Source organism: Solitalea longa, assembly GCF_002920915.1.
GTDB lineage: Bacteria > Bacteroidota > Bacteroidia > Sphingobacteriales > Sphingobacteriaceae > Solitalea > Solitalea longa.
In genome coordinates this window covers 57,672-288,357 of the sequence record NZ_PQVF01000001.1, presented here as the reverse complement: position 1 = coordinate 288,357, position 230,686 = coordinate 57,672, and the positions used below count along the sequence as shown (strand labels likewise).

216 protein-coding genes, 3 tRNA genes and 1 pseudogene (1 of these 220 running past the window's edge) are annotated in these 230,686 nt (G+C 39.0%); 89 read left to right on the top strand and 131 right to left on the bottom strand.

What is annotated here, in order from left to right; translation table 11 throughout:
• Positions 1-240 precede the first annotated feature (240 nt).
• The 7 genes from C3K47_RS01350 (at position 241) to C3K47_RS01320 (ending at position 8,169) form a co-directional block, all read left to right on the top strand.
• Positions 241-1,674 (top strand): sigma-54-dependent transcriptional regulator, encoded by a 1,434-nt coding sequence (locus tag C3K47_RS01350; protein ID WP_103787273.1) that lies wholly within the window; start codon positions 241-243, stop codon positions 1,672-1,674.
• A gap of 9 nt (positions 1,675-1,683) precedes the next feature.
• Positions 1,684-4,467 carry a PAS domain S-box protein gene (locus C3K47_RS01345; RefSeq protein ID WP_103787272.1) on the top strand — a complete coding sequence of 928 codons (2,784 nt, stop codon included), beginning with the start codon at positions 1,684-1,686 and terminating at the stop codon, positions 4,465-4,467.
• Positions 4,468-4,610: 143 nt separating this feature from the next.
• Complete coding sequence (locus C3K47_RS01340) at positions 4,611-5,864, top strand: OmpA family protein (protein WP_103787271.1); 1,254 nt, start codon at positions 4,611-4,613, stop codon at positions 5,862-5,864.
• 139 nt (positions 5,865-6,003) lie between these two features.
• Positions 6,004-7,029 carry an AI-2E family transporter gene (locus tag C3K47_RS01335; RefSeq protein WP_103787270.1) on the top strand — a complete coding sequence of 342 codons (1,026 nt, stop codon included), beginning with the start codon at positions 6,004-6,006 and terminating at the stop codon, positions 7,027-7,029.
• Positions 7,030-7,099: 70 nt separating this feature from the next.
• Entirely contained in the window at positions 7,100-7,330 is a 231-nt protein-coding gene (locus tag C3K47_RS01330) for a YtxH domain-containing protein (protein ID WP_103787269.1), read from the top strand.
• Positions 7,331-7,382: 52 nt separating this feature from the next.
• Complete coding sequence (locus C3K47_RS01325; protein ID WP_103787268.1) at positions 7,383-7,763, top strand: phage holin family protein; 381 nt, start codon at positions 7,383-7,385, stop codon at positions 7,761-7,763.
• Entirely contained in the window at positions 7,735-8,169 is a 435-nt protein-coding gene (locus C3K47_RS01320; protein ID WP_133159309.1) for a hypothetical protein, read from the top strand. The genes C3K47_RS01325 and C3K47_RS01320 overlap by 29 nt, the downstream gene beginning before the upstream one ends.
• A gap of 41 nt (positions 8,170-8,210) precedes the next feature.
• Here the strand turns inward: C3K47_RS01320 and fcl are convergent, their stop codons facing one another.
• Positions 8,211-9,137: a GDP-L-fucose synthase gene (gene fcl, locus C3K47_RS01315; protein WP_103787266.1), complete on the bottom strand. Its 927-nt coding sequence runs from the start codon at positions 9,135-9,137 to the stop codon at positions 8,211-8,213.
• Positions 9,130-11,142 carry a site-specific recombinase gene (locus tag C3K47_RS01310; protein WP_165784600.1) on the bottom strand — a complete coding sequence of 671 codons (2,013 nt, stop codon included), beginning with the start codon at positions 11,140-11,142 and terminating at the stop codon, positions 9,130-9,132. The genes fcl and C3K47_RS01310 overlap by 8 nt, the downstream gene beginning before the upstream one ends.
• Positions 11,143-11,259: 117 nt before the next feature.
• Here C3K47_RS01310 and trmB point away from each other — a divergent pair, with 117 nt between their 5' ends.
• The 4 genes from trmB (at position 11,260) to C3K47_RS01290 (ending at position 13,625) form a co-directional block, all read left to right on the top strand.
• Positions 11,260-11,901, top strand: a complete 642-nt coding sequence (gene trmB, locus C3K47_RS01305) for a tRNA (guanosine(46)-N7)-methyltransferase TrmB (RefSeq protein ID WP_103787506.1) — start codon at positions 11,260-11,262, stop codon at positions 11,899-11,901.
• A 155-nt stretch (positions 11,902-12,056) separates the two neighbouring features.
• Positions 12,057-12,392 (top strand): MGMT family protein, encoded by a 336-nt coding sequence (locus C3K47_RS01300; protein WP_103787264.1) that lies wholly within the window; start codon positions 12,057-12,059, stop codon positions 12,390-12,392.
• A 61-nt stretch (positions 12,393-12,453) separates the two neighbouring features.
• Entirely contained in the window at positions 12,454-12,798 is a 345-nt protein-coding gene (locus C3K47_RS01295) for a carboxymuconolactone decarboxylase family protein (protein WP_103787263.1), read from the top strand.
• 74 nt (positions 12,799-12,872) lie between these two features.
• Entirely contained in the window at positions 12,873-13,625 is a 753-nt protein-coding gene (locus C3K47_RS01290) for a metal-dependent hydrolase (protein ID WP_103787262.1), read from the top strand.
• Positions 13,626-13,664: 39 nt separating this feature from the next.
• Here C3K47_RS01290 and C3K47_RS01285 read toward each other — a convergent pair whose 3' ends face one another.
• Positions 13,665-14,180, bottom strand: a complete 516-nt coding sequence (locus C3K47_RS01285) for a GNAT family N-acetyltransferase (RefSeq protein WP_103787261.1) — start codon at positions 14,178-14,180, stop codon at positions 13,665-13,667.
• A gap of 351 nt (positions 14,181-14,531) precedes the next feature.
• Here C3K47_RS01285 and C3K47_RS01280 point away from each other — a divergent pair, with 351 nt between their 5' ends.
• Positions 14,532-16,874, top strand: a complete 2,343-nt coding sequence (locus tag C3K47_RS01280) for a TonB-dependent receptor (RefSeq protein ID WP_243392474.1) — start codon at positions 14,532-14,534, stop codon at positions 16,872-16,874.
• A 2-nt stretch (positions 16,875-16,876) separates the two neighbouring features.
• The gene (locus C3K47_RS01275; protein ID WP_103787259.1) at positions 16,877-17,722 is read left to right on the top strand and encodes a DUF4249 domain-containing protein; all 846 of its coding nucleotides are present in this window, start codon (positions 16,877-16,879) and stop codon (positions 17,720-17,722) included.
• A 61-nt stretch (positions 17,723-17,783) separates the two neighbouring features.
• Here C3K47_RS01275 and C3K47_RS01270 read toward each other — a convergent pair whose 3' ends face one another.
• Entirely contained in the window at positions 17,784-18,392 is a 609-nt protein-coding gene (locus C3K47_RS01270) for an SGNH/GDSL hydrolase family protein (protein WP_103787258.1), read from the bottom strand.
• 7 nt (positions 18,393-18,399) lie between these two features.
• Complete coding sequence (gene lipB, locus C3K47_RS01265; RefSeq protein WP_103787257.1) at positions 18,400-19,101, bottom strand: lipoyl(octanoyl) transferase LipB; 702 nt, start codon at positions 19,099-19,101, stop codon at positions 18,400-18,402.
• A gap of 70 nt (positions 19,102-19,171) precedes the next feature.
• Here lipB and C3K47_RS01260 point away from each other — a divergent pair, with 70 nt between their 5' ends.
• Complete coding sequence (locus tag C3K47_RS01260) at positions 19,172-19,561, top strand: YraN family protein (RefSeq protein WP_243392473.1); 390 nt, start codon at positions 19,172-19,174, stop codon at positions 19,559-19,561.
• Between the two features lie 8 nt (positions 19,562-19,569).
• Here the strand turns inward: C3K47_RS01260 and C3K47_RS01255 are convergent, their stop codons facing one another.
• The 3 genes from C3K47_RS01255 to rsfS form a co-directional block, all read right to left on the bottom strand.
• On the bottom strand, positions 19,570-20,259 hold the full coding sequence (locus C3K47_RS01255) for a LutC/YkgG family protein (RefSeq protein ID WP_103787256.1): 690 nt from the start codon (positions 20,257-20,259) through the stop codon (positions 19,570-19,572).
• Positions 20,260-20,369: 110 nt separating this feature from the next.
• Complete coding sequence (gene ftsH, locus C3K47_RS01250; protein WP_103787255.1) at positions 20,370-22,454, bottom strand: ATP-dependent zinc metalloprotease FtsH; 2,085 nt, start codon at positions 22,452-22,454, stop codon at positions 20,370-20,372.
• A 53-nt stretch (positions 22,455-22,507) separates the two neighbouring features.
• On the bottom strand, positions 22,508-22,882 hold the full coding sequence (gene rsfS / locus C3K47_RS01245) for a ribosome silencing factor (RefSeq protein ID WP_103787254.1): 375 nt from the start codon (positions 22,880-22,882) through the stop codon (positions 22,508-22,510).
• Positions 22,883-22,931: 49 nt separating this feature from the next.
• On the opposite strand from rsfS, the gene C3K47_RS01240 reads away from it, so the two are divergent.
• The 3 genes from C3K47_RS01240 to pfkA all read left to right on the top strand — a co-directional run bounded on the left by C3K47_RS01240 (position 22,932) and on the right by pfkA (position 27,049).
• Positions 22,932-23,696, top strand: coding sequence for a biotin--[acetyl-CoA-carboxylase] ligase (locus tag C3K47_RS01240; protein ID WP_103787253.1), 765 nt, complete (start codon positions 22,932-22,934; stop codon positions 23,694-23,696).
• Positions 23,697-23,787: 91 nt separating this feature from the next.
• Positions 23,788-25,887: a protein-disulfide reductase DsbD family protein gene (locus tag C3K47_RS01235; RefSeq protein ID WP_103787252.1), complete on the top strand. Its 2,100-nt coding sequence runs from the start codon at positions 23,788-23,790 to the stop codon at positions 25,885-25,887.
• 193 nt (positions 25,888-26,080) lie between these two features.
• On the top strand, positions 26,081-27,049 hold the full coding sequence (gene pfkA, locus C3K47_RS01230) for a 6-phosphofructokinase (RefSeq protein ID WP_103787504.1): 969 nt from the start codon (positions 26,081-26,083) through the stop codon (positions 27,047-27,049).
• An 82-nt stretch (positions 27,050-27,131) separates the two neighbouring features.
• Here pfkA and hutH read toward each other — a convergent pair whose 3' ends face one another.
• The 14 genes from hutH to C3K47_RS01160 all read right to left on the bottom strand — a co-directional run bounded on the left by hutH (position 27,132) and on the right by C3K47_RS01160 (position 44,770).
• Complete coding sequence (hutH, locus tag C3K47_RS01225; RefSeq protein WP_103787251.1) at positions 27,132-28,622, bottom strand: histidine ammonia-lyase; 1,491 nt, start codon at positions 28,620-28,622, stop codon at positions 27,132-27,134.
• A 53-nt stretch (positions 28,623-28,675) separates the two neighbouring features.
• Complete coding sequence (locus tag C3K47_RS01220; protein WP_103787250.1) at positions 28,676-29,914, bottom strand: FtsX-like permease family protein; 1,239 nt, start codon at positions 29,912-29,914, stop codon at positions 28,676-28,678.
• A gap of 99 nt (positions 29,915-30,013) precedes the next feature.
• The gene (locus C3K47_RS01215; RefSeq protein ID WP_103787249.1) at positions 30,014-30,649 is read right to left on the bottom strand and encodes an MBL fold metallo-hydrolase; all 636 of its coding nucleotides are present in this window, start codon (positions 30,647-30,649) and stop codon (positions 30,014-30,016) included.
• Between the two features lie 37 nt (positions 30,650-30,686).
• Complete coding sequence (gene gldD, locus C3K47_RS01210) at positions 30,687-31,289, bottom strand: gliding motility lipoprotein GldD (protein ID WP_103787248.1); 603 nt, start codon at positions 31,287-31,289, stop codon at positions 30,687-30,689.
• Between the two features lie 155 nt (positions 31,290-31,444).
• Positions 31,445-32,188, bottom strand: coding sequence for a shikimate dehydrogenase family protein (locus C3K47_RS01205; RefSeq protein ID WP_103787247.1), 744 nt, complete (start codon positions 32,186-32,188; stop codon positions 31,445-31,447).
• Positions 32,189-32,282: 94 nt separating this feature from the next.
• The gene (locus tag C3K47_RS01200; protein WP_103787246.1) at positions 32,283-33,062 is read right to left on the bottom strand and encodes a phosphosulfolactate synthase; all 780 of its coding nucleotides are present in this window, start codon (positions 33,060-33,062) and stop codon (positions 32,283-32,285) included.
• Positions 33,063-33,306: 244 nt separating this feature from the next.
• Positions 33,307-34,713, bottom strand: coding sequence for a tetratricopeptide repeat protein (locus tag C3K47_RS01195; RefSeq protein WP_103787245.1), 1,407 nt, complete (start codon positions 34,711-34,713; stop codon positions 33,307-33,309).
• Between the two features lie 489 nt (positions 34,714-35,202).
• Complete coding sequence (gene fumC / locus C3K47_RS01190) at positions 35,203-36,603, bottom strand: class II fumarate hydratase (protein ID WP_103787244.1); 1,401 nt, start codon at positions 36,601-36,603, stop codon at positions 35,203-35,205.
• Between the two features lie 181 nt (positions 36,604-36,784).
• Entirely contained in the window at positions 36,785-38,179 is a 1,395-nt protein-coding gene (locus C3K47_RS01185) for a S41 family peptidase (RefSeq protein ID WP_165784599.1), read from the bottom strand.
• A gap of 115 nt (positions 38,180-38,294) precedes the next feature.
• The gene (thrC, locus tag C3K47_RS01180) at positions 38,295-39,611 is read right to left on the bottom strand and encodes a threonine synthase (RefSeq protein ID WP_103787242.1); all 1,317 of its coding nucleotides are present in this window, start codon (positions 39,609-39,611) and stop codon (positions 38,295-38,297) included.
• 52 nt (positions 39,612-39,663) lie between these two features.
• Positions 39,664-40,593, bottom strand: a complete 930-nt coding sequence (locus C3K47_RS01175) for a homoserine kinase (RefSeq protein ID WP_103787241.1) — start codon at positions 40,591-40,593, stop codon at positions 39,664-39,666.
• A 9-nt stretch (positions 40,594-40,602) separates the two neighbouring features.
• A complete protein-coding gene (gene thrA, locus C3K47_RS01170; protein WP_103787240.1) occupies positions 40,603-43,041 on the bottom strand; it encodes a bifunctional aspartate kinase/homoserine dehydrogenase I in 2,439 nt (812 codons plus the stop codon).
• 284 nt (positions 43,042-43,325) lie between these two features.
• Complete coding sequence (locus C3K47_RS01165) at positions 43,326-43,985, bottom strand: VOC family protein (protein WP_103787239.1); 660 nt, start codon at positions 43,983-43,985, stop codon at positions 43,326-43,328.
• Positions 43,982-44,770 carry a PhzF family phenazine biosynthesis protein gene (locus tag C3K47_RS01160; RefSeq protein WP_103787238.1) on the bottom strand — a complete coding sequence of 263 codons (789 nt, stop codon included), beginning with the start codon at positions 44,768-44,770 and terminating at the stop codon, positions 43,982-43,984. The genes C3K47_RS01165 and C3K47_RS01160 overlap by 4 nt, the downstream gene beginning before the upstream one ends.
• 142 nt (positions 44,771-44,912) lie before the next feature.
• Here C3K47_RS01160 and C3K47_RS01155 point away from each other — a divergent pair, with 142 nt between their 5' ends.
• Positions 44,913-45,614, top strand: coding sequence for a hypothetical protein (locus C3K47_RS01155; RefSeq protein ID WP_133159308.1), 702 nt, complete (start codon positions 44,913-44,915; stop codon positions 45,612-45,614).
• Between the two features lie 7 nt (positions 45,615-45,621).
• Here the strand turns inward: C3K47_RS01155 and def are convergent, their stop codons facing one another.
• Together def and ruvX are read right to left on the bottom strand one after the other, a co-directional pair.
• Positions 45,622-46,221 carry a peptide deformylase gene (def, locus tag C3K47_RS01150; protein WP_103787236.1) on the bottom strand — a complete coding sequence of 200 codons (600 nt, stop codon included), beginning with the start codon at positions 46,219-46,221 and terminating at the stop codon, positions 45,622-45,624.
• A gap of 128 nt (positions 46,222-46,349) precedes the next feature.
• The gene (gene ruvX / locus C3K47_RS01145; protein ID WP_103787235.1) at positions 46,350-46,772 is read right to left on the bottom strand and encodes a Holliday junction resolvase RuvX; all 423 of its coding nucleotides are present in this window, start codon (positions 46,770-46,772) and stop codon (positions 46,350-46,352) included.
• 89 nt (positions 46,773-46,861) lie between these two features.
• Here ruvX and C3K47_RS01140 point away from each other — a divergent pair, with 89 nt between their 5' ends.
• Genes C3K47_RS01140 through C3K47_RS01130 form a run of 3 tightly spaced genes read left to right on the top strand, consistent with a single transcriptional unit; the run spans position 46,862 to position 49,968 of the window.
• Positions 46,862-47,986 carry a DNA polymerase III subunit gene (locus C3K47_RS01140; protein ID WP_103787234.1) on the top strand — a complete coding sequence of 375 codons (1,125 nt, stop codon included), beginning with the start codon at positions 46,862-46,864 and terminating at the stop codon, positions 47,984-47,986.
• A gap of 44 nt (positions 47,987-48,030) precedes the next feature.
• Positions 48,031-49,497, top strand: coding sequence for a PSP1 domain-containing protein (locus C3K47_RS01135; protein ID WP_103787233.1), 1,467 nt, complete (start codon positions 48,031-48,033; stop codon positions 49,495-49,497).
• Positions 49,498-49,968 (top strand): gliding motility lipoprotein GldH, encoded by a 471-nt coding sequence (locus tag C3K47_RS01130; RefSeq protein ID WP_103787232.1) that lies wholly within the window; start codon positions 49,498-49,500, stop codon positions 49,966-49,968.
• Between the two features lie 2 nt (positions 49,969-49,970).
• Here C3K47_RS01130 and C3K47_RS01125 read toward each other — a convergent pair whose 3' ends face one another.
• Positions 49,971-51,623 carry an isovaleryl-CoA dehydrogenase gene (locus tag C3K47_RS01125; RefSeq protein ID WP_103787503.1) on the bottom strand — a complete coding sequence of 551 codons (1,653 nt, stop codon included), beginning with the start codon at positions 51,621-51,623 and terminating at the stop codon, positions 49,971-49,973.
• 182 nt (positions 51,624-51,805) lie between these two features.
• On the opposite strand from C3K47_RS01125, the gene C3K47_RS01120 reads away from it, so the two are divergent.
• A complete protein-coding gene (locus tag C3K47_RS01120) occupies positions 51,806-52,258 on the top strand; it encodes an energy transducer TonB (protein WP_103787231.1) in 453 nt (150 codons plus the stop codon).
• A gap of 114 nt (positions 52,259-52,372) precedes the next feature.
• Here the strand turns inward: C3K47_RS01120 and C3K47_RS01115 are convergent, their stop codons facing one another.
• Together C3K47_RS01115 and amaB are read right to left on the bottom strand one after the other, a co-directional pair.
• A complete protein-coding gene (locus C3K47_RS01115) occupies positions 52,373-52,846 on the bottom strand; it encodes a hypothetical protein (protein WP_103787230.1) in 474 nt (157 codons plus the stop codon).
• Between the two features lie 85 nt (positions 52,847-52,931).
• Positions 52,932-54,476: an L-piperidine-6-carboxylate dehydrogenase gene (gene amaB / locus C3K47_RS01110; protein WP_103787229.1), complete on the bottom strand. Its 1,545-nt coding sequence runs from the start codon at positions 54,474-54,476 to the stop codon at positions 52,932-52,934.
• A 206-nt stretch (positions 54,477-54,682) separates the two neighbouring features.
• On the opposite strand from amaB, the gene C3K47_RS01105 reads away from it, so the two are divergent.
• Positions 54,683-55,153 carry a low molecular weight protein-tyrosine-phosphatase gene (locus C3K47_RS01105; protein WP_103787228.1) on the top strand — a complete coding sequence of 157 codons (471 nt, stop codon included), beginning with the start codon at positions 54,683-54,685 and terminating at the stop codon, positions 55,151-55,153.
• Between the two features lie 85 nt (positions 55,154-55,238).
• Positions 55,239-56,600 (top strand): histidine--tRNA ligase, encoded by a 1,362-nt coding sequence (gene hisS, locus C3K47_RS01100; RefSeq protein WP_103787227.1) that lies wholly within the window; start codon positions 55,239-55,241, stop codon positions 56,598-56,600.
• Between the two features lie 55 nt (positions 56,601-56,655).
• On the opposite strand, the gene C3K47_RS01095 is transcribed toward hisS, so the two are convergent.
• The 12 genes from C3K47_RS01095 to C3K47_RS01040 form a co-directional block, all read right to left on the bottom strand.
• On the bottom strand, positions 56,656-58,134 hold the full coding sequence (locus C3K47_RS01095; RefSeq protein WP_103787226.1) for a lipopolysaccharide biosynthesis protein: 1,479 nt from the start codon (positions 58,132-58,134) through the stop codon (positions 56,656-56,658).
• A 28-nt stretch (positions 58,135-58,162) separates the two neighbouring features.
• Positions 58,163-58,627, bottom strand: a complete 465-nt coding sequence (locus tag C3K47_RS01090; RefSeq protein ID WP_103787225.1) for a GNAT family N-acetyltransferase — start codon at positions 58,625-58,627, stop codon at positions 58,163-58,165.
• Between the two features lie 80 nt (positions 58,628-58,707).
• The gene (pseI, locus tag C3K47_RS01085) at positions 58,708-59,763 is read right to left on the bottom strand and encodes a pseudaminic acid synthase (RefSeq protein WP_103787224.1); all 1,056 of its coding nucleotides are present in this window, start codon (positions 59,761-59,763) and stop codon (positions 58,708-58,710) included.
• Positions 59,764-59,813: 50 nt separating this feature from the next.
• Positions 59,814-60,395 (bottom strand): GNAT family N-acetyltransferase, encoded by a 582-nt coding sequence (locus C3K47_RS01080; RefSeq protein ID WP_103787223.1) that lies wholly within the window; start codon positions 60,393-60,395, stop codon positions 59,814-59,816.
• A 57-nt stretch (positions 60,396-60,452) separates the two neighbouring features.
• Positions 60,453-60,998 carry a UDP-4-amino-4,6-dideoxy-N-acetyl-beta-L-altrosamine N-acetyltransferase gene (gene pseH / locus C3K47_RS01075; RefSeq protein ID WP_103787222.1) on the bottom strand — a complete coding sequence of 182 codons (546 nt, stop codon included), beginning with the start codon at positions 60,996-60,998 and terminating at the stop codon, positions 60,453-60,455.
• The gene (gene pseG, locus C3K47_RS01070) at positions 60,998-61,972 is read right to left on the bottom strand and encodes a UDP-2,4-diacetamido-2,4,6-trideoxy-beta-L-altropyranose hydrolase (protein ID WP_103787221.1); all 975 of its coding nucleotides are present in this window, start codon (positions 61,970-61,972) and stop codon (positions 60,998-61,000) included. The genes pseH and pseG overlap by 1 nt, the downstream gene beginning before the upstream one ends.
• The gene (pseF, locus tag C3K47_RS01065; protein ID WP_103787220.1) at positions 61,972-62,658 is read right to left on the bottom strand and encodes a pseudaminic acid cytidylyltransferase; all 687 of its coding nucleotides are present in this window, start codon (positions 62,656-62,658) and stop codon (positions 61,972-61,974) included. The genes pseG and pseF overlap by 1 nt, the downstream gene beginning before the upstream one ends.
• Before the next feature lies 1 nt (position 62,659).
• Positions 62,660-63,856 carry a UDP-4-amino-4,6-dideoxy-N-acetyl-beta-L-altrosamine transaminase gene (gene pseC / locus C3K47_RS01060; RefSeq protein ID WP_103787219.1) on the bottom strand — a complete coding sequence of 399 codons (1,197 nt, stop codon included), beginning with the start codon at positions 63,854-63,856 and terminating at the stop codon, positions 62,660-62,662.
• 70 nt (positions 63,857-63,926) lie between these two features.
• Positions 63,927-64,943, bottom strand: a complete 1,017-nt coding sequence (pseB, locus tag C3K47_RS01055) for a UDP-N-acetylglucosamine 4,6-dehydratase (inverting) (RefSeq protein WP_103787218.1) — start codon at positions 64,941-64,943, stop codon at positions 63,927-63,929.
• Between the two features lie 17 nt (positions 64,944-64,960).
• Positions 64,961-65,845, bottom strand: coding sequence for a hypothetical protein (locus tag C3K47_RS01050; RefSeq protein WP_103787217.1), 885 nt, complete (start codon positions 65,843-65,845; stop codon positions 64,961-64,963).
• Positions 65,846-65,872: 27 nt separating this feature from the next.
• A complete protein-coding gene (locus C3K47_RS01045; RefSeq protein ID WP_133159307.1) occupies positions 65,873-66,610 on the bottom strand; it encodes a DUF5672 family protein in 738 nt (245 codons plus the stop codon).
• 43 nt (positions 66,611-66,653) lie between these two features.
• Positions 66,654-67,445, bottom strand: a complete 792-nt coding sequence (locus C3K47_RS01040) for an FkbM family methyltransferase (protein ID WP_103787215.1) — start codon at positions 67,443-67,445, stop codon at positions 66,654-66,656.
• 149 nt (positions 67,446-67,594) lie between these two features.
• On the opposite strand from C3K47_RS01040, the gene C3K47_RS01035 reads away from it, so the two are divergent.
• Positions 67,595-68,374 carry a glycosyltransferase family 2 protein gene (locus C3K47_RS01035; protein WP_103787214.1) on the top strand — a complete coding sequence of 260 codons (780 nt, stop codon included), beginning with the start codon at positions 67,595-67,597 and terminating at the stop codon, positions 68,372-68,374.
• 11 nt (positions 68,375-68,385) lie between these two features.
• On the opposite strand, the gene ppk2 is transcribed toward C3K47_RS01035, so the two are convergent.
• The 4 genes from ppk2 to C3K47_RS01015 form a co-directional block, all read right to left on the bottom strand.
• Positions 68,386-69,228 carry a polyphosphate kinase 2 gene (ppk2, locus tag C3K47_RS01030; protein WP_103787213.1) on the bottom strand — a complete coding sequence of 281 codons (843 nt, stop codon included), beginning with the start codon at positions 69,226-69,228 and terminating at the stop codon, positions 68,386-68,388.
• Positions 69,229-69,377: 149 nt separating this feature from the next.
• Positions 69,378-71,867 carry a YfhO family protein gene (locus C3K47_RS01025; protein WP_103787212.1) on the bottom strand — a complete coding sequence of 830 codons (2,490 nt, stop codon included), beginning with the start codon at positions 71,865-71,867 and terminating at the stop codon, positions 69,378-69,380.
• Positions 71,868-72,039: 172 nt separating this feature from the next.
• A complete protein-coding gene (locus C3K47_RS01020) occupies positions 72,040-72,588 on the bottom strand; it encodes an exodeoxyribonuclease X C-terminal domain-containing protein (RefSeq protein WP_103787211.1) in 549 nt (182 codons plus the stop codon).
• A gap of 23 nt (positions 72,589-72,611) precedes the next feature.
• Positions 72,612-72,899 (bottom strand): DUF4834 family protein, encoded by a 288-nt coding sequence (locus C3K47_RS01015; RefSeq protein ID WP_103787210.1) that lies wholly within the window; start codon positions 72,897-72,899, stop codon positions 72,612-72,614.
• A 288-nt stretch (positions 72,900-73,187) separates the two neighbouring features.
• Here C3K47_RS01015 and C3K47_RS01010 point away from each other — a divergent pair, with 288 nt between their 5' ends.
• The 3 genes from C3K47_RS01010 to C3K47_RS01000 all read left to right on the top strand — a co-directional run bounded on the left by C3K47_RS01010 (position 73,188) and on the right by C3K47_RS01000 (position 75,999).
• Positions 73,188-73,898: a murein L,D-transpeptidase catalytic domain family protein gene (locus tag C3K47_RS01010; protein WP_103787209.1), complete on the top strand. Its 711-nt coding sequence runs from the start codon at positions 73,188-73,190 to the stop codon at positions 73,896-73,898.
• Positions 73,899-74,002: 104 nt separating this feature from the next.
• Positions 74,003-75,619: a L,D-transpeptidase family protein gene (locus tag C3K47_RS01005; RefSeq protein WP_103787208.1), complete on the top strand. Its 1,617-nt coding sequence runs from the start codon at positions 74,003-74,005 to the stop codon at positions 75,617-75,619.
• A 53-nt stretch (positions 75,620-75,672) separates the two neighbouring features.
• On the top strand, positions 75,673-75,999 hold the full coding sequence (locus C3K47_RS01000) for a hypothetical protein (RefSeq protein ID WP_103787207.1): 327 nt from the start codon (positions 75,673-75,675) through the stop codon (positions 75,997-75,999).
• A gap of 89 nt (positions 76,000-76,088) precedes the next feature.
• On the opposite strand, the gene C3K47_RS00995 is transcribed toward C3K47_RS01000, so the two are convergent.
• From C3K47_RS00995 to typA, 3 genes are all read right to left on the bottom strand, one after another.
• Positions 76,089-76,616, bottom strand: coding sequence for a hypothetical protein (locus C3K47_RS00995; RefSeq protein ID WP_103787206.1), 528 nt, complete (start codon positions 76,614-76,616; stop codon positions 76,089-76,091).
• A 1-nt stretch (position 76,617) separates the two neighbouring features.
• Positions 76,618-78,414, bottom strand: a complete 1,797-nt coding sequence (locus C3K47_RS00990; RefSeq protein WP_103787205.1) for a MutS-related protein — start codon at positions 78,412-78,414, stop codon at positions 76,618-76,620.
• A 174-nt stretch (positions 78,415-78,588) separates the two neighbouring features.
• Entirely contained in the window at positions 78,589-80,394 is a 1,806-nt protein-coding gene (typA, locus tag C3K47_RS00985) for a translational GTPase TypA (RefSeq protein ID WP_103787204.1), read from the bottom strand.
• Positions 80,395-80,583: 189 nt separating this feature from the next.
• Here typA and C3K47_RS00980 point away from each other — a divergent pair, with 189 nt between their 5' ends.
• A complete protein-coding gene (locus tag C3K47_RS00980; RefSeq protein WP_103787203.1) occupies positions 80,584-81,138 on the top strand; it encodes a dihydrofolate reductase family protein in 555 nt (184 codons plus the stop codon).
• A gap of 152 nt (positions 81,139-81,290) precedes the next feature.
• Here the strand turns inward: C3K47_RS00980 and C3K47_RS00975 are convergent.
• The 5 genes from C3K47_RS00975 to C3K47_RS00955 all read right to left on the bottom strand — a co-directional run bounded on the left by C3K47_RS00975 (position 81,291) and on the right by C3K47_RS00955 (position 82,769).
• A tRNA-Asp gene (locus C3K47_RS00975) sits at positions 81,291-81,364 on the bottom strand.
• A 65-nt stretch (positions 81,365-81,429) separates the two neighbouring features.
• Positions 81,430-81,503: transfer RNA gene (locus C3K47_RS00970), tRNA-Asp, on the bottom strand.
• Positions 81,504-81,567: 64 nt separating this feature from the next.
• Positions 81,568-81,641 (bottom strand) — tRNA-Asp (locus C3K47_RS00965).
• A gap of 166 nt (positions 81,642-81,807) precedes the next feature.
• Positions 81,808-82,137 (bottom strand): DMT family transporter, encoded by a 330-nt coding sequence (locus C3K47_RS00960; protein WP_103787202.1) that lies wholly within the window; start codon positions 82,135-82,137, stop codon positions 81,808-81,810.
• Positions 82,138-82,205: 68 nt separating this feature from the next.
• On the bottom strand, positions 82,206-82,769 hold the full coding sequence (locus C3K47_RS00955; RefSeq protein ID WP_103787201.1) for a Crp/Fnr family transcriptional regulator: 564 nt from the start codon (positions 82,767-82,769) through the stop codon (positions 82,206-82,208).
• Between the two features lie 147 nt (positions 82,770-82,916).
• Here C3K47_RS00955 and purD point away from each other — a divergent pair, with 147 nt between their 5' ends.
• Both purD and C3K47_RS00945 read left to right on the top strand, forming a co-directional pair.
• Complete coding sequence (purD, locus tag C3K47_RS00950; protein ID WP_103787200.1) at positions 82,917-84,191, top strand: phosphoribosylamine--glycine ligase; 1,275 nt, start codon at positions 82,917-82,919, stop codon at positions 84,189-84,191.
• Positions 84,192-84,293: 102 nt separating this feature from the next.
• Positions 84,294-84,848 (top strand): DUF308 domain-containing protein, encoded by a 555-nt coding sequence (locus C3K47_RS00945; RefSeq protein ID WP_103787199.1) that lies wholly within the window; start codon positions 84,294-84,296, stop codon positions 84,846-84,848.
• 8 nt (positions 84,849-84,856) lie between these two features.
• On the opposite strand, the gene C3K47_RS00940 is transcribed toward C3K47_RS00945, so the two are convergent.
• Complete coding sequence (locus tag C3K47_RS00940) at positions 84,857-86,032, bottom strand: formimidoylglutamase (protein ID WP_103787198.1); 1,176 nt, start codon at positions 86,030-86,032, stop codon at positions 84,857-84,859.
• 140 nt (positions 86,033-86,172) lie between these two features.
• Here C3K47_RS00940 and C3K47_RS00935 point away from each other — a divergent pair, with 140 nt between their 5' ends.
• The 3 genes from C3K47_RS00935 (at position 86,173) to C3K47_RS00925 (ending at position 89,197) form a co-directional block, all read left to right on the top strand.
• Positions 86,173-87,138 (top strand): NAD-dependent epimerase/dehydratase family protein, encoded by a 966-nt coding sequence (locus C3K47_RS00935; protein WP_103787197.1) that lies wholly within the window; start codon positions 86,173-86,175, stop codon positions 87,136-87,138.
• A gap of 101 nt (positions 87,139-87,239) precedes the next feature.
• Entirely contained in the window at positions 87,240-88,532 is a 1,293-nt protein-coding gene (locus C3K47_RS00930) for an HAD-IB family phosphatase (RefSeq protein ID WP_103787196.1), read from the top strand.
• An 89-nt stretch (positions 88,533-88,621) separates the two neighbouring features.
• Positions 88,622-89,197, top strand: coding sequence for a 5-formyltetrahydrofolate cyclo-ligase (locus C3K47_RS00925; RefSeq protein ID WP_165784598.1), 576 nt, complete (start codon positions 88,622-88,624; stop codon positions 89,195-89,197).
• Here C3K47_RS00925 and C3K47_RS00920 read toward each other — a convergent pair whose 3' ends face one another.
• The 7 genes from C3K47_RS00920 to C3K47_RS00890 all read right to left on the bottom strand — a co-directional run bounded on the left by C3K47_RS00920 (position 89,198) and on the right by C3K47_RS00890 (position 94,428).
• Positions 89,198-90,244, bottom strand: coding sequence for a formimidoylglutamase (locus tag C3K47_RS00920; protein ID WP_103787194.1), 1,047 nt, complete (start codon positions 90,242-90,244; stop codon positions 89,198-89,200). It abuts the gene before it with no gap.
• Between the two features lie 66 nt (positions 90,245-90,310).
• Positions 90,311-90,646 (bottom strand): hypothetical protein, encoded by a 336-nt coding sequence (locus C3K47_RS00915; protein WP_103787193.1) that lies wholly within the window; start codon positions 90,644-90,646, stop codon positions 90,311-90,313.
• Positions 90,647-90,679: 33 nt separating this feature from the next.
• Positions 90,680-91,933: an imidazolonepropionase gene (hutI, locus tag C3K47_RS00910; RefSeq protein ID WP_103787192.1), complete on the bottom strand. Its 1,254-nt coding sequence runs from the start codon at positions 91,931-91,933 to the stop codon at positions 90,680-90,682.
• A gap of 38 nt (positions 91,934-91,971) precedes the next feature.
• Positions 91,972-92,739, bottom strand: a complete 768-nt coding sequence (locus C3K47_RS00905) for an exodeoxyribonuclease III (protein WP_103787191.1) — start codon at positions 92,737-92,739, stop codon at positions 91,972-91,974.
• Positions 92,739-93,461 (bottom strand): peptidylprolyl isomerase, encoded by a 723-nt coding sequence (locus C3K47_RS00900; RefSeq protein WP_103787190.1) that lies wholly within the window; start codon positions 93,459-93,461, stop codon positions 92,739-92,741. The genes C3K47_RS00905 and C3K47_RS00900 overlap by 1 nt, the downstream gene beginning before the upstream one ends.
• A gap of 14 nt (positions 93,462-93,475) precedes the next feature.
• Positions 93,476-93,829 (bottom strand): hypothetical protein, encoded by a 354-nt coding sequence (locus tag C3K47_RS00895; RefSeq protein WP_103787189.1) that lies wholly within the window; start codon positions 93,827-93,829, stop codon positions 93,476-93,478.
• Between the two features lie 185 nt (positions 93,830-94,014).
• Positions 94,015-94,428, bottom strand: coding sequence for a DsrE family protein (locus tag C3K47_RS00890; protein WP_103787188.1), 414 nt, complete (start codon positions 94,426-94,428; stop codon positions 94,015-94,017).
• Between the two features lie 134 nt (positions 94,429-94,562).
• Between C3K47_RS00890 and C3K47_RS00885 the strand changes: the two genes are divergently transcribed.
• Complete coding sequence (locus tag C3K47_RS00885; protein ID WP_103787187.1) at positions 94,563-94,844, top strand: DUF4242 domain-containing protein; 282 nt, start codon at positions 94,563-94,565, stop codon at positions 94,842-94,844.
• 92 nt (positions 94,845-94,936) lie between these two features.
• Here the strand turns inward: C3K47_RS00885 and C3K47_RS00880 are convergent, their stop codons facing one another.
• The gene (locus C3K47_RS00880) at positions 94,937-95,482 is read right to left on the bottom strand and encodes a C40 family peptidase (protein WP_165784597.1); all 546 of its coding nucleotides are present in this window, start codon (positions 95,480-95,482) and stop codon (positions 94,937-94,939) included.
• Between the two features lie 299 nt (positions 95,483-95,781).
• On the opposite strand from C3K47_RS00880, the gene pdhA reads away from it, so the two are divergent.
• Complete coding sequence (gene pdhA / locus C3K47_RS00875) at positions 95,782-96,777, top strand: pyruvate dehydrogenase (acetyl-transferring) E1 component subunit alpha (RefSeq protein ID WP_103787186.1); 996 nt, start codon at positions 95,782-95,784, stop codon at positions 96,775-96,777.
• 149 nt (positions 96,778-96,926) lie between these two features.
• Positions 96,927-98,555 (top strand): pyruvate dehydrogenase complex dihydrolipoamide acetyltransferase, encoded by a 1,629-nt coding sequence (locus tag C3K47_RS00870; RefSeq protein WP_103787185.1) that lies wholly within the window; start codon positions 96,927-96,929, stop codon positions 98,553-98,555.
• 55 nt (positions 98,556-98,610) lie between these two features.
• Here C3K47_RS00870 and C3K47_RS00865 read toward each other — a convergent pair whose 3' ends face one another.
• On the bottom strand, positions 98,611-99,906 hold the full coding sequence (locus C3K47_RS00865; RefSeq protein WP_103787184.1) for a UDP-N-acetylmuramoyl-tripeptide--D-alanyl-D-alanine ligase: 1,296 nt from the start codon (positions 99,904-99,906) through the stop codon (positions 98,611-98,613).
• Positions 99,907-100,022: 116 nt separating this feature from the next.
• Positions 100,023-101,474, bottom strand: a complete 1,452-nt coding sequence (locus C3K47_RS00860) for an SUMF1/EgtB/PvdO family nonheme iron enzyme (protein WP_103787183.1) — start codon at positions 101,472-101,474, stop codon at positions 100,023-100,025.
• Between the two features lie 345 nt (positions 101,475-101,819).
• On the opposite strand from C3K47_RS00860, the gene porV reads away from it, so the two are divergent.
• Positions 101,820-102,962, top strand: a complete 1,143-nt coding sequence (porV, locus tag C3K47_RS00855) for a type IX secretion system outer membrane channel protein PorV (protein WP_243392472.1) — start codon at positions 101,820-101,822, stop codon at positions 102,960-102,962.
• A gap of 355 nt (positions 102,963-103,317) precedes the next feature.
• Positions 103,318-103,563 carry a helix-turn-helix domain-containing protein gene (locus C3K47_RS00850; RefSeq protein WP_103787181.1) on the top strand — a complete coding sequence of 82 codons (246 nt, stop codon included), beginning with the start codon at positions 103,318-103,320 and terminating at the stop codon, positions 103,561-103,563.
• A gap of 56 nt (positions 103,564-103,619) precedes the next feature.
• Here C3K47_RS00850 and C3K47_RS00845 read toward each other — a convergent pair whose 3' ends face one another.
• The 3 genes from C3K47_RS00845 to gltX form a co-directional block, all read right to left on the bottom strand.
• A complete protein-coding gene (locus C3K47_RS00845) occupies positions 103,620-104,210 on the bottom strand; it encodes a YceI family protein (protein WP_103787180.1) in 591 nt (196 codons plus the stop codon).
• A 370-nt stretch (positions 104,211-104,580) separates the two neighbouring features.
• Positions 104,581-105,396 (bottom strand): N-acetylmuramoyl-L-alanine amidase, encoded by an 816-nt coding sequence (locus C3K47_RS00840; protein ID WP_103787179.1) that lies wholly within the window; start codon positions 105,394-105,396, stop codon positions 104,581-104,583.
• A gap of 95 nt (positions 105,397-105,491) precedes the next feature.
• Positions 105,492-107,009: a glutamate--tRNA ligase gene (gene gltX / locus C3K47_RS00835; protein ID WP_103787178.1), complete on the bottom strand. Its 1,518-nt coding sequence runs from the start codon at positions 107,007-107,009 to the stop codon at positions 105,492-105,494.
• A 191-nt stretch (positions 107,010-107,200) separates the two neighbouring features.
• Here gltX and C3K47_RS00830 point away from each other — a divergent pair, with 191 nt between their 5' ends.
• The 4 genes from C3K47_RS00830 (at position 107,201) to C3K47_RS00815 (ending at position 110,958) form a co-directional block, all read left to right on the top strand.
• Complete coding sequence (locus C3K47_RS00830; RefSeq protein WP_103787177.1) at positions 107,201-108,382, top strand: sensor histidine kinase; 1,182 nt, start codon at positions 107,201-107,203, stop codon at positions 108,380-108,382.
• A 66-nt stretch (positions 108,383-108,448) separates the two neighbouring features.
• Positions 108,449-108,883, top strand: a complete 435-nt coding sequence (gene tsaE, locus C3K47_RS00825; RefSeq protein WP_103787176.1) for a tRNA (adenosine(37)-N6)-threonylcarbamoyltransferase complex ATPase subunit type 1 TsaE — start codon at positions 108,449-108,451, stop codon at positions 108,881-108,883.
• 132 nt (positions 108,884-109,015) lie between these two features.
• A complete protein-coding gene (locus C3K47_RS00820) occupies positions 109,016-110,239 on the top strand; it encodes an alanine dehydrogenase (RefSeq protein ID WP_243392471.1) in 1,224 nt (407 codons plus the stop codon).
• Positions 110,240-110,244: 5 nt separating this feature from the next.
• A complete protein-coding gene (locus C3K47_RS00815) occupies positions 110,245-110,958 on the top strand; it encodes a M15 family metallopeptidase (RefSeq protein WP_243392470.1) in 714 nt (237 codons plus the stop codon).
• Here C3K47_RS00815 and C3K47_RS00810 read toward each other — a convergent pair.
• On the bottom strand, positions 110,932-111,996 hold the full coding sequence (locus C3K47_RS00810) for an aminotransferase class I/II-fold pyridoxal phosphate-dependent enzyme (protein WP_103787175.1): 1,065 nt from the start codon (positions 111,994-111,996) through the stop codon (positions 110,932-110,934). The genes C3K47_RS00815 and C3K47_RS00810 overlap by 27 nt on opposite strands.
• Before the next feature lie 102 nt (positions 111,997-112,098).
• On the opposite strand from C3K47_RS00810, the gene C3K47_RS00805 reads away from it, so the two are divergent.
• Positions 112,099-113,640 (top strand): YifB family Mg chelatase-like AAA ATPase, encoded by a 1,542-nt coding sequence (locus C3K47_RS00805; protein ID WP_103787174.1) that lies wholly within the window; start codon positions 112,099-112,101, stop codon positions 113,638-113,640.
• A 671-nt stretch (positions 113,641-114,311) separates the two neighbouring features.
• The gene (locus C3K47_RS00800) at positions 114,312-115,169 is read left to right on the top strand and encodes a DUF2911 domain-containing protein (RefSeq protein WP_103787173.1); all 858 of its coding nucleotides are present in this window, start codon (positions 114,312-114,314) and stop codon (positions 115,167-115,169) included.
• 69 nt (positions 115,170-115,238) lie between these two features.
• Here C3K47_RS00800 and porX read toward each other — a convergent pair whose 3' ends face one another.
• Positions 115,239-116,789 (bottom strand): T9SS response regulator signal transducer PorX, encoded by a 1,551-nt coding sequence (porX, locus tag C3K47_RS00795; protein ID WP_103787172.1) that lies wholly within the window; start codon positions 116,787-116,789, stop codon positions 115,239-115,241.
• Between the two features lie 113 nt (positions 116,790-116,902).
• Between porX and C3K47_RS00790 the strand changes: the two genes are divergently transcribed.
• From C3K47_RS00790 to efp, 6 genes are all read left to right on the top strand, one after another.
• Entirely contained in the window at positions 116,903-118,123 is a 1,221-nt protein-coding gene (locus C3K47_RS00790; RefSeq protein WP_103787171.1) for an HD domain-containing protein, read from the top strand.
• 183 nt (positions 118,124-118,306) lie between these two features.
• Positions 118,307-119,347 carry a UDP-3-O-(3-hydroxymyristoyl)glucosamine N-acyltransferase gene (gene lpxD / locus C3K47_RS00785; RefSeq protein ID WP_103787499.1) on the top strand — a complete coding sequence of 347 codons (1,041 nt, stop codon included), beginning with the start codon at positions 118,307-118,309 and terminating at the stop codon, positions 119,345-119,347.
• A gap of 177 nt (positions 119,348-119,524) precedes the next feature.
• Positions 119,525-120,925, top strand: a complete 1,401-nt coding sequence (locus C3K47_RS00780; protein WP_103787170.1) for a bifunctional UDP-3-O-[3-hydroxymyristoyl] N-acetylglucosamine deacetylase/3-hydroxyacyl-ACP dehydratase — start codon at positions 119,525-119,527, stop codon at positions 120,923-120,925.
• The gene (gene lpxA, locus C3K47_RS00775; RefSeq protein WP_103787169.1) at positions 120,922-121,704 is read left to right on the top strand and encodes an acyl-ACP--UDP-N-acetylglucosamine O-acyltransferase; all 783 of its coding nucleotides are present in this window, start codon (positions 120,922-120,924) and stop codon (positions 121,702-121,704) included. Before C3K47_RS00780 ends, lpxA begins: the two co-directional genes overlap by 4 nt.
• A complete protein-coding gene (locus C3K47_RS00770) occupies positions 121,704-122,324 on the top strand; it encodes an ABC transporter ATP-binding protein (RefSeq protein ID WP_103787168.1) in 621 nt (206 codons plus the stop codon). The genes lpxA and C3K47_RS00770 overlap by 1 nt, the downstream gene beginning before the upstream one ends.
• A 100-nt stretch (positions 122,325-122,424) precedes the next feature.
• Entirely contained in the window at positions 122,425-122,988 is a 564-nt protein-coding gene (efp, locus tag C3K47_RS00765) for an elongation factor P (RefSeq protein WP_103787167.1), read from the top strand.
• Positions 122,989-123,060: 72 nt separating this feature from the next.
• On the opposite strand, the gene C3K47_RS00760 is transcribed toward efp, so the two are convergent.
• Together C3K47_RS00760 and C3K47_RS00755 are read right to left on the bottom strand one after the other, a co-directional pair.
• Positions 123,061-123,750 (bottom strand): response regulator transcription factor, encoded by a 690-nt coding sequence (locus C3K47_RS00760; RefSeq protein ID WP_103787166.1) that lies wholly within the window; start codon positions 123,748-123,750, stop codon positions 123,061-123,063.
• 13 nt (positions 123,751-123,763) lie between these two features.
• Entirely contained in the window at positions 123,764-125,545 is a 1,782-nt protein-coding gene (locus tag C3K47_RS00755) for a sensor histidine kinase (RefSeq protein ID WP_103787165.1), read from the bottom strand.
• Between the two features lie 132 nt (positions 125,546-125,677).
• Between C3K47_RS00755 and C3K47_RS00750 the strand changes: the two genes are divergently transcribed.
• Positions 125,678-126,436, top strand: coding sequence for a hypothetical protein (locus C3K47_RS00750; protein ID WP_103787164.1), 759 nt, complete (start codon positions 125,678-125,680; stop codon positions 126,434-126,436).
• A 267-nt stretch (positions 126,437-126,703) separates the two neighbouring features.
• On the opposite strand, the gene C3K47_RS00745 is transcribed toward C3K47_RS00750, so the two are convergent.
• Positions 126,704-127,081 carry a DUF3127 domain-containing protein gene (locus C3K47_RS00745; protein WP_103787163.1) on the bottom strand — a complete coding sequence of 126 codons (378 nt, stop codon included), beginning with the start codon at positions 127,079-127,081 and terminating at the stop codon, positions 126,704-126,706.
• A 51-nt stretch (positions 127,082-127,132) separates the two neighbouring features.
• Here C3K47_RS00745 and C3K47_RS00740 point away from each other — a divergent pair, with 51 nt between their 5' ends.
• From C3K47_RS00740 to C3K47_RS00720, 5 genes are all read left to right on the top strand, one after another.
• Complete coding sequence (locus C3K47_RS00740) at positions 127,133-128,323, top strand: THUMP domain-containing class I SAM-dependent RNA methyltransferase (RefSeq protein WP_103787162.1); 1,191 nt, start codon at positions 127,133-127,135, stop codon at positions 128,321-128,323.
• A gap of 86 nt (positions 128,324-128,409) precedes the next feature.
• The gene (gene tsaA, locus C3K47_RS00735; RefSeq protein ID WP_103787161.1) at positions 128,410-129,108 is read left to right on the top strand and encodes a tRNA (N6-threonylcarbamoyladenosine(37)-N6)-methyltransferase TrmO; all 699 of its coding nucleotides are present in this window, start codon (positions 128,410-128,412) and stop codon (positions 129,106-129,108) included.
• Between the two features lie 33 nt (positions 129,109-129,141).
• Complete coding sequence (locus C3K47_RS00730; RefSeq protein WP_103787160.1) at positions 129,142-129,498, top strand: MmcQ/YjbR family DNA-binding protein; 357 nt, start codon at positions 129,142-129,144, stop codon at positions 129,496-129,498.
• Positions 129,499-129,538: 40 nt separating this feature from the next.
• Entirely contained in the window at positions 129,539-129,772 is a 234-nt protein-coding gene (locus C3K47_RS00725) for a 4a-hydroxytetrahydrobiopterin dehydratase (protein ID WP_103787159.1), read from the top strand.
• Positions 129,773-129,861: 89 nt separating this feature from the next.
• Positions 129,862-131,601, top strand: coding sequence for a M14 family metallopeptidase (locus tag C3K47_RS00720; protein ID WP_103787158.1), 1,740 nt, complete (start codon positions 129,862-129,864; stop codon positions 131,599-131,601).
• A gap of 1 nt (position 131,602) precedes the next feature.
• Here the strand turns inward: C3K47_RS00720 and C3K47_RS19830 are convergent.
• Positions 131,603-131,788, bottom strand: a pseudogene (locus tag C3K47_RS19830) (catalase); the annotation flags it as partial.
• A 215-nt stretch (positions 131,789-132,003) separates the two neighbouring features.
• Between C3K47_RS19830 and C3K47_RS00710 the strand changes: the two are divergent.
• The 4 genes from C3K47_RS00710 to C3K47_RS00700 all read left to right on the top strand — a co-directional run bounded on the left by C3K47_RS00710 (position 132,004) and on the right by C3K47_RS00700 (position 134,780).
• Positions 132,004-132,939, top strand: a complete 936-nt coding sequence (locus tag C3K47_RS00710) for a hydrogen peroxide-inducible genes activator (RefSeq protein ID WP_103787157.1) — start codon at positions 132,004-132,006, stop codon at positions 132,937-132,939.
• Positions 132,940-133,041: 102 nt separating this feature from the next.
• Positions 133,042-133,677 (top strand): rhomboid family intramembrane serine protease, encoded by a 636-nt coding sequence (locus C3K47_RS00705; RefSeq protein ID WP_103787156.1) that lies wholly within the window; start codon positions 133,042-133,044, stop codon positions 133,675-133,677.
• Positions 133,678-133,876: 199 nt separating this feature from the next.
• Positions 133,877-134,032, top strand: coding sequence for a hypothetical protein (locus C3K47_RS19425; protein ID WP_165784596.1), 156 nt, complete (start codon positions 133,877-133,879; stop codon positions 134,030-134,032).
• Positions 134,033-134,198: 166 nt separating this feature from the next.
• Complete coding sequence (locus C3K47_RS00700) at positions 134,199-134,780, top strand: hypothetical protein (protein ID WP_103787155.1); 582 nt, start codon at positions 134,199-134,201, stop codon at positions 134,778-134,780.
• 54 nt (positions 134,781-134,834) lie between these two features.
• Here the strand turns inward: C3K47_RS00700 and C3K47_RS00695 are convergent, their stop codons facing one another.
• The 5 genes from C3K47_RS00695 to C3K47_RS00675 all read right to left on the bottom strand — a co-directional run bounded on the left by C3K47_RS00695 (position 134,835) and on the right by C3K47_RS00675 (position 138,140).
• Positions 134,835-135,248: an arsenate reductase ArsC gene (locus C3K47_RS00695; RefSeq protein ID WP_103787154.1), complete on the bottom strand. Its 414-nt coding sequence runs from the start codon at positions 135,246-135,248 to the stop codon at positions 134,835-134,837.
• A 21-nt stretch (positions 135,249-135,269) separates the two neighbouring features.
• On the bottom strand, positions 135,270-136,313 hold the full coding sequence (gene arsB / locus C3K47_RS00690) for an ACR3 family arsenite efflux transporter (RefSeq protein ID WP_103787153.1): 1,044 nt from the start codon (positions 136,311-136,313) through the stop codon (positions 135,270-135,272).
• A gap of 1 nt (position 136,314) precedes the next feature.
• Positions 136,315-136,806, bottom strand: a complete 492-nt coding sequence (locus C3K47_RS00685) for a GNAT family N-acetyltransferase (protein WP_103787152.1) — start codon at positions 136,804-136,806, stop codon at positions 136,315-136,317.
• Between the two features lie 109 nt (positions 136,807-136,915).
• Entirely contained in the window at positions 136,916-137,752 is an 837-nt protein-coding gene (locus tag C3K47_RS00680) for an arsenite methyltransferase (protein WP_103787151.1), read from the bottom strand.
• A gap of 55 nt (positions 137,753-137,807) precedes the next feature.
• On the bottom strand, positions 137,808-138,140 hold the full coding sequence (locus C3K47_RS00675; protein WP_103787150.1) for an ArsR/SmtB family transcription factor: 333 nt from the start codon (positions 138,138-138,140) through the stop codon (positions 137,808-137,810).
• 129 nt (positions 138,141-138,269) lie between these two features.
• On the opposite strand from C3K47_RS00675, the gene C3K47_RS00670 reads away from it, so the two are divergent.
• Complete coding sequence (locus tag C3K47_RS00670; protein WP_103787149.1) at positions 138,270-139,601, top strand: neutral/alkaline non-lysosomal ceramidase N-terminal domain-containing protein; 1,332 nt, start codon at positions 138,270-138,272, stop codon at positions 139,599-139,601.
• Here C3K47_RS00670 and C3K47_RS00665 read toward each other — a convergent pair.
• On the bottom strand, positions 139,593-140,075 hold the full coding sequence (locus C3K47_RS00665) for a DinB family protein (RefSeq protein WP_103787148.1): 483 nt from the start codon (positions 140,073-140,075) through the stop codon (positions 139,593-139,595). The two genes, C3K47_RS00670 and C3K47_RS00665, sit on opposite strands and share 9 nt — an antisense overlap.
• Before the next feature lie 30 nt (positions 140,076-140,105).
• Positions 140,106-141,059 carry an alpha/beta hydrolase family protein gene (locus C3K47_RS00660; RefSeq protein WP_165784595.1) on the bottom strand — a complete coding sequence of 318 codons (954 nt, stop codon included), beginning with the start codon at positions 141,057-141,059 and terminating at the stop codon, positions 140,106-140,108.
• 287 nt (positions 141,060-141,346) lie between these two features.
• Between C3K47_RS00660 and C3K47_RS00655 the strand changes: the two genes are divergently transcribed.
• Positions 141,347-141,994: an NAD(P)-dependent oxidoreductase gene (locus tag C3K47_RS00655; protein WP_103787146.1), complete on the top strand. Its 648-nt coding sequence runs from the start codon at positions 141,347-141,349 to the stop codon at positions 141,992-141,994.
• Positions 141,995-142,169: 175 nt separating this feature from the next.
• Here C3K47_RS00655 and katG read toward each other — a convergent pair whose 3' ends face one another.
• The gene (gene katG, locus C3K47_RS00650) at positions 142,170-144,449 is read right to left on the bottom strand and encodes a catalase/peroxidase HPI (protein ID WP_103787145.1); all 2,280 of its coding nucleotides are present in this window, start codon (positions 144,447-144,449) and stop codon (positions 142,170-142,172) included.
• Positions 144,450-144,740: 291 nt separating this feature from the next.
• Here katG and C3K47_RS00645 point away from each other — a divergent pair, with 291 nt between their 5' ends.
• Positions 144,741-144,992, top strand: coding sequence for a DUF4342 domain-containing protein (locus tag C3K47_RS00645; protein ID WP_103787144.1), 252 nt, complete (start codon positions 144,741-144,743; stop codon positions 144,990-144,992).
• 61 nt (positions 144,993-145,053) lie between these two features.
• Here the strand turns inward: C3K47_RS00645 and C3K47_RS00640 are convergent, their stop codons facing one another.
• The 6 genes from C3K47_RS00640 to C3K47_RS00615 form a co-directional block, all read right to left on the bottom strand.
• Positions 145,054-145,818, bottom strand: coding sequence for an SDR family NAD(P)-dependent oxidoreductase (locus tag C3K47_RS00640; protein ID WP_103787143.1), 765 nt, complete (start codon positions 145,816-145,818; stop codon positions 145,054-145,056).
• A gap of 127 nt (positions 145,819-145,945) precedes the next feature.
• Positions 145,946-146,248, bottom strand: a complete 303-nt coding sequence (locus C3K47_RS00635; RefSeq protein ID WP_207765215.1) for a type II toxin-antitoxin system RelE/ParE family toxin — start codon at positions 146,246-146,248, stop codon at positions 145,946-145,948.
• A complete protein-coding gene (locus C3K47_RS00630; RefSeq protein ID WP_103787142.1) occupies positions 146,245-146,493 on the bottom strand; it encodes a type II toxin-antitoxin system ParD family antitoxin in 249 nt (82 codons plus the stop codon). The genes C3K47_RS00635 and C3K47_RS00630 overlap by 4 nt, the downstream gene beginning before the upstream one ends.
• A 174-nt stretch (positions 146,494-146,667) precedes the next feature.
• Positions 146,668-147,642, bottom strand: coding sequence for a hypothetical protein (locus C3K47_RS00625; RefSeq protein WP_103787141.1), 975 nt, complete (start codon positions 147,640-147,642; stop codon positions 146,668-146,670).
• Between the two features lie 220 nt (positions 147,643-147,862).
• Positions 147,863-148,993: a hypothetical protein gene (locus C3K47_RS00620; protein ID WP_103787140.1), complete on the bottom strand. Its 1,131-nt coding sequence runs from the start codon at positions 148,991-148,993 to the stop codon at positions 147,863-147,865.
• A gap of 77 nt (positions 148,994-149,070) precedes the next feature.
• The gene (locus C3K47_RS00615; protein ID WP_103787139.1) at positions 149,071-150,204 is read right to left on the bottom strand and encodes a hypothetical protein; all 1,134 of its coding nucleotides are present in this window, start codon (positions 150,202-150,204) and stop codon (positions 149,071-149,073) included.
• 87 nt (positions 150,205-150,291) lie between these two features.
• Between C3K47_RS00615 and C3K47_RS00610 the strand changes: the two genes are divergently transcribed.
• Positions 150,292-151,311 carry a dipeptide epimerase gene (locus C3K47_RS00610; RefSeq protein ID WP_103787138.1) on the top strand — a complete coding sequence of 340 codons (1,020 nt, stop codon included), beginning with the start codon at positions 150,292-150,294 and terminating at the stop codon, positions 151,309-151,311.
• Positions 151,312-151,375: 64 nt separating this feature from the next.
• Here C3K47_RS00610 and C3K47_RS00605 read toward each other — a convergent pair whose 3' ends face one another.
• Positions 151,376-152,335 carry a GDP-mannose 4,6-dehydratase gene (locus C3K47_RS00605; protein WP_103787137.1) on the bottom strand — a complete coding sequence of 320 codons (960 nt, stop codon included), beginning with the start codon at positions 152,333-152,335 and terminating at the stop codon, positions 151,376-151,378.
• A gap of 117 nt (positions 152,336-152,452) precedes the next feature.
• Between C3K47_RS00605 and C3K47_RS00600 the strand changes: the two genes are divergently transcribed.
• Positions 152,453-154,039, top strand: a complete 1,587-nt coding sequence (locus tag C3K47_RS00600; RefSeq protein WP_103787136.1) for an ArnT family glycosyltransferase — start codon at positions 152,453-152,455, stop codon at positions 154,037-154,039.
• A 150-nt stretch (positions 154,040-154,189) separates the two neighbouring features.
• On the opposite strand, the gene C3K47_RS00595 is transcribed toward C3K47_RS00600, so the two are convergent.
• The 3 genes from C3K47_RS00595 to C3K47_RS00585 all read right to left on the bottom strand — a co-directional run bounded on the left by C3K47_RS00595 (position 154,190) and on the right by C3K47_RS00585 (position 155,345).
• Positions 154,190-154,645 (bottom strand): META domain-containing protein, encoded by a 456-nt coding sequence (locus C3K47_RS00595; protein WP_103787135.1) that lies wholly within the window; start codon positions 154,643-154,645, stop codon positions 154,190-154,192.
• 188 nt (positions 154,646-154,833) lie between these two features.
• Positions 154,834-155,022, bottom strand: a complete 189-nt coding sequence (locus C3K47_RS00590; RefSeq protein WP_103787134.1) for a DUF6358 family protein — start codon at positions 155,020-155,022, stop codon at positions 154,834-154,836.
• Positions 155,023-155,027: 5 nt separating this feature from the next.
• A complete protein-coding gene (locus C3K47_RS00585) occupies positions 155,028-155,345 on the bottom strand; it encodes a rhodanese-like domain-containing protein (protein ID WP_103787133.1) in 318 nt (105 codons plus the stop codon).
• A gap of 188 nt (positions 155,346-155,533) precedes the next feature.
• Between C3K47_RS00585 and C3K47_RS00580 the strand changes: the two genes are divergently transcribed.
• Positions 155,534-157,381 carry a M61 family metallopeptidase gene (locus tag C3K47_RS00580; RefSeq protein ID WP_103787132.1) on the top strand — a complete coding sequence of 616 codons (1,848 nt, stop codon included), beginning with the start codon at positions 155,534-155,536 and terminating at the stop codon, positions 157,379-157,381.
• A gap of 59 nt (positions 157,382-157,440) precedes the next feature.
• On the opposite strand, the gene C3K47_RS00575 is transcribed toward C3K47_RS00580, so the two are convergent.
• The 3 genes from C3K47_RS00575 to C3K47_RS00565 all read right to left on the bottom strand — a co-directional run bounded on the left by C3K47_RS00575 (position 157,441) and on the right by C3K47_RS00565 (position 159,737).
• On the bottom strand, positions 157,441-158,598 hold the full coding sequence (locus C3K47_RS00575) for a formylglycine-generating enzyme family protein (protein ID WP_103787131.1): 1,158 nt from the start codon (positions 158,596-158,598) through the stop codon (positions 157,441-157,443).
• A gap of 78 nt (positions 158,599-158,676) precedes the next feature.
• Positions 158,677-158,859, bottom strand: a complete 183-nt coding sequence (locus C3K47_RS00570) for a hypothetical protein (protein ID WP_103787130.1) — start codon at positions 158,857-158,859, stop codon at positions 158,677-158,679.
• Between the two features lie 11 nt (positions 158,860-158,870).
• On the bottom strand, positions 158,871-159,737 hold the full coding sequence (locus C3K47_RS00565; protein WP_103787129.1) for a VOC family protein: 867 nt from the start codon (positions 159,735-159,737) through the stop codon (positions 158,871-158,873).
• 233 nt (positions 159,738-159,970) lie between these two features.
• Between C3K47_RS00565 and aspT the strand changes: the two genes are divergently transcribed.
• Complete coding sequence (aspT, locus tag C3K47_RS00560; RefSeq protein WP_103787128.1) at positions 159,971-161,656, top strand: aspartate-alanine antiporter; 1,686 nt, start codon at positions 159,971-159,973, stop codon at positions 161,654-161,656.
• Positions 161,657-161,738: 82 nt separating this feature from the next.
• Here the strand turns inward: aspT and C3K47_RS00555 are convergent, their stop codons facing one another.
• A complete protein-coding gene (locus C3K47_RS00555) occupies positions 161,739-162,806 on the bottom strand; it encodes a hypothetical protein (protein WP_103787127.1) in 1,068 nt (355 codons plus the stop codon).
• Between the two features lie 474 nt (positions 162,807-163,280).
• Here C3K47_RS00555 and C3K47_RS00550 point away from each other — a divergent pair, with 474 nt between their 5' ends.
• From C3K47_RS00550 to dnaG, 3 genes are all read left to right on the top strand, one after another.
• Positions 163,281-164,228 carry a hypothetical protein gene (locus C3K47_RS00550; RefSeq protein WP_103787126.1) on the top strand — a complete coding sequence of 316 codons (948 nt, stop codon included), beginning with the start codon at positions 163,281-163,283 and terminating at the stop codon, positions 164,226-164,228.
• Positions 164,229-164,302: 74 nt separating this feature from the next.
• The gene (locus C3K47_RS00545) at positions 164,303-165,271 is read left to right on the top strand and encodes a TolB family protein (protein WP_103787125.1); all 969 of its coding nucleotides are present in this window, start codon (positions 164,303-164,305) and stop codon (positions 165,269-165,271) included.
• A gap of 57 nt (positions 165,272-165,328) precedes the next feature.
• Complete coding sequence (gene dnaG, locus C3K47_RS00540) at positions 165,329-167,266, top strand: DNA primase (RefSeq protein ID WP_103787124.1); 1,938 nt, start codon at positions 165,329-165,331, stop codon at positions 167,264-167,266.
• A gap of 69 nt (positions 167,267-167,335) precedes the next feature.
• Here dnaG and polA read toward each other — a convergent pair whose 3' ends face one another.
• From polA to C3K47_RS00520, 4 genes are all read right to left on the bottom strand, one after another.
• Positions 167,336-170,134: a DNA polymerase I gene (polA, locus tag C3K47_RS00535; protein WP_243392484.1), complete on the bottom strand. Its 2,799-nt coding sequence runs from the start codon at positions 170,132-170,134 to the stop codon at positions 167,336-167,338.
• A gap of 171 nt (positions 170,135-170,305) precedes the next feature.
• Complete coding sequence (locus C3K47_RS00530) at positions 170,306-170,902, bottom strand: DNA-3-methyladenine glycosylase I (RefSeq protein WP_103787122.1); 597 nt, start codon at positions 170,900-170,902, stop codon at positions 170,306-170,308.
• A 100-nt stretch (positions 170,903-171,002) separates the two neighbouring features.
• On the bottom strand, positions 171,003-171,266 hold the full coding sequence (locus C3K47_RS00525) for a four helix bundle protein (RefSeq protein ID WP_243392469.1): 264 nt from the start codon (positions 171,264-171,266) through the stop codon (positions 171,003-171,005).
• A 73-nt stretch (positions 171,267-171,339) separates the two neighbouring features.
• Positions 171,340-172,053, bottom strand: a complete 714-nt coding sequence (locus C3K47_RS00520) for an RDD family protein (protein ID WP_103787121.1) — start codon at positions 172,051-172,053, stop codon at positions 171,340-171,342.
• A 109-nt stretch (positions 172,054-172,162) separates the two neighbouring features.
• On the opposite strand from C3K47_RS00520, the gene C3K47_RS00515 reads away from it, so the two are divergent.
• From C3K47_RS00515 to C3K47_RS00470, 10 genes are all read left to right on the top strand, one after another.
• Positions 172,163-173,125, top strand: coding sequence for a stage II sporulation protein M (locus C3K47_RS00515; protein WP_103787120.1), 963 nt, complete (start codon positions 172,163-172,165; stop codon positions 173,123-173,125).
• Positions 173,109-174,020 (top strand): hypothetical protein, encoded by a 912-nt coding sequence (locus C3K47_RS00510; RefSeq protein ID WP_103787119.1) that lies wholly within the window; start codon positions 173,109-173,111, stop codon positions 174,018-174,020. The genes C3K47_RS00515 and C3K47_RS00510 overlap by 17 nt, the downstream gene beginning before the upstream one ends.
• Complete coding sequence (locus C3K47_RS00505) at positions 174,004-174,726, top strand: DUF4129 domain-containing protein (RefSeq protein ID WP_103787118.1); 723 nt, start codon at positions 174,004-174,006, stop codon at positions 174,724-174,726. The genes C3K47_RS00510 and C3K47_RS00505 overlap by 17 nt, the downstream gene beginning before the upstream one ends.
• On the top strand, positions 174,723-175,919 hold the full coding sequence (locus C3K47_RS00500) for a DUF4350 domain-containing protein (protein WP_103787117.1): 1,197 nt from the start codon (positions 174,723-174,725) through the stop codon (positions 175,917-175,919). The genes C3K47_RS00505 and C3K47_RS00500 overlap by 4 nt, the downstream gene beginning before the upstream one ends.
• 59 nt (positions 175,920-175,978) lie before the next feature.
• On the top strand, positions 175,979-176,977 hold the full coding sequence (locus tag C3K47_RS00495; protein WP_103787116.1) for an AAA family ATPase: 999 nt from the start codon (positions 175,979-175,981) through the stop codon (positions 176,975-176,977).
• The gene (locus tag C3K47_RS00490) at positions 176,977-178,308 is read left to right on the top strand and encodes a DUF58 domain-containing protein (RefSeq protein ID WP_103787115.1); all 1,332 of its coding nucleotides are present in this window, start codon (positions 176,977-176,979) and stop codon (positions 178,306-178,308) included. Before C3K47_RS00495 ends, C3K47_RS00490 begins: the two co-directional genes overlap by 1 nt.
• 46 nt (positions 178,309-178,354) lie before the next feature.
• A complete protein-coding gene (locus tag C3K47_RS00485; protein WP_103787114.1) occupies positions 178,355-178,807 on the top strand; it encodes an RDD family protein in 453 nt (150 codons plus the stop codon).
• 199 nt (positions 178,808-179,006) lie between these two features.
• Entirely contained in the window at positions 179,007-180,050 is a 1,044-nt protein-coding gene (locus C3K47_RS00480; RefSeq protein WP_103787113.1) for an NAD(P)-dependent alcohol dehydrogenase, read from the top strand.
• Between the two features lie 76 nt (positions 180,051-180,126).
• A complete protein-coding gene (locus C3K47_RS00475) occupies positions 180,127-180,813 on the top strand; it encodes a type 1 glutamine amidotransferase domain-containing protein (RefSeq protein ID WP_103787112.1) in 687 nt (228 codons plus the stop codon).
• An 80-nt stretch (positions 180,814-180,893) separates the two neighbouring features.
• Entirely contained in the window at positions 180,894-181,559 is a 666-nt protein-coding gene (locus C3K47_RS00470) for a hypothetical protein (protein WP_103787111.1), read from the top strand.
• A gap of 97 nt (positions 181,560-181,656) precedes the next feature.
• Here C3K47_RS00470 and C3K47_RS00465 read toward each other — a convergent pair whose 3' ends face one another.
• From C3K47_RS00465 to secA, 3 genes are all read right to left on the bottom strand, one after another.
• Entirely contained in the window at positions 181,657-182,841 is a 1,185-nt protein-coding gene (locus C3K47_RS00465) for a M20 metallopeptidase family protein (RefSeq protein ID WP_103787110.1), read from the bottom strand.
• A 54-nt stretch (positions 182,842-182,895) separates the two neighbouring features.
• Positions 182,896-183,534 carry an SPOR domain-containing protein gene (locus tag C3K47_RS00460; protein WP_103787109.1) on the bottom strand — a complete coding sequence of 213 codons (639 nt, stop codon included), beginning with the start codon at positions 183,532-183,534 and terminating at the stop codon, positions 182,896-182,898.
• 136 nt (positions 183,535-183,670) lie between these two features.
• Entirely contained in the window at positions 183,671-186,973 is a 3,303-nt protein-coding gene (secA, locus tag C3K47_RS00455) for a preprotein translocase subunit SecA (RefSeq protein ID WP_103787108.1), read from the bottom strand.
• 291 nt (positions 186,974-187,264) lie between these two features.
• Between secA and C3K47_RS00450 the strand changes: the two genes are divergently transcribed.
• A complete protein-coding gene (locus C3K47_RS00450) occupies positions 187,265-188,032 on the top strand; it encodes an endonuclease/exonuclease/phosphatase family protein (RefSeq protein WP_103787107.1) in 768 nt (255 codons plus the stop codon).
• Between the two features lie 174 nt (positions 188,033-188,206).
• Here the strand turns inward: C3K47_RS00450 and nudK are convergent, their stop codons facing one another.
• The 13 genes from nudK to miaB form a co-directional block, all read right to left on the bottom strand.
• Positions 188,207-188,785, bottom strand: coding sequence for a GDP-mannose pyrophosphatase NudK (nudK, locus tag C3K47_RS00445; RefSeq protein ID WP_103787106.1), 579 nt, complete (start codon positions 188,783-188,785; stop codon positions 188,207-188,209).
• A gap of 33 nt (positions 188,786-188,818) precedes the next feature.
• The gene (locus C3K47_RS00440) at positions 188,819-189,292 is read right to left on the bottom strand and encodes a DUF3291 domain-containing protein (protein WP_103787105.1); all 474 of its coding nucleotides are present in this window, start codon (positions 189,290-189,292) and stop codon (positions 188,819-188,821) included.
• 311 nt (positions 189,293-189,603) lie between these two features.
• Positions 189,604-190,161, bottom strand: coding sequence for a GrpB family protein (locus C3K47_RS00435; RefSeq protein ID WP_103787104.1), 558 nt, complete (start codon positions 190,159-190,161; stop codon positions 189,604-189,606).
• A 550-nt stretch (positions 190,162-190,711) separates the two neighbouring features.
• The gene (locus C3K47_RS00430; RefSeq protein ID WP_243392468.1) at positions 190,712-193,360 is read right to left on the bottom strand and encodes a beta-mannosidase; all 2,649 of its coding nucleotides are present in this window, start codon (positions 193,358-193,360) and stop codon (positions 190,712-190,714) included.
• 14 nt (positions 193,361-193,374) lie between these two features.
• Positions 193,375-194,151, bottom strand: a complete 777-nt coding sequence (locus C3K47_RS00425; RefSeq protein WP_103787102.1) for a copper homeostasis protein CutC — start codon at positions 194,149-194,151, stop codon at positions 193,375-193,377.
• A 9-nt stretch (positions 194,152-194,160) separates the two neighbouring features.
• Complete coding sequence (locus C3K47_RS00420; RefSeq protein WP_103787101.1) at positions 194,161-197,193, bottom strand: GH92 family glycosyl hydrolase; 3,033 nt, start codon at positions 197,191-197,193, stop codon at positions 194,161-194,163.
• 130 nt (positions 197,194-197,323) lie between these two features.
• Positions 197,324-201,061 carry a sensor histidine kinase gene (locus C3K47_RS00415; RefSeq protein WP_103787100.1) on the bottom strand — a complete coding sequence of 1,246 codons (3,738 nt, stop codon included), beginning with the start codon at positions 201,059-201,061 and terminating at the stop codon, positions 197,324-197,326.
• A gap of 194 nt (positions 201,062-201,255) precedes the next feature.
• Positions 201,256-201,615, bottom strand: a complete 360-nt coding sequence (secG, locus tag C3K47_RS00410) for a preprotein translocase subunit SecG (RefSeq protein WP_103787099.1) — start codon at positions 201,613-201,615, stop codon at positions 201,256-201,258.
• A 49-nt stretch (positions 201,616-201,664) separates the two neighbouring features.
• Positions 201,665-202,915, bottom strand: a complete 1,251-nt coding sequence (locus C3K47_RS00405; protein ID WP_103787098.1) for a hypothetical protein — start codon at positions 202,913-202,915, stop codon at positions 201,665-201,667.
• Positions 202,916-202,918: 3 nt separating this feature from the next.
• On the bottom strand, positions 202,919-203,431 hold the full coding sequence (locus C3K47_RS00400; protein ID WP_103787097.1) for an LptE family protein: 513 nt from the start codon (positions 203,429-203,431) through the stop codon (positions 202,919-202,921).
• Positions 203,432-203,453: 22 nt separating this feature from the next.
• A complete protein-coding gene (locus C3K47_RS00395) occupies positions 203,454-204,698 on the bottom strand; it encodes a sigma-54 interaction domain-containing protein (RefSeq protein ID WP_103787096.1) in 1,245 nt (414 codons plus the stop codon).
• A gap of 61 nt (positions 204,699-204,759) precedes the next feature.
• Positions 204,760-205,125 (bottom strand): four helix bundle protein, encoded by a 366-nt coding sequence (locus C3K47_RS00390; protein ID WP_103787095.1) that lies wholly within the window; start codon positions 205,123-205,125, stop codon positions 204,760-204,762.
• 82 nt (positions 205,126-205,207) lie between these two features.
• On the bottom strand, positions 205,208-206,626 hold the full coding sequence (miaB, locus tag C3K47_RS00385) for a tRNA (N6-isopentenyl adenosine(37)-C2)-methylthiotransferase MiaB (protein ID WP_103787094.1): 1,419 nt from the start codon (positions 206,624-206,626) through the stop codon (positions 205,208-205,210).
• Positions 206,627-206,812: 186 nt separating this feature from the next.
• On the opposite strand from miaB, the gene C3K47_RS00380 reads away from it, so the two are divergent.
• Positions 206,813-208,591 (top strand): DUF748 domain-containing protein, encoded by a 1,779-nt coding sequence (locus C3K47_RS00380; RefSeq protein ID WP_103787093.1) that lies wholly within the window; start codon positions 206,813-206,815, stop codon positions 208,589-208,591.
• Positions 208,592-208,666: 75 nt separating this feature from the next.
• Here C3K47_RS00380 and C3K47_RS00375 read toward each other — a convergent pair whose 3' ends face one another.
• Positions 208,667-209,731 (bottom strand): branched-chain amino acid aminotransferase, encoded by a 1,065-nt coding sequence (locus C3K47_RS00375; protein WP_103787092.1) that lies wholly within the window; start codon positions 209,729-209,731, stop codon positions 208,667-208,669.
• Positions 209,732-209,844: 113 nt separating this feature from the next.
• Positions 209,845-210,801, bottom strand: a complete 957-nt coding sequence (locus C3K47_RS00370; RefSeq protein ID WP_103787091.1) for a tryptophan 2,3-dioxygenase family protein — start codon at positions 210,799-210,801, stop codon at positions 209,845-209,847.
• Positions 210,802-210,915: 114 nt separating this feature from the next.
• On the opposite strand from C3K47_RS00370, the gene C3K47_RS00365 reads away from it, so the two are divergent.
• Complete coding sequence (locus C3K47_RS00365; RefSeq protein WP_207765213.1) at positions 210,916-212,205, top strand: voltage-gated chloride channel family protein; 1,290 nt, start codon at positions 210,916-210,918, stop codon at positions 212,203-212,205.
• A gap of 185 nt (positions 212,206-212,390) precedes the next feature.
• Here C3K47_RS00365 and C3K47_RS00360 read toward each other — a convergent pair whose 3' ends face one another.
• Positions 212,391-213,002, bottom strand: a complete 612-nt coding sequence (locus C3K47_RS00360; protein WP_103787090.1) for a hypothetical protein — start codon at positions 213,000-213,002, stop codon at positions 212,391-212,393.
• A 104-nt stretch (positions 213,003-213,106) separates the two neighbouring features.
• On the opposite strand from C3K47_RS00360, the gene ispF reads away from it, so the two are divergent.
• Positions 213,107-213,583 carry a 2-C-methyl-D-erythritol 2,4-cyclodiphosphate synthase gene (gene ispF / locus C3K47_RS00355; RefSeq protein ID WP_103787089.1) on the top strand — a complete coding sequence of 159 codons (477 nt, stop codon included), beginning with the start codon at positions 213,107-213,109 and terminating at the stop codon, positions 213,581-213,583.
• 36 nt (positions 213,584-213,619) lie between these two features.
• Here the strand turns inward: ispF and C3K47_RS00350 are convergent, their stop codons facing one another.
• The 8 genes from C3K47_RS00350 to C3K47_RS00315 all read right to left on the bottom strand — a co-directional run bounded on the left by C3K47_RS00350 (position 213,620) and on the right by C3K47_RS00315 (position 220,532).
• The gene (locus C3K47_RS00350; RefSeq protein WP_103787088.1) at positions 213,620-214,405 is read right to left on the bottom strand and encodes a TrmH family RNA methyltransferase; all 786 of its coding nucleotides are present in this window, start codon (positions 214,403-214,405) and stop codon (positions 213,620-213,622) included.
• 90 nt (positions 214,406-214,495) lie between these two features.
• Positions 214,496-214,669, bottom strand: coding sequence for a FeoB-associated Cys-rich membrane protein (locus C3K47_RS00345; protein WP_103787087.1), 174 nt, complete (start codon positions 214,667-214,669; stop codon positions 214,496-214,498).
• A 166-nt stretch (positions 214,670-214,835) separates the two neighbouring features.
• Entirely contained in the window at positions 214,836-215,411 is a 576-nt protein-coding gene (locus C3K47_RS00340) for an FUSC family protein (RefSeq protein WP_103787086.1), read from the bottom strand.
• Positions 215,412-215,413: 2 nt separating this feature from the next.
• Complete coding sequence (locus C3K47_RS00335) at positions 215,414-216,415, bottom strand: hypothetical protein (protein ID WP_207765212.1); 1,002 nt, start codon at positions 216,413-216,415, stop codon at positions 215,414-215,416.
• A gap of 541 nt (positions 216,416-216,956) precedes the next feature.
• Entirely contained in the window at positions 216,957-218,018 is a 1,062-nt protein-coding gene (locus C3K47_RS00330) for an alpha/beta hydrolase family protein (RefSeq protein ID WP_165784594.1), read from the bottom strand.
• Between the two features lie 81 nt (positions 218,019-218,099).
• Entirely contained in the window at positions 218,100-218,555 is a 456-nt protein-coding gene (locus C3K47_RS00325; RefSeq protein ID WP_207765211.1) for a cupin domain-containing protein, read from the bottom strand.
• 383 nt (positions 218,556-218,938) lie between these two features.
• On the bottom strand, positions 218,939-219,439 hold the full coding sequence (locus C3K47_RS00320) for a hypothetical protein (protein ID WP_103787083.1): 501 nt from the start codon (positions 219,437-219,439) through the stop codon (positions 218,939-218,941).
• Between the two features lie 121 nt (positions 219,440-219,560).
• Entirely contained in the window at positions 219,561-220,532 is a 972-nt protein-coding gene (locus C3K47_RS00315; RefSeq protein WP_103787082.1) for a GlxA family transcriptional regulator, read from the bottom strand.
• Between the two features lie 125 nt (positions 220,533-220,657).
• On the opposite strand from C3K47_RS00315, the gene C3K47_RS00310 reads away from it, so the two are divergent.
• From C3K47_RS00310 to C3K47_RS00295, 4 genes are read left to right on the top strand one after another with little or no spacing between them, the layout of a single operon-like run.
• Positions 220,658-221,089 carry a VOC family protein gene (locus tag C3K47_RS00310; protein ID WP_103787495.1) on the top strand — a complete coding sequence of 144 codons (432 nt, stop codon included), beginning with the start codon at positions 220,658-220,660 and terminating at the stop codon, positions 221,087-221,089.
• Between the two features lie 10 nt (positions 221,090-221,099).
• On the top strand, positions 221,100-221,495 hold the full coding sequence (locus C3K47_RS00305) for a DoxX family protein (protein ID WP_103787081.1): 396 nt from the start codon (positions 221,100-221,102) through the stop codon (positions 221,493-221,495).
• A 4-nt stretch (positions 221,496-221,499) separates the two neighbouring features.
• Positions 221,500-222,042, top strand: coding sequence for an SRPBCC family protein (locus tag C3K47_RS00300; protein ID WP_103787080.1), 543 nt, complete (start codon positions 221,500-221,502; stop codon positions 222,040-222,042).
• A 4-nt stretch (positions 222,043-222,046) separates the two neighbouring features.
• Entirely contained in the window at positions 222,047-222,640 is a 594-nt protein-coding gene (locus tag C3K47_RS00295) for a DUF4287 domain-containing protein (protein WP_103787079.1), read from the top strand.
• 54 nt (positions 222,641-222,694) lie between these two features.
• Here the strand turns inward: C3K47_RS00295 and C3K47_RS00290 are convergent, their stop codons facing one another.
• The 7 genes in view from C3K47_RS00290 to C3K47_RS00260 are tightly spaced (at most 21 nt apart) and all read right to left on the bottom strand, a layout consistent with a single transcriptional unit that may run on beyond the window.
• Entirely contained in the window at positions 222,695-224,131 is a 1,437-nt protein-coding gene (locus tag C3K47_RS00290; RefSeq protein ID WP_103787078.1) for a phytoene desaturase family protein, read from the bottom strand.
• 20 nt (positions 224,132-224,151) lie between these two features.
• Positions 224,152-225,615, bottom strand: coding sequence for an SLC13 family permease (locus C3K47_RS00285; protein ID WP_103787077.1), 1,464 nt, complete (start codon positions 225,613-225,615; stop codon positions 224,152-224,154).
• A gap of 2 nt (positions 225,616-225,617) precedes the next feature.
• Positions 225,618-226,388: a hypothetical protein gene (locus C3K47_RS00280; protein WP_207765210.1), complete on the bottom strand. Its 771-nt coding sequence runs from the start codon at positions 226,386-226,388 to the stop codon at positions 225,618-225,620.
• Positions 226,389-226,409: 21 nt separating this feature from the next.
• Positions 226,410-228,041, bottom strand: coding sequence for a rhodanese-like domain-containing protein (locus C3K47_RS00275; protein WP_207765209.1), 1,632 nt, complete (start codon positions 228,039-228,041; stop codon positions 226,410-226,412).
• Complete coding sequence (locus tag C3K47_RS00270) at positions 228,041-228,643, bottom strand: cysteine dioxygenase family protein (protein WP_103787075.1); 603 nt, start codon at positions 228,641-228,643, stop codon at positions 228,041-228,043. Before C3K47_RS00270 ends, C3K47_RS00275 begins: the two co-directional genes overlap by 1 nt.
• Before the next feature lie 6 nt (positions 228,644-228,649).
• Positions 228,650-229,912 carry an MFS transporter gene (locus C3K47_RS00265; protein WP_103787074.1) on the bottom strand — a complete coding sequence of 421 codons (1,263 nt, stop codon included), beginning with the start codon at positions 229,910-229,912 and terminating at the stop codon, positions 228,650-228,652.
• 20 nt (positions 229,913-229,932) lie between these two features.
• Positions 229,933-230,686, bottom strand: the 3' portion of a protein-coding gene (locus C3K47_RS00260) for a TlpA disulfide reductase family protein (RefSeq protein WP_103787073.1). It continues 275 nt past the right edge of the window; 754 of the gene's 1,029 nt are visible here — the last part of the coding sequence; the start codon falls outside the window, past its right edge; its stop codon occupies positions 229,933-229,935.

Genomic DNA, 230,686 nt, shown 5'->3' with positions numbered 1-230,686 from the left:
TGAAACCAAGTTTAATACATACAATTAAACTCAACCAGCAAAAGGATTTATCATAACTGTGCAGCACAATTCTTTTGTCGTACTATATGATTATAAGCATATATAAACCTGATAAACAAAAATATTGGGCATCGATTTTTACGAATTAAAGAAAAAGTGTGGAAAAAAATACACACCTTTAATTTAGATCCTTGCTGGGAAGTTGAGTACTCATTTTTTTAGATTTTAATATCGAATAGCATGAAAAATATCCTGATCATTGACGACGAAGTAAACATTGGACTACTATTAACACGTTTTTTAACCAAACATGGATTTAATGTAGAAACCGCCACAAGTGGAGCAAAGGCTATGGAGTTGCTTAATGTTAATCGGTACGATTTAATATTATGCGATTACCGACTGGAAGATACAGATGGTCGTGATATGCTTGATAAAATACTTGCCATACACCCTCAAACCATTGTAATTATAATAACAGGTTATTCTGATGTTAAAATTGCTGTGGAAATGGTTAAAAACGGCGCTTACGATTACATTTCGAAACCGCTTTATCCCGATGAAATATTAAACACCATAAATAAGGCACTGGAAACAGCTCAAGTACGCAAAAACGAGCAGACCGAGTCAATTCAAGAAGAATCAAAAACCTCAAAACCCACTAAAACACAACAGGGCGTTTTGATAACTAAAAACTATGTGCTTGGAGATTGTGAATCTGCTAAGGAACTCTACCGGCAGATAAGCCTGGTGGCACCTACTAATTACAGCGTTATTTTATTTGGTGAAAGTGGGACAGGAAAAGAATCAGTAGCGAATATGATCCATCAGAACAGCCCCCGTAAAGATAGACCGTTTATACCGCTCGATTGTGGTTCATTATCAAAAGAATTGGCAGGTAGTGAGCTGTTTGGACATGAAAAAGGTTCATTTACAGGAGCTTTGGCTCAAAAAATTGGTCATTTTGAAATGGCAAACGGAGGAACCTTGTTTCTTGACGAGGTAGCTAATTTATCATACGATATTCAGGTTTCGCTATTGCGTGTTATTCAGGAACGAAAAGTAAAGCGTATTGGAGGAAATAAAGAGATTGAATTAGATGTTCGTATTCTGGTGGCATCCAATGAAAACCTTTGGGAGGCTGTTCAAAAAGGCCGATTCCGTGAAGACCTTTTCCACCGTTTTAATGAGTTCAGTATACATATTCCTCCGTTAAGAAACCGTCATGGCGATTTGATGCAATTTGCTGAACATTTTTTAAAGCAAACGAGTATTGAATTGAATAAACATATTCCCGGTTTTTCACCTGAAGTTATTCGCTATTTTACACGATACAGCTGGCCGGGTAACATTCGTGAGCTAAAAAACGTAGTTCGTCGAGCAGCACTTTTAACAGAAGATGGTAGTGAGATTGAATCACGTTCGCTCCCACTTGAATTATTAGAACTAAACTTTTCTCCCATCGCTTCCTCAACAGAGCCGCAATTTGTAGAACCGGTGAGAACGGTGGCATTCAGTCGAAATGATTTAAAATCAGCCGCTCAGGAAGCCGAGTTGGATACCATCATGAAAGTATTGAGAGAAGTAAATTTTAACAAAACCAAAGCTGCTGCCATTTTAAATATCGACAGAAAGACTCTTTATAATAAAATGAAAGCAATGAAGCTTAATTAAGATTGCAGTGTGAAGAATAGCTTAAGCCGCATTTTTGGTAATTATGAATTACCATCCCAGTTTATTTGGTCAACACTTATTATTTGTGTTCTGCCAAGCTTTTTAAACTTACTGGGCTTTGATTTTGGAGTTCATGACCAGGTAATTGATATTACCAAGTTAAATACGTTAAACTATGAGAGCCAGCAAAATATTATTTACTATGCGCTGGCCGGACGTTTCGTCCATATTATCCTAGTAAGTATAGCCATTACCATTGCCTTCCTAACAATCATTCTAGCCTTTGTTGATTACAGCATAAAACGGGACATAACCACTCCAATAGTTGGAGTAGCACTTTTTTGTGCCGGATTGTTTGATGTATTTCACATACTTTCAGCAACACAGTTGTTATCCATAACCACTGAATTAGTTGATATCTCAGCCTTTACCTGGCTCCTTAGCAGTGGATACCACGCATTTATTCTCATTATTGGAACCGGCATGTTTTTGATCATGCGCCCTGTGGGAACCATTACCAATGAACGGTCCAATGTCCGCTTTGTAAGCTTTATAAGTATCATCTTCGTTTTACTTACCTTCTTAACGATCAATGTGCTGTTAAATCTGAAAAAGCTACCCACCTCAGCAATAACCGGTAAGTTTTATACGCATCCAGCAGATGGAATCCCTTTATTACTTTATTTCCTTGCACTGGTGTTTGTATTCCCTAAGTTTTATCACCGCTATCCTTCAAAATTTTCATTAACGCTTATTTTAAGCCTTTTCCCTGCAATTTTTACACAGTTGCACATGGCGTTCAGTATGCAAATTTTTGATAATCATTTCATGATCGCTCATTTCATGAAAATGGTTACCTATGTCATTCCTTTCTGTGGGTTAGGCCTTAATTATTTAGAAACCTTAAGGAATGAAAAAACGGTGATTGCCAATTTGCATCAGGTGGCTGAGGAGCGGAAAAAAGCCGAAGACCTTATTGGTGGGGTACTCAACAGCTCGACCTATGCCATCATTACATTTGAAACCATTAGAAATGAAAAGGGAGACATTGTTGATTTCCGTTCTATTTTAACCAACCCTGTTGCCGAATATCTCTTACGCAAGCTTTTTAATTACTCATTTCAAGGCAGTTTGGTTAACCGAAAATTAACAGAAATATTTTTAACTGTAAAAGAATCGGGATTGTTTAGTGAATACGTAAAAGTTGTTGAATATGACACCTTATTCGAAACTCAGCACTACTCAAGAAGCTTAAATAAATGGTTTTACATTAATGCGGTAAAGTACCGGGATGGTTGCGTTATTGTTTTTGATGATATCTCTGAAATTAAAAAGAACGAAATTGATCTTAAGGAAAGCAAAAACTTTATAGAGAAAATTGCTACCAATACACCAACGGGCATTCTGGTAATTGATATTGAAGTGTTAAAACCGATTTATTGCAACAAAGAACTGCTGCAAATTTTGGATATCACCGAAGAAGAGCTATTCCAAATCAACAAAGTACAACTTAATTCAATTATAAACGGTGAAGTTCAATTAAACACCGAGGATTATTCGGGCAGAATGTATGCTGTTGCTGAAGGCCAGGTTGTAGAAAATGAATATCGCTTTAAACGTCCATCAGGCGAGTGGCGTTGGCTTTCATCACGCCGGGTAGCTTTTAAAACAGATTACCATGGAAATACCACCCAGGTACTCAGCGTAATTCAGGATATAACTGAACGTAAACATAACCAGGCTAAAATCCTTAAGAGTGAATATAAGTATCGCAGCCTGTTCGAGCAATCCAAAGATGTCATCTTTATAATTAACCGCGATGGCAATATTATCGATATCAACCAATCGGCTGTAAGCTTATTAGGCGTAAACCTTTCAGAGTTAAAGAGCTCGAATCTTCGCTCGTTTTTCTACTTAAAAAAAGATTGGGAAGAATTTCAGCAAGAATTAATTCAACGTGGAAACCTTAGTGACAAAGAGGAAACATTAATAAGCAGAAAAGGGCAACGTATTTACGCTTTGATTACCGCTTCGGCCCAATACGATAGCGAAGGTCGATCCATTTTCTTCCAGGGAATAATCCACGACATAAGTGCTCTTAAACAATCAGAACAAGAGAGAATCGTTTCGCAGAAACTGGATGCAACGGAGCGGGTGGCACGAACCATTGCTCATGAGGTCAGGAATCCATTAACAAATGTAAACCTCGCACTGGAACAGCTTAAACTCGAAATAAATGATACTGAAAACAATTATGATTTCTACTTCGATATCATTCAGCGCAATTGCAAGCGCATTAATGTGCTGATCACGCAGTTGTTGAACAGCACACGTGCCGAATACCTCGAACTACAAAAGAAATCAGTTAATACACTAATTGATGAAACGCTTGAATTGGCAATTGACCGCATCACGCTCAATGAAATTAAGGTAGAAAAGGATTATATGCTGCCTGACTGTGAGATATCGGTTGACAATGACAAGATTAAAATAGCCATTCTTAACATCATAATAAATGCTATTGAAGCCATGCTTCCTCAAAAAGGGGTTTTAAAAATTAAGACTACCTGTGAGCAGGATAAGGCAATTGTAGAAATTGCTGATAATGGAACCGGTATAAAACCCGAAAATCTGGGCAAACTGTTCGAACCATTTTATACCGAAAAGCAAAACGGAAGTGGTTTGGGGTTAACCAGTACTCAAAATATCATATTAACTCATGCCGGAAGTATTGATGTTGAAAGCAAGCTCGGCTATGGCACTCGTTTTATCCTCAAATTCAAGCTGGCGTGACAAAAAAGTTACAATTTCAATAATCTTCTGTAAAACAGCTCAATAGTAAATAGTTATTGAAAACAACACCTGAATGACTGTTCATCATCATGAAAATGGCAATTAAATTGCCTTAGCTTTGCCCCAACAATAAAAAGTTTAATATGAACAAATTTACTTTTAAGAAGATAGCAGCTATGACGCTGGTTACAGCATTTAGCGGTCTATCGGCATTTGCCCAAGATGGAGGCGCGAAAGTGTTTGGCGGGACCAAACAATTCAGAACTTGGCAAATCGGAGTAAACGCGGGTGTAGCAGCACCTGTAGTTTTCTTAGGAGGCCATAATGACTACAACAAATGGGACGCTAACTTTGGTTACGGCCTGTACGTTCAAAAACAATTAACCCACGCCTTTGGTTTAAAATTAGACTATCAGGGTGGTAAAGTTGCAGGTAGCTACAATGGTTCTACTAACAATCAAGGTTACCCTGGTTTCAACTCGTTTTCAACCACTATTAACTATGCTGTTTCATTACAAGGTCAGGTAGACCTGACTAGCTTGTTATGGAAACGTGACAGCAAAGTGGCATTGTATCTACAAGGCGGTTACGGTTTAACCGGTTACAAACCAGATGCAGATACACGCACTGAGCAGTTCTTCCCAGTTGGCGGTGGATTGAAATTCAGACTAGCTGAAGGTATTGGCTTAGACTTAGGTTACACCATGAACTTCCTGGATGCTGACAATTTGGACAGAACTTGGTTTGGTCCAAGCAGTGACAAGTGGTCATACGGTTACGCTGGTTTAAACTTTGCCCTAGGAGCTAAAGAAAAGAAAAACCTGGACTGGGTAAATCCATATGCTTTGATGTATGATGAGTTGAAAGACGATCAGTTGCGCAAAGAAGTGGAAGCATTAAAATCACGTGTAGCGGCTAACGAAGGTGAAGTATCGAACCTTAAAAAAGATTCAGACGGTGACGGCGTATCAAATATATTTGATAAAGAGCCTAACACTCCTGCTGGTAACGTAGTAGACGGAGCCGGTCGTACGATCGTATTCCCAACTCCTGCACCGGTAGCAGCAGTGGAGCAAAGCAACACCATTCAGTTCGACTTCAACTCCGACAAATTACGTCCAGAGTCATCAGGTGCAATTGAAAGCATGGCTAACGAGTTAAAAGCATCAGGTGGTAAAATGTTGTTAGAAGGTCACGCTTCAGAAGAAGGTACCGAAGCTTACAACATGGACTTGTCGAAACGTCGTGCTGCTTCAGTGAAAAAAGCATTAGTGAAAGCCGGAGCAAAATCAGGTAACATCACTACTAAAGGTTACGGCGAAACTCGTCCGGTAGCATCTAACGATACTGAAGAAGGTCGTCAGAAAAACCGTCGCGTTGAATTCAAAGTACAATAGTCGTAAGAAACGATAAACCATAAAAAAGGGAGTCCCGTAGATAAACGGGGCTCCCTTTTTTATGGTTTAAGACCTCCAAAAAGCCGCATTTAATTGAATTATCATTATCTTTCAATATTATACTAATCAAATCACCAGCATGTCTTCATTTACTTTAAAAGAACGCAACAGCATAATTTTGATTATCATTTTGGCACTGGGAGGTTTCTTATTCTATGCTACTCTGGACATTATGGGTGCAGTCTTGGGATCTGTAGTGTTCTATACCATATTCAGGCCCTTGAATTTATACCTCATCGAGAAAAAGAGGTGGAAACCAGGTTTATCTTCTATTTCAATTATTATTCTATCCTTCTTTATAATTGTAGTTCCCTTTTTCTTTACCATTTCAATGGTGGTTGGCAAAATTCAGGACTTTAGCCAAAATACAGCCTACATAAAGGAGATGTTGGCCAATATTGATCGTTTTGCAGCGCAGCGATTAAAACAGCCTCACCTTGTACAGGATATATTCGTCAAAGCCCAGGGAATTGCCGTCCAGGTATTTTCGAGTATTATTGGAAGAGTGGGCCAGGTATTACTGGAAGTATCGATCATGTATTTCCTGCTCTACTTTATGCTGGCCGATTACAAATCATTTGAGAATTCTCTCATTAAATACTCACCTTTATCAAAAGTAAATAGCGTTAGATTTGGAGAGGAAATTAAAAACATGACCTTTTCAAACGTGCTAGGACAAGGTTTGATTGCCTGCGTTCAAGGTACTTTATTGACCATTGGCTTCTGGATCTTTAAAATCCCTGATCCAATATTCTGGGGGATCATTTGCATTTTTCTTTCCTTTTTACCTGTTGTTGGAGCCCCGTTAATATTTGTTCCCGCAGCTATTATAAGCATTTCTAACGGCAACTCCTTTTCAGGGGTGGGCATATTGCTTTGGGGATTTCTGCTAATTACCAACATCGACAATGTTTTGCGCTATTTCATATCAAAAAAATTCGCTAACACACATCCCATTATTGTAATTGTAGGGGTCATAATTGGCATCCCAACTTTTGGAATTTTAGGTTTAGTTTACGGTCCTTTGCTAATTTCAGGTTTTATCATTCTTGTAAATATTTATGAGACCAATCGAGAAATATTAAAAGAAGAAGAAGTAAATTAAGGGATGCCTAACCGAAAGTTTTGGCATAGAAATTCGTACTATTTAATTAAATATCCAAAATTGAAAAGCTATGAACGATAACACAAAAGCATTACTGGCATTTTTTGCCGGCCTAGCAGTTGGTGCCACTTTGGGCATTTTGTTAGCTCCCGAAAAAGGATCCGATTTGCGAGAAAAGATTGGCGACTCTTTAAAAAAAGGCGGAGATGACCTTTTGAGTAAAATCAATAGTGGAATTGATTCAGCAAGAAGTCGCTTCTCTAAAACTGTACAACAAGCATCTGATGAGCTTGGTGTTTAAAGCAACTAAGGGAAGCACAATTACTGTACTTCCCTTCAACAAACTTTAACCGATGAATGAACAAAAGGAACTACTTGACACAAATACACTAGTAGATAATATTAAAGATTATATCGCCTTAAAGTTGCGTATAGTCACACTTTCTGTTGCTGAAAACACAGCTAATCTTTTAGCCAGTCTTATAACCAGAGCCGCAGTTCTCTTATTCGTTATCATGTTTTGTTTTTTTGCAAGTACTGCCTTGGCGCTATACCTTGGTCAACTATTGCAAAATCAGGCTTTAGGATTTTTAATAGTAGCCGGCATTTATCTATTTATTAGTTTGATCATTATTCTAATAAAAGACAAATACCTGGAGAAACCATTGGTCAACACAGTTATCCGTAACTTTTTCAAAGGCAGTAATGATGATAAAACTGACAACCAAAATTGAGAACATTGAGCAGCTAAGAGCCGAAAGAGCCCGATTAAAAGTGCTTGCTGATGCAAAAGAATTGGAACTTAACAATCAGTTTAAGCAGATAAATGAACGTTTAAAGCCTGTGCAGAAGGCATTGAACTTTTTCATGAAAGGCGGAGGAAGTGAGAACCTGATGAGCTCGGCATTTATGAGTGGCATTAAGTCTGTTGTTCCTTATCTGCTAAGCAGTTTTATTACAGGAAAAAAACGAGGATTTTTTGGAGCGGCAACAGCCGTTGGTGGGGATTTACTGTTAAAGAACCTCAAAGACTTAGATTTTGATAAAGTCCTCTCCTCAATAGGAGGCTTGTTTAAATGGAAAAAGAAAGATTCGAAGGGAGATGAACCCATTGATTGGGAACATGAAATTTATACTTAACAAGAAAGCTCATCAAAATTGATGAGCTTTCTATATTTATGTTATTGCTTACTTAAAAAATCGTTATAAGCTAATTTAATTCCTTCGGGCAACTCAATTTGATGTTTCCATCCCAGTGAGTGAAGCTTTGAAACATCCATTAATTTTCGTGGCGTACCGTCTGGCTTTGAGGTATTAAAGGTAAGTTCACCATTAAATCCAACTATTTCCTTCACCAGTAACGCTAACTCTTTAATAGATAAGTCTTCACCTGTCCCTACATTCACAAAACCAACTTGGTTATAATTTTGCATTAAATAAAAACAGGCTTCAGCAAGATCATCTGCATATAAAAATTCGCGTTTAGGAGACCCTGTCCCCCAAATTTCCACCTGTGAGAGATTATTCTTCTTCGCTTCATGAAACTTACGGATAAGAGCTGGAAGCACATGCGATTTCTCTAAATCATAATTATCATTAGGCCCGTATAAGTTAGTTGGCATAACTGATACAAAATTGCAACCATACTGGGCACGGTAAGCCTCACACATTTTTATGCCTGCAATTTTGGCAATGGCATAAGGCTCATTGGTAGGTTCCAGCAAGCCGGTTAACAAGTATTCCTCTTTTAATGGCTGAGGAGCCATTTTAGGATAAATACATGAAGAACCTAAAAACATTAGTTTCTTAACCCCATGAACATACGATTGGTGAATCACATTGTTTTGAATACATAGGTTCTCATAAATAAAATCGGCACGGTAGGTATTGTTGGCAACAATGCCACCCACTTTTGCAGCAGCAAGAAAAACATAATCCGGCTTTTCTGCTTTAAAAAAGTCAGCCACAGCCTGTTGATTTCTCAAATCTAACTCCGACGAGGTTTTGGTTATAATATTTACAAAACCCTCTTTTTGCAACTTGCGGTAAATTGCCGAGCCCACCATTCCGCGATGGCCGGCAACGTATATTCTTGAATCTTTATTCATTTATTAAAGTAGAATCGACGGGCAAAGATAAATTCTTTTTTCTGGGTGGATAAAAGAAATCCATGGGTTTTGCAAAGAAATGTGCCAGCACACGGGTAAACAATTCCCCTGTTTGGCTAAAATTAACCTTTCGGGATCTTAAGGCGACTAATAATGAAAGGCTAAAGCTCACTAAAAAATTCATCAAACCAATTAAAAAGATTCCTAAGAGGGAAGTCCAGATAGTTATACCTGATAGAAAATCGCCCAATGTATAATAAGCCATCGCAAAGCTACCTCCGGCCAACGTTACGTGTCGTATGTCAAAAGGCAGCCCGGTGATCTGTCCAAAAATTGCAGCAAAGCCCAGAAAAAAACCAAGGTATAGATTACCCATAAGGCCGCCATAATTTTTTTCAATATAACTACTCATCTTATTGATCCTTCGTTGTGAGAAATGCCGTTGCAAAAAACGATTATTCTTAATACGAAGGCCTACATTTCCATAGTGTACATTATTATCATAATAACCATTGATTATACCCGAAATAAAGAGGAAAACCCCGGTTATTACCGCATACAATACCGAAAGTGAATGTACCGGATCAATACTTTTAATTGTTTTGAGCGCCTTTGCTTCATCAACAATGTAGCTTCCTGTAAAATAATGATAGGCCCATGCGATAAGATAAGGAAGCGGTATAACGATAATTAAATTACCCAGAAATGAAGCGAACTGGCTTCGCGAAAGTTTTACGATCAAGTCAGCCGTTTTATCCAAATTGATCGTTTGGTGTTTCTTATCGTCGAGCGCACTTGCTAAGGCTGAGGCCGTCATAGAAGGCTGCTTGGTGGCCAGCGTTGAATGTGTTACAAAAATGGCTATAAAGCTCAAGGAGTAATTCAGGCTGAATAGAAGCCCCTCAACCAAAGGAGCGGTTTTCAAACTTCCAATAACAAACTTTATCCAGGTAGTAAATGAAATTATCAGCCCGCCTCCCATTGATTGCAACAGGAACCGATAATATTGACGAGGGGTATCGGTGATGTAATGTTCACCGGTTTGACTGGTAAGCTCAACCACCTGGTAAGCCAGCATTTGAGTATTTTCTTTAATATGCTGCCTGATACCATGCTTTTGGTTTTCGAAACGAACCATACGGATAAAAATTTCAACCGCCAGCATTAACCTTTGCTCCTTTGTTTCGCTTAAAATTGAACCCAAAACCCGTCCCAAACGCTCAATGTTCTGCTCTATCCTCAATAATAAATAAGCCAAACTTATACTTACCCCCGATCGCCTTTGCCCTTTGCGAACGTGTTCAATCGACTCCCGACATTGGCTGAGCATTACCAAAATATGCCTGTAAAGCTGCTGAATATGTACCTTATCAGGCTTTGATTCATTGGCTAGTTCCACGAGCTTGTTAACCTCATAAGAAAGCACCTGGAAAGGAGAATTAAAATTTTCGATATGGGGTAACCTCACAATCATTTCAGGTTCTAGACCTAATGAGGTAATACGGCTTGCTAATATTTGGGCAGAAGCAAACAAGGAAGGATTGAATTCATTGGGTAGAAAAGCGTTTTCTTCCACCGAAAAATCCATCAGTTCAAATAAATCACACCAAATATCCATATGAATGGCCTCCACCCATTGATAGTCATCCGGTTCATAAAAAACATTGGCTATAACACTCAGCAACTCATCTTCCTCAATGTAATCGGGCAATATTTTTTCATTAAAACGTCTCAGTAACTCAGATATAAAACTTCTGCGAGGTGAAATACCCAGTTCAGTGAATAAGCGGATATGATTTTTTGAACTTATGATATGCTGAATAAACTTCCGGAAAGCATATAAGAGTTGAGGATCTTCATTTAATAAGTCGATCAATTGTTTGAGGTTTTCCTGGGCTGAATTGATTACAGTTTTCGACTCAGGCCTTAAACTATTGACAAGCATAGCGAGCTCTTCCACCGAATTTTGCGGCGATTTTCTGATTTGCTCCAGTATTAATTTCATTTTGCTCATGAAGAAATAACAACTCTTAAAGCAGGTTATTGTTTAAAGATATTAAATCGATATGGGCTCCCTGTATGAACATCCATGTTTTTAGCAGACTTTATTATCTTTGCGGCCGTGGGAAAGAATAAAATACGTCAGTTTGCTGAGTTAGATACGTTTCATAACGTGTTTCAAAAAGACGGTTCTTTAAAAGGAAAATGGAGAACCGAGTTTTTTAAAAATGATCATCCAATTGTATTGGAGCTCGCCTGTGGCAAGGGTGAATATACCGTAAATCTTGCCAAACAATTTCCGGAGAAAAACTTTATTGGTGTTGATTTGAAAGGCAATCGTTTGTGGACGGGCGCAAAAATGGCCATTGAAGATCGAATTGAAAATGTGGCGTTTTTACGTATTCAAATTGAGCACCTGCAATCGTATTTCGAAACTATGGAAGTGGATGAAGTGTGGATCACCTTTCCAGATCCTCAACCGCAGGTAAGCCGGGAGAAGAAACGTTTAACCTCTATGCGTTTCCTGGAAGTTTATCGGCCTATATTAAAAGAAAATGCCATTATCCATTTAAAAACAGATAATGATCAGCTGTATGAATATACTTTAGAGGTAATTGCCGAAAACAAGCTAACCTTGCTGGCAAACACCAATGATGTTTATTACTCTGAGCTTTTAGATGAGGTGCTTTCAATTAAAACATATTACGAGCGAAAATACCTTTCACAAGGTAAAAATATTAACTACGTGCGTTTTAGCCTGTAAGTTCTAAAAACTGTTTTTGTTCTTTTGCTTTCCAAACCCTGTATCAGGCAATAACTGATTTCAGGGTTTTTCATTTCATGGCTCATGGTAATTTGAAGCATGGTTTTAATAGAGTAAATTTCTGAAGAATTTAAAGCCTTAAGCAGTTACCCAAAATGAAAGATCCTAACTTTTTTGAAAAGGTTTTCGACGTGGTTAGATTGATACCCCCCGGAAGAATAACATCCTACGGAGCTATTGCCAATTTTCTGGGAACCAAGGGCTCATCGCGTATGGTAGGCTGGGCAATGCACGCCGCTTCTTCGGCCATACCGCCAATTCCGGCTCATCGGGTGGTGAACAGTGCAGGCTTATTAACAGGCAAAGTTCATTTTGGAACGCCAACGCTAATGGAAGAGCTCCTTAAAAGCGAAGGCATTTTGGTAAAGGATGACAAAGTGCAAAATTTTAAAAAACATTTTTGGGATCCGAGTGTAGAAATTGGAGGATAGTTCACTGCAATTAACCTTTGTTCAATTTTAAAAATTATTATCAGATTAAATCAATAAAACAATGGGTAAACTAATTGAAGAATTTAACAGCTACCGTACCCGGATGAACGACCGTGTAATGGAAACTGCCAACACCAATATTAAGCGCTTCTATGCTTTAGACACTACTTCGTATGCCGAGGGAGCGCTAAACGTGAAAACCAAAGAGCTGTTGGGGCTGGTAGCATCGATGGTACTTCGTTGCGACGATTGTATAAAATACCATTTAGGTAAATGCAAAGAAGCTGGTGTAAATAGTGAAGAAATGAATGAAACCTTTATGATTGCGATGCTGGTGGGAGGGTCAATTGTAATTCCGCATTACCGCCGGGCTGTTGAATATTGGGATGAATTAATTGCAGAATAAGCATTTCCATTTCATCAATTAATCAATCAATATTTGGTATATTATATCTCCATAAACCTAAAAAAATTACAACAATGAACTTCACCTATTATGGTCACTCTTGTTTTTCCATTGAAACAAACGGAAAAACATTACTGTTCGATCCTTTTATTTCGGGGAATGAATTGGCAAAACACATTGACATTGATCGGATTAGAGCTGATTATATTCTTATTTCTCATGCCCATTCCGACCATACTGCCGACGTTGAACAAATAGCAAAAAATACAGGCGCCAAAATTATTTCAACCTTTGAAATTGTAATGCATTATCAGCAAAAAGGATTTGAAGGCCATCCAATGAATTTTGGCGGAAAATGGGACTTTGACTTTGGTCGTGTAAAAATGGTGCAAGCCATGCATACTAGTAGTTTTGCTGATGGAAGTTATGGAGGCGCAGCAGGTGGGTTTATTATAACGTTGGAGGGCAAGAGTATTTACTATTCGGGCGATACCGCTTTGTTTAGTGATATGGAACTTTTTGGCCGCATGCACAACATTAACTGGGCAATACTTCCAATTGGCGATAACTTTACGATGGATGTTGAGCAGGCCTTAATGGCTTCCCTAATGCTTAATTGCGATCAGATAATTGGTGTACATTACGATACTTTTGGCTATATCATGATTGATCATTCGGGTGCTAAAGAGAAATTTGCTGTCAAAGGCAAAGAACTGCACTTGCTAGCAGTTGGCGAACAGTTGAATTTATCATTGAACGGAGCCTCTGTTTCAGAGATGAGCAGGCAAAATTTTATGGATGACAATCCGAAAGGAGAAGTGATTTAACTATACTCGACTTCCTTTTCTTACAGGAAGAAAAGGAAGCTAATTTTTTAAAACAGAAAAGACATAAGCGTCCATTATTTCGTTGTTCTTTACAATGCTAAAACGCAAAATTGCTTCCTGAATAAACCCGGCATGCTGTAAGACTTTCATTGATGCGTAATTTCGTTCAAAAACTTCGGCATAAATTCTAATAACATCAAAATTATCGAAGACGTACTCAACAAAAGCACTTATAACCTCGCTCATTATCTTTTTATTCCAATAGGATTCTCCGAGCCAATAGCCAATTTCAGCATTAATGCGTGAAACATCATCTTTCAGCATAATACCAATGCCCCCAACCGCGTAACCATCTACCACAATTGCCATATTAGTAGCCGGCTCCCTCCTTTCATTTATCGTTATCCAATCAACAGCGTCTATTAGTGTATAGGGATGTGGAAAATAATCTCTTAAATTATCCCAAACTGCTTTATTATTTGCATGCTGCACCAGCGATAAAGCATCATCTTTTTGCCAGGGACGTAACACACATCCTTTAAGCTTAATCTCCATTATCTATTGGTTGTTAAAATTGAAACTAAGTAGCTTTAATATACAAAGTTCCTGGGTAAACTAGGCAGCGAGGCACAAATTGCGCTCCATCCCCATTCAAATTGTTAAACAAAAAAGAGCAAACCTATTACTAGTGTAAGCGAACACTTTAGCAAAAAGTCCATTTCCAATGCAATTAAAGCCTTTCCGTATCAAACATTATACAATTATTTAATATTAAGCGTTAGCATACTTTATTATCATGTCATACTTTTGCCGAACATTACCCTATCAAACTAAACAGATCTAAATTTTATTCTACTTTATTCCAACATGCTAAATACAGTCTTAAAAAAATCTAAGCTCATAGCTATGCTGCTTTTATGCAGTATTACAGCTTTTGCCCAGCAAAAAAACAAAACAACCATAAGTGGTTACGTAAAACAAAGTGAGAACGGTGAAAACATTATTGGCGCATCGGTTTCAATAAAAGAAAACGGCAGCGGATCCTCGACCAATAGTTATGGATTTTATTCCTTAAGTGTAACGCCGGGCAGTTATACCCTGGTGTTTCAATACCTTGGTTTTAAAACACTTGAGAAAAAAGTCACCATTACAAAATCAGCAACGTTAAATATTAATCTTGAGGCCGAGGGCAAGCAAATTGACGAAGTAGTGGTTAGTTCGGCAGGGGTAAAAAAAAATGTCACAAGCATGGATATGGGCGTTAATAAACTCGAAATGCGTTCACTCCAAAAAATGCCTGCACTCATGGGCGAAGTTGATATTGTTCGAAGCATTCAGCTTTTGCCCGGCATTAGCACCGTTGGAGAAGGCTCTTCGGGCTTTAATGTGCGTGGCGGTGGCGTTGACCAAAATCTTATCCTTCTTGATGAATCACCGGTTTACAATAGCTCCCATCTGTTTGGTTTCTTTTCGGTATTCGATCCTGATGCAGTAAAAGATGTAAAACTGATAAAAGGGGGAATTCCTGCCATGTACGGAGGCAGATTGTCTTCGATTTTGGATGTTAGAATGAAGGATGGAAATGCGAATAATTTCAGCACTTCCGGAGGAATAGGAACTGTTTCAGCACGTTTTTTGGCTGAAGCGCCTATTGTGAAAGGAAAGGGTTCATTTGTAATTGCTGCCCGAAGATCATATGCTGATATGTTCCTGAAGCTTTCTCCTGATGAAAGCCTGAACAAAAACTCCGCTTATTTTTATGATCTAAGTGGAAAAGCAAACTACACCATTAATGAGAATAACCGATTATACTTATCGGGCTACTTTGGAAAAGACAACTTTGGATTTGCCGAGCGTTTTGCAATGAACTGGGGCAACGGAACCGGCACCTTACGCTGGAACCATACCTTTAACCCAAGCTTATTTGTAAATTTCACTGCTGTTTACAGTAATTATGATTATGCATTAGGAATTCCGAGCGGTGTAAATTCCTTCGACTGGACCTCAAGAATTATCAATCAAACCTTAAAAGGCGATTTTTCTTATTACGCTAATCAAAGCAACAAACTGAGCTTTGGCGCCAATGCGACTTTTTACCGGTTTAAGCCTGGCTCAGCAACAACCGCAGACGAAAACACTTCATTTAACGATGTTGCTTTGCAAACGCAACTTGGTCGGGAGTATGCAGTTTATTTAGATAATGAACAGAAAATAACCGAAAAACTTTCGGCGCAATATGGCTTAAGACTATCCGGCTTTAGCTATGTAAGCGGTCAAAATAACTTTACAGTAAATGAATACGAAGGGCTTACCGGTCAGCGAAAAGAACCCGTTAATCCACAATCTTATAATAAAGGCGAGGTTATTAAAACCCATTTTAACCTCGAACCAAGACTTTCGCTTCGCTACGTGTTAACGGATGAATCGTCGGTAAAAGCCAGTTATAACCGAACCGCACAGTACTTACATTTAATTTCAAATACAACAGCTGCCACACCGCTGGATGTTTGGCAGCCAACCACCAATAATATTAAGCCCGAAGTGGCTGATCAGGTGGCATTAGGCTATTTCCGAAATTTCAAAAACAATAGTATCGAGTTTTCGCTGGAAGGGTTTTATAAGAAGATGCAAAACCAAATCGATTACATTGATGGCGCGGAACTTTTTCTTAACAGCAACCTGGAAAGTGAATTACTTTATGGCAAGGCCCGAGCTTACGGACTTGAGTTTTATTTAAAGAAAAACACCGGTAAACTAAACGGCTGGATTAGTTACACCTGGTCGAAATCGGAACGCCAAATTGATGGCATTAATAACAACGAATATTACCCAAGCAAATACGATAAAACCCATAACCTTTCGGTGGTGGGAATTTATGATATGAGTAAGCGATGGAGTTTTTCAGCCATATTTACCTACTCAACAGGGGTGAGTACCACATTTCCAAATGGAAGGTATGAGATTGATGGAATAGTGGTTCCACATAATACCACCAATTCACGTAACAACTATCGTATTCCGGCATATAATCGTTTAGATATATCGGCAACATTATATCCAAGTCACAAACCGGGAAGCAAATTTGGCAGTAACTGGGTATTTTCTATCTACAACCTTTATGCGCGACGCAATCCATACACCATTTATTTCCAACCGAGTGAAGACAATCCACAGATAACTGAATCAAGACGATTATCAATTATTGGTTCATTTATCCCATCAGTTACTTATAATTTTAATTTCAGATAGTCATGAATAAGATCTATATACTTATAGTCCTTGCGTTTTCAGTATTTACGTTGAGTTCTTGTGAAGATGTTGTTGATGTAAAACTGGATTCCGGTCCCGCATTATTAGCCGTTGACGGATGGCTAACCAATAAAGCTGTGCCCGACACAATTAAAATTTCACAAACGTCACCTTATTTTTCTAACACCGCGCCTTTATTTGTAACCGGTGCTAAAGTTAAATTAACCACCGGTTCGGGACAAACCGAACAGCTTAGTGAAATTGCCAATGGACGATTTTTGGTTCAAAACATTAGAAGCACCAAGGGCGAAACTTATACCCTAAGTATTGAATACGAAGGTGAGGTTTATGAGGCAAAGACAGAGGCCACACGCCAAAGCTTTTTGCTAGATTCTTTAGGATTTGAGTTTCGGGAAAAGTCAATTGAGCAGGAGGAGGATGGATATATTGTGCAGTTTTATGGCAATGAATTGAAAGGTTTGGGCGATGCCTGCAGGATAAAAATTAAACGAAACAATCACTATTTAGGAACAATTGAAGATCTCAATTATATGGATGATGAATTTGTTGATAGCGCTGAATTTAAACAAGTGCGATTGTTCACAAAAGACCCATTTCAATTAAATGACGAGGTGACCGTTGAAACCTGGTCGATAACCATGGATGCCTATCATTTTTATGATGAGTTACGTGCCCAGGTTAACAACGGGGGAATATTTGCCAACCCACCTGCCAATGTAAGAACAAACATAAAAAATGTAAATTCTTCCTCGCCTAAAAAAGCAGTCGGTTATTTTGGAGCCTCGATGGTAAGTACCATCAGTGCAGTAGTAACAGAAAACAAATAAAACCTATATAAAAAATGCGTTTAGACTTCTCTAAACGCATTTTTTTCTTTATGTAATCGTTTTATTTCAAGCTTTTTTGAACATATGGCAATAGAAGTTTTGCCCATTCGCCATACATTTTACCCGAATAATGAAGCTGGTCATGGGCTACATAACTTAAATCATCAAGAGCTTTGTAAGAGCTTGGAGTAATGTCAATATAGTTTACTCCAAAACGTTCACTTTCTTCTTTGTTAACCACGTTAAACTTTTGAATAGCGCTGGTGATTACTTCCAAATTAGCCTTACCAAAGGGTGTTGCTCCCCAATCTGGTATGGATAATACGAAAACTCGTTTCTTTTTACCCTTTGCAAAACGGTTGGCAATTCTCAATAAACGTCTAAAATCACTCCTATAAGCCTCAATACTACGATTCCGGTATTGGTTATTTACACCAATTAAAAGCGTAACCAAATCAAAGGGTTCGGTAAGCTGTTCTTTTTTAATACCGGCCATTAATTCATCCGTTGTCCAGCCAGTAGTTGCAATAATTTTAGGTGAGTTTATAGAAAACCCGCTTTCATTTAAGGCTTCTTTCAGTTGAACAGGATATCTTTCCTTTTCTTCAACAGCTTCGCCAATAGTATAAGAATCGCCTAAGGCGAGATAAGTTAATTCTTGTTGCGACATGATGGTATTAAATCAACTCCATTTCAAAAAGCTCACAAATCTTGGACTTCAGTATTTCTTTAACATCGTTAATGTCTACATCTCTGCCTAATTCTTTATTTAGAGAAGTAACAGCTTTATCCGCTATACCGCAAGGCACAATGTTTCCGAAATAGTTTAAATCAGCGTTTACATTAAAAGCAAAGCCATGCATGGTTACCCAACGACTGCAACGAACACCCATGGCACAAATTTTACGAGCGGTCCAGGGATTATCGCCATCAAGCCAAACTCCAGTCTGACCTTCGGAGCGACCAGCCACTATACCATATTCTTTTAAAGTAAGGATAATAGCCTCCTCCAAAAAACGCAGGTATTTATGTATGTCGGTAAAGAAGTGATCTAAATCTAAAATCGGATAGCCAACAATCTGTCCCGGTCCGTGATAAGTTATATCTCCCCCCCGGTTAATTTTATAATAGTTAGCATGCTTTTCTTCTAAACCCTTTTCGTCCAGTAACAAATGTTCCGGTTTCCCACTTTTCCCTAAAGTATAAACATGCGGGTGTTCACAAAAAATCAGATAATCACTCGTTTGTCTTTGGTCACCGTTTAAATTATCCCTGTTTTCTGTTTTAATGCGAACGGTTTCAGAAAAGATCTCTTCCTGCCTATCCCAGGCCTCTTTATAGTCAATGAGTCCCCAATCTATAAATTGAACTTGTTTCATTCGAACTTAGTGTTTCGTTTACTAAACGATATTTTTAATGGTGCAAAAATAGTTTAAAACTCCTAACTTAATGCAACAACCTACATTCCTACCTATGGCTCAACACACTGATCTTGGCAAAAGAGGTGAGCAAATCGCCCTCGAACACCTTAAAGTCAATGGATATGAAATTATTGCCAATAACTGGCGGTACCAGCATGCCGAGATTGATTTAATTGTTCAAAAAAAGAATGATTTAGTGTTTATTGAAGTAAAAACCCGAACGGGCAACTTCTTTGGCAATCCCGAAGAATTTGTAACAAGCCAAAAAGAGAAATTGTTTGCGCTCGCAGCCGAAGAGTTTATTTATCGGCAAGGCCATACCGGCGAATGTCGGTTCGACATTGTTTCCGTTACTTTTAGCAAAGATGGACTGAGTTACCAAGTGCATCATATTGAAGATGCTTTTTTTCCGAGGTAAGCTTTCTCTTATAGGTCGAGTTCTACCTGGTTGCTAAAAGTTTTAAATTCCGGATCTAAATCATCGATAAGGAAAACATATAGGTCTTTAGGGCCATGAGCTCCAAGCACTAATGTCTTTTCAATGTCCGCAGTGCGGCTTGGACCTGTTATTACCGTAATATTCGAAGGTAATCGCTCTTCATATTTTTCCTTCAACAAAGAGAAGCCATCTTTCAAATCCATTACTAACTGCGAGGTATAAGCCAAAACAATGTGGGTATGCGGATAAACACTTAACCGGCGACCACTTTGTTGCGCACTCGAAACCAATACGCTGCCATTACGGGCAATTAATGCTTCACAGGTGGTTATACCTACTTCTGCATTTACAAAATTCTCATCATCAGCAATAAAAGGATAATCATATTTGCGCAGCAATTGCTGTAGTTTGCTATCCCAGCAAATGATCTTCAGCCAGTCTTTTTCTTCTGCAAGGGCAATAATGTTTTCGATAAAATGAATCTCATCTTCGCAAAACAAAAACTTACCGGCTACTTTATTCAGCTCCTCCGCAAAAATCAATTCCAATAATTCATGGTTGGGCGGATACAAGGGAGAATCTTCATAATTAGGATAAGGATTATCCCGTTTCTCAAGTAATGCCTTACGAATGTTTTTCAGCATCAGTTCACGTGGAGTAATAGCCGCCTTTTTCATAATGTAAAAATAGAAAAATTATCTTGACGCATTTCTTAGATTATACTTCCAGAAAAAACGTCCGAAAAATTCCGGACGTTTAATTCAATTTATACTTTTTTCAGAAAACATTAAACGTTTTCTTCCTTTTCCTGAACAGTGGTTACCTCAATGGGTAAACTCTGATTGCCTTCAGCTAATGGATGTTCAGCACCGTTCTGAGATCCCCCGTTAACAAATTCATCATAAGTGGTACGGCTATCAAATGGACGCTTCCCTAAGATTTCTTCCAAATCAGACTGGAACAGAATTTCCTTTTCCAATAATTTTTGCGCCAATGCCTCTAAACCATTGCGATTTTCTATTAATAGTTCTTTGGTACGTATATAAATGTCGTTAATCAATGAACGTACTTCATGATCTATTAACTCTGAGGTTTTCTCTGAATATGGTTTAGTGAATCCACTATATTCACCCTGCTGATCATTAAAAGAAACATTACCCACCTTATCATTCATACCATAAATCGTCACCATTGCATAAGACAATTTGGTAATACGTTCAAGGTCATTCTGGGCACCGGTCGAAATTTTTCCGAAAATAATATCTTCTGCCACACGACCACCCATTGTCATACACATGCCGTCAACTAACTGCTCGGTGGTATATAAATACTGCTCTTTTGGCAGATACTGTGCATAACCTAAAGCTGCAACGCCACGAGGAACGATGGAAACCTTTACTAATGGATCAGCGTGTTCAAGGAACCAACCTGCAATAGCGTGACCAGCTTCGTGATAAGCAACAATCCTTTTTTCTTCAGGAGAAATGATTTTGTTCTTTTTCTCTAAACCACCAATTACACGATCAATTGCATCCTGGAAATCTTTCATATCGATTTCTTTCTTATTCCTTCTGGCTGCTATTAGGGCTGCTTCGTTACAAACGTTCATAATTTCAGCACCGGCAAAACCAGGCGTTTGAGCCGAAAGTTTTTTAGGATCAACATCAGGAGCTAATTTCAATGGTTTTAAGTGGACTTTGAAAATCTCCTCGCGACCATTTAAATCAGGTTTGTCAATTGAAATCTGCCTGTCGAAACGGCCTGGACGCAACAATGCCGAGTCAAGTACATCTGGACGGTTAGTGGCCGCCATAATAATTACCCCTGAATCGGTAGCAAAACCATCCATTTCAACTAAAAGTGCATTCAATGTATTTTCACGCTCATCATTGCCTCCCATGATTTGGTTTTTACCACGAGCACGGCCAATGGCATCAATCTCATCAATAAAAATAATACATGGAGCTTTATCTCGGGCCTGGCGGAACAAGTCACGAACACGTGATGCTCCCACCCCTACAAACATTTCAACAAAGTCGGAGCCTGAAAGGGAAAAGAAAGGCACTTGTGCTTCACCGGCAACGGCTTTCGCTAACAAGGTTTTACCTGTTCCCGGAGGGCCTACTAATAAAACACCCTTAGGAATTTTACCGCCAAGGCTGGTATATTTCTTCGGATATTTCAGGAAATCAACAACTTCCATTACCTCAAGTTTCGCTTCTTCTAAGCCCGCAACATCATTAAAGGTGATATTTACCTGAGATTCTTTATCAAATAAGGTTGCTTTTGATTTGCCGATGTTAAAAATCTGTCCACCAGGGCCTCCGCCACCACCGGTCATCCGGCGCATGATGAAGATCCAGAAAACAGCCACCAAAGCTATTGGCAAGATCCATTGAATAAGGAAGGTTAAGAAAACGTTTTCCTGCTTCTGTTTATCTTCAATCTTAATAAGTTCATTTTGTGGCCAACCTTTTTCAGCGGCAGTTATTTTATCGCGAATCGCCTTATAATCGAAGCTGGTAAACATGTAATGTGGCCCAGAGTTAGAGCCCCAGGTTCCTTTACCATTTACTTCCTTATATTTTTCTGATTCTAAACGATCTTTTTTGATATACACATAAAACTCGTACGCCTCGCCATTTTTATAAACGTTCACGTATTCAACGTCGTGCGCCTTTAACATTTTGGTTTCAAAATCCTCATAGGTAGTTTTTACCGGAGAAGAGCCTGAATAAAACAGGTTAAATCCAATTATTAAGGCCAAAATAGTTCCGTAAATCCACAGGCCACTGAACTTAGGTGGCTTTGGAAGGATTTTTTTAGGCATTTTATCTCGCGAGTTTTTAGGTTCGGAATTGTTTTCTCTCATTAAAGTTCTGATTATTAGATTAATAACCCGCAGGTTAAATGTTTTGTTTTGATTTAAGCGCTTTGATAGTTTTTGATTTCCGCGTCGCCCCACAATTCCTCTACACCATAATATAAGCGCTTGTCTTTCTTAAAAATGTGCACCACAACATTTACGAAGTCGAGCAGCACCCACTCGCAGTGATCTAAGCCTTCTTTTCTCCAGGGTTCTTCTTTAAGGGCCTTATATACTTCAGCTTCAACCGAATTGGCGATGGCTCTTACCTGAGTGCTGGATTCGGCATCGCAAATAATGAAGTAATCGGTTACTGAACTATGAATATTACGGAGGTCGAGCCTTACAATATCATTTCCTTTTTTCTCCTGAATACCATGAATGATAATATCTGAAATCAATTGGGATTCGTCAGTTCTTCTGTTTTTTACCATTCAAAAACCTAACTTTGAAAATTTATAAACTTCGTTTAATACTCAATAAATGCAATTTACTACTAATTCTGCATTATTTATAGGTCAAAATCTTGTTGCACTTAGTGAAGTTGATTCGACCAATAATTATTTAAAAGATTTACTCACAAATTCCACGCCACAGCCCGAGGGCACTGTTATTATGGCAGAAAACCAATTTAGCGGTCGTGGACAAATAAACAATAAATGGATATCGGAACCAGGTAAAAATTTAACCGTTAGCATTTTACTCTGCCCCAATTTTTTACCTGCAATTAAGCAATTTGATTTGAATAAAGTGGTAAGCCTGGGTGTGGCAGATTTTGTAAATCATTTTCTGGGTAACAAAGTTAAAATAAAATGGCCAAACGATATTTATTGGGATGACAACAAACTTGGCGGAATTCTAATTGAAAACTTTTTATTAGGGGCTCAATTAAAACAATCAGTCATTGGCATAGGTTTAAACATAAACCAGCAAAACTTTAACGGCGCTCCAAATGCAACTTCTTTCCTCCAGATTCAACAAACTGAATTCGATTTAAAAAACTGTTTGAATGCACTTTGCGTATTTCTTGAAGCGAGGTACTTGCAACTAAAGTCGGGAAAATCAGAAAAGATAAACAACGATTATCTCAATATATTATATCGATTAAACACGGTTGATTTGTACCGGGCAAACGGTGAGTTTTTTTATGGTGAAATTATTGGAGTTAATCCTAATGGGCAACTGCAAATAAAAAGTAATGAAGGAGTTAAGGAATTTTCTTTTAAGGAGGTCGAATTCATAAAGTAATAATAATCTTACAATTAGACAAATTTATTTTTCTATTTTTGGGGTCGAATTATTTTTCGGTTTAACCTAAAACTTATCAATCAAGATTTAAATGAAGAGAGGAATGTTTTTGTTGTTAATGCTATTGGGAAGCTTAACAACATTTGCTCAGATTGAGAACCCTGTATCATGGCAGTTCTCGAGCAAAACCCTGAAGGGCGACGAAGCGGTGTTGATTTTATCTGCCAAAATTGATGGCAACTGGCACATGTATTCACAGTTTATTGAAGAAGGTGGTCCAAATCCAACCAGTTTTAAATTTAAACCATCAAAAGATTATGAGTTAATTGGTAAAGTTGATGAAAAATCAACTCCACATAAAGTTCAGGATCCTACCTTTGAAATGCAGGTTATCTATTTTGAAGGGAAAGCTGTATTTGAACAAAAAGTACGATTGAAAGTTCCATCTGCTAAAATTAGCGGAACACTTGAGTACATGGTTTGTAACGACAAACAGTGTTTACCTCCTGAAGAAGTAGAGTTTAACATTACTGCAACAGGAACACCACAAGCAGCTGTAGCTGTTCCAGCCACTGCACCTGATGCAAATCAAAATAAACCTAAAGCACCTACAGATACTACAACAGCAGTTACTCCGCAAACTACAAGTGCGGCAGTTACAGTTGATACAGTGAAAACTGATACAAGCAATGCTACTGTAGCGGCTTCAATTGCAGATACTAACACGCCACAAGCTGAAGTAAAATCAGGTTCAACCTGGGGTATTTTCATTGAAGGTTTTCTTTTCGGATTTGTGGCCTTGTTAATGCCATGTATCTTCCCGATGATTCCATTAACAGTTAGTTTCTTTACCAAACGCAGTCCTTCTCGTTCTGCAGGTATCCGTAAAGCCATTAGTTTTGGATTAGCAATTATCGGCATATACGTAATTTTTGGCTTAGGCATTACCATTACTTTAGGTGAAGACGCCTTAAACAACTTAGCAAGTAACGCAATTGCCAACCTTATCTTTTTTGTGGTACTTGTAGTTTTCGCTGCATCGTTCTTTGGTGCATTTGAAATTACATTACCAAGTTCATGGGCTACCAAAGCCGATGAGAAAGCAGATAAAGGTGGATTCATCGGTATATTTTTCATGGCTTTAGCCTTGGCATTAGCTTCTTTCTCTTGTACCGGACCTCTAATTGGTAACTTGTTGGTAGAAGCCGCCAGAAAAGGTGAATACTTAGGCCCTGCTATGGGAATGTTAGGTTTCTCTACTGCATTAGCTATTCCTTTTACACTTTTCGCCATTTTCCCAAGTTGGCTGCAAAACCTGCCTAAATCAGGTGGTTGGTTAAACTCGGTAAAAGTTGTGTTAGGTTTTATTGAATTGGCTTTTGCTTTAAAATTCTTGTCGAATGTTGATTTAGCATACCATTGGGGTATTCTTGACCGTGAAGTATTCCTTGTATTATGGATTGTAATTTTCACTATGCTTGGATTCTATTTACTAGGTAAACTGAAATTTTCACACGACAGTGATTTAAAACATATTTCAACTCCTCGTTTATTTTTAGCAATATTTTCGTTTGCATTTGCTGTATACATGTTGCCTGGACTAGAAGGTGCGCCTCTTAAAGCGATCAGCGCCTTTGCTCCTCCAATGGGAACTCAGGATTTTGTTTTAGCCCCAAATTCAGGCAATAGCGAAGCTCCAGCCCATTCTGCTAAAAAATATGCCGGCCTTTTCCATGCGCCACATGGCATCGATGCTTTCTTTGATTATGAAGAAGGTATGGAACAAGCAAAAAAGACAGGAAAACCTGTGTTCATTGACTTTACAGGCCACTCTTGCGTTAACTGCCGTAAAATGGAAGCTAATGTTTGGTCAAATCCTGACGTTTTAAAACGCTTAAAAGACGACTATGTATTGATCTCTCTTTACGTGGACGATAAAACTGAATTACCAGCAAACGAACAATTCGTTTCTAAGGCTACAGGTAAAAAGATCACCACAGTAGGTAAGAAATGGAGTGATCTTCAGGCAAGTTCTTTCAATACCAACTCACAGCCATACTATGTATTGATGGATCACGATGGTAAAGTGCTAGTAAATCCTCAGGCTTATAATCCTAATATTGAGAACTATATTCGTTTCCTTGATAGCGGTAAAGAAGCTTTTCAAAATCAAAAACTAAGCATGAAATAAAAAATATCAAATTATAACAGGCAAAAGCCTTCCGATGAAGAATTGGAAGGCTTTTGTTTTTATTGATTTGGCCATCGTATTAGCATCTGTACTTCGTTTAGGCAATTTTAAAATTTATATAAATTTGTGCCTCTGTTTAACAACAGTTGATATTTTTGTCAGTAAATTGGCAAACATTATAAAAAATCAGGCGATGATTAAAAAAATAGGTGTTTTTACATCAGGAGGTGATGCTCCTGGCATGAATGCATGTGTACGGGCAGTTGTCAGAACTGCCATCTATCATAATATAGAAGTTGTTGGAATTATGCGTGGTTATGAAGGAATGATTAACGGTGAATTTGTTCCTTTAGAAACCCAATCGGTCGCAAATATTATTCAACGTGGAGGAACGATTTTAAAGACCGCCAGAAGCAAGGATTTCATGACGGCTGAGGGTCGTAAAAAAGCGTATGAACAGCTTAAGGCCGCAGGAATTGAAGCGTTGGTAGCTATTGGAGGAAATGGAACTTTTACCGGTGCCTCCATTTTTGAAAAAGAATTCGGCATACCCTCGATTGGAACTCCCGGAACGATTGACAATGACTTGTTAGGAACTGACTTTACCCTCGGTTATGATACAGCAATAAATACTGTAATAAAGGCCGTTGATGCAATACGTGATACTGCTGAATCACATGACCGCTTATTCTTTGTAGAGGTAATGGGCCGTGACTCCGGACAAATTGCCTTGGCGACAGGAATTGGAGCAGGTGCTGAAGCCATCTTATTGCCTGAGGTGAAATTTGACCTGGAAAGACTTTATGACCGTTTAGAAAAAGGTCGTAGAAAATCAGCAAAGATCATTATTGTTGCGGAAGGTGACGAAGCAGGAGGGGCTTTTGCTGTTGCTGAAAGAGTGAAAGAAAAATTCCCTCATTTCGATACTAAAGTTTCGGTTTTAGGGCATATACAGCGCGGTGGCTCACCTTCGTGTTTCGACCGAATGCTGGCCAGTGAGCTAGGCTTTCATGCCGTTGAAGCCTTGTTAAATGGCAAAAAAGGAGTAATGGTGGGCAAGGTTGATAAGAGAATCACCTATACTCCATTTGATGAAGCCATAAAAGACACTTCGAAAATGGATAAAGACCTTTTACGTATGGTTGGTATTCTGGCTTCATAATAAGTATTAAATACAAAATCTTTATAAAACAGAAAGAGGAGCTCACATGAACTCCTCTTTCTGTTTTATAAAGGTTATCAAATTAATGTATGATCGAATCGAGAATAAAATGCTTCGATTTTTCAATATCAATCGACAATTGACGGTCTTCAGTAATAAATGCAACCTCTTCACGAAAATCAGTGAACAGTTTTTCTATAAAAAGAGAAGACTTCAGCGGACGACGTAGTTCAAGGGCCTGGGTAGCATTCAACCATTCGATCCCTAAAATAGAAACCAGGTTTTGAACTACCTTATAAGCCTTAACAGCCGCATTAGCTCCCATACTTACATGATCTTCCTGTCCGTTAGATGAAACGATAGAATCAACCGAGGCCGGTGTACACAATTGTTTGTTTTGACTGGCAATTGAAGCTGCTGTATATTGAGGAATCATTAATCCGGAATTTAAACCAGGCTTAGCTATTAAAAATGCCGGCAACTTTCGCAAACCTGAAATCAATTGAAACGTTCTTCGTTCAGAAATACTTCCCAATTCAGATAAAGCCATGCACAGAAAATCGAGCGCAAGCGCCAAAGGTTGTCCATGGAAATTACCACCTGACAGGATCAGATCTTCTTCCGGAAACACATTAGGATTATCGGTAACTGCATTAATTTCAGTTATAAAAACCCATTCAACATAATTCAAGGCATCTTTTGAAGCGCCGTGAACCTGGGGTACGCAACGGAACGAATATGGATCCTGCGTTTGTTTGCCTGGCTGATTTATTAATTCACTTCCAGCTAAAACGTCAGATATAAACTTGGCTGTTTCCAACTGTCCCTTATGCGGACGAATTTGATGAATCAGTTCATTAAACGGATCCAAACGACAATCAAAAGCATCGATTGAAGTTGCGGCAACAACATCAGCCACATGCGAAAGCTTTTTAGCCAACAACAAGCAATGCACACCGTATGCACTCATAAACTGGGTTCCGTTGATTAATGCCAAGCCCTCTTTCGCTTTCATATGTAACGGCTCCCAGCCAAACTGTTGCAACATGGCTGAAGCTGCTTTACGCTTGCCCTGAACATACACTTCACCAATTCCTAGTAAAGGCAATGAAAGATGAGCCAAAGGAGCCAAGTCGCCTGAGGCACCAAGAGAGCCCTGTGTAAAGACCACAGGCAAAACATCATGATTATAAAAATCAATGAGTCGCTGAACGGTTGATAACTGAACGCCTGAATGACCATAACTTAGCGATTGAATCTTAAGCAACAGCATTAGCCGTACAATTTCGTGAGGAACCTCATCGCCTGTACCACAAGCGTGTGATTTAAGCAAGTTGCTTTGCAAAGCTTCCAATTGGTCATTGTCGATTGAAACGTTTTGCAGTGAACCGAAGCCGGTATTTATACCATAAATTGGCGCCGTACTTACTTTAATCTTTTCGTGAAGGTAATTATGACAATCGATGATTTTTTTGGTTGCCTCCTCAGATAAGGCAAGCTGATACCCCTCGGTAATAATTGATTGAATTAGCTCTAGGGTTATGGCTCCCGAGCCAATGAAATATGACTTCATTATCTTCTGGTTTATTGAATGGCCCCAAAATTAATGAATGTTATTCAATAAGTTTATTGCTCTGTAAGTTCTTGACTCACATTTGTAAAGTTTCTTACACTTAAGCGCGATGCCACCCATGAGGCAATAAAAGAAATGATAAATACCGTGGCAAATACAAGCAGAAAATCGGGCCAATGCATTTCAACCGGATACTTGTCCATTACAAACGTGCCTGACTGCCCCAGTTTAATTACGCCATACTTTTGCTGTAAATAACAGAATCCAGCTCCTAGAACAAGCCCGGCCACTGTACCTGCCATTGAGATCAATAACCCTTCAAACAAGAAAATATAGCGAACAATGCGTTCATTGGCTCCCATGCTAAACAATATGGCTATGTCTTTCTTTTTATCAATTACCAGCATGGTTAATGAACCGATGATATTACAGATGGCAATGACCAAAACAAATGTGAGAATAAGGTAAACTGCCCATTTTTCTGAATTCAGAATCTTATAAAGGAGTTCATTTTGCTCAAACCTATCTCTTACTTTATAATCATCTCCAAGTAGGGTCTTTATTTTGTTCTTGTAGCCATTCAGGTTTACTGTATTCTTTAAATAGATCTCTACAGATGAAACATTTTGGCTTTCATCCAGTTGCATACGTGCGTATGAAAGCGGAACAAGTACATATTTTAAATCGAAATCTTGCTGAATCTGAAATACGCCCGAAACATAAATCTCATTCCTGTTCAAGTCATTTGTAGGATCAATGGAGGTTCCCATATTTTTTCGGGGAGAAAAAATGGTTAGCGGGTCATCCGATTCGATATTCATCGACAGATAGTATTCAACGCCGCTACCTATTATTGCTCTTGGGTCCTTTTCAGTTCCAAGCGTTGCCTGCCCCCTAAGTATCATCGAGTCCAATGCATGCGTTTTCAAAAAATCAGCACTAACACCCTTCACCGTTGCGATGTATTGATTCTTGCCAAAACGTAAAAGCGCTTTTTCCTCCAGCGCTTCTACATAATACAGGTTTTCAGGAGCTGATTTTAACTGCTTAAAAGCACTGGTAGTTGGATCAAAGGTTTTACCATGTAACACCTCAATTTTAATATCGGGGGTAAAACGGTTATATAGAGAAAGCACAAGCGCCTCAAAGCCATTAAATACCGATAGGATAACGATCAACGCCGCCGATCCAATTAACACCCCGAACATGGATATGCCCGAAATTATATTGATAGCATTGGTTGATTTCTTAGAAAAAAGGTATCGTTTAGCAAAGTAAAGCGCCAGATTCATTCGAGTTCTAAGTGATTAGTTTTGAGTAATAAGTAAAGAATATTTTATTCTCATCCTTAGCGAATCTGCGTAATCTTTTTTAATCGGAGTAATCATCTTCTATAAAAAAGGATTATGCAATCTTTCAAATCCGATGCTTGTAGCCGGACCATGACCTGGGAAAACCTTTACTTCGTCGCCCAAAGGGAATAATCGCTGCTCAATGCTTTGTTTCAATACTCCGAAATTACCGCCTGGTAAATCAGTTCGACCTACACTTTGATAAAACAAAACATCGCCACCAATAACAAAATGATCCTCTTTACTGTAAAAAGAAAGACTACCTGGTGAATGGCCTGGAGTGAAAATGCTTTCAAGAGTTGAATTACCAAAACTGACAACTTCGCCATCTTCCAAATAATGCTCCGCCGCTGGTGAGAGCTCATAATGCATCCCCATTGATGGTGCGTACCCCGGAATGGCATCCAGAATAAATTGCTCCTCTTTATGAAAATGCGGCTTTAATCCATAGTTATCAAAAACAAACTTATTGCCTAACACATGGTCGATATGACAATGGGTATTGATAAGCTTAACCGGTTTAAAATTGTTCGCATTAATAAATTCTACTAATGCATTCTGTTCGCCGGCATTATAACAACCTGGATCAATAATCAGGCACTCTTTTGTTTCGTCAAAAAGTATATAGGTGTTTTCCTGGTAAGGATTGAATGTTAAATAATGAACCTGAATCATATTGATTTTAAAATTTATTCTTTGGAAAAGAGCTGTTTTATTTCCACTTAAAGGTTTTTATCATCACATCAACGTCTTGTTTAATAAAATCAAGCACCGGTTGAATAGAGTCCAGCCTGGGCTCAGTTCTAAAGTACAATGCCGCCCTTAAAAAATGATGTGTACTATCAGTAAGGTAAAACTGCATTGATGAAGCAGCATTTCCGTCAATGGTATAATAGGTGCCGTATACTTTACGTTCTGCATTTCTTATTACACTCTCGTCAATAGCTGTGGCCTTTATAGTATGCTTAAAAACCAAACTCCGGCTATCTTCAACTAATGCATTAAACTTTTGTTTATCATTATTTATGGAATGATAGCTTAAATGAAGTTTGCCATTGAACTGCGGGTATTCAACATTTAGCCAACAGGGTTGTGCACCAGCAGCATTATCGGTTGTAATTTTTGCATAAACAGGAATATCAAAAGAGTATTTACAGCCTTCATCGAAATGCTTGTATGCTTTTTTGGGGAACTCTATTCGATGATACCCTCGTGGCTTAGGGGTAGAAGTATTCTCCTTACATGCTGAAAACAATGCAAATGGCAGTATAAGAAATAAGCCAACTCTGGCAGAAATTATATTTTTAAAACCCAAAACGTTAAGGTGTTTATAAGTTGTTATTGATTAAATAAACGGCTGCAAGGTACAATTAAAGTACGAAGGACGAATTACGATTTTAAAATGCGGAGTCTAATCGACTGTACGAAATTCCTAACTCGTCATTCAAAAATCTAACTTTCAAAATCTATTTATTCATTCCAAATACTCCAAGCCTTTTCAGCTTGCAAGTGGAGCATTTCTAATCCATTTTTAATACTAGCACCCGTATCAAGGCCCTTTTGAAGGAACAAGGTAACCTCCGGATTGTAAACCAGATCAAATAATAAATGGTCGGCTGTTAAATACTCGTAAGGCAATTCAGGACAAGCATCAACATTCGGATAGGTGCCCACAGGAGAGCAATTAACGATTACAGTGTATTGTGCCATGATCTCCTTTGTCAAGGCGCTATAGGCCAGTTTTTGATCTGAGCCTATTCTTGACACGAAACGACAATCAATACCTAGTTCTTTTAACGCAAATTCAACCGCTTTTGAAGCGCCGCCAGTTCCCAGGATCAGCGCTTTTTTATGATTGCTTTTTAGTAAGGGCCGTAAGGACTCTCTAAAACCATAAACATCAGAATTGTAGCCGGTCAAAACCGCTTGATCCACGTTTCGCTCAATTTTGATCACATTTACTGCTCCAACTCCTTTAGCCGAATCGTCTAATCGGTTTAAAAACTGCATTACTTCAATTTTATGCGGAATGGTCACATTAATGCCGATCAATTCCTGATCATTATTAACAATTTCCAGCAACTTATCAGCAGTTTCAATTGGATATAAATCATATTGGTGATCTGAAAGACCAAGTGTTTTAAACTTTTCGGTAAAATATTTTTTTGAGAAGGAGTGAGAAAGCGGAAACCCTATGAGTCCAAATTTTTTCATTGAGGGATAAATTAGTCTTAGATGCTTAAACTATTGAAGCGATCATTTTATCAATGATCGCTTCAGCAATAATATTTTAAGTTGAGTAATGATTTTACATTACCGGAATGTCGAAATCTTTAAGGAAATGATTAAAGGTGTCACCACGTAAACCCAAACGAACTGTTTCCAAAGGAATAACTTCAGCAGGGGCAATATTTCCGAGGTTAACATTGGCGCCAAGTAGTTTTACGAACCATACTTGCTGCGATTTTTGAGGAGCTTCCCAAATAATATTCTCCTGTGGGATCTTGGTTAGAATCTCTTCTACCAGACCCGAACGAACTTCACCATTTCCACGGAAAAGACCGACATTGCCGCTTTCACGGGCTTCAGCAATAACTTTCCAAGAACCGGCGTCTATTTCGGCCTGCATCAATTCAATCCATTTATAAGGAGGAATGATTACCGTGTCATCTTTAGAACCAACTTCGGAAATTACGGTCACTTGTTTCTTCAGTTTGCGAATAAATTCACATTTTACATCGTGAGGAATGGTAATAGAACCGTCGGAAACTTCGGCGTATTCCATTCCATAACGATCGAGCAGTCGCTGATAATCTTCAAATTGTCCGCGAATAATAAAAGCTTCGAACAAGGTGCCACCGAAATAAACCGGAATTCCGGCTTCGCGATATACATTTAATTTATCCTGAAGATTAGGAGTCACAAAGGAAGTGGCCCATCCAAGTTTTACCAGATCAGTGTGATTACCTGAAACCGAAAGGAAGTTTTCAATTTCATTTACACTCAATCCTTTATCCATTACCATGGTAATGCCTTTTTCACGAGGCTTAGCTGCTCTTTCCGGAACGTATTTCAAGGTATAATTCATTTCAAATTAACTATTTCCATATGGGCTCTCTCCCATTTTTTAGGCACCACAAAATAAAGCCTAAGTGTTTAAAATAACAAATGTTTTAATGCAACAGTAAGATATTTTGCAAACGCAAAAAAGTGAGTAAAATTATTGGCGTTATTAATGCCTATGCAGAATTAAGCCTTCATTTTAAAACAAATCCCCGAAAAGCAGAAACACTCCGGGGACCATTTTTTTTATTGTATTGTACTCAACCGAATTACGAAATATAGCGATTGAGGATATCAATAATCACTTTGTTGTTTTGTAATTGAGGAAGATATTCGAATAACAATTCAGATTTTTCTGGATCAGAGATCAGGGCTTGTTCCAAATAGTTGATCGCCTCCTGATATTGTCCGTTTGCAAACAAGTAGGCAACCATTCGGTAATACAATTCCGCTGCCTGGGCATTAATCTTTATTCCTTCAGATAGAATACCGATGGCTTCCTCATTTTTGCCTTCCTCAAACATCAATGAAGAATAATCAAGCCAAATCTCAATATCATCTGGAGCTAGTTCCATTACCTTTTCATAAGCCTGTTCTGCTTCTTCAACATTGCCAAGCTTTGAGTAAGAATCCCCTAAAGCAAACCAGTACTCCGGATTAGCATTATCAAGCTCCAAAGCTTTTTTATAGAAATGAAGGGATTCAAACCATCTTTCTTCAAAATCGAGTGTAACACCAATACCAAACCAACCTTCGGCCAGGCGGGCATCAAGTTTCACCGCTTTTTTATAAAACGAACGAGCCTCGTCCATCATTTCCAGCTTTTCGTAACATTCGCCCATACAACAATAGGTTTCTGCATCGGGTTGTTCGTATTCAAATGTTTGGCGATAAACATTTATGGCATCCATGTACCGTTCCAAACCAACCAATGCGTTGCCTTTGTTAAAATAAGCTGCAGCGAAATTCTCTTTTATCAGAATGGCATAATCATACGCATCAATGGCTTTTTCATACATTTCCAGCTTGATATAAGCATTTCCCAGGTTATACCAGGCGGCATATGAATAAGGCTCCTCATCAATGTACTGCTCATAAAAATGGATACTTTCTTCCTGTTTATCCAAAACATCGTAGCAAAAAGCCAGTTCATATAAAGCGTCCTGATGCTCCATATTAGCTTCGAGGCATCGTTTTAAATAAACGATCGCATTTTCGTAGGCCCCAAGATTTTGATAGACATATGCTATTTGCAAGCATATTTCATCCGTTTCTTCCGCAAACAATAAAGCTTTCTGATAGTTCTCAAGGGCTTCCTCGTGACGGTCCTGATTTTCCAACAAATTGCCTCTTAAAACATAAATGTCAGGATTGGAAGTCTCCAAGGTCTCGGCCTTTTCGAGCATTTTAAACGCTTTGGCTGTTTGATTGGTCATAATAAACAGCTGAGCCTGCTTTACAAAAAAACCGGAAGCGTAAGGGTGTTGGCTAAGTGCGTATTCTACTACTTGAAGAGCCTTCACCGGGTCATTCTTTTCGATGTAATAATCAATGATTTTTTCAAATGCATCTGCATCAAAAAAGTATTGATCTTTATTTCGAATCATCTCCTCATATCGTTCAACCGAAGAGAGCGCCTCTTCAGGGCTGTCGAATTCAAAATCGTCGTCAAACATTTAATATTCCTCAATAGGTTAAAAAGAACGAAGGCGTTAAAAAGCACTTAAATGATATATCCCAAATATCGTGCTGAATTTAACTATTGAAAAGATAGAATTAATCTTCCAACCGCAGCGGCCCTTTTTTTCCACATATTAACTTAAAACACTTTAAAACATTGAGTTCAAAAGCACTAATATTAACAAAGATAGATAAATTTAGTTTGATAATAGTTGATAACGAATATCAGACAATGAATAGATACTGCAAAAATTAACCTGCGCCAATTATCCTGCGCCAATTATCCTGCGTAATCAATCATGTATAAATCCTTATTTATATATTTCATTCAGCCCATTGGCCAAGTGCGAACCACCGTAAACAGGGGGAACGATCTGAAAAACTCATTGGTTTAACATGTAAACTTTCGACTTAAAGCAAAAGAAAAAATGCCTTTACCGATATGGCAAAGGCATTAATAAATTATTGGAATAAGTTGTGAGCTTTTATTTGATCTCACCAACCATATCTAATGGGTTAACCCATTCGTCGAACTGCTCAGCAGTAACATAACCTAACTCAACAGCAGTTTCTTTTAAGGTTTTACCTTGTTTGTGTGCTGTTTGAGCAATTTCAGCTGCTTTATAGTAACCTATTTTTGTATTTAAAGAGGTTACCAGCATTAATGAGTTGTTCAGGTGGTTATTGATATTCTTTTCGATTGGCTCGATACCGCTTGCACATTTATCATTGAAAGAAACACAAACATCGCCAATTAAACGAGCTGAATGAAGGAAGTTATAGATCATCATCGGCTTGAAAACGTTCAATTCAAAGTGACCGTTTGAACCACCAATATTAATTGCTACATCGTTTCCTAACACCTGAGCGGCAACCATGGTCATTGCCTCGCATTGGGTAGGATTTACCTTACCTGGCATAATTGATGAACCCGGCTCGTTATCAGGAATGTGAATTTCACCGATACCAGAGCGAGGACCAGATGATAACATACGGATATCGTTACCAATTTTCATCAAACTAACCGCCACTGTTTTTAAGGCTCCGTGCGCTTCAACAATAGCATCGTGAGCTGCAAGGGCTTCAAACTTATTCTCAGCAGTTACAAAAGGCAGTCCTGTTAAGTTAGCAATGTGTTTAGCCACATTCTCTGAATAACCTTTTGGGGTGTTAATTCCTGTTCCAACGGCAGTTCCACCCAAAGCTAACTCCGAAAGATGCGCCAAGGTATTATTGATGGCTTTTAAGCCATGGTTTAATTGAGAAACATAACCTGAAAACTCCTGACCTAAGGTTAATGGGGTTGCATCCATAAAATGCGTACGGCCGATCTTCACCACATGCTTAAATGCTTCGGCTTTAGCAGCAAGAGTATCTCTTAATTTAGTAATACCAGGAATAGTAGTTTCAATCAGCATTTTGTATGCAGCAATGTGCATAGCTGTTGGGAAGGTATCATTTGATGACTGTGATTTGTTAACATCATCATTAGGATTCAATACTTTATCTTTATCCGTAAGTTGGCCACCATTTAAAACATGAGCACGGTAAGCTACTACTTCGTTCACGTTCATGTTCGATTGGGTCCCTGAACCGGTTTGCCAAACTACCAACGGAAACTGCTCGTCAAGTTTACCTTCAAGGATCTCATCACAAACTTTTCCAATTAAATCTGATTTTTCTTTAGGTAAAACACCAGCATCAAGATTGGTTAATGCAGCCGCCTTTTTTAAATAGGCAAATGCTTTAACAATTTCCTTAGGCATTTTGTTGATGTCTTGAGCAATCTGAAAATTTTCAATTGAACGTTGAGTTTGAGCTCCCCAGAATTTCTCTGCAGGAACCTGAACTTCACCCATGGTGTCCTTTTCTATGCGGTATTCCATATGTTATGTTTTGAGTAAAAAAACCGTTTATTATCGGCGGGCAAATTTATAGTTTTTCTTATCCAATGAGGTGAATTTTATCATTTTAAATCGATAAAAAAACACGTATAAAAAGCCAACAAGCGAACCCTTCTGTCGAAAAGTCCGCTTGTTGCTACCTAAGGTTTATTGTTAAATTAACTCAGTGTTTTTTCTCTTTAAAAATCGAACCTTTAAACGAGCGATCAAATTTTGCATTAGCTGATTCTATTACCGGACTTGGACGAGCAACCGACTCAGTGGCTACAGTTGAAGTTGAAATGGTACCGTTCTGAATCCAGGTTAAAGCTGCTTTTAAGGAACCTTCTTCCGGATCTCCAAAATCTTTTGTAAGATCATCATTTGCTAAACCATCCGGATTAAATCCCTGAAAATAGTCACTTGTACCAACCGAATTTGTTGATTTAACAGCTACAATCAATGTGGTATATGCATCACTTAAACCGCGGTTTATCGTTATAGGATAAAAACCTACAGGCTTGCCATAAGTAGTTGATCCAAAAAGTTTTTGGTTCTCTCCTAAATATGGTTTGAGTACATTAATCAAAAGTTCACTGGCAGAAGCGGTTCCGGAAGTACCTATAAATGCCACTTTGCTTAAGCCTGGAAGCTTTTGGGCAGAATTATCAAAAGGAACACTTTCATTCCAACCTTCTGAGGTAAGTAATGTGTTATGCTGATCGGTGTACATTAATTTTGATTTAGCAGCCGCTGGAGCCAATAAATCCGCAAAATGCTCAGCTATATCCACTCTTCCACCACCATTATAACGTAAATCAACCACTACATCGGTTACATTTTGTGCTACAAAATCAGCAAAAGCAGCATCAATTTCCTGAATAGCAGTAGCAAAAAATGTATTAAACATAATATAACCAACCTTCTTGCCGCCTAAATCAATTACAGAACTTTTAATTACCGTATTTACGCTATAAGATCCTGATGTAAGTGTAATTGTTTGATTAGTATTTGCAGGAGTTTTAAATTGAACCGAAATTGAATTTTGATTTAAGGCCGTATTAAGTGCGTTTATGTTATCTGTATTAGCTGTTATTCCATTAATAGACAGTATACGCCATCCACGGGCCACACCCTGGATTCCCGCTGATGAATTTTTATAAACGTAGGAGATACGAAGATCATCCGAATAATCACCTGAGCTGGCTCGGTTAAATTTAAACCCACAACCAAAATCAGACTCATTACCATTCGAAATATTGTCCCAATCGGCTTTAGGCAATCCAAAGCTGTATCTATCAAGGTGCTTTCCGTTTAATAAGGGGCTGTACGTTTTAACTTTTTCAATTACTTCATCCGGACCAGCCAGGGATTTTGCTTTAAAAACATCTTCAGAGGGTAAATTATCTGTCCATAAATAAAAAGTTTCGGCAACCAGGTATACACTGTCACGAACATCACCAGGAGTAACCTTAGGAACAGGATCGGAGCTTTTTTTACAGGATGTAGTTAAAATAGCAGGAATTGCCAGAAAGGAAGCAACAATAATCCAAAATGAAGGGGAGCGTTTGGACTTCATAAACATGATTTTAAGGACTGTTAAATAATAATGAACTAATATCAGCAGTTATAAGTTAAAGATTTAAAATCAATTAACGTAAAATAACTAACATTAGTTCATTACCTAGCAATCATTAAACCATTTGTATTGAAGCGCTTTTTAAAAGTAATTCTTTTAACTGATCATAGTTGTTTTCAAGTGAAACGGCTACCTTTTCTTTTGAAAGCAAACCTTCTAATTTTGCCGGTATATCCACTTTTTCTCCTAAGGTATCCTCAACAACATTAATAAACTTACAAGGATGAGCGGTTTCTAAAAAGACACCTTGCGCATTTTCAACATTTTTAAGTGCATCTTTCAAACCTAAATAACCTACAGCTCCGTGTGGATCGAGGATGTAGCCGGTATGTTTTTTCACATCCTTCATCGCCATTCTGGTTTGTTCATCAGAATAACTAAAGCTTAACAAGGCTGTTTTAAGTGTATTAAAGCTCTTTTGGTGCAACTCTTCAATTCTTATAAAATTACTTGGTTCGCCAACGTCCATGGCGTTAGAGATTGTTTGCACAGATGGTCTTGGCTCATAGTTGCCTGAATTTAAATACTCGGTAACCACTTTATTGGCATTTGTAGAAGCCACAAAAAGATCAATTGGCAAACCTAAACGTTTGGCCATCATACCCGCACAAATATTCCCAAAATTGCCGCTTGGGACCGAAATAATAAGATTTTTGGTTTTATCTTTTAACTGCTGATAAGCAAAGAAATAATAAAACATTTGTGGCAACCAGCGAGCCACATTAATTGAATTGGCCGAAGTAAGATTTAAGGTATTGTTAAGATCCTCATCCAGAAATGCGGTTTTAACCATCCTTTGGCAATCATCAAAGGTACCTTTAACCTCTACAGCTTTAATGTTTTTACCCAAAGTTGTCAATTGTTTTTCCTGGATATCGCTCACCTTCCCACTTGGATAAAGGATCACAACTTCAACACCATCCACACCTAAAAAGCCATCAGCAACTGCACCTCCGGTATCACCAGAAGTAGCTACCAATACGGTGACCTTTTTTTCGTCAAACTTTGAAAAAGCACCAAGACACCTAGCCATGAAACGTGCTCCTACATCTTTAAAGGCAAGTGTTGGCCCATGAAAAAGCTCCAAACTGTATACATTTGGTTCAACCTCGACTAAAGGAAAATCAAAATTGACAGTTTCGGCTACAATTCGTTTTAACTCAACTTCATTGATTTCATCGCCAACAAATTGCTTAATTGCCTGAAAAGCAATTTCTTCCTTTGAATAGCGCTCGATATTATCGATCAGTTCTTTCGATAAAGGAGCAATCGACTCAGGAAAGTACAAGCCTTTATCGGGAGCGAGCCCTTTTACAACGGCTTCGCTAAATTTCACCTTTGGAGCATTATGATTTAAACTGAAATAGTTCATTTTTTCTATTCTAAATTTGAGCCAATGGGAAATAATTTCCCCCTTTGACCATTTACTTTTGACTAATAATTTTCACTCCTTCTTTATTCACTTTCGATAAATGGATATCATATTCGATTCCAACTTTATCGTAAATTTCGGCCATAATGGCTTTTACCTTTTGTGCAGTTGCTTCACCTCTGCTCAACATAAAAATAGAAGGACCAGATCCTGAAATTCCACCACCCAGCGCACCTGCTTCCTTCGACTTTAATTTCACTTCCTGGAACGCAGGAATTAAAATAGAGCGTATCGGTTCAACAATAGCATCTTCTAATGAGCGGCTGATGAGGTCGTAATCTGACTTCATTAGTCCGGCAACCAAACCGCCAACATTTCCCCACTGACGAATAGCGTCCTTAAGCAAAACATTACGCTTTAAAATTTCGCGGGCATCAGAGGTTTTTACCTCAATTTGAGGGTGAATTACGGTTGCATACAGTTCATCAGGCGTATCAATACTTATAATATCCAAAGGTTGATAGCTACGCACCAAGGTAAAGCCTCCGAAAATCGCCGGAGCTATATTGTCGGCATGTGCTGTACCCGAAGCAAGTCGCTCACCTTCCATCGCAAAACGCGCCAAATCTGTTTTTGAAAACGGCTCTCCTAAGAGTTTGTTAGCTGCTACAACTGCACCTGCAGAACTCGCTGCACTCGAACCAATTCCGCTACCGGGTTTTATCTTTTTATAAATTTCAACTTCAAAGCCTACTTTCTCTTTTACTTCGCTTAATAACGAAAGCAAAGCCACACCCGCAACATTTTTAGCAGCATCCAGTGGTAAATTAAACCCATCTATTTTGGTAATACGAACCGTTTTCTCAGGTATTGTTCTCAACACCATTTCATCTCCCGGATTATCCAAAGCAAAACCCATCACATCAAATCCGCAAGCCACGTTGGCAACAGTTCCGGGTGCAAAAATTCTTATTTCTTTCATGAAGGGGTTTTATAGAACAGTTTTAATAATATCAGCAAAAATACCTGAAGCTGTTACGTCAGCACCTGCGCCTGCGCCTTTTACAATTAACGGCTGATCCGGGTATCTGTCAGTAGTAAATAGTACGATATTGTCTTTACCATCAAGCTTATAAAGCGGATGATCAGGGGCTACTGATCTTAAACCAACAGAAGCTTTACCATTATCATAGGTGGCCACAAACTTCAATTTCTCTCCACGGGCTGAAGCGGCGGTATATAAATCATCGAATACCTGTTTATGCTCTTTCAGTTTTTCGAAGAAATTATCTACCGATCCCTCCAAACAGTCGGCAGGCATAAATGGATCAGAAGTGATATCATCCATTTCCATCGCCACACCACTTTCACGGATCAAGATCAGAATTTTGCGTTTTACATCAGTACCTGTTAAATCAATACGCGGATCAGGTTCGGTATATCCTTCAGTTTGTGCCTGACGAACAATTTCTTCGAATGAAACACCTGTCTTAAAGTTATTGAATATGAAGTTCAAACTACCCGACAAAACAGCTTCAATTTTACGTATCCGGTCGCCACTGCGAACCATGTCATTCAAGGTTCCAATAATTGGCAAGCCTGCTCCCACGTTAGTTTCAAACAAAAATCTAACATTGTGATCCATAGCCGCTCGTTTCAGGCTGCGGTAATTCTGATATTCGGAAGCAGCGGCAATTTTATTACAGGTAACTACAGAGATACTGCTTTTCAAATACTCTTTATATACCTGGGCAACATCTTCACTTGCCGAGTTATCTACAAACACGCTGTTACGCATATTTTTAACTCTGGCATGTTTAGCAAATGCAGTAAGTGACATCGGTTCTCCGTTACTCAATTGCTCTTTCCAGTTTTCCAAACAAATGCCTTCATCATTAAAGATCATTTTTTTAGAATTAGCCAAACCTACAACCCTAACATTTAACCGGAGTTCTTCAGTTAGGAAACGTTGTTGTTTTTTCAGTTGATCCAGCAGTTTGCTACCCACATTTCCTGCACCAGTAATAAAAAGGTTTAACTGTTTTATCGGTTTTTCAAAAAACTCTTCATGTAAAACGTTTAGGCCTTTTTTAACGTCCTTCTCATTAATTACAGTTGAGATATTTTTTTCTGAAGAACCTTGAGCGATTGCCCTTATATTAATACCGTTACGTCCCAAAGCGCTAAACATCTTTCCGCTTACACCGGCATGATTCTTCATTTTATCGCCAATAAGCGCCACAATGGAAAGTTCACGCTCAATAATTAACGGATCCACCTTTTTCACGCTGATCTCAAAAGCAAACTCACTGTCAATAGCTGTTTTAGCTTTGATAATATCAGCTTCATTTATAGCTACACAAATTGAGTGCTCGGAAGAACTTTGAGTAATAAGGATCACATTAACCGCTTCACGCGCTAATGCTTCAAACAAACGTTTCGAAAAGCCTGGAACACCTACCATTCCGCTGCCTTCGAGGCTAAGCAAGGCAATTTTATTAATGCTTGAAATACCTTTTATAATAGTGTCATTCCCATTGCCATTTTCGTGAATCAAAGTACCTGCATCATCAGGTGCAAAGGTATTCTTCACCCAAACAGGTATTTTTTTCTCTAAAACCGGTTGGATTGTCGGCGGATAGATCACTTTAGCGCCAAAGTGCGAAAGCTCAAATGCCTCACCGTATGATATCTTTTCAATTGGATAGGCCTGACTTACCACTCGAGGATCGGCGGTCATCATTCCACTCACATCGGTCCATATTTCTAACACTTCGGCGTTAATGGCACCTGCAACAATAGCAGCTGAATAATCAGAGCCTCCGCGACCCATAGTTGTGGTTTCACCATTTTCGTTTGATGCCACAAAACCGGGCAATACGGTAACATCAGCTGCCTGATTAAAATACTGCCAGCTGCGTAAATTAGTAGTTTCAAAATCAACAGCCGCTTTTCCAAAGTTTGAATCGGTTTTGATCAACTCTCTTGAATCTTTCAAAACTGCATTCAAGCCTTCTGCCTTCATCTTCTCTGAAATTATAAAAGAGGAAAGGAGCTCTCCTTTCGACATAATACGATCAAGGGTTTTGGCAGAAAGTTCACCAATTAAGAATACACCTTCGCAAGTGTTTTCAAGATCATTAAGCAGTTTTTTAACCTGACTTAATACTGAACTTTGGTTGGCAATAGGAACAAGTTTGCGAACTTCAGCCAAATGCCTGTTCTCAATCTCGTTTAAAATATCTTTATACTCTTCGTTTCCTTGTGAGGCAGCTTTACCGGCTGCAATTAATTTATCAGTAACACCACTTAATGCCGATACAAACACGGCCAATTTCCCTTCTTCCGATTTCTCCTTAACGATCGCTACAACCTTGTCGATGTTTTCTGCTGACGCAACTGATGAACCACCAAATTTTAAAACTTTCATATATGCGAATAACTGGGTTTGCCTAAAAACTAAATTCTATGGCTTCAAAAAGGTTAAAAAAGATTGATTGATAAAATTGCCCTAAGGCGCGGAATTATATACTTACACCCCCCAAGGGGTAATAATTGTGGTGGTAATAATAGAAATAGCGCAAATAACTACCGGGGCGGTAATTACTGTAGTATTTATTGTTGACTGCGCGATTTTCATATTATTAATTCTCTATTGCAAACTTATAACTTTTATTAATAATTCAAAATTATTTAAAAAATAATATGGATTTTTTAAATAGATAAATTATAAACCACATTATTATCAGTTTCAAATTTTATTTCAAGCGGAAACGGCTGGGCATTGATCATAGTCGGATACCAGTGACGGTTCTTTTCAGAAACTATGAACAAACCTTCGTCGTTTCCCAGTGCAGCAAACTGCTCTGTTGAAGTTGACGGAACGAAAATATCCAGTGCAAACCGATCAGCAAACTCCAGCACTGTATTTTTTACGACGTTCACGACTAGCCCTATTTCACTTATAGTTAAAATAGATTTTACAGAAAACGGTTCAGTCGACTGATTGGGCAAATTAAAGCGCGCAATGAACTCAACTATATTTCCAATTGGGTCGATGAAATAAATGGATTTGGCGTTCCAATTACGAAAATCAGCAATGATTTCGCCTTGAGAATTTAATTTTAACGGTGACGCAATAGCACTTATCCAATCTATTGCCTCATTTAACCTGTTATTGGGAATATTTAAAGCAAAATGATAAACCGGTTTTTTAATTTCCTTTGTTTGCCGAAAGATTAAAACGGAAGAACCCATTTCAATTTGGAGTTCATCTGCGGAAAGATGACAGCGAGTAAAGCCCAGCTGTTTACCATAAAATTTTTCAGCAAGGCTTAAGTTATCGGTTAGAAGTTTAACTTCAAGTAATTTCATGGCAAAAAAAGCTGACCTTTCATGTAAAGTTTAGCTGCTCCTCCAATTTCAACCCGATCGCCTAACAATTTACATTTCAAGGTCCCTCCTCTGGCTGATAATTGTTTTGCATAAAAGGCTTCTTTCCCCAATTTCTTCGCCCAATAGGGAATAAGCATGGTATGTGCCGAACCTGTTACCGGATCTTCGTCAACGCCCGAACCGGGAGCAAAAAATCTCGAGACAAAATCAACTTCATCACCAACGGCAGTAACAATCACACCTCTAACTTTGATCCCTCGTAAAAGTGTATGATTGGGTTGCAGCAGTTCAACTTCCCGCTGTGTTTCAACTACCACCATATAATCGGTCTTTCCCTTTAAAACTTTAACTGGCTTGCAATGCAGTGCTTCAATAAGCTCATTTGGATAATCAGTAACTTCTGTCGGGTCATTAGCCGGAAAGTTTAAAAGGTAAAAATTATTGTCTTTCCTAACGGTCAACTCTCCGCTCTTGGTTTGAAAGCGGATAATACTGTTCTCATATTTAAGCTCATCAAACAAAACCAAGGCTGTTGCAACAGTAGCATGGCCGCATAAGCTAACCTCAACAGTAGGCGTAAACCAGCGTAATTCAAAATGATCATCGCGGGCTATCACATATGCAGTTTCCGAAAGGTTATTTTCGGCAGCAATTGATTTTAGCGTTTCATCCGGGAGCCATTCATTTAACAAGCATACCGCAGCCGGATTGCCTTTAAATAAGTGCGAACTGAATGCATCTACCTGGTAAATATCTACTGTCATTCTTGTATGGTTTAACACCCGAAAAGTTAAAGAATATTTAAGAAACCACCTTTATCTCGAATCATTTTCGTAAATTTTAGAAAGCCCTAAACAATTCTTACCAAGTCACAGTTTAAGATAAAAAGGAGGATAAAATATGCCTATGTTTTCTACCTTATTACAACTTCTACCAGATGGCGGACCGGTTTACACCGAAACCAATTTGAAATACCTTATTGTGGAGCCATTTAATGCCTTATCGTGTTTGCTATTTGTAGGCATGACTGTTTACTGGGTATTAAAGCTGAAAGGAAAATATAAAGAATATTGGTTTTTAACACTTTCGGTATCTTTTTTAGGCATTGGTGCAGTAGGAGGGACCTTGTATCATGCGTTCAGAGATTCTCATTTGTTTTTATTGATGGATTGGGTGCCCATTCTTATTTTATGCTTCATGGCGGGTATTTATCTGCTTTATAAGGTTACACGCCGAAAGTATTATACCGCATCAATTATTTTAGCTACATTAATTATAATGAGCATTGTATGGAAGTTCAGTATTTCCGAACACTCGCATTTAGGCATAAACCTTAATTACGGTTTTATGGCGGCAATTGTTGTGGGACCTGCCTTTTCGCATTTAATTATTAACAATTTTTACAAATGGAAACTGCCCGTGTTTGCGTTCACTTCTTTTTTACTGGCTTTGTTTTTCAGAATTGCAGATAGCTGGGAGATATTACCTGTAGGCACCCATTTTTTGTGGCATATTTTCGGGGCAATAGCTGCCAACTTTATGTTTCTTTACATTTATAAAATTGACAGAAAAGAGCGTGAATTGCCAGGTTGGGAGTTAGGGATATAAGCCCTAACTACCTTCTGCCTTTTTTCTTTACATTAAACTTCATCTTATAATCCGTTTTAATGTTTCCTTTAGAGATCGCATCTAAACGGCCTTTAAGCATTGCTTTTTTCAACGGGTTCAAATAATCAGTAAACAGTTTACCTTCAATATGATCATATTCATGCTGAATAACCCTGGCTGCAATACCCGAATATTCTTCAATATGCTCTACCCAGTTTTCATCAACATATTTTATTTTGATGTTTGCCGGTCTGAAAACATCTTCCCTGATTTCAGGAATACTCAAACATCCCTCAGTAAATGGCCATTTTTCGCCGGTTTGCTCAAGCATTTCGGCATTTATAAATACCTGCTTAAAACCCTTCAATGCTTTCGATTCTGTTTCAGACATCTCATCATCGTCGTCATCGCTAAAAGGTTTGGCATCAATAACAAATAAGCGTAAGGAAAGACCTACTTGAGGGGCCGCAATTCCAACACCGCTGGCATTGTACATGGTTTCAAACATGCTGCTAATTAAACCTTTTAATTCAGGGTAATCTTTGTCTATAGGCTGTGCTTTTTTTAACAACACCGGATCGCCATAGGCGGTAATTGGTAATATCATTTATCTCGAATATTATTGAATAAGAGTATTTGTGACCGATAATAAGTCAATACCCTTTATTTATTTTGATACAGTTTGCAAAAGTACAAAAAACCTGCAGGACTAAAACTCACAAATAAAATGAAGGTTTAAAAGCCAAATGAACGCTTTTCCATATACGATTGAAGAATAATAACAGCGCTAATTGTATCTATTAACTCTTTTTTCTCGCGGTGCGATTTCTTCAGTCCGCTTTGCGCAATTGACTGACTGGCCATTTTTGACGTAAAACGCTCGTCCATCCGTTCAATAGGTATTTGTGGAAACTGCTTTTTCAGCAGGTTGATAAAAGCTTCCACATGACGGGCAGACTCAGATGGCGTACTATCCATTTGTTTGGGTTCGCCAACAACAAAAGTTTCTATCTGCTCGGTTTGAAGGTACTTTTGTATAAAACTTACTATATCTTTCGGATGGATAGTGGTTAATGCCGTAGCAATAATTTGCAACGGATCAGTAACAGCTATACCCAGCCGTTTGGTGCCAAAATCAAAAGCCATTAATCGCGCCATATTCAATAATTTTATGCAAAGGTGTACAGAAAAATAGAAGCTTTAAAAACAGGATTAAAAAAAGACCGAATATTTTAGAACTTTACAGCATGCTGTTTAAAGATATTGTAGGGAACAAAGAAATTAAGGAACAATTAGTTAGGTCGGTTAATGACAACCGAATTAGCCATGCGCAACTATTTTTAGGACCTGAAGGTTCCGGTGCGCTATCGCTCGCCATTGCTTACGCGCAATACATTGCCTGCGAAAACAAACAGGAAAATGATTCCTGCGGCCAGTGTTCATCATGTCGTAAATATCAGAAATTCATCCACCCCGATCTACATTTCTCTTACCCTTTTATTGCCAGCAAAACCAACAAAGTTGAAACCAGCGTTGATGTAATTGACGAATGGCGGACGGCACTGGCAGCAGACAAGTATTTATCACTTAACGCCTGGTTGAAATATCTTGATGTAGAAAACAAGCAGCCTAATATTCCAATTGCCGAATGTCATGCTATTATTCAAAAGCTAAGCTTAAAACCTTTCGAATCGGAGTTTAAAGTATTGATCATGTGGCTGCCCGAGTTTTTGGGTAACGAAGGAAATTCATTGCTGAAGATCATCGAAGAGCCTGCTCATAAAACCTTATTCTTATTGGTTGCTGAAAACCGCGACAAGATGCTGAACACCATCTTATCGCGTACCCAGCTGATCAAGATCAATAAACTTTCTAATAAAGAGATTCAGCAACACTTTGTGGAGGCTCATCAGTGTGATTCGGCCCAAGCAAATAGAATAGCTTATTTATCCAATGGTAACATGGCATCCGCCTATGCCGTTTTTAATGAAGAGGAAAACAAAGAAACGGGGAGTTTTGCCGATTGGATGCGCCTTTGTTACATGGGTAATGGAACCGGTATTGTAAAGTGGGTGGAAGATTTTGCTAAAATTGGACGTGAGCGGCAAAAGAACTTTATCCGTTACGGACTCAACATTATTCGTGATTGCCTGTTATTTGGAGACAATGTAAAAGAAATGATTCACCTTGAAGGTGAAGAATTGGAGTTTGTAAGTAAGTTTTCGGCACTGATAGGTGTTAAAAAGGGCGAAATGATCATCAAATGCTTTGAAGAAGCCATTTATCATGTGGAAAGAAATGCAAACCCTAAAATCTTATTTTTAGATGTATCTTTGCAAATTAATCGTTATTTGCGAACACAACCGTCTTAAAAAAATGAAAGAACGGTTTCAATCATATAGAGAGAAAATATAATATGGGATGTAGTACCTGTTCAACCGGAGGTTGTACTCCGGCCGGTTGCAAAAGCAACGGCTCGTGTTTAACCGATGGTGGATGTAGTAAGCTGGATGTTTACGATTGGCTGTCTGATATGGATTTGCCGGCACACTATAAACCATTTAACATAGTTGAGGTAAAATTTAAAGGTTCACGTAAAGATTTTTATGTGAATCCGAACAATCATTACCTTGAAATGGGTGAAATGGTAGCCGTAGAAGGCAATCAAGGTGGATATGACTTAGGACACGTGTCGCTAACAGGCGAGCTTGTGCGTGTTCAGATGAAGAAAAAAGGCGTTAAAGATTCTGTGGAGTTTCGCAAGATCATACGCAAGGCCAATCAATCTGATATTGATAAATGGAAATTAGCCAAAGGCCTGGAGTATGAAACCATGCACAAAGCCCGTACGTTGGCACTTGAGCTTGGCCTTAAAATGAAGCTAAGCGATGTGGATTATCAGGGTGATAAATCAAAAGCTACCTTTTATTATACTGCCGATGATCGCGTGGATTTTCGTGAGCTGATCAAACGCATGGCCGAGGCATTCAAAATTCGCATTGAAATGCGTCAGATCGGAATGCGCCAGGAAGCAAGTCGCTTAGGTGGAATCGGTTCATGTGGACGGGAACTTTGCTGTTCAACCTGGTTAACTGACTTCCGGACTGTTTCAACTGCCGCCGCACGCTATCAAAACCTTTCGCTGAACACGCTAAAATTAGCCGGACAGTGTGGTAAGCTTAAATGTTGTTTAAACTATGAGCTCGATACCTATATCGATGCTTTAAGAGATATTCCTGAAAATGTTAGCGGTTTGCAAACCGAACGCGGTTTTGCCCGTTTACAAAAAACCGACATCTTCAAAAGAATAATGTGGTTCAGTTATGAAGGAGTAACTGATTGGATTCCGTTGGAAGTGCCTAAAGTACGTGAAATTTTATCTGCAAACGCCAAAGGACAAAAATCAGCTGACCTTAAAGTACTTGAATACAACAGTGCCGAAACGGTTTCTAAACCTGCAACCTTCGACTATGAAAACGTGGTTGGTCAAGACTCATTGACCCGCCTCGATGAAAAGAATAAGAAAAAGAAGAAGAAAAAATCAAAAGGTGGTTCTGGTAACAGAGAAGAAATGCGTTCATCTCAAGACCGTCCGCAACAAACACAACAACCGCAACCTCAAAAACCGCAGCAACAGGCACAACGCCCGCAGCAGCAAGGAGGCGGAAATAAGCCGCAGCAGCAAAATCGTCCACAACAACAAGGTGGTGGTAGTCAGCAGCAGCAGGGCCAAAATAAACCAGCGGAAAATCAAAATCGCCCTCAACAACCACAGCAGCAAAAGCAACAGGGTGGAGGGAATAAGAACCAGGGTAACAATCAGCGGCGTGGTAACCAACAACGTAATCAAAAACCAACCAATAACGATTCAACCAAGCAGTAAATGTTTCGCAAAACCTGTTTATTCAGCGGCGTAATTGCCATTACTTTGTTTTTGTTTTCTTGTACAGATAGTTCGGTTTATAACAATACGTTAACCATTGCGCCCAAAGGTTGGTTTTCTAATGATAAAGCAGTTTATGATGTTAAGCTCGATCAAACCGGCACTTACTCTATCTATTTAAACCTGCGCCATACAGATGATTATAAATATTCGAATATTTTCTTCAGAATGTATGTAAAAAATCCGGATGGAAAACATCAGACCGTAAGGATTATTGAAGTTAAGTTAGCCGAAAAAGATGGAAGATGGTTAGGCTCAGGCTCAGGAAAATTGGTTGCGCGAAAAGTGTTTTTAACCGATGGAATTAAATTTTCTCAAGCGGGATCCTATCGGATCGAACTGGAACAATACATGCGCGACGATCCTTTAAAAGAGATCTCTGACGTTGGTATCGAACTGATAAAAAAATAAGCTTATTCTTCCGTCCACATTCGCCCAATGATCCATTGGAAGTTATGTTGAGATGAAAGTGTACCAAAAAGACTTTTTGAATTATTTAGTCTTGAATCGATAAAGGCTTCGGCCATAAATGCAGGTGAAAACCTTAACAATAAAGCGGCTTGGAGTAATAAAGCCATCTTTTCAACAAGTATTCGACTTTCAGCTTCATTATCAGTTAATGAAGCTGAAATTATTTTAGAGAATGCGATCAAATGTGTATCAAAGGATGAATTGATCCCTTTGGCCAAATTCAATTCATTAATAATACTTTCAACAGCAGCCGGCTGATTTTGCATGGCTCGCTTAACATCTAAACAAATCACATTCCCTGAACCTTCCCATACCGAATTTAAAGGTGCTTCGCGATAGAGTCGTGGCATAATCGAATCTTCTATAAATCCCGCACCACCAAAGCATTCTAGGGCTTCGTAGATCAATGGAGGCGTTCGTTTACATATCCAAAACTTGGCAATTGGTGTAATGATCCGCTGCAAGGCTTGCTCTTCAGCATTATCGAAAGCAGCCGCCAATCGCATAGTCAACTGCATTGCCGCTTCAGTTTCCAAGGTCAGATCGGCCAAAACATTTTGCATTAAAGGTTGATCGATCAACCTTTTGCCAAACGCCGACCGATGGAGGCAATGATGAATAGCCTGAACAGTTGCCTGATGCATCAAACCTGTTGAACCAATCGTACAATCGAGCCGGGTATGATTAACCATTTCAATGATGGTTGGAATTCCTCGACCCTCTTCTCCTATAAGTAATGCCCAGGCATTGTAAAACTCAATTTCACCCGACGCATTTGAGCGATTTCCCAACTTGTCTTTCAAACGCTGAATGTGGAAGTTGTTCAAGGTTCCATCAGGAAGATAACGTGGCATAAAGAAGCACGAAAGACCTTTGGGGGCCTGTGCTAAAACCAAAAAAGCATCGACCATAGGAGCCGAGCAAAACCATTTATGGCCGGTAAGCAAAAATTCTGTGTTTTCATTCAATGCCTTTGCAATCGATGTATTTGCCCGTACATCCGAACCACCCTGTTTCTCCGTCATTGCCATTCCGCATAAAACACCATTCTTTTCATCTGCAGGGATGAAACGCTGATCATATTGATTGCTGAGTATAAGCTGGGACCATTGATCCAGAAACTGAGGAGCATGCTTTTTCAATACCGGAAAAACAGAGAAGGTCATTGAGATTGGACAGAGATGCCCAAATTCAATTTCAGAAGCCATCATCATCATGGCGGCCCTAACGCTGTGCGCTCCCTTTTTGACTGAGCTCCATGGTAAATTATGCAAACGGTTTTCCATGGCCAATTGAAGCAGTTGATGCCATGAAGGATGAAAGTCGACTTCGTTTATTCGTTCACCAAAACGATCGTGCGTTCTTAATATCGGAGGATACTGATTAGCCAAAAATCCGGAGCGGATAATTTCTTCGGCCCCTAATTTTCCACCAAATTCTTTAAGTGATTTTTCAGCCCATTCAGTATCCATCCGGGCCATACACTCGCGTAAAACCCGATTGCTTGTATAAAGATTATAATTAACTAAGGGTGTAGATTGATTAAAAACTTCATGCGTTTTAAAACGTAGCGAACCAAATGAGTGATCGTTCAAGGCTAATATAAATTGGTATGATAATAAAGCTATCAATTTTCAATGGCTTCATCAATTTTAATAAAAACCTGAATCTTAAGATAGTATCAAAATTAAAATGAATATTATTTGATCAAAAGTTTTTGATTTTAAATATTAATGAATTACATTCAATCATTAAATAATTAAACCAAACTTATTATATGTCAATATCTAAATCTATTTGCTTGGGCATGTTAGCTGTTTTACTTTGCTCATCATTTGTTAACGACGAAAATTGCCATAAAACAACTTTATTAACATCAAAGGTCGCCCAGGAAGATCCGGAAGACAATTCGGTTTATTTATACGTAGAAAATCCGCCTAAATTTCCGGGAGGATCAAACGCCCTTACCAATTTCATTAACCGTAACTTAAAGTACCCACAAAAAGCGTTGGAAAATCTAACACAAGGCCGGGTTTCGGTATCATTTGTGGTATATAAAGACGGCTCTATCAGCGATATTAAGGTGATCAAAAAAGTAAAAGATGGTTTAAGTGAAGAGGCTGTTAGAATTATTAAGGCCATGCCTAAATGGAAACCGGCGGTTCATCATGGTACAATTGTTAATGCTAAATATGTACTACCTATTGATTTCAAATTAAAGATTAGCTAGAAAACATACAGAATATAAGTAAAGGGCCAATGATGAATTTCATTGGCCCTTTCTATTTAAACCGAACGTTTGCAATTGCTAATCAATATTTCAGCGCTTATCCCACTTTAGCTTTTAATAGAGCTCATTTAATTCCTGTTGAAAATCTAACTGCAGGTCTTCATGCAACTTATCAAGGGCTTTGTTAATCAGTTTTAATTGTTGCTGATAAAGGTTGGTTAAGGCAGTACTGCTATGGATTTTCAGTTTGGATGTTTTGAGCTTACGGCAGAAATAGATCAGCAGCTCCACTTCCGTTTGTTTTAGACCTGAATATTTAATGTATTTCTTTGCCATTCGCAAAATCTTCCGGATTGCTTTTGTTGCCAAGTAAGTGTTTAATCGTGGCAATTCTTCGAACTGTTCATCTATTAAATTCTTTACCGATTCAACATAAGCTGATTCATTTTCTGCCTCAAAAAGCAAATAGCTGAGCAGCTCCTTATTCTCTTTCTTATATTTTGCTATTCGCAAACAGAGTTCAATTAATTGCGAGGGCTGAATAGCTTGTAATTCTTTTTTGAGTTCGTTTATGGAGGCCGCTTTCATGAGCGAAAATTACTAAGATTTAGCTAAGGGATATAAAGTAAAAGGAGCTGCAATACAGCTCCTTCAATCGTATGAAATTAATCAATTAAAAATCAAATTTGATTCCTTGTGCCAGTGGAAGATCCGAACCGTAATTAATGGTATTTGTCTGACGGCGCATATATACTTTCCATGCATCAGAACCTGATTCACGGCCGCCGCCGGTTTCTTTTTCCCCACCAAAGGCACCCCCAATTTCAGCTCCGGAAGTGCCGATATTCACATTGGCTATGCCACAATCAGAACCGGCATGAGAAAGGAACTTTTCTGCTTCCCGTAAATTTGTGGTCATAATAGAAGACGACAACCCTTGTGGGACTCCGTTCTGCAGCTCAATAGCATTGTCAATACTACCGTACTTCATTATGTATAAAATAGGGGCAAAGGTTTCGTGCTGCACAATTTTAAAATGGTTTTCGGCCTCAAAAATTGCCGGCTTCACATAACAGCCCGATTCAAATCCATCGCCACCAAGTACCCCTCCATCCACTACAACTTTTGCGCCTTGAGCTTTCGCTTCTTCAAGGGCGTTTAAATAACTCTGAACTGCATCCTTATCAATTAATGGCCCAACATGATTGGTTTCATCTAATGGATCACCTATACGTAACTGTGAATAAGCACTGGTTAGTTTTGCTTTAAAAGCATCGTAAACTGATTCGTGGATAATTAAACGACGGGTAGTAGTACAACGCTGGCCGGCTGTACCAACTGCGCCAAAAACCACACCCGGCAGCGACATATTCAAATCAGCATGTTCTGAAATGATGATCGCATTATTTCCGCCCAATTCGAGTAAACTGCGACCCAAACGTTTGCCAACGGCGGCACCTACAGCCTTACCCATTCTGGTTGAACCGGTAGCTGAAATTAACGGAACCCGTTCATCGTTTGCCATCAATTCGCCAATTTCCCTATCGCCAATGATCAAACTGGAAACACCTGCTTCGATTCCATTTACTTCAAAAACTTTTGAGGCTATCTTTTGACAAGCAATCGCAGTTAAAGGAGTTTTTTCTGAAGGTTTCCAAATACAAACATCTCCGCATACCCAAGCCAGTGCAGCATTCCACGACCAAACAGCCACCGGGAAGTTAAATGCCGAAATTATTCCAACTATACCCAATGGATGGTACTGCTCGTACATGCGATGACGTGACCGTTCAGAATGCATGGTTAAGCCATATAACTGGCGAGAAAGCCCAACTGCAAAATCACAGATATCGATCATTTCCTGAACCTCACCCCATCCTTCCTGCAGGCTCTTACCCATTTCATAAGAAACAAGCGCTCCAAGAGCTTTCTTTTTTGCACGCAGCTCTTCGCCAATTTGTCGTACTATTTCACCTCTTTTTGGCGCTGGTATTAAACGCCAGCTCTCAAAAGCATTTTGCGCGGTTTTAATTACCTGGTCATAATCATCGGCTGTTGCAAAAGCCACGTTTGCAATTGCCTTTCCATCCACCGGCGAATAAATTGTTTTAGTAGTTGCATTGACGCTTTCTCCCCATTGTTGCCCGGTACTCCAAGCCTGGTTATTGTCTAAGATGTGTAACTCCTCAAGGATTGAAGTTATATTGATTGAATTCATGATAATATGTGGGTTTGAAGTAAAATTAGAAATCCTCAGAAGATTATCGTAAAAAAAACTCGAAAGCGGATAACTTTCGCTTTCATGAGAAGAATACAGAATTGAACTGACAGCATCATGGGTGTCACTGACAAGTTACTTCTCATTCATTTACCCCTATGTCATCAACCTAGCTTAAGCTGAACGGTGATTTATTATCTTTGAGCATGAAAATTTTAATGGTTTGCTTAGGAAACATTTGCCGCTCTCCCATGGCAGAAGGAGTGATGCGTCATATGATCAAAAATAAGGGCCTGAACTGGCAGGTTGACTCATGCGGAACCGGAAGCTGGCATATTGGAGAGGCGCCGGACCGCAGGGCACAACGGACTGCTAAAAGCTTCGGAGTTGACATCAGCGACTTGCGTGCCCGCCAGTTTTCGTCAACAGATTTTGATGAATTTGATCGCATTTATGTGATGGACCAAACAAACTTTAGCGATGTACTTTCACTTATCAGAAGCGAGCATGATCGCATTAAAGTTGACCTATTACTCAATGCTTCTCACCCCGGCAAAAACATGGAAGTAGCCGATCCATGGTTCGACGAAACCTTGTTTGTTCCGGTTTTTAAACAAATTGAAACAGCCTGCAATCAAATCATTAATGCTGAATTAGGCATAATAAAGGAATCTTAACCATTTAAATAATTGTATTTTTGCCAGCCCGGCTTTTCATTACAGCAAAAAGTCAGGATCATTTAAATTGAAACAAGCATAACGCATGAAGCCTAGTATTCCAAAAGGAACCCGTGATTTTTCTCCTGTTGAAGTTGCCCGACGCACCTATATTTTTGATACCATTAAGCGCGTTTTTCAAAAATTCGGGTATCAGCCTATTGAAACGCCAGTAATGGAAAACCTGAGTACCTTAACCGGTAAATACGGTGAAGAAGGTGACCAGTTGATCTTTAAAGTGTTGAACTCAGGTGATTTCCTATCAAAAGCTGATGCCCAAAAACTGGAAGCAAAAAATTCAAAGGCAGTTACTTTTGAGATATCTGAAAAGGCACTTCGTTATGACCTTACTGTTCCATTTGCGCGTTACGTTGTAATGCATCAAAATGAGATCGCCATGCCTTTTAAGCGCTACCAGGTGCAACCGGTTTGGCGTGCCGACAGACCTCAAAAAGGCCGTTACCGTGAGTTCTATCAGTGCGATGCCGATGTTGTTGGCTCTGACTCTTTGTTAAATGAGGCTGAGTTTGTCTGTATTTATGACGAGGCACTGTCGAACCTTGGTTTAAACGACTTCACCATAAAAATTAATAACCGGAAAATATTAAGCGGGATAGCTGATATTATTGGCAAGTCCGAATTGATCGTTGATATGACGGTAGCCATTGATAAGCTCGACAAAATTGGCTACGATGGCGTTGTTAAGGAACTGATCGAGCGTGGATTTACGGAGAAAGACATTGAGGTTTTGCGTCCTTTTATTGAATTAAGCGGATCAAATGACGAAAAACTGCAGGTGTTAAAAACCAGCTTATCCTCAACCGAAATTGGCAAAAAAGGAATTGAAGAATTGGAAACGATCTTCAGTTATCTTTCGGCATTTGAATTAAAGCGCGCTAAAGTAGAATTAGATATTACTTTAGCACGAGGCCTGAATTATTACACTGGTGCTATTTTCGAAGTAAAATCAAATGAGGTACAGATGGGATCAATTGGTGGCGGTGGCCGCTATGATGATTTGACCGGAATGTTTGGTTTGAAAGGGGTTACCGGAGCCGGCATTTCGTTTGGTGCCGATCGTATTTATGACGTAATGCTCGAACTCGGTCTTTTCCCAGAAAGTGCTGTAAATTCAACCAAAGTATTGATCACCAATTTTGATACCACTGCTGAAAAGTTTGCCTTACCCGTTTTAGCCAAACTAAGAGCAAAAGGTATTAACACCGAGCTATATCCTGCCTCTTCGAAACTTCAAAAGCAGATGAAATATGCTGATGCAAAGCAAATCCCATTTGTGATTTTAATAGGTGAAGAAGAAATGCAATCAGGCCTACTCGCTTTGAAAAATATGCAAAGCGGGGAGCAAGAGAAATTATCACTCGAGAATATACTCGAAAAACTTGCATAGAAATAAAGCCCTGACAATTGAAATTGTCAGGGCTTTTACTTTAAGTATCTTAATTCTATCTGTTTAAAAACTTCAGCTTACTATTTACCAAATCATTCATTTCAGGAGAAAGCCTAAACCAGTAAATAACTATTAAGTAAACCGCGGCTATTAAGCCTGAGCGAACAATTATATCTAGTATGAAATTCGGCAACGCTGGCAACAAATAGTTAAGCGCTAATACTATTAATCCAACTAATAGTATCGCCAGATTATTGCCATTAAAAGGCTGTAATCCAAATTTCACCCAAACAAAAATATATCTGAAGAAATTGAAAAGAAAAGTACCCATTGCGGCCGCCATTGCAGCACCTGTTAGGCCATACTTTGGAATAAATAAATAGTTGGCTCCAATGATTACACCGATCAATGCTAAAAAGAAATAAGTATCAAAACGGAAGTATTTAGAGGTTCCTAAGATCACCCCATTAACACCTGTAGCCATATCAAATAAGCTACCCAAACCTACAAACAGGATCACATATTTCCCGGCAGCATACTCCGAAGGTAAAATAAGGAATACGTTATTAATATTTGCCCAAATTCCAATAAACAACAACAAACCAATAAGCAGCTGATTGATACAGCTCTTACGATAAATGGAAAGAATTCCGGCCAGGTCATGGTCTTTCCATCTGTCGGCAATAATGGTTCCTCCAATCCGATACATGACTCTTGATGGCATAGAAATTACAACCGCAAAATAAATAGTGATGTCATAGATCCCTGTTTCGCTCAAACCCAGAAGATTATAGATCATTATTTTATCAATGTACTGAATAACCATTGTTGTAAACCCACTTATAACAGCAAATGAGCTTATGCTTGCCATGCCTTTGATAAGTGACTTATCAGGAAAAGAAAGGTCGGGAGTAAAATTTAAGCGATTTTCTCTGCCTAATTTAATAGCAATGATTAGCGTAGGAAGAATATTTGCAAAAAGCCAAACGTATATAAATTGCTTAAAATTAAGACTAACTACCAGCAATAATGCCATTGATAGGGCAACAAAGAATTTTTGGTAGAACTCTCTTAATGCAGTTCCAGTAACTGTATCGTACAATGCGCGATTATAGTTATCAAGCACCCCAAAAAACTGCAGAAAAAAAGAAAGTCCCCAGAGAATGGGGCCATAGGTGGTAAACACCAATTTATAATCCGGATTATCACCCCAAATAGCATCACCTCCAATTGTTATAAAAAGAAAACAAATAAGAAATCCTATTGCTGAAATCGTACTGGATAGAAATAAAAAACCATTGTTATTCTTTTCAGCATTACGGAAATAAGGAAAAAACCGAACGGATGCAGCTTGAAATCCGAGGCTTGACAATTGACCAATTACGGCCGCAATGGCCAATAAAAGTCCTAATATTCCATTCTCATCAGTGCTTAAACAATGTGGCCGAAGGACAATTGTTGTTACAAATCCCACGGCAACGCCCAAATACGAGTAGATTGTTCCTTTTATGGTTTGTTTACGAATTAATCCCATCAGGAATAATTAAAGAAATAAAGCTGAACTATGATTTTCTAATAGTGTAAACAAAACTTGGAATGTCGTTTATCACGGTTTCTTTCTCAAATTCAAAACCTGAATGTTCAAAGGCACGAACTGAAGCCATATTTTCTTTACGGATATAAGCACGCACCAGATCACCAGGGAAAAGAGTGAAGAAGTGGCGACAAGCATCCATGATCATTTGTTTGGCTAGTAAACGACCTCTAAAATCCTTATCTATAGAGATACGAATGATGGTATCACTGTTGTGGCGCTCAAAGCGAATTTGTCCGACTGGCATACCGGTTTCATACTCAAACACCAGCATAATGGAGTTCTCATCTTTTAAACTCGCATTAAACCAATTTACATGGGTTTGAAAATCGATCTTTTTCTGACTGTAAGAATTTTTACGAGCTTGGTCTTCATTAGCCCATTTAAAATATAAATCAACGTCAGTAGGTTTCGCTAGGCGGTGAATAATCATAAAGATATTTAGATATAAATTCAGATTGATTATCAATTTTAATCAATCATTTAGTAAAAGTAACGGTTATGTTTTAAAAATTATAAACTAACGAGGTTCCAGGCTAAAGGCGTTCCTGCTTTAATTGCCGTTTTGGCCTTCTTCCCTAAAATTTGATCATAATAGCGGGTGTGCAATCCGTTTGCAGGCCTGATCGATTTTACATTTTCTGCTGAAAATTCCTCTCCAGCTTCCAGATCTTTCACCACAAACAATGATCGTTTAAACTGCAAGCTATTTTTCTCCTTATCTGACAGGGTATAATTCACTTTTCCCATTGCCAAAAATGCACGTTCCGACTCAATCACTAAGGCTTTCATTTCTTCGGGCTCTAATGAAAACGTTGAATCAACGCCGCCATCGGCTCTTCGCAATGTAAAATGTTTTTCAATTACTCGGGCACCCATGGCCACTGCTGCCACAGAAGCTCCAATTCCCATTGTATGATCTGACAGTCCAACTGAAACATTAAACAGCTGTGCCATATGCGGAATGGTTAAAAGATTGGTGTTTTCTGGTGAAGCTGGGTAGGTGCTTGTACATTTTAACAATACCAATTGCTCACAACCTGCTTCTCTTAATACTTTCACCGATTCTTCGATATCGGCTACAGAAGCCACGCCGGTTGACATAATTACTGGCTTGCCAGTTTGGGCAACTTTCTTTAATAAAATATGATCAGTGTTTTCAAATGAGGCAACTTTATAAGCGGGCACATCCAATGTTTCAAGGAAATCGACCGCGGTTACATCAAAAGGAGAACTAAAAGCCAGGATGCCTCGTTTTTTTGCATGCTCAAAAATAGGCTGGTGCCATTCCCATGGGGTGTAGGCTTGTTCATAGAGCTGGTAAAGATTTTGGCCTTTCCATATTGATTTATCATCATTTATGGTAAACTCAGCCGAATTGCTATTAAATGTTATCGTATCAGCTCGGTATGTTTGAAGCTTAATGCAGTGCGCGCCGGCATCGGCTGCGGCATCAACGATCTCCAATGCTCGGTCGAGTGATTGATTATGATTGCCCGACATTTCCGCAATGATAAACGGCTTATGCTCAGGGCCAATTTCTATATTCGATATTTTAAATGACTTCATAATTATTTGAAAGCTCGGCTTGCTCAGTTCAGTAACCAGCTATACTATGTTTATAAATACCCTTTTTCCTGTTCCTTGACAGCTTCGATTTCTTCTTTGGTAAAATACTTTGGATTAAAACAAGCCGCTAAAAGTCGGTCTTCGTTTTTTCCATCCACCCAATAATGCCCTTTCAATCTACCTTCAATTATCCAGCCTGCCCTGCAGTAGGCTTTAATAGATGCAATATTTGATTCATACATTCCGCCAAAAAGCTTTCTTAAATCGTATTCTTCAAATGCTATCTGAATTCCCACTTTTATGGCTTCAACCGCTAATCCCTTTCCTAAAAAGGCATGATCCCCAATTAAGGCTACCAGATCTGAGGTCTTTTGTGCATGGTTAATAGGCCCTAATTTCATAGTTCCTATTAATTGATCAGAGACCACGTCATAAATTCCAAAAGTATAGAGATTATGACTCTCTTTCCCGTCAATTATCGACTGAATAAGCGATTCCTTTGTTATTTGTTTCTTTGAATTGGTGTAAAACTTCATTAATTCCTCATCGCTGAACCAATCCATTACTCGCTGATTTATATCAGCAAGATCAATTTCTTTTAGATAGATTCTTTCTGCAGAAAACTTCTTCATTCAATGAGTATCTCGTTAAATTAATACTACCTATTATGGTTAAAAAACGACTAATTATTAAGCTTTGCCTCTATAAACTTTATGTTTCAAAGAGTCTTTTATTGCTTCCCAATCCGCTTTTAATAAGGCTAAACCCACCACATCCTCAAATTTACCATTCTTTTTCACATGTTGACGATAATAAGCCTCACGTCTAAAACCAAATTTTTCATGCAACTGAGTAACCTTTTCATTGAATACAAAAACTTCACACCGCAATTTATTCAGCTTCAAAACATCAAAAACATAGTTAATTACATTGTATTCTATTTTTGCTCCCAATCCTCCCTTTGCACTGGGATCTCCTAAGTAAAAAGCCCAATAACACGAACTAAAAGTTGAACTAATCCCGGTTAATGAAGCTAAACCTACTTTTTGATCATTGTATTCAATAATCCAGTATTTAGAGCTAGAATCATCCTTCGTTCTTTCAAACCATCGCTCCTGATCCTCTTTCGTAATTTGAGAATCGGTGTACATATAGGCCGCAACTTCGGGTGAGTTACGCCATGTTCTTACTAATTCAATATCCTTTTCGGTGAGATCAACTAATTTGATATCCATTAAATCGATTTTATAAGTTCTATAATTCTCTCTTTTTGATTACCGTCAAAGAGCTGAGTAAGTAAAGTCCAATTGATATCAGCATTTGGATCGGCAAAAGTATTAAAGTCTTTAGCCAAATTATTCTCTAAATAATAGTTATATAAATGCTGCTGATTATCGGCGGTAAGCAGCAAATACAGTATTCCTTTTATACACAAATACTCCATGGAGATGCTGCTTGGAGAACAAATTGCCCTGTCACATTTTTTCATTAGCTTAATCATTTCCATTTCAGAAAGATTATAGTAAACCTTTACATCCATTTGAGTACTACTAATGAACCGATCAACAGATTCCTGGTGCATAAAAGCGCTCCCCAATACCAAGTGATAACTGGCCCTGATATCCATACAGTTATTTAATACCAACTGAGTATTATTATTCGGATCTGCACCACCGAGGCAAATAAACACATGCTCATTTACCGTTTTTAAAACCCTTTTTTGGCTGGCTTCAGCAATAAATCCAGGTCGCAATAATGCGTATTTTAAGCCGTGATAAAGCCTTGTATAGCTTTCTTTAGAATACCATTCTTCTTTTATTCCTCCCGAATGGCTGATTATAGCATCGGCAACAAAATGATAGGCGTGAATGTCATCAATACATACAAGCTTACAGCCCTTATCTTTTATTTGCTGCTGATACTGCGTATCAAATCTATATCCATCTAAAACGACAATGTCAGTTGAATTTAGCTGCTTAGACCATTCTCTAGCCTCTACATGTATGTCATCAAAATCAGCAACTACGTTCAATTTATAACCTAGTTTCTCAAAATCATTTACAAGATGAGGCGAAGGTTGGCGGACATGAAAAGTACATTCGAAAGTATCTTTTAGCATATGAGCCATTGCCTGACATCGAATTATATGCCCAAGACCGATTATGCTGTTTCCATCAACTCTAAAAAGTATTCCAGCCTTCTCTTTCATTAACTGTTCTTTAAAAGTTGATATTTAATCTCCGCAATTTTCCAGTCACTTAAATTATCAATATCCTGGCCTTCCAATTCATCAATTGTAATTCCACAGCTATTATTTGTAAAAATGGTTTTGTTCTCTAAAATTGATGTTTTAAAGAAATAGAATTGTCCGGCATCATGAAAAGCATCCGGGATATCCTGCGATCGCTTATTTTCAAACTCGGGGAACAAAAGTGCTATTTTATCGTTTTCGTTTTTTAAAGCGCGAAAAATTGGATAGCTAAACTTTTGAATAGGGAATACCGAATCATAGTTTCCTTTTTTTAGTTTTTCGAAGGCGTCAATCAGTTTAGTTGAAGAAACAAAAGGAGCTGTTGGATAGATACAGCATGCATATTCAAAGTTTGCTCCGTTTGATAAATAGCTATTATAAACTTCAGCTAAAACATCCATTGTAGTAGCAAAATCACTAGCATTTTCATTTGAACGTTTAAACGGCACTTTTGCACCGTACTTAAGGGCAATTTCTGCTATTTCTTCATCATCAGTCGACACCATTATTTCATCAAAAACTTGTGCTTCTATTGCCGCCTCAATTGAGTATGAAATGATTGGCTTACCCAAAAAATCTTTTATATTTTTCTTTGGAATGCGTTTACTTCCTCCTCTGGCAGGTATAATAGCTAATACACTCATTTTATTTCAAGAAATTTATGATGCTATTGATAACATATTGCTGTTGCTCATCAGTCATTGAAGGATACATTGGCAAGCTGAGACAACGTTTATAGTAAGCTTCGGCAATGGGGAAGTCGCCTTCCTTCCAACCTTGCTCTCTGTAGTACGGCATCAAATGCGTTGGAATATAATGAACTTGTGCAAATACTTGTTGTTCCCGTAAATAGTTATATAGCCCCAAGCGATTTTCAACCTGGATAACATATAGATGATAAGCATGGCCCGAATGTTCTGCATATAATTCGTTCAACTGTGATTTTACTCCAGCTAGATCTTTAAAGGCATTATCGTAGTTTGTAGCGATTTCAATACGGCGTTGTAAACCTTTATCCGCCTTTTTAAGCTGGCTTGACCCTAATGCCGCCTGAAAATCGGTAATGCGATAGTTATACCCCAACGTCTGCATCTCCATATACCAACCGGGGTAAACCTCGCTTTCCATTCCACAAGCAAAATCTGGCGTGTTCTCAAACAACGATGTCTCACGGGTAATTCCGTGCGTACGTAATTTAATCAGCTTTTTATAAAGCTCATCGTTATCAGTTGTGATCATTCCCCCCTCGCCGGTGGCAATATGTTTTACCGGATGAAAAGAGAACACCGATAGATCAGCTAATTTGCCATTTCCACAAAGCTGTTTCCCTCCATTGGAGTCGACAAAAAAACCGCCTGGTGAATGACAAGCATCTTCAATGATCCATAAACCATATTCATCAGCCAGCTTTCTGAAAGCTTCCAAGTCCACTGCCATACCGGCAAAATCAACCGGAATAATCCCTTTGTATGTTCCTTTTGGACTTGCCTGCAACAGTTGTTTCACCTTTTCGATATCGAGCAAATAGGTCTCTTCATCAATATCAGCAAAAACAACTTCAGCACCGCAATAACGGATGCAATTTGCCGAAGCCGCAAAAGTGATAGGGGTGGTAATCACCTTATCGCCTTCTTTCACATCCAAAGCCAAAGCAGCTAAATGCAATGCAGCTGTTCCATTTGAAACTGCAACCGCATATTTTGCTCCAACATATTGAGCAAAGGCATTTTCAAATGCATTTATGGCCGGTCCTTGGGTCAAATAATCAGACTTTAAAACATCAATAACAGCTTGTATGTCTTCATCTGTTATGTGTTGCTTTCCGTATGGTATTGGGTTCATTTCTTAAAACAAGAGATGCCGGAAAGTGGTAAACATTCCGGCATGGTTATCAAATTATTCTTAAAAGCTATTAGGCCTTAAAATCTTTATCAACGTATTGTACAATCAGCTCTCTTATCTGCTCGGCACTGATCCATTCATCATTAGTGCCTGAGTTATATTGAAAGCCCATTGGAACGGCTTTAGCATTAAAATGCTTATCGAATTCCTCCCGACTCCAATTTGGAACCTGAGGAAGGATTGCATAGTATCTGCCTAAATCAACTGTAGTAAATGAATCAGAAGCAGTGATCATTTCTTCGTGAATCTTCTCTCCGGGACGAATACCAACAATTTCTTGCTTACAATTTGGACCTATAGCCTCTGCAACGTCGGTAATACGGTATGATGGGATTTTAGGTACAAAAACTTCACCTCCCCAAGCATGCTCAATGGCATGAAGCACCATATTCACACCTTCTTCCAACGAAATATTGAAGCGGGTCATTTTTTCATCTGTAATAGGCAAGATTCCGGTTTTCTTCTTTTCCATAAAGAAAGGAATTACCGAACCTCTTGAGCCCATTACGTTTCCGTAACGAACTACAGAAAACTTAATGTCGCGTGAGCCTTTAATATTATTTGCTGCTATGAACAACTTATCCGAACACAGTTTGGTGGCACCGTATAAGTTAATTGGAGCAGCTGCCTTATCAGTTGAAAGCGCCACAACATTTTTCACACCGCAAGCTAATGCGGCTTCAATAACATTTTCGGCACCCATTACATTCGTTTTAATACATTCCATCGGATTGTATTCGGCTGCAGGCACCTGCTTTAAGGCTGCCGCATGAATGATGATATCAATTCCTTCACATGCTCTTTTTAAACGCTCCCCATCACGAACATCTCCTATAAAATAACGGATCGACTTATATTTTGAATGTGGAAATGTTTGCGACATTTCAAATTGTTTCAGTTCATCACGTGAATAAATAACTACACGCTTGATATCAGGAAACTTTGTTAAAATGGTTTCAACAAACTTTTTTCCGAATGAGCCCGTCCCTCCGGTTATTAATACTGCTTTATGGTTTAAATCTAACATGCTCAAAAATAAAAACGCTAAGATAGCCTAATTCTTTCAAATGCATCAATATAGCTTTTGGCACTTGCGTTGAAAACCTTAACACCTAATTGCCGTGCATAACGTTCCAAAATTTCATAACTAAGAAATGCCTTTGAAAGCGCAGCAAACTGAAATGACATAGTAGTTTTCTTTTTGCTTTTCACATCTACCAATTTATGGGTAGGCATATGATTAGGATTAGCATCATAAAAATGAAGATCTTTAATCGTAAGATCGTTTTGATCGGTTAATTGCAATTGTTCGTGCCAAGAATGGTCTGCACCGAAAAGATAAATCTCTTTAAATCCCCTGTTTATAGATAAACAAATACTGGCGGCCAAAATATTTTGGCATTGCGGCATTCCTAAATTCTGTTTGAATAGCCAATGAATAATTTTTTCGAACCCACGGGTAACTGTATAATTGAAGTATACAGGATGAAGGAAAGTATTACTTTTAATTAGCTGATTGAGAAAATTCGATTTCCTGGCATGTTGCGGCATGAAGAGATACATATCCCAGTTAACTTCAGCAAATGCTTTCATGGTCTGGCTTACATCCTCCCGATTGTACTCATTTCCATCAAATAAAAAAAAATAGGGATCAAGCAGAGCATAATTCTTAGGAGTCAGCTTGATGAAATATGGAGAATGAGCAAAATTGTTAACACATATTAATTCTGTACACTGAATAAACTCGAGATTATTTTCAAGTGAAAATTGCAGAGAGGGACCATTTCCCAAAATGGAACATCGATCATTTGTTTTTGAAGGTAATTGTACATTGAATCGGGAGCGGATGACAATCTTCAAAATTGAAGAAATGGTATTGATCAGATTTTTTGTAAATAAAGAAAACTGATTAGCTGTTTTTTCTAACATGCTTGCTGCGTGAAATTTAAATGACTTTTATTTAAATGTTAAGACCTCGTTTTTTTTCAATATATCTTCCCAAAAAACCCTATCGTATTTTTCCCAGGCATGACAGCCAAAAGGAATTTGTTGATTATTTAAGTCAAATGCTTTTCGGGGCTGAAGTTCAAATGAAAATTTAAGCGCTGTATTGAAATCCGGGATGCGAAAACCGGGATAAAGGAAATAAGCCACGTTTGACCAAAACACATCCTCTTCTTTCCAAAAAAGAGAAGCAATTGGCCAAAGCCATTTACAGGCTTTATAAAATGTTTTCACTCTCCTTAAGGACAGTCCACCATTACCTACCCTGTTAATTCGCTTTTCAATAAACCCTAAATGGTAATCCTTATACAGTTGAATCCAATGCGCATCAATCCAAGGAGAACCGATATAGGTATAATTCTGATCACACCAATACTGTAATTCATCTTTGAAAACCAAAGCATCACCTTGATAAATCAACATGTAATCATACTCCAAAAATCGACCGTAAAACCCTGCAGATAGCAGCATTTTGCTATATGCTTTGGTATTCTTAAAATAAGATGCCTTAAACCGTTCAATTTTCAGCTCAGGCCAAAAAGTAAGATAAGCCTCAACCGACATTCCTTCCGGAGCGGCCAAAATAACAGTATAGTGTCCTAATATTTTTTTACAAAGATTTAACGACAGTAATTCGTCGTCACTTATACTGGTTTTATAAACAGGGATAACTACGCAGGGTCTATTCACTCGATTCGTTACTTTTTTGCCAGCATTCCTCATTCAGAGCGTTTTAATTTTTGTAACAAAAAATATTAAGCTGGTTATCCATATCGAGCATTGGTTTAATATGGACAAAAGGCTGTGGCGAAGTATAGGCATCCTGAATATGATATCTAAATCCGGCTTTGCTAATAATAGTTAGAATTTCATCCAGATGTTGAGAAGATTTTTCTCTTGAATGGTATTCTACAAATAACTTATCTGCATTTTGAAGCACATCTTTACAGTCAACTAAGACTTCATATTCAGCACCCTCAATGTCAATTTTCAGCAAATCTACCTTTTGATCCTGAAGAAGATCTTTTAAACGAAAGGACTTGATAGGAACAGTGCCATTCCTTTGTTCGCCAATATGCCCAGAGGTGCCTCCATCACTTTCAAAATAAATTGTGGAGTGCTCATTCCAAATTGCTTCCTGGCGTGCATCAACATTCTGGCAACCGAAAGCATCGATATTGTTCTTCATTACCTGATAAATATTGGGATCGGGCTCAAAAGCGATAATCCTTGCCTCAGGATAAATTTTCTTGAAATATAAAATACTTAGACCTACATTCGCTCCGCAGTCAATAATAAATGGATTGGAGCTATGTGCTTTGAATTCGTAAATCTTATCAATAAAAATTTCCTGATAACAGGCAATAAACGAAGCACCATCAGTGACTTCTATAGGTTTTTTTGAAAATTGAATATTGATTTTCTTGTAACGCGGGGCCAGTTTTAGTTTGACTTTCTGATACAATGAAATTTCAGTCCCTTTAATAAGATATTGAATGCCTTTTACTACGTTAATGAGCCGCATTGTTTTTTGTGGCAAAATTATAAAAATTAATTAATTGCTCTGGAATGTGAACAAAACTGAAAAATTCATTTTGATAGCACTATTCTAGTTTCTTCACAATAGTATAAGTAACTAACAACAAGGGTGATATTCTACCCTACTAATTAAGAATGTATACTCAAAACAACATCATTAAGAACCAGTCTCCAGTTTTAAGTGTAATTACTATTGTTTATAACGGCGAGCATTTCATTGAGCGAACTATTAAAAGTGTGATCAATCAAAGCTATGCTAATATCGAATACATTATTGTTGATGGTGCTTCAAAAGATAGCACGCTAAGCATTGTTAAAAATTTCGAGAAGCATATTGCCTTTTGGAGCTCCGAAAGCGACAAAGGTATTTATGATGCGATGAATAAAGGCTTGAAGCAGGCAACTGGCGATTACGTTTTATTTATGAATGCTGGCGATCAGTTTTATGATACTGAGACAGTTGAAAAGGTGTTTGCCTCAAATTCAAACGCTGATATCTACTATGGTGATGCTTTAATTGTTGACGATGAAAACAACGGGCTGGGTCTTCGCCGGTTAAGACCACCCCAGCAATTAAACTGGAAAAGTTTTAGAATGGGAATGCTGGTTTGTCATCAATCATTTATTGTTAGAAGAAGCCTGGCTCCGCTTTATAACCTTAACTATAAAATTGCGGCGGATATTGACTGGTGCATTAGCTGTTTGAAAGCTTCTTCAAAAATTGAAAACACCCAGTTGATCATTTGCAGATATCTCTCTGGAGGAACCTCATGGCAAAACCAAAAAAGAGCATTGAGAGAACGCTTTGATATAATGAAGAAATACTACGGAGTTATCACAGTTATCAGTTCTCATTTAGCCATAACGGCCCGATTCATTGGTCAGAAATTGAAGGGTGAAAAGCGGACCAATTAACCGGCAACCGCTTAATACTGGTCCTTAATGTATCTGAATGGATAATTGGGCTCTTTATAATGACCAGGCTTTTGCCGTTTTGGTAAAACCACCTTGTCTTTATGGATTTCTTTGTAGGGAATCTGGCTTAATAGGTGGCCAATGATATTTAATCGGGCCCGTTTTTTATCGTTCGATATGGCAACATTCCATGGAGAAAAATCAGTATCTGTAGCTTTAAACATTTCATCGCGAGCGCGCGAGTAATCATACCACTTACTATACGAATCAAGATCCATTGAAGAAAGCTTCCAGGTTTTACGACCATCATCAATCCGAGATTCGAGACGGCGCGTTTGTTCTTCTTCACTTACTTCGAGCCAATACTTAATTAAAATAATCCCCGAATCGATAATGGCCCTTTCAACCAGCGGAACAATAGTAAGAAACCTTTCGGCCGTTTCTTCGGTACAAAAACCCATTACACGTTCAACTCCGGCACGGTTATACCAACTCCGATCGAATATTACTACTTCACCGGCGGCAGGTAAATGAGGCAGATATCGCTGGATGTACATCTGACTTTTTTCACGTTCGGTAGGTGCCGTAAGGGCAACCACTCTAAACACCCGAGGACTCACCCGCTCGGTTATTGCCTTTATGGTTCCTCCTTTACCTGCTCCATCGCGACCCTCAAAAACAACACACACTTTTAAACCTTTCAGTTTAACCCATTCCTGCAATTTTACCAGTTCAACATGCAACTTGGCCAATTTCTTATCATAATCTTTGGTTTTCATCTTCTCTGTAGGTAATTCGCTACCATTTAATTTTGGTGTTTCCGAATTTTTGCCTTTTGCCTTTTTAGTCTTCATAGATTTTAACTTATTCTTAATTACTACAGTGGTTCACAAGCTATATAATGTGATAATCACAGAAGAGTGATTAAACTTTACTATAATTTAACAAAAAAGGGCTTGTAATCAATCGATCACAAGCCCTTTTTGTAAAGTTTATTTAAAGACTACGCTTCCACCGCTTCAGAGGTTTCTGTCTTTTTCCGTTTTTTAAATTCAAGGAAACTTATACCAGCAAAACCGGCTACCAGTAAAATTGAACACACTAATGAAACCTTTTCACCGTAATAATAGGATTTAGGCTCAAATTTAAATTCAACCGTATGTTTACCTGCATCCAGTTGCATAGCACGTAACAGGTAATCAGCACGGAAATAATTATGAGGCTGACCATCAACATACGCATTCCAGCCTTTATCGTAATATATTTCTGAGAATACCGCAAGCTGGCTGACAGGTGAATTCGATTCATAAACTAATTTTTCAGGATGATAACTTACCAGCTTAATTGTTGCCGTAGTATCAAAATTCATTTTAGTTATATCGATATTCTTTTTGAACTGCTCATTTATGATCGCTGTCTTTTTAGGATTCACAAAATCTAAGGCCCCTAGTTCCTCATTACCGTTATTAACAAATTTAACACCTGTAACAAACCATGCATTTCCTAAAGCCTGATCATTTGGTACAACCCTTGCCCCTTTGGCGCTGTCAGGCATAATGATATACTTGGTATTAAGCATATTAAATGCCCAAGGATTACCTTTCACCAATTGGCTGTCGATGAAGTTTTGATAACGCATTAATTTAGCGGCATGATAGCCCCCAATGCTTTTATGAAATTTAGAAACAGTAGCATTTGCGAAGGCATTTCCTGCAGTCATGTCGTAAACACGATAGTTAGGATCTGTATCTTGTTGAATCGCTAAATCAACTTCACGTGGCTGGATAGTTTGAGCAAACATGCGTTTCTCGGTAAAGTTATCGTCTTTAAGATAACGCTTATCAACACCCCACATATCAATGATAATAACAAGACCAAGGCCGAGTGCTACAAACTCCAATTTAATTTTATCACTTACATAGGCCCAAATAAGTCCGGCTGTTAGCAACACAAAGATTAGCGAACGTAAAGCATCAACGCGGGCAATCCCCAATCGGTCGGCTTTAACCGCCTGCATCAAGTTGCTCGCCATTGCATCACCCCCCATAGCCGTTAACTGCTGTAATAAAGTAGCATCATTTGGCGATTGGAAAGAAAGGAATAAACCCGGTACGGCAAGGAATAAGACTAAAAACCCTCCTAAACCATAAGTTGTATATTTTAAATTCTTAAGAACTTTCTCTTTGCTGATTTTGCCTTCAAATATTTGATTAAGTACAATAATGGCCAAAAGAGGGATCATTAATCCGGCAATAACCAAAATTGATTCAACCGCCCTGAACTTATTATACATTGGGAAATAATCGAAGAATATATCAGAGAACCATTGAAGATTGCGCCCCCATGAGAGTAGCACACTTAACAGTGTAGCAATAGCAATACCCCATTTCAGAGATCCTCTCACTAAACTTAATCCCAAAATGAACAAGAAAACAACTGCAGCACCGAAATAATAAGGTCCTGAAGTAAATGGCTTATCTCCCCAATATCTTGCAGCACCACCAATTTGAGCGGCAATTTGAGAGGCATCCTGTGCTGGTACACTGTTTTTTACCAGTTCTCCATATACTTTTGATTTTGGAGAAAAAGGAATACCGTTAGCACCTCCGTATGCATCAGGAATAAGGAAGGTAACCGATTCCATTATGCCTTCACTCCATTGATAAGCATATTCCTTATCTAAACCTTTAGTTTCTTTGGCAACGGTTTGAGATTTTACCAGATCTGATTTACCACGGGTAGTTTCCTGGGCATATTCATATGTTACCCATAAAGTACTAGAGTTAACGCCCACCCCAATGATCGCTGCAATTAATAAAGCAGCCGCTGATTTAGAGAAATCAACCAGTTTCTTTTGCTTAATCGCATCAACTAATTCTGCAATCAGGATAACCATGATCGCAATCATTAGGTAATAGGTCATTTGCAAGTGGTTGGAACGGATTTCGAGTGCGAGGAATAAAGCTAATAAAGCGGCGCCCCATAAGCGACGGCCTCTGAAAGCCATTAAAATTGCACCCAAAATTGGAGCGAAGAAAGCAATGGCCAATGCTTTACCGGTATGACCGGCTTCTATCAAAACAAAGTTATAAGATGAAAAAGCAACTGCAACAGCGCCCACAATGGCTACCCAAGGCTTAAAGCGCAGCATTCGGAATAAGAAAAAACCACCTATCAGGTATAACAATACGAAGTTAACCGGATTTGGAAATACCTTATTCCATATATTAATTACATGGGATGCCAGATTGGAAGGATACTGAGTCCAAATCTGAAACGAAGGCATACCTCCAAACATAGCATTGGTCCATAAAGGGCCAATTCCATCCTTTTTATATTGCATAATCTCCTGCTGAGCCGCCGACGCCTGAATCACATCACTTTGCAACAATCGCTTACCCTGCAATATTGGACTGAAATAGATAAAACATATTGCTATAAACAACACGAAAGCCAATATGCTTGGCCAATTCTTCTTAAACCACTGGTTCATTTTTTTTGGTCTTTAGTTTATTTGAAACGGCCAAATATAGAAAAATGTATTTACTGTAAAAGGCCAATACCTCCAAACTAAATTTTGGAGATAAAAATTTTAAGCTGAAACTGTTTGAAAAAGAAAACCGCAAAGGAAAACTCATTTGCGGCCTAAATCACTTATTTAATAGTTAATTCCATTCATCTTCTTTATCGTATTCACCGTCCCAATCTTCAACATCTTCATCGAATTTTTCAAAAGGGAACTCTTCCAAAGAATCATCCTCCTCTTCGAAATCATTGTCGGCTATTTTTTCTGCATTTTTGTCATCCTTGCCATTTGCCATAGTGGGAAACTCGCCGGTAACTTCTGCTGCTAAACTAGCCGCTTCAAGGCTCAAAATATCCTCGGCCTCATCATCCTCTGGCAATCCAAATTCATCTTTCCAAGCTTGCTCATCGAAATAGGCATAGGTCTCTTCATCATCCTCATCCTCTATTCCCATTTCCGTTTTCCATTGATTGTGCTTATCAATCAATGATTGAATCGCCGGTGCTGAAAAATTTATAGCCGGGTTAATCCCTTGCAAATCCTCAATAACCGGTGCTGTGATAAAGAAATCTTGCTCATTTAAGGCACAAGTGTTTAAATATTCGGGGTCAATTTTGGCAATTTCCTGTAGTGTCTTACCCTGGTATTTCCCAAAATTGAACTCAGTTTCGAGATCGTAAAATTTCATATATGAATGCTTAATCGTAAATCCTATTTTACTTCTTCGTAATCAATAAACTCGCCTGCATTATCCAGGTTTGCTTTACGTTTTGTGTTTTGCTGCGGAGCACTATCAACATGCATTTCGCCTTCTGGCTGCCTTTGACTGTAGTATTGCCGTTGTTGCTGCTGCTGTTGACGGTAAAAGTTCTCCGCTTGGCTAGTCATTTTTTGAGCCACCGAACGGAAAATAAACGGCGCCGCCAGTCTTAATAAAGCTCTTAATAACCAAAAGATCAATATTAGCTCAAGTATATATTTTAAAAGAGTTCCTAACATCTCTGCAGAAATTAATTTACAAAAGTAGTATTTATAACGACCTGAAACGTCAACACATTGTAACGTTTATAAATGAAACTAACCAATTACATGTTTTAAGTATGCTATTTTCAGCTTGTTAAAAAACTGTGGAAGAATATCAACAATTATTTTAAAATAAAATTGGTTATAAAACTTTGTTTTTAATTCAGAAACCATTACATTAAATTAACTTTCAAATATTTGTAACCCAGAGGTTTATGATTTCGTAGAAGTCCTTACAATTAAACCAAAACCGGAGAGCTTATAATGAAAAGAATAGTTGGGATTGCGGTATTATTTTGCTTCTCATTAATGGCAGGAAAGATAGACGCAAAAGTACTGTTAAAAAGCAGTAAAGATGATTCGCCTTTAGTAGCCAAGAAAGAAAGCAGTGCCGCCTTGGAACTTGACCATCTGTATATAGCAACAGGACTAAATAACTTCCTTGACAAGGATGTTTTCGAAAAAGCCCTTTTAGGTTTCAGAAAAATTAACCCCAAAAAACAAGTCCTTGCGATTATTGACTTTAGTAAACCTTCAAGTGAGAAACGTTTGTTTGTTATTGATGTAGCAAGTAAACATTTGTTATTTCACACCCTTGTTGCGCACGGTAAAAATTCAGGAGAAGAATATGCCACTCAATTTTCAAACATTGAGGGTTCTTTAAAAAGCAGTTTAGGATTTTATTTAACCGGACAAACCATTATCAGTCCAAAACACGGCTATGCCATGATCTTAAATGGTTTGGAAAAAGGTATTAATAGTAATGCCAAAGAACGCGAAATCATTGTTCATTCAGCCGATTATGTTTCAGAATCATTTATAGCTCGCAATGGCTTTTTGGGTCGTAGTTGGGGTTGCCCTGCTTTACCCAAAGATTTGAATAAACAGATAATTGATGTAATAAAAGATGGAGCGGTATTATTTATTGCCGGAAACAGTCCTACTTACGATCAAAAATCTTCTTTTTTGCAATAGTCGATTAAATCTTATATTGTTCGAATTCCTCCTTTTTGTTAAATTGACAAAACAGGAGGTTTCGTTTTTTCAACCAGAACCTACCTGCAATTTTAAGGTTGGCTATGAAACTTTGGCGGCAGCGGACTTTTTTCACACTTTTCTGTTTTGCTTTGCAGATCGGAACTATTGTTTGTGCATATGGTCAACAGCTCGGTATTAAATCATTCATAAAAATAAATCCCCTAAAACTTGATAGTACCAGCATCAGTGCGTTTATACAAACGGATTCAATATTTAAAACAGCAGATGCTGAAATAATTACCTTTTATCAAAAAAGAAATTACAATTACCAGTGGATAAATGAAAAGGGAATAAATGAATCGGCCAAAAGCCTAAAGAATCTTCTTAAATCTTCTCCATTTGACCTCTCTACTTCAACAAAAGATTGCTTTAAAAAAGTTGAGAACGGCTCGATTGACTCCACATTGATCGAATGGCAGCATTTACAGCTGGAATTGCAGCTAACAGCAGCATTTGTTTATTTTATCAAAAGCAACTATTCTGCCCAATATCAACAGGCGGCCGAATGGTTTATGCCATCAACGCCCCAGACATTCGATTCGGCTCTGTACTCTTTTTACTCGTTGAAAAACAAGTTAGATTCAATAAATAAGTATAAGTTTCCTCGTATTGATCAGCTTGAAAAAGAATTATATTCCTTTTTAAAGCTACAAAAGGACAATAAATGGACACCACTGCCATATCCCAAAAAATCAATCAAGCCGGGCGATAAAGATTCTTTAATAGTTGAAATACGCAACCGCTTATACTTGTTAAAAGATGTGGTCTATACTGATTCTTCGAACATTTTTGATGAGGCATTGAAGCAGGAGGTTATAAATTTTCAAGAAACTACAGGCTTAAAACCCGACGGAATTATTGGCAAAAACTTTATACAATCATTAAACATCTCCCCTCAAAAACGGTTAGTTCAATTACTGGTTAACATACAACGACTAAAATGGCTACCTGAAAACAATTCATCCGACCATATATTAGTTAATATACCTGAGTTTGAAATGCATGTTTACCAAGGTTCTGAGCTGTGCTGGAGCAGTCCCGTGGTGGTAGGAAAACCTTCTTCATCAACTGCACTATTTTCGGGCAACATAAAATACATTGTTTTTAGTCCGTACTGGAACGTCCCTAGATCTATCATTAAAAATGAGATCATTCCCGAGGTAAAGAAAAACCCGGCCTACGTTAATAAAGAGCAACTCGAATTCATGCAAGGTAATAAAGTAGTTTCTCCCGACAGCATTGATTGGAAGCAATACCCGGCGAAACCATTTCCATATACTATCCGGCAAAAACCCGGCAACGCCAACTCCCTCGGTTTGGTTAAATTTTTATTTCCGAATGAATATGATATTTATCTGCACGACACTCCTTCAAAGCGATTATTCCAATCAACCACCAGATCGTTTAGCCATGGCTGTATCAGGATTTCGGAACCGCAAAAGCTAGCCGAATATTTGCTGAGAAATGACCTGGCATGGGATTCTGAAAGGATAATTTTGATGATGACCGGTGGAAAAGAGTTATGGGTTACCCTAAAGCAAAGTGTCCCTGTCTCAATTGTTTACCTTACAGCTTGGGTAGATGATAATGGAACACTAAATTTCAGAGATGATGTTTATGGATTGGATAAAGAAATTAGAAAACTATTAATAAAATAAAGTAACCTTTCGTAAACATTTACAGTTAAAAAGAATAACCCAAACCTTATGTTATGTTACTACTAGGACGCCACCATACCTACGTTGGCTCTATTCCGCTTTCGGAGCACAGTTGCAATAATTGTTGTAATCCGGGACAAATGCAGATGTCATTCTATGCATCCTACGCGCACATTGTTCAAATTCCATTATTCTCTATCGGACAAAAAGCAATAGCACAATGCAAGAATTGTCAGGAGATTTTAGAAGAAAATTATTTTCCACAAGACCTTACAGAAATTCAGCATGAAATAAGTTCGAAGATCACTGTTCCTCCTTTACACTTTATCGGGATTGGAATTATGGTGGTTATTCTCTTGTGTTTTGCACTTTTCTACTAACATGTAAGACAATCCTATTCATGTTTTCGCAGAATAGGATTGCAATTTTTAATTAAAGCAATCCACAGGCTAGGTTCGCATCAATAAACTCAATAGTTCTTCAAAAGATTCATCAGTCTTATTATCGACCCCATTCCTTTATCGGCTATTGGTGAAACACCCAGGCTTATGCGAACTTGATTAATGGTATTAAGATCAGGCTCTGCGGAAGTAAAACCCAAAACATTTAATGCAATTACTGTTTTAAGGGTGATTGCACTGCTGCGGTAAATATGTTCACCAAAACGTGCGGGGTGAATATGAATAAACTGTCTAGTATTGTTTCCCCTCAGCAATACCCAATTGCTACCGTCAGAAAGGGATAGAAGTTTATAACGTTTATTGACAAAAAAGCTTTCATAATTTAATTGACTATAAACTCCGGCTGTTTGCAGAATTTCAATCAGTTGGGCATATATTGAATTTACAGTTAGTTTGCCGGTATATATATCGAAATGAAGATTCCCCAGTTCAAGTAAACTAGTTTGCCAGTTATCGGGTTTTTCAGCAATAAACTCTTTTATAAACCCTAAATGGTGTTTCAGAAGATTGAACCGGATATTGCTCGCATATATCACTTTATTCGTCTATTTCAACGCCAATTTGCTTTAATAACAGCGATGCATTAAAGGTTTTACATTCGCCGGCCTTCAACTTATAATCGAAATGCATGGTTCCATTTCTTACCTCAATATCAAAATAATAGTTACGGATATAAGATGGATATTTCTGAATCAGATGTGCGATCTGGAGATCGTGCGTTGCAACAATCCCAACACCCTTACAAGCTACCAATTTTTCGACCACCGCCTTTGAACCACGGTATTTATCCACCGAATTTGTGCCTCTAAGCATTTCGTCGATTAAAAAGAAGGCGTTTTCTTTTTTCGGGACCAAATCGAGCACCATTTGTAACCGGTTTAGTTCAGCTTTAAATGTTGAGGTGCTTTCATTCAGCGAGTCGCGAATACGCATATAAGTAATTAACTCAACAGGCGAAATATGCATAGCTCTTGCACAAACAGGAGCTCCGCACAAAGCCATTACCGTATTAATACCGATTGTTCGCAGAAAAGTGCTTTTGCCGGCCATATTTGAACCGGTAATAATATCTATTTTACACTCATGATTTAGTGAATAATCATTGTGAATTCTTAAGGCTTTAGGTATCAGTGGATGACCCAATTCTTTTCCCTCCAACAAATATTTTTTCGATTCCTGAACCGTTGGAAACACCCATTCAGGATTATTGACACATAAAGATGTTAAACTGTTTAATGTCTCAAATTTTGCCAAAACATGAAAGGCTTCATCAATATTAGCTTTATTAGATTCTTTCCAATCTTCAACAGCAAAAACCTGTTTTAAATCCCATAGGAAAATAGCATTAAGAACCATGGCGGCATAAACATTCAAACGATAATCGAGCTTTTTAATAAGTTCCGATAATTGCTTAATAGAAGCCGAAATATTGTTGGCTGTTCCGGTAGTTAAGCTATCCGTCAAATGAACACATAATGAGCTTTGCCAGGTTTCATTTTCAATCGCTTTAAAGGCTTCGGCATAAGCGCCCAGCGTTTTCCCAATTTTACCTATCAATGCATCGGTTTTATTAATATAGAGTTGATTGTTAACTATTAAACCTGCATGAATCAAGCTAATTAACAGTAAGAAAATGGAAGTTTTCGGAACCAGTAATGTGCAAATCAGAATAGACAGAAATATAAACGGAGCTGCTTTTACATACAATCTCAATCGTTTATGTTGCTCTATGGGCTGTTTTAAATAGTGATGTAAGTTGGAAACAATATCATTATCAAGCTTTAAATTAAACACCAAGACTGTTTGAAAATGAATTCGCCAGTCCTTTTTTTGTGAAAGTTCTTTTATGGCTTCCTGGCGGATATTGATCACGCTGACCTCAGCCGGAGACTTAAGCCAATGTCCAAGCTCATGAACTCCCAGTTTTGTTGCGCCTCTGTTTAGCAGCTGAAACAAAGAGCTCGGACCAAAAATATCAAGATCAGAAGTGTATTGATGATGATCATCGATAAAATCCTTTCCATCCGAATAAATATTTCCTCGATCCGCAATGGAATCTAGTTCATTTTCCAAAACCATTTTACGAGCTGTGAAATACTCTCTTTGCTTTTCGAATCCTGTTTGTTTAACAACCAACCATCCAAATAAAATAATAATGAAAAGAGCAATAAGAGCGCTTAGCAAGAGGTTATCGAATTTGAATGATAAAAACAATAGTGATAAACCACCAAGAATAACGCCCAAACGAAACAAAGAAAAGCGATTAATTAGTTGTGAAAACCTTTCAATTTCGGTTTTGGAAGTAATTAACTGTTGTTGATAATATTCGGTCATAATTTTAAATCAGCATCGGGTCAAAGGTAGACAATCCAACAAAACACACAGAGGCTATGGCTTCGAATATGAGTACAAAACTTATCTCAATGAAAAGCAAGGATTGTATTCAAAAAAAAGGCCGCCCTATCGAAACGACAGGGCGGCCTTTAAAGTATTGTTACCTGGTAAGAATTATGATTTCTTTTTAGCAGCTACCAGGCGCTCATTTTCTCTCAAAATGATCTTACGTAAACGCATGCTTTGAGGCGTTACCTCAACATACTCGTCAGACTGGATATATTCCATTGCTTCTTCCAATGAGAACTTAGTTGCCGGAGCAATACGGGTTGCATCATCTTTTGAAGTTGTACGGAAGTTGGTTAACTGTTTACCTTCAGTAATGTTTACAGTTAAGTCTGAATCACGACTGTGCTCACCAATGATCATACCCTCGTAAACTTCTTCTCCCGGATCAACGAAGAAAATACCACGATCTTGTAATTTATCGATACGGTAAGCTGTTGAAGAGCCTTTATCCATAGAAACCAATACACCTGCAGAACGTTGAGAGATCTCTCCCTTCCAAGGCTCGTATGATTTGAAACGGTGCGCCATAATTGCCTCACCAGCAGTAGCAGTTAAAACACTGTTACGCAATCCAATGATACCACGTGAAGGGATTTCAAACTCTAAGTGTTGTAAATCACCTTTTGGCTCCATAATTAACAACTCACCTTTACGCATGGTTGCTAATTCAATTACTTTACCGGCAGTTTCAGCAGGCACGTCAACGATTAAGGTTTCAATTGGCTCACATTTAACACCATCAATTTCTTTGATGATTACCTGTGGCTGACCAACTTGTAATTCATAACCTTCGCGACGCATAGTTTCGATCAATACCGATAAGTGAAGAATACCACGACCGAATACTAAATAAGAATCATTTGAAGCAGTAGGCTCAACTTTTAAGGCAAGGTTTTTCTCCATTTCCTTCTCTAAACGCTCAATTAAGTGACGAGAAGTAACGAATTTACCTTCTTTACCAAAGAATGGTGAGTTATTTATAGTGAACAACATGTTCATGGTAGGCTCATCAATGTGCATTACCGGTAATGCTTCAGGATTTTCGAAATCAGCAATAGTATCACCAATATCAAAACCGTCAATACCTACAACTGCACAAATATCACCCGCTTTAACCGACTCAACGCGAATACGGCCTAAACCTTCGAATGTGTAAAGTTCTTTAATACGCGATCTTACCAGTTTGCCATCTTTTTTCATTAAGGTAACTGGCTGATTTTCTGTAACTGTACCACGTGCAATACGACCAATTGCAATACGACCAACGAATTTAGAGAAATCTAAAGAAGTGATTTGCATTTGCAATGTTCCTTCAGAAACAGGAGGAGCAGGAATGTGTTCAATTACTGCATCTAATAAAGGCAGGATATCCTCAGTTTTTTGAGTATAGTCTGTGCTCATCCAACCTTGTTTAGAGGAACCGTAAATAGTCGGAAAGTCTAACTGCTCTTCAGTAGCCTCAAGATTGAAGAATAATTCAAATACTTTTTCATGAACTTCATCAGGACGGCAGTTTTCTTTATCTACCTTATTGATAACCACAATTGGTTTCAAGCCTAACGCAAGAGCTTTTTGGGTTACGAAACGAGTTTGAGGCATAGGACCTTCAAAGGCATCTACTAATAACAACACCCCATCTGCCATTTTCAATACACGCTCAACCTCACCACCAAAGTCGGCGTGACCCGGAGTATCAATGATGTTGATTTTGGTGCCTTTATAATTAACCGAAACGTTTTTAGAAACGATGGTGATACCACGCTCACGCTCCAGGTCGTTATTATCAAGTATTAACTCGCCGGTTTCCTGATTGTCGCGGAAAAGGGAGCAAGTGTGTAAAATCTTGTCAACCAATGTAGTTTTGCCGTGGTCAACGTGTGCGATAATCGCAATGTTTCTAATATTTTGCATTGAAAAGTGCTTTCAAAAATTTGGCGCAAAGGTAGTCAAATAATTTCACCTGTTAAATTTCTACAGTGATATTTATTTGTAACAAAACAAATTAGAAATGAAATCCTTAACAAGTTTGAATGAAAAGTATAGCTTTAATCCTGTTAGATTTGTTCAAAACGACGCTTATTTTAAGAAATCAAAACAACTATGAGAAAGATCATTGGAGCCATCAATATGACAATTGACGGATATTGCGACCATACAGCAGGAATCCCAGATGAAGAAATACATCAACATTACGCTGATCTGTTAAATAACGCAGGTGCAATTTTATACGGAAGAATAACCTATCAGCTTATGCAATTCTGGCAAACGCTGATAAAAAAGCCTTCGGGTGAAAAATCAATGGACGACTTTGCTGTAGCGATAGACAAGACTCCAAAAATTGTTTTTTCATATACGCTGAAAAATACCGAATGGGACAGTGCCCGATTGGCAAATCGACCTATTGAAGAAGAAGTTTTAGAACTCAAGCAACAATCGGGAAAAGACATTTTCGTTGGCAGCCGGAGTTTAATTATACAACTAATGAAATTTAATTTGATTGATGAACTCCAGCTTTGTATTCATCCTGTGGTTGCAGGGAGCGGTTTGCCATTATTTGAAAACATCAACGACAGAACTATTCTTAAACTCATCAATACCAAAACCTTTGGTGGAGGCGCGATAGTACTTTACTATGAACCGACAAAAACTCAATAAACTGCTGTTAATGTATCTCTGGCAAACAGATATAAGTGTTAAATGGAAGATTCGGATGGCTAGCGAAGTTATTGGGATATGCAGTTTTTCTACTATTTATTAGAGGTAATAAGCTCTAAACAAAAAAAGCCTCACGTGTGTGAAGCTTTTTGCGGACCGGACGGGACTCGAACCCGCGACCTCCGCCGTGACAGGGCGGCATTCTAACCAGCTGAACTACCGATCCAAGATTTTTAATTGATGCAGAAACCATTTGTTTCTGCTTTGAAGCGTCTGTTTCCATTTTAGCTGCGGACCGGACGGGACTCGAACCCGCGACCTCCGCCGTGACAGGGCGGCATTCTAACCAGCTGAACTACCGATCCAAGATTTTTAATTGACCAGAAACCATTTGTTTCTGTTTTGAAGCGTCTGCTTCCATTTTAGCTGCGGACCGGACGGGACTCGAACCCGCGACCTCCGCCGTGACAGGGCGGCATTCTAACCAGCTGAACTACCGATCCAATCCCCTTATTTTGGGACTGCAAATATAGAGTCTTTGTTTTAAACTACAAGAAAAAAATCAAAAAAGCAGAGACAGCCTATAATCGATTAAGTTTTTTAACTTAAAGTACATGGTTAACTCCTAAGGATTACAACAATTGATTAATGCTATAGTGCGATGTTAGATTAATGAGCCGACATGGCTTTTAATCCAACAATTGAAGCAATTAAAGTGGTAATGAAAAACAGGCGCCAAAAATCAGCAGGCTCGTTAAAGAAAATGATGCCCATCAATACGGTCCCAACAGCTCCAACACCTGTCCAAACGGCGTAGGCGGTTCCAATAGGCAGTGTTTGTGTAGCTTTCACCAATAAAACCATACTTATGGTCAGGCAAACAAAGAAACCTGCGTACCAGGCAACAGCAGTATTTCCTGTAGATATCTTGGCCTTCCCCAAGCATGAGGCAAATCCTACTTCAAATAAGCCGGCAATAATTAAGATAACCCAATTCATTTGTTTTAATTTTTGAGCTGTAAAGATCTTAACTGTTTATTTCAATTCTTTTTACAAATGATAAAAAATCATTTTAATTCGGCTCTGATCCGACTTAAAGTCACCTGGGTTACACCTAAATAAGAGGCAATGTAACCTAACTGAACCCTTTGTATTAATTCAGGGCATTGCTCAATCAACTCTTTATATCGTTCTGCAGCAGTTTTAAACTGTCGCGATATTAATCGTTCTTCTGTTTTCACCAGTTCAAATTCCGCAAGCTTTCGTCCCCAGTTGGCAATAAATAGATCTTCATTAAAAAGCGTCTGCAAGTCGGTCATTTTTAGCTGATAAACTGAGGAGTCCTCCAAAAGCTCAATGCTTTCATATCCAGGTTTATTATGAATATAGCTATTGTAAGATAAAACCACATCGCCTTCCTTCCCAAACCAAAAGGTAACCTCGCTTTGGGCCGAATAGCAAAAAGCTCGGGCTATTCCCTTTTCAATGAAATAAATATGCGATTCAATCTTTCCCGCATTAAACAACAGGGTTCCTTTACGTAAGTTAACTTTAGATAGTTTCCTAGTAAGTTTTTCTAAGGAAATAGCCGGAAGGGTATTTATCTGATTTAAAATGAATTCGATCTCCAATTACTAATCAATAAAATATTAAAAACAGTGATTTCAATTGATAGCTAAACCCCAAAATCAAATTCCTATCTTTGCCAGCTGTTTTTAGGCTTTTGTGCCAAACATTAGCCAAGTTATCGATATCAAAAAGGGATCTTCTTTATAAATATGAATATTTTACTTCTTGGATCAGGCGGCCGTGAACACGCTTTTGCCTGGAAAATTTCTCAAAGTAAACACTGCAGCCGATTGTACATTGCGCCGGGAAATGCAGGAACTGCCTCATGCGGACAAAATGTTAACATTAAAGCTACCGACTTTGAAGGTATAAAAAAATTTGTACTTGATAATGCTATAGAGCTCGTTGTTGTTGGTCCGGAGGACCCATTGGTTAAAGGAGTTCACGACTTCTTTTTAGCCGATGATCAACTGAAAATGGTTCCGGTTATTGGACCGCAAAAATTAGGAGCAACACTTGAGGGAAGTAAAGATTTCTCGAAACAGTTTATGAAACGCCACAATATTCCAACAGCAGCTTATGCAAGCTTTACAGCTGCACAATTGGAAGAAGGCTTAAAATACCTGGAAACTCAGTCATTACCAATTGTTTTAAAGGCAGACGGATTAGCAGCAGGAAAAGGTGTTTTAATTTGTGAAACCTTGGAAGATGCTAAAAATGAGTTGACCGCCATGCTGGCTGATGCAAAGTTTGGCGCAGCAAGTAGCACAGTGGTTATCGAGCAGTTTTTAAAAGGTATCGAACTTTCGGTTTTTGTTCTTACAGATGGAAAGAGTTATAAATTACTTCCATCGGCAAAAGACTATAAACGTATTGGCGAGGGTGATGCAGGCTTAAACACCGGAGGAATGGGCTCAATCTCTCCTGTTCCTTTTGCAAATGAAGAGTTTATTAAAAAAGTGGAAGAACGCATTGTTATTCCAACTGTTGAAGGATTGAAGAAAGATAATATTCCATACAAAGGTTTCATTTTTATTGGGCTGATGAACGATGGCGGTGAGCCTTATGTAATTGAATACAATGTTCGCATGGGCGATCCGGAGACAGAAAGCGTTTTACCACGAATTAAATCGGATTTGGTAGAGCTTTTCTTAGGCGTTGCACATGAAAATCTATCAGAAAAAACATTTGAAGTAGACGAACGAACGGCAACGACCATTATGCTGGTTTCGGGCGGCTATCCGGGCGATTATGAAAAAGGTAAAGAAATAAGTGGGTTTGAAGGTATCGAAAACAGCTTTGTTTTTCACGCGGGTACAGAGCTAAAAGATGGAAAAGTAGTAACTGCCGGTGGTCGTGTAATTGCTGTTACCACATTAGGACAAGATATTCCTTCGGCATTGGCCATTTCGAATACGAATGCACAAGCAATTAAATTTGAAGGCAAATACTTCCGCCGGGATATTGGTTTTGATTTACAATAATTATTTTGACAGAAATATTGTTAAGCCCGCAGTTCAAACTGCGGGCTTTTTTTATGCCTGTATAAAGAAAATGATTAAATTAAAGGTTATAAAACCTTTAATATGAAATTGCTCTCATGGATTCTCGCATCAGCCCTTTTAGGATTATCATCATGTTCCTCAGAACTTAAATTTGTTAAGGCTCAACCTAAAGAACAACATTCTAATATACATCAGGACGTACTAGCTATAGAAAAACCAGATGATTCGACACGGTTAAAAGAAGGAGAAGTTGCTGAAAGCACACTAATTTATGCTGAACAATCTTCAGAAAACACCTATCAAACAAAGCCGGATAAAAAGAAGGAATCACCCGATATCAATTCAAGCAATCAATCATTAACTCAAATTTTAGCAAAGTATCCCAAAGCTTATGATAAGGTTGTTTATAAGATGAAAGCTAAGCAAACTGCTATGGCAGTGCCCCCGCCCTCTAAGTCTCAAAAAACAAAAACTTACATAGGTGCCATTTTAATGGGACTTGGAGTTGTAGGTCTTTTTTTAGGGATTTTTGCCAGCCCCATAGCATGGTGGGCAATTATAGTAAGTGCTATCGTCATTTTATTTGGAGCAGCTCTTCTTGTCTCCGGATCAATGTCGGGCTGGAATAGAGATTAAAAGAAAAACTATATAAGCTTCTGGAACGTCCTCCACCAACGATCCGGCATTTCACCATTACTAGCCATCTGATAGTCGCTATAACTGCAGGGAACCAGGTAAAAACGTTCGTTTTTAGTATTGTTCGGGAAAGGCACCTGCATCCACCAGCGTCCGGTCTTCGGGCTTTTGTAAAACACCACCTCATGACTCGAACTACTTAAAAATGCACGGTATTTGGTCATTTCATCCGTCGGATTAAATGGATAATCCTGCTTGCGATTATAATAGCCTTCTATAAAACACCAGATCATTTGCGCTACCAGATGAGCTGTTTGGCCGTACTGATCAAACTTGGGGTTCAACTCATAAAAGCCAATTGATAAGAGTTTATCGCTCATGCCCGCATATCGGCACATTTGGCAAGCCTCCTCACCGTAAAAGCCATTAGGAGAAACATTGCCGTTTCCTGGAGCATCACTCTGACGTATGGCAGAAACATCGAAACTGATTAGATTGGCATTGCGGATAATTGGTTCGGCATTTTGAATATTTTGATTGATCTCGCCTAAACGATGTGTATCAAAATACATCTTATCCATTAACGACAAACTATCCTGGCTTATAAAATAGGTTTGGTAACCAATATTACTGTAATTGAATAAGTTATTAGGATCGTGCAGGATAATGCTGTTCAGATAAGATTTTGACGAGTTCTCATGTTGCTCAGAAGTGGCATCCAAATCAAACTGATTATCAATAACCACTAAGTCAACGCGCTGTTCAAGTCCTTCATAAGCCAGATACTGGGCAAAGGTCAGGTCCTGCCCCCCACCTAAAACGATGGGAACAATATTCTGCTTCATCAGCTCTTCGCAAACAATGCGAACCGCTACATAAGTATCGCGAACAGTATCACCTGGTTTAATATTGCCTAAATCGGCAATGTTGGTGGTAAAATTGCCTTCGGTAAGTTTATACAAAAATGAGCGCACTCTATCGGGTGCCTGTGCGCTCCCGCTATTGTTAACTGCCAATCGATCCTCCTCTACGCCAATCAAGGCCATATTCAAACCATCCAATTCCGGAAACTCCCCTTCATTTGAATAAATTTTGAAAAGAGTACCAAGGTTAAATGCTTCATAACCATTGCCAGGAATGATAGAATCAATATTAACGGGAGAAAGAAAGTCGGACAGGGTCATTTAGTACTATGGTTTTTGCAGCAACAAAGTAACAAAGGAATTTGGAAAAAGGAAATGAGAATATTTAATTGACAATGTTTAAACACACATATTTCTAATTATCACCTTGTTCTCTTACTTTCGCAGTCTAACACAAATTTATGATTCTAATCACCGGCGCAACAGGCTTTGTAGGCTCACAGCTTGCACTCGATTTAACACAGCAAGGGAAACAGGTTCGGGCTATTAAGCGTCCCTCGGCTAAGGTTCCTGAAAAACTAAAAGTGGCTTCAATAGAGTGGGTTGATGGTGATGTGCTTGATTATTTTTCGTTGGAAGACGCTATGGAAGGTATCAGCCAGGTTTATCATTGTGCAGCTAAGGTAGCGCTTAATCCGAAGTACAAAGCTCAAATGTATAAAACCAATATAGAGGGCACTGCCAATGTGGTGAATGCTTGTTTGGCTAAAGGTGTACAAAAGCTTATGCATGTTAGTTCAATTGCGGCAGTGGGGTTTACCAAACCGGGTGAACTAATTACCGAAGAACATAAATTTGAATATGGTCCCACCAATTCGGCGTATGCAATTAGTAAATACGAAAGCGAAAATGAAGTATGGCGGGGTGTTGCGGAGGGTTTGAACGCACTAGTTGTTAATCCCAGTATAATAATCGGTATGGATGATTGGGAACGTGGCAGCGGTCGGATTTTCGGAATGGTGAATAAAGGAAATAAATTTTATTCGGATGGGGGCTGTGGATACGTGGATGTAAGGGATGTGAGCGCTTGCATGATCAAGCTGATGGAATCGGACCTCAAAAATCAACGATACATTATTAACGCCGACAATCTAAGTTTCATGGCCCTTTTTTCATTAATTGCTAAACAACTCAACAAACCCGAACCTACAGTTAATATTAAAAAGTGGCAGCTTGCAATTGGTTGGCGAGCGGCAAAGATCATATCACTATTCACACGGAAAGAGCCCGCACTAACAAAAGATACAGCCATATCCGCTCCTGTTACTCAATTTTACTCCAACAACAAAATCGTTAAAGCGATCAACTTCCAGTTTACCCCCATTAGCCAAAGTGTTGCCGACATTGTACAACGTAATAAAAGTTAGCAGTTTTTGTGTTGGATATTGTAAAATATGCTAAGGTTCTTTTAAAAATTCGAAATGAATATGGATTTTTACAAATCCATTAACATAATACGCGATTTATTTTGAAGAACCGATACATCATTGATTTCGATAGCACCTTTACCCAGGTTGAAGCGCTGGATGAATTAGTAAAAATTTCGCTTAAGGGCCATCCTGATAAAGATAAAGTCCTCAAACAAATTGAAGATTATACCAATGCAGCCATGGACGGGCGGATGTCGTTTACCGACAGCTTACGCGAACGGGTAAAGTTATTGGGAGCTACTGAAGAGCATTTGCATAAGTTGGTAAAAGTTCTAAAAAAGAAAGTTTCTTCTTCATTTTCACGCAACAAGAAATTCTTTGAAAAACACGCCGATGAGGTTTTTATCGTTTCGGGTGGGTTTAAAGAATTCATCACACCGGTTGTAAGCGATTATAAGATCCTTGCGGAAAATATATACGCCAACACATTTGAATTTGATGCAAAAGGCACTATTGTTGGCTACGATACCACTAATCCGCTTTCGCAAGAAGGAGGTAAGGTTAAACTCTTAAAGCAATTAAAGTGGGAAGGTAATTTATATGGTATTGGCGATGGGTATTCAGATTTCCAGCTAAAAGAATCGGGGCTTATTAAAAAATTCTTTGCCTATACCGAGAATATTTCACGCTCGAGTGTTGTTAAAAACGCCGACCATGTGCTTCCTAGCTTCGATGAGTTTCTGTATGTGAATAACCTTCCAATGGCTATTTCCTATCCTAAAAACCGGATTTTATGCTTATGTATTGGCGACATCACTGAGGAAGCGATTGCTATCTTGAAAAAGGATGGATTCTCAATCAGGCATAAAGCTTCTTTTGAAGAGAAATATGTAGGTGATGTTGGAATGATGCTTTTAGGCAAGGGAGAAACCATTAAGTTTGAAAAATTAAAACGTGCAACTACGCTCAAAACCATTGGTTATTTGGGCAATGCTAAAGATAAACTCGATCTGGAACTGTGTACAAAAATGGGTATCGCTGTTTTTGACGACCGGAAAGATAATGTGAACAACGGCTTGTTTATTCCTAAGCGTATGGCCGATTTCATAAATTCAGGAGCCAGCTATTTGAGTTGTAATTTCCCAAATATCCAGTTAACGCAACAGAAAAAAGCACACCGTCTGATCCACATTCACCACAACGTTCCCGGTATAATGGCGCAAATTAATAGCGTTATGGCCGACCATGGAATTAATATTTTAGCCCAATATTTAAAAACCAATGAACAGATAGGCTACGTTATTTCCGACGTAAACACCGAATATGACAAAAAGGTAATTAAGGCCTTAAAGAAAATCGAACATACCATTAAGTTTAGATTGCTGTATTAAGATGAATTGATAAAAGGTTTTATTGTTATCTTGGGCCGTCTCAAAATTCTTCATAAAGTTTGAGCATCGGTAAGTAGCCAATATCAATTTTGAATAACACAAAAGCGTTTCTTCGTAAAGAATATCTTTTAAAGCGCAAACAGCTTTCGGAGATTGAATTTCAAAACATAAATCAATTAATCGTTGATCAGTTTAAGCATGTTGATCTTTCGAAGATCAACACGCTTCATTTATTCCTGTCAATTACCGAAAAGCATGAGATAAATACCCAATTGTTAATTGATTACTTAAAAGAAAATCACCCTTCAATAAAAATAGCCATCCCCCAGAGCAACCTTTCAACGCTTACCTTAAACCATTTTTTAATTGACGAGAATTTGGTGATTGAGAAAAATAGTTGGAACATTCCCGAACCGGTAGCTGGCAATCAAATCTCCCCGGAACTGATCGATATGGTTCTAGTACCACTAATAGTGGTTGACAAGAGAGGATACAGGGTTGGCTATGGAAAAGGCTTTTATGACCGTTTTTTGGCAGATTGCAGGCCTGATATTCAACGCATTGGCCTTTCTCAGTTCGAACCAATAGACTATATTGAAGGATTACATGAGTTCGATCTCCCATTGGATGCCTGCATTACCCCTTCGCAAATCATCCGTTTTTAATTATACTCTCACCGCCTTTATAAAATCGCTTACCAGGTAGGCAATGGTTTTTGAAACACGATTATCATTTGGATTAATGGCCAAAGATGGAGCTCCTTCAGCGATGTGCAGATAGGCAGGTTTTAGATGACAGGCCACTTTATGAACAAAATTACGGGCCTCATTTACCGTAAAACCACTTGGGGTTTCGGCACTTGAAGGAATATGGGCAATGGTATCCAAATCAACTTCAATACCCGCCGGACTTTCTTTCACAAAGTTAATTCCTTCTAAAATAGCAGAGCCAAAATCGGTTTTAGAGTGAAGAAAAATACTTTCGAAGGTAATGTAACCCAAATCAGGATTGGTTTTCAGCGTTTCCCAAACTCCTTGTGGTTGATAATTTTGTTGTAAACCCAACATGAAATATCTTTTCAATAACCCTTCACTATAAGCATAACTAAAACCATTACCGCTATGCCGACCTTCAAGAGGTCTGAAATCGGAGTGAGCATCAAGATTTATACAATTGATATATTTCTCAGTCCGTTGGCCCGATTCATTTAAGCCTTCGGCAACAGCCTTAATAAGCGGATAGGAGTTATTGTGACCTCCCCCAATTACAACAGGAATTTTCCCTGCCTTAGCAATCAGTTTTACGATTTTTATGACACGACGATCAACTTCCTCTACCAACTGTCTTAGTTCTTTAGCCTGATCGTTAATCAAAGGATTAAGCTTTTCGGCAGTGGTTAGCAAGTCGGTAAAATCAATATGACCTAAAACCAATATTTCACTGCCGTGTAAAAACTCATTGCTTTGAATGTTAAGGATCGCTTTTAAAGAAGAGGTCCAGGCACTATGCGCCCCGTTACGACCCATATTTGCTCTTACACCTATGTCTTCGGGAAGCCCCAGTAAAACAAAGCGAGCCGGTGAATTCACCAGTTCTTCAAACATGGTGTTTAAAGAGTCGATGGTTAAAACCCGCTCTCCAATTTTAGTTTCCTGGTCTCTGACAGAGGTCAAACCCAGAATATATTCATCAGAATATAACTGTAGCTTCATAAAAGTAATATTGGTGGCTAATGGTGAAGATGAACTTCAATTCAAAAAAATCGCATTTTACTAAAGTTAAAGGTATTTGATAAATGCGAAGAACTTTCGGTCTTTTAAATAATCAAAATTGAGATCATTTAAATAAGCTTCTTTTTCAAAACAAATGGCATGATAGGCATCGTTAGCATCTTTCTTCTTTATCCATCGTATTAAAAACTCTATTGCATACCATAAATAAAAGCCGATTAAAAATAACTCTAACTGCTGCCTCAAATGAATACGTTCGTGGTTAAGCAATGATCTGTCTGTTCTTAATTCAGAAGATTTTATGATTACAAATGGCCACAACGTTATTGCCTGGGCGAAATTTCCAGTAAAAAACTTTAGAAACCGTTTAGATACAATAACCATATTTATTTATTCGGAAGATGATTTAAGAGGCTATTATACGATTTTTCCGTTAATTAATACCTTGTCGATCAAATTGGAACCAAAAGAATAAGGCATGTAATTAATGGATGGAATTGCCTTTGTTATGATAAGGTTGGCCTGTTTTCCTTTGGTAATACTTCCGTGTGATGATGCCAGATCCATGGCATAAGCACCGTTTAATGTTGCGGCATTAACCGCCTCATTCGGCAGCATTTTCATTTTCATGCAGGCTAAGGCAACCACCAGGTTCATGTTGCCCGATGGTGTAGTGCCCGGATTAAAATCGGAGGCCAATGCAACACCCAAGCCGGCATCTACCATGCCGCGGGCGTTAGCAAACGGTATATTAATGAACAATGAACAGGAAGGCAGTAGCGTGGCTATTGTTGAAGCTCCTTTAAGCGATTCAATTACAGCCTCATCTGTTACTTCTAAATGGTCAACTGATAAAGCCCCTCTTCGCACACAGGCCTGCGTGGCTCCTGTATTTGTAAACTGATTGGCATGGATCTTAGCCTTTAGACCATACTTTGCGCCGGCTTCAATAATTCGCTCAGTTTGCGCAATCGAAAAATAATTCTGCTCACAAAATGCATCAATAAAATCAGCCAGGCCTTCATCAGCTATTTTAGGCAAGAGCTCTTCCGTTAACAGGTTTAAATAAGCGTCCTGGTTTTGTTTGAATTCTTGGGGAAAAGCATGGGCCCCTAAAAACGTTGCTTTTACTGGCAAAGGAAAAGTTTCTTTCAGTCGGCGGATGACTTTCAGCATTTTAAGCTCCGCCTCATAGCTTAAACCGTAACCACTTTTAATTTCAATGGCTCCGGTACCTAGTTTCATCACTTCCTGAAGGCGCTCGGCAGCTGAGTCATATAATTCACTTTCTGAGGTGTTTGCCAGTTTACGCGCCGAATTTAAAATTCCTCCTCCTGCGGCAGTTATTTCTTCGTATGTTTTTCCCTGGATTTTCATCAGAAACTCTTCCTCGCGTGATGCTGCAAAAACCAAGTGTGTGTGTGAATCGTTCCAGGTTGGTAAAACCAATTTGTCTTTTAAATCCATCAACTCTGAGGAGGCTCCCGAAACCATCGAAGAAAGCTGATGAGCGCTCAGATCGTTCATAGACCCAAAGTCAGCTATTTTGCCATGCTCAATTTTTAGCCAGGCATTTTCAATAGAAGGCAATTCCTGCATTTCAGCGCCTTCCACTCTAAACTTTCCTTCAGGTTGTATTCCACAGAGCTGTTTTATATTGATTAAAAGCATGGGATAAACGATAACTGATTAAACAATGATTTTTTGATTTAAATTTCAAGTAATATCGGGCAATGATCGGAGTGTATCGCATCTGGCAATATCGCCGCTCGTTTTAGTTGATGCTCGAGCTCTTTAGTGGCCATGTGATAATCAATACGCCAACCTAAATTTTTAGCCCTTGAATTGGCTCTGAAACTCCACCAGGTATAATTGTGAGGCTCTTTATTAAAGTGCCTAAAGGTGTCAATAAAACCATTCTGTATAAATTGCTCCATCCAGCTGCGCTCCTCAGGTAAAAAACCGGACGAATTGGCATTAGATTTTGGATTATGGATATCAATAGGCTGGTGACAAATATTATAGTCACCCGAGATGATTAGTTTTGGGTATTTCCACCGAGTTTGATTAACGTATTCCATGAAAAATTCCATGAACTCAAATTTAACCCCTTGGCGTATATCTCCACTTGAACCTGAAGGCAGGTAAACACTCATTACTGAAACATCCGAAAAATCAGCACGTACCACCCGGCCTTCAAAATCATACTGTTCATGTCCACAGCCAAACTCAACAGATTCCGGTTGGATTCTTGAAAGAATGGCCACTCCGCTGTATCCCTTTTTTTGGGCTGGATACCAGTACTGATATTTGTAACCCATATCTTCCAGGAGTACAATTTCCTGTGGAATGTTCTCCGGATGGGCTTTGATCTCTTGCAAACAAACTATATCGGCGTCAGTTGCCTGCAGCCAGTTAAGCCAGCCTTTATTCATGGCTGAGCGTATTCCGTTTACATTATAAGATATAATTCTCATTAATTAATTCTCTTTTGTTGTTTCCTTAACTTCTTTTCCAACTTTTTGGCTTCTCGCTTTGAAAGCAAATCAACCTTCATCCGTATATCCGTTAACGGGCGATTGTTACTATCTTTTTTGGCTAAGGCAATCTTATCCACCATCTCCATACCTTCCACTACTTCACCATATACCGTATAATTATGATCAAGGAAAGGTGACCCTCCAATGGTTTTATAAATTTCGCGTTGATAGGCTGGGATTTTTCTACCATTTAATCTGGTTTGTTCATAGACATCCATTTCAGCATCGGTGTATTTTTTCCCCTGAACAATATAAAACTGGCATCCACTCGAAGCCATTGCAGGATTGTTATCTCTGGCAGCGGCTAAAACTCCTCGTTTGTGAAACAAACTGTCGTTAAACTCTGCCGGAATAGTATAGCCCATGTCTCCATCACCAAGAACCTTAGTTGGTTCCGCGTATTTAGAGGTTGGATCTCCTCCCTGAATCATGAATCCTTTTATTACCCGGTGAAACAGCAAGCTGTCATAAAAATGCTGTTGGGTAAGCTTGATGAAATTATCGCGGTGTTGAGGAGTTTGATTATACAATCGCATAATGCACATTCCCGAATCGGTAGTTAATCTTACGTAATAATTGACCTGCTTTTTTTGAGCCAACAAAGTGCCTGACGCAAAAACAGAACTAAGTGTAAATAGGGTTGCTAAAAGTTTCTTCATCGTGGTTTTTCAAATTAAAAGGAAGTATCGTAAAGCTGCTCAAAATAATGAACGACTAACGACTTCATTAAAAGTTCTTGTTCAAGCATAGTATAATTGGGTATTTTTTTTATCAATTTCCAATGTGGCCAACCATCCTGGTCCAAAGCTTCAAGTTCATAAAAACCCATTTCGCTAAATAGCCTGCATGTGGCAATATGCATAAGCTCTTCCTTCTGCCGTTTGGAATATTTCTGTGGACCTTTACCTAATTCCTGAACGCCGATTAAAAAAAGCATCACTTTTAAATCGGGTTTATCATTGTCGAAATCAGTTGCAATGCGCATCTGTAACTTCAACCATTTATCATTGATTTCTGAAGGAGTCATATATTATTAATAATCAGTGGGCAACCAAACTAAAGATCGCATAACTGTACCTAAATTTTAATCCGGCTAAAATATCCATTTCATTTTAAAGTATGCAGGCTTATTAATGTTCAAATCGATGGCATACAAAATTAAAGGCAACTCAAGTTAATGGTTGCCTTTCACAGTTATCGGTGCTAAACCTTTCAGTGTGTTGCCTTGATATATCCCCAACCCTGATGCTGCTTAGAAATGATCTCATAAATACCGTCAGGCACGATTTTAACGCCTTCAATTAGTTGGCTTTGATCTATATTCTGATTTTTCATGGCGATCTCACATACTTTAAACTCAACATTCTTGTTGTTTGCAAACTGAGCAACCTCTTTTGCTACAGTTGATTTGTTTTTTAATGCAAGATCGAGCCCTTTGGCGTACATAACCACTTCAAGCTTAGCTGTTGGTGTTGATTTGGTAATCTCGTTCAACCATCTTATTAATGCTTTTTGATCCAGCGAATCCTTACTGGTAAGATCGAAAACCACTTTATAATCTTTGGTTTGAGCCATAGCTAAAAAAGGTATTATTAACCAGGCCGATAACATTAACATCTTTTTCATGGCAAAAAAATTGGTTAGTTAAAATTACGGAATAATTGAATTTGGTTGAAGTGTTTTATTGCTTAAACGTCTGTAAATCAGTAAATTTCCGTAATTAATCTTGATGATTTTAAAAGAATCTAATCAAACATTCTATGCCCAAATTTGTAATTGAACGGGAAATTCCAAGTGTTGGCAATCTCTCTCCACAGGAACTGACAGAAGTGGCTCAAAAATCCTGCAATGTGTTAAATGTAATGGGACCACAAATTCAATGGATTCAAAGCTTTGTAACAGGAGATAAGATCTACTGTGTTTACATTGCGCCTGATGAACAAACCGTTAGAAAGCATGCGGAGATGGGAGGATTTCCGGCCAACACCATTTCAAAAGTATTGCATGTGATAGATCCTACAACGGCCGAAACATTGGGATGAGTTTAAGGGGGGTAGTCCAAAGAATATATAATGAAAAAGAGACTGCTTTGGGGCAGCCTCTTTTATTATTGATTTTTAGTTTTAATGGTTTCTTATTCTATTCTGCCACCTTTAAAAAAGTAGCGTTTAAAGTAAGGGTCATTCAGGTCAGAAATGTTAACCCCTTTTGATGAAGATGAATGTGCAAATTTGCCATTGCCCAGATATATTCCAATATGAGAAATGTATTTCTTCCCTATTTTAAAGAATACGAAATCGCCTTCTTTTAAGTCTTCTTTATTAACCGGTTTTACGTTTTTATAAATATCACGTGAGTTCGCTCCTCCAAGAAAAGTACTGTAAACTGCATCGTAAACTTTGTTTACAAACCGAGAACAGTCAATTCCTTTACGGCTGTCTCCACCAAAGCGATAAGGAGTTCCTAACCAATCGTAAATAAAATCAAACAATTTGGTATTTGCTTTAGAAGCAAGGCTAAAACCAAAAAGTTGTGAATAATATAAATATCCTAACGAATCAGGATCCGAAATTTCTTTTTGTTCGGGTTTAGAAGTAAATAACTCTTTTAACCCTTTCGACTGCGCACTCACAGCGTTTGCCGAGAACAAGAAAACTAAAGCAAGTAATAGTTTTTTCAAAGCCGCTATGTTTAATCGTTTCAAAACTAAAGTTAATTAATCATTACTTCAAGTTAATGTATTAAAACCATGCCGTTTTTTCTCAAAAACTTCACGGGTAATTTTTATACGATTTAACAGTATAAAAGTTACACACTAATAACATTTTCAGAAACTTATTAAAATTGGTAACATCGCTTAAAACGTAGCCTTATTTTAAAATATTGTTTACAAAAGCAGATATAGTCATTCAAATTTACATTTTGCTTTTTTATTGATACATTTGCCCTCACAAAAATTTTAAGCTTATAAACTTTAATATGAGTTCTGTAGCAATCACAAAAGAGACCTATCTGCAGTGGTACGAGCAAATGTACCTGATGAGAAAGTTTGAAGAACGTTCGGGTCAACTTTACGGACAACAAAAGATCAGAGGATTTTGTCACTTATACATTGGTCAGGAAGCTGTTGCTGCGGGTGCATTATCTGCAACATTACCAAAAGATGGTTTTATTACGGCCTATCGTGACCATGCATTTGCTCTTGGCAAAGGTGTTTCTGCCCGTGAATGTATGGCTGAACTTTATGGTAAAGAAACAGGTTGTTCAAAAGGAAAAGGTGGTTCTATGCACTTTTTCTCTAAAGAGCATAATTTCTACGGTGGTCATGGCATTGTAGGTGGACAAATTCCATTAGGCGCAGGCATTGCCTTTGCTTCTATGTATAAAGGTGACGATGCTGTTTGTTTATGTTTTATGGGTGATGGTGCTGTACGTCAAGGTGCTTTAAACGAAACATTTAACATGGCTATGATCTGGAATATTCCGGTGATTTTCATTTGTGAGAACAATGGATACGCTATGGGAACTTCGGTTCAGCGTACCACCAATATGCCTGATATATATAAGATCGGTTTAGGCTTTGATATGCCATCTGAGCCAGTTGATGGAATGAGCTGCGAGGCTGTTCACGAAGCAGTTGACCGTGCTGTTCAGCGTGCTCGCGCTGGCGAAGGTCCTTCGTTCCTCGAAATTCGTACTTATCGTTATAAAGGACACTCAATGTCCGATCCTGCTAAATATCGTACCAAAGAAGAAGTGGAAGAATATAAGTCAAAGGATCCGATTGAACAGGTGAAAAGTACTATCCTCGAAAAGAAATATGCCGATGCCAAATGGTTCGAAGAAATTGAGGCAAAGGTTAAAGATATCGTTGAAGATTCAGTTAAGTTTGCTGAAGAATCAAATTACCCTGATCCGTCTGAATTATACAAAGACGTGTACGTACAGGAAGATTACCCATATATAATGGACTAATCCAAATAACAAATTGCGGGTTACGGGTGAATAACTCCTAACCCGCAACTTGTATTAGTAAGAATTGAAGAGTTATAGGAGGAAAGAAATTTCAGTAACTCTTATCTTTATATGCACAACACAACAACAACTATTCTAATTAAAAAAATATGGCTGAAGTAGTACGCATGCCAAAAATGAGCGATACCATGACCGAAGGGGTATTGGCTAAATGGCATAAAAAGGTCGGTGATAAAGTAAAATCAGGTGATGTAGTTGCCGAAGTTGAAACCGACAAAGCTACCATGGATTTTGAATCGTTCCAAGAAGGAACCTTATTATACATTGGTGTAGAAGAAGGCCAAGCTGTACCGGTTGATGCTGTTATTGCCGTTTTGGGTGCTGAAGGTGAAGATTATAAAGCTGTTTTAGCAAATGGAGGTTCAGCTCCTGCTACAAAAGCTAACGAGCCAACCCCTGCTCCTGCTGCAGCAGCCGCCCCAGTAGTTCAAAGCGCACCAACTGTTACTCCTGAATCACTGGGAGCTACTGTAATTCGTATGCCTTTGTTAAGTGATACCATGACTGAAGGTGTTATTAATAAATGGTACAAAAAAGTTGGCGATACAATTAAATCAGATGACACAATTGCTGATGTTGAAACAGATAAAGCAACAATGGAAGTTACCGCTTATGCAGAAGGGACATTGTTGTACGTTGGCATTGAAGAAGGTAAAGCTGCAAAAGTAAATGACATCATAGCCATTGTAGGTAAACCAGGAACGGATGTTAGTCCGTTGCTTCAGGCTACAACTGCTGCGCCGGCTACAAGTACCGAAGCCGCACCAGTTGCTTCAACTTCTGCTCCTGCTGCAGCTCCTGCAGTTCAGGAACAAACTGCATCTGCCGACGGAAGAGTGAAAGCTTCTCCATTGGCGCGCAAAATCGCTGAAGAAAAAGGAATAAATCTATCACAAGTTAAAGGTAGCGCCGAGGGTGGAAGAATTGTGAAAAAAGATGTTGAAACTTTCACTCCATCAGCTGCTCCTGCTGAAAAACCGGCTTCGGCTTCAGCTTCTGCTGCAACTACACCTGCTGCTCCTACTGTTTACGGTCAAGAAAGCTTCACAGAGGTTACAGTGTCGCAAATGCGTAAAACCATTGCTCGCCGTTTGTCAGAAAGCTTATTTACAGCACCGCATTTCTATTTAACCATGTCAATTGATATGGATCAGGCAATGTCGGCACGTAAACGTATCAATGAATTAGGCACTGTTAAGGTTTCATTTAATGATATTGTTTTAAAGGCCGTTGCTGTTGCATTGAAGAAACATCCTAAAGTTAACTCAAGTTGGTTAGGCGATAAGATTCGCTACAATAACCACGTTAATATTGGTGTTGCAGTAGCTGTTGAAGATGGTTTATTGGTACCGGTTGTTCGTTTTGCTGATACTAAATCTCTTTCAACTATCTCTGCGGAAGTAAAAGAATTCGCTCAGAAAGCAAAAGATAAAAAGCTACAACCTGCAGATTGGGAAGGTTCAACCTTTACCATCTCAAACCTAGGAATGTACGGAATTGATGAATTCACAGCAATCATTAACCCTCCGGATGCCTGTATTCTAGCTGTAGGTGGAATCAGCCAGGTTCCGGTTGTTAAAAACGGACAGGTAGTACCAGGCAATGTAATGAAAGTTACCTTATCATGCGATCACCGTGTGGTTGATGGAGCAACTGGTTCTGAGTTCTTACTTACCTTAAAAAGTCTGTTAGAAGAGCCTTTACGGTTATTAGTATAACACAAAGTATAAAAGCAAAAAGCCCCGTCTCAATCTGAAACGGGGCTTTTTACTTTTATAATAAGCCTATTAGTGATTCAAGTTTCATTCCTCGTGATCCTTTTACGAGTATGTATGTATTCTTAACGGGATATTGTTTCAAATATTCAGCTGCATCGGAGGTACTTTCAAAGAATGTAAATTTCGAATTGTCTTTTAACGCAAAGAAATGCTTCCCTATTAGCAATGCATTACCGATATGCTTATCAGCTAACTGATTAATTATTCTCCGATGTTCCTCACTGCTATATTCTCCCAGCTCAAACATGTCGGCTAGTATTACGAGCTTGTTTTCTGAATTGTTTTTTGCAAAATTATCGATAGCAGCAGACATACTGCTCGGATTAGCATTATAGTAATCACAAATAAGCGTATTGGTTTCCGTTTTAACCGCTTGAGAGCGATTATTATTGGGCTGATAGCTTGCCACACCTTGAGCTATCTGTTCGGCAGTTAAACCGAAATAACTACCAATACAAACTGCAGCAAGAACATTTTCAAAATTATAAGCACCAACAAGATTGGAATATACAGTGTTCCATTTTTCAGTGTCAGAAAGTTTCCAATCAAGCGAAACAGTATCTCCTGTTACAATGGCCCTGCCCGTAATCGCATTGGTATCTGAGGTTCCGTAATATACTTTGCGTTTAACATTGGCAACCATTTCCAACAAGTGAGGATTGTCATTATTAATAAAAACCAATCCATTGTCTTGAAGATGATCATATAGCTCTTTCTTTCCTTTTTTTACACCTTCAAAACCTCCAAAGCCTTCCAAATGAGCCTTCCCTACATTGGTTATAATGCCATAATCAGGATTAGCAATATCTGCAAGCAATTCAATCTCCTTTTGATGATTTGCTCCCATTTCAATAATTGCGAATTCAATACTGGCATCAATTGAAAGGATGGTGAGCGGAACACCAATATGATTATTCAGATTGCCGATGGTGGCATAGGTTTTAAATTTTTGAGATAGAACCGCATTTATGAGTTCCTTAGTTGTTGTTTTACCGTTTGTTCCGGTAATACCCAGAAACGGAATCGTAAGCTGAGCCCTGTGATATTTAGCCAACTGTTGCAACGATTGCAGTGCATCACTTACTAAAATAAAGCGGTCGTTTTCCACATACTGCTTTTCATCAATAACTGCATATGCAGCTCCATTTTCAAGTGCTTGTTTTGCAAATTGATTAGCGTTAAAGTTATCGCCCTTTAAAGCAAAGAAAATACAGTTAGGCGTAATTTTACGGGTATCTGTGCAAATAACCGGGTATTCCTTATATAGGGTATATAATTGTTCAGTTGTCATCTTTTAATTTGGGTCTAAAGATAATCAAAAGTCGGATTTATGATGTTTTAGGAATGTATTGAAAAAGAAAAAGGCTGTCCAATTGGACAGCCTTTTAACTAATATTTGACTTGATCTTATTTAGTTTTGAAATTAGGACGTTTGGTTTTTCCAACACCTGGAGCACCTACACGACCCATTGCGCAACGGAAACCGATTTCTGCTGACGAAGAATCCTGATCCATAAAGCGACGTGAACCTGGAGTTAACCAATAAGCTCTGTCGTTCCAAGAACCACCTTTGTAAACACGTGAACGGTTATTTACTAATGAAGTTTTACCGTAACCATACATTCCTTTTTCATCATCATGATCACGAACGTCGGCTTTTTTAACAACTTTAGTACCGTCAATTAAACGACCCACAGTATCAGGAACTCTTGGAATGCGGCCTAAGCTGTCTTTTTTAGCATAAGCCCCTTTAGCATCTTTCTGTTTAACTGTGTATTGGTTACCACGGAAAGGGTTTTGATCACTGATATCTTCAAATGAAAGCGGACGATAAACATCTTGCACCCATTCGTTCACGTTTCCGGCCATACAATACAATCCGTAATCGTTTGGAAGATAGCTTTTCACAGGAGCGGTAATATCAGCGTTATCGTTCAGGTAACCTGCAACCCCTGTATTATCACCTCTTCCGCGTTTAAAGTTAGCTAAGAATAAACCTTGAGTTTTACCTTCTGAACTACGCATTGTTAAACCGTTCCAAGGGTAAAGTTTTTTCTCTTCAATATTTTCGTACTTAACGTTTCCTTTTAATGCTAAAGCTGCATATTCCCATTCAGCTTCAGAAGGTAAACGGTAAGCACCTGGAAGCAGGATACCATCTGAATAACGAACCGAACGAGTTTTGTTTGTAGCTACCGGATCAAGGTTTTTAACGTTCTTTTTAACCACACCTTCGTATTGACCTGCGTAATAAGAATCAGTATTGAAGTTATTCGCGTCAGTTTGATTAGGATCTGCTTTTAAAATCCCTTTATTGATTAAGATCGACTCGTTAGCACGATCCGTTCTCCAAATACAATATTCGCTGGCCTGGTTCCAGTTAACTCCAACAACCGGATAATCTGCGAATGCGGGGTGTCTAAGATAGTTATCTACGTAAGGCTCGTTGTATGCTAATGGCTTTCTCCAAACCATGGTATCTGGCAATGCACGCTCATATACCTGGGGATGGCCTTTATACACACGGCCTAACCAGTATAGATATTCCAACCAATCGATATTACGAACTTCGGTTTCATCCATATAAAAAGATGTTACCGTTACCCTTTTCTCGGTGTTGTCATTGTCATATCCAAGATCTTGTTCTAAGGAACCCATTACAAATGTTCCTCCTTCAATGGCTACAAGACCAGGTCCTAACTGGTCTTTTTTATAGGTTATTTTCTGAAAACCACCGTTTTTGGGATCATTATAATTCCATCCGGTAGTTGATGATCGTTCTTTTTTGTTACATGCAATGAACGACAGAGGCAAACCTAATGCGCAAGCCAGTATAAGATATCGTGTAGTTCTTTTCATCCTGCCTGTGAATAGTTGTTGGTTATGTAGGTTTCGATTTAATTTAATTCAAAGCTATAAATTTTCTTTATAGTTTAAAAAGTGCTCCAACCCAATTATACGCACATATCATCAAATAGTTGCAAATTCATCCAAGGTTTTTAATAAAAATATTTCTTTGAATTTCGACAGATAATTCTGCACTTTGCAATTTATCTTTTATATATGCCATTGTAATTATATGAAAACGAAGTGTATAAATTTAATTTTTCTTCGTTAGTAATTAAACTCACGCCAATTGATAAATTTATAAATAATGAATTGTTTTAATCATATATGAAAATAGGTAATAAACATTTGTTACTGATGCTCTCTTTTACATGTGCCGGAATTGTGCATAGTAGCGCCCAGACAATTGGTGGCGACGTTCAAACAGATGGCAAAAGAGTAAACTCTATTACAACTGCTGTACCATTTTTATTAATTGGCCCTGATTCAAGATCTGGAGGAATGGGAGACGCAGGGGGTGCAACAGGAGCTGATGTGAGTTCAATGCATTGGAATCCGGCTAAGTATGCTTTTTGTAGTGATAAGGCTGGCGTAGGAATTGACTATAGTCCCTGGTTACGCTCATTAGGAATCCAGGATATTAATCTGGCTTATCTTTCCGGCTATTATAAAATTGATGACCGTCAAACCATTGCCTCTTCTTTTAGGTTTTTTTCGTTGGGAGAGCTTATTTTTACTGATAATACCGGTCAGCAATTTGGGCAATATAATCCAAGCGAATATTCATTTGATGCAGCCTATATTCGTAAGTTAAGTGATTTGTTTTCTTTAGCCATGGCTGCCCGATTTATTCATTCTAATCTTGGATCGGGAAATGTAAATGGTAATGACTTTAATCCGGGCAATGCATTTGCCTGTGATGTTGCTGTTTATTATAATAAGGATGTTTCACTTTTTAATACCGACGCAAATATTGCCTGGGGAGTTAATATTTCAAATATTGGCACTAAGATGCAATATGGAACAAAGAAAAATTTTTTACCCACCAATTTAAGAATTGCAGGTGCTTCTACTTTTAAATTTAATGAAGCAAACTCTTTATGTTTTACCATAGACTTGAATAAATTATTGGTTCCAACCAATCCTATTTATGATGACGAAGGAAATATCGTAGCTGGTGAAGACCCGGATAAAACAGTCCCAGGTGGAATCTTTGGGTCGTTTAGTGATGCTCCAGGAGGTTTTAAGGAAGAATTACAGGAAATTAACATCGCTACGGGTTTAGAATATTGGTTTAGCAATATGATCGCCTTACGAACCGGTTATTTCTATGAGAACCCCAATAAAGGTAATCGTCAATATGTGACTTTGGGAACAGGCATTAAATACGATGATATTTGTTTTGATTTTTCTTATTTGATTCCAGGTAAGCAAAATAATCCAATGGAAAAAACCTTAAGGTTTTCGCTGCTGTTTAATTTTGGACAAAAGAAATTATAACCGTTTTTTTGAAAAATAGGGCCCGTTTTATACAAAACGGGCTTTTTGTTTATTTTAAAAATTTAGGGCTGCCATTGTATGAGGTTAAAAAAAAGCCAACCGAGGAAAGTTGGCTTTGGGATACTGTTTAATTTCTTGTTTTTAATTAGGTAGATGCAAGAAATGTAACATTCAAAATCAATCTGTTTCAAATCTAGCTAGTTAATAAGTTTGATAGAGTATTTATTTTCACAAAATGACTTTTTTGTCATTTTGACCTTTTAAGGAGTTGATAATAAATTTATTATAAGCGTAATTTGCAGTTTTATATCTGAGTGTTAAAAAATGAACGTTTTATTTTAGTGTATCTTTACGTATGCTCAATACCGATTTTGATTATCTGGAAACGACGGACGCCAAGTTTAGGTTAAGAATTGCATTGGAAATAAAACGAGCCAGGGAGGTAAAACGACTTAGCCAAAAAGATTTCTATCAGCTGACTGGCATTAATATAGCCCGGGTGGAAACCGGCAAACAACATTTATCAGTTAAAACTCTCCGAACAATTTGTTATACTCTTGATATATCAATGGGTGGATTATTTAATTGTATCAGAATTTGAAAAAAAGAAGGAGGAAACACGTTTCCCCCTTCTTTTTTAGACTACGGCTCTAAAATTTACTTATAAAGTAGATCAAACTCGATAGTAACTTCATTGCCTGTTTTCAGAAACTCTAATAAAATGGTTGGTGGTTGAACCCCATAATCGAGCATTTTTATGTCCTTCTTCCCTTTTATTCTTATTGTGTTGTTGCTTATTTCAGCACTGGCTTTAACAGGCACCTCCTTTTTAATCCCATGTATGGTTACAAAAGCTATAGCATCAATATCGGCTTTATTTCCAACCATTGTTATTGATTTTACCTGCTTTAAAACAACGGTTAACTCCGGAAATTTCTCAGTCTCAAATGCTTTCCAAATTCGGCTATCCATTACATCATCGTAATACTCACCTTTTTCATCAATACTTCTTACAGATTTGGAAGCGATCTTTAAATTTAATACCTGTAATACCTTTAATGTGTTTTTATCGAGTGTTGCAGAAATGTCACCCGATTTATTATCACATTTGGCCGTCCAATCATGAACACTTGAGGTACCCTTGATTAACACTTTACTTTCATTTCCTGATAGATTAAGTTTTGTTTGGGCAAACAATGCTGAGATGTTTAGAGAGGCAAATAAAATAACTAATAGAAATTTACGCATTTTGTTATTGATTATTGATATACAAAAAAAAGCTTATAAATAATTATTAGTTACATGACATTCATCATAGTTAATTAAAGTGTCTGGTAAAATGGTTTAAATCAGTTGTAAAAAACAAAAAAACCGGCAGCTTCCCAGCATACCGGTTCATCCAATCCAATGTATATGAAGAAAAGTAAGTGTCTTTTTTGTCATACAAATATCAAATCTAAAGATTAGGTAAATGTTAAGTTTGTGTTATACTGCGGCAATCATTACGTGTTGTTAACAATTGCATATAAAATTCTTGCTTCGAAAGTAAATCTATCTAAGCCATAAAAGCAAAAAGCCGGCATAATGTTATCTGTAGGTTACTGCTTGTAAGGCTTAGCTACTGATATTTTTTATAGAGATTATTTAATATCATTTTTGTTGAATCAGTAACTATTGGACCTACATCTGATTGAATAAAATGGCGCTTAAATGCAATTAAAGCTGCATTGGAATCTCTTGTATCGTAACCAATTATTCTTAAGGCCTGGTTAACATTAAAATTTGCAGGAACACTATCCAATGGTTGAGTATACCATAAGCCAAATCCTTTATCAGCTAGGGTTTTCCATGGAAATAATTCACTCGGATCAGGTTTACGAGTTGGCGCAATATCGGCATGACCAATAAAATTGGCTGTTGGAATATTATAGGTTTTCTTTAGTTTGCCTAATAAAACCAACAGGCTATTTATTTGTGGTTGGGTAAAAGGCTCTTTTCCATTATTATCCAGTTCAATGCCTAATGAATTAGAATTGATATCGGTACAATTCCCCCAACGTGCATTACCAGCATGCCATGCCCTAAGATAATCATTCAACATGTGCACCACCTTACCGTCTTTACTAACCACGTAATGAGCACTTACCTGCGTTTTTGTAAGTGTAAAAGTTTTTAGGGTTTGCCCTAACGAGTCTTGAGCAGTATGATGTATAATTACAAAGTTTGGTTTACGTAAGTTAAAGTTTACGGTCGAGATCCATTCTGCTGCGGGAACAGAATCAAGCACATAAGGTTCGGTTTGCTTTATCGTTTTTACTAAGGTTTTAAGCTGCTGCTTATATATTTTTTTGCTGGCAGAATAAGGATTGGATGAACACGCTGCCAACAACAAAACACTTAACAATGGTATGGATTTAAACAGTTTTTGATTCATTATTAATTGAAAATTGGACGAAAGTTAAGATTTCCGTTGGATATAAAAACGGCCGGCTAATTAAGAGGCCGGCCGTTTTTGAATAGATAAAATTCTTACTGATTGATCAGGTCGAGAAACTGACTTACACGTTCCGAACTTTCCTCTTTCCCAATTAGGGCGGCAATATCAAATACCGCCGGACCAAATTTTCCACCAACCAGCATTATGCGGAATGGCAGCATAACATCGCCTATTTTTAATCCTTTGTCAGCTGCTAATGCTTTAAATTCATTCTCCAGATCCGTTGCATTCCATGATGGTAGTGCAGGAAAAGTAGAAACCAAGGACTTGAAAAACTCAGTTTTCTCATTTGTCCATTTTGGTTTTACTGCATCCATGTCAAACTCATGCGGACGACGGAAGAAGAAAGATGCTTGTTGCCAAAAATCTGTTAACAAAACGCAACGTTCTTTAATAAGGCCTATCACGCTATTAAGGTAATGCTCTTCTACTCCTGCAATACCATTATCATCTAAAATAGCGGTAAACGAACTACGGATCTTTTCAACAGGTGTTTTCTTAATCCATTCGGCGTTGTACCATTTAGCTTTTTCAAAATCGAATTTTGCTCCAGCCTTACTTACTCTTTCAATTGAGAACTTCTCGATCATTTCATCTAACGAAAAAACTTCCTGATCGGTTCCATCATTCCAACCCAACATTACCAATAAATTGATGAACGCTTCCGGCAGAAATCCTAATTCTCTGAAACCTTTAGTTAAATCGCCAGTTTTAGGGTCGGCCCAGTTCATTGCATAAACCGGAAAACCTAAGCGGTCGCCATCACGTTTGCTTAGTTTACCGTTCCCATCCGGTTTTAAGATCAGCGGTAAATGCGCCCATTGAGGCATATCGGCTTCCCAACCCAAATATTTCCAAAGTAAAATATGTACAGGAGCAGATGGCAGCCATTCTTCTCCGCGAAATGCATGAGAAATCTTCATTAAGTAATCGTCAACCACAACTGCCAAATGATAAGTTGGCATTCCATCGGCTTTTAATAAAACTTTATCATCAACCAAATTGGTGTCGAAACTTACTTCCGCCCTGATCATGTCATTAAAAGTAACGGTCTCATTTTCAGGCATTTTTACCCGCACCACATGTGGTACTCCCTGTTCGATCAGATCCTTAACTTCTTTTGGCGAAAGCGACAAAGAGTTTCTCATTTCTTTACGAAACTGGTGACCGTATTGAAAGTTAGGAATCGCTTCTCTTTTTGCATTGAGTTCTTCAGGAGTATCGAATGCATAATAAGCATAACCGTCTTTTACTAATTGTTCGGCATATTGGCGATACATTGGTTTACGCTCGCTTTGACGATATGGAGCAAATGGTCCACCCAACTGAGGACTTTCATCAGGATTTAATCCACACCATTTCAAACACTCAATAATATATTCTTCGGCGCCGGGCACATAACGAGTTTGATCGGTATCTTCTATACGCAATACAAACTCTCCATTATGATGCTTTGCGAATAAATAATTAAACAAAACAGTGCGTACACCACCAAGGTGCAAGCCTCCGGTCGGACTTGGAGCAAAACGAACTCTTACTTTAGTTGCCATAAAATTTTAGGGATGAAAGAATCAGTAAAAACCAACAGTGTGTTTTACTTTTAAATTCTAAATCGGTGCAAATATACCTTAAATTATCCTCAAGCCGTTTTATAACCAGGTAAATTTGCAAATGCGTAAAGCTAAAATTCTTCTTTTTAAGTGGTTGTTCATGTAGGTTTTGTAATTTGGCCCTAATGAGAATGGACGTATATAGCCAAAAAAGGCGCTGGAAACTCTTACTATTACTTTTTGCTTTATCAATTGGCGCAATGTCGCTGGTATATACTAATTATTTAGTTGGATCAATGGCCGTAAGTGAACGTCGCAATGCCGAATTGTGGGCATTAAGTACCAAACTAAAAATTGAAATGGAAGATGAGCATTTTCTCGATTTCCTAACAGAAATTCAGAATAAGTACACGCAAATACCGGCCATAATTGCCGATTCTCATGACAAGATCCTGGCCTATAAAGAACTCGACTCATTAAAAACCAACAACCCAAACGATAAAAGCAAGCATTATGATCCCGCCTATTTCCGAGAGCAACTAAAAATAATGAAGGAGCAACACACTCCAATCATTATCTCCATTGGAAGCGGTGATGAACTGTACGTATTTTATAAAGATTCGCAATTACTAACTTCATTAAAGTATTATCCTTATCGTCAGTTAACAGGTATTACTGTTTTCCTCATACTCGCTTACCTGGCCTTTAGCTCTTCCCGTCGTTCCGAACAAAACCAGGTGTGGGTGGGTATGGCCAAAGAAACCGCACATCAATTGGGAACACCCATTTCTTCGATTATGGCCTGGATCGAGATTTTAAAAGAAAAATATGGCGAGAAGGACGAGGAGTTGCTTGATGAAATGGAGAATGATGTTACACGGTTGCAGATCATCGCCGACCGTTTTTCTAAAATTGGTTCGGCTCCGGTTTTAGAAAAGCATAATGTTAAGGAGGTGGTTAGAAACTTTATCGATTATCTCGAAAAACGTATATCTAAGAAAATAAAATTTGAAGTGAAAGGCGAGCCGGTGAATGCCGAACTTAGCGTGCCTTTGTTTGAATGGGTTATTGAAAATCTCTGTAAAAACGCAGTAAATGCGATAGGAACCAGCGAAGGGAAAATCTCATTGAATGTCTCTCAGAATAAAACCCATGTTTATATTGATATAAGTGATACGGGAACTGGCATTCCCAAATCGAAATTCGAAACCGTTTTTCAGCCAGGTTATACTACCCGTAAGCGTGGTTGGGGGCTTGGTCTTTCATTAACCCGCCGTATTGTTGAAAATTATCATAAAGGACAAGTGTATGTTAAAGACTCCGAATTAGGTAAAGGAACAACATTCAGGGTAGTTTTAAATGCCGGTCATTAATACTGCAGGACCCCATTTATATGTATTTCTTATTTTTGCGAGCTACAGTTTAAAGTTACCGGTAAAATGGAGGACAAAAAGGAGTTTAAAATTGACAATATTGAAATGCTGCCAGAGATAGCCAATGCGCTTTTGTCTTTTGCAGGCAATAATAAGGTAGTTATTTTTAATGGGGATTTAGGGGCTGGTAAAACCACTTTTATCAAGGAAATATGCAGGGCACTTGGCGTTAACGAAGTTGTATCAAGTCCTACTTTTTCATTGGTCAATCAATATGATGGCGAACAATCAATGATCTATCACTTTGATTTTTATCGCCTGAAGAATGAAATGGAAGCTTTTGACATGGGTTACGAAGAGTATTTCTTTAGCGGAAATTATTGTTTTGTGGAGTGGCCGTCCAAAATCCCTAATTTGTTACCAGGGCAGTATACAGAAGTTATTATTGCAGAGGTTGATAATGGAAGCCGTCAGTTTCAATTTATCCAGCATAAAAAATAATTTAACCCTATTTTTTTGATGATAAATAGAAGAAAAGGGTATCGTTTGCCAAAACAACACTTACTCCTTTCATCTTCAATCTATTATTTTGCTATTTTTGACATTCAAGGCTAATTTATATTAAAGGAATAAATGAGTTCTACCATGCAGGGATTTAGTGAAGTTGCCAAACAGGCACTTATGCAACCGCAAGAGTCATTGCTGAAATTAAAGCAAAAGAAACAGGAATTGGTTATTGCGATCCCTCGCGAAACCTCCTTTCAGGAAAAGAGAATTGCAATTACTCCTTCTTCTGTAGAAGTATTAGTTAACAATGGGCATGATGTGCATGTAGAAGCCGGTGCCGGCGAAGGTGCACGCTTTTCTGATAAGAAATACAGCGAGGCCGGAGCAAAAATAATTTATGACCGTAAAGCGTTGTTTCAATCGGATGTGTTGATGAAAGTGGCCCCTCCTTCAATGGCTGAGATAGAGCTAATGAAGCCGGGACAAACTTTAATATCCGCATTAAACCTGTCGAGCCTTAAAGATGAGACTATCAAAGCCTTGGTAGCAAAGAAAGTGACTGCGCTTGGATATGAATATATGAAAGACGAGGACGGCAGTTTGATGGTGGTGCGTTCGATGAGTGAGATTGTTGGGAACACAGCCATATTAATTGCTGCCGAATATTTAAGTAACAGTAAACACGGCAAGGGAATGATGTTTGGTGGTGTTACCGGTATTCCTTCTACCGAAGTGGTGATTTTGGGAGCCGGAACTGTTGGTGAATTTGCCGCTCGTGCAGCCCTTTCGCTGGGGTGTGAGGTAAAAGTTTTCGATGATTCACTGTATCGCCTTCGTCGCTTGCAAGGAAATCTCACCCAACGCGTATTTACCTCTGTTATTCAGCCTAAAGTTTTATTGAAAGCCCTAAAAACATGCGATGTGGCCATTGGAGCAATAAGGGCAAAAAATGGTTCCGTGCCATGTGTGGTAAATGCCGAAATGGTGGGTCAAATGCCATCTGACTCAGTGATTATTGATGTAAGCATTGATCAGGGTGGTTGTTTCGAAACCTCACATGTAACCAACCACGATAGTCCGGTGTTTATGAAAAGTGATGTAATTCATTATTGTGTTCCTAACATAGCATCGAGAGTGGCCCGAACCGCCTCGTATGCCTTAACCAATATTTTCACTCCAATTTTGCTTGATCTTGGCGATCATGGCGGTATTAAAAACATGCTTTGGAGCCGAACCGGTGTTCGCCACGGGGTGTACATCTATCAAGGTCATTTAACCAATAAATACCTGGCAGAACAGTTTAATCTTCCATTTAAAGACCTTGATCTATTAGTAGCTGCACAAGTTTAAGCCTCGTGAGAAAAAGCCTATTCATTTTATTAATTGCCATATTACCCATTTTCTCAGTAAGCCAGGCTCAAAACATCCCGTTGAACAAATATGGCTTGAAGGTGGTTTCAACAGTTGCCTTGTATCAGCAACAGGTAAAAGAAGATTCGACAAAGGCATTAGTTGATATTAAACGAGCAATTCCTAACATTATTTTGGATATAAGGTATGCCACCAGCAATAACTTTATGCATGAAAAAATGTATAATGTGGCGGGTGCATTTACTCGATTGCCTGTTTTAAGGGCATTGCAAAATGTACAGCGTGAATTAAACACCAAAGGATTAGTGCTTAAAATTTTTGATGCCTACCGCACTTACACAGTAACTGTTTCCTTTTATGAAAAGCAAAAAGATTCCATTTTTGTGGCTCCTCCCTGGAAAGGTTCTCGTCATAACCGTGGATGCGCCATCGATTTAACTATCGTAAATCTTATAACTGGCAAAGAGTTAAAAATGCCAACAGCTTTTGACGATTTTAGCCCTAAAGCCAGCGCTGATTACCCCCACCTACCTCAGAAGGTGATTGAAAACAGACAATTGTTACGCGATGTAATGACCAAAAATGGTTTTAATGTTTATAAAGATGAGTGGTGGCACTTTGATTTTAACAACTGGAAAGCATTTGAGATAACCGATATCACCTTTGATGAATTACAAAGTCTGCAAGGTATAAACTAAGACGAAAGCCAACCGTTCAATATCCTCAGCAGTGTGAATGCTGTTGATAACCACCCTGGTTACCGGCTCGCTGTTTGGATTTGGATAGGGAAAGGATGAAACAATTATCTTTTGATCTAACAATCGGTTTTCTATGGTCTTATCATCAATAAAATAGATTGGCAATCCATCGGATTGAACAATAGCAGAAAGCGGCTTTATTAAAACACTGAATTGAGTTATGAGTTTGTTTAAGGCTTTTCGAGATGAATGATAAAGATCTGTTGATTGTAAAAAAGCATGTAAATAGGCAGGAACCGTTGGTGAGCTTCCTCCAAAAACACCATCCTTTCGTATTTTATTAATTCGATTTAGATTACCAGTAATAACACCAGCGGGTATACCAAATGCCTTTCCCATCGAAGCTACCATAATTCGCTCAATATTGGGCAGCACTGGCAAAAATGACCAGTGTCCTTCGCCATGCTCTCCAATTAAACCTAACGCATGAGAATCATCAATAACAATTATCAGGTTTAAGTCGTCAGGAAGCAATTGAAGCCATGTTAAATCATACCTTCTGGCATTTAAAATATCTATGGTATTGATGAAAATAACAGCTTCTGGAAATTTATGTGAATGCAGCTCCGAAAGCACGTGTGCCGTCCATTGCTCATAAGAATAATTTCTCGATTGATAGTTAAGGGGTTTTAATGCAGGGTGAATCCCCGGCGCAATGAATAAATGCGCATGATCTTCAAACTGCCGAAGTACCATTTGACCGGCCAGCATACCCGATGATACGGTAAGTGCACTTTCAGCACCGACCAATTTGGCAATTTCTGTTTCCGCAAGTTCGAAAACATCAATCGTCACATTCCCTAGTCTTGAACTGCCAAAGTTGCTTCCATAAAGTTGAAAGCCTTCAGCTAAATAATTTCTGAATTCGGTATTATAGGCTATTCCTAAATAAGAGGTACCGGCAAAAACCAAGTATTCCTCATTATTTAACCAGGCGGTTCGTCCCTTATGAGCCGATATGTTAAGTTTATTAAACATATTTCTCTAAAATAGTAATCTTCTTAATAAGAAAAGATTAACTTAATAGTTAAAGCATAACTATTATTTGTTATCGCTTACAAAACATAATACCTACTACCTATGCTTGTAAAAACTTTTGGCAGCGCCGTTTTCGGTGTTCAGGCCATTACTATTACCGTTGAAGTAAATGTTACTGCGGGAATCAAATATTTTATTGTGGGCCTGCCCGACAACGCCGTTAAAGAAAGTTACCAGCGAATTGAGGCCGCTATTAAGAATACTGATTTTCATTTGCCACGGATGAAGATTGTGGTAAACATGGCTCCTGCTGATATTCGAAAAGAAGGCTCAGCGTATGATCTGACCATTGCCACAGGCATTCTGGCTGCATCCGGGCAAATTATAAATGCTGAAACTGTTGGGCAGTATTTGATCATGGGCGAACTATCATTAGATGGTGGAGTCCAGCCTCTTAAAGGTGCGTTACCCATAGCTATTCAAGCTAAAAAGGAAGGCTTTAAAGGGATAATTTTACCCAAACAAAATGCACGCGAAGCTGCAATAGTTAGCGACCTGGATGTTTATGGGGTTGAAACCATAACAGAAGTAGTGGATCTGCTGAATGGAAACACCACGCTAACACCAGTTACAGTTAATACCCGTGAAGAGTTTTATAACAACATCAACAATTACGAATTTGATTTTTCTGATGTAAAAGGCCAGGAAAATATAAAGAGGGCGCTTGAAATTGCTGCGGCTGGTGGTCATAACCTGATTTTGATAGGCCCGCCCGGAGCCGGAAAAACGATGTTGGCTAAACGTTTGCCTACCATTCTGCCTCCCTTAAATCTGCATGAGGCCCTTGAAACAACAAAGATCCATTCTGTTGCAGGTAAGCTTAAAGCGTCTGATGCGCTGTTAACTATTCGCCCTTTTCGTTCACCTCACCATACGGTTTCGGATGTCGCCTTAGTTGGTGGAGGTGGCAACCCACAACCGGGCGAAATTTCTCTTGCACATAATGGTGTTTTATTTTTGGATGAACTTCCAGAGTTTAAACGAACGGTGCTCGAAGTAATGCGCCAACCGCTGGAAGAGCGAAGAGTCACAATCTCAAGAGCAAAAATTTCGGTTGATTACCCTGCGAGCTTTATGCTGGTGGCGTCTATGAATCCATGTCCCTGTGGTTTTTATAATCATCCTGAGAAAGAATGTGTTTGCGCTCCCGGTATTGTGCAAAAGTATTTAAGTAAGATATCGGGTCCTTTATTGGATCGGATTGATATTCATGTGGAAGTTACACCAGTCTCCTTCAAAGAGCTTTCAGGAGAACGCTTAACGGAAAAGAGTTCCATCATTCGCGAAAGGGTTATTGCAGCAAGAGATATTCAACAGCTTCGCTTCGAAGGAAAAAAAGAGGTGTATTGCAATGCGCAGATGAGTGCTAAGATGGTACGGGAAATATGCAAGATCAATGAGGCAGGGCAATTGCTGTTAAAAACAGCTATGGAACGACTTGGTTTATCGGCCCGTGCTTACGACCGTATTCTTAAAGTTTCACGTACCATTGCCGATTTAGCTAAATCTGATACAATAGAGGTCGAGCACTTAGCCGAAGCAATTCATTTCAGAAGTTTAGATCGGGATGGTTGGGCGGGGTGATTTATAGCAGAATGTTAGTTTGATTAGACATCGGTTAAAATGAACTTGCAAAACACAAAGGTTTTGAGTCGTATTATCACCTTAAACAAGAAGGTGTGTACATTGGGAAGTTATTAATAAAAATTACATAGAGAAGGCCTATTAAAATGGGAGCGCTTATAGTATATAAAATGCGATTTGAAACCCTGCCTTTCAATAGGTTAATCAGTGAGACTCCACATAAAAGAGAAACCAATAGCTTCCCCTTTGGTGCGTCAGTATGGAAAACCTGTACTATGAAAAATATAAAAAGTCCTACATAAAAAACATCAAAAAATTCAAATTTCCTCATTTTGTTGTAAATCTTAGGGGCAATTTAATTGAATTATTGCCATTGTCAAGATCATAAAGGTGGTTTTAAAGAATATTAAATAGGTATTATTTATCCAGCGTTAAATTAAATAATTATTAGGAGAGTGGATTTCAAGAAGATTATAGATTTGAGCCTTATCTGAACTTTAAACTAATGTTAACTTTTCGTATTAGCTGACAACGAAATATACACTAACAGTTTTTTTGAAGTTAATTTTTGACAAAAGATTCATGAATCTACCTTCATTTTCGTAACAAAAATAATAAGAACCTCTATTGTATACTTTCTTAACTTAGAACCTTCAACCAATGCTATCATCATGAAAAAAACTCTTCTTTCACTGCTGGTAGTTGCCGCAGTGGCAATTACTGGTTCAGGTGTTAAGGCTCAAGGTATTAAAATGCCTGCACCGAGTCCAACTCAAACAATTAAACAAGATTTTGCTCTTTCTTCAATTGAGCTTACGTATTCACGTCCGGGCGTTAAAGGACGTAAAATTTTCGGCGATTTAGTTCCTTATGATAAATTATGGAGAACAGGTGCTAATGCTGCCACCAAAATCACTTTTGGCGAGGATGTGAAAGTTAATGGAGTTGCTGTGCCTGCAGGAGAATATGTTTTATACACTATTCCTTCGGCAACAGGCGACTGGGAAGTAATTTTGAATAAAGGGTTAAAAAACTGGGGAATTGATGGCTATAAAAAAGAAGAAGATGTTGCTCGCTTTAAAGCAACAGCCCGCACATTGCCTTTCAGTCTCGAAACCTTCACAATGACTATCGATAATGTAAAACCAAATTCGGCTGAGGTAGATTTGCTATGGGATAATCTTCAGGTGTTTTTTACTGTTACTGCCGATATTGATAATAAAATCATAGCCTCAATTGATGAAGCCATGAAAGGGGATAAAAAACCTTATTTTCAGGCTGCAGCTTATTATTATGAGACCGGTCGTGATTTGAAACAGGCGCTTTCCTGGTCAGACGAAGCGATTAAGACTCAACCTGATGCATTTTGGGTAATGCACCTTAAGGCTAAGATCCAATATAAACTGAAAGATTATAAAGGAGCTATTGCCACTGCTGAACAGTCAAAAGCAGTTGCTGCTAAGGCCAATAACAACGACTACGTTGCTTTAAATGATAAATTAATCGCTGATGCGAAAAGCGGAAAATAAATTAATCGCTTATAAAAAAATAGCCCGAGGATTACCTCGGGCTATTTTTTTTTCGAACTAACCGTTTAGTTAACCCTTTGAACTAAGCATGATGAACGGTATTACCATTTCTTCCAGTGAAATACCTCCATGCTGGAATGTGTTATTGTAGTAATTCACAAACTGATTATAGTTATTCGGATAAATGAAGTACTCATCTTCCTTGGCAAAAATGAAGCTTTGACTAACATTCACCTTTGGCAAAAACGCATCAGCTGGGTTTTTAACATGGAAAACCTCTTTAGCATCAAATGCAAGGTTTTTTCCCTGCTTATAACGAAGGTTTGTATTCGTATTCCGATCTCCAACAACTTTACTTGGCGTTTTAACCCTTATGGTTCCATGATCGGTGGTAATGACAAGGCGAATATTCTTTTGTGATAGTTTTTTAAGCGCTTCCAGTAAAGGAGAGTTCTCGAACCACGAAAGAGTGAGAGAACGGTAAGCCTTTTCATCCGAAGCCAGCTCTCGGATAATCTCCATCTCTGTACGAGCATGTGACAACATGTCAACGAAATTGTAAACAATCACATTGAACGGATTATTTATCAGGTTGTGGATATTATCTACCAGATCTTTTCCTTGTTCGTAATTTAAAACCTTTGTATAAGAGAATTTCACCTCTTTTCGTGCCCTTTTTAAATGATCAGCCAAGAAATCTTCTTCATACATGTTTTTACCCCCTTCATCATCATCGTTTTGCCATAAATTGGGATGACGTTTCTCCATTTCTGAAGGCAATAACCCGGCGAAAATAGCATTACGGGCATACTGAGTTGCCGTTGGAAGAATACTGTAATAACTTTCTTCGCTTTCAATTCTAAAATACTCACTTACAATAGGGCTAATGATCTTCCATTGATCATAGCGGAGATTATCGATCAGTACAAAGAAAGTTGGCGTTGAATCTAAAAACGGAAAAACTTTGGTGCGCAACAACTGATGGGATTGCGTAGGTGCATCTTCAGGATGGTTAAGCCACTTTACATAGTTCTTCTCCACAAATTTCGAGAACTGCGTATTCGCTTCCCGTTTCTGTTGGGTTAAAATCTCATGCATTCCTTGGTCTTCGAGGTTTTGAAGTTCAAGTTCCCAATAGATCAGTTTTTTGTAAACATCAGCCCATTCTTCGTACGAAAGATTATCATTCAGCGTCATCAATAAGTTCCTGAAATCCTGCTGATAAGCAGAGGCGGTCTTTTCTCCCACTAGGCGCTTATTATCGAGTATTTTTTTAATCGTAAGCAGAATCTGTTTCGGATTAACCGGTTTAATCAGGTAATCGTCTATCTTTGACCCTATAGCATCTTCCATGAGGTACTCTTCTTCACTTTTAGTGATCAGCACCACGGGAATATCTGTATTAATGTTTTTAATTTCAGTAAGTGTTTCAAGTCCTGTTAAACCTGGCATGTTTTCATCTAAAAAAATAAGATCGAAGTGCTCGGCTTTAAAGGCATCAAGGGCATCACTGCCATTGGTAACGGTTTTTATGGTGTAGCCTTTATCTTTTAAAAAAAGGATATGGGGTTTGAGCAAATCAATTTCATCGTCAGCCCAAAGTATTGTAGGTTCCTGCATACGTGTTGAATTAAAAATGGTTAAAAAACGGCTAAAAAGCTTTAGTATCCAAACAGAGAAGCACTTGATGCGTTTCAACTGTAAATTTACCAAATTGTAGTCTTAAAGTAGATATGCTCAATAAGAAGAAAATTGTGAACGACCCGGTTTATGGGTTCATTAATATACAATACGAAATCATCTTTGATTTATTGTCTCATCCCTGGTTTCAGCGGTTAAGAAATATTAAACAATGTGCCATGACACACCTGGTTTATCCGGGAGCCATGCATACCCGCTTTCAGCATGCTTTGGGTGCAACTCATTTAATGAGCCTGGCCATAGAAACCCTTAGGGCAAAAGGACATGAAATTACCGATGAAGAAGCGGAGGCCGTTACCGTTGCTATTTTATTGCACGATATTGGCCATGGCCCATTTTCTCACGCCCTGGAGAACTGCATTATTGAAGATGTTCACCATGAAACCATTTCGGCATTAATAATGGATAAGCTTAATGAAGAGTTTAATGGCCGTTTAACACTAGCTATCGATATATTCAATAATCGATACAGCAAAAAATTCTTACATCAATTGGTTTCAAGCCAGCTCGATCTTGATCGAATGGATTACCTGAACCGCGACAGTTTCTTTACCGGTGTTTCAGAGGGGGTGATCAGCTACGACCGTATTCTAAAAATGCTTAACGTTGCCAATGACCGCATTGTGGTGGAGGAAAAAGGGATTTACTCCATTGAAAAATTCATTATTGCCCGCAGGTTAATGTACTGGCAGGTGTATTTACACAAAACGGTAATTGCAGGCGAAACCATGCTTTTTAAAATATTGAAAAGAGCCAAAGAGCTGGCCCTAAATGGAGTAGAATTGTTTACCACACCTTCATTTCGTTTGTTTTTATATAACCGGATCGCAAGAGAACGTTTTCTTTCAGATGAACAGTACCTGGATCATTTTGTAAGACTAGATGATCATGATATTAATGCGTGTATAAAAGTTTGGGCCGACCATAACGATAAAATCCTATCGTATCTATGCCAATCACTGATAAACAGAAAACTTTACCGTGTTGAAATTCAGAAGGAGCCTATTGGCAAAATCAGAATTGAAGAAATAAAGCGTCAGGTAAAACAACATTTCGGCATAACTGATGAAGAGGTGCAATATTTCGTATTTTCTGATATGATTTCTAATAGTGCCTATAAAAAGGTTGACAGGATTGAAATTTTACGAAAAGACAATACTGTAATCGATCTAACAGAAGCATCTGACAATTTTAATATTGAAGCTTTAGCTAAAACCGTGGAGAAATACTACTTATGTACTCCAAGAATTTAAGAATGGCCAAAAGCGAAACAAAATCAATAAAAATAGGGTAAAAGGTATTTTGCAAGCACGCAACATATCAGCGAATTAAGGGCAATTCGTATTTAAAAATAGTGTTAAGCAAATTATTCATTTGTTAATGTGGAGGAATTTTCTTCACCTTTGTAAAATTTTTAGTTTCAAAATATTTACATGATCCGGTTTACCGCAGCGGAATTAGGCAAATTATTAAATGGGGTTGTTGAAGGCAATCCGGATGTTACAGTTTCAGAACTTGCTAAAATTGAGGAAGGCTCAACTGGCTCTCTTTCATTTTTAGCAAACCCAAAGTACGCCCCTCACTTATATACTACAAACGCTTCAGTAGTAATTGTTAACAAAGACCTGGTACTTACTGGTGATGTAAAAAGTACGCTCATCAGGGTTGATGATGCGTATTCTGCATTTTCAGTTCTATTGGAAAAATATAATACCATTAAACAAAACAAAACAGGTATTGAACAGCCATCGTTCATTAGCACTTCAGCAACGGTTGGCGAGAATTTGTACCTGGGCGCTTTTGCTTACATTGGCAACAATGCTAAGATTGGTAAAAACGTAAAAATTTATCCTCAGGCATATATTGGCGACAATGTAAAAGTTGGCGACAACTCAGTGATCTTTGCCGGGGTTAAAATTTATTCAGATTGTGTTGTTGGAAACAATGTAACCATTCATGCCGGTACCGTAATTGGTAGCGACGGATTTGGCTTTGCTCCGCAAGCCGATGGTTCATATTCTAAAGTAGCTCAAATCGGAAACGTTGTCATTGAAGACAATGTTGAAATTGGTGCTAATACAACAATTGACCGTGCTACCATGGGTTCAACCATAATTGGTAAAGGCGTAAAACTGGATAACCTGATTCAAATTGCTCACAATGTTGAACTTGGTGCAAATACAGTTGTAGCTGCCCAGGCTGGAATTTCAGGAAGTACCAAAATTGGTGAAAGCTGTGTAATTGCCGGCCAGGTTGGTATCGTTGGCCACATCACAATTGCCAAAGGTTCTCAATTTGGAGCTCAATCAGGCGTTCATAAAACAATTACCGAAGAAAACAAAAAATGGAACGGTTCTCCAATCGATCCTTACTTTAACTCCCTCAAAACTATCCAAGTGTTACCTCGTCTTCCGGAGCTCGAACGCAAGGTTTACGAACTCGACAAAACCATAAAAGAACTAAAAGGAGATAAATAACAAAGGTTTTGTACCCGATAATAAAACGGTATACAGTCTTTTAAGTAAAAATTGCATTTTTCATTACTTAAGAAGTAGTTTTTAGTAATTTTGCAGGCTGAAATAATTAGCGCTGTATTTATATCAGCAGCAATAAGCAGTAGCTCTTGTTGTTACAGCCGAATAAAATTACTTTGAATGAACATTAAGCAAAGAACCCTCAAGGCACCTGTATCAGTATCGGGCGTAGGCCTTCACACCGGAGCAAGTGTAACTCTTACTTTTAAGCCCGCTCCTGAAAATCACGGTTATAAGTTTCAGCGTATTGATTTACCGGGCAACCCGATTATCGATGCTGATGTTGATAACGTGGTGGATACCTCGCGAGGCACTACTCTTGAACAAAATGGCGGTCGCATTAGTACCATTGAGCACGTATTAGCGGCTTTGGTAGGATCAGAAGTTGACAACGTATTGATCGAAGTGGATGGCCCTGAGGCGCCGATAATGGATGGAAGTTCTATTCAATTTATCGAGTCTTTCGAAAAAGTTGGCTTTGAAGACCAAAAGGCTGATCGGGAATATTTTCATATCAACCAAAACATTCATTATGCAGAGGCTGACAGAAAAGTTGAAATGATCGCTATGCCTGCTGATGATTACCGTTTAACTGTTATGGTTGATTACAACTCGCCGGTTTTGGGAACTCAGCATGCCAACATCTCTCATATTTCCGAATTCAGAAGTGAAATTTCTTCTTGCCGAACGTTCGTGTTTTTACATGAACTAGAGCTTTTGTTAAAACACGGCTTAATTAAAGGCGGTGATTTAAATAACGCAATTGTAATTGTTGATAGAGAGGTTCACCCTGAAGAATTAACGCATTTAGCTAAACTGTTCAACCGTCAGGAAATTGCAGTTGCTAAAGAAGGTATCTTAAATAATATTTCGCTTCGTCATCAAAATGAGCCGGCACGACACAAGTTGCTGGATGTTATTGGTGATTTAGCGTTAGCAGGAATGCCGTTAAAAGCACATATCATGGCTGCTCGTCCGGGCCATGCTGCAAACGTAGCTTTTGCGAGAAAAATTAAAGCTATGATCAAAAAAGAACGTAGAGGTAAAACAATTCCGTTATACAACACAAACGCCAAACCAGTTTATGATGTAAATGAGATCATGGCTCGTTTACCGCATCGTCCTCCATTTTTGTTGGTAGATAAGATCATGGAAATTTCTCAAAACCACGTGGTAGGTGTAAAGAATGTAACCATGAATGAGCCGTTCTTTGTGGGTCATTTCCCTGGAAGTCCGGTTATGCCTGGCGTTCTGCAAGTAGAGGCCCTTGCTCAAAACGGAGGAATTTTAGTGTTGAATACGGTACCTGATCCAGAGAACTACCTTACCTATTTTATGAAAATAGAAAATGTAAGATTCAAGGAAAAAGTACTTCCGGGCGATACATTGATCTTAAGATGTGACCTTACCGCACCGATCAGACGTGGCATTTGCCAGATGAAAGGTGTTGTAATTGTTGGCGATAAAGTTGTAACCGAGGCTGAAATGATGGCCCAAATTGTAAGAAAACCAAACGTATGATTCAACCATTAGCATACATTCACCCTCAAGCTAAAATTGCCGATAATGTGGTAATTGAACCCTTTGTAACCATCCATAAAGATGTTGAAATTGGAGAAGGTACATGGATCGGTTCGAATGTGACCATTATGGACGGTGCCCGCATCGGTAAAAATTGTCGTATTTTTCCAGGAGCTGTTATTTCAGCTGTTCCCCAGGATTTAAAATTCGGTGGAGAATATACAACAGCAGTTATTGGCGACGGTACAACTATTCGCGAGTGTGTAACCGTAAATCGTGGTACAAGCGACCGTCAAGAGACCAGAATAGGCAAAAACTGTCTTTTAATGGCTTATGTTCATATTGCCCACGATTGTAAAATTGGCGATAACTGTATTTTAGCAAACGCCGTTCAGGTTGCCGGTCACGTAACGGTTGATGACTGGGCGATCATAGGCGGAACTTCAGCTATTCACCAGTTTGTTTCAATTGGTGCGCATGTGATGGTATCAGGCGGATCATTGGTTAAGAAAGATATTCCTCCTTATACAAAAGCTGGTCGTGAGCCGCTTTCATTTGTTGGTATCAACTCGGTAGGCTTGCGTCGTCGTGGTTTCGATTCTGAAAAGATCAATCAAATACAAGAGGTTTACCGTATTTTATACATGAAGAACTTCAATACCACCAAAGCATTGGATATTATTGAAGCTGATATTACCCCTACGGAAGAACGCGATGAAATCGTTAATTTCATCCGCAATTCGAACCGTGGTATCATGAAAGGCTTCTCTAGCAATTAATGGAGATAAGCCTGCAAAATATTGGCCGACGGTTTAACCGCGACTGGATCTTTAAAGGTATTGATTACCGCTTTGAACAGGGCAATTCATACGCCATTTTAGGACCCAATGGTTCGGGTAAATCCACGCTGGTTCAAATTATTGCAGCAAGTTTAAGTCCTTCCGAAGGAACGATCACTCACCAATATCAAGGAAAAAAAGTAGAAGCTGAAGAGGTTTTCCGCCTCCTCAGCTTCGCTTCTCCTTATCTCGAATTACTCGAAGACTTCACACTCAACGAGCTCATCGACTTTCATTTCAACTTTAAACAGTTTATTAGCGGATTCGATAAAAATCAGGTTATTGAATTACTAGGGTTTGAGAAATACCGCGACCGGTTAATAAAGAATTATTCATCGGGCATGAAACAACGGGTAAAGCTGGCTCTGGCTTTCTCCTCAAAATCCCCATTGTTGTTACTCGATGAACCTACCGCTAACCTTGATAATCAGGGTGTTGACTGGTACCTGAACCTTATTGAGCGCTTTGCTGCCGACCGTCTTACGATCATCTGTTCAAACCAGGAACATGAATACTCCTTTTGCAAACAACAGCTTAATATTGTTGATTACAAGAGTTAAATAATCGGCTTCAATCGCTTCATCCACATTTAGTTCAACAACCTAATCTTTCTGAGTTTTTATTATCTTTGCCGCTCAATTACAAACACTTTAATTTTTTATGGCTAAGGCTTCAGACGTAAAAACCGGTAATATTCTTCGCTTTAACGGCGAATTGGTATTGGTTGAAGAATTCATTCACCGCACACCAGGAAACCTTCGTGCTTTCTACCAGGCGAGCATGCGTAACATAAAAACCAATAAATTGGTTGAATATCGTTTCCGTACTGATGAGGAGGTGACAATTGCCCGTGTAGAAACTCAAAACTATCAATATTTATATGAGGATGGCGAGAATTTGGTGGTAATGGACAACAATACTTACGACCAGATCTATGTTCCTAAAGCAATGTTTGGTGATGCAGTTAAATTTTTAGCTGAAGGAATGCAAGTGATGGTGGCATTGGAAAACGATGATGCTATTATGGCAACAATGCCTAGCCACGTTACACTGGAAATCACTTATTCAGAGCCTGCTGTTAAAGGTGATACCGCAACGAACGTTACTAAATCAGCAACAGTTTCAACTGGCGCCGAAATTCGTGTTCCTTTATTTATTAACGAAGGCGATAAAGTTAGAATTGATACTCGCACTGGCGATTATATTGAGCGCGTAAAAGAATAATTCTTTTCAAAATAGTATAAAAGAGGCCTTTGCAAACGTATTGCAAAGGCCTCTTTCTTTTGGGCTTGCCGGCTAGAATATCAGTTTATAGCCTCTACCATGTACATTGATGATCTCCACAGTTTCGTCATCTTTTAACAGCTTTCGCAATTTGCTGATATAAACATCCATGCTGCGGGCATTAAAATAATTATCACTTCCCCATATCGAAACCAGAGCCTGCTCCCGGCTTAAAACATCGTTCTTATGTTTGCAAAGCAGATGAAGTAATTCCGATTCCTTTGCCGAAAGTTTTTGGGCATTATAGCCATTATAAATCTCTTGCGAAATGGGGTCGAATAAAATAGCCCCAACCTGAAACTTATCAGGATGCTTTTCTTCTACAGGTGGATTATTGCTGCGTTTTAGCAAGGCATTTATACGCAGTAAAAGCTCTTCGATCCTAAACGGTTTAGTGATATAATCATCACCGCCAATATTAAAACCCTGAATTTTGTCCTCCAACATTGATTTGGCGGTAGCAAAAATAATAGGAATTCGCTGATTAAGCGCCCTGATCTCTTGTCCCAGGGTAAAACCATCTTTCCTGGGCATCATTACATCTAAAATACATAGGTCGAAACTCTTGAGTTTAAAAGCCGCTAAACCTTGCATGCCGTCTACGCAAAGCGTTACTTCATATCCTCCTTTAAACTGCAGATACTCCTGCAAAACCATTCCCAGGTTTGGGTCGTCTTCAACCAGCAGAATTTTTTTACTCATTATTTATCAATGATTAGCTTATTAGAAAACTCAGCTCGAAAGTACTGCCCCTTTGTGGCTCGCTTTTAACCGAAATATTCCCTTTTAACAGTTTAACAATTGAATATACATAGTTAAGTCCCAATCCGAAGCCTTTAACATTATGCAGGTTTCCGGTATGAGCACGGTAGAATTGATCGAACACCTTACTTTGCTGCTCGCGAGTCATTCCTATTCCGTTATCAATTACTTTTATTAATATCAAATTTCCAAGGTTTTGGGTTGAAATAATGATGGCTGGATCAGTTTCTGAATATTTCAAGGCATTATCCAACAGGTTATAAATAACATTTGAAAGATGAAGTTCATCCCCGGTTATTATTGAATCTGTTGCTTGCAGGTCAAAGTTGAGTAAAGCATTTCTACGTTTAAATTGCAGATCCATGCTATCGGCAACGGCGGCAATTAAAGTGTGCATATTCACCTGTTTCTGTTCCAGCTTAAGGTCGCTTTTCTCTAAACGAGCCATGCTTAACACCCGCTCCACATAGCTGCTCAAACGCAGGTTTTCATCATAGATAATACCCGCATATCGGTTCACCATTTTTTTGTCATCGGCCATTTGCTCATCACGCAGGGCTTCGCTGGCCAGCATAATGGTGGCTACAGGAGTTTTAAACTCATGAGTCATATTATTGATGAAATCACTCTTCATCTCCGATAATTTCTTTTGACGTAAAAGTGCCGTAAGCGCAATGGCGAAACAAGCCATAATCACTAAAACAATTAATGAAGAGGCGATGATCAATATCCCCATTTTCTTTAGCAAGAAATCAGCCTTATTGGGAAAAACTACATTTAATATTCCGGCGCTGTGCAAAACATCCTGAGGAAATAATGCTGTTTGATAACTGTATTTTGTCTTTTTTGAGGAAAAGGCTTTGTCAGCAACTGAATGGAATATTGTTCTACTACTGTCGTCAACCAATGAAAATTGAAAATCGAGGTTAATTTTCGCCTCTGTAAATCCTTCATGCAGCAATGAATCAACTATATGAGGTTTAACCCGATCAATTAATGATTGCTTCTTTAAATTGGCTTCCATAGCTAACTTTTCAAAAATTTCTACTCTTTTCTTGAATTTTGAAACGGAATCTAGCCAAGAGGTAACCAATACATCCTCTTTTATTTCGGCATTTTGTTCCTTTTCAACTAATTCTCTTCTGCGCTCAATCCTGAACTCTTCGGGCAGTTCCCGAGTGTAAACCTCAGAGGCAACAGGGGCAACTGGGTACCTGAAGAAAACAATGTTAGAATCAATCTGCCCATCAGGGCCGATTCTTACAATAACTCGCTGATTTAAACGATCCCTTTTTAGCTGCAAATGCCGTCCTTTAAGCATCTGCTTAATATCTGCAGGATCCATCACTTTGGATTCTTCAGCATGATTGAAAACTAAAACTTTAGGATTTATAACAACTGAATCAGATCTAAAAGCTTCAAACGGTCTTGTTCTAACTAGTTTAACTTCTTCAACATGCTTTTCTTTTGGTTGCTTATGTTTATTTGCCGGCATTTTGCCTGGGGCAGGAAACTTAAAAACAGGAGGAGCCTCTACTTTGGTTTTAATAAATCCCAAAGCTTCATTTTTTTCGAGTTTTGCAGCCACGGTTTGCATCACTGTTTTAACAGTTTGATCAAACAGCTGCGATTTAACCCGATAAGAATCGAATAGAAAGTAGGCTTGCATGCCCATCAAGCAAATAAGGCCGAGACCAATTGCTATTACAATGAATACAAAGCTTTTTTTCTTCATCTTCTATAATATTAACAGCACAAAACTAAGCAGCAAAGCACGGGAGCTGCAATATTTAACACTTTTTAACATCACGTTAACAAATTTTCACGGTTGCTGAAACTACATTTGGCGTATAAACAAGTACTAATTATGAAGAAGTACGTATTACCAGTGGTATTATCCGTGATAAGCGCTGCTGCGTTTGCGCAGGAAAAAGCGCCTAAGAAGGAAGTCATTTATCGTAAAATAGAAATTAAAGGCAACGATACGATTGTAGATGTAACTAAAAACTATGATCAACTTTCGGAGGCAGAACGCAAGGATCTAGACCAGTTAAAAGAGATAAGAATTACTCCTGATGCTCATCGGGTTAAAGTGGTGAAAAAACTTGACAGCGTTCAAATTGCCAAATTAAAAAAAGAAGGAAAATGGGTTGAAGCAGATAATACTGATGTGATCATTGCTAATGGTCATGGAATTCTGATGCCGCCACCGGGAGACGAGCACTTTTTCGAAAAAAGGGTTAACAAAAAAGTTCAGATTACTGTTGATAGCACCGGTAAAAAGAAAGTGATTGTTTTAGAAACTGATGGTGATGATGATGAGCTGATGCCTCCTCCCGGCATGCCAGGTGATGACATTGTGATTGAAAGAGTGCCAAGGGCCAAAGGGGACAGAATGATGTTTCGTAAGCATTTCAGTCCTGAATATGAGTTAAATTTTAAACTTCCGACTAAAGGAGCCATTTTGGTAAAAGTGAAAGATGAAACCGGTAAAGAAGTGTTTAAGGAAACGGTGAATAATTTCTCGGGGAACTTCTCTAAAACCATTGAACTGTTTCCGGGCAAATACCTGCTTTTGGTTCAGCAAAAGGGCAAAGAAGTATTGAGTTATAGCTTTTTTAAATAAATTTCTCTTTATATATAACCAAGTAGCCGTTCTAGAATATTGGAACGGCTTTTTTGTTATATAAGAGATCGGCCAAAATTATTTCAACCTTACCGAACAGCATTTTCTATAGCAAAAGAAATATCAATATTTATTCATAGCCAATGGCTGTATCTGGTAACTTTTAGCTGTATTTAATTCTTAATAGTTCTGTTAGAAGTTAAAACAATTTAAACAGGCATAAAAAAACCGACTCGGTGGTCGGTTAATATTCTTCTAATCAAATTGTTAGAATGGAAGATCGTCAGCTTCTCCCGGTGCACTTGATAAATCAGGAGGCGTAAACGATGGCATCTCGTCAACAGGCGCTCCTGCAGCTGCTCCCGAAAGAGGACTTACTCTCCAAATCTGAAGTGTGTTAAAATAATCAGTCTTACCAGTCTTTGGATTGTTCCAGGCACGACCTTTTAAATTGAATGACACTTCCACCATATCACCCACTTTACATTTATCCATTAGAGAAACTCGATCCTGAATAGCTTCGAATTTAATATACTCAGGATATGAAGGGTTTTCTGCGTATTCAATAACTAATTCACGTTTACGGAATGAAGAGGTTACTTCCATCACTTCCGAAATTTCGTGTACTTTACCTTTAATGTCCATAATATTGACGAATTTAGCCTGCAAAATTAATAATCAATTCCTTATTAACAGATGTCTGTTTTCAACAAAGCTGAAAAAATTATTGTTACCTGTCCCAAACACCTTGCCACCTATCTCCGAAGAGAGGTATTATACATGGGTTTTGAGATTGTAGATCAGGGACAAACCTATATAGAAACCCACGGAACGCTCACTGACTGTATTAAGCTCAACCTTAATTTGCGCACCGGAAACAATGTGCTGTATGAATTGAAAAGCTTCCGGGCCATGGACGCTGATAAATTATATGACGAATTGATTCAGATGCCTTGGGAAGCATGGTTAGATGAAGCCGGTTATGTTTCGGTGACTTGTAATGTTAACAATCCGTTTATAGACAACACCATGTTTGCCAATATGCGTGTTAAAGACGCCATTGTAGATCGACTTACCCAAAAGCGTGGCCGTCGCCCCGATTCAGGACCTAAACGCGACAAAGCGGTTATTCACTTGCATTGGCAGGAAGATCGCGCTTCGGTTTATATCGATTCATCAGGTGAAACGCTTTCGAAACACGGCTATCGTAAGCATCCGGGTTTAGCCCCTATGCAGGAAAGTTTAGCAGCGGCAGTTGTAATGGCAACCGGCTGGAACGGAAGCGGCCACTTGATCAACCCAATGTGTGGAAGTGGTACCCTTGCGATTGAAGCAGCTTTGTTTGCATTAAATCGTTCGGTAGGTTTATTCCGTGATAATTTTGGCTTTATGCACATTAAAGGTTTTGAGGAAGAGGCTTATGTCGCTGAGCGTCGTAAAGCTCGCGAGCTAGCCAAAAAGCTGATCCCTGGTAAAATCATCGCGACAGACTTAAATCCTAAAGCAGTAGAACTTGCCCGCAAGAATGCTATAACTGCCGGAGTAGAGCAGTACATTGAATTTGACGTTTGTGATTTCCGCGATACCGAAATTCCCGAAGGAGAAGGTGTGATTGTTTTCAATCCTGAGTACGGAGAGCGTTTGGGTGATTATGAAGAATTGGTTGAGATTTACAAAGCCATTGGCGATTTCTTAAAGCAGAAATGCAAAGGCTATAACGGCTATATTTTTACAGGAAGTCCGAATTTGGCAAAAAAAGTTGGTTTGAAAGCTTCCCGTAAAATCGAATTCTTCAACTCAAAACTTGAGTGTCGGTTGTTGGAATATGAATTATACGACGGTACTAAGCGGAGCGAAGAAGACCGACCAAAGAGAAAAACAGAGTAAAAGTATTATTCAACAATAATTTGTCATTCCGATAAAGGAAAAACCTCTTGCTTCGGAATGGCATATTGAAAACGTAAATTTTTCAATTGACACCATTCTCTTTTCAACCCATCGGCATTGTTCACTCTCCGTTTAAAGAGAAATTCGGAATTCCACGTCAACCCGGACTAGCTCCTTCATCTACCGCAGTTATCGAATTAGTTCCACCTTTTAACCTGACTGAAACGGTTGAAGGTTTATCGCAATTCTCACATGTATGGGTGACCTTTGTGTTTCATGCTACCGCGGAACGAGGATGGACGCCAACGGTTCGTCCACCACGATTGGGCGGAAACGAGCATGTTGGAGTTTTTGCAACCCGCTCCACTCATCGACCAAATCCAATTGGCCTGTCGGTGGCGGAACTCGGAAAGATTGAAACCGAAAACGGAAAAGTGCTTATTCAGCTACGAAATATCGATTTGATGGATGGAACTCCGGTTCTGGATATCAAACCTTACCTCCCATATGCCGATGCAATTCCAGGGGCCAAAGGCGGCTATGCAAGTGATGCTCCATCACAAAAATTAAGCGTTCGGTTTAGCGCCAAAGCTGAAACTGATCTTCAAACTAACCCTCAGCTTAAACAGTTAATCACTGAGATCATCAGCCTTGATCCTCGACCTGCCTATAAATCCGCAAAAGCTGATGAAAAAATTTATGGCATTGCAATAGGTGATGTTGATGTAAAATTTACCATTGAAAGTGGGATAGCCACAGTTATCGAAATTATCAACTTTAAGTAAAACAATTACCAGCAACATCTTTAACTTGTAGCTATGAATATTGAATTACTTCGAGATTTTTGTATTGCTAAAAAAGGTGTAACGGAAGAGTTTCCTTTTGGTGAGGACACACTGGTTTTTAAGGTAATGGGCAAAATGTTTTGTTTGATCAGCCTAAGCAATCCTCATTCATGTAATTTAAAATGCGATCCGGAGAAAGCTGTTCAATTACGAGAAGAGCATTTTGAAGTTACAGGAGCCTTTCATATGAATAAGGTTCATTGGAATACCGTTAGCTTTGAGGGGACTTTGAATGACTCCGATATCTTTAACTGGATCACTGATTCGTATGAATTGGTGATAGCAGGTTTGCCAAAAAAAGTAAAAGAAGAGTTGGCTAAGTTTAATTAAATTTAGCTGAACAATTATTTTTCACCTTAATCAATAAACTATGTGGGCCGAAGTTGATAATAAGCTTACGCGAACTTTCCAGTTTGCCACTTTTGTAGAAGCTTGGGGTTTTATGAGCAAAGTAGCCTTGCTTGCCGAGCGAATGAACCATCATCCTGAATGGACAAATGTGTACAGTACTGTTGATATTAAACTAAGTACACACGATGCAGGTGATATTGTCACAGATAAAGACCGGGAACTGGCACTGGCCATTGATCAGCTGCTAAGGTAGTTTGCCACAATAAAGTGACGTTTCCCGCGCTTTCGCGGCTCCAAAATCTTCTGCCGTATTAATACTTTAGGCTTCCATTAATTCAATTTATGAAGAAGACCCTATTGTTATTTTTTGCCTTTACCATTTCACTTTTAGTACATGCTCAGCAAACTCCGTTTGAGCTGAGTGGAGGAAAGCAAACGGCTACCTATACCGAAGTCATCAGCTATTTCAAAAACATAGCTCAAAAATATCAGGAAGCTAAGTTCATTGATTATGGAACTACCGATGTAGGTAAACCGCTAAACCTGATCGTTCTTTCTAAATCAAAAGATTTCGACCCGGTTTCGCTGCATAATAAAGGCAAAGCGATCGTATTGGTCAATAATGGAATTCATCCGGGCGAGCCGGAAGGAATTGATGCCACCATGATGCTGGTGCGAGACCTACTGGAGAAAAAACAATTGCCCGAAGATGTAGTCCTTTGTTTTATTCCGGTTTATAATATTGATGGAATGCTGAACCGGGGACCAAACTCAAGAGTTAACCAAAATGGACCGCTTGAATATGGCTTCCGTGGAAATTATAGAAACCTAGACCTTAACCGTGATTGTATTAAAACCGATTCCCGCAATTCATTAGCGTTTCAGCAGATCTTTCAGCAATGGAAACCCGAGGTTTTTGTAGATAACCATACCAGCAACGGAGCCGATTATCAATATGTGATGACCTATATCGCCACACAAAAAGATAAGCTCCAGCCTGATGTATCAACCTATATGAATAAAAAACTGATCCCGGTGTTGCTGGATAAAATGAAGGCTCGTAAGTTTGAAATGGTTCCCTATGTAAATGTTTGGGGAGCCACACCCGACAAAGGTTATGATGGCTTTGATGATTCGCCAAGATATACCACCGGTTATTCTACCTTGTTTAATACGATTGGCTTTGTGGTTGAAACGCATATGTGGAAACCATTTGATCAGCGTGTTTGGGCCACTTATGGGTTTATGGAAGAATTGATCAAACAAGTGAATACTGATACAAAGCAAATTGTTGAAACCAAACGCAAGGCAGACGAGTCATTGAAAACCCAGGTTTCTTATCCCTTGAATTGGAAATTAGATACCGCAAAGGCCGAACAATTTATCTTTAAAGGTTTTGAAGGAAAGTATAAACCAAGCGAAGTAAGCGGCTTAGAACGCTTGTATTATGACCGTACAGCACCTTATGAAAAGACAATCAATTATCGTAATTCATTTATTCCAACAGTAACTGTTGAAAAACCCTGGGCCTATGTAATTCCGCAATCATGGACCAAGATAATTGAGCTGCTGAAACTTAACGGTGTTCAAATGAAGCCTTTGCCAAAAGATATGACTTTAAAAGGGGAAATGTATTATATAGATGATTATAAAACAGGGAACCGACCCTATGAAGGCCATTACAATCATTCAGCAGTCATTGTGAGGAAGGATACCATGAGTGTTCAATATTATAAAGGCGATTTTGTTGTACAAGTTGACCAAACAGTAAACCGATATATTGTAGAGACGTTGGAACCGCAGGCCATTGATTCTTACTTTAACTGGAACTTTTTCGACAGTATTTTAGGGCAAAAAGAGGGCTTTTCTGATTATCTGTTTGAAGATATTGCTTCGGAGCTATTGAAAAATGATAAAGCATTAAAGGAAAAGCTCGACGCCAAGCGTGCTGCCGACCCTAAATTGGCTCAAAACGCCTATGCCCAACTCGATTTTGTTTATAAGAACTCACCTTATTACGAAAAAACTCATAACCGATACCCGGTAATGCGACTATTACAACCGATTTACTTAGGATATTAAATTAAAGCGCTCCGAACATTCGGAGCGTTTGTTTTATCAAAAAGTATGAGCACAAATAGGTAAGGGGGTATGGATGAAATCGCCGAATTGGACCCTTTACAAAAAATACCGGAGTATTTTTTTCAGTAGGGTCCCGGTTGACGACTTCGGTATAAAATTTAATTGTAAATCCCCAAGGATCATGTTCGGTATCAGCTGATCATTTCTCTTCTCTTTTTCTTCCATGGCATATTATAAATAGTGTTTGCGTAAAAGTTGAATTCAAATTTAAAGGCACCCTTTGCATCAATCAAATTGATTGCTTTTATAACCTGATAGAAAAACTTGATATTTGTTCAGACTTAAAAGGATGGGCAGAGATATTCAGTTGCCATCTTTGAGCAAGTATTTACTACTAACAACATGACATTAACACAATTAGAATACATAGTTGCCGTGGATACGCATAGACATTTTGCATCGGCAGCCGACAGCTGTTTTATTACTCAACCAACGCTAAGCATGCAAATTCAAAAGCTGGAGGAAGAGTTAGGGATTAAGGTTTTTGATCGAAGCAAGCAGCCGGTATTACCAACTGAGGCAGGGAAGGAAGTCATTGCTCAAGCGCGGATTGTATTGCAGGAATCGGCTCGGTTGAAGGAAATTGTAAAAAATAAGGTGGGTGAAATTGAAGGTCATTTGCGTTTAGGCATAATTCCTACGCTTGCGCCATATCTTCTGCCGCTGTTTTTAAATTCATTTTTGGAGAAATACCCAAAAGTAAAAATCAGCGTTTGGGAACAAACCACCGAAAGCATTATTGAGCACCTAAAATACAACCGATTAGATGCAGGCATTTTAGCCACTCCATTGAACGACAATAGCATATTCGAATATCCATTGTTTTACGAGGAGCTTGTTCTGTATGTTTCTCAACGGAACGAATTAATGGATAAGCAGTTTGTATTGGCAGATGATATTGATATTAAAAAACTGTGGCTGCTGCAAGAAAGTCACTGTATGCGTTCGCAGATCATGAACTTATGCCAACTGCATAATCAATTAAAAGACGATAATAATTTTGAATACGAGGCGGGCAGTATTGAAACCCTAAAAAAGATGGTGGAGCTAAATAACGGAATTACCATTTTACCTGAACTGGCCGTAAATGATTTATCAGAGGAGAAGAAAACTCAGGTTCGCAATTTCATTGCCCCGGTTCCGGTACGCGAGATAAGCATTGTAACGCACCGCAGCTATGTAAAGAAGCGTTTAATTGATGCTTTAAAGGCCGAAATAGTAAATGTTGTTCCAGCGCATATGCTTCAGCGTGAGCAATTGAATATTGTACCAATATAATAGTCATCAGTCACCAGCCTGCAGACTGAGGACTGGATCCTGCCAACTGAACCCTTTTTTCTTTTCGTTAAATAAAATACCTTAGCAGCCATTTAAAATTTTATGCAAGAAATTCTTCAAACCACACCGGTTGCGACAATTATATTCGCTTTTACCGTTTTTACAAGCGCGTATGGATTGTATTTTAATCATGATGTTAACTACCAATTCAGTCTGCATCCCTATAGTATTAACCGCGGAAGCCGTTATTACACAGTTTTAACCAGTGGCTTAGTCCACGGCGATCTGGGGCATTTATTATTTAATATGCTCACCTTTTACTTTTTCGCTTTTAAGCTTGAGCAGTTCTTTGTAATGGCTAAAGGTCCAATGGGACATTGGCTGTTTGCAGCAATGTATATTATCGCCTTGGTACTAAGTGATATTTCAACCATTATTAAGCACAAAAACAATATTCATTATTATAGTTTAGGGGCATCAGGAGCCATTTCAGCGATTTTATTCAGCATGATCTTATTTATGCCCAATATGAAAATTGGGATGCTTTTTATTCCAATAGGAATACCGGCCTACATTTTTGGGCCACTCTATTTGGCGTATTGTGTTTATTCATCCCGCAATCAACGCGATAATGTTAACCACGATGCACACTTTTACGGCGCCGTGGCGGGGTTACTGTTTACTATTATCCTGTTTCCGGGTATTCTTTCAGCCTTTTTACAACAATTGCTGGGCTAAGGCAGCTAGGTTCAATAACAATATTTTGAGCACCGATACTTGTATCGGTGCTTTTTATTTATACGATGTTGATGGTGTTCAGAAAGAAGCCGACATGAGCCCAGGAAAGTAATAAGATGTAAAGTTTACCAAAATGATTAATCATTTAAATCATACCGGAGTGCGAATTCAGGCTTTAGTTGACCCATTATAAACCAGTATGTTTAGTCGCGTGGAAGATATTCGAAAAGGCAGGGGCACCAATGCTCATGAAGTTTATTTTAACGTTACCGGTCAGGAGGCTACCGGTGATAATTCTGATAATTCACCAAAACTCGCTGAACTGAAATCGGCAAGCCGTAAGGCAACGTATTAATGGTCAAGTTTCAGGAATCACAGAGAAGGTTTTACCTGTAGTTGATGTAAATAGTGTAATAATCATGAATAAACGCAGGAACTAACTTGGAACCAGTGTTTTATCTGTTTATTTTAGATAAACGAGCCTATTAATTACTTACAGCATTCACAACAACTATAAACTTATGAAAAACGGTCTGGTTCTCTTACTTGGTTGTATTTTATTGATCGGTTGCAAAAAAGGAGACAATGAGATTGAGGACCCTCAAACGCATCCTGAAATGTTTTACAAAAACCTCGAAGACACAGAAGTGAGATTTGACCAGATTAAATACCTGGACATTGACAACGACGGGGCCAAAGATTTCTATTTTAACGTTCAATTATTGGGAGATCCGGTTCAGCAACGAGACAGGATACAATATTTAGCAAACTCCTTACAGCAGGGATACTTATTGAATGATGCTCAGGATCAATCTCCGATTTTAAATAAGTTCGATCCGGTCTCTAATACACATGAAGGATATACCTGGTATGAGAATTCTTCCATATTACTAGCAGAAAAAATTGTAACCTTCAATGGAAATTTTTGGGAGGGTCTCTGGAAAGATGCCGATCATAAGTTTCTTCCAGTACAGGTTAAGAAGAATCAATCACTATATCATGGTTGGATAGAGCTCTCTATCAATACAGGAAAAGAAGTGCTCATCTTGCATCGAAGTGGTATCAGTAAAAAAGAAGATAAGGAAGTAAAAGCCGGATACTAACATCCGGCTTTCTGAACGGCTTAGTCTGCTTTGGAAAGTGTTAGAGAAAAAATTCTAAAATTCTCTTTCTACAAATGCCTTCATATAACCTTTAATCAGATTTCGAGTATGAATAAAGGCTTCACGATTCTGCTCATAATCTCCGGGTAGTTTTGCCGGATCAGGAAAATCATGGTGGAATTGTTTTGCTATAGTAGGAAACACCGGACAACGTTCCTTCGCATTATCACATACGGTAATCACAAAATCGAAATCAATACCTGCATATTCATCTACATTATTGGAGGTATGTTTTGAAATATCAATTCCGTCTTCAGCCATTACTTTTACCGCTTGGGGGTTAATCCCGTGAGTTTCTACGCCGGCACTATAAATTTCTGCTTTATCACCTGCAAAAAGCTGTAAGTAACCATGTGCCATCTGACTACGACATGAATTACCTGTACAGAGTACCAATACTTTTTTCATTTTTAAATAGTTGTTGATTATCTAGGTTGATTTTATTTCTTGGAACTTTGTTTTTTGCTTGAGGGCGAAATTTACTAGCAAGATAAGTACAGGAACCTCAATCAACGGACCTATTACCGCTGCAAAGGCTACTCCCGAATTGATCCCGAAAACCGCAATGGCCACAGCAATACCCAGCTCAAAATTATTCCCTGCAGCCGTAAAGGCAAGAGATGTTGACTTCTCATAATCGGTTCCTGCTTTTTTAGCCAGAAAGAAGGCAGAGAAAAACATGATTCCAAAGTATAATAGTAAAGGAATAGCGATATGTACCACATCAGAAGGGATTTTTACGATTAGATCTCCTTTTAAACTGAACATTACAACAATGGTAAATAATAAAGAGATCAAGGTAATTGGGCTGATGGCAGGTAAAAAGGTATGTTCATACCATTCTCTTCCTTTAAGTTTCATCAATAAGGTTCGAGACAGGAAACCGGCAATAAATGGAATACCCAAATAGATGAATACACTTTGGGCAATCTGTCCAATACTGATATCAACTATTGTAGATTGGATTCCGAAAAGCAAAGGCAGTTTGGTGACAAAAATCCAGGCGTATAAACTGTAAAACAACACCTGAAAAATACTATTGAAGGCAACTAAGCCGGCGACATATTCTCTGTCGCCCCCTGCCAGATCATTCCAAACGATGACCATTGCTATACATCTGGCAATACCTATCATAATTAAACCGATCATGTATTCAGGATAATCCCGAAGAAATACAACGGCGAGTATAAACATCAAGGCAGGACCTATGATCCAGTTCTGGATTAAGGATAAACCCAATATTTTTTTATTTCTGAATACATCCCCCAGCCTGTCGTATCGCACCTTGGCTAATGGGGGATACATCATTAAAATTAAACCGATGGCTATAGGAACGTTCGTTGTTCCACGGTTAAAGCGGTTAATGAAATTTGGGGTTGAGGGGGAAAAGTATCCAATTCCTACACCCATAGCCATGGCAAGAAAGATCCACAGCGTTAGGTTTCGGTCTAAAAATGAAAGTCGTTTTTGCATGCTATTCAATTCCTACTATTTTACTTCTTCGTTCCAACAATATGGTATCTCTCCAAACACCATCCATTTTGCCAATTTTTTCACGCTTGCCCACAATCCGGAAATCAAATTTTTGATGAAGAGCTAAGCTTCCTTTATTTTCTGGAAAAATGCCAGCCTGAAGCGTCCAAAGGTTATTTTTCTCACTCTCGGCGACCAAATGATTGAGCAATAAAGCACCAATACCATAGCCGCGATAGTTTTCGCCCACGTAAACACTCACTTCGGCCACGCCTGCATACACACAACGACCCGAGACCCTGGTTAAGGCCGCCCAGCCAGCAACTTTATCGTCAATAAGTGCTACGAATCGACACTCTTGTAAATGACCTTCATTCCACTCTTCCCAGGTTGGAGCCGACTGTTGAAAGGTGGCATTACCGGTGGCGATACCTTCTTCATAAATTGTTTTTACAGCTTCCCAATGTTCGGGAAGCAAAGGAGAAATTGTCATATAGTTGATAAGTTATTCCGGTGGAGAACGAACGTTGTTCAACTGGTTTCTTCATTGAATTTAAGTTTTCCTTGAGATGAATCCAAAGTCCCCTTTAGGGGATTTAGGGTTAACTACAACAACCCGGCTGGCAACAAGCTTCAGGTTTTTCGGCATAAACCGTAATGCTGTAAATTCCAAGTTTACTTTCCTTAAAAGCAGATAGCTCTTCTTCACTTATATAATTCAAAAGTATATCATCAGGAATATTGATGACTTTTTCTTTCTGCAATGTTATATTCTTAAAGCCGGCCTTCGAAATAAATCCAAGATACTCATCTTTTTGAATCGCTCCCGATACACAGCCTGCATACATTTCGGCGGTTTGCTTTAAAGCTTCCGGTAATGCTCCCACCAATACTATGTCTGAAATGCTGAAATGCCCGCCAGGTTTAAGTACACGATAAATTTCGTTAATCACATTTTCCTTATTCGGAACAAGGTTTAATACGCAGTTACTCACAATTACGTCGGCGATTGCTGATGTAACGGGCATTTTCTCAATATCGCCATAACGAAATTCCACATTGTTATACCCCAGTTTCTCTGCATTAGCCCGGGCCTTGTTAATCATTGCCTCGGTGAAATCAATACCGATTACATTACCCGTGTCACCGGTTTGGCTTCTGGCAACAAAGCAGTCGTTTCCGGCACCTGAGCCAAGATCAATTACCACATTGCCCTTTTTAATTTTGGCAAATTCTGTAGGCAAACCGCAACCTAATCCTAAGTCAGCATCTGCGTTGTAACCTTCGAGTTTCGTATAGTCATCGCTCATGATGTTATACACTTCTTCCGAGCAGCAACTCGCTCCGCAGCAAGAGCCCATGTTTGTTTCCTTATCCTGTAAGGCAATTTCGGTATACTTTTCTTTTACCAGGTTTTTTAATTCTACTTCTGTTTTCATAATAATTAGATTAAATGCTTGATTGCAATATTACGATAAATAGAGATAAATTTTTTTAACAACAGGATTTACCTACTATTGGCAGGCTATTAAAAAGACTTCCGAAAGTTTTGTTATAGTGTTTCCATACCTCTTCGTCAATGCAATAACAAACACTTGTGCCTTCAATGGTCCCTTTTATAATTCCTACTGCTTTTAGTTCACGCAAATGCTGGGAAATGGTAGCTTGAGCCAATCCAATCTCGTCAACTAAATCGCCACAGATACAGCTTTGCGATTTCAAGAGCTGTTGAATAATGGCTATTCGGGCCGGGTGAGCCAATGCTTTCATCATTTGCGCCAGCTCGTTTTGTTCCTGGGTAAATATTTCAGTACGGGTAACTCCCATTTTGTTAATTTATATATCGTAATATTACGATTAATATTTTATTCCGCAAATAAATTTTAAAATTACAGCTCGATTAATTGTGCCTCTTGCTTTTTGTATTTTTGACCTCAACGTTTAATCATTTGTAAGTTGAAAAAATTAATTCGCCTTTTTATAACCACTATCATTATCCTTTTGTTGGCTGGCGCCTGCTTGTTAAAGCGTAACGATTTTACGCCTCTGGAGCAAACGCAATATTACCCGGCTACCATGCAAGCCTTAACAGCCTTAGCGCCTAACAAAGGCTATGGCAAGGCTTTAAAATGCGGCTGGGCAATGGAGAACATCACACCAGATTTTAAGGTGCATGTAGCAGGTTACGGGGTTCGATGGAAAAACTATTCGGGTATTCATGACAGCATTTTTGTGAGGACCCTGGTCTTTGATAATGGGTTGCAAAAGGCGGCGTTAGTTTCACTCGACATGATGATCGTTCCACCGTTGGTGGTTGATAAGGTGATGCCGAAGCTAAAGAAGATGGGGTTTTCGCGTGCGCAGGTTTACTTTGGTGCCACACATACACACAGCAGTGCAGGAGGATGGGCAAAAGGCTTGGGAGGATGGGCACTTGCGGGGCCGTTCAATGAGGAAATGATAAATAAGGTTGCCGACGGAATTGTAAACGGCATTAAAAGAGCCCAAGCCAGCAGTGCAAAATGCACTATCGGTTTTGAGGCGATCAATGCGGCAGACCTTGTATCTAACCGACTATTTGGTGATAAATTTCCAGAAGATCCTTATTTACGGGTGATTAAAATTGAAAAAGCGAACCATGAATCGGCCATGCTGTTAAGCTATTCGGCTCATGCCACTTGTATCTCTAAACGAGATAACCTCATAAGCTGTGATTATCCGGGAATGCTGGTGCAAAAGCTTGAAAAGGCAGGCACCTGTAACTTTGCCACTTTTTTTGCCGGGGCGGTTGGCAGTATGCGCCCGGTAATAGATAGCCTCAAAGGATTCCCAAAGGCAGAAGCCCTGGCCACTAAACTTCAGCAGCGACTTTCGGACCATGATAGTATAAAAACAGATACCACTTCCTTTATCTCTACAGCTTACCTTCCATTGCAATTACATGAACCTCAATTACGGGTAAACGACGAATATCGCTTACGCCCATGGGTGTTTAATGCCTTATTGGGTGAACAACAAATTGGGATGAACCGCCTTCAATTAGGCAACATTGTGCTGATAGGTACTCCGTGTGACTATTCGGGCGAAATGGTGGAGCTATCAGAAGAAGTGAGTACTAAAACCAAACGAAACTTGCTCATTACCTCTTTCAATGGCGGCTATGTGGGCTATATCACTCCTGATAAATACTACGATAGCGTTAAAGCAGAAACCCGCGAAATGAACTGGTTTGGCCCTCATAACGGTCGTTATTTCAGTGAATTGGTTAACGGTTTGATCCTAAAGTGAAGAATGACTGTTTAATAGAATGATCTTTTTAATCAATACAATCTGCCCTAAATGGTAATGGCAATGTTCAATTAAGCCATGGATATTTCGGTAATAGTTGCCATATTTTTCATCTGAAAAAGGTTCCCATAGCTTATTTTCTGGCAATTGCTCAATTAACTTCGTAAGCCGTTCAGCTTCCGTAAAACTTTTGTTGAGCAAGTTTTCCCAATCTTGTTCAGAGGTGATCGGAGCAAGATCAAAACTGAACTTATCATGTGCATTGAGCGGTTTTCCTTGTAAAACCTCAATAATTGCACTTACATAATAATTGGTATGAAAAACCAATGCTGCAATAGTATTGAAAGCGTAAATTTTTGTTGTAGCTTGCTCCCATGTAACATCAGCAAGGCTCTCCTTGAAATTCACAGATGTCCAGTTTCCTCCAAAATAAACGCTTTTAAAATGCTGAGCTATTTGAGTTGTAATGGTCATGTTTTTAATTGTTTAATTGTGAATTGATAATTAATCGCCATGAGGGACCATGTTAGGCAATTTTTTGATATCCCGTAAGTAATAATCAAAATGCCTTTTCATTTCTGCCAGTTTTTCCTCTCGATATTCAGTTATACCGTGATCAGCACCCTCATAAAGAATGAACCGTACGGGATGCCTGCATTCATAAAGTTTGTTCAGCATCTCCATCGATTCCTCCGGAAGGACTCTCCAGTCGGCACTGCCTTGCATAAGTAGAATAGGGGTTGTAGGACAAAGTTGGTCGGCCCAAAACACTGCTGAACGCTCCTTTAAACTTGTTTCTTTGGTGGTGTTATAATTTGGAATGAGTTGGCTAAAGACGTTTTTCTCCATATTAGGTCTACTGGCAATGTTTTTAAAAGCGTTTGCCAAGCCGGCAGTAACAACAGCAGCCTTAAATCTGCAACTTCTTTTGAGGGCCAGATAAGTCATCATGCCACCTCTGCTCGTTCCTTCCATTCCAATTCTTGAGGTATCGGCCTTAGGGATCTGTGCAAGCACTTGGACCAGGTTAAGCACATCGTCCACATCTTTTCCTCCATACTCTTCCTTGCCTTCGCCTCCGTCATTCCCTCGGTACTGGCTGGCAATAACCACGTAATCCCAACTAGCCAATCGGCCTAAAGAGCGTCCGATGCCTAATGGGGTCCATTGGCCAAAATCTCTGTTTCCGCCACGATTCGAAATTATGCAAGGGTATTTACCGGGCTCTTGGGGCTCGATAAGATAGGCCGTTACCTTTAAACCGTCCGATAAATAGGTTATTCGGGAATAGTTTAAGCCGAGAATTTTGGAGGCAATAGGTTCGTCATGACGTGTTTTAATCATGGCAACAACGCTGTCGGGTAATACGTAAGGTTCCTTCGTTATAATCTTGCCATCTTGAGCATAAATAGGATAGATAACATGCAATAGAACAAGAACCAGGATCAGTTTTTTCATAAGATAAGATTGATGAATAAAAGATTTAAGCATTGGATTTGTCTTTGATCAGATCATCAGTAATGCTAATCGAATTAGAATTTATAAAAAAAATAAGAGGTTTAAAAACGACTGTAGATCAATACGTATTTGCATTCTGCAGGAAAGGTTTATTTTTGCGTCATTAAAATCTCTTTATAAAATATTGATCTGATCTATTCAAAAGTGTAAAAGCTTTTCACAGCTCGATTTGTTTAGAAAACAAGTCCGAGCGTTTAGTCTATTTGTTATATTTTATAAAGAGAATCATGAATCCATCATTAATAATAGCCGTAATCGGCGGCACCGGAAAATCGGGAAGTTACCTTGTAAAACAATTATTGAATCAAGGTTATCAGCTTAAACTACTCCTTAGAAATCCTGATAAGCTTCAAATCAAAAGCCCTAAAATTGAAATCATCACAGGTGATATAAATGATTACACTACCATTTATCAACTGATCAAAGGTTGTGATGCTGTAATAAGCACTTTAGGTTTAGGAATTCCAGCAAGCGAACCAACAATCTTCTCTCAATCATCTTCAAATGTTTTAAAAGCAATGAATGAACTAGCTGTTCGGCGATATATTGTAACCACCGGACTGAATGTTGACACCCCGTTTGACAAAAAGACCGGTACAACAGCGTTTGGCACCGATTGGATGAAGAAAACCTTCCCTCTTTCAACAGCTAACAAGCAATTGGAGTATGATATTTTAAAAGCTAGTAGTATCGATTGGACATTGGTAAGGCTCCCATTAATTGAACTTACTGATGAAGTTGGCGAAGTGACTGCAAGTTTAGAAGATTGCCCAGGAGAAAAGATAAGTGCAACTGATTTGGCGGATTTTCTAATCGAACAATTAACAGACCGAAGATTTATTCAGAAAGCGCCTTTTGTTGCCAGTAAAATATAATAGCAAATTTTTATTAACGCCAATAAGTAGGCTATAGATTTACAATAATGAAAAAGGCAGATTAGCCATAAAATAGAATGAGCCCGGCACAGTACCGGGCTCATTCTATTGATCTGAATTTATTTTTACAGCCTAACTTTTAAGGAATAATTCACCAAAAGGTTGGCCATTCTTTTTATTTTAAATCGAATCGATCGAGGTTCATGACTTTAGTCCAGGCAGCAATAAAGTCTTTGACGAATTTTTCCTTCGCATCATCACTTGCATAAACTTCAGCTAAAGCTCTTAATTCTGAATTTGACCCAAATACAAGATCTGCTCTTGTCGCCGTCCATTTTGGTTGACCAGTTATTCGATCACTACCTAAATACAATTCTTTGTCATCGCCCATGGCTTTCCAGGCAGTATTCATATCAAGCAAGTTAACAAAGAAATCATTTGTCAGCTTTCCTGTTTGCTGAGTAAATACTCCATGTTTGGCTCCATCAAAATTGGTATCTAATACTCGCATACCTCCAACCAGCACGGTTAGCTCCGGAGCTGTAAGGGTGAGTAATTGGGCCTTATCTATTAATAGCTCTTCGGTTGAAACAGGACGTTTTGTTTTACGGTAGTTACGGAACCCGTCGGCTTTTGGTTCAAGATAACCGAATGACTCAACATCGGTTTGTTCTGCAGAGGCGTCCATTCGCCCTGGTGTAAACACTACTGCAACTGGATAACCAGCATCATTAGCAGCCTTCTCAACTGCTGCCGACCCAGCCAGCACGATTAGATCTGCCAATGAAACCTTTTTGCCATCGGTTTGCGATGCATTAAATTCATTCTGAATTCCTTCTAATACCTTAAGTACTTTTTGCAATTGTACAGGGTTATTTACCTCCCAATCTTTTTGCGGAGCCAGGCGAATGCGTGCTCCATTTGCGCCCCCACGTTTATCTCCACCTCTAAAAGTAGAAGCTGATGCCCATGCTGTTTCCACTAACTCAGAAATACTTAAACCTGAGGCAAGTACTTTTGCTTTTAAACCGGCAATGTCACTTTCATCTATTAGAGCATGGTTAACTGAAGGAATAACATCTTGCCACAGGAGTTCTTCTGCCGGAACATCAGCGCCCAGATAACGAGCGCGTGGTCCTAAATCGCGGTGAGTTAATTTAAACCACGCCCGGGCAAATGCATTAGCAAAAGCATCCGGATTTTCAAGAAAATGTCTTGATATCTTTTCAAACTCCGGATCCAAGCGTAAAGTCAGGTCGGTAGTAAGCATAGTTGGCTTTAACTTTTTAGAACCATCATAAGCATGCGGAATGGTTTCATCGGCAGTCTTAGCAATCCATTGATGTGCACCTGCAGGACTTTTGCTTAATTCCCAATCGTATTTGAATAGATTTTCAAAGAAGTTATTACTCCATTGTGTTGGGGTGGTGGTCCAGGTTACTTCTAATCCACTGGTAATAGTGTCAGCCCCATTTCCACTACCATAACTGTTCGACCAGCCAAATCCCTGCTCTTCAATTCCGGCTCCTTCAGGTTCTTTTCCAACATGATCTGTTGGGGCCGCTCCATGGGTTTTACCAAAGGTATGTCCCCCTGCTATTAAGGCCACAGTTTCCTCATCATCCATTGCCATGCGCCCAAAAGTATCTCTAATGTCTTTTGCTGATTTCAGTGGATCAGGATTGCCATCAGGTCCTTCCGGGTTAACATATATTAAACCCATTTGAACTGCTCCTAATGGATTTTCAAGGTTACGGGAGTGAGTTGGACCATCGGGACTATCGTCAGCTGATAATACCCCTCCCGCTTTTTCTACACCCTCAGACCCATGGGCGTAGCGAAAATCCCCCCCTAGCCAGGCTTCTTCAGACCCCCAGTATACATCTTCATCCGGCTCCCAAACATCTTCGCGTCCGCCTCCAAATCCAAAGGTTTTAAAGCCCATTGACTCTAATGCCACATTGCCGGTCAGGATCATTAAATCTGCCCACGAAATCTTATTGCCATATTTTTGTTTAATAGGCCACAGCAACCTGCGGGCTTTATCTAGGCTTACGTTATCAGGCCAGCTATTCAGCGGGGCAAAACGCTGTTGACCGGCCCCGGCACCACCACGACCATCACCCACGCGGTAAGTTCCGGCACTGTGCCAGGCCATACGAATAAATAATGGACCATAATGCCCAAAGTCGGCCGGCCACCAATCTTGTGAATCAGTCATAAGCGCATCCAGATCTTTTTTTACAGCTTGTAAATCCAGGCTGTTGAATGCTTCTTTATAATTGAAGTTTTTATCGAAAGGATTAGATAATTCGGAATGCTGACGAAGTATCGATACATTTAAACGGTTAGGCCACCAGTCTTTATTTAACCGTGCCTGAGCTCTTAAATTGCCGTTACCATTAGTAGCTCCGGTGAATGGGCACTTGCCGCCATTAGCTGTTTTATCTTCCATAAAGATTTATTTTATTTATTTATTTCGAATTTAATTCACTTATAAACATAAATCAAAGCGATAATATTTATGAACGCATAGATATTATCTATGCTTTGACGGGAAGTAACTTAGGGCAAGAAATTGATGGGAGTTTAACAAATAACGATAGAAAATCGGATATATTCTAATAATTGTTATTCTAAATTAGGGACTTTAGTATGTAACTTAAATGGCTATTGATCCATAGCATTTGATATACTATCGATCTATAACTAAATTACTGATTATTAAACCAGTATAGCAAAAACGATGGGAAACTCATTTAAAGAGACCTTTAATGTAAAAGGCGAGGAACTGTTAAATAAGATAAAGGAATTGATCAACGAAGGCAATGTTCGAAAGATCATTATTTTGGATAAAAGCGGAAAAGAGATCATGTCGATACCGCTTACCATTGGGGTTGTGGGAGCTGTGTTTGCGCCGGTTTTGGCAGCTATCGGCGCCATGGCGGCTTTAATAGGTGAGTGTACAATATCTGTTGAACGTGAACCTGAGGAATAAGAATCATTAACCGCAGAGATGCAGAGTCGTAAAGTTTTTGTCCCTCTGCGGTTAAATAACACTACAAATTTATTCCTCCAGTAACTTCAATGCGTTGGCCATTGATCCATTTTGCATCATCGGTACATAAGAATGCCACCACGCTACCAATATCATCCGCCTGGCCAACACGACCTAAAGCTGTTTGGGTGGCAATATTTTGATTGATGTCTTTGTTGTCTCGAACTCTTCCTCCTCCAAAATCAGTAGCTATAGCCCCTGGTGCAACCACATTTGCGGCAATGCCTCTAGGTCCCAATTCTTTTGCCAGATAGCGTGTAAGCACTTCAATAGCTCCTTTCATTGAGCCGTAGGCTGAAGAACCCGGGTAGGAGAAACGCGCCAATCCTGAAGAAATATTAATGATGCGCCCTCCATTATTAATAAACGACAATGCTTTTTGAGTTAGAAAAAACACACCCTTGTAATGAATATTAAGAGCTGTATCAAACTGTTCTTCAGTAGTTTCGGCAAATGGTGCGTATAATGCAGTTCCGGCATTATTGATCAGGAAATCGAAATGAGGATGACCCGTTTCGTTAACCAAATATTCAGAAAGCTGTTTAAAAAAATTATCGAAGGATTTAACGTGACCAGTGTCCAGTTGAAATGCAGCTGCTTTTTGACCTTTTGATTGAATTTCAGCAACTACTTTATCCGCTTCCTCTTTATTGCTGTGATAGGTAAATACCACATCAATTCCTTTTTTAGCAATATTAAGGGCCATGTCTTTTCCTAAGCCACGGCTGCCACCGGTAACAAGGGCGATCTTATTTTTTGTACTCATCGTTGTTTAATTTTTATAGTACAACGTTGATTTATATGAAGTGTTTGAGGGCAGCCAGGCCAAATTACTACTTACTCAATCCTTGAAGAGTAATAAACTCATCAAAATATTCGAAGCTAATCTCAATTTAGGTCTCCAAATGAGAATCGATATCCATACGTTGATGAAGAATTCTTATGATTTCAATTTCTTCTTTTTTTAAATTGATTTTGTAGAAAATAAAATGGGATTTTACTCTTGAGCGAAAGTATCCACTTCGCACCTCACTGTAATCTTTCCCGGATTTTGGATTACTGGATATATACTCAATTTCATCCATTATCAAGTTAAAATATCGGTCCGCCTGTACAACCGACCAATTCTCGAAAGTATAAAGCCAAATTTTTTCTAAATCATTCAAAGCTTCCTTACTGATTCTGTATTTCATCATTCAGCCGAATGTTTTTGTTTCAAGCTTTTAAGAAAAACCTCTCGATCAAAACTTTCTACAAATCCAGATTTTTCTCCCTTTTGAAGCTCTTTTATTAATTCGGATTTCTTAGTTTCTTCGTGTTCAAACATTCTTAATGCGGCTCTTACAACTTCGCTTGCTGTAGAAAATTTACCGGTTTTGATTTGTTGGTTTATAAAATTGTCAAAATGATCTCCCAACAAAATAGAGGTGTTTTTAGCCATACGTTTCTAATTTATTCCTAACACAAATATACCAATTATTGGTATTTGAAAAAGGTGACTAAACGTATGATTTATTTAGAATTAACTATCGCTAAAGGACTTAGAAATAAGCAATCTAAGGGAAAGTTGTAATAATTTGTGCTATTACTTGCAAGTCAAAAGGAAGCTATTCATTTAAAACGGTTGATCTACCTTTCCATTGAAGTCACCATGCTCATCAACCAAAAAGCTCATTGGCTGCTCCGGATTTTTATAGATCTCGTACAATACAAAACCCCATGGTTTCCAAAAGGCTTCCAGCACCTGGCAATATGTTTTATTGTTCCATTGATCAAATAACGACTTTCCTTCACCTCCATGTAAAGGCATGGCGCTAATGGTGTATTTTTGTGATGCATCAGCCGGAGGCAACATCACATACTGAGGAATACGGTTGAATAAATAAGCCGAATAATAGAACCGGGCATTCATCTCCTGAAACTGGATAGGGTGTAGTTCTTTTCCGTGCACCAGCTCTAATGCCGGACGATGGAGGCGCTTATTCTCTCCATTATCTTGCATGCATACCACAATGCCGAAACCGTTCATTTGCAGCGAAGCAACCAGCGTATTCATCTCATTCCGGTAATCGAAACGATCATCACCCTGCTTTACCTTAAACACGCTTACTGAATAGGGCACAAACTCTTCGAACTCTGTAGGAACAAACAGTGATTGCAGAAACCGTAAATGATTGGAAAACTTGCTGATCAGTGTGGCAGAAAAAGAAAGGGGCTCGTTAGCAGGCTTCTCCAATAGGGCTACCTGAATCTCATTAAAAATAATACCGTACATGAGCTTGCCGAACCACCAAAACAACTCCTGTTCACTGAGTTCTTTTACTGCTTCATAACCACTGGTAAATGCATTTTCAACCTTAGTTTCAAAAGGATTAATTACCTCTTTTTGTAAACCTGTATTAACCGGAACCTTTAGCTTCCCATAGGTGGTATACTTCTCGTTTAACTGACGAAAAGGCTTATCCTGCAACTGAAAACGGTTTTGTAACCAAAGTGGAAATACTTCCACTTTTTCATCAGCGGCTTGGCCACTTAAATAACAGGTTTTATTGCCAAAGTTGAAATTATCGAAAGGGGTATGAAGATTCATGAATGCACTATTAAAGATTCTAAAACCCTAAAGCTTCAGAAATGTTCGAGTTGCGGACAAAAATAGGATAAAATTCGCCATAAAATAATTGTCCTGAGGAAGGATCCATGGCCTTACAAGCTTTTTAATTGGTATTGAAAGGTGGTTCTAACTTTGTGCCACTCTGTGGTTTATTCTTTACCACAGAGTTACACCGAGTATGTATGAATAAGGACAATTCTTAATTCACATAATATCTCTTCAGCTTATATGTCAACTGATCATAAATAGGCTTTGTAAACTCCACAAACAAATCCTGCGGCGGCGGGGGTAGAAGCTCACGTTTATTACAAATACTTAACTGATCTTTAGTTAAAGCGCGCTCATCACCATTAAAAGAACCCCATTCATAGGCCCAAACAAAGGTTCCAGGTAAGCGTTCCTGCTGTATTACTTTATTTGAATACGAATCAATCAACCGAACGGTCAATGCTCCCGAAGTCGAAACCTCTTTTCTCATCACTTTAACTTTGGCCTTTACTGTTCCGTAAACATTTTTATTTTCAACCTTTCCTACAATTATCGAATCCTTTCGCATATCGTAATTGTTTTCTTTTACATAGGTGTTACCTACAATGTATTCATCAAAGGCTAACTGTAAAACCTGGTCGGGTTGTTTTAATCCGCTTTGTTTAAAATCCTTTGGATTATAAAAGTAAACGAAGGAATTATCGCGGTTCGAAAGGCTGTTAAGGTATTTCCAAACCTGCTCGCGGAAGAAATCATTGCTTAAGCTAAACACACGGCTTTGCACCGGAATGTCTTCAACTAAAACTTTTACGGTAGCATCCCAATATGCATCCTGTGCTTTTTTACGAGCGTCTTTGTAACCGGCATATAAGTTATCGGCTGCCAAAAAATGATCGTATGCAGTGCGCGCATTCTCGCGGTAACCGGTTGCTAATTCTTTTTCTCCAAGTTGATAGCGAACCTCTGCTGCTTTTAAAAAAGCTTCACTTTCAGCAGATTTAAAGTTTTCAGTAGGGCCGATAATTTTCATGCAAGCCGGACAATAATTCAGTTGATTTACTAGTGAATTCAACGCCTGGTATTCGCGTCCCACTGTTTCCCAGCGATAAACATTGTTCGAAAGCTTGGCATCGTTTATAATCCGGATATGGTCATTCTTGGCAAATTCAAAGGCATCCTTTAAAACCGCTAGGGCTTTTTTATCCTCAGGATCCTTTTTTAATCGGTTTACAGATTGAGAAAATGCCTTGGTATAATCGCCTTTATCAAATGAACTTTTAGGAGACGAACAAGCAGCAATAAAAATTGCACAAGGAATAAAAGCCCGAATAAGGTTTTTCATACAAAGATTTGGTTTGAAAATTTAGCTTCTCAATAATAGGTTAACTATTAAGAATTTCGGGTTAAAAATAAAGCAATTTAGTAATTACTGTAAAAATTATTTATCTGATAGGTAAAGTCATCGTAGAGCCTACGGGTTAGCTCGTCAAATAAAAACTGATTTTGTGGCGGGGCAATTTCAGTCAAACCTATTAATCGTTGATTATTTGCATCTAAAGCCCGGCGATCTCCCTGCACAGTTGCCCATGTATAGGTCCATAAGTAATCAGAATAGGCCCGGTTAGAATAGATAAAAGCACCCGTATGATTGTCCAGGATCTGGTAAAATAATTCAGCGCGGGTATTTACGGTTTTGGTATAAATAGTTACTGTTGAGGTAACAGTTTGCATGATCTCCTTACCGTCGGCATTTTTCTTACCGGTACCCACCTGTTGAGAGTTATTTACGGTTTGTTTGGTAATTAATGGCGGGCTGAACGAGATCATCGGAAAGCTCAGTTGAATGACTTGATCAGGTTGTTTCGAACTAACATTATAGCCAGGGGTTGAGCCGTTAATAAATTGGGTAAAGCTTCCGGGGCGATTGAGCTGAAAAAGGTAATTGCTCACTTGATTGTAAAAGGGGTTATAATTAAGTGAATAATAGGGTTGAGCATTTGCAAAATCCTGGATAAAAATGGTTACTGTGGCAGCATCCCTCGACTGCTGCGCCAGCTGAGCAGCATCCTTATATCCCGGAATTAACTCTGCCGCCTTGCTAAATTCGAAATAGGCTTGCTTGGCACCTTCACGGCTATTCAGGGTCATGGCTTGTTCGCCATAATGATAACGTGTTTCGGCAGCAAAATTAAGTGCTTGATGTTGCTCCTCCTTAAAATCCCGATAGCTTTCTTTAAAATTATCGCAACAGTCAACGCTTTGAAGAATATCATACATCTTGTTTATAGAAGCATATTCAGCTGCGATTTTTTCATATTTATACGGATCATTTCCTGACTCCAACGTTTTAACTTTATCCAGTTGTTGCGTTACACCTGCTTTGTATGAGCTCTTTACTATTTCCTCTAAATTCTTATCGTCAGGTTTAGCCTTAAGTTCCTTTGCGGCTTTTTCAAACGCAGAGATATAGTCACCTTTTTCAAATGATTTTTGTGCCGAACCACATGAAAGAGTGATAAACGCTACAATTAAAACTGGAATGAATAATTTCATATAAATGTTAACTTGGCCAACACATTTTTTTATTGAAAAAAGGATAAAATGCTGATGAATTCTAAATTAATCAATCTTTAGTCCATTATGAAGTTAAGCTACAAAGCATTTGATCTGAAGTTAAAATATCCGTTTACGATCGCTAATTTTTCCCGAACCTCCACACCCATAATGCTAACGCAGATTGAGTTTGACGGTCATGTGGGTTATGGCGAGGCCTCGATGCCACCCTATTTAGGAGAGTCGCATAAGAGTGCTGCCGAGTTTTTAACAAAAGTAAATCTGAAGCAGTTTTCATCGCCTGAAAATATAGAGGAAATCCTTACCTATATTGATTCTATTGCTCCCGGTAACCCCTCAGCAAAGGCCTCAATTGATATTGCTCTGCATGATCTGTTAGGCAAATTGCTTAATAAACCTTGTTATAGTTTCTTTGGAAGCATTCCGGATAAAATGCCTGTAACCAGTTGTACCATAGGAATTGATAGCGCTGAAACCGTTAGAAAGAAAGTGCTGGAAACTTCTGATTTTAACGTATTAAAAGTGAAATTGGGAGGAAACAACGATGCTGAAATGATCGGGGCAATCCGCTCTGTAACGGATAAGCCATTGTACATTGATGCCAACCAGGGCTGGAAAGACCGGCATGAAGCGTTGGAAAAGATCTTTTGGTTGGCAGAGCATGGTGCCGTATTTGTGGAGCAGGCCATGCCGAAGACAATGATCGATGAAAATTCGTGGCTCACCGAAAACAGCCCAATCCCTACTTTTGGAGATGAAGCCGTTCAACGTTTCGCTGATGTGGAAAAGGCGCAAGGAGTATATTCAGGCGTTAACCTCAAACTAATGAAATGCACCGGTATACATGAAGCTTCAAGAATGATTAAAAAGGCCCGCCAGTTGGATTTAAAAGTGATGATCGGCTGTATGAGCGAAACTTCATGCGCAATTATGGCTGCGGCAACATTAGCCCCTCTATGTGATTATGCTGATTTAGATGGCCCTTGGATGACCATAGACAAACCTTTTCAAGATCCAGAACTCAAAGATGGCAAGATCACACTTTCCGACCAGCCAGGTTTAGGGATTAGATTAAAAGATAGATAAGCAATCTGCTGTGCCGCAGAATCGAAAAGGTAAAATCTTTCCACCTCCGTACATTGGTAAAATTTTAAAGCGTCCCCTTATTTATACAATACCATTCATAAAACTTTTGAAGGCCTTCCTTTAGTGCAGTTTTAGGCTGATAACCTAACAATCGGTTCGCCTTTGAAACATCGGCATAGGTTTTAGGCACATCGCCGGGCTGGTTAGGCATGCGGTTAATAATGGCCTTTTTTCCGCAGGTAACTTCTATAGCTTCAATTAGTCCGCTTAATGTTATGGTTTGATGATTACCCAAATTGATGATCTCATAACGACTTTCCTCGTAATCAATACAGGCCTTAATGCCCGAAACAATATCAGTAATAAAGGTGTAATCCCTGCTGGTGCTTCCATCGCCAAAAACCGGGATCGCTTCTTCCTTCATTATCGATTTAAAGAACTTATGTATGGCAAGGTCAGGACGCTGACCGGGTCCATAAACAGTGAAAAAGCGAAGCGCCAGGAAACGAATACCGTAAAGGTGACTGTATACATGACCTAACTGTTCACAGGAAAGTTTGGTACTTGCATAAGGACTAATTGGCATCAATGGTTCATCCTCTCGCCAGGGAGTATTCGGGTTAACGCCATAAACACTGCTTGAGGAGGCAAAAACAAATTGCCTGATTCCCTTATTTTTCGCAAATTCTAACAAATTTTGAGTAGCATCAACATTGGCGCGCTGATAAGCCCGAGGGTGTTCTATACTTGGCCTTACTCCTGCTTTTCCGGCTAAATGAATAATCACATCATATTGTCCGCGCAATTGTTCTTTTATACTCTTTTCATCAGCTAAATCAAATTCCAGCAACTCAAAATCAGGATGGTTTTTTAACGGCAACAAATTCAATTCTTTAATATTACGTGAATAAAACGGGTCGAAATTATCGACACAGGTAATCTTAAATTTTCGTTCTGTTAATAAGTGCTTTATAAGATTACTTCCGATAAATCCGGCTCCGCCGGTTATTAATAAATGCTTCATGTAATAATTAAAAATTGAGCTGAGTAAAGTTCAAAAAAAAACTGCACATGCACTAAGCTATAATATGAAAGTACTATTAGCTTTATAACCATGAGAGATAAACTTTAGCAATAAATTATGCAAACTAAAGGTAGGTTTAACTTGTCTGAAAACAATTACTATTTCATTGTTGTAATTGTCCTCGCATTGTTTGCCTATTTTCCTCACTTGGGTAAGCCACCAATCTATATTTATGATGGAGCCAAAAATGCACAATGTGCACGGGAAATGTATGAGCGGAATAACTTCATAGTTCCGGTTTTTAATAATGAACTGCGAACCGATAAGCCTCCCCTGCATCTCTTTTTCATGATGCTGGGGTATAAGCTTTTTGGGGTAACCCCTTTTTCAGCACGTTTCTTTTCAGCCCTTTTTGGAGTTTTGACAATTGCAAGCATCTATTTGTTTGCAAAGCGATTCATCGGCATACGTGCTGCTTTTTTAACCGCTTTGGTTTTATTGGCCTCAATGAATTTTACGCTTGAGTTCCATTGGTCGGTTCCTGACCCGTACCTTATCTTTTTTCTCACTTCGGCCCTTTTTTCGGTTTTAACGTATTTGCAAACAAACGAAAAAACGTTCTTGTGGCTCTTTTATGTTTGCTTAGGTGTTGGCACTATTGCAAAAGGCCCAGTCGCAATAGCATTACCGGGGCTAATCGTTATTATTTACCTCATAACGCAAAAACGGCTTACCCTAAAAACCTTGTTTGTTCAATTGCAGCCGTTTTTGGGCTTGTTTATAGTTACGACAATAGCATTACCTTGGTATTGGTTGGTTCACCGGGCTACAAATGGCGCATGGACGTATGGCTTTTTCATGGAGCATAATTTGCAACGGTTTTCGACTAAAAAGGAAGGTCACGGAGGCTCCTATTTGCTTACTTTGGCCTACATTCTTATAGGACTGCTGCCGTTTTCAATTTTTATTTTCCAGTCAGCCAGATTTGCAGTTAAAAACTTTAAAGAGCCTGTTATCTCATTTTCGGTTATTACAGCACTGGTTTTTATCGTTTTCTTTTCTTTGTCGAAAACACAATTGCCAAACTATCCGATGCCTGCATTTGCCTTTATAGCCTTACTAATAGGCAGCTGGCTTAACCAAATTACTGTTCAATCTGTGGCATCTATTAAAGTTTCGTTATGGATTTATTTGCTTTTAATGCTGGCCTTGCCTGGGGCTTTAAAAATTGTTATTAGTAACGAGCCTTCTATTCACAACCTATCTTATTTATCCTATTGGTTTGTTTTATTGCCAACTAGTGCGGCTATTGCTTTGCGGTTTGCTTACAAGAATAAATTAAGCCATGTGATATCAACCATAGCCGCTTCATTTATTATAATGAACTTTTTATTGATGGGCTGGATCTATCCAAAGGTTTATTCAGAAAATCCTGTTGAAAAAAGTTACCGGTTTATTGATCCCAATCGGCCAATTGCTTCTTTAGGAAAGTATAATCCTGCCTACAACTTCGCCTTGAATAAAGTTATTACAATTTGTTCTGACACTGCTGCCTTAAAGAAATTCCTTGCGCAAAATCCCGGAGCAGCAATTATCAGCCGAAAGACACGGCAGAAGGAGCTTGAAACGATGGGATACAGAAAAATAGCAGAAGGCAAAGATATTTTTGAACCTTCTGTATCTGCTGTTTTTATAAAGAAATAACCAGGAAAAAGATCATTGCTCCCAACCAGCTGCTTTTAAAGCTTTATAGGATTTTACTAGTAGCCGTTTTCTTTTTTTTATCTCCTACTTTGAATGATGGCTGCATTTATGTTTGCCGTGTGCATTATGCACAAAAAACAAGGATCATGCTTAATTAGTTGGAACGGCTAAACCAGTAGGAACTGGAAGTTTACTCTTTGTGTATGAGGCAACTTGATTGGTTCCCTGGTAAAGTGTAAGTGTGGAACCGCTAAATTTATAGTTGTCAGCCGATTCTAATAAACTCAGGTAAAGGCGTTCGGCTCGCATTTTTTCGCAGGCCATTTTTGTTGAATAAAACTCCGATAGCTTTATTTTATTACCTTCTTCTACGGTTAGTTTTCCACCCACCTTATTACATCCGGTTGAACCGTAAAATTGTTTCTTGGTTTCATCAAAGACTAAATAGATCTCGGCTTTAGGGTTCACCATATAATCAATAACCACACCCTGCACTTCGCCAAGTTCCCAACGGGTATTATAAAGGGAATGCTTGGTGGTGCTACAGGCAGATAGGAATAAAACAATGCAAACTATTGCAAATGCATTCAGGAGAGGATTTTTCATTGCTGAGTATAAATTTAGAGTTAGGGGCAATCATGGATACTTTAATTTAATTAAAATTAATGACTTAGCAATTATTGATACAAAATCGGGTATAATAATTAAGTGATTTAACCTTGTCGTAATGCAGGCCAAATAAAAAAGGCAATCTGGTTATCCCAAATTGCCTTTTATAAAATATACTGATGTCTTTACTTTCCTTTCAATTCACGGTGTACATTTTTAACGTACATAATTTTAATAGCCATGAAAACAACGAAAGCAATTGCTGCAATACTCACATTTACCCAGTTACGTGCTTCAAACGAAAATAAAAACATTATAAACGAAATGAAGAGCATGATGGTAATGCAGGTATTCAGAATAATTTTCTTGCCCATATGAATTAACTTACGTTCATAGTTGGGTCGATATCTGAGGCCCAAGCCATAATACCACCCTGCAAATTAGAAAGATTGGTAAAGCCCAATTGTTGTTCTAATTGCATAATAGCTGCAGCGCTACGTTTTCCACTACGGCAGTGAACAACAACAGGTTTGTCTTTAGCGATTTTATCAGCTTCTAATAAAATATTACCCAATGGAATTAACAACCCGCCAATGTTGGCATCCTGATATTCGAACTCTTCGCGAACATCTATCAATTGAAAATCTTCGTTGTTATCAATTTTTTGCTTTAATTCCTGTACTGTAATTTCTTTCATTTAAATAATAATTGATTGAACTATCTTACAAATCACCAGATAAATTCAACGTGGGTTTAACAATGTTATTACTTATTACAAATTTCATAATAAGCCGATTTGTTTTAGTTTAGGATCACAAAGATACAAGTTTATAAATCAGCTTTCATTTTGCCAAACTTTATCTTATACAAAACCTATAAAAGTCAATGAATTATAAAACGTTAACTACCTTAACCGTATTACTCCTGTCGGCAAAAATTATAGTTGCTCAGCATGCAGTTCGCTATGATGTTTCATTTACAAATTACAAACATCATGAGGCCGAAATAACCATTAATGTTGATGAGCTGAGCTCCGGTCCGGTGCTATTTCGAATGAGCCGCTCTTCGCCGGGACGTTATGCAACGCATGAATTTGGAAAGAATGTTTACAATGTAAAAGCCTTCGATCAGCAAGGCAAACCGCTTGATGTTAAACGACTGGAGGGCGATTTATACGAGGTGCCAAATCATAAAGGCGCAATAAAACTAAGCTATACGCTCTACGGTGTTCATGCCGATGGTACATATGCAGATATAGACCCCACCCAAGCGCATTTGAATATTCCGGCTAGCTTTATGTGGGTTAAAGGAAAAGAAAAGAGTCCGGTTGAGGTTAAGTTTAATATTCCGGAGGGCCTAAACTGGAAAGTAGCTTCGCAGTTAGACTATAAGCCCAATGATGTTTATTACGCTCCGAGCCTGCAGTATTTTATGGATAGCCCTACTGAACTGAGCAATCATTTTCAGCGTAGCTGGCAACTAAAAAATCCGGATGGAAAACAGCAAAGCATTAAACTGGCATTGCATACCATAGCTACCGATGCAGAGGTGGATAATTATACCGAAATGGTTAAAAGATTGGTTTTGGAACAAAAGGCGGTTTTTGGGGAACTGCCGAACTATGACTTCGGCAACTATACCTTTATTCAAAATGTAAATATGTATGTTAAAGGAGATGGTATGGAACACCGGAATTCAACAATGATCACCAATCAGGGGGCATTCAGAGGAAATGAAATTGATCTGTTAAGTACCCTTTCTCATGAGTTTTTCCATCAATGGAACGTTGAACGCATTCGACCTAAAACCCTGGAGCCATTTGATTTTGAACATGCCAATATGAGCAATGAGTTGTGGTTTGCTGAAGGCTTTACAAATTATTACGGAACCTTATTGTTAAAAAGGGCGGGGTTTTATTCTTTTGATACCTATTGCATGATGCTCAACTCATGCCTTAACAGTGTATTATCCTTGCCGGGGGCAAAACAGTATTCGCCTGTAACCATGAGCAACCAGGCAGTGTTTGTTGATGCCGGGGTGGCTGTTGATCAAACTAACTACCCAAATATTTTTGTTTCCTATTATCCGTATGGGGAAGCTACCGCACTGGCTCTTGACTTGCGATTAAGAACCGAATTCAAAAATCTTACCCTCGATAAATTCATGCAGCTGGTTTGGCAAAAACATGGCAAAACCGAAATTCCTTATACCAACTCCGACCTTCAAAAGCTATTGGGAGAATTTACCGGCAGCAAAGATTTTGCGGACGATTTCTTTAACCGCTACATCTACAACGCTGAAAAGAATAACTATGAACTGTTATTGGGTAAAGCGGGGATCTTACTGCGCAAAACAGCTCCCGAAAAAGCATGGCTGGGAGATTTTCAACCGGGTCAAAGTACATACCGAGGCCTAAAAATAGCTTCGGCTACTCAAAAAGGAAGCCCTTTATATGAAGCGGGATTGGATATCAACGACATCATTCTTTCAGTAGATGGACAAAATATATCTGATTTTTCTGCTTTCCAGCGTTTAATAGCGGGCCATAATGTAGGTGACCGACTAACAATAGTTTATGATCATCGCGGCACAAATAATTCAACTATCTTAACATTACAGGAGAATCCTTATTTGACAGCTATTACGTATGAGCAAGCCGGATTAGATGTAACGGCTGCGATGAAAAAACTCAGGGAAGAGTGGCTTGGCATGAAGGCAACATCGGTTAATTAAAAAGAAAGCGGCACATGTATGTATGTGCCGCTTTCTTTTTATAACGAGGTCCGATTTTTTTAGTTAATATCTTTAACACATCTAAAACCTACATGGTTTGATGCCGATCGGTATTCGCCTTTTCCTCGGGTACCCACCATATAACGTGTGCAATATTGATCGGTACATAAAAATGAACCACCGCGCTGTACTTTTTTCTTCTCGGTAGGTTCCGTAGGATCGTAAGGCGCATCTGGCCCTTGAGGATTGTTTGAAACTTCAGTTTTTGCTAAAGTTCCATAATAATCGGCCCGATACCAATCCTGGCACCATTCCCAAACGTTACCAGCAATATCATATAATCCGTATTTATTAACAGGAAATTTCTTCACCGGAGCAATGCCGATATAGCCGTCTTTACCGGCATCTTTAAAAGGAAATTCACCCTGGAAAATATTAGCCATCCATTTATCATCAGGCTTAAACTGATTTCCCCAGAAATATAATTTACCATAGTCACCTCCGCGAGCGGCAAACTCCCATTCTGCTTCAGTTGGCAGGCGTTTACCGGCCCATTTAGCATAAGCCTGCGCATCTTCCCAGGCAATGTGCACAACCGGGAAATCATCCTTCCCCGTTATTGAGCTTTCTGGCCCAAATGGATGACGCCAGTCAGCCCCTTTCATATAACTCCACCATTGCAAATGGTTATTTAATGCTACTTTTTTATCAGGTGGAGTAAACACTACTGAACCAGCCACCAGGTTTTCTTCCGCGGCTTCAGGAAATTCTTCTTTTGTTGGTTTTCGTTCGGCAATGGTTATATAATGAGTTGCTTTTACAAAAGCGGCAAACTCTGCGTTGGTTACTTCCGTAACATCCATATAAAACCCTTTAACTTTTACCCGGTGTACAGGCCGCGCATCATCCATCGCCTGGTCGCCTCCGTCGCCCATTCCTACAGGATTTACTCCACCCATACTAAACTCTCCTCCTGGAATAAATACCATGCCTGCAGGAGCAGCTCCTGTTGGCTTAGCTGTGTTGATCTTCGATTCATAAAAATCTTTACCGCCGCCTTCCATGTACAAGGCACTATCGGTTGGGAAGAGACCATTTGATGTACAAGTCGACATGCCGTCTAATTTACTGTTAGCGTTAGCAAATAACTGAGACGATTGAGAGCTTTTGGCTTTTTGGCAGGAACTTAAATAAACACTTGCAATGAGCAAGGCCATGAAAGTAAATAGATTGTTAAATTTCATAATTAAGATGAGTTCAGAACCTCTAATATACGTTTTTACGAGAAATTGGCCTTACCAGCTATGCCCCCCATAAACACCAACCCCAATTGTTGGAGCCATTGCCGGTCCATAAGGCCCGTATGGACCATAAGGCGCCCCGACATAGCTAACGCCGTAACCAACCGAAACTCCGCTGCATCCTGTCAAAAAAGCAATCAATGCAACTGCGACAATTATTCTATAATGTTTTTTCATGATGATGAGTTTTAATTTTGAGCAGTGGGGGTGAATTCTTGTAAAACCAATGGAGCCCTTGTTGGGTCGAGAATGATGGCTACCGTACTATTTCTTACTGCTGCGGATGGTGCCAGTAAAACAGTTGCGCCTGCAGCTTTTGCTTTTTCCACCATCGTAATAACATTTTCAACCCGTATGTAAGGCATCCAGTGTGTTCGAACTTCTGGTGTTGGATTTTTCAGCAAAGCGGCATAGATCTTTCCGTTTTTAGTAAACGCGGTAAAGGACACTTTATCATCTTTTCTGTCTTCGGTTTCATAACCAACTAAAAAACGGTAAAACTCTTTGGAAGCTTCCATATTATTGGTCCACAACTCCATGCCTAGCCATTCATTAAATCCAGGCGATTTTTGAACCGGATCTCCGCCATCGGCTTTAATGTAAGCAAGAATTCCTCCCTGTGGATCACTCACCAAAGCTGTTTTCCCGCGGCCATTCAATTCTTGTATTCCTCTTAAAACCTTACCACCGGATAATACAGTTTGATTAACTGCATCATTGATATTGCTTACCGATAATGAAGCAACCCACTCGCCTGCTTTAACCTTTGAGTTTGTTGGAATAGGAAAAATTCCACCAATATTTTCATTATCCTTTTTAATGATGGTATAAAGCTTCTCACCCGATCCTATGGATTCAAAACTCCAACCAAATACTTCTCCATAAAACTTCTTCGATTGTTCAACATCAGGTGTAACCAGGTCATGCCATACAAAACGGCCCGGGGTATATACATTGGTAGGTTCTTTACTAACCGGCGGGACGCTGAATTTTTGTTGACAGGAAATAAGCAAAAGACCATATATGGTCAATAAGAGAGCTTGCGTAAATTTCATTAGATACTGATTTTAAGATGAAAGCATATTTTTAAATTTAATCAATGACGATAAAAGTAAAGCATGATTTGGAATTAAAATTACCCTCGATTTTCCTTACATCTTCAATCCAAATTTTCGTAAGAACATTCATCATGGAATAAAGTCTGAAATTTCTCTTAAATTAAAGAATAGTCTAAGCAATGAACTATTCGTTTTTAGCCCTTCCCCCTTAACCAATTAAACATTTAACCATGGAAGTTTTAAAACACATTATACATGAAGCACCTGAATTTGCTGTGTTCTTTTCGTTGGTACTGGGTCATGCGGTTGGTAAAATCAAGGTAGGCAGTTTTAGTTTAGGAAGCGTGGCGAGCACCTTAATTTTCGCCCTTATCATCGGGCAGTTGGGCGTTTCAATTTCTCCGGTTTTTAAAGCGGCATGCTTTGCTTTGTTTGTCTATTCAATTGGTTTTAAAAGTGGTCCGGAGTTTTTTGGCAGTCTCAATCGGGGAACAGTAAAATTGCTAATTCTAGCTTTGGTAGTATGTGTAACCGGACTATTTTTGGTAATCGTTATTTGTCATTTATTGGGAATGAATAAAGGGCTGGCTGCAGGTTTAGCTGCAGGTGCATTAACCGAATCGGCAACGATGGGTACAGCTTCCGATGCCATAAATCGTTTGGGGTTAAGTGCGGAGGAAACTCAAAAGCTCAGCTCAAATATGGCCGTAGCATTTGCCATTACCTATGTCTTGGGGACCATAACAGTAATTATTTTTTTACGAAACATTGTCCCTCATATTTTAAAGGTCAATTTAAAAGAAGAAGCCAAAAAGCTGGAAGCGTCACTTTCGGGTGAGGGAAAAGAAATTTCAGGTTCCATTAATCCCTATTCACCTATTATAGCCCGTGCATATAAGGTGGTTTTTATACCCGACTCAATTAAAACAGCCGCTGATATTGAATTTCTGTTGGGCGACAGGACTTCTGTATTCAGGGTAATGAAGCAGGATAAAATTTTTGACTGTACTCCGGAAACTTCAATTGCAAAAGGTGACATAGTGGCAATGATGGGCAACTATTCAACAGTTATGAATGCCGAGAAGATTATTGGCCCGGAAGTAAATAATCCTGAAGTATTGACCTACAATGGAAAATTAGTTAAGGTGGTGCTTACCAATAGCAGATATCATAATAAAAGTATTAAAGAAATTGCGGGAGATGCAGACGCTCATGATTTAAGAGGAGTTTTTCTAATTAATATAAAGCGACAGGAAAACGAGATCCCTATGTTCCCCAATACAGTCTTACGCAGAGGTGATGTAGTTCAATTAATGGGGGATAAAGCACAAGTGGATAAGATCAGTGTTAAAATTGGCTATGTTGAAAAATCAAGTGATAAAAGCGACCTTATCATGCTTACTACCGGAATTGTTTTGGGCATTTTACTTGGTTTGTTATCGGTAAACATTGGCGGAATTCCCATAACATTAGGTGTTGGCGGAGGAGTATTGGTCTCTGGATTATTTTTTGGCTGGTTGCGTTCTAAGTATCCTGTTTTTGGAAGCCTTCCAGGGGCGGCACAGTGGGTATTACAAGAATTTGGCTTAAGTGCTTTCGCCGCAGTGGTTGGACTATCAGCAGGACCTGCGGCAATTGAGGCGCTGCATCAATCGGGGCCGGAACTGATAGTTTTAGGGATCATAGTTGCACTCGTGCCACAGGTAGTAGGTCTCTTTGTTGGTCATAAACTGTTAAAGCTAAATCCCATTATTTTAGTTGGAGGTTTATGTGGAAGCCAAACTGTAGCAGCAGCATTATCGGCAGTATCGGACGAGGCGGAAAGTACCACTCCGGTTTTAGGCTTTACCGTAACCTATGCAATTGGAAATGTTTTGTTAGCTATATGGGGGCCAATAATTGTCAATCTTGTTTAAGAAAAAGAAAGGACGCTACATCAAATCAAAGCTTACTTATCTATTTAATAAACTGATTACTTATCGAATTATTTTGAGTTCATTATTGGGGTGTGCTTTCTTTTTTTTCACCCGACATAATATTTCGTCCTTTAATACCGAAACGATAATTCACTGAGAGCATATATTGTTGTTTCTTGTATGCACCACCAGCTTCGCCACGTATTTGCCAGTGTTTGTTAATTTGCCATTGCCCTCCTAACGAAACGTGCCATGGAGTTAACAAACTTTTATTAAACTGATAAGTAATAGAGCCATTTGTCAGATTGCTTTCAAGATCAGCAAGGCCATTGTTTAGTCGGTTGTAAAGGCCTTCGTAAAGTTGCTGCTTTGGTGGAGGTAAGTTCTGATACCAGGTATCCAACTGATCCTGCATATCATTTATTTTTCCACCGGTAATACCAAGATCCTGTGCACTGATCTTGCCGCTTGTTTCATTAAATACTTTTTGATTTTGGGTAGCAACCCATAAAGCAAAGTTCTGTTGTGGATGATCCGGCATCTTAAAAGCCTTTCCCACTCGCAAGCCAATCAGTCGTGTCTTTACCGGATGGTCGAGCAACTCAAGATCGGTCCAGGCAAAATTAAAGTCACTTGTAACCCAAAACGAACCGAAACCTCCAGCCAGCATTACTCCTAATCCGTAATATTGCCCAGGATTACTGGTAGTAGTTGTAAACTTTATTGGTTCAGCCAAAGAAACAGTGGTATGGCCGGTTAAGGTTCCCGCCAGTGCATAAAGATTTAAAAAGGGGAAAACATAGGTATCGAACCTGAAATTAGTGATGTATCCTTCTCCTGTTATATAATCAAATTTTGCTATTGAATCCAGGCTAATAGGCGCCCCGTCGTTAAAAGCAACTTGCAGGTCGTTAAGTTTAAGGTTTTGCTTGGTATATACGCCATTGGCCATAATTCCATGAGGCAAAATTACATCGATACCTTGTTTCCTGGCTTTTTGTCCAAGTGCAGGGAAAACATAAGGGTATTTGGTTTTTTTTAAGCTATCAATATATTGATCCCGTTTTTTCTTGGGTTGTACATTGGTGTACTGCGCTTTTACTGTATAACAAAAGCATAATAAAATAAGTAGAGAGAGCGCTCTTTTCATTGGATCAGCAGTTGTTTTAGATTGAAACTATAGCGTAATAAAGTTTATTATTTAATAATTATCCATACTGATAATTAGCAAACCTTTATTCTCAGTCAACTATTAAGATACTATAATTTAGACAAGCAAACAACCTCATTTTTTGCATTACGTATGCTGATTTATCCAATGATTTATGATCATAATTTCCAATCTTTAAAACACAAAAAAACACTTAACTTTAAGTTTAAGCATATGACTTTTTAGGGTATTTTGATTCTTTATAGTAAATAACGAACTAAAAAGAGAATTGCCTCGTAAAATCAAATTACAGATTTTCAACTAATTACCTATTAAATATGAGTAGTAGAGGAAAACTGCGTACTACCAGGCAAATAATGAGCTTTGATTACTAACCATAAGTATAGTTATAGTGTTAATCATAAATTAAACTTAACTTCGGGGCGTATTTGGCAACTATTTTTAAAATTTTCAATGAAGCGTTTTTCCATTGTTTTTATACTCTTCTTTTTGTTTAGCAGTCCAATGTTTGCCCAGGAGAAAAAAAAGGCAAAACCAGGAAGGGAATTACCTCAGGATACCATACTTAATTTCCAGCTTGATTCGGCAATTTTAGTTACCGGTAAGCATGGCTTATTTGTTCAAGATTTCATTGATCAAATTTTAACAGATACTGTCTTTTACCAGGGTTTCAAAAAAACGAAGGACTATAATTTCTATGCAGAAAACGATGTTCTTACGTTCAATAAAAAATATAGACGAAACGCGCACATCTTCAAAAAAATATATCACGAACATTTAAACGGTAAATACACACAGAAAGTGCTTAGCAAAATAGATAGTGGTGAGGTATTTAAAAGTAATGGCAGGTATGAACTTTATACTGTTCAAATGTTCAGTTACATTTTTGAGAACATGAACAATTCTGAGTTTACAGGCAATAAGCCGTCAAAAGGGGAAAAAGGTGAAGAAGGCTATAAAGACAAACTGAAAGTACTCATTTTTAGTCCTGGAAAGCCAATTAAGGGGGTACCATTTATAAGTGAGAAGGCTGCAATCTTTGAGCCCGATATGCGTCAGTATTATGATTATCAATTTTTCAGCGGTACTTATATGGGAAACATTCCGGTATATCGTTTCAAATGCGTTGCTAAACCCGAATACCGAAACACCAGCAAGGTGATGATAAATGAATTGACCACTATTTTTGACAAGCGAAATTTTCAGATCTTGGGACGTTTTATCGATATGAGTTATGATAACATGGCCTTTAGTTTTGATGTAAAAATGAATATTGAGATGAACTACTTTGGCGATGATCTTCTGCCGGTTCGCATTAACTATAATGGTAATTGGGACGTTCCTTTTAAGAAGAAAGAAATTGCAGCCTTTAACGTTAAGCACTACGGTTACTCTAAATAATTATACTCCCGGCAAAGCTATTTTGCTAAAAGGCAACAATTCAGTATTTTGAATTCCGTTTGGGGATAAAGTATATGAAACTATTCTCAGTTGCTTTTCTAGCCTTATTTTTTTTGAATGAACCTATCGGGACAGTGCTGCCCGTTAACCGTTCATTTGCCCAACCTTTAGATTCATTAAGTTTTATTTTTACCTCAGCTCGCAGTGGCAAATTGGAGATTTGGAAAAGCCAAAATGGGCAAATGCTCCAATTGACCAATGAGAAAAAAATGGAGAGTTGGCGGGGTAAGGTGTCGCCTGGAGGCAAGAGAATTTTATTTTATCGCTCCTCAAAAGGAAGCAAAAGCAATACAACCGCTAAAGCTTCTCTTTGGGTAATGAATATGGATGGCACCGAACAAAAGGAGTTGATCACGCAGGGGCAAAATGGCTGGATCGACCAATTCGGAGCCAGCTGGTCGCCGGATGGGAAACAAATTATAATGGCAGCAACTACGGTAAAAAATGGAAGCAGCCAGTTATTCTTAACTGATGAAAACGGTAAAAATCCAAAGCAGCTTACAAAACGACAAGGTTATTTTTCTGATCCGGCCTTTTCGCCTGACGGAAAGCAAATTGCATATGTTGCTTTACCCGAGGATTATAACGGCACTAGTTTAGCCTATCTCGAAGTATTTGTGATGAGTATTGATGGGCAGGAGGAAAATCGGCTTACTTATGATGAATTCAGGGACCACGACCCCTCATGGTCACCGGATGGCCGTGAACTGGTTTTTGAAACAGCAACCAAGCCGGGCAATATTACAGCAAGTAAATGGGGAATACGTACTATAAGCGCCGGAGGCGGAGATGTGCGTAAGGTATTGTTTGATGAGGGAATAAATATTTTTCCCCGTTGGATCAATTCCAACTATTTATTGTTTCAACGTATAGGCTATTTAAAGAGTGGAGCCCAATTGTTTACCATCCATGCAGATGGAAGTCAGCTTAAACCTCTTACCAGTGGAAATGGGAACGATAGTGAGCCCGATATTATTCATTGATCCGTAGTAATAAATCATTTAAATCTTAGCAACTTTGCTGGCAAGTTATATTCAAGCGTGATTACCAAAGAGACCATAGATAGAATAATGGATGCCGTTGATATCGTTGAAGTTATCGGCGAATTTGTGCATCTTAAAAAACGTGGGGTAAACTATGTTGGCTTAAGTCCATTTGCCAATGAGAAAACCCCATCATTTACGGTTTCACCGGTAAAGCAAATCTTCAAAGATTTTAGTACGGGAAAAGGTGGCAGTGCGGTTACTTTTTTAATGGAGCTGGAGAAATTCAGCTATCCGGAAGCCCTAAAATGGCTGGCCAACAAATACCAGATTGAAGTTGACGAAATTCGGAAGAAGGATGATAGCCCTGAAAATGATGAACGCGAAAGCTTATTCATTGTAAATGAGTTTGCCCGTAATTATTTCGCTGAAACGCTGTTTGAACGTGAAGAAGGTGTAAACATTGGGCAGAGCTATTTTAAGGAGCGCGGTTTCAGAGAAGAAACCTTGAAAAAATTCCAGTTGGGTTATTGTGCCGATCGCTGGGATGACTTTACGCAAGCAGCGCTAAAATCGGGCTATAAAGAAGAATACCTGGTAACTACCGGGCTTACTATAAAAAAAGATGATGGCAAAACATTTGACCGTTACAAAGGCCGGGTAATTTTTCCTATTCATAGCTTAACCGGAAGGGTAATTGGTTTTGGTGGCCGTGTGTTGAAGACCGGTGAAAAAACTGCCAAATATGTAAACTCACCAGAGTCGATCATTTACCATAAAAGTCAGACCCTTTACGGAGTTTATTTTGCTAAGAACAAGATCCGCGACGAGGATAATTGTTTTCTGGCTGAAGGCTATACCGATGTTATTTCCCTTCATCAATCAGGTATTGAGAATGTGGTGGCCTCTTCCGGAACCTCGTTAACCGTTGAGCAAATTCGGCTGATCAATCGCTTTACTCAAAACGTTACTATTTTATACGATGGAGACGCAGCAGGTATAAAAGCTTCCTTACGTGGTATTGATATGATCCTGGAAGAAGGACTGAATGTAAAAATCGTTCTTTTCCCAGATGGACACGACCCTGATTCATACGTTAGAACCGTTGGAGGTACGGCGTTTAAAGAGTATGTTAAAGAAAATCAAAAGGACTTTATCCTTTTCAAAACATCCATATTACTTCAAGATACTAAAAACGACCCATTAAAAAAGGCGGAAGTAATTCGTGATATTGTTGAAAGCATTGCTAAAATACCTGACAGCATTAAGGCTTCGGTTTTTATTTCCGAAACCAGCAGGCTGTTGCAAATGGAGGAACGCATTTTATTGTCGGAGTTGAATAAGCTCAAACTAAAAAATGCAAAAAGTAAAGATAAAGAGAGGGAGTCAAAGCCTGATTTTACACCCGACTACGATGATCCAAACTTCGACCCAAGGGCTTTAGACTACGCGGAACCCCAAGCAGAGGTGCCGGTTGATAATGAAGATCCGCAGGAAGAAGAAATCATCCGTTTATTGGTCAATTACAGCAGTGAAGTTTGGGAGGAGGAACTTTCAGTAGCTCAGTTCTTGATCCATGCACTTGATGATATTGAGTTTGGGAACCGTTTGTTAGGTACTTTCTTTGAAGAAGTGCGGTTTAAATTGAATGAAGGAGAAACGGTTAACGATCGTTTTTTCATTCACCACCCTAATAATGACATTCGCGATTTAACGGCAACCTTGCTAACCTCTCCATATAGTTTAAGCGAAAACTGGGAGAAAATGCATGATATACCTGTGCCAGATGAAAAATCGAAGTTGAAACAGGCTGTATTAAGCGCAGTTTACCACATTAAAATGCGTAAGGTGATGCGATTGATCAAAGAGAATCAAGAGAAGATGAAAACGGCAACCACTGATGATGAGATAATTGCCTTACAAACTTTTCACATACAGCTAACGCAGGTTAAGAAAGATATTTCGACTGAATTAGGTGCAGTGATATTAAAGTAAAATAAAACAGTAGGCAGTCTCCAGTATCGGATATGAAATTGAAGACTGCCGACTGTTTACTGCCGACTGCTAATGAGCTTCGAGCCAATTGCTGCCTGTTCCGCTTTCTACCAAAATAGGAACTTCCATTTTAATGGCACTCTTCATCAATTCTTCTATAACAGGCCTAACTTTTTCTACCTCAGTTTTAGGAACATCAAATACCAACTCATCATGTACCTGTAAGATCATTCGGGTGTCAACCTTCATCGATTTTAATTCTCGATTGATGTTGATCATCGCCACTTTGATCATATCGGCGGCGGAGCCTTGTATTGGAGCATTGATAGCATTTCGCTCTGCAAATCCACGCACCACGGCATTCGCCGAATTAATGTCACGTAAATAACGACGGCGACCTAAAATGGTTTCCACATATCCATTTTCGCGGGCGAAGTTGGCCATATCGGCCATGTATTTCTTAATATTAGGATATTGAATAAAGTATTGTTCAATAATATCAGCGGCTTCCTTACGAGGAATACCCAAACTTTGCGATAAACCAAATGCCGACTGTCCGTAAATGATACCAAAGTTTACAGCTTTGGCATTTCGGCGCTGGTCGGAGGTAACTTCACCGAATCCAATCCCGTAAACTTTAGCGGCTGTTGCTTTGTGAATATCATGCCCCTGCTTAAAGGCGTCCAGCATACCCGCATCTTTGCTGATCTCGGCAATAATACGCAGCTCTATCTGCGAATAATCGGCCGAAAGCAACGTGAAATCATCATTTCGAGGGATAAATGCTCGGCGAACCTCACGTCCTTTCTCTGTGCGGATAGGAATATTCTGAAGATTCGGATTGTTGGAACTCAAGCGCCCTGTAGCGGCTACAGCCTGATTAAATGAACTGTGTACACGACCGGTCTTGCGGTTGATCATCAATGGCAAAGCATCAACATAAGTCGATTTTAACTTTTGTAACTGACGGAAATCCAATACATCCTGCACCATTTCATGTTTAGGTGCCAGTGCTGTTAAAACATCTTCGCCGGTTTGATACTGGCCTGTTTTGGTTTTCTTAGCCTTGGGATCGAGCTGGAGTTTTTCAAACAGTACTTCGCCTAATTGTTTTGGGGAAGCGATGTTAAAGCGAACACCAGCTTTTTCGTAAATCTGTTTTTCCAAACGCTGAATATCACTTTCAAGCTCTTTAGAGTAATCGGCCAACCCTTTTTGATCAATTCGGATTCCTTCTTTTTCCATATCGGCCAATACATACACTAATGGATTTTCCACTTCACGGGCCAGCTTATCGGCATTGAGCGAAGGCAACAATGGAGCAAACGTTTCTTTCAGTTGAAGTGTAATATCGGCATCTTCGGCAGCGTATTCTCCGGCTTTGTCAATCGGAACACTGCGCATATTGCCTTGATCCTTACCTTTCTTTCCAATTAACTCAGTAATAGAAATTGGCGAATAATTTAGATATGATTCCGAAAGAAAATCCATGTTATGCCGGGTATCTGCATCAATCAGGTAATGCGCCAGCATGGTATCAAATAATGGCCCCTGCATCTCAACGTTGTACCACTTCATGATCAAAATATCATATTTAATATTCTGACCTATTTTTTCTGTCTCCGGATTCTCTAAAATCGATTTAAACTCATTTACAATTGCTTGTGCTTCAGCTTGATTTTCCGGAATGGGAACGTAAAAGCCTTCTCCTTTTTTCCATGAGAACGATAAACCAACAAGTTCAGCGTCATTTGCATCGGTTCCGGTTGTTTCGGTATCAAAGCAAAATGATTTTTGGGCCGCAAGAGCTTCAATAAGCTTCTTCCTTTTATCCGGAGTATCTGTTATTTCATAATTATGCGGAGTGTTCGCTATCGTTTTGAATCCTGTGGTTGATGGTTCCTCTTCATCAGGTTCAATCGCAGTTTCCCTTTTGATAGTTACCGATACTCCTCCAATAGGATTACCAAAGAGATCGGTTTGGATATTGGAATTACTTAGCGCCTGACCACCAGTTACTACGAACTGTTCGCCAAACACCCTTCTGCCTAAAGTCCTGAATTCGAGTTCGGCAAAAAGAGGCTCAAGAATTTCTTTCGAAGGTTCTTTAATACACAATGCATCTACATCTAGTTCAATTGGGGTATTAAGTAAGATGGTAGCAAGTCGTTTTGAAAGTAAGCCCTGATCTTTAAAATTCTCTACATTCTCTTTTTGTTTTCCTTTCAGCTCATGTGAATTGGCGAAAATGTTTTCCATTGAGCCATATTTCTGAATTAACAGCTTTGCTGTTTTTTCACCAATTCCGGGTATCCCCGGAATATTATCAACGGCATCACCCCATAAACCCAAAATATCTATAACCTGGTCAACTCGTTCAATCTCCCATTTGGCCAGCACTTCTTTCACCCCCATAATCTCCATTTCATTACCTGAGCGAGCAGGTTTATAAATGAAGATCCTGTCGCTCACCAACTGGGCGAAGTCTTTATCAGGAGTCATCATATAGGTAATGAACCCTTCTTTTTCTGCTTTTTTGGCAAGTGTACCAATAATATCATCTGCCTCATACCCGTCAACAGTTAAAACCGGAATATTAAAGCCTTCAATAATCCGTTTTACATATGGCAATGCAGCTGAAAGATCTTCAGGCATAGCTTCACGATGTGCCTTGTATTGTTCAAACTCTGTATGCCTCTCAGTGGGAGCCTCGGTATCAAACACCACGGCCATATGGGTAGGTTGTTCTTTTTTCAACACCTCCAGTAAGGTATTGGTAAAGCCAAGCATGGCCGAAGTATTAAGGCCGGAAGAAGTAAAGCGAGGTGCTTTGCTAAGCGCAAAATGAGCGCGATAGATTAGCGCCATTCCATCGAGCAGAAATAGTTTTTTTGTCACAACGATAGGGTTAATGATAACTGCAAATGTAAAGGATAAATTAATGGCTAGGCTTAAATAATTACAGGTTGTAATAAAGCCACATTTTCAATTGTTAAATTGAATTATTGCCCAATGGCATGTATTAGTTATATAAATCGTTTAGCTCCTTACATGACAGTCCAAGATATGGTCATTCACCATGCCTGTGGCTTGCATATGCGCATAACAAATAGTGGTTCCAAAAAACTTGAAGCCTCTTTTTTTCATGTCTTTGCTTATAGCATCAGACAGTTCTGTTCGAGCAGGAACTTCTTTGGTGCTCTTGAATTGGTTTACAACAGGCTTGCCTTCAGGCAAAAAACCCCAGATGTAATTGCAAAAGCTGCCGAATTCCTTCTGCAGGCCGATGAACAGTTTAGCATTGTTAATTGCTGATGTAATTTTAAGCTTGTTACGAATAATACCTTCGTCCTGTAACAAGCGTTCCACATCTTTTTCGGTAAAGGCCGCCACTTTTTCTACATCGAAGCCTGCAAATGCTTTACGGTAGTTTTCTCGTTTACGCAAAATAGTGATCCAGCTTAACCCCGCCTGAGCGCTTTCCAATAACAAAAACTCAAACATGGTCTTGTCGTCGCGAACCTCCCGGCCCCATTCTTCATCGTGGTATTTTTGATATAATGGATCGTTCCCACACCAGGGGCAACGAATAATTGGTTTTGAGTCTTGAGTGTTAAGGTTTAAGTCTTCAGACATTTTAGATAAATTTTTCAGGATGTAAAATCATAAAATTTAATAAACGAGCAACTTCATCGGCTTTGGCATCTAACTCTACAAACTGATTTTTTGTAATGTATCAATTGGCGAGGGCGAAATCAAGCCACACTTGGGTTTCAGCATTCTCCATATCAGAATCAGAAAGTTTACAAGTAAAATGATTTATATACTTTCGTTTACGATATCCTTCTCCAATATTTGCACAAACTGACCGGGAACTTCTTCTTATTTGATCAGTAAGACTATATGTTTCTTCCTTTGGGAATGATTTAGTAATAACGTAAATATCCTGTGCAAGCTCAAATCCTTTTTGATAGGCTAAAAGACTTCTGAAATTCCCCATTTCGAATAAATGTAGATGTTAATATTCTAAAATAACTATTCTGGCTCATTTACTCAAAACCAGGGACTTAAGACTAACTAATGCTTGCTAAATGATTATAATCACTGATTACAATTTGAAGAAATACATAATCAGATAAGGGTGATTCTATGCCGGTAATAGCTTTAATCTTATCAGCAACCGGACCTAGCATCGTTTCATTGTTGGCTTTTAGGCTACGGTTAATTATTCGCTGTACTAGCGTAATATCGTGGTCGGTTAACATCACCACTTCAGGGAAGTTAACTTTATAGTTAGGATTAATTTGGGTTAAAGGAATATCGTTAAACTCATCACGGTTAACCAATTTTACTACTGTGGTGCCGGCAGCAATATCACCAATGCGCTGGCCTTTCCCATTTACCAGGATGGTGATCAGGGCTATAACGCCCGAGGCTAAGTTTATCTCTAAAAGCCTGAACATCCAACGTAATAAATAATCACTCACCGATGGGGTTGAGCCATCAAGTTTTACCACCTGAATACTCATTGAACGCTTACCAATGCTTTGTCCGTTGAAAAAGATCTCCATCAGCAAATGGTACAACATATAAGGCAGTGCCAACAGAATTAAAACAGCCGTTTCGGGCTGAGAACCAATTGAGGTAAACACTACTACCCAAATTAAACCATAGGCTAATAATACCAGGCCATCAATTAAGGTGGCCAAAATCCGATCACCTACACTGGCAAGTTCATAGTTGAGGCGTACATTTTGTGCAGTTTGGATGGTTATAGTGCTGCTCATAAAGATTTTGATGTTACAACTTTAATATGTATCGAAATTAAATATATTTGGCTGATACTTTTTGGCAAGTATAACATTTACGCCGAAAAAAAACGTTAGGTTCAAAAAAATGCGAGAAATAGTTTTTGTTCAGAGAAATGAAGCGAAATGGAGAAGCTTCGAAAGTAACCTGGAGGGAAGTCCTGATGAAATTGCTGAACAATTTATTGAGCTTACTGATGATTTATCGTACGCCCGAACCTTTTACCCAAATTCGGCTACAACAAACTATCTGAATAAGCTGGCCTCAAAATATCACTTAAGTATTTACAGGAATAAAAAGGAAAAGAATAATCGCTTTATCAGTTTTTGGAAGTACGAATTGCCAATGTTAATGGCCCAGCACCGCAAGCAATTGTTCTATTCGTTTCTGATCTTTTTTATAGGGGTCTCCATAGGGGCCTTATCCTCGGCTATGGACGACACTTTTGTGCGACTAATCCTAGGCGACCATTATGTAAATCAAACGATTCAGAATATTGAGAAAGGCGAGCCTACAGCTATTTATAAAAGCGGGGAGCAAACAGACATGTTTATGTCTATTACCGTAAATAATATTAAGGTTTCGTTTATGACCTTTATTGCCGGGGTCATTTTCTCATTGGGCACTGCCTGGCTTCTTTTTACCAATGGTGTAATGCTGGGAGCCTTTCAATATTTCTTTTATACCAAAGGGGTGCTGATTGCTTCAGCACTTTCCATCTGGATTCATGGCACACTTGAGATTTCAGCCATTGTTATTGCTGGTTGTGCAGGTTTGGTTATGGGTAACAGTATTTTGTTTCCGCATACTTATTCACGCCTCGAATCATTTAAACAAGGAGCCCGCAATGGTCTGAAAATAGTTATTGGCCTGGTGCCTGTATTTATTACCGCCGGTTTTTTAGAAAGCTTTGTTACCCGCTATGCTGAAATGCCGTTAGCTTTAAGTTTATTTATTATTTTGGGTTCGCTCAGTTTCGTGATCTACTACTTTGTGATTTACCCCCATCGTTTAACTAACCAAAACCAATTACATGCAACAAAAGATTAATTTAAGAGAAGAACGAGATTTCGGGCAAAAGATAAATGCCGTTTTCACCTTCTTACAGCAAAACTTTAAGCCTTTATTTAAAAGCTTGTTATTTATAGTAGGCCCGGTGGCATTAGTGGCAATTGCTTGTATGTCTTTTTTTGTTACGCAAATATTTAGCAACATAAATGGAGCTGGACCCATGCGCACCGACAACTTTACCTCACTTGGTTTTGTTGGGTATGTTGTGGGTTTTTTATTGCTGATGTTAGCTTTTCTTTTGGTACACCTGGTAGTATACACGTATATGAAAGAGTATCTAACAGATAAATATAAACCCATTGAAACCGGACAGATCATTAGAGTTATTGCGAAAAAGATCGTTTATATAATCCTTTCAATGATAGGGCTGAGCATTGTTTTATTTTTAGCCATGTTCTTTTTATCCATGATCCCTTTTATTGGGCCATTCATATTCTTTTGCGGATTTATTTACATATCAGTGCCTTTAAGTTTAGGTGTTATAATTATGTTGATGGAAGAGGCGACTCCTGTTCATGTGTTCAACCGAATGCTTTATTTAACCTCTGGAAAATGGTGGTCGACCTTTGGTATTTTAGCGGTGATCGGAATTATTCAAGGAGTAACGAATTACATGTTTTTCCTGCCCGTATACTTTGTTACGCTTGCGAATGCTTTGCATGTAGGCATAGTTGATTCGCTAAGCTCTGGGCTTGTGGTCGTTTATTCGGCAGTTGCAATCATCGGTGTATCCATGTTATTCTCACTTCCGGCCGTGGCCATCGGGTTTCAATATTTTAATCTTGTAGAACGCAAGGAAGGAATAGGCTTACTTGAAGAGATCGAACAAATTGGAGAATCACAACCAATGACCGATAATGAAGAAGATTTCTAAGATCTGTTCTTTTATCTTATTAAACGTTTTGCTTTTATCCAACAGGCTTTTTGCGACAGCAAATGCTTATGTAAATGACACAACCAGGCTTGTCCCTCGTTTACCAGCTAGGGCAAGTATTGAGAAATTTGCCGGAGATCCTGACTTTCAATATCAGCGCGACGTTGCTCCTCCGCCAAATTGGTGGGGTAAGTTTTTACGCTGGATCGGCAAATGGCTGGATAAACTATTTGGTGGATTAGGGTATGATAACTTTTGGCAATATGTGTTTATTACCATTATTATCCTTGTTGCCGTTTGGGTTATTTTGAAGTTGGCTGGTGTTAGATTCACTGATCTGTTCCAACGCAAAAAGGTGAATGTTGATTTACCATATGAAACGGTTAATGAAGATGTTCGAAAAATGGACTTTGATCAACTGATTGGGGAGGCGCTCGATCGCAAAAATTACCGGTTAGCCGTTAGGTTGTATTACCTGAAAGCGTTGAAACAATTAGACGAAAGTGGATTGATTGCTTGGAAACCTGAAAAAACGAACAGTTGTTATATGAATGAGCTTAGTTCCTCTCATCTTAAAACCGACTTTCAGCAAATGACTATGAGTTTTGAATACGTTTGGTATGGGGAGTTTAGTTTAGGCGAACACGATTTTAATTCAATTAGAGGCACATTTCTCGCATTTCAAAAACAAATCAACGGCAAATGAAAGGGAATAGGAAATACATAGCAATACTGGTTGTAATGATCCTTGCTTATGCCTTTGTTGATTATTATCGGCCGAAGCCAATTAATTGGACGATTACCTTATCAAACAAGGATAAAATACCCTTTGGGTCATATGCAACGTTTAAACTTTTAAAAGAGGTTTTTCCAAAGCAGAAAATTGTTTCATCTCGCCTGCCTGTTTTTAACCAGCTAAGTGAAACGATTGATAGTTCAGGTAATTACATTTTTGTAGCGCCAACTTTTTTTGCTGACACCAACGACGTAACCAAACTACTTGATTTCGTTTACCGCGGTAACTCAGTTTTTATTGCCGCCTCTTCTATTAGTGGTAAGCTGGCCGATACACTGGGAGTGGAAACAGAATATGAGGTGGATGAAAAGGAATATTCCACAAAATTAGTTTGGAGTAGCGAGGAAACGCTGTATAAATTTAAACAGCCCCGTGACAACAGTTTTTTTGATTCGGTTGATGCTAAACGTACGTTAGTTTTAGGCAGAAAACTTTCGGGAAAACCCGATTTTATAAAAGTTAGGCACGGTAAGGGTAACTTCTATTTGAATACCAATTCAACCGCTTTCGCCAACTTTTTCGTACTTGACAAAGCTACCAGCGATTATGCTTTTAAAAGTTTTTCCTATTTGCCGGTGAAGCCTGTTATTTGGGACGAATATTTAAAACAAGGCCGCTCTGGAGCTGACGACATTTTCCGGGTATTGTTTGATTATCCCGCATTGCAATGGGCTTATTACATTATGATCCTGGGCACTTTGGTTTTCATCATTTTCGAAGCAAAACGCCGGCAGCGAATCATTCCAATCGTACCGCCATTGGCTAATAATACGCTGGATTTTACCAAAGTGATCGGTGCTTTGTATTTTAATAATGCCAACCATACCGATGCAGCCAAGAAGAAAGTTAACTTCTTACTTGAATACATACGAACCCATTTTTTTGAGCGTACAAATGAACTCGACAATGATTTTATTACTCATTTTACCGTAAAAACCGGTTGGGATAAAGATAAAATGCAACAACTTTTTGAAATGGCGCGGTGGGTAAGGGTGCTTCCTGATAATTATGAACTTTCGGAAACAGAGCTAATGCAGCTTAATATATTAATTGAAGATTTTTATGAATTCGTTTCGATCACTAAAACTTCGTCGCGCAAGTAAAAGATCAAACGAGATAAGTATAAAGTAATTTAAATAGTTTGGAAACCTTGGAAAATAACATGGAAACAGTATCGACAGGTTCAGAAGAAACCCCGGTATTTCAGTCGCGTATTGATTTTGAACAATTAAATAAAAGTATAAGCCAGATCAAAGAGGAATTGGCTAAGGTAATTGTGGGACAGCAAAGCTTTATTGAATTGCTGATAACAGCTATTTTTGCCGATGGTCACGTACTTATCGAAGGCGTTCCGGGGGTTGCCAAAACATTAACGGCAAAGCTCATGGCCAAAACTATCCATTCAAACTTTAGCCGCATTCAGTTTACACCTGATCTAATGCCTTCGGATGTATTGGGAACTTCGGTGTATATGCCTTCAACCTCCACTTTCGAGTTTAAACAAGGCCCGATTTTTTCAAACATCATTCTTATTGATGAGATCAACCGATCGCCGGCAAAAACACAATCTGCTTTATTCGAGGTAATGGAAGAGCGTCAGGTAACAAACGATGGAGTAACCTACCCGATGGCGTTCCCGTTCTTGGTTATGGCCACCCAAAATCCAATTGATCAGGAAGGAACTTATCGTTTGCCGGAAGCGCAACTCGACCGTTTCCTGTTTAAAATTGAGGTAAAATATCCTTCATTAGAGGAAGAAGTGCAAATATTAAACGGTCACCACACCGGCTTTGCCAATAAACTGGATGAAGTGAAGGCAGTTTTAGATTCAGCAACTATTACGTCTTTACGTGATAAGATCCGCCAGGTGCATGTTGAACCGAAATTGCTCGAGTACATCGCTCAAATTGTGAACAGTACACGCGATAACAAATTCCTGTACTTGGGGGCTTCTACACGCGCCTCAGTGGCATTGTTAAATTCCGCTAAAGCATTAGCCGCTATCAGAGGTCGTGACTTTGTAACTCCAGAAGATATACAGGAACTTACTTATCCGGTATTGCGTCATCGTATCATTCTTACACCGGAGAAAGAAATGGAAGGTGCTTCCGCCGATGAAATCATCAAACTGATTGTCCAAAAAATTGAAGTTCCAAGATAGTGCGTTTCATTAAGGACTTATACCTAAGCAATCGATTCTTCACCCTGCTGGTTAGTTGTGGGGTGCTGTTCGTTGTTTCCTTTTTTCTGCCACTTTTATACGGTTCGGCAAAGGCGATCTTTGCCGTTTTTATAGTACTTACTCTTATTGATTACCTTTCTGTTTTCTTGCTGAAAGAAGGTTTCTTTGCGCGTAGAGAAATGGCCGAAAAGCTATCAAACGGTAGTGAGAATGAGATCTATCTATATCTCGAAAACCGCTATACATTTGGGACATACGTTAAGGTTATTGATGAAATTCCGCACCAGTTTCAAAAAAGAGATGTGCTGTTTAAGGAAACCCTGAAAAGCGGGGAATCAAAAACATTACGTTACTGGCTTCGACCGGTTAAGCGAGGGGAATACGAATTTGGAGCAATTAACATTTTTATCTCTACTGTAATTGGGCTGACTCGTCGCCGTTTTCGATTTGATCAGGGAAAAACCGTTCCGGTGTATCCTTCATTTATCCAGATGCGCAAATATGAGTTAATGGCCATTTCCAACCGTTTGCCTGAGCTGGGGATAAAACGGATCCGAAGGATTGGGCATAGTTCAGAATTCGAGCAGATTAAAACCTACGTTGCAGGCGATGATACCCGTACAATCAACTGGAAGGCAACGGCACGTAAAGGATCATTGATGGTGAATAACTACCAGGATGAGAAATCGCAGCAAGTTTATTGCATTATCGATAAGGGCAGGGTTATGCAAATGCCTTTTGAGGGAATGAGCCTACTTGATTATTCAATCAACGCTTCACTTGTATTAGCCAATTCGGCCATGATCAAAGGTGATAAGGCGGGTATAATTACGTTTTCCAATAAGATCAGCAGTATTCTTAAGGCCGATAAAAAGCCGGTTCATTTGCAACATATTTTAGAGTTGCTCTACAATCAGCGCACTCAGTTTAAGGAATCGGATTACGATAAGCTGTTTGCCAATATCCGTGTAAATATTAATCAACGCAGCTTATTGGTACTGTTTACCAATTTTGAAAGTTTGGCAGCTATGCGTCGACAATTGCCCTTCCTATTGCAGTTAGCCAAGCATCACCTGGTGCTTACCGTATTTTTTGAAAATACGGAGATGGATGAGTTGCTAAACTCAAGACCGGCCAATACGGAAGAAATTTATCTGAAAACCATTGCTGAGAAGTTTGTTTACGACAAAAAACTGATTGTAAAAGAACTGAATCAGCATGGAGTCCACACACTATTAACCCCTCCGGCTAAGCTTACCGTTAATACCCTAAACCGATACCTGGAGTTTAAAGCAAGGGGGTTGATATAAAGAAATAGTACCAAAAAAATTTAACCACATAACCATCAATTGCTTTATGGAATTAAAAATTAAATCGAACTTTCGGAAACGAATTAGTGCCGCAATTCTGGATTACCTGATTTTTTCAATTGTTTTTTATTACTATCTCGCTGTTCTTGGGAAACAAACAGATGGTAAATTCACCTTTTATGAATGGGATATCGTTTTCCCTGTTGTTGTGTTTTGGATATTCTATTTTGTAATTATTGAAGGAATCTGGGGAGGAACCTTAGGATTTCAATCAATGGGATTAAAAGTAATAACCGACACACGCAATACCATTGGAATGACCCAGGCATTCCTGCGAAGACTTCTCGATCCTATTGATATATTTTGCTGTGGAATTCCGGGCATTCTCGCCTTGAAGTTTACTGAAAAACATCAGCGCTTTGGTGATTTGATTGCCAAAACCATTGTTGTCGACATATTTGATCAAGAGCAGTACGTGACTCCGGAAGATCAATATTAAGCTTGTTTTAAATACTTATTCTTCTTTGCATTCCCGCTTTTGCTTTATTAATTTTATAAAGCATGCAATTACACAAATGCCCAAACAAGATAAGGGCATTTGTGTTTTCTCTTTTTCACATTCCATTTTAGTTCTTGCTTCGTGTCGTAAAACGACCTTGGTTTATCTATCGAACAATATTATTTAATCAATTTTTAAAATGATTCAAGTAAAAGGTTATGCCGCCCCTCAGGCAAAAGCGCCCTTGGCGCCATTTAATTTCGAACGTCGGGAAGTAGGTCCGTTTGACGTTCAGATTGAAATTCAATATTGCGGTGTTTGTCACTCCGACATTCACCAAGTTCGCGATGAGTGGGGAGGCTCTATCTTCCCGATGGTGCCCGGTCACGAAATCGTGGGTAAAGTGATTAAGGTTGGTGAAAAAGTGACTGGCTTTAAAGCGGGCGATCTGGCAGGCGTGGGTTGTTTAGTTGATTCGTGCCGTACCTGCTCCAGCTGTGTGCAGGGTTATGAACAATACTGTGAGGTGCATTGGGTGGGAACATACAATAGCGTTGAAATGGACATGAAAACACCAACATACGGCGGTTATTCAAACCAAATTGTTGTTGACGAAAGCTTTGTGCTTAGCATTTCAGATAAACTCGACCTTAAACGAGTAGCGCCTTTACTTTGCGCGGGCATTACAACCTATTCTCCATTAAAAGAGTGGAAAATTGGTAAAGGGCATAAAGTTGGTGTTCTTGGCTTAGGAGGATTGGGTCACATGGCCGTTAAACTTGCAGCATCCATGGGCGCCGAAGTTACTGTACTTAGTACTTCTCCATCAAAAGAGAAAGATGCAAAGGATTTGGGAGCACATAAATTTGTGGTAACCAAAGAAGAAGAACAGCTGAAAGGAGTAACCAATTACTTCGATTTTATTATTGATACGGTTTCGGCGGAACATGACTTAAATGTTTATTTGAATTTATTGCGACTTAATGGAACCATGGTTTTATTAGGTGTTCCTCCTGAATCGCCAAAGATTCAAACATTTAACCTTATTGCTAAACGCCGTCGCTTAGCCGGTTCATTAATTGGAGGCATTAAAGAAACCCAGGAAATGCTCGACTATTGCGCCGAACATAACATTATGTCGGATGTTGAGATAGTTTCCATGAATCAAATTAATGAAGCTTATGAGCGCATGCTTAAAGGTGACGTTCATTATCGTTTTGTAATTGATATGGCTACGCTCTAACAGGTGATAAATATTGACAAAGCGGCTTATTTCTAATGAATGGGCCGCTTTGTTTACCACTTAAAAATACAAGCAAATGAAAAATCTAAATGTGCTTCTTGTAACCACCTCTCATAACGACTTAGGTAAAACAGGCCATAAAACTGGGGTTTGGCTCGAGGAATTGGCAACTCCGTATTATGTTTTTAAAGATGCCGGAGCCAATATTACCATTGTTTCACCTAAAGGAGGAGCGGTTCCTCTTGATCCAAAGAGTGAAGAGCCTGAGTCTAGCACTCCGAGCTCCGAACGCTTTAAGAACGATCAGGAAGCGCTAAATAAATTGACTAATTCCAAAAAGATTGAAGAAGTTAAGGCTGACGACTTTGATATGGTGTTTCTGCCGGGCGGTCATGGGCCCATGTGGGACTTAGCAGACAATTATGACCTAAAAGAATTATTGGAAACTTTTCATAAACAAAACAAATCGATAGGTGCGGTTTGCCATGGTGTGGTGGGCTTGGTTGCTTTGCGAAACGAAAAAGGGGAACCAATTGTTAAAGGTAAAAAGCTAACCAGTTTTACTAATAGTGAAGAAGAATTGGTTGGTTTAACCCATGTAGTTCCTTTTTTACTGGAAACTGAGTTACTAAACCTTGGAGCCGATTACCGGAAAGGGGACGATTTTAAACCATTTGCTCAACATGATGGTTTGTTGTTTACCGGTCAAAACCCTGCTTCATCTGATCTGGTAGCAGAGGCAATGATTGATCATATTAAATGACTGTAGCTTTAATGAAAAACTAAGGTTAGATTATAAAAGAAAGTTTAGATTTATGTACTTTCTATTATTGACCTAACTGTATGAAACAAGCTTACGTTACCATTTCATTTTTATCAGCTTTATTTTTAGTTTCCTGTAATCAGGAGAAGCCCGCAACAGTTGCTGTGGCACCTGCAGATCAAGCTAAAAATGCCATGATTGTAAATAACTTAAGAGCTGCACAAAATGCCCAAAAGGTTGTTTCCAATACAAGCAAAGCAAGCTCAGTTAGTGTTCCTTCCTCTCAAAACTTCGGACAATCACCAGGAGTGAATCCTGTAAACCCTGCTCATGGTCAACCCGGCCATCGGTGCGATATTCCAGTTGGAGCTTCTTTATCCACACCAGCTCAAATGCTTACTTCCAATAAAAGTCAGGGAACACAACCAAGTAATGGCACGGCACCCTCTGTAAAACAGGCAAATGTACAGGCTCCTATAACAACGGCCACCAAGCCAGGCATGAACCCTCCACACGGTCAGCGAGGGCACAGATGCGATATTGCAGTGGGAGCTCCGCTAAATTCAAAACCAAAAACAGCTGCTGTAAACCAGAGTAATTCTGCAGCTCCGGTTTCCGTATCCTCTCAACCGCAAACTGTTCCCGCACCGGTTTCTGCAATAACACCTGAAGGGATGAACCCTCCTCATGGGCAGCCTGGGCATCGTTGTGATATAGCCGTGGGTGCTCCTTTACCAAAAAATTAATAAAGGATTATAAAAACAATTGCTCTATAATGAATAAATAAAACAGCTTTTTCGCCATTATTCATTCGTCATAGAGCAATTAATAATTAGAGACGGGTTAATTACCCAATTCTTTTAATGCAATATATGCCATTAATCCGGTACTTATTGCCAACGCACTTTCATCAATATCAAAAGTTGGAGTATGAACAGATGAGGTAATGCCCCGCTCTTCATTCCGTGTACCCAAACGATAGAAACAAGCATCAGTTACTTGTGAATAATAAGCAAAATCTTCGGCAGCCATCCATATGTCCAGGTCCAGTACATTCTCTTTACCTAAATACTCTTCAGCAGAAGCTCTAGCGGCAGCGGTTATCTTCTCTTCGTTTACTAAAAAAGGATAACCATGAGCAATAGTAAACTCGCAGCTTCCACCCATACTTTCAGCAATGCCTTCGGCAATTTTTTTCATACGGACATGGGCTTCCTTACGCCATTCTTCATCAAGCGTTCTGAAAGTTCCTTCCATCTTCACCTCATTAGGAATAACGTTGGTAGCGCCATTGGCTATAATTTTTCCGATAGATAATACCGAAGGTAAACGAGGATCGGCTATACGGCTCACCACTTGCTGAAGAGCCACAATAATATGGGCCGAGATAAGCACCGGATCAATATTCATATGCGGTTGCGCGCCATGGCCACCTTTGCCCTTTACCGTAATGTAAAGCTCATCTGTAGAAGCCATGTATTGTCCCGACCGGAAGCCTACTTTACCTGCATCAATTAAAGGCATTACGTGTTGGCCAATAATTCCTGCAGGCTTTGGATTTTCTAGTACCCCTTCCTTTATCATTATACTGGCACCTCCGGGCAGTAATTCTTCGCCAGGCTGGAAAATTAATTTTACAGTTCCTGCAAACTCACTTTTCAAGCTTGATAATATTTTAGCCGTTCCTAATAAAGAAGCACTATGCACATCATGCCCACAGGCGTGCATTACGCCTTCATTTGTTGACTTATACACTACTTCATTGGCTTCCAAAATCGGCAAAGCATCCATATCGGCTCTTAATGCCAACACTTTATCAGAAGGCTTTTCTCCCTTTATCAGGCCAACAATACCCGTTTCGGCTTTATGCTCAAAAGGTATACCCCATTCGGTTAGTTTTGAAGCAATAAATGCAGAGGTTTTAAATTCTTTGAAAGAAAGTTCAGGGTTGGCATGTATATGACGGCGATTGGCAATTGATTCTTGGTGAATGTCTGTTGCCAATGCCTTTATTTTATCTTTAAGCATAAGTTGTAAAGAACATTAAGAATAGTTTTTGTTTAGTGCTCAATAACAGAGCCTTTATTGAGGCAGTTCTGTTTCTCCTTCCAGATAGATCTTTTGAGGATTCAGTTTATCAGAAACAATGAAAGCTACATCAAAGTCTTTTTCCAGCATTTTTCTCAGCTTTTCAGCATCAGGGCGGTTGGCAAAGTCACCAACCCTTAATTTATAATTGGGCATTTGATAGCTTAAATAGCTGCCCAATTCAGGGTATTTAAGCGCAAATTTGATTTGTAAACTGTAAGCTTCATTTCTGTTTGGGCCCGAATATATTTGCAGTCGGTAACCAAAAGCCGGCGGTTTACGGTTAATTTCTATTCGTTTGGCCAATAACTCGTTAATACCTGGCTGAGCAATAACCTCAACGTTTGAAAGAAGGATAGAATCTTTTAAAGGAGCTGTGTTTTCAAATCCCGAATTATCATCTATTTCATTTTTTTTTGGTGCATCAACAGGAGATTTTTCAGGCTTGGTGGCCGGAACAATGCTTTTACCATCAGCCGGAGTGTTTTGTTTAGCAGGGGCTGCCGGTTTTGGTGCTGGTTTAGTGGTGGTTGGTTTAGCAGCCGGTTTTGAAGGCTTTTGCTGTCCGTAAACAATAACTGGCATTGCTAAAAACAATGCGAGCACGGCAATTATGGTTTTTCCCTTTATCATCTGCTTCCTGTTATAATGCGTTCAATTTAGCAAAGTTAAACTTTACACAACAGACTACTAAAAAATAAAGTACGATTTCTGATCGCAATGCGATCAGAAACCGTACTTTAAAAATTTTATTGCAAAACTGTTAAAACTAGAGCTGACCAGCTCCGTGACAGTTTTTATATTTTTTTCCGCTTCCGCAAGGACAAGGATCGTTACGACCTATTTTTTGCTCTACGCGTACCGGTTGTTGTTTTACAGCAATGTCGTGAGCCAGCTCTGGAGGCAACCCGTGATTACCATTGTCCTGATACTCCGGATGGCTAACTTTTAAATTGCTCAAGTCAGTACGTTCAATTGGCGCTGCTTCGCGAACTTCTTCCGGCTCATTCATCGGAATATTACCTTTAAACAAGAAGTCTAAGGATTCTTTATTAACACTCGACAAGCGTTGTTTGAACAAATTGAATGATTCGAACTTGTAAACCAATAACGGGTCTTTTTGCTCGTAAACGGCATTTTGAACCGATTGCTTTAATTCATCCATTTCGCGCAAGTGTTCTCTCCAAGCATCGTCAATAGTGTATAACAATACCGAACGCTCAAATGCATGAACAACTTCTTCGCCTTTAGTTTCGTAAGCTTTTTTAAGATTAACCGAAACCTGGAATCCTCTTACGCCATCGTTAAACGGTACAATGATATTCTCAATTGCCTGTCCGCGAGTTTCGTAAACATCCTTAATTACCGGATAAGCATTTTTGGCTATTGTATCTGATTTACGACGATAGAAGTTGGAAATTTGCTGATATACAGATGAAACTACGTTTGCAGCGCTTTCATCCAAAAAGTCTTTATCAGTCATTTCGGTATGATACGCAAATACACGTAATACATCCAGCTTAAATCCTTCAAAGTTCTTCTCTTCACGGTACTGTTGAACAAGTTCTTCAACCGTGTCAAAAACCATATTATCAATATCTACTTCTAAACGCTCACCGAACAAGGCGTTGTGACGTTTTCCATAAATAACGGTACGTTGCGAGTTCATCACATCGTCGTACTCAAGCAGGCGCTTACGAGTTCCGAAGTGATTTTCTTCCACTTTTTTCTGAGCACGCTCAATAGATTTGGTAATCATTGAATGTTGAATCACTTCACCTTCTTCCAAGCCCATTTTATCCATTAACGATGCGATACGCTCCGATCCGAACAAACGCATTAATTCATCTTGCAATGAAACGAAGAACTGTGAAGACCCCGGGTCACCCTGACGTCCTGCACGACCACGTAACTGGCGGTCTACACGGCGAGATTCATGACGCTCGGTTCCAATAATGGCCAAACCTCCTGCTTCTTTTACGCCTGGGCCTAACTTAATGTCGGTACCACGACCAGCCATGTTGGTTGCAATGGTAACCGTTCCAGCTTGTCCCGCCTCAGCAACAATTTCTGCCTCACGTTGGTGCAGCTTAGCATTCAGCACGTTATGTTTAATGCCACGTAACTTCAGCATACGGCTTAGCAACTCAGAGATCTCAACCGATGTGGTACCTACCAGTACCGGACGACCAGCCTGCGTTAATTTTACGATCTCGTCTACTGCTGCGTTATATTTTTCACGCGCAGTTTTATAAACTAAGTCTTCCTGATCTTTACGCGAAATGCCTTTGTTGGTTGGCACTTCAACAACATCCAGTTTATAGATTTGCCAAAACTCGCCCGCTTCAGTGGTAGCAGTACCCGTCATACCACAAAGTTTATGATACATACGGAAATAGTTTTGCAGGGTAATGGTTGCGAATGTTTGAGTAGCGTCTTCAACTTTCACGTTTTCTTTCGCCTCAATAGCCTGGTGCAAACCATCAGAGTAGCGGCGTCCTTCCATAATACGGCCGGTTTGCTCGTCTACAATTTTCACTTTGCCTTCGTCAATGATGTATTCAACATCTTTTTCAAACAAAGTATATGCTTTTAACAACTGGTTAACCGAGTGGATACGTTCTGATTTAATGGCGAAATCGCGCATTAATTCATCTTTATTACTGATTTTGTCTTCATCACTCAAATGTGATTTTTCAATTTCAGCAATTTCATTTCCAACATCAGGCATGATAAAGAAATGAGGATCTTCACCATTGGCGGTGATCATTTCAATACCTTTTTCGGTAAGTTCTATAGAGTTATGCTTTTCGTCGATCACGAAGAATAATTCGGCATCGGCTTTAGGCATTTCTTTTTGTTGATCTTGCAGATAGTAGTTCTCCGTTTTTTGTAGAACCTGGCGCATGCCTTGCTCACTCAAAAACTTGATTAAGGCTTTACTTTTAGGCAAACCACGGAATGCACGTAATAAAGCTAAACCACCTTCATCGGATTTATTTTCGGTAAGTGATTTTTTAGCTTCCGTTAAAAAGCCGTTCACCGCATTTTTTTGAGCATTTACCAGGCGTTCAATGCGTGGTTTTAATTCATAAAATTCATGCTGATCGCCACGAGGAATAGGACCGGAGATAATCAATGGTGTACGGGCATCGTCAATTAAAACTGAGTCAACCTCATCAACCATTGCAAAGTGTAATTTGCGTTGCACAAGCTCATCCGGGTTACGGGCCATATTGTCTCGTAAATAGTCGAAACCAAATTCGTTATTGGTACCGAAAGTAATATCGGCCAAATACGCCTGGCGACGTTCTTCAGAGTTAGGCTGGTGCTTATCAATACAATCAACTCTTAAACCATGGAATTCATATAAAGGACCCATCCACTCGCTATCACGACGAGCCAGGTAATCATTCACCGTTACAATGTGAACACCTTGGCCAGAGATGGCATTTAAATAAGCTGGTAAGGTAGCCACAAGTGTTTTACCTTCACCGGTAGCCATTTCTGAAATTTTACCCTGGTGCAAAACGGTACCACCTAACAGCTGTACATCGTAATGAACCATGTTCCAGGTAACTTCATTGCCGGCAGCCATCCAGGTATTTTTATGAATGGCTTTATCGCCATTAATGATAACATTGCTTTTACGGGCAGCTAACTCACGGTCGGCTTGTGTAGCAGTAACCTCAATTTCGCTATTTTCAGTAAAGCGACGAGCAGTTTCTTTAACTACAGCAAATGCGGCAGGCAAAAGTTCCAACAATACTTTCTCAAGCTGTTGATCTCTTTCTTTTTTAAGCTTGTCAACCTGATCATAGATAGTTACCTTTTCGGTAATGCCCATGTCATGGTCTTCTGCTTTTTTCTGAAGGTTTTCGATTTCAGCGTCAATCTCACTAAGGAAATCTGCTATTCTTTTCTTAAACTCATTGGTCTTAGCACGAAGTTCATCATGGCTAAGGTTCTGTAATTGGGAGTATTCAGCCTTGATCTGCTCAACTATAGGGAGCAAGGCTTTGATATCTCTTTCCGACTTGCTGCCGAATAGTTTTGTTAAAAAACCTAACATTCTTCTAAAAATTTTACTGCATTGAAAACTCAAGTATCGAGCCAATTGAGCTATACCGCCAAAATGACACCACACAAGGGGGTAAAGTTAATGTTTTTTAACTATTGCCATTCAAACCGATGCAAAGTTTTACACTTAAGTATTAATACCGAAATAATCATTTAGAATTAGTTTTTTACTTAAAATTTGTATTGTATACAATTTTAGTTACGTTTGCGTCGACCAACACATCGAAAAACCTTTCTCTTGAGGATTAAAAAACCTTTTTAACCCTTTAAATTTCAAAAATTTATGAAGAAAGTTTTTGTACCTATTACCCTATTGGTATTATTGGCGATACCCTTTGCCAATGCACAATCTACCAAGTTAAAAGCTGTTACATTTAGTTTAAGACATGGTGAAAATCCTGCTGGAAAGAAGTTCGACATTGAGGGCATCGGCTCTTTTTTGTACGGCATGCAAGCTGATTTTATTGCCTTGCAAGATATCGACAGCGTGGTGGCCCGCTCAGGCAATTTAAACCAACCACAGATTTTGGAACAAGTTACCGGTATGAACATAGTGTATGTGCCTTTAAAGAAAGTGGATAATGGAACCAATGGAATTGCCTTACTTTCTAAATGGACGATCACCTCTACCCAAAAAATTGAATTATCAGCTGGTAAAAAGGCGGCTCCGCAGGCAGCGATATTAGTTAACGTACTGGATGCCAACAAAAAACATCTTACTTTTATTTGTGCATTTTTAAATGAGGAATCATCTCTGGTTCGTAAAGATCAGTTGAATACCATTTACAGGGCTGTTGCTGATATTGAAAACCCGGTAATTTTGGCTGGAAACCTGAATATTGCACCGGAAGATCTGGAGTTTGACCAGATTCAGAAAAAATGGCAGGATTCAGGAGGGTCTGCTTTTACCTATGAGACTAACGGAGTTCAAAAGCGCATTGATTACATCTTGCTATCAAAAAAAAACACCTGGAGTGTCTTGCAATATAAAATTTATACCAATGAATATTCTGATCATTACCCCGTAGAAGCAAAGCTGGAAGTGTTTTAGTGTGCTGTTCAACAAAATCCATAACTATTGTAATTGAGAGAAGGCCGGCCCACAACAGGTTGGCTTTCTTTTTAGCATTATATTGGTTTTAATAATACTGCAACAATTTCAATTTTTCTGTGCTATTACACGGGCCTTTCTAACGCTCTGGAGATTCAGCTACATCAAATTATGTTATAAAACATTATTGAGTTTAACATATTGAAGTAACATAATTGTTTTTGCATCTTTAATATCCCCACGTTCTATCATCTTCATCCCTTCGTTAATATCAATTTCTAATACTTCAATATTTTCTTCCTCATGCTCAACACCTCCTCCTTCAGACACTTTCATCTCTTTGGTGTATTCGGCGATAAAGAAATAAAGGATTTCTGTTACCGAACCCGGCGACATATACGCTTCAAATACTTTACGTACATCGGTAACTTTATACCCTGTTTCTTCTTCAGTTTCCCGTCTGATACAATCTTCCGGATTGTCTTTATCCAACAAACCTGCGCAGGCTTCAATTAACATTCCGCTCTCATTTCCGTTTACAAAGGTTGGCAGGCGAAACTGTCTTGTAAGAATAATGGTTCGCTGCGCTTTATTATAAAGTAAAATGGTCGCACCATTTCCGCGATCGTAAACTTCTCTGCTTTGGGTCAGTTTTGAACCATTCTTTTTGGTGTACTCATAGGTTATTTTTCTAAGTACATACCAATTATCAGAAAGCACTTGGGTGTCTAAGATTTGAATATTGTCGATCATTTATAGGTAAGGTTTGAGCGTTAGCAGCTTTTACTATTTGAGTTTTGTTCCATCAAAATTATAGATATCAGTCATACTAAATGCAGTTAAGGAAGAGCCATTTTGGTTCAGCAGATCCAGTTTTCCTTTAGCTTCAGTTAAAGATGGAATTACTCCTTCTTCGGTATACCACATTACGGCTCTATGGCCCTCAATTTCATTGGACCATTTTTTTCTGCTTTTCAAAAAATAGCTATGAACCGTTTGATAGGTATACGATTTCAAATAGTCATAATTTTGCCACACCGACATATTAACAAATATCAACTCGTCTTTGTATGGCGTTTCTACGTTGGCCGCACTTGCTCCATTGTCGTCTTTAAGTCGCCATACAAAACCCGGACTTTCTTCAGCCAGTTGATTCACAGGAGCCAAAAAATCTTTAAATTCTTTAACAACCGGAGAATCGATATGATCTTTAAGTTTTATGATATTGAATTGAGAAAGGTGATATTTTTTATTGTTCATAGTTAATGATATATGTATTTGAAGGATTGAATTAGGATGATTCCGACAAACGAGTAGATTGTAATCGGGTCAGATTTAAGTAAACGTATTATTCTGGTAGATGTTCTTCGTCTTTGAAAATAGATAAAAATGTGCAGGATTTAAACGCTGTGTACGCAGAAATTAATCATTAGCATGCAGTTGAAACAATCTGATAGATATAACCAGGTGCATTTTACTATGTTTTATTAGATCAGCTTCTTGTTTAACGTCTTCTATAATTTCAAAGATATCTCCCGATTATTCTGTGTTGTCAATGCTCTTGGAAGAAATTAACCGCCATATTGCCAAACCGATGTTGTGCCTTCGTTTTTTTCCTTTTCTATAATTGAATCAATAAAACCATTAACGTTTATTTCCTTCAGTTCAGCATATTTTTTCCTATCCTGATTGGCCTTTCCTGCCAATTCGTATTTCATTTGTTGGTACACTAATCTGGCCCAATCGTTTTTTCTTAAAAAGTCCCGAGATAAAATATGTCTTTCCAATGCTTTACTGTTACTCGGACAAACATAAAGATGATGCTTTACGGTATCTAAAATTTCACTTGTCCATTTCCCACTCCTTTTAAAAACATCACGGTCCTCGATTCCCTGATTTCCATTGTGGTAATATCCGATTTCTTCTAAGCCTGATTTAATTTTGCCCCAATCCACTTGATTAAAATAGATAATATCAATATCGATTATTGGTTTGGAAGCTAAATTTGGCACCGAAGTACTTCCAACGTGTTCAATACTATATTCAAGTCCGTTTAACCCATTATCAATTTCACGTTTTATGTCCGTAAAATCTTTAATCCAATTTGATGTATATTTTTCGATTAACATTCTGTTTTTCTTAAATGAGGAACAACGGTTTCGCTATACGCAACACTTGTATGTATGTTAATTGCATGCATGTATATTTCTTTAATTGAATATTCTCATTCCTTCAAAAAAGTAGTAGCCCGCAGGGCTGTTCATTCAAAAATAACTTTTCTGTTTCACTCTCAAAAAAAGGCAGTAATTTCACTCTTAAGCCTACTTGTTCTTAATAAAAAAGGGAGGCAAAAGCCTCCCTTACAAGGTATTTAAATATACAGCTATAACTTTCAAAGCGCTACTTCCTTCGCCCATCAATTTTAAAATTACTGCCCAATTGAGCATTAAACGGACTAATGAGGTAGTTATAAGTGCCTCCGTTACAATTTTCTTATTTAAGAATTGAAATCGAATTGCTTAAAAGAATACCCAGCCTGCAAGCCATAAAGAAAATTGCCTCCCATTGGCGGGCTCGACCTCCCTGATTGTATTAAGTGTTCGACTCTTGATTCCGCTTGGGATCCACGACAAACCACCTTGCAATCACCGGATCATAGAACTTAGCCCCATAATCGCTCTAATTCTTTTTCAACTTGTTCTTCATTCGTTCTAAAAAACCAGGTTTTTCTGGCTCTTTAGTTTCGGCAGCTTTAGTGGAGTTGTTTTCGACCGTTTTATAGCTATCGGCTAAAGTCATGATCTTTAAGTTATTCTTAACTTGTTCCAAAGTGAGCCCTGATGAAAAATCAATGGTAACGGTTTCTCCCGGCAATAGATCGAAATAGTTTTGCGCGAAGGCTGATGACTGATCATTGGGCAATTGCAGGTAAATGTTTTTAGCTAAAATATCAGTTCCCAGTTTAATTCTGAAGCCTTTATCATAAGCCGTAATTTCGGTTGTAATAGTTGGCTTAGCAAGATTGATTGCTTTAATGGTATCAAGGTAAAGGATATTTTTTGAGGCAATTTTTCCGTCAACCAATAACTCAATCGATAGCAAATGTTCCGTCTTGTTTAATGTACCAATATGCGCATTTAGTGGCTCTGTATAAATTACCTTGCTGGCATTAGCCGCAAGATGCACATTCTCGGATTTGGCCCAAACCTGGTTTCCTTTAAAATCTATGAGCTTCAACTTTAATTCAGCCGGTTTATTTTCTCTTAAATCAGAAATGGCATAAATATTCAACTTCTCTTTTTCAATTTCCGGGTCCACCAAAATGGGCGAGAACGCTTCTTTTGCATAATACTGTAACGCTTTCCATCGTCCGTAGTAATCAATACTACTCCAGGAAGCTACCGGCCAGCAATCATTTAATTGCCAATATAAAGTGCCCATGCAGTAAGGCATATTGCGACGATGGGCCTCAATAGCCAATTTAATTCCTTCGGCTTGCAACAGTTGACCCACGTACAGAAACGATTCAAAGTCTTTTGGTTGGCGGTAATAACGATCCATATAAACCTTAATCAAGCCGTTTCCCTTATAACTTTTCTGGTGCGTTTTCATTACCGGAGAGTTAATGTCGAAATCTTCGGTTTTGGCAAAACGCTTAACGGTAATCATATCTGGAAACGACTGGAAGCCATACTCGCTCATAAAGCGGGGAATATGGGTGTTATATTCTTCAAAGGGAAGCTCGGCATGCCATACCCCCCAAAAATGGTTGTCGCCTTTCTTAAAATCCTCGGCTTTGCCCCAATTACTTATTGGCGATGTAGGAAAATAAAAACGGTTGATATCGAAGCGCTCTACTGCATGCGGCAACACTTCATCAAACACTTTTTTATAGCCTTCAACTAATTCCTGTTGTTCTTTCTCACTGTATTTGTAGGTGCTTTGCCAACCCCAGTTTTTCCAGGCCACACCAATTTCATTATTGCCGCACCACAACGCAAGGCTAGGATGCTTACGCAAGCGCTTAACATTATATTCAGCTTCGGCTTTAACACTGGCAAGAAAAGCTGAATCAGAAGGATACATGGTGCAGGCAAACATAAAATCCTGCCAAATCAGAATGCCATTTTCATCGGCTAAATTGTAAAACTCATCGCTTTCATAAACGCCTCCACCCCAAATGCGCAGCATATTCATATTCGACTGCTTTACATCCGCGAATACTTTTTGCAAGCGGTCGGTGGTAACCCTGGGCAGAAAACTATCAGAAGGAATATAATTTGCACCTTTCATGAAAACCGGGGCCCCATTTACTTTTACGTAGAAACTTTCGCCCATTGAATCCGGCTCATTCACTACTTGTAAACTTCTTAGGCCGATCTTCTGTAATTTGCTGTCGCCTCCATCCTCCGTGAGCACTTCCAGGTTTACCTTATATAATTTTTGCTCGCCTAAACCATTAGGCCACCAGCGTTTTGGGTTTTCAATTTTAAAGGTAACATGCACATTTTGTCGGCCCGGCGTAAGGTATTGATCCATGTAAACCGGTACGAATTCATTATCAGGGCTCGAGACTTTCAACTGAACAGTTTTATCAATTGCTGATTCAAGCTCGAGATCGGCTTCCAAAGATGCTTGAGAATTGCTTAAGTATAACTGCTGAACGTAAGTGTCAATAATTCGCACTTTGTTCCAGGCAATAAGCTTTATTGGTTTCCAAATACCTGAGGTAACAAATCGCGGCCCCCAATCCCAGCCGTAGTGATAAGGAGCTTTACGGGTAAATACACTGGTTTTTATTTGCGATTGCTCATTGTCGGCGGGATATTTTATAGCAGAGGCATTTGCCTGTGGCAAAGCCGTGTTTACCGGCGAATGAAAATAGATCTTTAATTTATTTTCGCCCGGCTTTAGAAAATCTTTCACATGCAGCTGGTAACCAATAAACATATTATTGGTTTTCAAAGCCAGAGAGTCGTTTATGAAAATGTCCGCATAGGTATCTAAGCCATCGAACTGCAGGTCAATATTATTGTAGGTGTTAAGCTCATCATCAATGTTAACGGTAGTTTCATACACCCAATCTTTAGTTTCTATCCATTGAACCTCTTTTTCGTTGTTTCGGTAAAAAGGGGCGTTAATTACTTTATTCGCCAGCAGGTCGGTATGAACAGTACCCGGAACAGTTGCAGGCAGCCATTGGTTGCCATCGGCTTGTTTAAATTTCCATCCCTGGTTGAGTTCAATGACTTTTACCGATTGTGACCAGGCGGTTTGAGCTGCTGCCATAACGATAAGAGTAAGGTATAGTTGTTTAAAGATTTTCATGGTTGGTAAGGTTGTTATCGGCTAATTTTAATGTTAGAAAGATCGTCCAGTTTATCTTTCATTGCTTTTACTTTTTCTACATCAACTATCGGCTTCTCAAATTCTGATAATTGACCTTCTTTTCCCATTTTAATATTTGGGTTGCGGTATTGCATCTCGGTATTTACAAATTTGGTGGCCGAAGAGTGAAAATGACGAATACCCGCTTTAAATAGCTGCTCCATATTGCCGGCGTTTACACCGCTACCAGCCATAATAGCTATGCGGTTGCCCGCCTGTTCCGATAATGACTGAAGTACAGAAACTCCTTCGGGGGCGGTATTATAGGCTCCAGAAGTTAGGATTCGTTTGATCCCGCATGAATAAATAGCCTCAAGCGACTCAACTGGATTGTTGCTCATATCAAAAGCACGATGGAAAGTGACATCCAATGGCTGGGCGAGATCAACTAATTGTTTGGTTCGATCGACGTCTATAGAGCCGTCAGCATTTAAAATACCGATCACCACTCCATCAGCACCAAGTCTTTTTGCCTCTGTAATGTCGTATTTCATTACTTCAAACTCGGTAGGGTTATAGCAAAAATCGCCTCCACGCGGACGAATGATCACATACAGTTTTATGTCCTTAACCTTGCGGGCCATAGCAATGGTTCCCATGCTGGGCGTGGTGCCGCCATCTTGCATGCTATCGCAAAGTTCTACGCGGTGCGCCCCACCTTTCGCTGCCTCAGCTACCGATTCAGCCGAGTAGCAGCATATTTCCAGTGTAGGCTCAATGATCGTATTCATTATTAAAAATTAATATTCCAGAATCAATTCATCAGAAAACATCCATGGACGATTACCGGCACCAGGATGCCATCCGGGTAAATTTCCAATATTTTCTACGTTAACCTTAATAAATTTGATCTTTTCTTTGGAATCACAAGGTTTGGTAAATTCTTTTATGTCGATCTCCTGCTGGCCCAAGGGGATTTCATTTTCAACTGTTCCCACCTCTGTGAAGGTCTTTCCATCAACCGACACCTGAAAAGAAATGGTTTTAGGCAAGAAGATCCAGGAACCTGTGTTTTGCATGAATCGCATTTTTAAGGTTTTAACCCACATAGGTTTTTCAAGCTCAATAATTAAGCTGTAGCGTTCGTCATTTGAGGCAAACCAATACCCGTCTCTAAAGTTGTAGGTTCCAAACGTAGCATCCAGTAAAACATCAGCCGTATTCGGGTAAGTTGTTCCTGCTGTTGCCGTTGATGAAATTTTAGGGAACCGGGCTTTAGCTCGTTTGATTTGTGCACGGGTAAAGTTTAAAGTAGAAACTTCACTTTGAACCCCGTTGTTATCTATTGCAACAGCATTAACTGTTTGGCTTTTGTTTATTTCGAAAGGACGATCGTATAGTTTAGAATTGTTAGAAGGAGGGGAGTCATCAAACGTGTAATAGATCTTAGCGGCTGGTGTTTCCGTTTTTAATTGAACCGATTTTTTTCCAACGAAAAGCGTTTTGCCCGAAGCTTCATAAGGCATAAATAACAAACTTTCCTTTTTCGCGTCGGCAGGCATTGTAATACTGTGGTTCGGTCTGTTTTCTTTTGCTACTGCCCAGTCCTTATTTGGGGTACCTCCTAAATTAAATTCCAACGAACCTGATTTGATAATAGCCGAATGATTGATAAACCCTTTAACATAAGAGTTGCCGTTTAATGAAGCTGATTGAATGTACTTATTGTCTTCAGAATTATTATGCGCGGTAATTGTAAATGCATGATCTGTTTCAGGGTTAAGGGTTACCGATTCAAACAAAGGACTTCCTATAATATATTGGCCCGATGCAGGATTAACCGGGTAAAAGCCAAGGCTGGTAAAAACGAACCAAGCCGACATTTGTCCGCAGTCCTCGTTTCCACAAAGGCCATCTCGCTCCGGAGTGTAAAGCTCTTCCGCAATTTTGCTTGCCATCTGTTGCGTTTTCCAGGGCTTGCCCACAAAGTTGTATAGGTAGGCCACATGATGGCTTGGTTCATTTCCTTGCGCATACTGACCTACTAAACCGCTTACATCCACAGCCTGTTCATTGCTAACATGCGGCTTTTGACTAAATAAGCTATCCAGTTTAGCGCTGAAACGATCATCTCCGCCATAAAGACTGATTAGTCCGTTTACATCCTGCGGAGCAAAGAAACTATACTGCCATGAGTTACCTTCGGTAAAATCACCACTGCCTAAAATTGAAACCTGCGATGGATCAAACTCAGGGTTCCATTGTCCGTACACATTTCTGCCTCTCATAAAACCGACAGTTGGGTCAAAGGTATTTTGATAGTTCAAAGCTCTGCCCAAAAAGTATTCATAGTCATTTTCCTTTCCTAGCTTTTTGGCTACCTGGGCAATGCACCAATCGTCGTAGGCATACTCGAGTTGTTTTGAAACGGCATTATTCTCCAGTTCCCGTGGAATAAATCCATTCAGTTTATAATACTTTAGCCCCCGATCATCATCCATGGCACTTTTTTTCATAGCTTCATAAGCCATATTTATATCGAAGGAAGCCTGCTCCTTTAAAATCATATCCGAAATAACCGGAATGGCATGATAACCGATCATGGTTCCTGTTTCATTAGAAGCCAATTCCCAAATGGGTAAACTGCCCGATTGTTGGTAATCTTCGAGCATGGACTGAACAAATTCATTATTTTTTTCAGGAGCGATAATGGAAAATAATGGATGCAAGGCCCTGAAGGTATCCCATAGCGAAAACACGGTGTAATGGTTACCGTCAGCTTCATGGATCTTCTTATCCATTCCTCTGTATTGCCCGTCAACATCATTATAAATGTTAGGATGAATAAAGCAATGATAAAGTGCCGTATAAAATATTTTTTTCTGGTTTACCCTGGATGAATCGATGGAGTCAACCGGGGCATTTATTTTAATAGTTCCCAGTTGTTTTTCCCATATACTTTCGGCAGTGGTTTTAGTTTGATCAAAGTCCCATCCGGGGAGCTCAGCTTCAAGATTTCTCCGGGCGCCATCAATACTTACTGAAGAGATGGATACCTTGGTAAGTATGGCCTCCTGGTCTTTGGTGGAGAAACGAAAAATTCCTTTAACAGCCTTACCTTCCATTTTTCTGCCATCAACTATCAGATCCTGGCCATCGGCAACCGCAAATTTTTTAAATGGCTTTGAGAATTTAATAACGAAATAAACATATTGGTCATTTGCCCAGCCTTTTGATCGGCGAAGCCCCACCACTTCATCATTTCCATTGATTTGAATAAAGCTTTCAACCACCTCATCTGAAATGCCGTGCTTTAGATCAATTACAATATTGCTTACTGATGATTTAGGATAGACATATCGATGAAACCCCACCCGTTGGGTGGCGGTAAGTTCAGCCTTCACTTTATAATCATCTAAAAAAACACTGTAATAGCCTGGTGCTGCCGTTTCATTTTCGTGTTTAAAACGAGAGCGGTAACCTTCTGAAGGATTTGCCTTTGTTCCCGGCTCCAATTTCCAGGCACCAATGGTAGGCATTAATAAAATATCGCCGTAATCAGCACCGCCTGTCCCGCTTAAATGTGTGTGTGAAAAACCAATAATGGAACTATCGGAACTGTGGTAACCTGAGCACCAGTCCCAGCCTTCGGTTCCGGTATCGGGACTTACCTGCACCATGCCAAAAGGCAAAGTTGCCCCTGGAAATGTATGGCCGTGGCCGGCAGTTCCGACAAAAGGATTTACATAAGAAGTTAGTTTTTGGGCGTTAACTCCAAAAATTGAGGTACAAAGTAAAATTGATAGCCAAATCTTGACTAAACGCTGATTCATGGGTGTTTGGTTTGTAATTCCGAAAATCGGGATTCTGTGATAAAATGCAAAAGAGCTTTGACTTAAAAAACGAATTGAAAGCACAAATCATACCTTTTCCTAAACATTTCAGCTCTGATCAAGTTAATGGCTAATCGTATTTTGTATTTATCACCTTACTTTTCACCACAGGGAGATTGATATAAAAAGTGGTTCCAACGCCGGCAACCGAGTTAAAACGAATTAAACCGCCTGCGTTTTCAATTGAATTTTTAACGAACGCAAGCCCAATACCCATTCCTGAGCTCTTGGTAGTAAAATTTGGTGCGAAAACTTTTTCCCGCATTTCGTCAGGAATACCACTACCCGTATCGGAAATTGTGATTGATACCTCATTCTCCGAACCTGTTAAATCTATCATTACTATCCCTTTTTCATCAGTCGGCATGGCCTGCAACGCATTTTTCACCAGGTTGTTAAACGAACGAAGCAGCTGGTCCTTGTCGGCATATATTTGTGTGTTATAATAATTCCATGAGCGAAAAATTACTTCTGCGCTTTCAGTCTCTTTAAAAATATTAACAGTTTGCTCAAGGATCTCTTTTACATCAAAGATCTCATTGCGGGTTTCGGGCATTTTGGCAAAGCTCGAAAACTCTGAAGCAATGAAGGAAAGACTATCAATTTGCTGAACAAAGCTTTTGCTGAATTTTTCGAACTTGTGATCGAAATTCGGATCCTTGTCGCGCCACGAGCGCTCAAGATGTTGAATACCCAAACGCAATGGCGTTAATGGGTTTTTAATTTCATGTGCGATCTGTTTGGCCATTTCCTTCCAGGCATTTTCCCGTTCCGACATGGCCAGCTTATGAGCGCTTACCTCCAGCTCCGAGATCATATTATTGTATTCATTCACCATTGCACCGATCTCATCATTGTTTTGCCATTCAATCGGTTTATTTCGGCCCATTCTTGTGGTCTTAAAGTTTTGAAGCAACATTTCAAGTGGTGCCGTAATGGAATTTGAAAACACAAAAGCAATAATACCAATGGCAAGGAACACGAATGAATAAACATTAATGATCGAACTTAAAAATATAGAGATCTTTGAACGATAATCTTCCTCGTTTTCGAAATAAGGAATATTTATATAGCCTAATATTTTATTTCTAGAGTTAAGTATGGGGGCATAGGCTGAGATATAATTTAGCTTGCCTAGCTGTTCATTCTCGGTAATGTATTCGGTAAACCCGTTTTTGGAAATGTCATAAAACGGTTTCGGATTAATATAATCTGAAATCAACCCTCTGTCGAACAACTTAGGTTGAGTTGAACGGATCAAACGCCCATCGGGACCATAAAGATTTATATCTGAGGAGCTGATCTCGGCAAATGAGGCGAATTTTACCGGAAACTCGTCATTGATAAACAACGAGTCATTTTGGATCAACTGCGCGTTAAAGTTGACACTTGCCAGGTTAATCCGTTCGATGATCAATGCATTCTGCTGATCTTTATACTGTTTGCGAACATTTAACAAGGTTACCCAGCCAATAACAAGAATAGAAACCATTACCGCCATGATCATTGATAACTGAATGCGGGTTTTAAATAACATGTTTATGGAATTGAAAACCTGCTTAAGCTTAAAGTTCAGTAACAGTGAATGATTTTGCCGGACAAAAGAAATGGTGTTTCGGATCAGGAAAATGATGGTTGCGTATAGGATAGCAAAACCTAAAACATAAGAAAATACGGCCAATTCGTTAAAGAAATCATGATTCTTACGGCTAACAACAATGTCGGTATGGTTACCGGCACGATACACCAAGTGATTATAACCATTTAAACTTAAAAAGTAGCTATCCTCAGATCGGAACTTGCTTTTAAACTCCAGGTTGTTAACCCGGTAGGCATAATCACCGCGGTTGATCAACAATTTCCCATTATTATATAATGCGTACGAATAATTTTCGAGCTCCTTATTTACATTCAAATTATTTTCGAGCAGCAACTGCGGATACCTATTACCGTGCTCGGCAAGCTTTGAACTTATGTCGAAGATCAACAGAGCCGGCTTCACCGTATTCTGAATACTCACCACTCCTATATAATGTTGAATACCAGGCAGTCCTTTAGGTTGAAAAAGCGTATCGAGCTTTGACCGATTTTTATTGAAATCAACTTTGTTTTCCGCAAGCATCGATTTTAACTCTGTAACTTCTTTGCTGGCAACGGCTTCTTCAGAGGAGAAGGAAACAGGATAGGTATTAACTTCATACCGCGAAAAATAACCTCCGAAATAAACCTTTTGCAAACGTTCATTTAGCATTAAACGGTTTTTTTCATCAGAAAGGAAATAGTTAATGACCACCGGATCGGTCTTGATCTTCTTCTTAATGTCGGTGAATATAATCTCGGCAATCGGATCGGTTGAATCCTCAAGTTTTAAAGCCAGTAGTTTCCGGTTTTCGCCCTCTTTCTCATTTAATAAGCTGTTGAGGCTTGATGCTACGATCGTAGAAAAAATAAGCAGCACTAAGGTTCGCTCAGGAAAAGCCAAAACGTTTTTTCCTAATCGTGCACTGCGCTCTAAAATCAAGAAAAACAACGCTATTAATAAATAGTAAACGTTATAATTTCCTTTTAAAAGGAAATACACCGTAAATAAAATGATGGAAACCAGGAAAATACCCAGTTTTTCATATTCTGAAAAATTGAACTCATTAAAGAAGGAAACCAGCAAATAGGAGAGCAAAAAGAACGCGTATAATATGAGCCCGGTAATTAGCAGCCCAATAAGGCAGTAACCTCCAATATCAAGCACCTTCGAAAGGTCGAATTCTATGCGGGAGTTTAAAATGACGCCTTCAAAAATTGAGTACTGGAGTTGGCAGATCTTAAAAATGAACAGCAGTAACAGAGCGGTTATAATATATTTCGTTGTTTTTTTGCCATAGGAAAGATCGAAAGGTTTGATCTTTTTAGTGCCATACCAAACAATGCCAAATACCAATAATACATTTAGCATAAGATCGCCTAACGAATTATTGGGATAAGTGGAAGCATAAATGGTGGGGTCAAATAATTTAGTACGATAAAACTCACCGGGAACGCTAAACTCCAGCATAACGACCCGGAAAAGCAGCGGAATAATTACTGCAAAAATAAAGGTGATATGCTTTTTCCCTTTTTCATAAAAGAAATCGCCAAGCAACATTAGCAATACAAATGAGATGGCAATTATGAGGCTCTCAATAACAATTTTGGCTACGGAAATGTCCTGATCCTTTAAAATAGTGTCAATTTTCAGGGCAAATAGCACCATATCAGTTCCAATGGGTACATAAACAACACCTTTTTCTCCAGCATTTGACAATTTAAAATAGGAGGGGATCTTCAGCTCATCCACAAACGAATTTTTGAGGTAACTGTTTTGGAAAGAATACTCTGTTTTTATGAGCATTAAAAACAAACTGGTAGTGCCATTATAGGTTTGTTTGCTTGCATAATACCAACCATTGGAGAGCTTAATAAAGGAATTTCCGTTTTTTATTTCATCGGGGTTGTTAACAATGAGCTGATTGCTACTCCAAAAAATCAGTTTATTATCCTTAAACTGTAACAGATTTATATTTTGATTTTTTAGCCTTTCTAAAATTTCGGTAGTGTTAACCGTTAACGAATTAAGGTTTTTGTCCTTAATAGAACCAGCATAAAAGTTGTCAATGAAGTTTGATTTTTCGGTAATAATGCGGCTGGCCCGGTTGGCAACCATTCTTAACTCTGTATCAGGCTTCGAAAAATAACTAACCGTATAATTAACTATAAACAGCGTTCCTATTAATGTGAGCGTATAGAAAATAAACTTTGCGTTGGTTCTTATCATGCCTCGTAAAAATCAATACTAAAACATAAGCTCATCGTATAAATCGGGCGCCTATGTTTCATAATAACTTCATAAACTTAAAAAATAAACCAACTTTTAAAGAAAAACAAGTTTTATTTATCTGTTGCGAATTAGGACAAAAAAAAAGCAGCTTATTTTGAATAAGCTGCTTTTTGCTATGTGTTTGTTAACGATTATTTTTTTACAGTATCAGTTGCCGGTTGAGCAGCTGGTGCAGCATTGTTAGCTGCTGGTAATTTTGCTGGCGCTTGAGCTGGCATGCTGGTGTTATCAATTTGTTTCTGAATAGCTGATTCACCTTGTTCTGCACTTCTGTTAATGAACATATTGGTAGAAAGGCTTACAACTAATAAACCAATAACTAAGGTCCAGGTTGCTTTTTCAAGAAAATCAGAGGTTTTTTGAACACCCATCATTTGGTTCCCGCCACCGAAAGCCGAGCTTAAACCTCCGCCTTTAGGATTTTGCACTAAAACGATTAATACCAGTAAAATCGCTATTAAAATTGTTAAGATCACTAATGCCGTATACATCTTTCTGCTATAATTATAATTCTGTTTCCTTGTTTAATTGCCTGATAGCTTAGTTCTTAGCTCTAAGTTTCTCAATTTGAGCCGCAAAGTAAGTATTTTTTTCCGGATATTTCAAACACAATTTTTCGTAAACCGAAATGGCTTTCTCAAATAAATGCTGATCGGCATAGACCTTGGCCATCGTTTCGGTCACTATTACGCTACCTTCATTTTGGCTTTTTTCTGCTTTATCTTCAAAGGAAATCTCATTTAATTGAACAGCCCTGATCATTGGCTCCTCGCGAATGAACTTTTCGATGATCTGATCTTCCTTTTTGCGCATATCAAACTCAATAACCACTGTTTGTTCAAGGTCATTCAGGTTTGAAATGTGCAAAGCGTTTTCCAGAAACTCTTTCCCAATATCAGGAGAAACCACTTTTTTAATAGGTTGAGATTGGTCAAGCTTAATATTGTCGGCAGCTTTATTTACTTCCTGCTGCATCCTTCTTATGCGACGCAACCAAAAAGTAAAAGTATGCGGTAATTTATCATCAAGGTTGGCTGCCACTGCAGTATCACCTCTTACTATTAAAGGCATCGGCTCAAAAACCTGTCCTGCTTCAATTTTGGGTTGAGCAACGGTTATGGGTTCTACTGCCTCAATAATTATTTCAGGCTCCTTATCAGTTTCCTTTGGCTTAACATCCTGTTGTAGTTTTAAATTGATAGGAATTTCTAAACTGTCTTTCCAGCGGTGAAACTCTGGAGGTGTTTCAAAACTGTCTTCATCAATCTTTCCATCTTCAGTAGTTGGTGTGGTCTCTTCAGGAGTTAATGATACGCCTATGAACTCTTCAGGCAGGTCATCGCTAACATCAAAATAATCCTTAGGAACGATGGTCTCCGCTGCTGAAGATTCAAAAGGTATTGCCACTTCTTCATCCAAAATTGGTTCCTCCTGAACAGGTTCAGCAGTTACAGTCTCCCATGAAACAGCCGTAGGCTCTTCAATAACCGGTTCGGCAGGAGTTCGAATCGCAGAAGTGAAAAAGTTGTCATTCGGCTCCTCGAACAGCTTGATTGCAACTGGAGGGTTTAAATAGGCATACAAGGCCTCTCTGCTGGTTGCATGAGCCGAGGCAGTATCTCTAAGTGTTTCATAAGCTTTATCGCCGTTTCGCTTGGCAATTTTAGCATGCATAAAATGCAGCGAAGCACAATAAGGATATTTTGCCACCCCCTGCTTAATTGCCGACGCTGAAACACTTGCCGACCCCGTCGGATTAGTAATTGAATTATTGAATTCTTCTACGTTCAAATTTTACCAGTTTGAAAATGCCCTGTTATAAATATCTGTTGTTAACTTATCAATTATAAGCTGATTTAGCTCAATTTGAAATACACCTGATAAGTTTTGAGTTTTTGAAAAGTTCTCAAATTGGGAGAACGATTGTTCAAAGCTTTGCTTTTCATCTTTGGTATTGGTGCATTTTACCTGAACGGTAATAGTAAGCCGGTTCTGTTCAGCGCTACCGGTTTCGCCAGTTGAGCTAAATGCCACCGGTTCAACCCGATATCCGGTAATAGTACCTTCAAAATTAACATCACCAAACCCTTTGGTTAATGCTAATGGCGACTGACGCGAAATCCGATCTTTTAATGATTCGGTAAACTTCTGACTCAGGGTTGGGTCAACCAATGGAGCCCTGTTCTCAAAAAACTGAACCGAATAGGTTTTTACACTAAGCGGAATGGAAGTTCCGGTAAAAGAATAACACCCCGAAAGGGAATGTGCAAAAAGTGTAAAAGCTATTAAATAAACTATTTTCTTCATTATAAATTCAAGCCGGATTTCTCTATAAATTTAACTCTTTAATTTTACGATAAAGGGTACGTTCAGATATTCCCAATTCTGTTGCTGCGTATTTTCGTTTTCCTTTATGTTTTTTAAGTGCCTTCTTTATCAGATCAGCTTCCTGGTCATTCAACGAAAGACTTTCTTCCACTTCCTCAGCCAGGTTAATTGGGTGATAATGCGGCTGTGGTGTATGGGCTACCGGAGCCGGTTCAATATTGATCGGCTGTCGGATCTCTTCGCTTTCAAACGGCTGTACGTCGCTGTAAAGCTTGGTAATGATTTGCGGATTTGATTGAACAATATGATTGATTCCATCGGGATGCTGAATGATCTCCACTACCAATTTCTTTAAATCGGTAATATCCTTTCGCATATCGAATAGCACCTTATATAAGATGTCTCTTTCCGAAAAATCCATTGATTGGCCACCATCTTTTCGAATCATTGGCAAAGTACTCGACTGCTCGGTGGGTAGATAATGACGCAATGTTATAGCATCCACCTCCCGGTTTTTTTCCAAAACAGCAATTTGCTCTGCCAGATTTCTAAGCTGCCTCACGTTCCCCGGCCATGAGTAATTTTCGAGCACTTGTCGTGCATCTTCAGTTAATTGTATCGAAGGGCTACGGTATTTCTCGCTAAAGTCAGCTACAAATTTTCTGAATAATAAATAAACATCTTCCTTGCGCTCACGTAACGATGGAATACGCAGCGGTACGGTGTTAAGACGGTAATAGAGGTCTTCGCGGAATTTCCCTTTTTGAACGGCATCATATACCTCCACATTGGTAGCCGCCACAATGCGAACATCCGTTTTCTGTACTTTTGATGAACCTACCCTTAGATACTCGCCTGTTTCTAAAATGCGAAGTAAACGGGCCTGGGTTCCGAGTGGTAATTCGGCAACCTCATCTAAAAAAATGGTGCCTCCGTTTACTACTTCGAAATATCCTTTTCGATCATCAACAGCATTGGTAAATGATCCTTTTACGTGACCGAATAACTCTGAATCTACCGTTCCCTCAGGGATTGCTCCACAGTTAACCGCTATAAACGGACCATGCTTACGGTGACTGATATTATGGATAATATGAGAAAAGGCCTCTTTGCCCGATCCACTTTCACCTGTTATAAGTACCGAAATATCAGTAGGTGCCACCTGCCGGGCGATATCAATAGCCCTATTCAGCAACGGTGAGTTACCAATTATTCCGAATCGTTGTTTAATTTCTTGTACGTTCATTAATGTGCATCAATAATGAAAGAAGGATTGAATAATTGAATGAAAGAATAAATGCACACTATCAATATGTATTTTTTCTTGCTTTTGCGACTATTGAAAGTATCTCTTCAGTTTCTTTAATCAATGATTCAAGCTTCGTTGCAGGCAAAATGCCTGTCTCTAAAATCACTTCCAGCCAAAAAAGAGACTCATCAGCTTCTTCAACTACTATACTTAATTTCGCAAAGAATTCAGCTTTTGATCGGGCTCTGCAAGCTGCTCGATAATTGGCTCCAACAGAAGATGAAGATCGAAGAAGCTGTTTTCCGATAATATCAGCCTCTGTAGTCTTAGGCAAATGCCTGAATAAGTTAATATTTCTGACTACAAAAGTCTTTGTTCTAGCTTTGAATTCTTTAACGAACTCTTCTTTGTTTGTTTTTTCCATTGTATGATGAATAAGTAGATGATTGATGAATATCGAAAATTAATTTGTCATTCAATCATTCTCTCATTCAATCACTTAACGCTTACTCCATCTTCCCAATCAATGTAGCTGAAGTGCAACGCTCAACCCGTACACTCACATAATCGCCAGGTTTAACGCCTTCAATTACCGGGAAAATTACCATGGCATTCTGGTCATTTCTTCCGCAGAAATCCAGATCTGATTTTTTTGACAGACCTTCAACCAATACTTTTTGAACTTTACCTAATTGTTGCTCCAGGCGAATTTTTGAATGAGCTTGCTGCTTATTGATGATCTCTGTTAATCGTCGATTTTTAACCTCAGTAGGAATATCATCGGTCAGCTTTTTAGCCGCCGGTGTGCCGGGACGCTCCGAGTACATGAACATGTAGGCATAATCATATTGCACAAAATCCATCATGCTCAAAGTCTCCTGATGTTCTTCTTCGGTCTCTGAACAAAAACCAGTTATAACGTCGGTTGAAATAGCACAACCTGGAATAATTCGGCGAATGGCCTCAATACGACCCATGTACCATTCACGGTCATAAGTACGATTCATTAAATCGAGTATCCTGCTATTGCCCGATTGCACCGGCAAGTGAATATACTTACAGATGTTTTCGTATTTGCCCATAGTGTGCAATACTTCATCCGTAATATCTTTAGGATGTGAAGTTGAAAAACGAACACGAACCTCAGGACTTACCAATGCAACCCGCTCCAGAAGTTGAGCGAAATTCACCGATTCAGTGCCTTCTTCATTGCTCCATTTATAGGAGTCGACGTTTTGGCCCAAAAGAGTTACCTCCTTGTAGCCATTATTATATAGATCGCTTACTTCTTTTACTATTGAATGTGCATCACGACTGCGTTCACGTCCGCGGGTAAAAGGCACCACACAAAAAGAACACATATTGTCGCAACCACGCATTATGGAAACAAATGCCGAAATACCGTTACTGGTTAATCGTACCGGATTAATGTCGGCGTAGGTTTCTTCTCTCGACAGGAGTACATTAACTGCTTTGCTACCATCGTCAACCCTTTCGATCAGGTTAGGAAGGTCACGGTAAGCATCAGGTCCCACAACAATATCAACCAGTTTTTCTTCTTCCAAAAACTTAGCTTTTAAACGCTCAGCCATACAGCCTAATACGCCCACCACCATATCGGGTTTGCGCACTTTAGCAACAGCAAACTCTTTTAAGCGATTGCGAACGCGTTGTTCTGCATTTTCTCGGATAGAACAGGTGTTGATAAAGATCACATCTGCTTCCTGATAAGCATTCGTTGTAGTAAAGCCGGTATCGAGCATAATAGAAGCCACGATTTCGGAGTCAGAAAAGTTCATCTGACATCCATAGCTTTCAATATAAAGCTTGCGCCCATTATTTTTGCCCGTTTGGTTTTCTAAAACTAACGCCTCTCCCTGGCGAGCTTCATCGTGTTCTTTTACCGTAATCCCCGTGTTAAACATATCTCTTCACTTATTTAAACTAATCAACTGATTAATCATTTACACCAGGTAGCCATCGCATATTTGATGATTACACCTAATGTATTAAAAATTAGGACCGCAAAAATAAACAAATAACCCGATAAATGACACTTTGGCAGTAAGATTGTCTATTCATATTGTTAAATTACGATAGCCCCTACTCTAATGCGTACAAGAAAGCGGAAAATATTAACCTGGATCGCGATAATTCTTATTGCAGCCATACTCGTTTTGGGTGGAACTGCCTGGTATTTAGATGCGAGGCTGGAACCAATATTAAAAGAGCAATTGCAATCTAAGGTTAGAGAATCATCGAATGGCCTATACCGATTGGAGCTGAAAGGCCTGACGATTAAACTGTTTTTGGGCAGAATTTACTTAACCGAACCGCATCTGATTGCAGATACTGCTCGTTATAAACAATTAAAATCAGCTAATCTGGCTCCACAATCTGTTTTTGATGTTTACTGCCAATCAATAGCCTTAACAGATATTAATTTCTGGAACTTCTATAAAAGCAAAAAGCTAACAACCGGTTTATTATTGGTGAAAGAACCCCGGCTATTGTGGATCAAAGACCTGACGATTCCAGGTATCAAAAAAAAGGAGCCCCCAAAAACGCTTTTTGAACTACTTAAACCGGTTTTTAATTCGATAGCACTGACCGAGATAAAATTTGTTGATGGAGAGGTTGTCTACAAGCGCATCTTCGGAAAAAGGAACACTATTCTAAATGTGGGTAGGTTAACGGTTCTATTAGATGACGTTTTAATTGACTCACTGGCAGAAATAGATAGCACCCGTTTTTTTTACAGCAAGAATATCCGTGTTCGGATAGAGGACCATGAATACTTAAGCCCTAACAAACGATATAAAATAGTGGTTGGTCAGCTGAACTTGGCTACTAACGATTCATCGGTTACGATGCAGAACGTGACCTTAAAACCGCAATACAAAAAGCAAGACTTTGCAAAGATGGTGGGTGAACAAACCGATCGTTTTTCAATAAGTGTAGATTCCATTTCAATTGAAGGACTGCATCTGAAATCATTTCTTTTTGATGAACGAATAATGGCAAATAAGATTTCTATTGTTCGGCCGTTTATTGAGGCTTTTCGTGACAAAAACCTTCCCAATAAAAACCTCAAGGAAAAACTTCTATTTCATGAAATGCTTCAACAGGTTAAACACGAAGTATTAATTAAAAAGATTCAGGTAACTGATGGACGGGTAGAATATGAAGAACTACCTTTGGGACGAGCCAAAAGTGGAACAATATATTTTACCAATTTAAACGCAACACTAACAAACGTTTCAAATTTACTCAACCCGGCTAAGCCAATGATTTCCATAAAAAGCAGTGCGTTTTTGATGGGCTCCGGAGAACTTATCGTTGACTTTAATTTTCCGGTTAACCCAAAAGAGAAAACATTTATAGTAAAGGGAAAGATCAAACCGATGGAACTGAAGCGGATGAATCCGGCACTGCAGAGTCTTGCTTTCGTTCGCATTAAAACAGGTAAGCTCAATAGTATGGATTTTACTATAAAGGCCAATTCGAGTACCTCCAAAACCCGCATGGAATTTTTATATGATGATCTGGAAATTCAGCTATTAAACAAAGAGACCGGAACCACCGAAAATCAAGGCTTTGTTTCAACACTTGTAAATGCGATCATAATTTCAAAGAGTAATCCAATTCCGGAGGTTCCGATACGAATTGCCAATACCACGTACCACCGTGATAAAACCCGATCGGTGTTTAATTTCTTATGGAAAAGCTTGTTCACTGCCTTAAAACCTTCGGTGGGCATAACGGATAACAAAGAAGAAAAAATTAAATCGCTAAAAGAAAAGCAGGTATCCCATAAACTGCGTAAGAAAAAGAAGAAAGAGGATAAGAGCAGGAAAGAACAGATTGAGAAACAGGTTCAGAAAGATTAACCAACCGACAAATAATAAAAAAAGCTACTTCCGTATTAACAGAAGCAGCTTTTATCTTATTTATTCGATTTGAACTTAAACTTTATAGATCCAACCGTGAGTATCAGCAACTGTACCTGATTTAATCGCATCAAGGTGCTTATGAACTTTATTTGAAAAATCACGTCCAGCCGGATCAGGTAAAATATAATCCTTATCGCCATTGGTGATCTGTGCGATCTGGCTGATGGTTGCTGCTGTACCAACGCCAAAAGCTTCAGTAAGACGACCTTCTTCAATAGCCTGAACTACCTCACTAACTGCTACCGGGCGTTCTTCAACTGTCAATCCCCATTCGCGGGCAATTGTTAACACGCTGTCACGGGTTATTCCTTTTAAAATGGTGTCTTTAGCCGGAGGAGTAACCAGTTTGCCATCAATTACAAACATTACATTCATTACACCCGACTCTTCAATAAACTCGTGTGAACTTGAATCGGTCCAGATAACCTGATCAAATCCTTGTTGTTGAGCCAGCATTGCCGGATACATCGATGCTCCATAGTTGGCAGCCGCTTTAGCATAGCCAATACCTCCAGGGCATGAACGAGAATAGGTGGTTTCAAATTTCACTTTAACCGACTTGCTGTAATAAGCGCCTACCGGGCAGGTGAACACAATGAATGTATATTTTGCTGAAGGACGTACTCCAATATATTCGTCAGTTGAAAACATAAACGGACGGATATAAAGAGCGCAATCAGGTTTATTCGGAATCCAGTTATTATCCAATTCAATTAACTGAGCCATGCCTTTCATGAAGATTTCCTCAGGAACAGTAGGCATGCACATACGCTCGGCAGAAATATTGAAACGCTCGAAATTAGCTTCTGGGCGGAAAATGACCGCTTCTCCCTGTTCGTTTTTAAAAGCCTTTAAGCCTTCAAAAATTGATTGTCCGTAATGCAAAGCTGCAACAGCAGGGGTAAACTCAATTGGAGCGTAAGGTTTAATATTAATGTTTTTCCACTCACCATCGCTATATTCAGCAACCAACATGTGGTCTGAGAAAACTTTTCCAAAAGGAAGATCATTAAAATCAACTGAACTGATTTTTGATTTTTCTACCTTTTGAACTTCAATGTTTAATGTTTCTATCATCGCTAATAGTATTGATAAATTTCATGCAAGAATACTCAATTTTCGGCAGCTTTTCTAATTTATCTGCCTCATATGCAGCCTCTCTCGCAATTTTTATGAATTATTTTAAGCCCTTATTTATTGCCGGGAACAAACTCTTCAACCCATTTTTTACCCCAGTCCTCAATCTCCTGCACCGACCATAACTCTGGATAAAAAACTAATTTTTGGAAACGCGGAGGCAAGTACTTTTGCCAGTTTGTGCCACCGGTTGCTTTGATATCTTCGGGATCGCGCTGCATATATCGTACGGCCGATCGGTAATGCATCAATTTCCAATTTACGTTTACATGCGTATCAAAACTGCGTAGCAATTCCCTTAAAGTGCTAACATCTTCACCTTTAGCTTCTAATGCTTTATAAGATTGCCAGAAGTTTTTAGTTTGAACACTTGTCGCCAGGTCGATGAACTTTTGGCTGTATTTCTGCTCAAACTGCTTAAGGGTAAGCGTTTTTTTACCGGTCGAAAGCTCAGTTGCACCCGTTTTCCAGTATAAGTGTTCATACTGATCAGCAACCGTAGCATTTCTCAAGCCTTCTCTTTTCTCGGCCGGAACCAAGGTTAAAAAATCAGAAGCATAGATTTCGATCATGCGGTATTGCCCTGATTGGAAACCACTGGCGGGCAATAATGACATACGGAAAGCCAGGAACTGGTCTTTTTCCATGCCGTCAACCATTACATCGAATGAATCAATAAGCGCCTCGAAATATCGGTTAATACGTTTTAAACGCGCACTGAAGAAGCTTACAGACAAATCAGCTTTATTAGCAATTTGCTCACATTCATGCAAGATCAAATTCAGGTACAGCTCTGTAATTTGATGATACATGATAAAGATCTTCTCATCTGGGAACGGAGTTTTGGGATGCTGAAGGGTTAATAGTGTATCGAGATGAATGTAATCCCAATAGGTAAGAAAATCGGCATAAAGCAAACCATCAAGGTATGAATTCATATCCTGACCCATTGCATCATACTTTTGATACAGCAGTTCGAGCCTCTTTAAAAGTTCGTCAGTTAATTGCATAATAATTTATTGATAGGATTAGGTCGGGCAAATGTAGGGTAAAAAAGCCCGAAGTTAAGTCGTTAAATGCAAAAAGCTTTTTAACTATCTTCGTGGCTGAATGAAATTTAACAAATGAAACTGCCCTTACCACGAAGATCTCAGCTGTTGTTTTCCCCTCAAATTATTTTATCAGGTTATTTATTTAAATGGATCTTTCTTTGCCTGATCATTGGGACAATGGCCGGAACGGCTTCGGCAGGTTTTCTGTTATCACTGAACTGGGTAACCGATTGGCGGGAACAACATTTTTGGCTTATCCTGTTTTTACCTGTTATTGGGCTACTCATCGGCCTTTTATATCATTACTATGGACAAGATGTAACCAAAGGCAATAATCAACTTTTAGAAGAATTCCATAATCCAAAGAATATCATACCATTTAAAATGGCTCCGATGATATGGCTTTCAACCATTCTAACCCATTTGGTAGGAGGCTCAGCCGGTCGTGAGGGAACAGCAGTACAAATGGGAGGTTCACTAGCTGACCAGCTTACCCATTTGTTCAAATTTAAACCACGTGATCGAAAGGTTATTTTAATTGCAGGTATTGCTGCCGGTTTTGCATCCGTTTTTGGTACCCCGCTGGCCGGGACTATCTTTGGGTTGGAGGTTTTATTGGTTGGACAACTAAGCTACGCGGCCATTTTGCCTGCCTTGCTTTCGGCGGTAATTGCCGATCAAACCTGTAAAGCCTGGAACGTTGGACACACACATTATCATATCGACTTAATTCCTGGTTTAAGTGCCCCTGCTATTTTATGGTGTGTTTTGGCAGGCATATTCTTTGGCATAACCGCCATGTTGTTTTCAAAACTAATGCATAAAATTGCCGCTTTTTTTAAAGCGAAAGTTGCTTATGCGCCATTACGCCCATTTTATGGAGGTATAATCTTGTTAATGGTAATAGGATTCATGCATTGGCTGGTTCCTGCATACAGCACCCGCTATCTGGGGCTTGGTATTCCTGTAATTCTCGAATCATTTAAACAGCAGCAAGCATTTATTGACTTTGCCACAAAGGTTTTATTTACGGCATTTACAGTTGGTGTAGGTTTTAAAGGAGGAGAGGTAACTCCATTGTTTTTTATTGGTGCAACCTTAGGCAGCGCTTTATCACTGATCATCCCATTGCCAATTGGCTTGTTGGCCGGAATGGGTTTCGTTTCGGTGTTTTCGGGCGCGGCAAATACCCCACTGGCCTGTATTGTAATGGGCATAGAATTGTTTGGGGCTGAGTCATCTGTTTATATTGCAATAGCCTGTATTGTGGCTTTTCTATTTTCGGGAAACTCTGGCATTTACAGTGCTCAACCCATTGGAACTGAAAAACACATTTTGCTTAAACGGTATTATAGAAAATAGTTGCCTGTTAAAAACTAAGACCTATAAGCAGGGTAAAGTCATTAAAACCAAAGAAATGGCTTTAGCAGAGAAATCGAACTAACGGAAAGTAGGGAATTTCTTGTCGAGTTTTATGATAAGCAGATGCGAACCACAAGAATCACTGAAGTCCTTATTGCAATACTTCATTTAGTAACATATAAAACTTAGTTATTCAATACCCTTACAGCCTTTTTTACGCTAACCATGATGTTTTCTAAGGTCTTTTTGTCATTAGCCGAACATTGATTACATGTATGAATTAGCCCATTAAAATAGTAATCAATATCATTATGATAATCTTCAACTGATGCATAGAATTCATAAGCTAAATTGTCTATAAAAAGACTTTGTTCTTGTTCGGACATTTGATGAAAGTTATCTATGCATTCTTTAGGGTATGATTGCAGGTAAGCTTTTGTGTACCCTCCAACAACTTCACCTAAAGCTCCATCCGATTTTTGTGCAATTACTCGATAAACCTCAAAAAAGAATTCTCGGGTGTTTTCATTTTCCGATTTCAAGCTATCAAGGCATGCAAAAGTTTCATTATTGTCCGCAGGTTTAACTTTACCGTCAAGTATACTTTGTCCAAAAGCCCTGATATCTCCAAGTGGATGAGCTTTTTGAACATTTACCGTGTCATTGGAAAAAAAGTCTTGTTGTGCTGTTTTTTGACTTATCGAATCACGTACCTTAACATCAGTCCTATAGGCCCAATTGCCAGTACAAGCAGAAAATAAAATTGCAAGGAAAAATGAAGATAGATGTGTTTTCATATAACTGCTAACTTAATATTACTTCAACACCTTTTCAAATTTTAACGCATTGCTCATTAAAATGTGAGCCATTGTTTTGCATCTTTGCCCCAAACTTAAGATAAATGAATTTCAGAGTTGGATTTGGATTTGATGTGCATCAGCTTGTCGATGGACATCCATTCTTTTTAGGCGGAGTTAAACTAGAAGCAGATAAAGGCGCTTTTGGCCATTCGGATGCAGATGTTTTACTGCATGCATTATGTGATGCTTTATTGGGCGCAGCTAATTTACGTGATATCGGTGTTCATTTTAAAAATACCGATGACCGCTGGAAAGGTATCAGCAGCTTAATTTTACTCGAAGAAACCATGAAGCTTTTAACCGAAAAAGGTTATAAAGTTGGAAATGTTGATTGCACAGTTTGCCTGGAAGCTCCAAAGGTAAATCCGCATATTCCCGCCATGCAAAAGGCCATTGCTGCTAAACTTGGAATTGATGAAGATGCTGTTTCAATAAAAGCCACCACCAATGAAAAACTGGGCTTTATTGGAAGGGAAGAGGGTGTTACCGCATCCGCAGTAGCGTTGATCTATAAATAAGAATTTTTCAATATGATCTCTTGAGCCAAGGGGGGCTTAAAACCCTCTTTGACGCATAGCTTCAAAAGCTAAAATTGCGGTGCTGGTTGACACATTTAAAGAATCTATCTTGCCACGCATAGGTATTTTAATTTGTTTATCAGCTCCGTTTAGCCATTTATCCGTTAAGCCTGTTGCTTCAGTTCCCATCACTATCGCGCAAGGTTTTGCCATATCTGTTTCATGATAAAACTCGGTTGCTGTTAAGGCTGCCGCATAGCTCACAATTCCTCTCGCTTTTAACCATTCTAATACCTCATCACTTGTTGAAGCAACAATTTGGGTGGTAAAAACACAACCCACGCTTGAGCGAATTGCATTTGGATTGTAAATATCCGTTCGCGGATCGCAAACAATTACAGCATCAACCTGGGCGGCATCAGCCGTACGAAGAATTGCTCCAAGGTTCCCGGGTTTTTCTACTGCTTCAAGAATGATCAGAAATGGATTTTTTGGCAGCTTTAATGTTTCAAGGCTATGGTATTGGGGCTCGGCAATAATGATCAAACCATCAGAACCTTCCCGGTAGGCTATCTTATCGAAAACTTCTTTGCTGATGTAAAAGATATCACGCTGACTTACTCCTTCAATTCGTTCATCCCCCCAAACCTCTTGGCAAACAAAAAGTGTTTTAATCTTAAATCCTGCATCCAAGGCTAAACCCAATTCCCTGTTTCCCTCAAAAACAATCAGGTTCTGTTTTCTTCGTTCCGAAGATTTTTCCTGGAGTTTTAATACGTTTTTAATTTTAGGATTTTGAGTGGAAGAAAGGATTTCGTGCATTTTAAATTATGGAGTAAAATTGCAGGTAATTGATAAAAGTTAAATGGTAAAATTGCTAAACTGAATTTGACTTTGCCATCTGGCAATACATCAATTTAACATTTTTTCGTTCGGCATATTCTTTTCTATTTCACTAAAATCAACACCGCATTTACAGTTGGATCCACAACTATTGTTTTTTGGTTTTATCTGGCGATAAACCATTCGACCTATGTACCATAACGCCGCTAAAAAAATAACTCCAACTAACAGTTGCTGAATCATGCTGGCAAAGTTAAATAATAAGCACCAACTTCAAGGTATCTGCGCAATTAAAATATATTTAAATGGCAGTGGTCTGTTTCATAATGAATTCACCCTCAGCTAAGTACAATTTATTATGTAATAAGCTTGGCGATAAATGGATATCAAGCTTCAAAAGGTATCGACTTCATTTAGTACCTTCCGATGAAGGTTCCAATAGCTCCTCCGAAGGCTGAATCAACCAAATTTTTGACATGGCCAGACTTACCAAAAGACCTACCAGACATCCAAAGATCACTTCGCCTACTTTATGAAGCCCATATTCCAAACCTGCCCTGGCCTCTCCATGAGTGATACTCGCAGCAATTACAACGGCGGCTGTAATAGGCGCTTGCCGCCACATGGTTTTAATACGAACAACATAAGATGAAACAAGTACAGTAGTTCCCAAAGCGACAGGTAAAAGCCATTCTCTTGCACCTCCTATTAAAAGGAAAAACAAGCCGGTGGCACAACCTACCATTACATTAATGAGTCGGGATCTGAACATTTTGCGTGCTTCTGCAGGTTGGGGATCCGATGCGGCCACCATGGAAGCAATCGCCCAGATAGGATTGGTATCCTCAATCGCCCGCAATGTGGTCCAAACGATGCAGGTTGCTATAGCCACATTGATTGCAAATCGCAAGGCAAGAATATGATCTAATGAAAGGCCTAGTTGTTTCATTAGCGCTTCGGCCTTTTGGGATGATCTGCGTGCCATAACTATTCATGGCTTTTTGGAGGATTACCAAGAAACCTGTACACCACGCCCGTCTTAGTCGCATTCAGGGAGATCCAGTCCTTCGCGGCATATTGAAGCATTATAAAATACCGTTCTGCTCTTTGCATGGCCTCGAGTTTTAACTCTTTCCGGTCCTTGAACCTGATCTGGTAGGCAAGTTCAGCAATGAGCGGGCGGTGTTCCCCTCTTGTTCGCCAAATAGCCATATTCACCTTTGCTTTGATACCATCACCAAGGTCGAGAATGCCGATATCTTGTAACACTTCTTCAACGATCATGTCATTAACAAGTTGGATTCTATCACCTTCCCCTTTTTTGAGATGTGCAAGAACCGGGAATATTTGTGAAATAGTATCGAATGAGAAAACGTCATTGTTTACCACGCTTGACCTTGGGAATTGAACATTATGCGAGTACAGCATCCGGATCCCTCCTAATTGATCTCGGAGTGGCAATGCCTGGCATTTAAACTTTACCCGGTAATCACCATTTATCAACGGCCGCACATCTGTTTCAGCGGCTTGCTGTAGATCAGGATGACGAAATTTGAAGACAATCTCAGGGTTTGATGCCGGAAAACCATCTTCATAAGCAATTCGTCTACGCAGGATAAACCCATTATTGTAAAGCCTGAAATCTGGTGTATCCACGAAAAGCACTTCACGGATCTTGATTGGCATATTAATAAAGCCTTCCGTTTGAAAATCGCAGCCGAGTTCTATCGCCGGCTTCTTCATTACTTTTACAAGATCAAAGAGGGAACTGCGTGAAACAAATCGATTTGGCTTCAAAATAAGCTTAAAGGCGAGATAATTTAGCTCGTTGTAGGGGAGGCCATCCGAATAGGTTCCTTGTTTAATTTGAGGCACATTCCCTGCCCAAATAGTTGAGTTTAGCTGTCCCGGATCAACTAGAACAGTTTTTTTCTCCGGTTGAGCTTTTCCATTCTTGATATGCATAGTTTCAATTTCATTCTTTTTCATAGTGCTTTCTTTTTAAGTGAATTGCCTTTGCAGCAACATACACCTGAGCATAAGTTCTTGTATATAAGGTACGGTTTTTTCTTTATTCTTCTTCAGATTTATGATACAAGAGATGAGTAAAAAACCTCCTTCGCAAACCTTATAAGGCTTGAATAGTTTATCTTCCTTAGAGTCCAATTTAACCTCCGGGTACCCTTATAAGACCTTTGTTACCAACGAAACCTTTGCCCAGTAAAAAGCCCTTGAAAATTATTCAATCAATTCTCAAGGGCCTTTAATTTTTTATACCGGGTCTCATTCCGTCAGAAGAGATGTTAGGCATAACCATTCTGATAACAATTGAATATTGTTGAATTGCAAACTCAAAACAGTAGTTGCAAACGCGCGAGCGGGTTATAGATCGTGATTGTATAAAGTCTGTATTATCCACCTGGATCGGCAGCACATCTTATAAAATTAAATCAAATGCGGTGTTTAAAGCGTAACAATCTTTTGCTAAACAAATAATAGCTATTCATTGTTTTTCTTTGGATACCTCTTGTTAAGAGGTTTTTATACTCTTAAATATTTTATACTGTGTTTCTAAAATCGACAAATTAAATCCGTGAGCTGCCTTCGGTATTAAGAAATATTCCTTTTTAGGAGCGTTTAGTTCATCGAAATATTTCTTTGACATTTCCTTCGGAGTTAAAATATCTTCATTGCCTTGTATGAAGTATACAGGAATTTTAAAATCCAAATTGTCTTTCATCAAATTAATGGATGCACTCATTGATTGCACGCCCAATTTACTGTCACCGGTAAAATTCACAAACGAATAGTCATCTCCATCATATCGGTTTTTGTTATCAATTTCATTGTCATAAGCCGGATCAAGTTCAAACCAATTAGTGGGAGCGGGAGTTGAATTTGCTCTTTCATATTTTTTGATAACCTGATATAATTGGCCTACGTTTTTAGCACTGCTGTAAGGAGGCTTGCCTATAGTATTTAATATTTTTATGGCGTCAGAATCATTTTTGTCTTCTGCCATTTTATAGAGTTTAGCATACTTGTCATCGGCAATGGTAGGATTTACAATTTGGGAATGCCCTACATAAGCATAAAAAAGGTCCGGGCGTTTGGTAACTATTTTTACGCCAAGTGCTGAACCCCAAGAAGTGCCAAAAAGTATAATTTTTTGTTTTCCTAAATGTTTCAAAAGGTATTCGGAGAGCGCAATTCCATCAGTGGTCATTTGTTCTAATGTTAATGGATTGGCTTTTAAATATTCAGGAGTTAGTTCTTCCGGTGGAGAGTTGTGTCCATAAGTTCTTCCGGAACCTCGCTGATCCCATTGAACGATAATGAAATCCTTTTCCAGGTCTTTGTATAAAACATCAATGTAAGGACTTATTGGACTTCCGGGCCCTCCATGAATAAACAATATGATAGGTTTAGAACTATTCCCTTTTATGGTTACCCACTGCTCAATACCGTTTAGCAGGACGTACTTTTCTTCAGCAATTTGAGTTTTTAGGGTTGAATCATTTTGGGTATTGCCTGCTTGTGTATTTGCAAGCGATGAGAGAGTTAATGAAAGTAAAAGGATAAGTTTATTCATTGAAAACATAGCTATTTGACAGGTATTGACAATTTTCATAAGTAAGTAATGCATGATTCGGCCGCATAATTATCGCTTAATTTAATCAAGATATTCTTTGTATGTGGGTTTATAGCCTAGCAAATAAGCAAATGGAGTCAGCAGGATAAACACTATTTTCTGAACTACGAATGGTGGTTTTGAAAGCCGGAAAACATCAGAGTATTTATTTGCCATCAACGCTATTTGTAAAATATTCGGCATTCCGTTTTCGTTTGTCTTTCCATTGTTAGCAAGTCCTATTCCCGTTTCAAGCAAATTGTCGGTATTCATAGCCGGCTGAACTTTCCAATTCACAATCGTTTTGCCATTAGAGTTATTCCACATCGAATGAACCTTGTTTACGGGGATATGAAGTGAGTTACCTTCTTTCAAAACTAATAGTTGACCATCAATGCGAACGGTCAATTCGCCGGAAAGAACAGTAAAATCCTCAACTTGATAAGGATGATAGTGAGCCGGTGGTTCTTTGGATTTTGCATTGTATGTTGTTTCCATCTCCAATAGTTTTCCGTTAGTTTCACTACCTAATTGCAAAAATTTTATGTCTTGTCTTGTCTTTGGATTGCGAATTATTTTATCCTTAAAAGCCATGTTAAAATCGACAGATTGAGTTTACCTAATATAAAAAGATATCAATAGTTTTAAATCGGAGCATAAAGTTTCAGTTTAATTCTAATGTTTATTAGAAGGAATTTGTACATCAGCATAGAACACTTAAAAGAACGCACTTTCTGTTGTTTGGGTTCCAGGGTGTCCCGGTCTGAAGACCTATGTATTATTTGCAGTCAAAAGTCTCGCTTCGTTAAGACTTTCGACAACTGAGGGAATATTATTGAGTCGCCCTGGCAAACGCGCACGAGCGGGGAGGTGGGGTCTAATTAAAATTTGCAAGCTATATAAAGTCCTGTAAACCCACCTAATCCATACAATATTGTAACAATAAAGGTGTGTGTGATATTTTCTCCTTCTGGCAATCGATTTAGACAATCATAAACTCCATAATATTCATCTTTGTTTATAATAATAGTTTCATTGATTTTATTTTCGATTGCAGCCCCAACTTCTAAGCATTTTTGAAAGAGTAATTTATTTCTATAATCGAGTAGAAAGAATATACAAGAAATAACAGCAATAGCGTAGCCAATTTTGTCACTATACACTCTAAAATTTACATCCTCTTGAATTTTATAAAGCGCATAAAATAACCCTGCGTCAACTGCAAAGTAACCAGCCAAAAGGTTTTGACGCCAACTCATATAAAATTTCATTTGCATTGAAGCATTTTCATAGATGAGTTTTAATTTTTCGAAGGATTGAGTTTCCATAGTCATTTTTTGCAGGGTAAACGTTTTTCGCTCACAACATTCAACGGCTCTCATTCCTCCAAAGTAGTTATTTTATTCAATAATCTTTACCTGATTGATAGGGCAAAGGTTGCTTCCAAAACTCAATTCCAAGGTTTCCGATGATCAACTGGAAGGATCTTAAATGCACAGAAAATCACTTTTTATATTTATCCCGGTATTCCAAAGGAGTTAATCCGGTGATTTTTTTGAACAATTCCCTAAAAGTTTGGCTATCGAAATAGCCCACATCCAGCATAATTTCATCCACCGATTTTCGGCCTATTTCCAATGCTTTTTTACTTGCTTCAATGCGCACTTTTTGCAAGTACTCTAAAACAGAACAATGTGTGGCTTTTTTAAACCTTCTTTCAAATGTTCGCCTTGTTAAAAAGAACTTTTCCGACAAGTCATCAACCGTGATCTTTTCAGCATAGTTATTTTCAATAAACTCCTGTGCATTTAAAACTTCCTGATCAGTATGTTCCTTTAAACCATTAAACACAATAAAGGGTGTTTGTACCATTTTATCGAGGTTTACAACAAAGTACTTGGCAATTAAAATGGCATATTCACGGCTAACGTATTTTTCGACCAAAAACAGCAGCAGATTCCAATAGGCATTGCTGCCACCGCTTGAATATAAACCGTTTTGCTCAACAATGATCTTCTCGTCTATAAGCGTAACATTGGGATAGTAAAACCTGAATTCGTTAGCATATTGCCAGTGTGTAGTACATTTTTTGTCCTTCAACAGCCCGGTAAAGGCCAACATAAAAGCGCCGGTGCAAAGCGATGCTACTTCAGCATTCTGTTTGTATTGTTTTATGATCCAATCAACAAAAAAACGGTTGTAATGGCTACTGCTAAGCATATCGCCCCTTATTGCCGGAATGATGATTAAATCTGTTTTAGTGATTTCATTGGTAGTTGCATCATTCTTAATGGTCAGTAAACCATCTTCAAGAGTCATTTCACTTGTTTCGCCAATAATCTGTATTTCAAAAAGCTCTTTCTTATTCTCGGCCTTATACAACTCGTTTACTTTTCTGAAAACTGTCCTTGCATCTACAATAGAAGCATAATTGGCGTTCTTTAACGACAAAATAGAAATGTGTTTTTTCTGCATCTAAGTCCGTTTAAAGTAAAGATACAAATCATAGTTGTCGCAAATGCCTTTATAATTATGTCGTATTTACACATAAATAAAAAGGAATAGCCATCTATCTTTATATAAGCAAAACATAAATGAACATGCGTAGTACAGATATCTATTTACACTTTAATGGAAACAGTGAGATGGCTTTTTCATTTTACAGATCAATTTTCGGTGGAGAGTTTATAGCGGCACAACGATACAAAGATGTACCGGGAGGTGATAAGATGAATGATGATGACCAGGAGAAAATGATGCATATTTCATTAAAAATTACGCCTTACACTACTTTAATGGCATCGGATATAGTGAATAAGGATGACAGCAATTTTGGTGCTGGCAATAACTTTCACATTTGCCTGCATGCCGAAAATGAAAAGGATGCCGATAAATTATTTAATGCCTTATCCAACGAAGGCAGGATAGAAATGCCAATGAACAAAACCTTTTGGGGGGCTTATTTTGGGATGTGCCAAGACAAATTTGGCATTCAATGGATGATCAATTTTACTTATCCTCAAACAAACTAAAACTTAAAAAATGGGAACGCAACATGTAGAAACCAAAGTCAGGCTTTGGGTGGGAAGAGTACTGCAATTATTTACTTCCTTATTCCTTTTGTTCGATGCAATAATGAAAATTATCAAGCATCCTAAATATGTAGAAGGAACCCTTGAATTGGGATTACCCGAGAGCTGCATCCAGGTATTGGGCTTTTATTTATTGTTTAGTACGATGCTCTATATTCAGTCGAGAACGAGGGTGCTTGGCGGTTTATTTTTAACTGCTTATTTAGGGGGAGCTGCCGCTATTACCTATGCAGCTCAAAGTAGTGGTCATTCGTATCTATTCCCGATCGTTTTTACAACGATGATATGGATCGCAGAATATTTACAGGATGACCAATTGAAATCGGTTTTACCACTAAAAAAATAAGAAGATGAACACCATAGTAATTATCCTTTCAGTAATTGCCACCCTGGTCTTATTGCTCTTTGTGCTGGCATTGGTGGCTCCAAAAAGTTATTCGCTCAAACGTCAGGTAATTGTTGATCAGCCTGTTCATGTTGTTTTTAATTATCTAAAGCATCTGAAAAACCAGGATTATTTTAACAAATGGGTAATGATGGATGCCAACTTAAGAAAACAGTTTAGGGGTGAGGATGGGAAAGTTGGATTTGTTTACGCATGGCAAGGAAACAAGCAGGCGGGTGTAGGAGAACAGGAGATAAAACGAATTGAGGAAAATAAACTCGTTGAGGTGGAAGTGCGCTTTGAGAAGCCCATGAAAGGTATTGCACGAACTCCGTTCAGCACCGAAGAAGTTTCTCAAAATCAAACAAGAGTTACCTGGGAAATGAGCAGCACAATGAAGTATCCATCAAACATCATTTTACTATTTATGAATATGGATAAACTACTGGGCAAAGATATTCAGGCTAGCTTAGAGCTATTAAAACTCAATTTGGAACCTAAAAATTAATTCTATGTCGTTTGAAGCATATATTGAAAATATCAAAGCCAAAACAGGTAAAACACCGGAAGATTTTAAGCAGCTTGCCGAGAAACTGGGGTTTATAGAAAACGGCGCAGTAAAAACAACAGTAAAAGCGGGGGAAATCGTTGCCTGGCTCAAAAATGATTTTAACCTGGGGCATGGACATGCAATGGCTATTTACAGTGTTTTTAAAGGTTTGAAGGAGCAATTACAAGATACCGAGGGGACTTTAGCCAAACATTTTACCGGTGAAAAAGAAAAATGGAGAACTGTTTATGATACGCTTATTAAAAAAGTAAATGCCTTTGGGAATGATATTGCAATAGCCCCTGTTGCTAGTTATATCAGCCTGCTAAGAGCTGACCGGAAGTTTGCCATTGTTCAAGTTACCAAAGACCGGATGGATATTGGGTTCAAGTTGAAAAATCAAGCACAAACCGATCGGTTTGAAAATGCAGGAAATTGGAACGCTATGATGACACATAAGGTGTCGATTATTACTTCAAAAGAACTGGACAAAGAGCTTTATTCCTGGTTGCAAAAAGCCTATGAACAAAATGGGCCTAAGAATGAGCAAAAATGATTGATTGGATATGCCCAAACACGCGCGCATTTGCAATGCGTGCGAAAAGCGCTTTTAAATTACTGAAATATTAAAAACATCTTTCAGCGCTCTCTTAGCAGCATGATAGCCACACATTCCGTGCACGCCGCCTCCGGGTGGAGTGGAAGAAGAACAGATGTAAATTCCTTTTGCGGAAGTGCGATAAGGCGAGCTGCGCAGGGCAGGTCTTGTAAATAATTGCCCCAGATCAATCACTCCACCGTTGATATCACCCCCGATATAATTAGGATTATATTGCTGCATCTGAGCTGTGTTCATGGTGTGTCTTCCCAGGATAAGGTCTCTGAATCCCGGTGCAAAACGTTCAATTTGGCGCTCGATGGCTTCCGTCATATCTTTATATGAGCCATTTGGAACATGGCAATAGGCCCATGCTGCATGTTTCCCTGCCGGAGCTCTTGATGGATCTAATACACTTTGCTGGGCCAGCAATACAAATGGTTTTTCAGGATGATTTCCCAACGATGCCGATTGTTCAGCGTCTGCAATTTCTTCGAAGGTTCCTCCCAGATGAACGGTACCAGCACTTCGGCATTCGGATGCTGTAAAAGGTATTGGACCGTCGAGTGCCCAATCAACTTTATAAACACCCATACCATACCGATATTTTTCCAGTTGCCACTTATAGAAGGACGAGAATCGATGTCCGGCGATTTGAAGTAATTGCTTTGGCGTAACGTCCAGCAATACGGCCTTTGATGAAGGAAGTTGGTCTAAGGATTTTACATAATACCCGGTTTCGATCTTGCCACCAATAGAAATAAAATAAGATGCAAGCGAGGAGGCGATCTGCCTGGAGCCACCCTGAGGCACAGGCCACCCTTTTAAATGTCCGGCAGTCATCAATACCAATGCAATTGCAGAAGTTGCAAAGTTGGATAAAGGCTGTATAGAATGCGCCGCCATGCCGGCAAATAAGCCTTTAGCTTGCTGGGTTTTGAATCGTTTTGCAAAATACGTAGCCGGGGTTAGCGCATTCAAGCCGAAATTTGCCAGGTTGATAGGATGCTTCGGGAAACTCAAAGGACCAAGAACATCAGGAGCCAGTTCAGGCCAGTCTTTCACCAACCGGTTAAACAGTTTCAAATAAGTATGCTGATCATCGCCTAATAATGCTGCCGTATCGTCGACAGATCCTTTCAGTATTGCAGCTCTTCCATCATCGAAGGGGTGTGCCGCATCGATTTCAGGAAAAATATAGTTCAGTCCGAATTGCTCAAGCGGAAGGGTTGTGAAAAATGGCGAAGCCACAGCAAGAGGATGGACAGCAGAACAGACATCATGCAAAAAGCCCGGCAAAGTAAGTTCCGCAGACCTTAGTCCGCCTCCAATAGTGTCTTTTCCTTCTACAATAAGAACAGAAAGTCCCTGCTGCTGCATGGCAATAGCCGCTGCCAATCCATTTGGCCCTGATCCTACAATAATGGCATCGTAATCTGTTCTATTCATTCTATTTTAATTCCGGAGACCTATATCAAGTTCCTGTAAATGCTAAAAGTAGCGATAAGAAGTACAAATCCTATAGTTGTCATGATTAGCCCTGCAACAACCATATCTTTAATTTTAACTTGCCCCGTGGTAAAAACAATGGCATTTGGAGGTGTCGACATTGGTAAAATAAATGCATAGCTGATGGCGATAGCAACAGGAAAACCCAAAAGCAATGGAGGAATATGAATTGCGTTTGCGATTCCAAAAACCATTGGAATAGCAATGGTGGCCAAGGCAGTATTGGTGGTAACAAAAAGCTTCAGAATAACCATAATGCCAACAAGTACTATGATCAACACCAGGTAATTACCAACACCTGAAGAAGAAATTGTTTCACCGATCAGTTTTATCACCCCTGAAACCTCAAATGCTTTTGCCAGCGCGAGGCCGCCCCCGATCATCATTAATATACCCCAGGGAAATTTATCCATACTTTCCCAGTCGAACAGAAATCCTTTTTTGGCAGATTTATCAGGAATGATAAACAAGAGGAGGGCCCCGATCATTCCGATACTGGTATCGTTCAGGAAATCTATTTTAAAGAATGTAGCGACAGGTGTTCTGATTATCCAGCCCAAGGCGGTAAGCACAAATGCCGTTACTACGGCATATTCCTGATAAGAGGTTGGGCCAAGATCTCCTATCTTCTCCTCAATTATTCGGTTTGCACCGGGCAGGGATTTGATCTTCACCCTGAATAATAGTTTTACGATTACAAAATAGGCTGAGATCAATAATAATACCGCCAGCGGGAATCCTATCACGAACCACTCCATAAACGTCATATCGATGTTGTAAGATTGTTTCAAATAGCCCGTAAAAACAATATTAACAGGTGTGCCGATGATGGTGGAAATGCCTCCAACTGTAGCACTGAATGCAAGTCCCAATAAAAGACTGATCGCGAAGTTTTTAAATTCATGCTCCAGCTTCAACTGAACAAATTCCTCTTCAAGCAAAAACAATACGGAGGTTGCAACGGGAAACATCAGCAAGGCGGCCGCAGAATTACTGATCCACATGCTTACAAAAAATGTGGCGATCATAAATCCAAGAATAAGCTTATCACAATCGGTTCCTATAAACTTTACTATATGCAAAGCAATTCGGATATGAAGCTTATGTTTTTCAATTGCTAAGGCGAATATAAACCCGGCCATAAACAGAAATACGGTCTGATTTGCATAATTGGCTGATGCCGTATTCAGATCGAGCACCCCAAATAAAGGGAAAAGAACCAACGGAAATAATGAAGTTACCGGCATGGGTATCGCCTCGGTAACCCACCATAATATTATCCAGAACGCAATACCAAGTACTTTCTGAATAGTATGATCTACCGGAATTATATTGGCATATCCAATTAGGAGGAATGCCAGCGGACCCATAATCAAATATATATAGCGAGGAGACAATTTTAGGAGGCTAGGAATAGAAGTCATTTCTATTGAATTACAAAATTGACTTTATCCACTCCTGTGTTGCCTGTCTTTCGATCATAGGCGTACAACTGAAGCTCATAATTTCCTTTAGCTGAAGCATCCAGAGTTCCTTCGAAAACGTTAGTCTGATCGGTAATATGCAGCGGCACCTCTGCTAGTTTCTTGCCTTCGAGTTTTACAATTGCTTTAACTTCAATATCCTCCGAATTCCATGTACCGCCTTTGCTGATGGCGCAACCGCACATCATCACGAGGTTGGCTTTAATAAGAACCTTGTTATCTTTTAAAGAGGCCGAAGGAATTACCTGGTGAGTTTGTGGAGCAAGAACATCAAGGATAAACCCGGGCACTTCCAGTACAATACCATCACCTTCGATATGTTTCCCGGGGATAAGCCATACCTGTGTGCTTACTTTTATCGCCGCATTTTTTCTGTTAACAGGAGCCGTTACCTCGATAGTTACAAAAACCGGTTCGTCAATATCAACAATACCTATGAACTTTGCCGTCTGATCGTCAGTGAGGCGGTCATTTCGTTTTATTGCGGTATTCATGATCAGCTCTGTATTGCCTGAAGCCCCGGTTGTAAGTCCTTTTGCCAGGATCTCGCCTGTAAGGTCATTGCGGATGACCACATAAGCTCCGCCGATTCCGGTACCAATAAATTTGGCATCTTTTGCATGAGCTCTGACTACTGCCCGGGTGGTTTCCGCGAATAAGGTAAGGGATAAGAATAATAAAAATGCGGTTAATACGGCTCTTGTCATTTTCATAGTATCGTTTTTAATTAATCCTTAAATCACAAAAAAGCCATGAGTGCCATCACGATCCAACTGGTCCACTAAGCCATACTCCCAATCAAGGTAAGCCTGCATAGCTTCTACTGCATTGTCAGTTCCTTCATAAGGGCGTCTGTATCGATCAATCATTGGTGAAGCGATGTTCGTCTCTCCCGACTTCAACTTAAATTTCTTATCTGTCCAAGCCTTCGTCCCACCATCCAATACCAATACTTTACTCTGGGTGATTTCCTGTAATTCAGGTAGAGCGAAAGAGGCTGAAATACCATCCGGAGAGATAAGAACATAGGATTCAGCAAACGGAAGCTCTTTGATCCTGAAGTCCAGTTGCGATCTCAAAACAAACCATGATCCCGGAATATGACCATTTATATATTCCTTAGCTGTTCCCAGGTCAATTAATACAATATCATTGATCTCCTGAAGACTCAAGAATAATTCTTCCGCTGAAATCAGTTGACTATCATCCAGTTCCGGCAATGGGGGTAAAAGAGTTTTGCTATTACCGGTCTCAGTCAGATCATCTTTGGTAATATCATCAATAACATAGACATCCCAGCCCATTTGAGCCAGCCAGGAAGCAGTCATGTTTGCACGGGTTCCGTTATCATCAGCAAGCGAAACACGTGCTCCGCGTACTGGGGCATAATGGTCTGTTTCCTGAACTAATTGTCCACCGGGAGCAGAGATGAAACCAGGAAGATGTCCTGCGGCATACTCTTCCGGAGAACGCACATCAAAGCAATAATTGGTACGATCAGCTTGGGCTATGAGGGTGTTGAAGAGTTTAAGGTTTGTTCTTTTGACACCGGCGAGATCTGCAACCTTTCTGCTGAATTGCAAGGCTTCTGAAGCTATGGTATTATTTATTTCTTCAGCAAAACGACGTACTTGTCCCTGCTCAAGTTGCTGACCGGCAAGTGTCCATCCTATGGTTCCATTTCGTAGCGCTGCAACGGAATTTGGAATTCCTGCATTAATCAAAGACTGGGTGCCAATAATACTTCTTGTTCGTCCTGCACAATTAACGATGATCTTTGTTGTCACATTTGGGGCCAGTTCACGTGCACGCAAAACCAATTCGGCTCCCGGGACACTTATCCCGGTTGGAATACTCATCGTATTGTATTCATCAAAGCGGCGAACATCCATCACCACTATATCTTCTTTATTATCAATTAGCTGCTGAACTTCAGCTGCTGAAAGCGATGGGGTGTGACGTTTCGATTCTACCAGTTCGCCAAAGGCTTTGCTTGGGGAGTTTACATCTCTGAATATTTCTCCTCCAGCATTGCGCCATCCATCCAAACCTCCTTCGAGGAGGTAAACATTCGAATAGCCAAGGTTTATCAATTTCTTTGCAGCAGGAACGGCAAGGCCTTCGCCATCATCGTAAACTACCAAAAATGGATCCTTGTTGGGAATACGGTTATAAACTTCTGTTTCGATCTTCGACCAAGGCAGGTTTGCTGCAAATAGCGGATGCGCCTCTGCAAAAGGAGCTTCTTCTCTCACATCCAGAATCGCAATTTCGTAACGATTTAAAAGCGCATAGCGGATATCCGGATAAGATAATGTAGGAATTTGTGTAACTGACATTGAAGATAAAATAGATGCTGTTGTCATTAGTTTGTTCTTAATTCTACAGACCTGTCCCAGATATTGGGGATCACTTTATTTGAGTAACCTGATATAAAAGGTTTGGAGCTGCCATCCTCATAAAACACGGAACGGTTCACTGCACCGATATTAGCACCATACACATGAATACTGATAGAAACCTGATCATCAAACGCATTGGACACCTTGTGAAGGTCGCCAACGGTTGGTGAAACGGGTTCCACCCGGCCTTGGGTTAACGTTTCAACATTGCCTGATTTAAGCAGATGACCTTCTTGTTCCTGATAGTTTTGTGCAAACTCAGCGCCCCTTAGTACGCCCACCAGACCCCAAACCGTATGATTGTGTATTGGTGTAGTCTGACCAGGTCCCCATACAAAGCTCACCACCGAAAACCGCTCCAGAGAATCGCTATGCAGAAGATATTGCTGGTAATACTGAGGATGTGGCTGGGCAAATTCATTCGGAAGCCAATCGTCTGTTTTAATTAGCTCCCTCAGCAGCTCACTTCCTTTTTCAAGTATTTCAGGTTCTTTTGGGTTCTGATCCAGTAACGACGCGAATGCAGTAACGAAGTCTCTTAAACGTTTAATATTAGTCGTTTCCATAGCTGTTTATTCGGTATAGTCAAGGTTTTTGTTAAAGGTTTCCTTCGTAAACCAGGTTGCCAAAAGGGCGATAATAACAGTAGAAACGCCAATAAGGGCTGCTCCATTGATAAGGCCAAGGCTTCCACGAACAGATTCAAATACAAATGCGATCGGGATCAGGGCACCACGTATAAAATTGGGAACGGTGATAGCCACTGTTGCGCGGTAGTTTGTACCGAACTGTTCCGAAGCATTGGTAACCAGCATCGCAAAATAGCCGATACCTAGACCTGCAAGGAAGTATTTTGCATATAATCCGCTGATCGAATCAGTTGGGTAATAGAAGAAAACAAGTGTAGAAATAAGGCAGAGAATATTGAATAGATAGAAGACGGTCTTCCGGCTTTGCAAGCGCTGACTGATCAGTCCGCAAATAATATCAGCGGAACAGAAGCCTGCGAAACAGTACATCATCGTTTGTCCGGTATTGATCTTTTCTGTGATGCCGATAGTTTGTGCGAATTCAGGAGCAATCGTTAATAATAGTCCCAGTACAAAATACGAGGGGAGACCTACAAGAATAGATTTTCCATAGCGACTGAACTTGCTCCATGAAGTGAAAAGTTTTAAGAAATTCCCTTTCTCTATATCCTTTTCTTTAATGTTATTGTACATACCCGACTCAAAAACGCCTACCCGTAAAAGAAGGAGTAGGAAACCCATTGCACCACCAATGATAAACGAGAGGCGCCAATCGAAATGTTGGCCAACATATCCTGCAACTATTGCCCCCAGCAATCCTACACTTGCTACAAATGTGGCACCCAGCGTCCTGTTTTTCTTGTCCATCGTTTCCATTACCATGGTGATGCCGGCACCCAGCTCACCTGCAAGGCCAAAGCCTGCAACTACACGTAATAGTTCATACTGCCAGATGGTAGTAGCAAATCCATTTAGCACATTTGCAGATGAATAGATAATAATAGAGCCAAAAAGTACCGTTAACCGACCCTTTTTATCGCCTAATATTCCCCAGAAGATTCCCCCAAGCAACAGGCCCAGAGTTTGGAAATTTAAGAGCCTCAAGCCAATAGATAAAGTGTCGGCGTCGGCTATCCCCATTGCAAGCAGGCTTTTCTTCCGTACAACGGTAAATAGCATCATGTCATACACATCAACGAAGTAGCCAAGTGCTGATACTGCTATCAGGAGCGTGCTGGCCTTTTTTGTTTTTTTCTTTGGAATATCGTTGATCTCTGTTGTCAGGGATTGTTCTGTTAGTTGCATTTTAATGAATTAGGTATGTTTTATTTAGAGGTTGAAAGAAGCTCAGCCAGCTTTTTGTCCAGTGCTTCACCGATGAGGTTTTTCGCGATAATAGTTCCTTGCGGATCTATCAAAATGCTTGCTGGCAAAGCTCTGAAGCCATATAGTTGAGCGGCAGAATTATCCCATAAACTCAAATCTGAAACCTGGGTCCAATCCAATCCGAAGTCCTTTATTGCTTTTAGCCAGGATTCTTTATTCTTATCGAGGGAAACTCCGAAAACATCAAAGCCTTTGTCTTTATACTTTTGATAATTCTTAACCAAGTTTGGATTTTCAAACCGGCAAACCGGACACCAGCCCGCCCAGAATTCAAGCAAAACGTAGTTTTTGCCCAGCTTATCTGAAAGCTTTACGGGTTTTCCGTTGATGTCGGGCAGTGAGAAATCGATCGCTTTGGACCCAATAGGAGCTATGCCTACAAGCTTTTCAAGATCTTTCACGTATTGTGTTTCTGCCAACGAAGGGTCCAGAAGTGAAAGGTATTTTTCCAGTTCTTTTGGTTGGAGAAAGCTTGAATAATTGCGATACAGAACATAAGCAGGAACGATAGATTTAGCGTTTTTCTTAATGAATTCCTCCAGTCCGGAACTTCTGTTTCCTCTGAACTGCTGATAAATTTCCGTAGCGGCCGATCCTATTACTTGTGAATTTTGAAAATGATTATCAGCGTCAAATTCTACCTTTACACTCTTATCATCGTCAAAGAAAATTGGAAGTGTTTCGGCATCCGGA

Coding starts and splice junctions, on each gene's coding strand:
- C3K47_RS01350 (WP_103787273.1), top strand. CDS start 241: ATGAAAAATATCCTGATCATTGACGACGAAGTAAACATTGGACTACTA.
- C3K47_RS01340 (WP_103787271.1), top strand. CDS start 4,611: ATGAACAAATTTACTTTTAAGAAGATAGCAGCTATGACGCTGGTTACA.
- C3K47_RS01335 (WP_103787270.1), top strand. CDS start 6,004: ATGTCTTCATTTACTTTAAAAGAACGCAACAGCATAATTTTGATTATC.
- C3K47_RS01330 (WP_103787269.1), top strand. CDS start 7,100: ATGAACGATAACACAAAAGCATTACTGGCATTTTTTGCCGGCCTAGCA.
- C3K47_RS01325 (WP_103787268.1), top strand. CDS start 7,383: ATGAATGAACAAAAGGAACTACTTGACACAAATACACTAGTAGATAAT.
- C3K47_RS01320 (WP_133159309.1), top strand. CDS start 7,735: ATGATGATAAAACTGACAACCAAAATTGAGAACATTGAGCAGCTAAGA.
- fcl (WP_103787266.1), bottom strand. CDS start 9,137: ATGAATAAAGATTCAAGAATATACGTTGCCGGCCATCGCGGAATGGTG.
- C3K47_RS01310 (WP_165784600.1), bottom strand. CDS start 11,142: ATGAAATTAATACTGGAGCAAATCAGAAAATCGCCGCAAAATTCGGTG.
- C3K47_RS01300 (WP_103787264.1), top strand. CDS start 12,057: ATGAAAGATCCTAACTTTTTTGAAAAGGTTTTCGACGTGGTTAGATTG.
- C3K47_RS01295 (WP_103787263.1), top strand. CDS start 12,454: ATGGGTAAACTAATTGAAGAATTTAACAGCTACCGTACCCGGATGAAC.
- C3K47_RS01290 (WP_103787262.1), top strand. CDS start 12,873: ATGAACTTCACCTATTATGGTCACTCTTGTTTTTCCATTGAAACAAAC.
- C3K47_RS01285 (WP_103787261.1), bottom strand. CDS start 14,180: ATGGAGATTAAGCTTAAAGGATGTGTGTTACGTCCCTGGCAAAAAGAT.
- C3K47_RS01280 (WP_243392474.1), top strand. CDS start 14,532: ATGCTGCTTTTATGCAGTATTACAGCTTTTGCCCAGCAAAAAAACAAA.
- C3K47_RS01275 (WP_103787259.1), top strand. CDS start 16,877: ATGAATAAGATCTATATACTTATAGTCCTTGCGTTTTCAGTATTTACG.
- C3K47_RS01270 (WP_103787258.1), bottom strand. CDS start 18,392: ATGTCGCAACAAGAATTAACTTATCTCGCCTTAGGCGATTCTTATACT.
- lipB (WP_103787257.1), bottom strand. CDS start 19,101: ATGAAACAAGTTCAATTTATAGATTGGGGACTCATTGACTATAAAGAG.
- C3K47_RS01260 (WP_243392473.1), top strand. CDS start 19,172: ATGCAACAACCTACATTCCTACCTATGGCTCAACACACTGATCTTGGC.
- C3K47_RS01255 (WP_103787256.1), bottom strand. CDS start 20,259: ATGAAAAAGGCGGCTATTACTCCACGTGAACTGATGCTGAAAAACATT.
- ftsH (WP_103787255.1), bottom strand. CDS start 22,454: ATGAGAGAAAACAATTCCGAACCTAAAAACTCGCGAGATAAAATGCCT.
- rsfS (WP_103787254.1), bottom strand. CDS start 22,882: ATGGTAAAAAACAGAAGAACTGACGAATCCCAATTGATTTCAGATATT.
- C3K47_RS01240 (WP_103787253.1), top strand. CDS start 22,932: ATGCAATTTACTACTAATTCTGCATTATTTATAGGTCAAAATCTTGTT.
- C3K47_RS01235 (WP_103787252.1), top strand. CDS start 23,788: ATGAAGAGAGGAATGTTTTTGTTGTTAATGCTATTGGGAAGCTTAACA.
- pfkA (WP_103787504.1), top strand. CDS start 26,081: ATGATTAAAAAAATAGGTGTTTTTACATCAGGAGGTGATGCTCCTGGC.
- hutH (WP_103787251.1), bottom strand. CDS start 28,622: ATGAAGTCATATTTCATTGGCTCGGGAGCCATAACCCTAGAGCTAATT.
- C3K47_RS01220 (WP_103787250.1), bottom strand. CDS start 29,914: ATGAATCTGGCGCTTTACTTTGCTAAACGATACCTTTTTTCTAAGAAA.
- C3K47_RS01215 (WP_103787249.1), bottom strand. CDS start 30,649: ATGATTCAGGTTCATTATTTAACATTCAATCCTTACCAGGAAAACACC.
- C3K47_RS01205 (WP_103787247.1), bottom strand. CDS start 32,188: ATGAAAAAATTTGGACTCATAGGGTTTCCGCTTTCTCACTCCTTCTCA.
- C3K47_RS01200 (WP_103787246.1), bottom strand. CDS start 33,062: ATGAATTATACCTTGAAATACGTTCCGGAAAGAGCAGCTAAGCCTCGT.
- C3K47_RS01195 (WP_103787245.1), bottom strand. CDS start 34,713: ATGTTTGACGACGATTTTGAATTCGACAGCCCTGAAGAGGCGCTCTCT.
- fumC (WP_103787244.1), bottom strand. CDS start 36,603: ATGGAATACCGCATAGAAAAGGACACCATGGGTGAAGTTCAGGTTCCT.
- C3K47_RS01185 (WP_165784599.1), bottom strand. CDS start 38,179: ATGAAGTCCAAACGCTCCCCTTCATTTTGGATTATTGTTGCTTCCTTT.
- thrC (WP_103787242.1), bottom strand. CDS start 39,611: ATGAACTATTTCAGTTTAAATCATAATGCTCCAAAGGTGAAATTTAGC.
- C3K47_RS01175 (WP_103787241.1), bottom strand. CDS start 40,593: ATGAAAGAAATAAGAATTTTTGCACCCGGAACTGTTGCCAACGTGGCT.
- thrA (WP_103787240.1), bottom strand. CDS start 43,041: ATGAAAGTTTTAAAATTTGGTGGTTCATCAGTTGCGTCAGCAGAAAAC.
- C3K47_RS01165 (WP_103787239.1), bottom strand. CDS start 43,985: ATGAAATTACTTGAAGTTAAACTTCTAACCGATAACTTAAGCCTTGCT.
- C3K47_RS01160 (WP_103787238.1), bottom strand. CDS start 44,770: ATGACAGTAGATATTTACCAGGTAGATGCATTCAGTTCGCACTTATTT.
- C3K47_RS01155 (WP_133159308.1), top strand. CDS start 44,913: ATGTTTTCTACCTTATTACAACTTCTACCAGATGGCGGACCGGTTTAC.
- def (WP_103787236.1), bottom strand. CDS start 46,221: ATGATATTACCAATTACCGCCTATGGCGATCCGGTGTTGTTAAAAAAA.
- ruvX (WP_103787235.1), bottom strand. CDS start 46,772: ATGGCGCGATTAATGGCTTTTGATTTTGGCACCAAACGGCTGGGTATA.
- C3K47_RS01140 (WP_103787234.1), top strand. CDS start 46,862: ATGCTGTTTAAAGATATTGTAGGGAACAAAGAAATTAAGGAACAATTA.
- C3K47_RS01135 (WP_103787233.1), top strand. CDS start 48,031: ATGGGATGTAGTACCTGTTCAACCGGAGGTTGTACTCCGGCCGGTTGC.
- C3K47_RS01130 (WP_103787232.1), top strand. CDS start 49,498: ATGTTTCGCAAAACCTGTTTATTCAGCGGCGTAATTGCCATTACTTTG.
- C3K47_RS01120 (WP_103787231.1), top strand. CDS start 51,806: ATGTCAATATCTAAATCTATTTGCTTGGGCATGTTAGCTGTTTTACTT.
- C3K47_RS01115 (WP_103787230.1), bottom strand. CDS start 52,846: ATGAAAGCGGCCTCCATAAACGAACTCAAAAAAGAATTACAAGCTATT.
- amaB (WP_103787229.1), bottom strand. CDS start 54,476: ATGAATTCAATCAATATAACTTCAATCCTTGAGGAGTTACACATCTTA.
- C3K47_RS01105 (WP_103787228.1), top strand. CDS start 54,683: ATGAAAATTTTAATGGTTTGCTTAGGAAACATTTGCCGCTCTCCCATG.
- hisS (WP_103787227.1), top strand. CDS start 55,239: ATGAAGCCTAGTATTCCAAAAGGAACCCGTGATTTTTCTCCTGTTGAA.
- C3K47_RS01095 (WP_103787226.1), bottom strand. CDS start 58,134: ATGGGATTAATTCGTAAACAAACCATAAAAGGAACAATCTACTCGTAT.
- C3K47_RS01090 (WP_103787225.1), bottom strand. CDS start 58,627: ATGATTATTCACCGCCTAGCGAAACCTACTGACGTTGATTTATATTTT.
- pseI (WP_103787224.1), bottom strand. CDS start 59,763: ATGAAGTCATTTAAAATATCGAATATAGAAATTGGCCCTGAGCATAAG.
- C3K47_RS01080 (WP_103787223.1), bottom strand. CDS start 60,395: ATGAAGAAGTTTTCTGCAGAAAGAATCTATCTAAAAGAAATTGATCTT.
- pseH (WP_103787222.1), bottom strand. CDS start 60,998: ATGGATATCAAATTAGTTGATCTCACCGAAAAGGATATTGAATTAGTA.
- pseG (WP_103787221.1), bottom strand. CDS start 61,972: ATGAAAGAGAAGGCTGGAATACTTTTTAGAGTTGATGGAAACAGCATA.
- pseF (WP_103787220.1), bottom strand. CDS start 62,658: ATGAGTGTATTAGCTATTATACCTGCCAGAGGAGGAAGTAAACGCATT.
- pseC (WP_103787219.1), bottom strand. CDS start 63,856: ATGAACCCAATACCATACGGAAAGCAACACATAACAGATGAAGACATA.
- pseB (WP_103787218.1), bottom strand. CDS start 64,943: ATGTTAGATTTAAACCATAAAGCAGTATTAATAACCGGAGGGACGGGC.
- C3K47_RS01050 (WP_103787217.1), bottom strand. CDS start 65,845: ATGTTAGAAAAAACAGCTAATCAGTTTTCTTTATTTACAAAAAATCTG.
- C3K47_RS01040 (WP_103787215.1), bottom strand. CDS start 67,445: ATGCGGCTCATTAACGTAGTAAAAGGCATTCAATATCTTATTAAAGGG.
- C3K47_RS01035 (WP_103787214.1), top strand. CDS start 67,595: ATGTATACTCAAAACAACATCATTAAGAACCAGTCTCCAGTTTTAAGT.
- ppk2 (WP_103787213.1), bottom strand. CDS start 69,228: ATGAAGACTAAAAAGGCAAAAGGCAAAAATTCGGAAACACCAAAATTA.
- C3K47_RS01025 (WP_103787212.1), bottom strand. CDS start 71,867: ATGAACCAGTGGTTTAAGAAGAATTGGCCAAGCATATTGGCTTTCGTG.
- C3K47_RS01020 (WP_103787211.1), bottom strand. CDS start 72,588: ATGAAATTTTACGATCTCGAAACTGAGTTCAATTTTGGGAAATACCAG.
- C3K47_RS01015 (WP_103787210.1), bottom strand. CDS start 72,899: ATGTTAGGAACTCTTTTAAAATATATACTTGAGCTAATATTGATCTTT.
- C3K47_RS01010 (WP_103787209.1), top strand. CDS start 73,188: ATGAAAAGAATAGTTGGGATTGCGGTATTATTTTGCTTCTCATTAATG.
- C3K47_RS01005 (WP_103787208.1), top strand. CDS start 74,003: ATGAAACTTTGGCGGCAGCGGACTTTTTTCACACTTTTCTGTTTTGCT.
- C3K47_RS01000 (WP_103787207.1), top strand. CDS start 75,673: ATGTTACTACTAGGACGCCACCATACCTACGTTGGCTCTATTCCGCTT.
- C3K47_RS00990 (WP_103787205.1), bottom strand. CDS start 78,414: ATGACCGAATATTATCAACAACAGTTAATTACTTCCAAAACCGAAATT.
- typA (WP_103787204.1), bottom strand. CDS start 80,394: ATGCAAAATATTAGAAACATTGCGATTATCGCACACGTTGACCACGGC.
- C3K47_RS00980 (WP_103787203.1), top strand. CDS start 80,584: ATGAGAAAGATCATTGGAGCCATCAATATGACAATTGACGGATATTGC.
- C3K47_RS00960 (WP_103787202.1), bottom strand. CDS start 82,137: ATGAATTGGGTTATCTTAATTATTGCCGGCTTATTTGAAGTAGGATTT.
- purD (WP_103787200.1), top strand. CDS start 82,917: ATGAATATTTTACTTCTTGGATCAGGCGGCCGTGAACACGCTTTTGCC.
- C3K47_RS00945 (WP_103787199.1), top strand. CDS start 84,294: ATGAAATTGCTCTCATGGATTCTCGCATCAGCCCTTTTAGGATTATCA.
- C3K47_RS00940 (WP_103787198.1), bottom strand. CDS start 86,032: ATGACCCTGTCCGACTTTCTTTCTCCCGTTAATATTGATTCTATCATT.
- C3K47_RS00935 (WP_103787197.1), top strand. CDS start 86,173: ATGATTCTAATCACCGGCGCAACAGGCTTTGTAGGCTCACAGCTTGCA.
- C3K47_RS00920 (WP_103787194.1), bottom strand. CDS start 90,244: ATGAAGCTACAGTTATATTCTGATGAATATATTCTGGGTTTGACCTCT.
- C3K47_RS00915 (WP_103787193.1), bottom strand. CDS start 90,646: ATGGTTATTGTATCTAAACGGTTTCTAAAGTTTTTTACTGGAAATTTC.
- hutI (WP_103787192.1), bottom strand. CDS start 91,933: ATGCTTTTAATCAATATAAAACAGCTCTGTGGAATACAACCTGAAGGA.
- C3K47_RS00905 (WP_103787191.1), bottom strand. CDS start 92,739: ATGAGAATTATATCTTATAATGTAAACGGAATACGCTCAGCCATGAAT.
- C3K47_RS00900 (WP_103787190.1), bottom strand. CDS start 93,461: ATGAAGAAACTTTTAGCAACCCTATTTACACTTAGTTCTGTTTTTGCG.
- C3K47_RS00895 (WP_103787189.1), bottom strand. CDS start 93,829: ATGACTCCTTCAGAAATCAATGATAAATGGTTGAAGTTACAGATGCGC.
- C3K47_RS00890 (WP_103787188.1), bottom strand. CDS start 94,428: ATGAAAAAGATGTTAATGTTATCGGCCTGGTTAATAATACCTTTTTTA.
- C3K47_RS00885 (WP_103787187.1), top strand. CDS start 94,563: ATGCCCAAATTTGTAATTGAACGGGAAATTCCAAGTGTTGGCAATCTC.
- pdhA (WP_103787186.1), top strand. CDS start 95,782: ATGAGTTCTGTAGCAATCACAAAAGAGACCTATCTGCAGTGGTACGAG.
- C3K47_RS00870 (WP_103787185.1), top strand. CDS start 96,927: ATGGCTGAAGTAGTACGCATGCCAAAAATGAGCGATACCATGACCGAA.
- C3K47_RS00865 (WP_103787184.1), bottom strand. CDS start 99,906: ATGACAACTGAACAATTATATACCCTATATAAGGAATACCCGGTTATT.
- C3K47_RS00860 (WP_103787183.1), bottom strand. CDS start 101,474: ATGAAAAGAACTACACGATATCTTATACTGGCTTGCGCATTAGGTTTG.
- porV (WP_243392472.1), top strand. CDS start 101,820: ATGCTCTCTTTTACATGTGCCGGAATTGTGCATAGTAGCGCCCAGACA.
- C3K47_RS00850 (WP_103787181.1), top strand. CDS start 103,318: ATGCTCAATACCGATTTTGATTATCTGGAAACGACGGACGCCAAGTTT.
- C3K47_RS00845 (WP_103787180.1), bottom strand. CDS start 104,210: ATGCGTAAATTTCTATTAGTTATTTTATTTGCCTCTCTAAACATCTCA.
- C3K47_RS00840 (WP_103787179.1), bottom strand. CDS start 105,396: ATGAATCAAAAACTGTTTAAATCCATACCATTGTTAAGTGTTTTGTTG.
- gltX (WP_103787178.1), bottom strand. CDS start 107,009: ATGGCAACTAAAGTAAGAGTTCGTTTTGCTCCAAGTCCGACCGGAGGC.
- C3K47_RS00830 (WP_103787177.1), top strand. CDS start 107,201: ATGGACGTATATAGCCAAAAAAGGCGCTGGAAACTCTTACTATTACTT.
- tsaE (WP_103787176.1), top strand. CDS start 108,449: ATGGAGGACAAAAAGGAGTTTAAAATTGACAATATTGAAATGCTGCCA.
- C3K47_RS00820 (WP_243392471.1), top strand. CDS start 109,016: ATGAGTTCTACCATGCAGGGATTTAGTGAAGTTGCCAAACAGGCACTT.
- C3K47_RS00810 (WP_103787175.1), bottom strand. CDS start 111,996: ATGTTTAATAAACTTAACATATCGGCTCATAAGGGACGAACCGCCTGG.
- C3K47_RS00805 (WP_103787174.1), top strand. CDS start 112,099: ATGCTTGTAAAAACTTTTGGCAGCGCCGTTTTCGGTGTTCAGGCCATT.
- C3K47_RS00800 (WP_103787173.1), top strand. CDS start 114,312: ATGAAAAAAACTCTTCTTTCACTGCTGGTAGTTGCCGCAGTGGCAATT.
- porX (WP_103787172.1), bottom strand. CDS start 116,789: ATGCAGGAACCTACAATACTTTGGGCTGACGATGAAATTGATTTGCTC.
- C3K47_RS00790 (WP_103787171.1), top strand. CDS start 116,903: ATGCTCAATAAGAAGAAAATTGTGAACGACCCGGTTTATGGGTTCATT.
- C3K47_RS00780 (WP_103787170.1), top strand. CDS start 119,525: ATGAACATTAAGCAAAGAACCCTCAAGGCACCTGTATCAGTATCGGGC.
- lpxA (WP_103787169.1), top strand. CDS start 120,922: ATGATTCAACCATTAGCATACATTCACCCTCAAGCTAAAATTGCCGAT.
- C3K47_RS00770 (WP_103787168.1), top strand. CDS start 121,704: ATGGAGATAAGCCTGCAAAATATTGGCCGACGGTTTAACCGCGACTGG.
- efp (WP_103787167.1), top strand. CDS start 122,425: ATGGCTAAGGCTTCAGACGTAAAAACCGGTAATATTCTTCGCTTTAAC.
- C3K47_RS00760 (WP_103787166.1), bottom strand. CDS start 123,750: ATGAGTAAAAAAATTCTGCTGGTTGAAGACGACCCAAACCTGGGAATG.
- C3K47_RS00755 (WP_103787165.1), bottom strand. CDS start 125,545: ATGAAGAAAAAAAGCTTTGTATTCATTGTAATAGCAATTGGTCTCGGC.
- C3K47_RS00750 (WP_103787164.1), top strand. CDS start 125,678: ATGAAGAAGTACGTATTACCAGTGGTATTATCCGTGATAAGCGCTGCT.
- C3K47_RS00745 (WP_103787163.1), bottom strand. CDS start 127,081: ATGGACATTAAAGGTAAAGTACACGAAATTTCGGAAGTGATGGAAGTA.
- C3K47_RS00740 (WP_103787162.1), top strand. CDS start 127,133: ATGTCTGTTTTCAACAAAGCTGAAAAAATTATTGTTACCTGTCCCAAA.
- C3K47_RS00730 (WP_103787160.1), top strand. CDS start 129,142: ATGAATATTGAATTACTTCGAGATTTTTGTATTGCTAAAAAAGGTGTA.
- C3K47_RS00725 (WP_103787159.1), top strand. CDS start 129,539: ATGTGGGCCGAAGTTGATAATAAGCTTACGCGAACTTTCCAGTTTGCC.
- C3K47_RS00720 (WP_103787158.1), top strand. CDS start 129,862: ATGAAGAAGACCCTATTGTTATTTTTTGCCTTTACCATTTCACTTTTA.
- C3K47_RS00710 (WP_103787157.1), top strand. CDS start 132,004: ATGACATTAACACAATTAGAATACATAGTTGCCGTGGATACGCATAGA.
- C3K47_RS00705 (WP_103787156.1), top strand. CDS start 133,042: ATGCAAGAAATTCTTCAAACCACACCGGTTGCGACAATTATATTCGCT.
- C3K47_RS19425 (WP_165784596.1), top strand. CDS start 133,877: ATGTTTAGTCGCGTGGAAGATATTCGAAAAGGCAGGGGCACCAATGCT.
- C3K47_RS00700 (WP_103787155.1), top strand. CDS start 134,199: ATGAAAAACGGTCTGGTTCTCTTACTTGGTTGTATTTTATTGATCGGT.
- C3K47_RS00695 (WP_103787154.1), bottom strand. CDS start 135,248: ATGAAAAAAGTATTGGTACTCTGTACAGGTAATTCATGTCGTAGTCAG.
- arsB (WP_103787153.1), bottom strand. CDS start 136,313: ATGCAAAAACGACTTTCATTTTTAGACCGAAACCTAACGCTGTGGATC.
- C3K47_RS00685 (WP_103787152.1), bottom strand. CDS start 136,806: ATGACAATTTCTCCTTTGCTTCCCGAACATTGGGAAGCTGTAAAAACA.
- C3K47_RS00680 (WP_103787151.1), bottom strand. CDS start 137,752: ATGAAAACAGAAGTAGAATTAAAAAACCTGGTAAAAGAAAAGTATACC.
- C3K47_RS00675 (WP_103787150.1), bottom strand. CDS start 138,140: ATGGGAGTTACCCGTACTGAAATATTTACCCAGGAACAAAACGAGCTG.
- C3K47_RS00665 (WP_103787148.1), bottom strand. CDS start 140,075: ATGACCATTACAACTCAAATAGCTCAGCATTTTAAAAGCGTTTATTTT.
- C3K47_RS00660 (WP_165784595.1), bottom strand. CDS start 141,059: ATGAAAAAACTGATCCTGGTTCTTGTTCTATTGCATGTTATCTATCCT.
- C3K47_RS00655 (WP_103787146.1), top strand. CDS start 141,347: ATGAATCCATCATTAATAATAGCCGTAATCGGCGGCACCGGAAAATCG.
- katG (WP_103787145.1), bottom strand. CDS start 144,449: ATGGAAGATAAAACAGCTAATGGCGGCAAGTGCCCATTCACCGGAGCT.
- C3K47_RS00645 (WP_103787144.1), top strand. CDS start 144,741: ATGGGAAACTCATTTAAAGAGACCTTTAATGTAAAAGGCGAGGAACTG.
- C3K47_RS00640 (WP_103787143.1), bottom strand. CDS start 145,818: ATGAGTACAAAAAATAAGATCGCCCTTGTTACCGGTGGCAGCCGTGGC.
- C3K47_RS00635 (WP_207765215.1), bottom strand. CDS start 146,248: ATGATGAAATACAGAATCAGTAAGGAAGCTTTGAATGATTTAGAAAAA.
- C3K47_RS00630 (WP_103787142.1), bottom strand. CDS start 146,493: ATGGCTAAAAACACCTCTATTTTGTTGGGAGATCATTTTGACAATTTT.
- C3K47_RS00625 (WP_103787141.1), bottom strand. CDS start 147,642: ATGAATCTTCATACCCCTTTCGATAATTTCAACTTTGGCAATAAAACC.
- C3K47_RS00620 (WP_103787140.1), bottom strand. CDS start 148,993: ATGAAAAACCTTATTCGGGCTTTTATTCCTTGTGCAATTTTTATTGCT.
- C3K47_RS00615 (WP_103787139.1), bottom strand. CDS start 150,204: ATGAAATTATTCATTCCAGTTTTAATTGTAGCGTTTATCACTCTTTCA.
- C3K47_RS00610 (WP_103787138.1), top strand. CDS start 150,292: ATGAAGTTAAGCTACAAAGCATTTGATCTGAAGTTAAAATATCCGTTT.
- C3K47_RS00605 (WP_103787137.1), bottom strand. CDS start 152,335: ATGAAGCATTTATTAATAACCGGCGGAGCCGGATTTATCGGAAGTAAT.
- C3K47_RS00600 (WP_103787136.1), top strand. CDS start 152,453: ATGCAAACTAAAGGTAGGTTTAACTTGTCTGAAAACAATTACTATTTC.
- C3K47_RS00595 (WP_103787135.1), bottom strand. CDS start 154,645: ATGAAAAATCCTCTCCTGAATGCATTTGCAATAGTTTGCATTGTTTTA.
- C3K47_RS00590 (WP_103787134.1), bottom strand. CDS start 155,022: ATGGGCAAGAAAATTATTCTGAATACCTGCATTACCATCATGCTCTTC.
- C3K47_RS00585 (WP_103787133.1), bottom strand. CDS start 155,345: ATGAAAGAAATTACAGTACAGGAATTAAAGCAAAAAATTGATAACAAC.
- C3K47_RS00580 (WP_103787132.1), top strand. CDS start 155,534: ATGAATTATAAAACGTTAACTACCTTAACCGTATTACTCCTGTCGGCA.
- C3K47_RS00575 (WP_103787131.1), bottom strand. CDS start 158,598: ATGGCCTTGCTCATTGCAAGTGTTTATTTAAGTTCCTGCCAAAAAGCC.
- C3K47_RS00570 (WP_103787130.1), bottom strand. CDS start 158,859: ATGAAAAAACATTATAGAATAATTGTCGCAGTTGCATTGATTGCTTTT.
- C3K47_RS00565 (WP_103787129.1), bottom strand. CDS start 159,737: ATGAAATTTACGCAAGCTCTCTTATTGACCATATATGGTCTTTTGCTT.
- aspT (WP_103787128.1), top strand. CDS start 159,971: ATGGAAGTTTTAAAACACATTATACATGAAGCACCTGAATTTGCTGTG.
- C3K47_RS00555 (WP_103787127.1), bottom strand. CDS start 162,806: ATGAAAAGAGCGCTCTCTCTACTTATTTTATTATGCTTTTGTTATACA.
- C3K47_RS00550 (WP_103787126.1), top strand. CDS start 163,281: ATGAAGCGTTTTTCCATTGTTTTTATACTCTTCTTTTTGTTTAGCAGT.
- C3K47_RS00545 (WP_103787125.1), top strand. CDS start 164,303: ATGAAACTATTCTCAGTTGCTTTTCTAGCCTTATTTTTTTTGAATGAA.
- polA (WP_243392484.1), bottom strand. CDS start 170,134: ATGGCGCTAATCTATCGCGCTCATTTTGCGCTTAGCAAAGCACCTCGC.
- C3K47_RS00530 (WP_103787122.1), bottom strand. CDS start 170,902: ATGTCTGAAGACTTAAACCTTAACACTCAAGACTCAAAACCAATTATT.
- C3K47_RS00525 (WP_243392469.1), bottom strand. CDS start 171,266: ATGGGGAATTTCAGAAGTCTTTTAGCCTATCAAAAAGGATTTGAGCTT.
- C3K47_RS00520 (WP_103787121.1), bottom strand. CDS start 172,053: ATGAGCAGCACTATAACCATCCAAACTGCACAAAATGTACGCCTCAAC.
- C3K47_RS00515 (WP_103787120.1), top strand. CDS start 172,163: ATGCGAGAAATAGTTTTTGTTCAGAGAAATGAAGCGAAATGGAGAAGC.
- C3K47_RS00510 (WP_103787119.1), top strand. CDS start 173,109: ATGCAACAAAAGATTAATTTAAGAGAAGAACGAGATTTCGGGCAAAAG.
- C3K47_RS00505 (WP_103787118.1), top strand. CDS start 174,004: ATGAAGAAGATTTCTAAGATCTGTTCTTTTATCTTATTAAACGTTTTG.
- C3K47_RS00500 (WP_103787117.1), top strand. CDS start 174,723: ATGAAAGGGAATAGGAAATACATAGCAATACTGGTTGTAATGATCCTT.
- C3K47_RS00495 (WP_103787116.1), top strand. CDS start 175,979: ATGGAAACAGTATCGACAGGTTCAGAAGAAACCCCGGTATTTCAGTCG.
- C3K47_RS00485 (WP_103787114.1), top strand. CDS start 178,355: ATGGAATTAAAAATTAAATCGAACTTTCGGAAACGAATTAGTGCCGCA.
- C3K47_RS00480 (WP_103787113.1), top strand. CDS start 179,007: ATGATTCAAGTAAAAGGTTATGCCGCCCCTCAGGCAAAAGCGCCCTTG.
- C3K47_RS00475 (WP_103787112.1), top strand. CDS start 180,127: ATGAAAAATCTAAATGTGCTTCTTGTAACCACCTCTCATAACGACTTA.
- C3K47_RS00470 (WP_103787111.1), top strand. CDS start 180,894: ATGAAACAAGCTTACGTTACCATTTCATTTTTATCAGCTTTATTTTTA.
- C3K47_RS00465 (WP_103787110.1), bottom strand. CDS start 182,841: ATGCTTAAAGATAAAATAAAGGCATTGGCAACAGACATTCACCAAGAA.
- C3K47_RS00460 (WP_103787109.1), bottom strand. CDS start 183,534: ATGATAAAGGGAAAAACCATAATTGCCGTGCTCGCATTGTTTTTAGCA.
- secA (WP_103787108.1), bottom strand. CDS start 186,973: ATGTTAGGTTTTTTAACAAAACTATTCGGCAGCAAGTCGGAAAGAGAT.
- C3K47_RS00450 (WP_103787107.1), top strand. CDS start 187,265: ATGAAGAAAGTTTTTGTACCTATTACCCTATTGGTATTATTGGCGATA.
- nudK (WP_103787106.1), bottom strand. CDS start 188,785: ATGATCGACAATATTCAAATCTTAGACACCCAAGTGCTTTCTGATAAT.
- C3K47_RS00440 (WP_103787105.1), bottom strand. CDS start 189,292: ATGAACAATAAAAAATATCACCTTTCTCAATTCAATATCATAAAACTT.
- C3K47_RS00435 (WP_103787104.1), bottom strand. CDS start 190,161: ATGTTAATCGAAAAATATACATCAAATTGGATTAAAGATTTTACGGAC.
- C3K47_RS00430 (WP_243392468.1), bottom strand. CDS start 193,360: ATGAAAATCTTTAAACAACTATACCTTACTCTTATCGTTATGGCAGCA.
- C3K47_RS00425 (WP_103787102.1), bottom strand. CDS start 194,151: ATGAATACGATCATTGAGCCTACACTGGAAATATGCTGCTACTCGGCT.
- C3K47_RS00420 (WP_103787101.1), bottom strand. CDS start 197,193: ATGAATCAGCGTTTAGTCAAGATTTGGCTATCAATTTTACTTTGTACC.
- C3K47_RS00415 (WP_103787100.1), bottom strand. CDS start 201,061: ATGATAAGAACCAACGCAAAGTTTATTTTCTATACGCTCACATTAATA.
- secG (WP_103787099.1), bottom strand. CDS start 201,615: ATGTATACGGCATTAGTGATCTTAACAATTTTAATAGCGATTTTACTG.
- C3K47_RS00400 (WP_103787097.1), bottom strand. CDS start 203,431: ATGAAGAAAATAGTTTATTTAATAGCTTTTACACTTTTTGCACATTCC.
- C3K47_RS00395 (WP_103787096.1), bottom strand. CDS start 204,698: ATGAACGTACAAGAAATTAAACAACGATTCGGAATAATTGGTAACTCA.
- C3K47_RS00390 (WP_103787095.1), bottom strand. CDS start 205,125: ATGGAAAAAACAAACAAAGAAGAGTTCGTTAAAGAATTCAAAGCTAGA.
- miaB (WP_103787094.1), bottom strand. CDS start 206,626: ATGTTTAACACGGGGATTACGGTAAAAGAACACGATGAAGCTCGCCAG.
- C3K47_RS00380 (WP_103787093.1), top strand. CDS start 206,813: ATGCGTACAAGAAAGCGGAAAATATTAACCTGGATCGCGATAATTCTT.
- C3K47_RS00375 (WP_103787092.1), bottom strand. CDS start 209,731: ATGATAGAAACATTAAACATTGAAGTTCAAAAGGTAGAAAAATCAAAA.
- C3K47_RS00370 (WP_103787091.1), bottom strand. CDS start 210,801: ATGCAATTAACTGACGAACTTTTAAAGAGGCTCGAACTGCTGTATCAA.
- C3K47_RS00365 (WP_207765213.1), top strand. CDS start 210,916: ATGAAACTGCCCTTACCACGAAGATCTCAGCTGTTGTTTTCCCCTCAA.
- C3K47_RS00360 (WP_103787090.1), bottom strand. CDS start 213,002: ATGAAAACACATCTATCTTCATTTTTCCTTGCAATTTTATTTTCTGCT.
- ispF (WP_103787089.1), top strand. CDS start 213,107: ATGAATTTCAGAGTTGGATTTGGATTTGATGTGCATCAGCTTGTCGAT.
- C3K47_RS00350 (WP_103787088.1), bottom strand. CDS start 214,405: ATGCACGAAATCCTTTCTTCCACTCAAAATCCTAAAATTAAAAACGTA.
- C3K47_RS00345 (WP_103787087.1), bottom strand. CDS start 214,669: ATGATTCAGCAACTGTTAGTTGGAGTTATTTTTTTAGCGGCGTTATGG.
- C3K47_RS00340 (WP_103787086.1), bottom strand. CDS start 215,411: ATGGCACGCAGATCATCCCAAAAGGCCGAAGCGCTAATGAAACAACTA.
- C3K47_RS00335 (WP_207765212.1), bottom strand. CDS start 216,415: ATGAAAAAGAATGAAATTGAAACTATGCATATCAAGAATGGAAAAGCT.
- C3K47_RS00330 (WP_165784594.1), bottom strand. CDS start 218,018: ATGAATAAACTTATCCTTTTACTTTCATTAACTCTCTCATCGCTTGCA.
- C3K47_RS00325 (WP_207765211.1), bottom strand. CDS start 218,555: ATGGAAACAACATACAATGCAAAATCCAAAGAACCACCGGCTCACTAT.
- C3K47_RS00320 (WP_103787083.1), bottom strand. CDS start 219,439: ATGAGAGCCGTTGAATGTTGTGAGCGAAAAACGTTTACCCTGCAAAAA.
- C3K47_RS00315 (WP_103787082.1), bottom strand. CDS start 220,532: ATGCAGAAAAAACACATTTCTATTTTGTCGTTAAAGAACGCCAATTAT.
- C3K47_RS00310 (WP_103787495.1), top strand. CDS start 220,658: ATGCGTAGTACAGATATCTATTTACACTTTAATGGAAACAGTGAGATG.
- C3K47_RS00305 (WP_103787081.1), top strand. CDS start 221,100: ATGGGAACGCAACATGTAGAAACCAAAGTCAGGCTTTGGGTGGGAAGA.
- C3K47_RS00300 (WP_103787080.1), top strand. CDS start 221,500: ATGAACACCATAGTAATTATCCTTTCAGTAATTGCCACCCTGGTCTTA.
- C3K47_RS00295 (WP_103787079.1), top strand. CDS start 222,047: ATGTCGTTTGAAGCATATATTGAAAATATCAAAGCCAAAACAGGTAAA.
- C3K47_RS00290 (WP_103787078.1), bottom strand. CDS start 224,131: ATGAATAGAACAGATTACGATGCCATTATTGTAGGATCAGGGCCAAAT.
- C3K47_RS00285 (WP_103787077.1), bottom strand. CDS start 225,615: ATGACTTCTATTCCTAGCCTCCTAAAATTGTCTCCTCGCTATATATAT.
- C3K47_RS00280 (WP_207765210.1), bottom strand. CDS start 226,388: ATGAAAATGACAAGAGCCGTATTAACCGCATTTTTATTATTCTTATCC.
- C3K47_RS00275 (WP_207765209.1), bottom strand. CDS start 228,041: ATGACAACAGCATCTATTTTATCTTCAATGTCAGTTACACAAATTCCT.
- C3K47_RS00270 (WP_103787075.1), bottom strand. CDS start 228,643: ATGGAAACGACTAATATTAAACGTTTAAGAGACTTCGTTACTGCATTC.
- C3K47_RS00265 (WP_103787074.1), bottom strand. CDS start 229,912: ATGCAACTAACAGAACAATCCCTGACAACAGAGATCAACGATATTCCA.